Source organism: Chryseobacterium sp. UF-290, from assembly GCF_058245615.1.
Map to the genome: position 1 here is coordinate 1 of NZ_JBSICB010000007.1, position 210,569 is coordinate 210,569.

At 38.3% G+C, this 210,569-nt stretch carries 194 protein-coding genes, 2 tRNA genes and 1 pseudogene; 103 read left to right on the forward strand and 94 right to left on the reverse strand.

The features are described from left to right. Positions 1-198: 198 nt before the first annotated feature. From AC4IF5_RS10000 to AC4IF5_RS10015, 4 genes are all read left to right on the forward strand, one after another. On the forward strand, positions 199-720 hold the full coding sequence (locus AC4IF5_RS10000; protein WP_490734085.1) for a hypothetical protein: 522 nt from the start codon (positions 199-201) through the stop codon (positions 718-720). A 102-nt stretch (positions 721-822) separates the two neighbouring features. Continuing rightward, on the forward strand, positions 823-2,364 hold the full coding sequence (locus AC4IF5_RS10005) for a glycine--tRNA ligase (RefSeq protein ID WP_490734087.1): 1,542 nt from the start codon (positions 823-825) through the stop codon (positions 2,362-2,364). A gap of 243 nt (positions 2,365-2,607) precedes the next feature. Next, positions 2,608-3,741, forward strand: a complete 1,134-nt coding sequence (locus AC4IF5_RS10010) for a serine hydrolase domain-containing protein (protein ID WP_490734089.1) — start codon at positions 2,608-2,610, stop codon at positions 3,739-3,741. A gap of 6 nt (positions 3,742-3,747) precedes the next feature. After that, positions 3,748-4,359, forward strand: a complete 612-nt coding sequence (locus AC4IF5_RS10015; RefSeq protein WP_490734090.1) for a YdeI/OmpD-associated family protein — start codon at positions 3,748-3,750, stop codon at positions 4,357-4,359. Positions 4,360-4,373: 14 nt separating this feature from the next. Here AC4IF5_RS10015 and AC4IF5_RS10020 read toward each other — a convergent pair whose 3' ends face one another. Next, entirely contained in the window at positions 4,374-5,645 is a 1,272-nt protein-coding gene (locus AC4IF5_RS10020) for a Y-family DNA polymerase (RefSeq protein ID WP_490734092.1), read from the reverse strand. 184 nt (positions 5,646-5,829) lie between these two features. Beyond that, entirely contained in the window at positions 5,830-7,413 is a 1,584-nt protein-coding gene (locus tag AC4IF5_RS10025; protein ID WP_490734094.1) for a Na+/H+ antiporter, read from the reverse strand. 179 nt (positions 7,414-7,592) lie between these two features. On the opposite strand from AC4IF5_RS10025, the gene AC4IF5_RS10030 reads away from it, so the two are divergent. The 13 genes from AC4IF5_RS10030 (at position 7,593) to AC4IF5_RS10090 (ending at position 22,954) form a co-directional block, all read left to right on the forward strand. Next, entirely contained in the window at positions 7,593-8,093 is a 501-nt protein-coding gene (locus tag AC4IF5_RS10030) for a M15 family metallopeptidase (RefSeq protein ID WP_490734096.1), read from the forward strand. A gap of 239 nt (positions 8,094-8,332) precedes the next feature. Then, a complete protein-coding gene (locus AC4IF5_RS10035) occupies positions 8,333-9,370 on the forward strand; it encodes a patatin-like phospholipase family protein (protein WP_490734097.1) in 1,038 nt (345 codons plus the stop codon). 233 nt (positions 9,371-9,603) lie between these two features. Next, entirely contained in the window at positions 9,604-9,774 is a 171-nt protein-coding gene (locus AC4IF5_RS10040) for a hypothetical protein (RefSeq protein WP_490734099.1), read from the forward strand. A 233-nt stretch (positions 9,775-10,007) separates the two neighbouring features. Beyond that, positions 10,008-10,766 carry a leucine-rich repeat domain-containing protein gene (locus AC4IF5_RS10045; RefSeq protein ID WP_490734101.1) on the forward strand — a complete coding sequence of 253 codons (759 nt, stop codon included), beginning with the start codon at positions 10,008-10,010 and terminating at the stop codon, positions 10,764-10,766. A gap of 15 nt (positions 10,767-10,781) precedes the next feature. Beyond that, positions 10,782-12,965, forward strand: a complete 2,184-nt coding sequence (locus AC4IF5_RS10050) for a hypothetical protein (protein ID WP_490734103.1) — start codon at positions 10,782-10,784, stop codon at positions 12,963-12,965. Between the two features lie 8 nt (positions 12,966-12,973). Beyond that, the gene (locus AC4IF5_RS10055; RefSeq protein WP_490734105.1) at positions 12,974-17,122 is read left to right on the forward strand and encodes a hypothetical protein; all 4,149 of its coding nucleotides are present in this window, start codon (positions 12,974-12,976) and stop codon (positions 17,120-17,122) included. A 17-nt stretch (positions 17,123-17,139) separates the two neighbouring features. Beyond that, complete coding sequence (locus AC4IF5_RS10060; RefSeq protein ID WP_490734107.1) at positions 17,140-17,478, forward strand: hypothetical protein; 339 nt, start codon at positions 17,140-17,142, stop codon at positions 17,476-17,478. A 69-nt stretch (positions 17,479-17,547) separates the two neighbouring features. Beyond that, positions 17,548-19,797 carry a hypothetical protein gene (locus AC4IF5_RS10065; RefSeq protein ID WP_490734109.1) on the forward strand — a complete coding sequence of 750 codons (2,250 nt, stop codon included), beginning with the start codon at positions 17,548-17,550 and terminating at the stop codon, positions 19,795-19,797. A gap of 2 nt (positions 19,798-19,799) precedes the next feature. Then, positions 19,800-20,219, forward strand: coding sequence for a hypothetical protein (locus AC4IF5_RS10070; protein ID WP_490734111.1), 420 nt, complete (start codon positions 19,800-19,802; stop codon positions 20,217-20,219). After that, complete coding sequence (locus AC4IF5_RS10075; protein WP_490734113.1) at positions 20,216-20,740, forward strand: LOG family protein; 525 nt, start codon at positions 20,216-20,218, stop codon at positions 20,738-20,740. The genes AC4IF5_RS10070 and AC4IF5_RS10075 overlap by 4 nt, the downstream gene beginning before the upstream one ends. A gap of 141 nt (positions 20,741-20,881) precedes the next feature. Further along, a complete protein-coding gene (locus AC4IF5_RS10080; RefSeq protein WP_490734114.1) occupies positions 20,882-21,802 on the forward strand; it encodes a helix-turn-helix transcriptional regulator in 921 nt (306 codons plus the stop codon). 53 nt (positions 21,803-21,855) lie between these two features. After that, positions 21,856-22,473 (forward strand): hypothetical protein, encoded by a 618-nt coding sequence (locus AC4IF5_RS10085; protein ID WP_490734115.1) that lies wholly within the window; start codon positions 21,856-21,858, stop codon positions 22,471-22,473. 49 nt (positions 22,474-22,522) lie between these two features. Next, positions 22,523-22,954 carry a nucleoside deaminase gene (locus tag AC4IF5_RS10090; RefSeq protein WP_490734117.1) on the forward strand — a complete coding sequence of 144 codons (432 nt, stop codon included), beginning with the start codon at positions 22,523-22,525 and terminating at the stop codon, positions 22,952-22,954. A gap of 135 nt (positions 22,955-23,089) precedes the next feature. Here AC4IF5_RS10090 and AC4IF5_RS10095 read toward each other — a convergent pair whose 3' ends face one another. The 5 genes from AC4IF5_RS10095 to AC4IF5_RS10115 all read right to left on the reverse strand — a co-directional run bounded on the left by AC4IF5_RS10095 (position 23,090) and on the right by AC4IF5_RS10115 (position 28,906). Then, positions 23,090-23,623: a GNAT family N-acetyltransferase gene (locus AC4IF5_RS10095; protein ID WP_490734118.1), complete on the reverse strand. Its 534-nt coding sequence runs from the start codon at positions 23,621-23,623 to the stop codon at positions 23,090-23,092. Between the two features lie 73 nt (positions 23,624-23,696). Then, positions 23,697-24,455, reverse strand: coding sequence for a type III pantothenate kinase (locus AC4IF5_RS10100; protein ID WP_490734120.1), 759 nt, complete (start codon positions 24,453-24,455; stop codon positions 23,697-23,699). A 96-nt stretch (positions 24,456-24,551) separates the two neighbouring features. Continuing rightward, positions 24,552-26,390 (reverse strand): M1 family metallopeptidase, encoded by a 1,839-nt coding sequence (locus AC4IF5_RS10105; RefSeq protein WP_490734122.1) that lies wholly within the window; start codon positions 26,388-26,390, stop codon positions 24,552-24,554. Between the two features lie 195 nt (positions 26,391-26,585). Next, positions 26,586-27,056, reverse strand: a complete 471-nt coding sequence (locus tag AC4IF5_RS10110) for a DinB family protein (protein ID WP_490734123.1) — start codon at positions 27,054-27,056, stop codon at positions 26,586-26,588. A gap of 158 nt (positions 27,057-27,214) precedes the next feature. After that, positions 27,215-28,906, reverse strand: coding sequence for a DUF6909 family protein (locus AC4IF5_RS10115; protein ID WP_490734125.1), 1,692 nt, complete (start codon positions 28,904-28,906; stop codon positions 27,215-27,217). Positions 28,907-29,209: 303 nt separating this feature from the next. Here AC4IF5_RS10115 and AC4IF5_RS10120 point away from each other — a divergent pair, with 303 nt between their 5' ends. Then, positions 29,210-31,405 (forward strand): glutamine synthetase III family protein, encoded by a 2,196-nt coding sequence (locus tag AC4IF5_RS10120; RefSeq protein ID WP_490734127.1) that lies wholly within the window; start codon positions 29,210-29,212, stop codon positions 31,403-31,405. A 339-nt stretch (positions 31,406-31,744) separates the two neighbouring features. Beyond that, positions 31,745-32,455: a C40 family peptidase gene (locus AC4IF5_RS10125; RefSeq protein ID WP_490734129.1), complete on the forward strand. Its 711-nt coding sequence runs from the start codon at positions 31,745-31,747 to the stop codon at positions 32,453-32,455. Between the two features lie 195 nt (positions 32,456-32,650). Here AC4IF5_RS10125 and AC4IF5_RS10130 read toward each other — a convergent pair whose 3' ends face one another. From AC4IF5_RS10130 to AC4IF5_RS10155, 6 genes are all read right to left on the reverse strand, one after another. Then, a complete protein-coding gene (locus AC4IF5_RS10130) occupies positions 32,651-33,226 on the reverse strand; it encodes a pentapeptide repeat-containing protein (protein ID WP_490734131.1) in 576 nt (191 codons plus the stop codon). A 119-nt stretch (positions 33,227-33,345) separates the two neighbouring features. Beyond that, complete coding sequence (gene rodA, locus AC4IF5_RS10135) at positions 33,346-34,575, reverse strand: rod shape-determining protein RodA (RefSeq protein ID WP_490734133.1); 1,230 nt, start codon at positions 34,573-34,575, stop codon at positions 33,346-33,348. Continuing rightward, complete coding sequence (locus AC4IF5_RS10140) at positions 34,572-36,611, reverse strand: peptidoglycan D,D-transpeptidase FtsI family protein (RefSeq protein WP_490734135.1); 2,040 nt, start codon at positions 36,609-36,611, stop codon at positions 34,572-34,574. The genes rodA and AC4IF5_RS10140 overlap by 4 nt, the downstream gene beginning before the upstream one ends. Then, complete coding sequence (locus AC4IF5_RS10145) at positions 36,608-37,114, reverse strand: rod shape-determining protein MreD (protein WP_490734137.1); 507 nt, start codon at positions 37,112-37,114, stop codon at positions 36,608-36,610. The genes AC4IF5_RS10140 and AC4IF5_RS10145 overlap by 4 nt, the downstream gene beginning before the upstream one ends. After that, positions 37,107-37,961 carry a rod shape-determining protein MreC gene (gene mreC, locus AC4IF5_RS10150; RefSeq protein WP_490734139.1) on the reverse strand — a complete coding sequence of 285 codons (855 nt, stop codon included), beginning with the start codon at positions 37,959-37,961 and terminating at the stop codon, positions 37,107-37,109. Before mreC ends, AC4IF5_RS10145 begins: the two co-directional genes overlap by 8 nt. A 28-nt stretch (positions 37,962-37,989) precedes the next feature. After that, positions 37,990-39,015 carry a rod shape-determining protein gene (locus tag AC4IF5_RS10155; RefSeq protein WP_002982450.1) on the reverse strand — a complete coding sequence of 342 codons (1,026 nt, stop codon included), beginning with the start codon at positions 39,013-39,015 and terminating at the stop codon, positions 37,990-37,992. 579 nt (positions 39,016-39,594) lie between these two features. Between AC4IF5_RS10155 and hemA the strand changes: the two genes are divergently transcribed. From hemA to AC4IF5_RS10180, 5 genes are all read left to right on the forward strand, one after another. Continuing rightward, a complete protein-coding gene (hemA, locus tag AC4IF5_RS10160) occupies positions 39,595-40,869 on the forward strand; it encodes a glutamyl-tRNA reductase (protein ID WP_490734141.1) in 1,275 nt (424 codons plus the stop codon). Next, a complete protein-coding gene (gene hemC, locus AC4IF5_RS10165; protein ID WP_490734143.1) occupies positions 40,856-41,764 on the forward strand; it encodes a hydroxymethylbilane synthase in 909 nt (302 codons plus the stop codon). The genes hemA and hemC overlap by 14 nt, the downstream gene beginning before the upstream one ends. Before the next feature lie 58 nt (positions 41,765-41,822). Continuing rightward, positions 41,823-42,506 carry a uroporphyrinogen-III synthase gene (locus AC4IF5_RS10170; protein ID WP_490734145.1) on the forward strand — a complete coding sequence of 228 codons (684 nt, stop codon included), beginning with the start codon at positions 41,823-41,825 and terminating at the stop codon, positions 42,504-42,506. Between the two features lie 48 nt (positions 42,507-42,554). Then, positions 42,555-43,586 carry a uroporphyrinogen decarboxylase gene (gene hemE / locus AC4IF5_RS10175; RefSeq protein WP_490734146.1) on the forward strand — a complete coding sequence of 344 codons (1,032 nt, stop codon included), beginning with the start codon at positions 42,555-42,557 and terminating at the stop codon, positions 43,584-43,586. Positions 43,587-43,763: 177 nt separating this feature from the next. Continuing rightward, positions 43,764-43,886: a GNAT family acetyltransferase gene (locus tag AC4IF5_RS10180; protein WP_490734148.1), complete on the forward strand. Its 123-nt coding sequence runs from the start codon at positions 43,764-43,766 to the stop codon at positions 43,884-43,886. Between the two features lie 59 nt (positions 43,887-43,945). Here the strand turns inward: AC4IF5_RS10180 and AC4IF5_RS10185 are convergent, their stop codons facing one another. The 5 genes from AC4IF5_RS10185 to AC4IF5_RS10205 form a co-directional block, all read right to left on the reverse strand. Beyond that, a complete protein-coding gene (locus AC4IF5_RS10185; protein ID WP_490734150.1) occupies positions 43,946-45,166 on the reverse strand; it encodes a cysteine desulfurase in 1,221 nt (406 codons plus the stop codon). Between the two features lie 585 nt (positions 45,167-45,751). Beyond that, a complete protein-coding gene (locus AC4IF5_RS10190; RefSeq protein ID WP_490734152.1) occupies positions 45,752-46,390 on the reverse strand; it encodes a 50S ribosomal protein L25/general stress protein Ctc in 639 nt (212 codons plus the stop codon). A gap of 56 nt (positions 46,391-46,446) precedes the next feature. Continuing rightward, the gene (locus tag AC4IF5_RS10195; protein ID WP_076552027.1) at positions 46,447-47,385 is read right to left on the reverse strand and encodes a ribose-phosphate pyrophosphokinase; all 939 of its coding nucleotides are present in this window, start codon (positions 47,383-47,385) and stop codon (positions 46,447-46,449) included. Between the two features lie 85 nt (positions 47,386-47,470). After that, positions 47,471-49,027 (reverse strand): G-D-S-L family lipolytic protein, encoded by a 1,557-nt coding sequence (locus tag AC4IF5_RS10200; protein WP_490734154.1) that lies wholly within the window; start codon positions 49,025-49,027, stop codon positions 47,471-47,473. A 10-nt stretch (positions 49,028-49,037) separates the two neighbouring features. Continuing rightward, positions 49,038-50,273, reverse strand: a complete 1,236-nt coding sequence (locus AC4IF5_RS10205) for an OmpP1/FadL family transporter (protein WP_490734156.1) — start codon at positions 50,271-50,273, stop codon at positions 49,038-49,040. Positions 50,274-50,766: 493 nt separating this feature from the next. Here AC4IF5_RS10205 and AC4IF5_RS10210 point away from each other — a divergent pair, with 493 nt between their 5' ends. The 6 genes from AC4IF5_RS10210 (at position 50,767) to AC4IF5_RS10235 (ending at position 58,895) form a co-directional block, all read left to right on the forward strand. Then, entirely contained in the window at positions 50,767-52,149 is a 1,383-nt protein-coding gene (locus AC4IF5_RS10210; protein WP_490734158.1) for a PSP1 domain-containing protein, read from the forward strand. Next, complete coding sequence (locus AC4IF5_RS10215; RefSeq protein WP_490734160.1) at positions 52,142-52,606, forward strand: gliding motility lipoprotein GldH; 465 nt, start codon at positions 52,142-52,144, stop codon at positions 52,604-52,606. The genes AC4IF5_RS10210 and AC4IF5_RS10215 overlap by 8 nt, the downstream gene beginning before the upstream one ends. 6 nt (positions 52,607-52,612) lie before the next feature. Continuing rightward, positions 52,613-54,988: a transglycosylase domain-containing protein gene (locus AC4IF5_RS10220; RefSeq protein WP_490734162.1), complete on the forward strand. Its 2,376-nt coding sequence runs from the start codon at positions 52,613-52,615 to the stop codon at positions 54,986-54,988. A 75-nt stretch (positions 54,989-55,063) separates the two neighbouring features. After that, positions 55,064-56,605, forward strand: a complete 1,542-nt coding sequence (locus AC4IF5_RS10225; protein ID WP_490734163.1) for a protein adenylyltransferase SelO — start codon at positions 55,064-55,066, stop codon at positions 56,603-56,605. Positions 56,606-56,684: 79 nt separating this feature from the next. Beyond that, on the forward strand, positions 56,685-57,542 hold the full coding sequence (locus AC4IF5_RS10230; RefSeq protein WP_490734165.1) for a T9SS type A sorting domain-containing protein: 858 nt from the start codon (positions 56,685-56,687) through the stop codon (positions 57,540-57,542). A 75-nt stretch (positions 57,543-57,617) separates the two neighbouring features. After that, positions 57,618-58,895, forward strand: coding sequence for a DUF6080 domain-containing protein (locus tag AC4IF5_RS10235; protein WP_490734167.1), 1,278 nt, complete (start codon positions 57,618-57,620; stop codon positions 58,893-58,895). A gap of 56 nt (positions 58,896-58,951) precedes the next feature. On the opposite strand, the gene AC4IF5_RS10240 is transcribed toward AC4IF5_RS10235, so the two are convergent. Beyond that, the gene (locus tag AC4IF5_RS10240) at positions 58,952-59,509 is read right to left on the reverse strand and encodes an SPOR domain-containing protein (RefSeq protein ID WP_490734169.1); all 558 of its coding nucleotides are present in this window, start codon (positions 59,507-59,509) and stop codon (positions 58,952-58,954) included. A gap of 184 nt (positions 59,510-59,693) precedes the next feature. Here AC4IF5_RS10240 and AC4IF5_RS10245 point away from each other — a divergent pair, with 184 nt between their 5' ends. The 13 genes from AC4IF5_RS10245 to ypfJ all read left to right on the forward strand — a co-directional run bounded on the left by AC4IF5_RS10245 (position 59,694) and on the right by ypfJ (position 75,924). Beyond that, complete coding sequence (locus tag AC4IF5_RS10245; protein WP_490734171.1) at positions 59,694-61,058, forward strand: c-type cytochrome; 1,365 nt, start codon at positions 59,694-59,696, stop codon at positions 61,056-61,058. A gap of 23 nt (positions 61,059-61,081) precedes the next feature. Beyond that, a complete protein-coding gene (locus tag AC4IF5_RS10250; RefSeq protein ID WP_490734173.1) occupies positions 61,082-64,147 on the forward strand; it encodes a TAT-variant-translocated molybdopterin oxidoreductase in 3,066 nt (1,021 codons plus the stop codon). Positions 64,148-64,172: 25 nt separating this feature from the next. Beyond that, complete coding sequence (gene nrfD, locus AC4IF5_RS10255) at positions 64,173-65,570, forward strand: NrfD/PsrC family molybdoenzyme membrane anchor subunit (protein ID WP_050021927.1); 1,398 nt, start codon at positions 64,173-64,175, stop codon at positions 65,568-65,570. After that, the gene (locus tag AC4IF5_RS10260) at positions 65,557-66,078 is read left to right on the forward strand and encodes a DUF3341 domain-containing protein (RefSeq protein ID WP_122637643.1); all 522 of its coding nucleotides are present in this window, start codon (positions 65,557-65,559) and stop codon (positions 66,076-66,078) included. The genes nrfD and AC4IF5_RS10260 overlap by 14 nt, the downstream gene beginning before the upstream one ends. Before the next feature lies 1 nt (position 66,079). Then, positions 66,080-66,754: a c-type cytochrome gene (locus AC4IF5_RS10265; RefSeq protein ID WP_490734176.1), complete on the forward strand. Its 675-nt coding sequence runs from the start codon at positions 66,080-66,082 to the stop codon at positions 66,752-66,754. Between the two features lie 8 nt (positions 66,755-66,762). Beyond that, positions 66,763-68,094 (forward strand): quinol:cytochrome C oxidoreductase, encoded by a 1,332-nt coding sequence (locus tag AC4IF5_RS10270; protein ID WP_490734177.1) that lies wholly within the window; start codon positions 66,763-66,765, stop codon positions 68,092-68,094. A gap of 285 nt (positions 68,095-68,379) precedes the next feature. Then, positions 68,380-69,396, forward strand: coding sequence for a hypothetical protein (locus AC4IF5_RS10275; protein WP_490734179.1), 1,017 nt, complete (start codon positions 68,380-68,382; stop codon positions 69,394-69,396). A gap of 50 nt (positions 69,397-69,446) precedes the next feature. Continuing rightward, the gene (locus AC4IF5_RS10280; RefSeq protein WP_490734181.1) at positions 69,447-70,652 is read left to right on the forward strand and encodes a hypothetical protein; all 1,206 of its coding nucleotides are present in this window, start codon (positions 69,447-69,449) and stop codon (positions 70,650-70,652) included. After that, positions 70,653-71,189: an adenine phosphoribosyltransferase gene (locus AC4IF5_RS10285; RefSeq protein WP_490734183.1), complete on the forward strand. Its 537-nt coding sequence runs from the start codon at positions 70,653-70,655 to the stop codon at positions 71,187-71,189. Positions 71,190-71,394: 205 nt separating this feature from the next. Further along, entirely contained in the window at positions 71,395-72,102 is a 708-nt protein-coding gene (locus AC4IF5_RS10290) for a YfgM family protein (RefSeq protein ID WP_490734185.1), read from the forward strand. 3 nt (positions 72,103-72,105) lie between these two features. Then, a complete protein-coding gene (ribH, locus tag AC4IF5_RS10295) occupies positions 72,106-72,624 on the forward strand; it encodes a 6,7-dimethyl-8-ribityllumazine synthase (protein WP_002982386.1) in 519 nt (172 codons plus the stop codon). A 277-nt stretch (positions 72,625-72,901) separates the two neighbouring features. Next, on the forward strand, positions 72,902-74,980 hold the full coding sequence (locus AC4IF5_RS10300) for an LTA synthase family protein (RefSeq protein WP_490734431.1): 2,079 nt from the start codon (positions 72,902-72,904) through the stop codon (positions 74,978-74,980). An 80-nt stretch (positions 74,981-75,060) separates the two neighbouring features. Beyond that, a complete protein-coding gene (gene ypfJ / locus AC4IF5_RS10305; RefSeq protein WP_490734187.1) occupies positions 75,061-75,924 on the forward strand; it encodes a KPN_02809 family neutral zinc metallopeptidase in 864 nt (287 codons plus the stop codon). A 183-nt stretch (positions 75,925-76,107) separates the two neighbouring features. Here the strand turns inward: ypfJ and AC4IF5_RS10310 are convergent, their stop codons facing one another. Continuing rightward, positions 76,108-76,962 carry a GLPGLI family protein gene (locus AC4IF5_RS10310; protein ID WP_490734189.1) on the reverse strand — a complete coding sequence of 285 codons (855 nt, stop codon included), beginning with the start codon at positions 76,960-76,962 and terminating at the stop codon, positions 76,108-76,110. Between the two features lie 146 nt (positions 76,963-77,108). Here AC4IF5_RS10310 and AC4IF5_RS10315 point away from each other — a divergent pair, with 146 nt between their 5' ends. The 6 genes from AC4IF5_RS10315 (at position 77,109) to sufD (ending at position 82,086) form a co-directional block, all read left to right on the forward strand. Next, the gene (locus AC4IF5_RS10315) at positions 77,109-77,438 is read left to right on the forward strand and encodes a HesB/IscA family protein (RefSeq protein WP_490734191.1); all 330 of its coding nucleotides are present in this window, start codon (positions 77,109-77,111) and stop codon (positions 77,436-77,438) included. A gap of 41 nt (positions 77,439-77,479) precedes the next feature. Further along, positions 77,480-77,848, forward strand: a complete 369-nt coding sequence (locus AC4IF5_RS10320; protein WP_490734193.1) for a four helix bundle protein — start codon at positions 77,480-77,482, stop codon at positions 77,846-77,848. Positions 77,849-77,883: 35 nt separating this feature from the next. Next, positions 77,884-79,332 carry a Fe-S cluster assembly protein SufB gene (gene sufB, locus AC4IF5_RS10325; protein WP_490734195.1) on the forward strand — a complete coding sequence of 483 codons (1,449 nt, stop codon included), beginning with the start codon at positions 77,884-77,886 and terminating at the stop codon, positions 79,330-79,332. A gap of 7 nt (positions 79,333-79,339) precedes the next feature. Continuing rightward, complete coding sequence (locus tag AC4IF5_RS10330) at positions 79,340-79,846, forward strand: GNAT family N-acetyltransferase (protein WP_490734196.1); 507 nt, start codon at positions 79,340-79,342, stop codon at positions 79,844-79,846. 18 nt (positions 79,847-79,864) lie between these two features. After that, on the forward strand, positions 79,865-80,608 hold the full coding sequence (gene sufC / locus AC4IF5_RS10335; protein ID WP_490734198.1) for a Fe-S cluster assembly ATPase SufC: 744 nt from the start codon (positions 79,865-79,867) through the stop codon (positions 80,606-80,608). Between the two features lie 170 nt (positions 80,609-80,778). Beyond that, complete coding sequence (sufD, locus tag AC4IF5_RS10340; protein ID WP_490734432.1) at positions 80,779-82,086, forward strand: Fe-S cluster assembly protein SufD; 1,308 nt, start codon at positions 80,779-80,781, stop codon at positions 82,084-82,086. Between the two features lie 71 nt (positions 82,087-82,157). On the opposite strand, the gene AC4IF5_RS10345 is transcribed toward sufD, so the two are convergent. Together AC4IF5_RS10345 and AC4IF5_RS10350 are read right to left on the reverse strand one after the other, a co-directional pair. Then, positions 82,158-83,078 carry a DUF3078 domain-containing protein gene (locus tag AC4IF5_RS10345; RefSeq protein WP_490734200.1) on the reverse strand — a complete coding sequence of 307 codons (921 nt, stop codon included), beginning with the start codon at positions 83,076-83,078 and terminating at the stop codon, positions 82,158-82,160. A 230-nt stretch (positions 83,079-83,308) separates the two neighbouring features. Continuing rightward, entirely contained in the window at positions 83,309-84,235 is a 927-nt protein-coding gene (locus tag AC4IF5_RS10350; protein WP_490734201.1) for a DUF3078 domain-containing protein, read from the reverse strand. A 249-nt stretch (positions 84,236-84,484) separates the two neighbouring features. Between AC4IF5_RS10350 and AC4IF5_RS10355 the strand changes: the two genes are divergently transcribed. The 3 genes from AC4IF5_RS10355 to gdhA all read left to right on the forward strand — a co-directional run bounded on the left by AC4IF5_RS10355 (position 84,485) and on the right by gdhA (position 87,945). Next, the gene (locus AC4IF5_RS10355) at positions 84,485-85,252 is read left to right on the forward strand and encodes a rhomboid family intramembrane serine protease (RefSeq protein ID WP_490734203.1); all 768 of its coding nucleotides are present in this window, start codon (positions 84,485-84,487) and stop codon (positions 85,250-85,252) included. A 34-nt stretch (positions 85,253-85,286) separates the two neighbouring features. After that, complete coding sequence (dprA, locus tag AC4IF5_RS10360; RefSeq protein WP_490734205.1) at positions 85,287-86,396, forward strand: DNA-processing protein DprA; 1,110 nt, start codon at positions 85,287-85,289, stop codon at positions 86,394-86,396. A gap of 190 nt (positions 86,397-86,586) precedes the next feature. Next, a complete protein-coding gene (gene gdhA / locus AC4IF5_RS10365) occupies positions 86,587-87,945 on the forward strand; it encodes an NADP-specific glutamate dehydrogenase (RefSeq protein WP_490734206.1) in 1,359 nt (452 codons plus the stop codon). Positions 87,946-88,311: 366 nt separating this feature from the next. Here the strand turns inward: gdhA and AC4IF5_RS10370 are convergent, their stop codons facing one another. Further along, positions 88,312-88,620, reverse strand: coding sequence for a hypothetical protein (locus tag AC4IF5_RS10370; protein ID WP_490734208.1), 309 nt, complete (start codon positions 88,618-88,620; stop codon positions 88,312-88,314). Positions 88,621-88,908: 288 nt separating this feature from the next. Next, complete coding sequence (locus AC4IF5_RS10375) at positions 88,909-89,397, reverse strand: YkgJ family cysteine cluster protein (RefSeq protein ID WP_490734210.1); 489 nt, start codon at positions 89,395-89,397, stop codon at positions 88,909-88,911. A 39-nt stretch (positions 89,398-89,436) separates the two neighbouring features. On the opposite strand from AC4IF5_RS10375, the gene AC4IF5_RS10380 reads away from it, so the two are divergent. Together AC4IF5_RS10380 and AC4IF5_RS10385 are read left to right on the forward strand one after the other, a co-directional pair. Next, positions 89,437-89,607, forward strand: coding sequence for a hypothetical protein (locus AC4IF5_RS10380; protein ID WP_490734212.1), 171 nt, complete (start codon positions 89,437-89,439; stop codon positions 89,605-89,607). Between the two features lie 77 nt (positions 89,608-89,684). Next, positions 89,685-90,065, forward strand: a complete 381-nt coding sequence (locus AC4IF5_RS10385) for a group III truncated hemoglobin (RefSeq protein ID WP_490734214.1) — start codon at positions 89,685-89,687, stop codon at positions 90,063-90,065. Positions 90,066-90,161: 96 nt separating this feature from the next. On the opposite strand, the gene AC4IF5_RS10390 is transcribed toward AC4IF5_RS10385, so the two are convergent. The 9 genes from AC4IF5_RS10390 to hflX form a co-directional block, all read right to left on the reverse strand. Continuing rightward, positions 90,162-91,232 (reverse strand): calcium:cation antiporter, encoded by a 1,071-nt coding sequence (locus AC4IF5_RS10390; protein WP_490734216.1) that lies wholly within the window; start codon positions 91,230-91,232, stop codon positions 90,162-90,164. A 66-nt stretch (positions 91,233-91,298) separates the two neighbouring features. After that, on the reverse strand, positions 91,299-91,637 hold the full coding sequence (locus tag AC4IF5_RS10395) for a DUF6122 family protein (RefSeq protein WP_490734218.1): 339 nt from the start codon (positions 91,635-91,637) through the stop codon (positions 91,299-91,301). A gap of 33 nt (positions 91,638-91,670) precedes the next feature. Continuing rightward, positions 91,671-92,909, reverse strand: a complete 1,239-nt coding sequence (locus AC4IF5_RS10400) for a hypothetical protein (protein WP_490734220.1) — start codon at positions 92,907-92,909, stop codon at positions 91,671-91,673. Continuing rightward, positions 92,910-94,928 (reverse strand): hypothetical protein, encoded by a 2,019-nt coding sequence (locus AC4IF5_RS10405; RefSeq protein WP_490734222.1) that lies wholly within the window; start codon positions 94,926-94,928, stop codon positions 92,910-92,912. Between the two features lie 17 nt (positions 94,929-94,945). Beyond that, a complete protein-coding gene (locus AC4IF5_RS10410) occupies positions 94,946-95,614 on the reverse strand; it encodes a hypothetical protein (RefSeq protein WP_490734224.1) in 669 nt (222 codons plus the stop codon). A gap of 116 nt (positions 95,615-95,730) precedes the next feature. Next, positions 95,731-96,450, reverse strand: a complete 720-nt coding sequence (locus AC4IF5_RS10415; RefSeq protein WP_490734226.1) for a DNA alkylation repair protein — start codon at positions 96,448-96,450, stop codon at positions 95,731-95,733. Positions 96,451-96,484: 34 nt separating this feature from the next. Further along, positions 96,485-97,771, reverse strand: a complete 1,287-nt coding sequence (locus tag AC4IF5_RS10420; protein ID WP_490734228.1) for a cation:proton antiporter — start codon at positions 97,769-97,771, stop codon at positions 96,485-96,487. Between the two features lie 25 nt (positions 97,772-97,796). Continuing rightward, entirely contained in the window at positions 97,797-98,423 is a 627-nt protein-coding gene (locus tag AC4IF5_RS10425) for a DUF4919 domain-containing protein (protein ID WP_490734230.1), read from the reverse strand. Next, positions 98,423-99,643, reverse strand: a complete 1,221-nt coding sequence (gene hflX / locus AC4IF5_RS10430; protein ID WP_490734232.1) for a GTPase HflX — start codon at positions 99,641-99,643, stop codon at positions 98,423-98,425. Before hflX ends, AC4IF5_RS10425 begins: the two co-directional genes overlap by 1 nt. 193 nt (positions 99,644-99,836) lie before the next feature. Here hflX and AC4IF5_RS10435 point away from each other — a divergent pair, with 193 nt between their 5' ends. Next, positions 99,837-100,550 (forward strand): LytR/AlgR family response regulator transcription factor, encoded by a 714-nt coding sequence (locus tag AC4IF5_RS10435; RefSeq protein WP_490734234.1) that lies wholly within the window; start codon positions 99,837-99,839, stop codon positions 100,548-100,550. A gap of 475 nt (positions 100,551-101,025) precedes the next feature. Here the strand turns inward: AC4IF5_RS10435 and AC4IF5_RS10440 are convergent, their stop codons facing one another. Then, positions 101,026-101,460, reverse strand: a complete 435-nt coding sequence (locus AC4IF5_RS10440; RefSeq protein ID WP_490734236.1) for an META domain-containing protein — start codon at positions 101,458-101,460, stop codon at positions 101,026-101,028. Positions 101,461-101,546: 86 nt separating this feature from the next. Between AC4IF5_RS10440 and AC4IF5_RS10445 the strand changes: the two genes are divergently transcribed. From AC4IF5_RS10445 to AC4IF5_RS10455, 3 genes are all read left to right on the forward strand, one after another. After that, positions 101,547-103,748: a S46 family peptidase gene (locus AC4IF5_RS10445; protein ID WP_490734238.1), complete on the forward strand. Its 2,202-nt coding sequence runs from the start codon at positions 101,547-101,549 to the stop codon at positions 103,746-103,748. 77 nt (positions 103,749-103,825) lie between these two features. Continuing rightward, positions 103,826-104,302 (forward strand): DUF1905 domain-containing protein, encoded by a 477-nt coding sequence (locus tag AC4IF5_RS10450; RefSeq protein WP_490734240.1) that lies wholly within the window; start codon positions 103,826-103,828, stop codon positions 104,300-104,302. A 264-nt stretch (positions 104,303-104,566) separates the two neighbouring features. Further along, positions 104,567-105,790: a spondin domain-containing protein gene (locus tag AC4IF5_RS10455; RefSeq protein ID WP_490734242.1), complete on the forward strand. Its 1,224-nt coding sequence runs from the start codon at positions 104,567-104,569 to the stop codon at positions 105,788-105,790. Positions 105,791-105,864: 74 nt separating this feature from the next. Here the strand turns inward: AC4IF5_RS10455 and AC4IF5_RS10460 are convergent, their stop codons facing one another. From AC4IF5_RS10460 to AC4IF5_RS10510, 11 genes and pseudogenes are all read right to left on the reverse strand, one after another. Beyond that, a complete protein-coding gene (locus AC4IF5_RS10460) occupies positions 105,865-108,975 on the reverse strand; it encodes a non-ribosomal peptide synthetase family protein (RefSeq protein ID WP_490734244.1) in 3,111 nt (1,036 codons plus the stop codon). A gap of 717 nt (positions 108,976-109,692) precedes the next feature. Further along, the gene (locus AC4IF5_RS10465) at positions 109,693-111,225 is read right to left on the reverse strand and encodes a YifB family Mg chelatase-like AAA ATPase (protein ID WP_490734246.1); all 1,533 of its coding nucleotides are present in this window, start codon (positions 111,223-111,225) and stop codon (positions 109,693-109,695) included. 494 nt (positions 111,226-111,719) lie between these two features. Continuing rightward, positions 111,720-112,676, reverse strand: coding sequence for a T9SS type A sorting domain-containing protein (locus AC4IF5_RS10470; protein ID WP_490734247.1), 957 nt, complete (start codon positions 112,674-112,676; stop codon positions 111,720-111,722). Positions 112,677-112,720: 44 nt separating this feature from the next. Further along, positions 112,721-114,142: an outer membrane beta-barrel protein gene (locus AC4IF5_RS10475; protein WP_490734249.1), complete on the reverse strand. Its 1,422-nt coding sequence runs from the start codon at positions 114,140-114,142 to the stop codon at positions 112,721-112,723. Then, positions 114,135-114,701 (reverse strand): RNA polymerase sigma factor, encoded by a 567-nt coding sequence (locus AC4IF5_RS10480; protein ID WP_490734251.1) that lies wholly within the window; start codon positions 114,699-114,701, stop codon positions 114,135-114,137. The genes AC4IF5_RS10475 and AC4IF5_RS10480 overlap by 8 nt, the downstream gene beginning before the upstream one ends. Before the next feature lie 91 nt (positions 114,702-114,792). Next, a complete protein-coding gene (locus tag AC4IF5_RS10485; protein ID WP_490734253.1) occupies positions 114,793-115,371 on the reverse strand; it encodes a DUF4840 domain-containing protein in 579 nt (192 codons plus the stop codon). A 246-nt stretch (positions 115,372-115,617) separates the two neighbouring features. Further along, positions 115,618-117,003, reverse strand: a complete 1,386-nt coding sequence (locus AC4IF5_RS10490) for an efflux transporter outer membrane subunit (protein WP_490734255.1) — start codon at positions 117,001-117,003, stop codon at positions 115,618-115,620. Between the two features lie 16 nt (positions 117,004-117,019). Next, positions 117,020-120,179, reverse strand: a pseudogene (locus tag AC4IF5_RS10495) (efflux RND transporter permease subunit). 30 nt (positions 120,180-120,209) lie between these two features. Then, a complete protein-coding gene (locus AC4IF5_RS10500) occupies positions 120,210-121,331 on the reverse strand; it encodes an efflux RND transporter periplasmic adaptor subunit (protein ID WP_490734257.1) in 1,122 nt (373 codons plus the stop codon). A 404-nt stretch (positions 121,332-121,735) separates the two neighbouring features. Next, positions 121,736-122,500 carry a LytR/AlgR family response regulator transcription factor gene (locus AC4IF5_RS10505; protein WP_490734259.1) on the reverse strand — a complete coding sequence of 255 codons (765 nt, stop codon included), beginning with the start codon at positions 122,498-122,500 and terminating at the stop codon, positions 121,736-121,738. Then, positions 122,497-123,759: a sensor histidine kinase gene (locus AC4IF5_RS10510; protein WP_490734261.1), complete on the reverse strand. Its 1,263-nt coding sequence runs from the start codon at positions 123,757-123,759 to the stop codon at positions 122,497-122,499. Before AC4IF5_RS10510 ends, AC4IF5_RS10505 begins: the two co-directional genes overlap by 4 nt. 87 nt (positions 123,760-123,846) lie before the next feature. Between AC4IF5_RS10510 and AC4IF5_RS10515 the strand changes: the two genes are divergently transcribed. From AC4IF5_RS10515 to AC4IF5_RS10545, 7 genes are all read left to right on the forward strand, one after another. Continuing rightward, the gene (locus AC4IF5_RS10515) at positions 123,847-124,671 is read left to right on the forward strand and encodes a universal stress protein (protein ID WP_490734263.1); all 825 of its coding nucleotides are present in this window, start codon (positions 123,847-123,849) and stop codon (positions 124,669-124,671) included. A gap of 569 nt (positions 124,672-125,240) precedes the next feature. After that, entirely contained in the window at positions 125,241-125,801 is a 561-nt protein-coding gene (locus tag AC4IF5_RS10520; RefSeq protein ID WP_490734265.1) for a hypothetical protein, read from the forward strand. Between the two features lie 11 nt (positions 125,802-125,812). Continuing rightward, positions 125,813-126,457: a hypothetical protein gene (locus AC4IF5_RS10525; protein WP_490734267.1), complete on the forward strand. Its 645-nt coding sequence runs from the start codon at positions 125,813-125,815 to the stop codon at positions 126,455-126,457. 12 nt (positions 126,458-126,469) lie between these two features. Further along, positions 126,470-127,240, forward strand: coding sequence for a sensor histidine kinase (locus AC4IF5_RS10530; RefSeq protein ID WP_490734269.1), 771 nt, complete (start codon positions 126,470-126,472; stop codon positions 127,238-127,240). Continuing rightward, the gene (locus AC4IF5_RS10535; RefSeq protein ID WP_490734271.1) at positions 127,237-127,881 is read left to right on the forward strand and encodes a response regulator transcription factor; all 645 of its coding nucleotides are present in this window, start codon (positions 127,237-127,239) and stop codon (positions 127,879-127,881) included. The genes AC4IF5_RS10530 and AC4IF5_RS10535 overlap by 4 nt, the downstream gene beginning before the upstream one ends. 292 nt (positions 127,882-128,173) lie before the next feature. Continuing rightward, entirely contained in the window at positions 128,174-129,019 is an 846-nt protein-coding gene (locus AC4IF5_RS10540) for a caspase family protein (RefSeq protein WP_490734273.1), read from the forward strand. Between the two features lie 72 nt (positions 129,020-129,091). Beyond that, positions 129,092-130,102, forward strand: a complete 1,011-nt coding sequence (locus AC4IF5_RS10545; protein WP_490734275.1) for a trypsin-like serine peptidase — start codon at positions 129,092-129,094, stop codon at positions 130,100-130,102. Between the two features lie 189 nt (positions 130,103-130,291). Here AC4IF5_RS10545 and AC4IF5_RS10550 read toward each other — a convergent pair whose 3' ends face one another. The 9 genes from AC4IF5_RS10550 to AC4IF5_RS10590 form a co-directional block, all read right to left on the reverse strand. Then, on the reverse strand, positions 130,292-130,717 hold the full coding sequence (locus tag AC4IF5_RS10550; protein ID WP_490734277.1) for a hypothetical protein: 426 nt from the start codon (positions 130,715-130,717) through the stop codon (positions 130,292-130,294). Between the two features lie 9 nt (positions 130,718-130,726). Continuing rightward, positions 130,727-130,954 (reverse strand): hypothetical protein, encoded by a 228-nt coding sequence (locus AC4IF5_RS10555; protein ID WP_490734279.1) that lies wholly within the window; start codon positions 130,952-130,954, stop codon positions 130,727-130,729. Between the two features lie 344 nt (positions 130,955-131,298). After that, on the reverse strand, positions 131,299-131,607 hold the full coding sequence (locus AC4IF5_RS10560) for a hypothetical protein (RefSeq protein ID WP_490734280.1): 309 nt from the start codon (positions 131,605-131,607) through the stop codon (positions 131,299-131,301). Between the two features lie 2 nt (positions 131,608-131,609). After that, a complete protein-coding gene (locus tag AC4IF5_RS10565; protein ID WP_490734282.1) occupies positions 131,610-132,245 on the reverse strand; it encodes a zincin-like metallopeptidase toxin domain-containing protein in 636 nt (211 codons plus the stop codon). Positions 132,246-132,269: 24 nt separating this feature from the next. Continuing rightward, complete coding sequence (locus AC4IF5_RS10570; RefSeq protein WP_490734283.1) at positions 132,270-132,659, reverse strand: hypothetical protein; 390 nt, start codon at positions 132,657-132,659, stop codon at positions 132,270-132,272. An 11-nt stretch (positions 132,660-132,670) separates the two neighbouring features. After that, positions 132,671-134,929, reverse strand: coding sequence for a hypothetical protein (locus AC4IF5_RS10575; RefSeq protein WP_490734285.1), 2,259 nt, complete (start codon positions 134,927-134,929; stop codon positions 132,671-132,673). A gap of 61 nt (positions 134,930-134,990) precedes the next feature. Next, complete coding sequence (locus AC4IF5_RS10580) at positions 134,991-135,470, reverse strand: hypothetical protein (protein ID WP_490734287.1); 480 nt, start codon at positions 135,468-135,470, stop codon at positions 134,991-134,993. Positions 135,471-135,481: 11 nt separating this feature from the next. Continuing rightward, positions 135,482-137,044, reverse strand: a complete 1,563-nt coding sequence (locus tag AC4IF5_RS10585; protein ID WP_490734288.1) for a hypothetical protein — start codon at positions 137,042-137,044, stop codon at positions 135,482-135,484. A 31-nt stretch (positions 137,045-137,075) separates the two neighbouring features. After that, the gene (locus tag AC4IF5_RS10590) at positions 137,076-140,717 is read right to left on the reverse strand and encodes a hypothetical protein (RefSeq protein ID WP_490734290.1); all 3,642 of its coding nucleotides are present in this window, start codon (positions 140,715-140,717) and stop codon (positions 137,076-137,078) included. A 299-nt stretch (positions 140,718-141,016) separates the two neighbouring features. Here AC4IF5_RS10590 and AC4IF5_RS10595 point away from each other — a divergent pair, with 299 nt between their 5' ends. Genes AC4IF5_RS10595 through AC4IF5_RS10610 form a run of 4 tightly spaced genes read left to right on the forward strand, consistent with a single transcriptional unit; the run spans position 141,017 to position 142,921 of the window. Further along, positions 141,017-141,526: a hypothetical protein gene (locus AC4IF5_RS10595; RefSeq protein ID WP_490734292.1), complete on the forward strand. Its 510-nt coding sequence runs from the start codon at positions 141,017-141,019 to the stop codon at positions 141,524-141,526. Continuing rightward, on the forward strand, positions 141,523-141,870 hold the full coding sequence (locus AC4IF5_RS10600) for a tRNA-binding protein (RefSeq protein ID WP_490734294.1): 348 nt from the start codon (positions 141,523-141,525) through the stop codon (positions 141,868-141,870). Before AC4IF5_RS10595 ends, AC4IF5_RS10600 begins: the two co-directional genes overlap by 4 nt. A gap of 19 nt (positions 141,871-141,889) precedes the next feature. After that, positions 141,890-142,591, forward strand: coding sequence for a 3'-5' exonuclease (locus tag AC4IF5_RS10605; protein ID WP_490734296.1), 702 nt, complete (start codon positions 141,890-141,892; stop codon positions 142,589-142,591). Positions 142,592-142,594: 3 nt separating this feature from the next. Further along, a complete protein-coding gene (locus tag AC4IF5_RS10610; protein WP_089793837.1) occupies positions 142,595-142,921 on the forward strand; it encodes an SUF system Fe-S cluster assembly protein in 327 nt (108 codons plus the stop codon). 54 nt (positions 142,922-142,975) lie between these two features. Here the strand turns inward: AC4IF5_RS10610 and AC4IF5_RS10615 are convergent, their stop codons facing one another. After that, positions 142,976-143,809 (reverse strand): sulfurtransferase, encoded by an 834-nt coding sequence (locus AC4IF5_RS10615; protein ID WP_490734298.1) that lies wholly within the window; start codon positions 143,807-143,809, stop codon positions 142,976-142,978. Between the two features lie 182 nt (positions 143,810-143,991). Continuing rightward, entirely contained in the window at positions 143,992-144,840 is an 849-nt protein-coding gene (locus AC4IF5_RS10620) for a hydroxymethylglutaryl-CoA lyase (RefSeq protein ID WP_490734300.1), read from the reverse strand. Between the two features lie 188 nt (positions 144,841-145,028). Between AC4IF5_RS10620 and pepT the strand changes: the two genes are divergently transcribed. The 3 genes from pepT (at position 145,029) to AC4IF5_RS10635 (ending at position 147,250) form a co-directional block, all read left to right on the forward strand. Then, the gene (gene pepT / locus AC4IF5_RS10625) at positions 145,029-146,276 is read left to right on the forward strand and encodes a peptidase T (RefSeq protein ID WP_490734302.1); all 1,248 of its coding nucleotides are present in this window, start codon (positions 145,029-145,031) and stop codon (positions 146,274-146,276) included. Positions 146,277-146,278: 2 nt separating this feature from the next. Continuing rightward, entirely contained in the window at positions 146,279-146,845 is a 567-nt protein-coding gene (locus tag AC4IF5_RS10630) for an energy transducer TonB (protein ID WP_490734304.1), read from the forward strand. A 171-nt stretch (positions 146,846-147,016) separates the two neighbouring features. Beyond that, a complete protein-coding gene (locus AC4IF5_RS10635) occupies positions 147,017-147,250 on the forward strand; it encodes a hypothetical protein (protein WP_490734306.1) in 234 nt (77 codons plus the stop codon). A 79-nt stretch (positions 147,251-147,329) separates the two neighbouring features. Here the strand turns inward: AC4IF5_RS10635 and AC4IF5_RS10640 are convergent, their stop codons facing one another. From AC4IF5_RS10640 to AC4IF5_RS10655, 4 genes are all read right to left on the reverse strand, one after another. Next, entirely contained in the window at positions 147,330-148,547 is a 1,218-nt protein-coding gene (locus AC4IF5_RS10640; RefSeq protein ID WP_490734308.1) for a multidrug effflux MFS transporter, read from the reverse strand. Between the two features lie 170 nt (positions 148,548-148,717). After that, a complete protein-coding gene (locus AC4IF5_RS10645) occupies positions 148,718-149,536 on the reverse strand; it encodes a helix-turn-helix domain-containing protein (RefSeq protein ID WP_490734310.1) in 819 nt (272 codons plus the stop codon). A gap of 91 nt (positions 149,537-149,627) precedes the next feature. Further along, positions 149,628-150,689, reverse strand: a complete 1,062-nt coding sequence (thiL, locus tag AC4IF5_RS10650; protein ID WP_490734311.1) for a thiamine-phosphate kinase — start codon at positions 150,687-150,689, stop codon at positions 149,628-149,630. 82 nt (positions 150,690-150,771) lie between these two features. Further along, positions 150,772-151,266: an acyl-CoA thioesterase gene (locus tag AC4IF5_RS10655; protein ID WP_490734313.1), complete on the reverse strand. Its 495-nt coding sequence runs from the start codon at positions 151,264-151,266 to the stop codon at positions 150,772-150,774. Between the two features lie 114 nt (positions 151,267-151,380). On the opposite strand from AC4IF5_RS10655, the gene AC4IF5_RS10660 reads away from it, so the two are divergent. Genes AC4IF5_RS10660 through AC4IF5_RS10675 form a run of 4 tightly spaced genes read left to right on the forward strand, consistent with a single transcriptional unit; the run spans position 151,381 to position 154,573 of the window. After that, positions 151,381-152,583: a BaiN/RdsA family NAD(P)/FAD-dependent oxidoreductase gene (locus AC4IF5_RS10660; protein ID WP_490734314.1), complete on the forward strand. Its 1,203-nt coding sequence runs from the start codon at positions 151,381-151,383 to the stop codon at positions 152,581-152,583. A 22-nt stretch (positions 152,584-152,605) separates the two neighbouring features. Next, on the forward strand, positions 152,606-153,013 hold the full coding sequence (locus AC4IF5_RS10665) for an energy transducer TonB (protein WP_490734316.1): 408 nt from the start codon (positions 152,606-152,608) through the stop codon (positions 153,011-153,013). Positions 153,014-153,017: 4 nt separating this feature from the next. Continuing rightward, positions 153,018-153,656: a DUF2306 domain-containing protein gene (locus AC4IF5_RS10670; RefSeq protein WP_490734318.1), complete on the forward strand. Its 639-nt coding sequence runs from the start codon at positions 153,018-153,020 to the stop codon at positions 153,654-153,656. Further along, positions 153,653-154,573, forward strand: coding sequence for a YARHG domain-containing protein (locus tag AC4IF5_RS10675; RefSeq protein ID WP_490734320.1), 921 nt, complete (start codon positions 153,653-153,655; stop codon positions 154,571-154,573). The genes AC4IF5_RS10670 and AC4IF5_RS10675 overlap by 4 nt, the downstream gene beginning before the upstream one ends. A gap of 19 nt (positions 154,574-154,592) precedes the next feature. Here AC4IF5_RS10675 and AC4IF5_RS10680 read toward each other — a convergent pair whose 3' ends face one another. The 3 genes from AC4IF5_RS10680 to AC4IF5_RS10690 form a co-directional block, all read right to left on the reverse strand. Continuing rightward, positions 154,593-154,994 carry a ribosomal maturation YjgA family protein gene (locus tag AC4IF5_RS10680; protein ID WP_490734322.1) on the reverse strand — a complete coding sequence of 134 codons (402 nt, stop codon included), beginning with the start codon at positions 154,992-154,994 and terminating at the stop codon, positions 154,593-154,595. Between the two features lie 75 nt (positions 154,995-155,069). Further along, complete coding sequence (locus tag AC4IF5_RS10685; protein WP_490734324.1) at positions 155,070-155,726, reverse strand: thioredoxin family protein; 657 nt, start codon at positions 155,724-155,726, stop codon at positions 155,070-155,072. 11 nt (positions 155,727-155,737) lie between these two features. After that, complete coding sequence (locus tag AC4IF5_RS10690) at positions 155,738-156,226, reverse strand: TlpA family protein disulfide reductase (RefSeq protein ID WP_490734326.1); 489 nt, start codon at positions 156,224-156,226, stop codon at positions 155,738-155,740. 149 nt (positions 156,227-156,375) lie between these two features. On the opposite strand from AC4IF5_RS10690, the gene AC4IF5_RS10695 reads away from it, so the two are divergent. The 3 genes from AC4IF5_RS10695 to AC4IF5_RS10705 all read left to right on the forward strand — a co-directional run bounded on the left by AC4IF5_RS10695 (position 156,376) and on the right by AC4IF5_RS10705 (position 157,034). Beyond that, the gene (locus AC4IF5_RS10695) at positions 156,376-156,537 is read left to right on the forward strand and encodes a hypothetical protein (RefSeq protein ID WP_490734328.1); all 162 of its coding nucleotides are present in this window, start codon (positions 156,376-156,378) and stop codon (positions 156,535-156,537) included. A gap of 38 nt (positions 156,538-156,575) precedes the next feature. Beyond that, positions 156,576-156,734: a class IIb bacteriocin, lactobin A/cerein 7B family gene (locus tag AC4IF5_RS10700; protein WP_490734330.1), complete on the forward strand. Its 159-nt coding sequence runs from the start codon at positions 156,576-156,578 to the stop codon at positions 156,732-156,734. Between the two features lie 138 nt (positions 156,735-156,872). Continuing rightward, positions 156,873-157,034, forward strand: a complete 162-nt coding sequence (locus AC4IF5_RS10705; RefSeq protein WP_490734332.1) for a bacteriocin — start codon at positions 156,873-156,875, stop codon at positions 157,032-157,034. A 34-nt stretch (positions 157,035-157,068) separates the two neighbouring features. Here the strand turns inward: AC4IF5_RS10705 and mutS are convergent, their stop codons facing one another. Continuing rightward, a complete protein-coding gene (gene mutS, locus AC4IF5_RS10710; protein WP_490734334.1) occupies positions 157,069-159,657 on the reverse strand; it encodes a DNA mismatch repair protein MutS in 2,589 nt (862 codons plus the stop codon). Between the two features lie 115 nt (positions 159,658-159,772). On the opposite strand from mutS, the gene AC4IF5_RS10715 reads away from it, so the two are divergent. After that, entirely contained in the window at positions 159,773-160,303 is a 531-nt protein-coding gene (locus AC4IF5_RS10715) for a GNAT family N-acetyltransferase (RefSeq protein WP_490734336.1), read from the forward strand. A gap of 116 nt (positions 160,304-160,419) precedes the next feature. On the opposite strand, the gene AC4IF5_RS10720 is transcribed toward AC4IF5_RS10715, so the two are convergent. Beyond that, positions 160,420-161,301 carry a cupin-like domain-containing protein gene (locus AC4IF5_RS10720; RefSeq protein ID WP_490734338.1) on the reverse strand — a complete coding sequence of 294 codons (882 nt, stop codon included), beginning with the start codon at positions 161,299-161,301 and terminating at the stop codon, positions 160,420-160,422. A gap of 414 nt (positions 161,302-161,715) precedes the next feature. Between AC4IF5_RS10720 and AC4IF5_RS10725 the strand changes: the two genes are divergently transcribed. Next, positions 161,716-162,594, forward strand: coding sequence for a bestrophin family protein (locus AC4IF5_RS10725; protein WP_490734340.1), 879 nt, complete (start codon positions 161,716-161,718; stop codon positions 162,592-162,594). A 12-nt stretch (positions 162,595-162,606) separates the two neighbouring features. Here the strand turns inward: AC4IF5_RS10725 and AC4IF5_RS10730 are convergent, their stop codons facing one another. Continuing rightward, complete coding sequence (locus AC4IF5_RS10730; protein ID WP_490734342.1) at positions 162,607-163,206, reverse strand: hypothetical protein; 600 nt, start codon at positions 163,204-163,206, stop codon at positions 162,607-162,609. 55 nt (positions 163,207-163,261) lie between these two features. Between AC4IF5_RS10730 and AC4IF5_RS10735 the strand changes: the two genes are divergently transcribed. The 10 genes from AC4IF5_RS10735 to AC4IF5_RS10780 all read left to right on the forward strand — a co-directional run bounded on the left by AC4IF5_RS10735 (position 163,262) and on the right by AC4IF5_RS10780 (position 171,541). Beyond that, positions 163,262-163,882 (forward strand): toxin-antitoxin system YwqK family antitoxin, encoded by a 621-nt coding sequence (locus AC4IF5_RS10735; protein ID WP_490734344.1) that lies wholly within the window; start codon positions 163,262-163,264, stop codon positions 163,880-163,882. A gap of 5 nt (positions 163,883-163,887) precedes the next feature. Beyond that, complete coding sequence (locus AC4IF5_RS10740; RefSeq protein ID WP_490734346.1) at positions 163,888-164,418, forward strand: RNA methyltransferase; 531 nt, start codon at positions 163,888-163,890, stop codon at positions 164,416-164,418. A gap of 187 nt (positions 164,419-164,605) precedes the next feature. Beyond that, positions 164,606-165,259 (forward strand): CBS domain-containing protein, encoded by a 654-nt coding sequence (locus tag AC4IF5_RS10745; RefSeq protein ID WP_490734347.1) that lies wholly within the window; start codon positions 164,606-164,608, stop codon positions 165,257-165,259. A gap of 1 nt (position 165,260) precedes the next feature. Beyond that, positions 165,261-166,127, forward strand: a complete 867-nt coding sequence (locus AC4IF5_RS10750; RefSeq protein WP_490734349.1) for an NAD kinase — start codon at positions 165,261-165,263, stop codon at positions 166,125-166,127. Between the two features lie 70 nt (positions 166,128-166,197). Then, the gene (fbaA, locus tag AC4IF5_RS10755) at positions 166,198-167,268 is read left to right on the forward strand and encodes a class II fructose-bisphosphate aldolase (protein ID WP_490734351.1); all 1,071 of its coding nucleotides are present in this window, start codon (positions 166,198-166,200) and stop codon (positions 167,266-167,268) included. A gap of 91 nt (positions 167,269-167,359) precedes the next feature. Continuing rightward, the gene (gene accD / locus AC4IF5_RS10760; protein WP_490734353.1) at positions 167,360-168,214 is read left to right on the forward strand and encodes an acetyl-CoA carboxylase, carboxyltransferase subunit beta; all 855 of its coding nucleotides are present in this window, start codon (positions 167,360-167,362) and stop codon (positions 168,212-168,214) included. Between the two features lie 54 nt (positions 168,215-168,268). After that, positions 168,269-168,778 carry a DUF6973 domain-containing protein gene (locus AC4IF5_RS10765; RefSeq protein WP_490734355.1) on the forward strand — a complete coding sequence of 170 codons (510 nt, stop codon included), beginning with the start codon at positions 168,269-168,271 and terminating at the stop codon, positions 168,776-168,778. A gap of 203 nt (positions 168,779-168,981) precedes the next feature. Beyond that, on the forward strand, positions 168,982-170,385 hold the full coding sequence (locus AC4IF5_RS10770; RefSeq protein ID WP_490734357.1) for a nucleoside recognition domain-containing protein: 1,404 nt from the start codon (positions 168,982-168,984) through the stop codon (positions 170,383-170,385). A 12-nt stretch (positions 170,386-170,397) separates the two neighbouring features. Continuing rightward, a complete protein-coding gene (locus AC4IF5_RS10775; RefSeq protein ID WP_490734359.1) occupies positions 170,398-171,132 on the forward strand; it encodes an ATP-grasp domain-containing protein in 735 nt (244 codons plus the stop codon). A 16-nt stretch (positions 171,133-171,148) separates the two neighbouring features. Continuing rightward, the gene (locus tag AC4IF5_RS10780) at positions 171,149-171,541 is read left to right on the forward strand and encodes a hypothetical protein (protein ID WP_490734361.1); all 393 of its coding nucleotides are present in this window, start codon (positions 171,149-171,151) and stop codon (positions 171,539-171,541) included. A 14-nt stretch (positions 171,542-171,555) separates the two neighbouring features. Here the strand turns inward: AC4IF5_RS10780 and AC4IF5_RS10785 are convergent, their stop codons facing one another. The 4 genes from AC4IF5_RS10785 to AC4IF5_RS10800 all read right to left on the reverse strand — a co-directional run bounded on the left by AC4IF5_RS10785 (position 171,556) and on the right by AC4IF5_RS10800 (position 174,315). Continuing rightward, the gene (locus AC4IF5_RS10785) at positions 171,556-172,446 is read right to left on the reverse strand and encodes a ferric siderophore ABC transporter substrate-binding protein (RefSeq protein WP_490734362.1); all 891 of its coding nucleotides are present in this window, start codon (positions 172,444-172,446) and stop codon (positions 171,556-171,558) included. 36 nt (positions 172,447-172,482) lie between these two features. Beyond that, positions 172,483-172,881, reverse strand: coding sequence for an ExbD/TolR family protein (locus AC4IF5_RS10790; protein ID WP_490734364.1), 399 nt, complete (start codon positions 172,879-172,881; stop codon positions 172,483-172,485). Between the two features lie 94 nt (positions 172,882-172,975). Next, a complete protein-coding gene (locus AC4IF5_RS10795) occupies positions 172,976-173,680 on the reverse strand; it encodes a MotA/TolQ/ExbB proton channel family protein (RefSeq protein ID WP_490734366.1) in 705 nt (234 codons plus the stop codon). Positions 173,681-173,853: 173 nt separating this feature from the next. Beyond that, positions 173,854-174,315, reverse strand: a complete 462-nt coding sequence (locus AC4IF5_RS10800) for a hypothetical protein (protein WP_490734368.1) — start codon at positions 174,313-174,315, stop codon at positions 173,854-173,856. A gap of 169 nt (positions 174,316-174,484) precedes the next feature. Between AC4IF5_RS10800 and AC4IF5_RS10805 the strand changes: the two genes are divergently transcribed. From AC4IF5_RS10805 to AC4IF5_RS10815, 3 genes are read left to right on the forward strand one after another with little or no spacing between them, the layout of a single operon-like run. Continuing rightward, positions 174,485-176,281: a DUF885 domain-containing protein gene (locus AC4IF5_RS10805; RefSeq protein ID WP_490734370.1), complete on the forward strand. Its 1,797-nt coding sequence runs from the start codon at positions 174,485-174,487 to the stop codon at positions 176,279-176,281. Further along, a complete protein-coding gene (locus tag AC4IF5_RS10810; RefSeq protein WP_490734372.1) occupies positions 176,260-176,844 on the forward strand; it encodes a hypothetical protein in 585 nt (194 codons plus the stop codon). The genes AC4IF5_RS10805 and AC4IF5_RS10810 overlap by 22 nt, the downstream gene beginning before the upstream one ends. Before the next feature lie 7 nt (positions 176,845-176,851). After that, complete coding sequence (locus AC4IF5_RS10815; protein WP_490734374.1) at positions 176,852-177,298, forward strand: DinB family protein; 447 nt, start codon at positions 176,852-176,854, stop codon at positions 177,296-177,298. Positions 177,299-177,392: 94 nt separating this feature from the next. Here AC4IF5_RS10815 and AC4IF5_RS10820 read toward each other — a convergent pair whose 3' ends face one another. After that, on the reverse strand, positions 177,393-178,013 hold the full coding sequence (locus AC4IF5_RS10820) for an endonuclease III domain-containing protein (protein WP_490734375.1): 621 nt from the start codon (positions 178,011-178,013) through the stop codon (positions 177,393-177,395). Between the two features lie 33 nt (positions 178,014-178,046). Between AC4IF5_RS10820 and bcp the strand changes: the two genes are divergently transcribed. Next, a complete protein-coding gene (gene bcp / locus AC4IF5_RS10825) occupies positions 178,047-178,496 on the forward strand; it encodes a thioredoxin-dependent thiol peroxidase (RefSeq protein WP_490734377.1) in 450 nt (149 codons plus the stop codon). Between the two features lie 91 nt (positions 178,497-178,587). Here bcp and AC4IF5_RS10830 read toward each other — a convergent pair whose 3' ends face one another. From AC4IF5_RS10830 to AC4IF5_RS10850, 5 genes are read right to left on the reverse strand one after another with little or no spacing between them, the layout of a single operon-like run. Then, positions 178,588-179,121 (reverse strand): GNAT family N-acetyltransferase, encoded by a 534-nt coding sequence (locus tag AC4IF5_RS10830; RefSeq protein ID WP_490734379.1) that lies wholly within the window; start codon positions 179,119-179,121, stop codon positions 178,588-178,590. After that, complete coding sequence (locus tag AC4IF5_RS10835; RefSeq protein ID WP_490734381.1) at positions 179,090-179,755, reverse strand: hypothetical protein; 666 nt, start codon at positions 179,753-179,755, stop codon at positions 179,090-179,092. The genes AC4IF5_RS10830 and AC4IF5_RS10835 overlap by 32 nt, the downstream gene beginning before the upstream one ends. A 32-nt stretch (positions 179,756-179,787) precedes the next feature. Then, entirely contained in the window at positions 179,788-180,870 is a 1,083-nt protein-coding gene (locus AC4IF5_RS10840) for a mannose-1-phosphate guanylyltransferase (RefSeq protein ID WP_490734383.1), read from the reverse strand. A gap of 2 nt (positions 180,871-180,872) precedes the next feature. After that, positions 180,873-181,463 (reverse strand): SprT-like domain-containing protein, encoded by a 591-nt coding sequence (locus tag AC4IF5_RS10845; RefSeq protein WP_490734385.1) that lies wholly within the window; start codon positions 181,461-181,463, stop codon positions 180,873-180,875. Between the two features lies 1 nt (position 181,464). Continuing rightward, positions 181,465-182,805, reverse strand: coding sequence for a TolC family protein (locus AC4IF5_RS10850; RefSeq protein WP_490734387.1), 1,341 nt, complete (start codon positions 182,803-182,805; stop codon positions 181,465-181,467). 96 nt (positions 182,806-182,901) lie between these two features. Here AC4IF5_RS10850 and AC4IF5_RS10855 point away from each other — a divergent pair, with 96 nt between their 5' ends. The 4 genes from AC4IF5_RS10855 to AC4IF5_RS10870 all read left to right on the forward strand — a co-directional run bounded on the left by AC4IF5_RS10855 (position 182,902) and on the right by AC4IF5_RS10870 (position 185,597). Continuing rightward, positions 182,902-184,146: a bifunctional folylpolyglutamate synthase/dihydrofolate synthase gene (locus tag AC4IF5_RS10855; RefSeq protein WP_490734389.1), complete on the forward strand. Its 1,245-nt coding sequence runs from the start codon at positions 182,902-182,904 to the stop codon at positions 184,144-184,146. A gap of 42 nt (positions 184,147-184,188) precedes the next feature. Continuing rightward, positions 184,189-184,263, forward strand: a tRNA-Val gene (locus tag AC4IF5_RS10860). A gap of 33 nt (positions 184,264-184,296) precedes the next feature. Next, a tRNA-Val gene (locus AC4IF5_RS10865) sits at positions 184,297-184,371 on the forward strand. A 104-nt stretch (positions 184,372-184,475) separates the two neighbouring features. Then, on the forward strand, positions 184,476-185,597 hold the full coding sequence (locus AC4IF5_RS10870) for a glycosyltransferase family protein (RefSeq protein WP_490734391.1): 1,122 nt from the start codon (positions 184,476-184,478) through the stop codon (positions 185,595-185,597). Here the strand turns inward: AC4IF5_RS10870 and AC4IF5_RS10875 are convergent. The 4 genes from AC4IF5_RS10875 to AC4IF5_RS10890 are packed head-to-tail and all read right to left on the reverse strand — an operon-like array spanning position 185,587 to position 188,346. Continuing rightward, positions 185,587-186,558, reverse strand: coding sequence for a glycosyltransferase family 9 protein (locus AC4IF5_RS10875; RefSeq protein WP_490734393.1), 972 nt, complete (start codon positions 186,556-186,558; stop codon positions 185,587-185,589). The two genes, AC4IF5_RS10870 and AC4IF5_RS10875, sit on opposite strands and share 11 nt — an antisense overlap. 2 nt (positions 186,559-186,560) lie before the next feature. After that, complete coding sequence (locus AC4IF5_RS10880; protein ID WP_490734394.1) at positions 186,561-186,980, reverse strand: SufE family protein; 420 nt, start codon at positions 186,978-186,980, stop codon at positions 186,561-186,563. A 44-nt stretch (positions 186,981-187,024) separates the two neighbouring features. Next, positions 187,025-188,122 (reverse strand): glycosyltransferase, encoded by a 1,098-nt coding sequence (locus tag AC4IF5_RS10885; protein WP_490734396.1) that lies wholly within the window; start codon positions 188,120-188,122, stop codon positions 187,025-187,027. Beyond that, complete coding sequence (locus AC4IF5_RS10890) at positions 188,119-188,346, reverse strand: uroporphyrinogen decarboxylase (protein WP_490734397.1); 228 nt, start codon at positions 188,344-188,346, stop codon at positions 188,119-188,121. Before AC4IF5_RS10890 ends, AC4IF5_RS10885 begins: the two co-directional genes overlap by 4 nt. A gap of 151 nt (positions 188,347-188,497) precedes the next feature. Here AC4IF5_RS10890 and AC4IF5_RS10895 point away from each other — a divergent pair, with 151 nt between their 5' ends. Next, positions 188,498-191,029, forward strand: a complete 2,532-nt coding sequence (locus tag AC4IF5_RS10895; RefSeq protein ID WP_490734398.1) for an ATP-dependent Clp protease ATP-binding subunit — start codon at positions 188,498-188,500, stop codon at positions 191,027-191,029. A 218-nt stretch (positions 191,030-191,247) separates the two neighbouring features. Here AC4IF5_RS10895 and AC4IF5_RS10900 read toward each other — a convergent pair whose 3' ends face one another. Then, the gene (locus AC4IF5_RS10900; protein WP_490734399.1) at positions 191,248-191,775 is read right to left on the reverse strand and encodes a hypothetical protein; all 528 of its coding nucleotides are present in this window, start codon (positions 191,773-191,775) and stop codon (positions 191,248-191,250) included. 212 nt (positions 191,776-191,987) lie between these two features. Here AC4IF5_RS10900 and mnmA point away from each other — a divergent pair, with 212 nt between their 5' ends. Next, the gene (mnmA, locus tag AC4IF5_RS10905; RefSeq protein ID WP_490734401.1) at positions 191,988-193,175 is read left to right on the forward strand and encodes a tRNA 2-thiouridine(34) synthase MnmA; all 1,188 of its coding nucleotides are present in this window, start codon (positions 191,988-191,990) and stop codon (positions 193,173-193,175) included. Positions 193,176-193,285: 110 nt separating this feature from the next. Here mnmA and AC4IF5_RS10910 read toward each other — a convergent pair whose 3' ends face one another. Further along, positions 193,286-193,639 (reverse strand): hypothetical protein, encoded by a 354-nt coding sequence (locus AC4IF5_RS10910; RefSeq protein WP_490734403.1) that lies wholly within the window; start codon positions 193,637-193,639, stop codon positions 193,286-193,288. Between the two features lie 28 nt (positions 193,640-193,667). After that, positions 193,668-194,402, reverse strand: coding sequence for a glycine-rich domain-containing protein (locus AC4IF5_RS10915; RefSeq protein WP_490734405.1), 735 nt, complete (start codon positions 194,400-194,402; stop codon positions 193,668-193,670). A gap of 114 nt (positions 194,403-194,516) precedes the next feature. Here AC4IF5_RS10915 and AC4IF5_RS10920 point away from each other — a divergent pair, with 114 nt between their 5' ends. Next, entirely contained in the window at positions 194,517-195,413 is an 897-nt protein-coding gene (locus tag AC4IF5_RS10920; protein ID WP_490734407.1) for a hypothetical protein, read from the forward strand. Positions 195,414-195,583: 170 nt separating this feature from the next. Further along, positions 195,584-196,822, forward strand: a complete 1,239-nt coding sequence (locus AC4IF5_RS10925) for a DUF6051 family protein (RefSeq protein WP_490734409.1) — start codon at positions 195,584-195,586, stop codon at positions 196,820-196,822. Between the two features lie 100 nt (positions 196,823-196,922). Here the strand turns inward: AC4IF5_RS10925 and AC4IF5_RS10930 are convergent, their stop codons facing one another. The 11 genes from AC4IF5_RS10930 to AC4IF5_RS10980 form a co-directional block, all read right to left on the reverse strand. Continuing rightward, a complete protein-coding gene (locus AC4IF5_RS10930) occupies positions 196,923-197,666 on the reverse strand; it encodes a LytR/AlgR family response regulator transcription factor (protein ID WP_490734410.1) in 744 nt (247 codons plus the stop codon). Between the two features lie 60 nt (positions 197,667-197,726). Next, a complete protein-coding gene (locus tag AC4IF5_RS10935) occupies positions 197,727-197,999 on the reverse strand; it encodes a 2TM domain-containing protein (RefSeq protein WP_490734412.1) in 273 nt (90 codons plus the stop codon). A 23-nt stretch (positions 198,000-198,022) separates the two neighbouring features. Next, positions 198,023-198,316, reverse strand: a complete 294-nt coding sequence (locus AC4IF5_RS10940) for a 2TM domain-containing protein (protein WP_490734414.1) — start codon at positions 198,314-198,316, stop codon at positions 198,023-198,025. 347 nt (positions 198,317-198,663) lie between these two features. Then, a complete protein-coding gene (locus AC4IF5_RS10945) occupies positions 198,664-199,233 on the reverse strand; it encodes a methyltransferase family protein (RefSeq protein WP_490734416.1) in 570 nt (189 codons plus the stop codon). A gap of 117 nt (positions 199,234-199,350) precedes the next feature. Continuing rightward, on the reverse strand, positions 199,351-199,656 hold the full coding sequence (locus tag AC4IF5_RS10950) for a 2TM domain-containing protein (protein ID WP_490734418.1): 306 nt from the start codon (positions 199,654-199,656) through the stop codon (positions 199,351-199,353). Continuing rightward, positions 199,643-200,974: a 2TM domain-containing protein gene (locus tag AC4IF5_RS10955; RefSeq protein ID WP_490734420.1), complete on the reverse strand. Its 1,332-nt coding sequence runs from the start codon at positions 200,972-200,974 to the stop codon at positions 199,643-199,645. The genes AC4IF5_RS10950 and AC4IF5_RS10955 overlap by 14 nt, the downstream gene beginning before the upstream one ends. A gap of 244 nt (positions 200,975-201,218) precedes the next feature. Next, complete coding sequence (locus tag AC4IF5_RS10960) at positions 201,219-201,875, reverse strand: hypothetical protein (RefSeq protein WP_490734422.1); 657 nt, start codon at positions 201,873-201,875, stop codon at positions 201,219-201,221. A gap of 48 nt (positions 201,876-201,923) precedes the next feature. After that, positions 201,924-204,170 (reverse strand): TonB-dependent receptor, encoded by a 2,247-nt coding sequence (locus tag AC4IF5_RS10965; RefSeq protein WP_490734424.1) that lies wholly within the window; start codon positions 204,168-204,170, stop codon positions 201,924-201,926. A gap of 390 nt (positions 204,171-204,560) precedes the next feature. After that, on the reverse strand, positions 204,561-205,775 hold the full coding sequence (locus AC4IF5_RS10970) for a TCR/Tet family MFS transporter (RefSeq protein WP_490734426.1): 1,215 nt from the start codon (positions 205,773-205,775) through the stop codon (positions 204,561-204,563). A 38-nt stretch (positions 205,776-205,813) separates the two neighbouring features. Next, positions 205,814-206,533, reverse strand: a complete 720-nt coding sequence (locus tag AC4IF5_RS10975; protein ID WP_490734427.1) for a thioesterase II family protein — start codon at positions 206,531-206,533, stop codon at positions 205,814-205,816. Then, a partial coding sequence (locus tag AC4IF5_RS10980; protein ID WP_490734429.1) for an amino acid adenylation domain-containing protein occupies positions 206,526-210,569 on the reverse strand: 4,044 nt, incomplete at its 5' end. The genes AC4IF5_RS10980 and AC4IF5_RS10975, both read right to left, overlap by 8 nt.

Below are 210,569 nucleotides of genomic sequence, written 5' to 3' on the forward strand. Positions count from 1 at the left end.
CCCCCCCCCCCCCCCCCCCCCCCCCCCCCCCCCCCCCCCCCCCCCCCCCCCCCCCCCCCCCCCCCCCCCCCCCAAAAACTCCGAAAAAGCGAGTAGCGAAAGCAGGTTCCCGGCTCCTGAAAATTTTATTATTCAAAAAACACTATAAACACTCTTTTTCCTTCTTTATTTTATATTTTCGCGAAAAAATATTATACCTTGAAAAAATCATTACTGGCTTTAGGAATAAGCCTATTCTTTATTTCAACCTCTGCTCAGGTTTCTGACTCAGTCAGGCTGGGTAAAAGCAACAAAGAGTTTTTCATCAAAGGCAGTCAAACCTATAAATACTCTGAATACAAGAAGGTGTTCAACAATTCTGAAGCTTTGAAATATGCCAAAAGAGCACGTTCAAATTCCACCTTGGGACAGATTTTTGGGTTTACCGGTGGAGCTTTGATGGGAGCCGGACTGGTAAAAGCGTTGCAAAAGGATGAAACCATTTACTTCAATACGGGATATGGCTCATCAATTTCCTATACTTATAAAAGAAATCAGGGTGGCTGGGCATTGGTAGGAATCGGAGCTGGTGTTACCCTTGTTGGAATTGTCATCAACTCAGGGACCAAAAAGAACCTGCAAAAAGCAATTGATATTGAAAATGGTACCGGTAGCTCCCCACAAGCTCATTATAAAGTAGGCTTTACAGACAGCGGGGTCTCTCTAAGCTACAATTTTTAAGGTAATACATAATGAAAAGTAGTTTTTTAAATGCTTTTTTTGTTGAATTCCATGATTTTGGAATCCAATTTCCTATTTTTGCACATCAGACGTAAAAAAATTATGGCAAAGCAAGAAGATGTTTTCAAGAAAGTGATTTCTCACGCTAAAGAATATGGTTTTATTTTCCCATCAAGTGAGATCTACGATGGTTTATCCGCTGTTTATGATTATGGGCAGAACGGGGCTGAACTTAAAAATAATATCAAACAATACTGGTGGAAAGCTATGGTACAGCTTAACGAGAATATTGTAGGTATTGATTCGGCGATCCTTATGCACCCTACGACATGGAAGGCATCAGGCCACGTAGACGCTTTCAATGATCCGTTGATTGACAATAAGGATTCTAAAAAACGTTTCAGAGCAGACGTTTTGGTGGAAGACTACTGTGCCAAGATTGAAGATAAAGAAAATAAAGAAATCGAAAAAGCAGCGAAAAGATTCGGTGAGGCTTTCGATAAGGCTCAGTTTGAGGCTACAAATCCAAAAATTCTGGAATACAGAGCGAAAAGAGAGGCTATTCTTTCAAGACTGGCAAAATCATTGGAAAATGAAGACCTTGCTGATGTAAAAGCGTTGATCGAAGAGCTTGAAATTGCCGACCCTGATACGGGTTCTAAAAACTGGACGGAAGTAAGACAGTTCAACTTAATGTTTGGAACTAAGCTTGGAGCTTCTGCCGACAGCGCAATGGATCTTTATCTGAGACCGGAAACGGCTCAGGGGATCTTTGTCAACTTCTTAAATGTTCAGAAAACTTCCCGTCATAAGCTGCCTTTCGGTATTGCCCAGATCGGAAAAGCGTTCAGAAACGAGATCGTTGCGAGACAGTTCATCTTCAGAATGCGTGAATTTGAACAAATGGAAATGCAGTTCTTCGTGGCTCCGGGAACGGAACTTGAGTTTTACGAACAGTGGAAGCAAAAGCGTCTGAACTGGCACCTGGCTTTAGGATTAGGGAATGAAAATTACAGATTCCATGACCATGAAAAACTGGCTCACTACGCGAATGCCGCTGCTGATATTGAATTCAACTTCCCATTCGGATTTAAGGAACTGGAAGGTATTCACTCCAGAACGGATTTTGACCTGAAAGCCCATGAAGAATATTCAGGCAGAAAGCTTCAGTTCTTTGACCCAGAAAGAAACGAAAATTACGTTCCGTATGTAGTGGAAACATCTGTAGGGTTAGACCGATTATTCCTTTCTATCTTTGCTCATTGCTTAAGAGATGAAGTGTTGGAAGACGGGTCAGAAAGAACGGTTTTATCTTTACCTCCGGCATTGGCTCCGATCAAAGCCGCTATTCTTCCGTTGATGAAGAAAGACGGTTTAGCGGAATACGCTGAGAAAATCTTCAACGATCTGAAATACGATTTCAACTTATTCTACGAAGAGAAAGACGCTATCGGAAAACGTTACAGAAGACAGGATGCCATCGGTACCCCGTACTGTATTACGGTAGATCACGATTCACTTGTTGACCACACGGTAACCATCAGAGACAGAGACACGATGCAGCAGGAAAGAGTTCCGGTTTCGGAACTGAGAAGAATCATTGATGAGAAGACCAACTTCAGAAATCTACTTTCTAAAATATAGTTTAAAAGCCCTGATCTTACAGGGCTTTTTTATTTTCCGGCTAAAGCTTGCAGAAAGGCTTTTTCCCTGTATATCAATTAAAACCTACACAATTCCTGTCACTGAAAGGAAAAGGTACAATAATGCAATCAGTTTTGTGCCCATATTTTTCATCAATAAAGCAAAAATTACTCATTTGTCAGGCCATTTTAATTTTTATAGCCAAATTATTCTAAATTTGTCAGAGACCGATTCATGAAAAAAATGAGAATACTAAAGTATATGATAGGCGGAGCTGTGGCAGGTGCTGCGGCAGCTTATTTCCTGGGATACGATTATTTGTTTAACGGTATTTCCAAAACCTATCTTAAAGGAAAGTCCAGTGCCTATATTGATGACGGAAATCTTTTCCCGGGCAACCCTATTGCAGCTGAGGAGCCCAGACTGTGGGAAGAAGATCCTGGATACAATAAAACAGAACTACCTAAACATTTAGTTGAAGATTTGAAACACTCCCGGACCGCCGCTTTTATTGTGATCAAAAATGGCCGGATCCTTCATGAGCAGTATTGGAACGGCTATAACCAGCTGTCACAGACCAATTCTTTTTCTATGGCCAAGGCTGTCACAGTAATGCTTTTAGGAAAAGCATTGGAAGATGGGCTCATTCATACTGTGGATCAAAAACTTTCGGAACTTTATCCCGAATTTAAAGATAAGCCTTTCGGAGATCAGGTGACGCTCAAAAATCTGGCCCAGATGGAAGCCGGTTTGGATTGGGATGAAAATTACAATAATCCGTTCCTGCCTAATGCTAAGGCTTATTATGGTAAAAACCTGAGAAAAACAGTATTTTCAAGAAAGTTCAAAGAAAACCCGGGCACCCGCTTCGAATATCAAAGCGGAGCGACACAGCTTCTCGGCTTTGCCATAAGAAAGGTTCTGAATCAGCCATTATCAAGCTATTTATCTGAAAAAATATGGATTCCGCTGGGAATGGAACAGAATGCCAAATGGAGCACTGACGATCAGAGAATGGAAAAAACCTACTGCTGCATTCACTCTAATGCAAGGGATTTTGCCAAACTGGGACAGCTGTTCCTGGATAACGGAAAAGTCGGGGATCAGCAGATCTTACATCCAGATTTTATTGAACAGATGAGAACACCTACAGAAAAATCTGAAGACATTTATGGAATGGGGCTTTGGATCAATCATGACAATCCGGTCAAGCATTATTATTTTCTGGGAATGCAGGGACAATATATCATTATAGTTCCTGAACACAATATGGTTATTGTAAAAACCGGAAGCTATACAAATAATCCTAAAAACGACAGGGGAAGACCGGATCAGGCAAAGTTCCTTGTCAATGAAACCGTACAATTATTCCAATAAAAAACAATGGAGAAATACAGCACAAAAGTTGATGAGTATATCGAAAAATCACTAGATTTTGCAAAACCAATCTTAAATCATCTTCGTGAAACGATTCATGAAGTCTGCCCCGATGTGGAAGAAGCCATCAAATGGAAGTTTCCCACTTTCATGTATAAAGGAAAGATCCTTTGCTCAATCACTTCTTTCAAGCAGTATTGCAGCCTTGGATTCTGGCTGCATCAGGATATGAAAACTTTAAAGGAACTGGAAACAACCGCTGAAAAAAGCTCGATGTTCAGCTTGGGCAGGATCACCAGAATGGAAGATCTTCCTCCCAAACCTCAGCTGAAAAAAGCAATTAAGGAAGCTATGGAGCTTACAGATATGGGAGTTACCATGAAAAGGGCAGCACCTACGAAAACGGAAACGGCAATCCCTGACTACTTTAAAGAAGCTTTGCAGCAAAATAAGCAAGCTTTGGATATTTTTGAAAAAAGCTCTCTGTCTTTCAGAAAGGAATATATCAACTGGATCACAGAAGCAAAAACAGAAGCCACCCGAAATAAAAGAATGGAACAGGCTTTAGAATGGATTGAGGAAGGAAAAGGACGGAACTGGAAATATGAAAAGAAATAGACTTAAAAAAAACTTTAATGAAATCTAAAGTTTGCTTCCGGTAGGGTATTCTCTTTCAGAAAAGCTTCATATTCCGGAGACAATTTTGCCCGTCCAAAAGTATTTTCCCCACTCATGCTTCCAAGGCGGACCTTATCCTTCCCGAATTTCCTGTTCATGGCATCCATCGCCTTCATCACGGGAAGATGCTGATTTTGGATATCTTCTTCGAAAAGGCTGATCTGCCTCTGATCCTCAGGCACAAAATCGTTCACAATCACCCCTGCCCTTTTATAGTAGAATCCGTCTTTATAAATCGCCTCAAAAAGCTCATTCACGACCCTTCCTATTAATATAGAAGAATTGGTAGGATTGGCAAGAATCCGGGTCATAGCATTTCTGTATTCGGGAAGATCTTTTCTGAAGCGATTGGTTTGTACAAAAACCGTAATCATTTTACAGCAGGTATTTTGTTTTCTCAATCTTTCTGAACAATGCATCCCGAAAGTTTCCACCCGTTCTCTGACCTCTTCTTTTTTAGTCAGCATCTGCATAAAGCTTCTTGTAACCGCTATAGACTTTTTAGGAGACGGAGCATCCAGCTCCAGCTGCCGGATTCCTTTCAGTTCATTGATCATCCTTACACCATGAATTCCCATGATCTTCCGTACCCACATTTCAGGTTTCCGGAGAAGGTCCCAGGCTTTGTAGACTCCATTGTCATTCATTTTTGCGGCCAATCTTCTTCCAATTCCCCATACATCTTCTATAGGGAGCCATTTCAATGCTTTTTCAATTTTTTCAGAAGTATCCAGGATGTAAATACCGTTAAAATTATCCGGAAAATCCTTTACAATTCTGTTCGCAACCTTACATAAGGTTTTTGTAGGCGCTATTCCTATGCTTACAGGAATATTTTCTTTCTTCCTGATCTCATCTTTAATCCTAAGACAATATTCATAAATATCGATGTACTTAAAGCCTGTCAGATCAAGAAAAAGCTCATCGATACTGTAAACTTCATGCTCAAGGACATAGGATTTGGCAATATTGATCACCTGCTGACTTTTATAGTTATACAATTCAAATTTTGCAGAAAAGCATTTTACGTCATGCTTTTGAAAGAGTTCCTTGTATTTGAAAGCCGGTGCAGCCATAGGAATTCCAAGATCTTTTGCTTCTTTGCTGCGGGATACGACACATCCATCGTTGTTAGAAAGAACCACGACAGGTTTCTCTTCCAGCGCAGGATCTAAAGTCCTCTCACAGGAAACAAAAAAATTATTGCAATCTACCAGAGCATACATAGCTATTGTATAGTGAATATCTATACAAAATTATTGTTTTTCAAGAATAAAATAAGCTTTTAAGCCAGAATAACATCATATTTAACATACTGAAAAACAAACAAATAATATTCCCAAACACGACACCTTTTGTCGTATTAGGATCGTAATTTTGTCTTCAAAAACTTTTTATTTATTATAATAATCAAATCATCCTTAAGCGTTCTTCTTCCAGGTCAAGCTGGTAAAGCTGATGCCGTATGATCTCCTCATTGATTGAAATGTCTTTATTAAGTTCTAACAGAAATTGTCTCTGGCTTTCCAGCATTTCAAAAAAAACAGCTTTGATATTATCATCCATCCAATCCGTATTATTGGCCTGATTTTTCTCTTCCCAATGTTTTAACATTCTTTCAATCCCGACATGGCTATGCAATTCACTTTCGTGTTTGCTTTTAAGGAAATGATAAACATGCTGTTTTAACTTCTGCTTGACCTCCTTCCTTGTATCATTATCCTTTTCTTCATCTATAAAGTCATCAAATGCACGCCCGTACTTTATAAAATAAGGCAATGTAAGTCCCTGTACCAATAGCGTGAGCAGGATCACCACAAAAGTAATGAACAGAATAAGATTTCGGTTCGGAAAAGGACTGCCATTTTCAAGGGTAATCGGAATAGCTAATGCCGCGGCCAATGACACGACTCCCCTCATCCCTGTCCATCCAAGCAAAAGAGGCATCATCAGACGCCTTCTGGTAGAAGAAGCCCTGGGCGCCACACCCGGACGAAAGACAAGTGTGGCGATCATCGCAGCATATGAGCTGACGATCCTTGCCGCAATAAGAATACCCGTTACCCAGATCCCATACTGAATTGCCGTCCCCAAAGGAATTCCTTCTGAACGTAATCCTCCTACAATCTCAGGAAGTTCCAGACCGATAATCAGGAATACAATCCCATTCAGGATAAATACAAAGCTCTCCCAGACACTATACCCTCTTATACGGCTGGTACTGTTCAAGAAAACCATCCGTTTATTCGACATATATAAGCCTCCGCATACTACAGCCAGTACACCTGAACAATGAAACTGTTCTGCCACCCAGTACATCAGATAAGGTTCAATAAGAGTCAATGCAATATCCGAAGAAGCATCTGTAGGCAGGCGCTTATGTGCCTGTACGAAAATCCAGGCGAGTAACAGACCGATTCCTGAACCACCAATGATCATCCATAAAAAGTCCAAAGAAGCTTCCTGCCATACGAATTGCCCCGTTCCTACAGCAATCAATGCAAAGCGGAAAATAATCAATGAAGAGGCATCATTCAGTAAACTTTCCCCTTCCAGAATGGCAGATGTGGTTGCAGGAACTTTAACAAACTTCATAATAGCTCCTGTACTTACTGCGTCAGGGGGAGATACGATTCCTCCCAACAGAAATCCTAATGCGATCGTAAATCCGGGGATAAAATAATTAGTAGCTACCGCAACTGCCAGCGCTGTAAAAAAGACTACCAGAAACGCAAAGCTTCCAATAATACGCCACCATCTCTTCATTTCTTTAAAGGAAATCGACCAGGCTGCCTCAAATAATAAAGGAGGTAAAAAGATAAAAAAAATAAGGTCAGGATTGATCTTTACTGTAGGTAAGCCAGGAATAAAGCTGACAAGCAGTCCAAATATGACCAATAAAACAGGATATGCAATTTTTAATCTGGTTGCCCACATATTCAATAGCACAATGGCTGCTATCATAGCCAGAAAGAAGGGTAAAATCGTATGCATGTAATATTGTGTTTTTACCAGCCCTATTTACCACTTCTATTTGATTTTTAAAAATTTAAAATTAATTTTTTCATTTTTTTTTGATTGGAATACAGTACGCACATCTTTAAAATTTAAATTAAAACACGTCAAGTTTCGTCGCTTTCGTGCTATACTTTTGCTTCATAACAGTAAAAATTATGGATAAAGTAACATTAGAACGAATTCAGAAGCTTCACCCGCTGGTAAGGGATGAAGTAAGGCAGATTATTAAGGAATGTGATGAAGCTCTCACCGGAAGAGCCAAGGTAAGGATCACTCAGGGGTTGAGATCTTTTGAAGAACAGGAAAGGCTCTACGCCATAGGAAGGCTTACTTCAGGGAAAAAAGTAACAAATGCCAAAGCAGGGCAAAGTATTCACAATTATGGCCTTGCCGTAGACATATGCCTGATGATTGATGGAAAAACAGCAAGCTGGGATACTGCGAAAGACTGGGACAATGACAAGGTTGCCGACTGGTACGAATGTGTAAAGGTCTTCGCCAAATATGGCTGGGACTGGGGCGGAAACTGGAAAACCTTCAAAGATCTTCCCCACTTTGAAAAAAAGAATATTCCTTCTAAAAAAGGGATTGTAAAAGCAAGCTGGAGAACCCTTTTAAAAATGCCAAGGGACAAGAGCGGGTATGTTGTATTATAAATTGCAAAGAAAATATTTATTCTATAAGTCATTGATTCCGTGCGTCATTATTTTCAGTTAAATTAATTAAACACCCGGATAATACGACAAGTTCTGTCGCTTCCCCGCCCTACCTTTACTTTAGAAGAACAGCAAAAAATCAATACAATCCAAGTATAGACTTCTCCTGTTTTAATCAAAATAATGAGTCTTATAGATTTAAGATTGCATGTATTCTAAAAAACAATTAGAAATATCAAATGAAAAAGACAACCATTCTTTCTTTGGACGGGGGCGGAATAAGGGGAATTATTACCTGCATTATTCTACGCTACATAGAAGAACAGCTTCAGTATTATGATAAGCCGGGCGCTAAACTCGGAGATTATTTTGATCTGGTGGCAGGCAGCAGCACAGGAGGTCTGATTGCGTCTATTATTCTATGCCCCGATGAAACCCGAAAAGCAAAATATTCTATCCAGAAAGGATTAGAACTGTATGCTGAAAAGGGTGGCGATATCTTCCAGGTTTCCTTTTGGGAAAAACTGGTCAATCCTTTCGGATTATTGAATGAAAAAATTTCCCAGGAAGCCCTTGAAAAAAATCTGAATGACTTTTTTGGGAATCTGGAATTAAAAGAATTAATTAAACCATGCTTAATAACAAGTTATGATATAGAGAACAGAAGAGCAAAACTTTTCAACTCGTGGGAAGCCAGCCTCAGCACTGATAATTTTTATGTAAAAGACGTCTGCAGGGCGACTTCAGCAGCTCCTACGTATTTCAGCCCTGTACAGATCAAATCCATGTATGGGCAGATCTTCAGCCTGATCGACGGTGGAATGTTTGCCAACAATCCGGCTCTTTGTGCCTACGCAGAGGCCAGAAAAATTCCTTTTGCAGAAGTTTTAAAAAACCATCAGAAAGCCAATCACCCTGGTGTAAATGATATGATCATTATTTCTATCGGCACAGGCATTGAAGCCAGGCCTTATTCTTTCAAAAGACTTCAAAAGGCGGGAAAAATAGGCTGGGTAAGCCCTATCATTGATATATTAATGTCCGCCAATGCAGAAACCGTAGATTATCAGCTGGGCCAGATGTTTCAGACATTGGGATTGAGAAATCAGAAAAACTATTACCGGCTGAATCCGTCCTTAAAAAATGCTTCCCCGGCAATGGACAATGTAAGAAGGTCCAATATTGAGAATCTGATACAAGCCGGATTGAGCTATATTGATGATCACAGAGAAATATTGAACCAAATTGTTCAAAAGCTCATCAAAAACAAAATATAAGCTTTTTAACTTATAATTGCAAGATATAAGCTTTTAAGATTATATTTTAAAAAGTAAAAAATATTTTTAAACACGTCAAGTTTTGTCGTTTCGCTCTTCTACTTTTGGAGTATCAAAAAGACACAGAACAACAATCAATCAAAACTTTAAAAAAGCCTTTGAACTCAACATTCACCCATGCTGAACAGCCTGAAATATGTTCAAAATATAACCAACACCTCACAACACAAAACATGGAAACACCCAATCACAATACAGATAAAGTCTTCGATGAAGAGCTCTATACCATAGAATGGAGTGACATCGAAAATGCAGAGATGGATTATGAAAACTATCTCAATGACATTGAAAACTTCTTCAGAGAAGATTTTGAAGATGACATCCTTGAAAAGGATCAGTTTTAAAATAAAATTTTAAACACGACAAGTTCTGGCGCTGTCCACCATTACCTTTGAAATCTCTATAATAAACAGCTTCATTAAACTTTCTCAACACCTTTGAATTCACCATTCACAAAATGCTGGACAGCCAGAACTGTGTTTAAAAATCTAAAATCACAACAACTATAAAAACAAGGTCATAGAAGCTACCTTATAAAGCTTCAGTATTAACTTATTTATAATCAATCACATCTATTATGAAAACAAAAGAAGAACTAAAACTCTATTTCGAAAATGGAGATATCCCAGTACAGGAAGAATTCTGGGAATGGCAAGAGTCTTACTGGCATAAGGACGAGAAAATTGATATGACAAAAGTATCAGGACTTGAAAATGGTACTTTTAATCTGCTTTATGCTGAAATGGATGCTGATAAAAACGCATCGATAGATTTCTTTACAAAAAGAAAATTAATCATTCCACCCGGAACTTTAAGGATCCCAAACTATTTTACAATGGGTATAAGTATAACAGAGGTAAAAATACCTGACGGTATCATAAGTATTGGAGAAAACGCTTTCTTAAGCTCACAAATCAGTGCTCTTGTCATCCCTGATAGTGTCACTGAAATTCAAAAACTGGCATTTGCAAGCAATAAACTAAGCTCGCTACGACTTCCTGAAAATCTATCAGTGATGGGCTATGGTGCATTTTCAGATAATGAACTTACAGAATTGTCGATCCCAAAAAAGCTTAAAATCATTGAGGAATCTTTATTCAGCAGTAATAAACTCACTTCTGTAACCATACCTGATGGCGTTACGGAAATCAAAAATTATGCTTTCGGGAATAATCTTATTGCATCTGTACATATCCCCACCAGTGTTCTCAATATTGAGTCGGGAGCATTTTCAAACAACAAACTAACAGAGGTTGTATTAGGAGAAGACACAAAATATAACATGTATTCCTTTGATCCTGAAGTTCAGATAACCGGAGGGCAGCTTATCAATTAAAATCTTGAACAAAAAATGAAAACAAAACAAGAATTAAGAAAATATTTCGAAAACGGAGACATTCCAGTACAGGAAGAATTCTGGGAATGGCAAGATTCATATTGGCATAAGGGTGAAAAACTTCCTTTGGAAAATATAGACTACGATTTTTCTCAAAAAGCTAATTTAAATGCTTCTAATCTAGATGCTCAAAATGCTCAGCTTTGGAAAGATAAAATTGAAACACAAACATCAATTCAGAATCCCCAGTTGAATGGAAATATCTTAACGGTATTTTATACAGGAGAGAATGGAGTTCAACAAAGTAAATCGGTGGATCTAGGAGGTTTAATAACCAATGATATCCGTATTGAAAATGCAGAATATGACGCTGCTCAAAATATTATAACAATTACCCAAAATGATGGGTCAGCTTTTCATATTAATCTTTCGGAATTCAGTATAATTCCGACTACCAATTCTGACGGAAGCGTAACGTTGTCCCAGGAAGGTCAGGAAAAAGTGACCCTAAAAAAAGTAGCTGTAACAGGCAGCTATAATGATCTTTCTGATAAGCCATCTTTTAGTGGGAATGATAATTTACAAAATGTTATTGACAGAGGCAACGGAACAACCAAGCCTATTATTTTCCAGCCAAGCCAAGGCAGAGCAGGCGAAATAAATTTCAGTCCTACAACGTATTCCTTCTGGTTTGGGAATTTAAATACGGATCATACCGGTGCTTATGGACTGGGGATCGGTTATAATGCATTGTCAAAATTGACTACAGGTTCAAATAATGTCGCATTAGGTTCGTATGCTTTAAATGAAGTAACCACAGGAAGATGGAATACAGCGACAGGTGTTTCAAGCGGAACGAAACTGACAACCGGTGATTTCAACGCTTTTTTTGGGACCCAGGCAGGAACTGAAACAACAACGGGTACCGGAAATACATATATCGGCGATGAGGCTGGAAATAAAAATATTACAGGAACTCATAACACGGCTCTTGGTATCGGAGCAGCCTATTCTTTAACGAATGGAACCAAAAATACTTTCTTAGGTGCTTTTGCCGGAAATATTCATGGCAAAGCAACAGGTTCCGGAGCATGGGGGTATAATACTTTTGTAGGTTATAATGCAGCCTCTACTACCCACGCTATGGGTGTTTGGGGGGATAATAACGTCGTCATCGGCTGTAATGCTCCACTGGGAGGGTCTACATTCAATAAATTGGTTATCGATTCCTATACAACCCCTCAAAGACATGATCTGGTAACTCCTTTTATACTTGGTGATTTTGCAGCAAGGACTTTAAATTTTGATGCTGTAATCAGTGCAAAAAGAACACCTTTGGCTGATCATACTTATACAAAAGTAGCTGTTCTGAACGCCAATAATGTATTTGGATATAAAAATCTTTCTGATTTTCAAAACTATATCCCTATCACAGGAACAGAAGTAAATAATCCCGTTTCCGGTCACATTCAATTTGAGAATGCTGAAGGAGAGGAAATTGAATCCCTTCTGTATAAGACCAATACTTCGGAGGATACTAAAAATCAGGTAGGTTTCTTCCCAAGCGGAGTTCTGATTACATCAGGCAGTTTAGATCATTCTATGCAATCAAGTTTAGATGTCAGCAAAGATTATGGTGTATTGGCAACAGCCTATGGAGCAAAACTTAGTTTAAGCAGCACAGGAGCTTCTTTAATGAATTTTTCCAATCCTGCCCAAGGAAAAGGAATTATTGTCGACAATCATTCTGACGAACCGGTTTTTGTTGAACACCAGACGACAAACCCCAGAGGTTTAAGCTCTAAAACTTACTTTGGAGATAATGCTCAAAAAAATGATTACATCCAGAAACAGTATGCAGACAAACAGCATTCTTATACTACTAATGAGGAATTGACAGGTGGAAGCTGGATCAATGGCAAGCCTGTTTATAAAAAAACTATTGTTTTCGATCAGATTCCAAGAACCGGCGAAATTGATTTAAGACCCGAATTCCCGGATATGGAAACCATTATTTCCAATGAAATGTTTACAGAATGGCATGATCTGAATGCTGTATTTGCAGGAAACCAATGGAGGACAAAGGCCTATATCACCATAGAAATAGACATGGCCAGGATTGAACTGATAAATGAGCCGGACTATAACTATTCTCTTATTAACTCATTTACTCTAGCTCTTGAATACACAAAAAAATAAACATTAAAATGTCAACAAACAATACATCAACAACAAAATCCGCATTTACCGTCGGAAAATCCTTAATAGGAAAAGGCATTATTAACTATAAAGAAACAAATTCTATGAATACAACCAACCCATCACAAACACTTTTCAGATTTGTAAGCTTAAGAAGCCCGCAATTACCTGATGAAAACAAGCAAGATAAAAAATTTATTATCATTCCAGAATCCTTAAAAAATGATACCGCATTTTATGTACCCGTTGTATCCGGAACAGGGCCTAAACTGGCATTATTGAGAGAAAGAGCCTCTGCTTATGCTCAAAGCGCTGATTTTATTCCGAATATTGAAACGCTAAAACAAACATATGGCATTGTATATGATTACGCATTATGGCTTGCAAAAAATAAAAATACTTGTACTACGAATCAGTACATGACTAAATCTCAAGAAGTAAAAACGTCACCTTCATATATTTTTCCCAATCTTATTAATTTGTGGAACAACCTGATTTACCAGATAGCTACACAAAAAGATTTTTATGTGAAAGAAGCATTAATGCAGATGTTACTGGCGGCCCACACGCTCCAGCCTAATCAATCAGCTTATAATGATGATGAACTTAGGGAACTTTTATCTGCACGTGTAGTTATTCCGAAAGAGCTTATGCTTGATACTCCGGATGTTCACCCAATTGGTATTGCTTCAAAAATGGCAGAAGAAGAATCAGGAGAAACTACTACCCCATCTCCTTACATGGAAAAGCAGCAAAAAATCCAGGAAGCCCAAACGCTCCTCAAGAGATATGAAAGGTTAACAAAAGAGATGTCTCTTATTGAAAACAGCTATAAAAAAGAATATACACAGGAATATAAAATCAGCGAAGAAGCACACAACGATGCCAACCAATCTATCATTGATGAATATTATGAACGTGTAGAAGAAGCAAGAAGAAAATATTGTGAGATCAGAAAACCTGACCAACCTTATAATCCCGAAGATCCTTGTAACAGGCCTGAAGAAATTCCTTATCCGAAGCTTCCTAAATTTGAGTTTTCATTCCGTCCCGAAATTGAAGCAAGAACCCTTGTAAGTTCTTTGAAACCAGAAAGTATTGACACGTTATTATCTCTTTTAGAATATGATTTTCCAGACACAGATAAAGCAAGACCTGATAATACAGAATTGATTGATAATTTACTGGCAGGCAGAAATACGTTTAATGAAGTAAAAGACATTATTTCAAATGCTACTGAAATATCCAACAAAGTAATCCTGGATAATATCATGGACAATTCTGAAAGCTATACCAGCATCGGTGGTGTTATCCTTCCTGTTTCCAGAGTAGAAACGATTCCTTTCACCTATCAGCTATGTCCTAGACATATTTTAAGAAACACGTGTCTGGATTTATCTATTGACGTCCCTGATGCTTCCTGGAATGTAGCAAGTATGAGCTATACTTTCTATACCAATGCAGGACCTATCTCGGGAACCTATTTTGAAAAAAGCCGTGTCGGAAATAAGATCTTCTTAAGTAAATTATTGGGAAGTCCGACAACAGATGGAGTATACATTTCTCAGACGGAGAACTTCACGATGGATGTTAAGATCACCTTTACCAATGGTAAAGTAACCACTTTCCATCCAAGAATTGTTACGATGAAATCCTGCTATTCATCCGCTTTTGAATTTATCAATGAAATCAAGGATCCTATTGAAGAGCCCGATGATTCCTATATCCCCTCAGGATTTGGATTTAAACAGATCGGAATTGCAGATTATCTCAAGGTAGAGCAAACTACGCATGCTTACATAGAAGGGGAAGTAGCCCATATCGAAAACGTAATGGCCCGTGAATATCGCGAAAAAGCGACCAGAAGACTAAGAAGAAGCGAAAACACCACGACCACCTCTTCAGATACTGAACGGGAAAAACTTACAGATACGACTACTGCAACCAGATTTGAAATGCAGACTGAGATTGCTAAAATACTGCAGGAATCCAGAGATACCAATGTTCAGGCACATTTTGATGCCAGCTGGAAAATGACAGGTGGAGCATCTATAAATACCGGAATTGCAGGAGGATATGCGACCCATTCATCCAAAGAAGAAAGTACAAGACAGGCACTTACCCAGGCTCAGGACATTACAGCAAGAGCACTTGACAGAGTGGTAACAAAAGTTCATGAAGAAAGGATCGAAAAGATCATTGAGGAATTCGAAGAAAACAACAAACATGGTTTTGATAATACGAAAGGAGATAAGCATGTTGTAGGTGTTTTTCGTTGGGTTGACAAACTTATGAAAAACCAGATCTATAATTATGGAAAACGTCTGATGTTTGAATTTATGATTCCTCAACCCGCCAAATTACATACATTAGGGATGGCATTGGACAATTCAGCAACAAATATCGACCTTGTAAAACCTGAAGATCCAAGAAAAGCAAGCTATTTACCATTGGAAAATTATGCTTCTTTAAGTAACGAAGCTGCCTTAAAATATTGGGTAAGCAAATACAATGCTGAAATTGATGAAAAGCCTGCGGAATCTTTTGGAATCAGTAAATCATTCAGTGGACGTGATGGAAACTTCGGAGGAAAAGATGATGACAAGGTTCAGATTGTAAATGGAAATGGAGAAGTTGAGGTTCCAGAAGGCTATTTGTTAAAAACTGTCGATTACACTTTCCAAACCTATCCACACAGCTTTAAAGGAGCCCACCAGGCTTTCATGACCATTGGAGGGCAAGGTACTTATTGGATCTCTTCACCAAACAGTACACAAATAAGCGGAACAACCACAACATTAAACATCAAAAATAAACTGGAATTTAGTTTTGCTACGGGAGAAAGTCCAATTATGCAGGGAACCCTGAAGCTGAACTTAGAATTAACTGCTGAGGCAAGAAATGCATGGCTTCAAAAAACATTCAAAGCTATTATCGACAGCTATGAAAAAGCATTAGCTATTTATGAACAAAAAATAGCAGAAGAAAAAGCTACCGGTATACAGATCAAAGGTTCCAATCCAGGATTCTATCGTCAAATTGAGAATACGGTTCTTCGTAAAAACTGTATTTCTTATATGATCAACAGAACAGCCAATTCTACGCATGGATATGGCATGGCAGGTTTAACTACCGGAAGTACTTTTACAGATTATGAAACAGACCTGTCATCAAAACTGGATAAATATACAGCCTTTCTTAAGTTTATGGAACAAGCCTTTGAATGGGAAAATCTTTCTTATTATCTGTACCCTTATTATTGGGCTAATAAAACAGAATGGACAAATCTTTATCAGGCTGAAGATGTGGACCCATTGTTCATGGCGTTCCTGCAAAGTGGTATGGCAAGAGTTGTTGCTACAGTTCGTCCAGGATTTGAAGATGCTGTTCAGTTCTATATGGCAACGGGCAAAATCTGGAATGGAGGTGAGGTTCCTGTAATTGGGGATTCTCTTTACTTGTCTATCGTGGATGAAATGAAACAGCCTAAAGGTATAAAACAAGGAAAAGCTTGGATCACAAGACTTCCAACTTCATTAAACATTCTTCAGGCAGAAAGTATTGGCTTAAAGGTAGCACATGCTTTACCGTTTAGCGCAGAAGATCCTAATGAATTTGAAGTGCCAGGAGATGTAATTACACAAAGCAACTTCGTGAAAGATAATTCTTTATTAGGTAATGAATCAAGTATAAAACAGATTCAAATCTCTCTAAAAAAACTAGACAGAATGCATGATTTTAGTACAATTGATGACTTGGATCAGGCTGGTGAGTTTCCCAGAAAATATCACTGCATGGGACAAACCATTGAAATCGTTAGAGATGCAACATGGGCAAAAACAGACTCTCTTATAAGGGTTTATGATGCTTTGGCTGACGGTCTTTCTAAAATAGATGGCATCGAAGCATTTGCAAATGTAGACAACGGAGTTACAATCCGGGTAGATGTAGACAAAATTAAAAACTTCAAATTTGTGAAGCCTCCTTATTCCGAAGAACTTGATACCGTAGGCTTTACCACTGATGGCCAGACATATTTAAAATTCGCCAGCGATAATTTTACAGGTTCTGCAAGCAGAGTTTTTGATAAGGATGATCATCCAATTGGTTTACAGGAGTATACTGAAAAAATCCCTTTATCAAGGTTTTTAATTTAATTCTTTAAAATACAAAAATGAGCCGAGTAAAACTCGAGGCTATTTGGCAGCACGATAAAGTGCTGCCTTATATCCTCACGACCTTAAAGGATAAGATTCATGATATTACTGCTGTTGAAAAGATATTTCTTTTCGGAAGCAGAGGACGGATTCCTTTTGAAAGCTGGAAGGATCTGGAAGGAAAAGACTGGGATGTTTTAGTACAAGCTAAATGTAAACTCAAGAATGCATATGCATTAGTTGATAAAGATTATTATTTGGACCTTCTTGTTTTAGATAAAGAAACAATAAAGGAGCATTATTCCAAAAATAAGCTTATGATGATTTTCCCGGAGAATAACCTCAATTATAAATAATCCTTTCCATAGAATAATCAATGATGACAGGGTTTTTATGCCCTGTTTTTTAACCTTAAAATAACAAAAATGAGTTTAGATATATTAAATAACAAAGGGAGCAGTGATCTGTCCGGTTCTAAGCTCCTCACCGAAAATAATACTCAAAATAAATTATTTAAAGAAGATTTTTTCACCAGTAAAAAAACTTCTTTCGATGAAATAAGTGCATTTAAAAACAGCCCATTCGGACAATATTGGGATAAACTGTTACCATCCTGGGCATTAGCAGATTATGGTCCAGCGAGAGTTTTAAACGAATCCAATTTTAGCATTATAGACCTTTCAAAAAAATTTAATTACGCAAAAGCTTCGTTTTATAACGATTCAATTAGTGAAAATTGGGATGATATAAAGTTTAAAGTATATGCCAATCCAAATGGCCAGGATGTTTTAAAACAATATGCCAATGATGATTTTAAACCTAATGATGATGAAGTTTTATTTCTTATTGAGACTGATGACGGAAAATTTGACTTTGGAAAAATTGTCAGAGTAAAGCTAGGAAAAGAGGCAATAAAAAAACTGCAGTTTCAATTTCCGTATTTGGGACAAACTGACGAAGAAGATCTCGCAGAAGAATTCCTGAAACGGCCTTTCGAAATAAAAAACAATTCAAGCTTAGAATTCGTTGAGGCAGGCAAAGAAGTAAAGCTTGATCCAAAAGAATTAAAAAACCTCCTAACAAAAGCCATTAAATACGATTTTCAGCAGAAAAAATTCGATGACATGTCTTTGTTCCTTATTTTTCTGCAGGGAGGAGATTATTTAGGGTTAAATATTCCTAAAAAGATATTGGAAGTATCTCACTGGATGAGAACAAAAAAATATGAAGAAGAAAAATACTGGAATGCCTTATTAAATAAAGATTTTACACCCGCTTTTCTCCCAAACATTATTGTTCCTCAAAACAGAGAAGAAATAAAGGAATCTATAAAAAATAAGTTTAAACAACACATTGACGGTCTTTCAAAACCTGATCAAAATGATGTGATCATAGAAAAAATATTTAAGGAAATTCTGAACAATGTTTTATTATATTTGTTTGAGAAATTTTCTTCTTTACTGGATGATGGACTAAAAAAATTAGATGAGATTTTACCCGAAGAAGAAATGCTCCATGAGATTTATAATCTCAATGCCTTTTTAGTAGGTCTTTGGAATGGATGTTTAGAATTTGTCGCGGGGCTTATAGATTTAGTTTCTTTAGTAATGATCATTGCCAGAGATGGTATTGGCTTTACGCTTACTGATGCACTGGGAGAAGCTTTTGAAAACCTTCTCAATGAGCTTGTTTTCAACTTTGAAAACTTTATCAAGAAACTCTGGATAAAGCTGATTACAGCATTAAAAGAATTTCCGGATTGGTATTTAAAGTATGGTACTAATCAATATTATTGGTACAAAAAGTTAGGAGAACTCACTCCTGATATACTTTTTATTCTTGTTCCTGCTTTAAAAGCTGGCCGAGCAGCAAAAGCAGCAGAGGAAGCTTCTATATTTAAAAAAGTAGCAACTACAGCTGAAAAAGATTTAGAATATCAAAAATACTTAGATGGTTACTACGAATCACTAAGAAAGCAATCAGATGATTTTGCTAAAAAGCTAGAAGAGCAGTCTGCAAGAAAGGAAAGTAAAGAAGCTTTTGAGAAAGCAGCACAAAAACTGGATGAAGAAATACCAGATAGCAAAGTAAAACGAGCAAATTTCCAGTCGTCCAAAAAGATAATGAATCGACAAACCGGAAAAGAATTTGGTGAATTTTTATTCGGTAAATATTTAAAATTGACAGGTAGTAAAACTCAGATATTTGGAGGTAACACAATTGTACTTGTCGAAAATGAAACTACAACAGTAACGGGTATCCTTGATGATGTTAATACTATTGCAAGAAGAGGAGAAGCATTAAAAGGAGTAACAAAAATGGGTGAAAATAAAGGAGGTATTAATATTTTACGTTCACCTAAATGGTCCGAAATTTTAGAAAAGTATAAAGATTTGGAAGCAATCGATAAAAATGCATACTATAAAAAAGTCACTGATGAATTTTGGGAGACAGCAAACAGACCATGGCTAGACGAATCAATAAAAAGAGGAGATCCAATAAGGTTCGTAACAGACCCCAATTCAGAAATAGGGAAGTATGTAAGACTTGGAAAAAATAAGTTTGCAATTGATAAAACAGGAAATAAAGTTCCTACAATTTTTAGCCGAGAAGTTGAATATCTTAAAAAGAACGGATATAAAATTGATGGACATATAGCAACAAAGATCAAATAAATATGGAAAATAATATGTACACTCCGGAAAACTACTTTAATCTGTCTTTAGTAAAAAAATTAATGTCTGAATTTAGCTGGCCTGACAAATATAGTTTAGAAGAAGATGCTGATGGTGTCAGCATAATATTCCCAAACTCTGAAATCTATATTAAAGATGGTTATGAAAATGATGTATCTTTTGTCCTTCTATCTTATAAAGGTAAAGATTGCTATATTGATATGTATACAGCATTAAAAATGTTTGTAAAAGATTATGAAAATAACCCTAACGTTTTTGATTCTTTAAATCTTCAAAATGATAATTCTGTATATGCTTCTAAACAAGCCACAGAATCAAATATAAGAGATATTCTTAAAATTTTAAATAAGCATTTTAAGAATTTTATTTCAGGACATGAAAAAGATTTAAATTCTTTATGAGGAATGATAAAGTAAAATATGCTTGCTTTTTTGGCGGAGCCCAAAATGATACAAAATCTTCAGAATATAATGAATCAATACTAATTGGAGAATTATTAATTAAAAGAGGATATATAATTAAAAATGGCGGCTATAGAGGATTAATCGAAGCTGTATCAATAGGAGGTTTTACAATAGGAGGAACGGTTGAAGGATATACTTGTGCACTTTGGAAAAATAGTATCAGTAATAATTTTTTAACTAAAAAAATTGAATGTGCTACATTATTTGAAAGGCTAGAAAAATTAATTACTAATACCGATCTTTTTATTATTCAAAAAGGAGGAATTGGAACAATGTCTGAGTTACTATTAACCTTAGACTTTATAAGAAAATTACCTAAAAAGGAACGCCCTAAAATATATCTAATGGGTAATTACTGGCAAAAATTGAAAGATTTTCTACTAACTATGGATATGGGAGATGAAATTAATATTCTTAAAGTCGTGAACGATTTTAAGCAACTTCGTGAAACTATTTAATTTCATACTCATTTAAAAATTGTGTGATTAAACTTTCCACAAAAAATAAAACACGACACGTTTTGTCGCATTAACCGCATATATTTGTCTTATAAAATTTTACCATGAAACGCAGCTGTGCTGCACTATAAAAACAGACACATGAAAAAAGATTTTTATCTGACAAGATATGCCTTAATCATTAAAAGATTAGAAAGTTCTCCGGCTACCTATTCTCAGCTGGAGGACTATCTTTTAAATTCTTTTGAATTCCAGGATGCGGGGATCAAGAGCTATTCTATCCGTACCCTGCAAAGGGATATCCGTGAGATTTCCGATCTTTTTAATCTTTCCATTCACAATAAGAAAAAGGGGGATAACAGATATTATATTGAAAGCCGTCCCATCATGGAAGTGGATGAATACAATCAAAAGCTATTGGAATCATTCCAGGTAAGCAATGCCCTGAACCTTCATCCTGATTTTTCAGATTTTATCTTTTTTGAAAGCCGGAAACCAACCGGAATAGAGAATTTTTATGATCTGTTCTTCGCCATCCGAAATAAAAGAGTTGTAGCTTTTGAGCACTACAATTATAAAAATAAGCTGATGACCTCCAGAAAGGTGCACCCTTTGGCCCTGAAAGAATCTAAAGACAGATGGTACCTCATCGCTATTGACACCAAAGATAAAGTCCTGAAATCATTTGGTCTTGACAGGATCAACTACCTGGATGTGAGCAAAAATAAGTTCAGGGAGAAATACAATTACAATTTCAGGGAACATTTTAAAAACGCATTCGGAGTCATGAACCTGACGGAGCAAAAGCCTGAAAAAATTGTATTGCAATGCAGCCGCCATCAGGGAGAATATATAAGAAGCTTTCCTCTTCACCAGTCACAGAAAGAGACTAAGGAAACTCCGGAAGAGATCTATTTTGAGTTCTTCCTTCACCCGACTTATGACTTTATGCAGGAAATTCTGTCCTATGGAAAAGAGGTTACCGTTCTGGAACCGAAATGTTTAGTTGATGACATCCGCAATCATCTCCAGGAGTCCCTGAACCGCTATCTTGAGAGTTGACTAAAATAATTGAGTCTTATATTTTTTGCTATATTTACATAAATATACCCCTATTGAGAACTTTATTCTTTTGCCTCAGCTTTTTTATTTCTTCCTTTTGCCTTTCACAGCAGAAAGAAGAATTCAGGCTTGTGAAAAGCTATTATAATCAGCACAGAAGCATGCTGAATAAAGAGTTCAAGAAAAAATTTGATGCAGAATCCAATACCTTTAAAAAAGCAGCCATAAAAGGAGACTTCCTTTTTTTCATGAAAAAAATGGATAGTATTGAAAACACGGCATTGATCGGAGCTTTATTAAGGGTAAGGAATCTCGAAGATCTTCAGACCATAAAAAATGCAAAAGAAGCGCCTGCAGGAAAAGCTTTTGAAGTAGAAAAAGTTGCCGATTATCCCGGGGGCCTCAATTCTTTGAGACAGGAAGTCGCAGACCTTTTATACGTTGACGGAGTATATTCTGAAGAAAAAACGGTAAAAACGGATGTCGCTTTTATTGTAGAAAAAGACGGAAGCATAAGCAATGTCCGTGCACAGGGTAATAATTTTACTTTTAACAGGCAGGCTGAAATTGCCCTTTACTCTCTTGCCGAAAAGTTTTCCCCGGCGACATTCAAAGGGGACCCAACCACATATCATTTCAAACTTCCTTTAACGTTAACGATGACTGAATAATTAAAAAGCATTTCCTGATTTACTTTTTCTCCTATTAAAACTCAATTCAATGTTTACTGACGAATATTATATGAAAATGGCCCTGCAGGAAGCAGAAGCTGCCCTGGAAAAAGATGAGGTTCCTATCGGATGTATTGTTGTTTCCAATAACCGTATTATCGCAAGGGCTCACAACCTTACGGAAACATTAAATGACGTTACCGCTCATGCAGAAATGCAGGCGGTCACCTCTGCCGCCAATTTTCTTGGAGGTAAATATTTAAGAGACTGCACTCTTTATGTAACAATGGAACCCTGCGTTATGTGTTCAGGAGCCTTATCCTGGTCACAGGTATCAAAAGTTGTGATTGGAGCAAGAGATGAGCAGAGAGGGTTTATCAACAAACACCTTTCTCTGCATCCAAAGACAGAGATCATTACAGGAATTATGGAAAATGAATGCTCTTCCATCGTTAAAGATTTTTTTAAAAGTAAAAGGTAAACTTCATTGTCATGTGAAAAAGGAGCTTTACTGATCTTAAAAACTTATTAAAGACAACATTTTACATCTATAAAAGCCTAAAAAATAAACCCCGGGAATATTAAAAGTATTCCCCGGGTTCTTGTTTTATAATAATCAGTCTTTATCTTTAAAAATAGAATACATTATAAGGTCAAAATATTCTCCGTCTTTTTTTGTTTCCTGTTTCAAAACAGCTTCCTGCTCCATTCCTATTTTTTCCATAATTTTTCCGGAAGCAGGATTATGCGGAAGATGGGTAGCAAAAATCTTATTGAATCCCAGTTCTTTAAAACCAAAATCTACGATCGCTTTTGCCGCCTCAGTAACATAGCCTTTGTTCCAGTAAGGAATTCCTATCCAATATCCTAATTCCGCTTTATCATCGTCTCTGTCATGAAGCCCGATTGCTCCTATGATATGGCCATCCTTATTGCGGATCCCAAAAGTATATCCTGTATTATTCTCAAAGACATCCTTAGACATTTTCAGCCAGAATTCAGCATCAGCCCTGGTATAAGGATAAGGTATATTTGAAGTAAAATCCGAGTAAATCCGATGCTGAAGATACTCAACAATAAAGGGGACATCCCTCTCTTCGAGTTGTGACAGAATGAGTCTTTCTGTTTCTATTATGGGAAACTTTTTCATTGTTTTAAGGTTAGGATTAAGGGTAAGACCAAGACATTACTTCTTTTAAACTTTTAACCTTAATCTTTTAAGTTTATAAATCTTTCCCCAGGAAATAAAGTCCTTTAAGGGTATGAAGCCTGTCCATCACATGAATTTTATCCGTCAGGGGTTTATATACATGGGAAACGCCACCGGTCGCAACCACAAAACAATCATCATTTACCTCATCATTGATACGGCTGATGAATCCTTCCACCATTCCTAAAAAGCCATATACCATACCACTTTGCATACATGTTACGGTATCGAGTCCCAATACGGTTTTCGGCTTTTTCAGCTCGATATCCGGAAGCTGGGCTGTATGGCTGATCAGAGAATTTAAAGAGGTCACAATTCCCGGCGCAATAATCACGCCTAAGGTCTCCCCCGTTTCTGTTACACAACTTGCTGTAAGTGCGGTTCCGAAATCAATGACAATTTTCTTTCTGTTTGGATACAAATTGTGTGCTGCTACAAGGTTGGCATAGATATCCGTTCCCATCTGCTTAGATTTTGCCTGAACGCCTGAAGGAGTTGATCTGTCAACAATTACAGGAGTGGTCCCGTGAATCTTTTTGATTCCGGAGCTCATTACTTTGGTAAGCTGAGGCACCACTGAACCGATGATGACCTTATCGATTTCTTTAGGTTCTATTTTATACGTCTGATAAAGCATCAGCATCTGTACATACAGTTCGTCAGCAGTTCTATAAGGTTTGGTATTGATCACCCAGGAAATATCACAATTATCTCCATTAAAAAGACCAAATCTGATATTACTGTTTCCTACGTTTATTACAATTGAATTCATTTATTTTAACAGGCTGTAAATTTGAATCCCAAATTTATAAAAAAATAAAAGGAGTACTCTCAAATACTCCTTTTATCTCTGTGTTTATCTTTTAATTTATTTCACCTCAACAAAATTATCCTCCATATTCACATCCGCAATTCTCTGACTGAAATCTATTCCCAGTACAGACAGCTGAGATTTTGTATAAGGAATTGTAAGGGTATATTCTTTTTGGGTCCATGGCCAGTAAGGCATTGTTTTAAAATCGCCATAGATGTCCTTTGTTTTCCATGTGTGGGTCATATTCAATGGAATCTGATAAGTTATCACTTTTTTATCAGCTGTCATGACGCTGAAATCAACCGGCATTGGAACCTGACCGTTATTTACCAAAGTAATCGTGGTAGATTTTGCATCATATTTTACATCTTTTATCCCGTAATCGATCGTTTTGGTGGTATTGATCCAATAATGATGGAACCACTTCAGATCCATCCCGGAAACTTTCTGGGCAATATGAAGGAAGTCTCTGTCTGAAGGATGCTTCATGCTCCATTGGTCATAATACTGCTTTAAGGTTTCTGCAAGATTCTGCTCTCCCATAATGTATCCTAACTGTACCAGATACAATTCACCTTTTACATAGGTAGAATAGGTATAAGAAGTTCCGTTATCATGGTGATCTCCCAACCAAACCGCAGGTTCTTCAATTCCTTTTTTAACAAAGTTTCTGTAAGCATCTAATGTGTGGGCAAAAGGATTTGGTAACTCTTCAGGGAATAGCTGATGCATGGTGTAGCCTTCAGCATAGCTTGTGAAACCTTCATCCATCCACGGACGTACAGACTCATTGGTCGCAAGCATCTGCTGATACCATGAGTGAGCGCCTTCGTGAGCCATCAGTCCCATTAATCCCTTAATATCTCTGGCTTCACCAAGGATCATGGTACACATTCCGTATTCCATTCCGCCATCTCCTCCCTGGATAAATGCATAGGTTGGATAGACATATTTACCAAAGTGCGTATTCATGATCTGGAAATACTTTGTGATGTAAGGCTGTGCTTCACCCCAAACTTTAGTTTTATCATTTTTCTGATAAACCAGATAGACTTTCGGGCCTTCCGGAATAGTAAAGCTTTCTACGGAATAGTCTCTGTCTGCGCTCCATGCGAAATCCAGAATATTTTTAGCAGTCCATTTCCAGCTTACTTTTTTATCTTTTTCTGCTTTTACCTTTGCATTGGTATCATAACCCTTTACTTCTGTTGGATTTTCGAGAATTCCTCCTGCTCCTATGACATAGTCTTTATTGATCTTAATGGTAACCTCGAAATCTGAAAACGGTGCATGAAACTCTCTTCCCATATAATCAAAAGTTGCCCATCCGTCATAATCATATTCTGCAATTTTCGGATACCATTGGGTCATGGTCATATCAACACCTTCCCTGTTGTTTCTTCCACTTCTTCTGATCTGCTGAGGAATTACCGCATCCCAATCCATGGTAAAGGTTGTCGTGGAGTTCGGTTTGATCGGTTCTGCCAGATATACTTTCATGATGGTTTCCTGAACTTCAAATTTCAGCTCCTTGCCATTCTGTCTGATCCAGTGAATATTCTGTGCCCCTTCCTGATCTTTAGGAATAGAAGCCAGTCTTGAGATTCCATCTTTCTGCAACCTTGAGTCACCATTTTTTCCCTGGGAAGCCACTCTCTGATCCATCATGGAATTAGGCTTAAACGCATTCCAATAAAGATGAAAATAGACCACATTCAACTCATCAGGTGAATTGTTCGTGTATTCTAAAGTCTGTTTTCCCTGGTAAGTAAATTTTTCAGCATTGACATCAATATCCATCTTGTACTTCGCAGCCTGCTGATAATAAGCTCCTTGCTGAGCCTGAAATTGTGAAATGATAAACGCAAAAAGGATTGCAGCCGATTTTCTCATTTAAAATTTTATTTTTTCTAAAGGTAGGTAATTTAAATAAAAACCTCAAATGTGGAGTTATGATGAGGTTTCCGTTCTGTTTAATATGGTTTTAGATGAATCTTATTCTGAATTGTTAAAAGAGTGATAAAACTATTTTTTCACCTCTGATTACACAGATTTTCACAGATAATTATGGGAATTATGTTGTAGTACTTACTGCTCTTTCAATAATTTTTTTATCAAAGTAATCTGACCCAAATGATAATAAGCGTGCTCAATCATTCCATCAATATTCCTTTGATAAGTTCCGTATTTTTTATCAACAAGCACCTCATCAAGTTGTGAATCCGGAATCCGTTCCAGTAATGTGGCGAACTTTTCAGAGTCCGTCCATAGTTTATTCAAAAGCTGTTCCCATTGTTCCTGTGATTCGATGGGAGGAAGATCAAAACTAAACTGATCTCTTATCTCAAGAGCACCTCCTTCAAAAACATTTACAATTCCTGCGATATAATAATCAATATGGAAAGTCAACATTGCTATTGTATTCAGAGAACCGATCTTCGTTACCGCGAGCTCCCACGAAACATCAGATAGCTGATCTTTAAAATTGGTATTGGCAATCCAGAGACCATCAAGCAAAACTTCTCTGAATCTTTTTGATAATTGTAATACTGAACTCATGGGTTTATTTTTACGTTTTTCTAAAGATAGGCAATTAAAGAATAATTTTTAACCTCCCGCTAATTTTGCAGATAACCCAAATGCAATGTTTCTGTTAAAAACAAAAAACCTCAAATGCGACATACATTTGAGGCTTATATTATAATATAAAATTACTATTATTTTTTAGCAGGAATTTCTTTCTTTCCGCTTTTCAGGATCTTTTCAAGAATTCTTAATGTGATCAGATAAGTAGGTTTTACCCCTGTAAGACCTAAGCCTCCTGAAGATAATGTGCTTCCTGTTTCCAGAGGGTTATCCGAAGCATAATAAGCATAACAAACGAACAGATCCGGTGAAATATGGTGTCTGATCTTAGAAGCGACCTGAATTGCTTTCTGGTAATGTGCACCTTCCATTTCAAGGCCAATAGCCTTCCATGAAGTGTTCATAAAATATGAAAGGATATCTTTATTTTGAAGAGATGTTCCTAAAACAGTAATCATCGGTCCTTCAAAAGCTTTCAGCTCATCATCTTTGAAATCATCGAGCTTTAATGCATTTTCAAAAGGATAATTATCTGCAGTCCCTTCAAAAATGTGAGAAGTAGGGATCATAATATCTCCTTTTTCTCCGGTAAGGATACCTGCCTTCCCCATAATGGAAACAGATTTCACATGCATCATATATACTTCTCCTTTATGTTCAAAAGGTTTCAGCAATTCATCCATCACCTCAAAAGCCTGTTCACCGAAAGCGTAATCAAATACCATCACCACATCATCCCCTGAAAACTTAATGTCTGCAAATGGTGTATTCTTCAAATCCGTTTTGCTGAGGTCAATGATCTGAACATCAATATTACTTCCACTTTTATCGGCAATATGGATCATTCCTTCATCCAAAGCATATTTTAATACTTTATCACGAAGTTCTTTTTTATTTGAGATCTCCTGATACAGCTTATAGTCCACCTCATGATGCTGTTTCTTTTTAAGAGCATTATTGGCATACAGCATATTTTTCACGGAGTGCATATTGGCAGAAATAATATGCAGAGGACGCATATGAAGATTATTTTCAAATAAAACTTCTTTTACTTTATTCGCCCATTTCTCACCAAAATAGTGATGCCCTACTCTTTCTTTTAATATAGCACTGAAATGAATTTCTCTTTCTCTCGTACTTTTCGCATCCTCAAGACTTACTTTTCCTAAATTGTAGATGATCTTAAATAAACGATCCGGGTTATTATCATCCCCAAACGTATTGTAAGCTCTCAGTGTTTCATCAAAAGTCCTTCCTATTAAAGAAGAAAGATGAATAAGCGCCACCTCTTTTTCTTTTCTGCTGAATTTCTTTTCCCCTTTTACCACCTCTTCAATAATTTTGAAGGCACGGGTAGGCTTCCAGTTTTCATCCTGGATAAATGCCAGATTACGGATTTTATCAGCTTCTATAAACAGGAATGTCAGGTGGGTAAGAATGTCATAAATTTCGGAACGGCCCAAAAGAACCTCAATATTCATCTGGTGTTCGTCTATTCTATAACAGTTTCTTCTTCTTTTCTTTGGAACAATAGGTTCGAAACTTCCTTTATCAAACCCTTCATCTGATGTAAGATGAATAAAAGCGCATTCCTCAATCCCTTCCGGAAGCCTGTCTAAAACATACATCAATCCGTCAAGCTCCAGTTTGTTTGGAATATTCATGGTCCCATAAATTTCCGGATTGATGGTTTTCAACAAACTTCTGATGCTTTCTCCTGAAACACCCCCTGGCTTGAAAAATCCTCTATAAAATAAGTGTCTCATAGAGATATATAGTCTTTCAATAGCCTCTGTTGTTTCTCTTGCTCTAGAATTTGTCATAAAATAAATTTCACACAAATATACAAAATCTTTGTCCATTTTATTTTAACTATCTTTTAATAAGTGGCTTAAACCACCTCATTCAGGACCATGTATAAAATAAAATGCATCTAAGGTACTCCCCCTTCAAAACCGGCTATGGGCACCAGATTTTAAATATTAAACTTCAAAACACCCTATAAAAAAACCACCAAACAATCGTTTAAATTATATAAAAACCAAAACAACCCCTAAAATTTTTAGGGTTAAATCATTTTCGTTTTATTTTTTTTGTAAATTTGCCCCATCAAAATTCACCCAAATATGTCAACCTTAAGATTCAAAGCATTAGAAACCCTACCATTTAAGGATTTCAGAAGAGACAACTCTATTGAGGTCCCTGCAAAATTATCAGAACTATTCTGTAAAAATGTGTTCTCAGAAGAGACCATGAGAGAATATTTAACGAAAGAAGCATTCGGCTCTATCATGGATGCCATTAAGAAAGGAACGAAGATCCAGAGACATATTGCAGACCAGGTAGCTGTAGCGATGAAGGACTGGGCGATGAGCAAGGGAGTAACTCACTATACGCACTGGTTTCAGCCTTTGACAGGAACGACGGCAGAAAAGCATGATTCTTTCTTTACCCCTATTGAAGGAGGCAGAGCAATTGAAAGATTCAGCGGAAATATGCTTATACAGCAGGAACCTGACGCCTCTTCTTTCCCGAACGGAGGTATCAGAAATACTTTTGAAGCAAGAGGGTACACAGCGTGGGACCCTACCTCTCCGGCATTCATCATGGGAACTACATTATGTATTCCATCGATCTTCATCTCTTACACAGGAGAAACTTTAGATTACAAAGCACCTCTGTTAAGAGCTTTGAACGCTGTGGATGAAGCTGCGACAAATGTAATGCAGTATTTTGACAAAAACGTAACGAAAGTAACACCTACTTTGGGCTGGGAACAGGAATATTTCCTTGTAGATTCAGCCTTATATCAATCCCGTCCTGACCTTGTTTTAACAGGTAAGACATTATTGGGACATTCTCCTGCAAAAGGACAGCAGCTAGACGACCACTATTTCGGCTCTATCCCTACAAGGGTAATGAACTTTATGAAAGAGCTGGAGATCGAGTGTATGAAGTTGGGTATCCCTGCAACAACAAGACACAATGAGGTTGCCCCGAACCAGTTCGAGCTGGCGCCGATGTTTGAGGAGGTAAACGTTGCTGTAGACCATAACTCTTTACTGATGGACATCATGGCAAGAGTAGCGCACAAGCACCATTTCCATATCCTGTTCCATGAGAAACCTTTCGCTGGTGTAAACGGAAGCGGAAAGCACAACAACTGGTCTTTGGCTACCGACACAGGAGAAAACCTTTTGAGCCCGGGAAGGAATCCAAAGAAAAACTTACAGTTCTTAACTTTCTTCGTTAACACGATTAAAGCTGTTCATGAGTACGCCGATCTTTTAAGAGCAAGTATCGCTTCTGCAAGCAACGACCACAGACTTGGCGCCAACGAAGCTCCACCGGCAATTATCTCCGTATTCATCGGAAGCCAGCTATTCAGCGTTTTGGAAGAGCTTGAAAAAGTAACGAACGGAAAATTATCTCCGGAAGAAAAAACTGAATTAAAATTAAATGTAGTGGGGAAAATCCCTGAAATCCTGTTAGACAATACAGACAGAAACAGAACTTCTCCATTTGCATTTACAGGAAATAAATTTGAGATCAGAGCCGTAGGTTCATCTGCAAACTGTGCAGAATCTATGACTGTAATGAATACCATTGCGGCGAAACAGCTGAACGATTTCAAAAAAGAAGTAGATACTCTTATCGAAGGAGGATTGAAGAAAGACGAAGCCATCTTCAATGTACTCAGAGAATACATCAAGCAATCTAAAAGTATCATGTTTGAAGGTGACGGATATTCTGATGACTGGGCTAAAGAAGCTAAGAAAAGAGGATTGAACAACCTGAAAACAACACCGGAAGCTTTAAAGCAGGAGATGGACAAAAAATTCCTGGCCCTGTATGAAGAGATGGGAATTTTCACTCACAGAGAAGTTGAGGCAAGAAACGAGATCAAGCTGGAAAAATACTCTACTGTTATTGATATTGAAGCAAGAGTGCTAAGTGATATCGCAAGAAACCATATCATTCCTTCTGCTTTAAATTACCAGAACAGATTAATTGAAAACGTAAAAGGTCTTAAAGACATTTTTGGAGATAAAGAATTCAAACCATTGGCAAAAGAGCAGATGAGCTTAATAACCAGCATTTCTGAAAATGTTTCCAGGATCAAGCTTGGTGTTGAAGACCTTATTAAGGCCAGAGAAGCGGCAAAAAACATATCAGACAGCCAAAAGCAGGCAGAAGAATACTGCAACAAAGTAAAACCATTATTTGACCCTATCAGAGAAGCTTCCGATGCTCTTGAAATGATGGTAGACGATGAACTTTGGCCGATGACAAAATACAGAGAAATGTTGTTCACAAAATAACCTCTGTAAAGTTCCATATTAGTTCAAATTCCTCGGTTTTTCCGGGGAATTTTTTTGTTTTATTAACAGTTAAGAAAATTAGAGTTTTAAATCACAAAACACGATATATAGAAGAATATCGACAGATTTTGTTAAAGAATCTTAATAAAAAAAACCGCACACTTGCCAAAAACAGGGGGTTGCGGTTTATTTTTCTTTAACATATGTAAATAATATGTTAAATAGTGTTAAAATAAAGTCCTGACAATTATCATAGCAGGGGTCTTTTATTCGGAATCTCTACTTTTGTAATGCTTTTGAAAATAAATATCCTTTTTTAACACGGTTAATCAAATATATATGAAGAAAAGAGTTTTGTTTTATTTAGTTGCTTTAGTTACTACAGTTTCATTGCAATCGTGTGCTACTAATTATGTAGTTTCAAAACCAGCAACTTACACAAAAGAATACAAAACAGATGCCAAACTAGCTTCTATAGATAACAAAAAAATGGAGCAGGATAAGCAAAAGCTTATTGATTCTTTCCTTGCAGAAAAGGCGGCATCTATAGCGAATGCTAAAAAAGCCATAAAGAATTCTGAGATCGCAAAAGTGATCAAGCATAATAAAACCATTGACGGTATCCTTACTGAAGCTGAAACATACCTTGGAACTCCTTACAGATATGGAGGAACAACAAGAAAAGGTATAGATTGTTCAGCTTTTGTTCTTTCCGTATTCGGAGCAGCAGCAGGTCTTAGCTTACCAAGAGTAGCGGCTTCACAAGCTCAGGAAGGAGAAAGAGTTGAAAAAGGAGAGCTGCAGAAAGGAGACCTGATCTTCTTTTCCCATGGAAGAAGAATTTCTCACGTAGGTATTGTAGAAAGTGTTACTGAAGAAGGTGAAATCAAATTTATTCACGCAGCGACATCAAAAGGAGTAATGATCTCTTCACTGAATGACTCTTATTGGGGACCAAAGTTCAGATTCGCGAAAAGAGTGATCAACGAGGAAGGAGAAGCTTACAATAACCTGGCAGCTATTGCTCCCGCTACACCAGCAAATTTTTAATTTTATAAATAATTGATTTAAATAATGAAGCCATCAGAATTCTGATGGTTTTTTTATTTACCGTTATCTGTACTTTTTTATAACACAGTTAGAGGTTCCGGCTAAAACTCACTAATAATCGTTAAATAGATAATCAGCATTTCCTGATTTTTACAGTAATGAATCAAAATGCTCAGCCGCTAACTTCTAACTTCTCTACCCATTCCTATCAATTTCAATATCCAGTTGATCCAGCAGACCATACACTCCGGAAAGTGAAAACTTAGCCTTTTTAAGCCTGTTTAAAGCCGGATCTATCGAATAGTTAATAGAAGTTCGGAAATCTGTTTTTTCAAGGTTTGTACTATCGAAAACAGCACCTGACAGATCACAGTTGATGAATGCGGCATTGGAAGCATCACATTCAGTGAAATCCACTTCAATAAGCTTAGAGTTTTTAAAAACCGTTTTCTTAACAGAGGTCCGGTAGAATACAGAATTATTGAGAGCACAGCCATCGAATGTAAAGGACAGCCCGAACTCATTACAATCATTAAACTGAAGTCCGAACATTTTACACTCTTTGAAGACCACATCACGGAAAGCAGTTTTCATCAGTTTAGCCATGCTGAGGTTACAGCCGGTAAACTCACAATCGGTAAAACTGAATCCTGACAGATCAAGGTATTCAAAATTACAGTTGCTGAATGTACAGTTCTCATATTCCCCCTGACGCAATTGGGAAGGATCTGTATTTTCAAAATCCTGGTCCAGGATATAGGCTTCTTTCATAAAAATTCAATGGTATTTGAGAATAACCGTTCTTCCACAAATCTCATAGATTTCGCAGATGATTTTAGGCAAAAAAATTAAACGAGATTTTTCTAAACTTACAATATCCGGTTTCAAATTTATACCAGGCTATTTTTATCCGAATAATTAAGCTTAAAGAAAATAAATGTCATTATAGAGAAGGCTAACAGGGAGCTTCCTCCATAGCTGAAATACGGTAAAGGAATACCTACTGTAGGGAAAAGCCCCATAACCATCCCTAAATTGATGGAAAAGTGCATCAGCAGGATCGATGCAAAGCAGTACCCAAATACCCGGTTAAAGGTGGATTTCTGCCTCTCTGCCAGATAGTAGATCCTGCCTATATAAATCATATAGCAGAAAACGAGAAGCGCACTTCCTACAAATCCCCATTCTTCACCTACTGTACAGAAAATATAGTCGGTTTCCTGCTCCGGAACAAATTTACCCTGGGTAACTGATCCTTCACGGTATCCTTTTCCTGTAAGTCCCCCTGACCCGATTGCAGTTTTTGAATATAGTAAGTTATATCCTGAGGTATCCCTAAATGCTTTTTCACCTTTATAAAGAACCTCGATCCTTTCTCTCTGGTGCTTTGGAAGCTTTTCTAAAATATAAGGGGAACCGAATGCAAGACCGCACAATAAAAGGACAGATCCTGCAATTCCCGAGATCGTAATCACATCCCAGGACATTCTGTGATAATTCATGGCTATCAAAATACCGGCAATCAATAAAATCGCTACTACAACATATACCGGAGGTACTGCCAGCGCAACCAGAAAGACTCCGGCAAAAATAAATCCTACTCCAAACAACAATCCGCTTAACCCTTCTCTATACAAGGCAATGAAAAATGCAATAAACACAAGCATAGATCCTACATCCGGAATAGCCAGAACGACCACTGCCGGAATCCCGATAATCGCTAAAGCGGTAAAAAGGGATTTCCTGTTCTTAAGATTAAAGTCAGGACTTGAAACATAGTTGGCCATCATCAGAGCTGTTCCGATCTTGGCGAATTCAACGGGCTGCATGGTAAAGCTTCCGAACTTATACCAGTTCTTCTGACCCAGGATCTCTTTACCGAACGGAAAAAGCCCTATCAGCAACAGAACTCCTCCTATATAAATGATCCCCGCCATATTTTCGAAGAACTTACTTCTTCCTAAAAATATGATAAGCCCCACAAATAAGGAAATACAAAAGAAGACCAATTGTTTTTCCCCTAATTTCTGGTCAACACTATAGATGTTTGCAATCGCGAAAATGCAAAGCAGGAAATACAGCCCAAGGCCAAGTTTATCTATTCCTTCAGTCCATTTCATTGCGTCACAGGTTTTTTAGCAGTGTTATTATTTTTAGTTTCTTCGTCTATTCTTTTTTGTAGCTTGGCTTTTTGCTGCTTAACAAATTCCAGACTATCCTGCATTTTTTTTCGTTTAATAGAATCGAGCTTGGGATCAACATACAGACCTTTACGCTTCAGGTCTACGATCCATTGTCTTTTATATTCCGGCATGAAGCTCGCCGTAACCATTTTCTTATAAAGGTGCTCTCTCTTCAGGTCACCTGTAATATATTTTTCAGCGATCACTGTACAGGCAGGGCCCGCCCATGTTGCTCCGAATCCTGCATGCTCCATTACTGCCGCTACTACGATTTTAGGCTTGTCAGCCGGAGCGATCAATACAAAGATGGAGTTATCCTTTCCCTGCGGAACCTGTGCAGTACCTGTTTTTGCAAGCTGAGTGAAATCATTTGACTTCAAGCTTCTCGCAGTACCTCTCAATACCACAGCTTCCATTCCTTTCAGTACAGGATCAAAATGCTTAGTATCTACAAGGGTTTTATGTTTTACTTTAAATCTCGGATCAGGATTAGGTTTACCATCAATAGCTTTAACAATATGAGGAGTGTAATACCATCCTTTGTTGGCAATAGCCGATAAAACATTCGCCATCTGTAAAGGGGTAAGCATTACATCTCCCTGCCCCATTCCGTTGAAAACAGCTCCTGTGGCTAAAGGATCCCAATTTTTAAAATCCTTCTTACCGCTGTATTTATTTAACGCTTTCTGTCTTTTTTCGTAAAACTCTCCACTCGGAATTCTTCCTTTTGCTCCTGAAGCCAGGTCATTATTCAAAAATTCTCCAACTCCGAAGCTGCTCATGATCTTTTTCCATTCATCCACTCCTCTGGACGGATCACCGGGATATTTGTTCATAATAGCCAGATAAGCATGCGAGAAATAACAGTTACTGGAAACCTGGATAGAAGGAATCAAAGGATCTGCTCCTCCATGTCCTTTAATCCTAAGTCCTTTATAATAGAACCCTCCTCCGCATGGGAAAATTGTCTTTTCATCCATTACCCCCATTTGCATTCCTGCCAAGGCAGTCAGTAATTTGAATGTGGATCCTGGAGGATATGCCGCCTGAACCGACCTGTCAAACATAGGCTTGTTCTCGTAAAGCGTATCTTTATTTAAAGCATAAATATTCTTGGATTTATAAGGTCCGGTAAATAGATTTGGATCAACATCAGGACCTGTAGCCAGCGTTAAAATTTCACCGTTATTCGGATCGATGGCAACAATGGCTCCATGTTTATTGACCAGCATCTCTTCAGCCATTCTCTGAAGGTCATAATCGATGGTAAGCGTAATATCTTTTCCTGTAATAACGTCTTTATCCAGTGTCCCGTTTTTATAAGACCCGATATTTCTGAGTCTGATATCCTTTTGAATATACTTTACTCCTTTTATCCCACGAAGTTCTTTTTCATAGGACTTTTCGACTCCCTTCTTCCCGATGAAGTCACCAGGCAGATAGTAAGCAGAATCCTTTTTGATCTCAGCGTCATTTACCTCGTTGGTATAGCCTAAAAGGTTTCCTGAAGTGGAAACTTCGTATTGGCGTTGCGGCCGCTGTACAATATTAAAAGCAGGGTATTTGAAAATAATCTCCTGAACCCTTGCAATATCTTCCCTGCTCAGATCCTTCAGGAAAGTCATCGGAGTCAGTTTAGAATAATACTTTTCTTTCTTAATGAAATTGATCCTGTTGATAAAATCAGCCTTGCTGATCTTCATCAGACTACAGAATCCAAGGGTATCAAAATCCGGTTTCATCAAAGCCTGCGTAAAAGAGACCTCATAAGCCGGCTGGTTTCCTACCATGATCTTACCGTTCCGGTCAAAAATAACCCCACGCTGCGGGATAATGTATTCCGTTTTAATGGAAGTATTGGCCGCGTTTAAGGCATAACGGTCTGTAAACAACTGCAAATACGAAAGCCTCGCCACAAAAATAAGGGCGATAACAACAAGGAACGAAAAAATTTTTAAATAACGTGTGTTCAAACTTTTTGTTTGATTTTAAATATTAATGCGTAAATAACGATAAATATAAATGAAATTACACTAGTTACCAACACATTAAACAATATTTCAAAAAACCTGCTAAACTTAAAGAACTCAATATACTGCACTAAAAGCTGATGCAGGAAAATACTTGAAAATAAAAACAGCAAAAACTGCGCCCATTGAAGGGACTGAAAAGAGAAAAAGTCTGTGGACGTATCTGTAGAAGTCCTGAATATCAACGTCCTGAAATAAGCGATCAATGTGGTGGCAAACGCATTAATTCCCCATGAATAATGGAATCCGTCAATGGAAAGACCTATTAAAAAACTTAATGCAAGAAATTGAAACCTATTTCTGAAAAAAGGATAGAACATGACAAACACCGGATATAAAACCGGTGTATACTTACCGAAAATAGTAATTCTGTCCAATACAACGATCTGTAATGCAACAAGAAAGATCATGATCAGTATATCGGTAAATAAAGTCCTGCTAATCATTTTCTTTTTTTATTACAGTCTGCATAGTATCCTGAATCTTCTGCACTTCCGCTTTTTTAAGATTCTTTACTACGTATACTTTATTCAACGCTCCCATTTTTTCACTCAATTCAACCGAGATATCCCAAAATCCGGTCTTATTATCTACAGAATATCCGGCGATCGTACCGATCGTCACTCCTTTAGGGAAAATAGCAGATTTACCGTCTGTAACGACAGTATCTCCGATCTTTAATGCTACATATTTGGGGATATCCGCAAGGTGCATTACCCTCGAATTGTCTCCATTCCATGTTAAAGTACCAAAATATCCTGAATTTTTCAGTGCAGCGTTAATTCTGATCTTGCTTACACTCAATACTGATTGAACTAATGCGTAACTGTCTGTAGAATTGATTACGATCCCGGCAATACCTTTCGGAGCCATAACTCCCATTTGAGGAAATACTCCATCTCTGCGGCCACGGTTGATCGTAAAATAATTATTTCTTCTGTTGATGCTGTTAAAAACAATCTCACCATCTACGAAAGTATAGATCTGGCCACCTCCTATTGTATCATGAACTCTTTTGAAAACAGGAGTCTTTGTCCCATCTTTTCCATAAAGCTCTGCCATAAGGGCTTTATTCTGTACGACAAGATCTTCATTGATTTGTTTAAGCTTCAGATAGGAAACCCCTTCATCAATATACCCGGAAAACCAGGAATTCAGCGCAGCTGTCTGGCCTGCAATCCAGGATCTCTGCATGGCATTTCTGGAGAATATCAAAACCAGAGCAATAATTTGCAGGAATATAAAGAAGACGAAAAGAGTATTCTTCGAAAATAATCTCAGCAAAAATCCCATTCAGATATACAGTCGTAAAAAGTTAAAATTATTTAATTAAGAAATTGAATTTATCCATATTCTTAAGCGCAATACCTGTTCCGCGAACAACAGCTCTCAACGGATCTTCAGCCACAAACACAGGAAGACCTGTCTTTTTGTGAATTCTGTCTGCAAGACCTCTCAATAACGCACCTCCTCCGGCAAGATAAATACCTGTTTTGTAAATATCAGCTGCCAGCTCCGGCGGAGTAAGAGAAAGAGTTTCCATTACGGCATCTTCGATTCTGATGATCGATTTATCCAATGCACGGGCAATCTCCTTGTATCCAACCATAATTTCTTTAGGCTTCCCTGTAATAAGGTCTCTACCTTGTACCGGGATGTCTTCGATATCTACATCAAGATCTTCTACTGCAGAGCCCACTTCAATTTTAATTCTTTCCGCTGTTCTTTCCCCGATATAAAGGTTATGGTGAGTTCTTAAGTAATACGCAATATCATTGGTAAATACGTCTCCTGCAATCTTCACGGATTTGTCGCATACGATACCTCCTAACGCTACTACAGCAATTTCAGTAGTACCTCCGCCTATATCGATGATCATATTCCCTTCAGGCTTCTGTACGTCGATCCCAACCCCTATAGCCGCAGCCATCGGTTCATAGATCAGCCTTACTTCTTTAGCATTTACTTTCTGAGCCGAGTCTCTTACCGCTCTTTTTTCAACTTCAGTGATACCAGAAGGAATACAGATTACAATTCGTAATGCAGGTTGTATGAATTTACCTTTGATTCCGGGAATTTTTTTAATGAATTCCTTGATCATATGTTCAGAAGCGTGGAAATCTGCAATGACACCATCTTTCAAAGGACGGATCGTCTTGATATCCTCATGAGTCTTACCTTGCATATGCTTGGCCTGCTCTCCGACGGCAATCGGCTTACCCGACGAACGTTCAATTGCAACAATTGACGGTTGATCTATAACAATTTTATTATTATGGATGATAAGGGTATTAGCAGTTCCAAGGTCTATCGCAATTTCTTGCGTAAACATATCAAATAAACTCATATTTTTCTTCTGATTTAAGGTTACAAAGATATAAATTTAACACTACTAAAGAAATTTCCCACTAACATAATTTGGTTAAAATTTTATTAAAATTTATAATTCTTTATTAACTTTCAGTTTAGACATTTACAGAGTTTGATTTCAACTAAAATTAATGAAGTGTTAAAAGGGCCAAAAGGCAAAATTACAAAAGGGTGAAAAGGCGAAGAAAACAGGCCCAGATAAGCGGATTTGCAAATTTATCTTTATCATGCACTTTACTCCTCCCAACCATATCACCTGCTTTGTTTTTCGATTTTGTTGAATCTTGCATTTTTAGTTCTTTTTAACAATTATCTTCTATTCATTGCACATAAGCAAATCTCAATTTCATCATTTTACCTTTTCACCATTTGCTTTATCTCAACCCAGTCTCAATCTTTTACACAAACAAATCCGCCTTTTTGCAATTTAACCCTTTTGCCATAAAAAGCTTTCTTCACATCCCGGTCCTAGACTTCTCTATAGTTTTTTACGATAATTATCATATACACTATCAGAGAATGATTAATTAAAAAAAACGTAAATTTGCGACTGCTTATGTTACAGTATTCCAACATCCATCAAACATCGAATTTTGCCGTGCTTTCCATAAGCTATGAAAAGGCAGATGTAGAAACGAGAGGAAAGTTTGCATTCTTTGATGAAAACATCAAAAACTTTGTTTCCCGGGTCCATCAGGAAGATCTTGGGGATGCATTTGTAGTTTCCACCTGTAACAGAACGGAGATTTATACCACCTCTCCCAATTATCTTTTAGTGGCTGAAGAATACTGCAAAACCATTGGAGTACATCTTACGGATTTTCTTCAGTTTGCCAATATCCTTACCAAAGAGGAAGCTTTGATCCACCTTTTCAGAGTTGCTGCAGGGCTAGAAAGCCAGATCATCGGGGATTTTGAAATCATCGGCCAGATCAAAAAGGCATACAACCGATTTAAGAAAGAGAGACAAAATTCCAATCCTTATCTTGAAAGAGCAATTAATGCCGCTATTCAGATCTCAAAAAGGATCAAGAACGAAACCGGCATTTCCAATGGAGCCGCTTCTGTTTCCTACGCAGCGGTTCATTATATTTTAAACAGCCAAAAGAGAATTACTGAAAAGAACATTCTTCTCTTAGGAGTGGGTGAAATAGGGCAGAATACGGTTGAGAACCTGGTAAAGCATGTTTATCAGCCCAAAATCAAGATTGCCAACAGAACTCAGGAGAAAGCTGAAAAAATTTCCCAGAAATACAATATTCCTCACGTTGATTATTCTGATTTTGACAAGGAATTAAAAAATACGGATATTCTTATTGTGGCAACAGGAGCAAAGCATCCTATTGTCAACCAATCCCACTTTCCGAACGGAAAAGAAACTCTGGTGATCGATCTTTCCATTCCGCATAACGTTGAAAAGAATGTCACCGAAAATGAAAATGTAACACTGATCGACGTAGATGAGCTTTCAAAACAGATCCAGGAAACGATCCAGCAGCGTGAAAGAGAGATCCCGAAAGCTGAAAAGATCATTAAGGAGCTGATGAAAGACTTTCTTGAGTGGGAAAAAAAGAGAAAACTGGCACCCAATATCCACCATTTCAAAGCGGTTTTAAAGAATATGGAACGCAATGAAATGCATAATTTTTACAGAAAAAATAAATACATAAACATCACGGACATGGAACTTTCTGATAAAATGATCCAGAAAATCACCAACCGTTTTGCAAAATATATCATTGATAATCCTTTAAAAGCCGAAGAAATTAGTAAATTAATGCACGAAATATTAGTTGAACAACCAAACAACGAATTCAATGAAAAGCATTAGAATCGGAACCAGAAATTCCGCACTTGCACTTTGGCAGGCTAGAGAGGTTGCGAGGCACCTTCAGAACAACAATTATTTAACGGATATCATTCCTATCGTTTCTTCCGGCGATAAGAACCTTAATCAGCCATTATATTCTTTAGGCATTACAGGGGTTTTCACCAGAGACCTTGACATTGCCCTATTGAATGATGAGATCGATATTGCCGTACATTCTTTAAAAGACGTTCCTACTCAGTTACCTCAGAATATTGAGATGGTCGCCTATCTGGAGAGAGATTATCCACAGGATATCCTGATCAGAAAAGAATCTGCAAGGAATAAGGAATTCCATGAGCTGAAACTGGCAACAAGCAGTTTAAGAAGAAGAGCCTTTTGGTTAAGAAATTATCCTGCTGCCGAATTCTCAGATATCCGCGGTAACATCCAGACCAGGCTTCAAAAACTGGAAGAAGGAGATTTTGACGCGACCATTCTATCTTTGGCCGGAATCAAAAGAATGAAAATGGAGATCGATTATGAGATGCTGCCATTAATGATTTCGGCACCGTCACAGGGCGTTATTTCCGTAGCCGGACATACCGATAAACCTGAGATCAATGAAATTGTGCGTCAGATCAACCATAAGCCAACTCAGACCTGTGTAGAGATCGAAAGAAACTTCTTAAGTACTTTAGAGGGAGGCTGTACAGCGCCGATCGGAGCTTTTGCAGAAATCATCGGAGACCAGATCCGCTTCAAGGCAGCACTTTGTTCTTTGGATGGTAAAAACTGCATTGCCGTTGATGAGAGCTTTGAGTATAGTTCCTCAGAAAATTTTGGAGAAAAATTTGCAAAAGTTGTTCTTGAAAACGGAGGAAAAGAGCTTATGGCAGAAATCAAAAGCCAGATCTAAGATTATTTCAGATTCCAGATTCCTTTAACGACTTTTCATCTTCTTTAATTTAACAGACATGAAAATCTTATTTACCAAAAATATAGACCAGAGCATTATATCCAAAGAATTAGGAGAGGATGCCCTGGCTGAATGTGTTGAGGTAATTAAGACCAAACCTATTATGATCAGCCCGTTTGATCTTAAAAATTACTCTCTGATCTTCACCAGTGTAAACGGAGTGACCTCGTTCTTTAAAAACAGGTTTAAGCCTAACGAAAATTTCACTGCCAAAAACTACAACAAAATCTATTGTGTAGGAGAAAAAACGAAGAAGGCATTGAGAAAATTTGGGTTCGGAACATTCAAGGTTTTGAAAAACGCTGAGACACTTTCCAGATTTATCATCGGAAACTGCCAGCACGAGCAGTTCCTTCACTTCTGTGGCAATCTTGCCATTAATGTGCTGGATAAGGATCTTCCTTTACAAAACATTAAGTACAAAAAGATTACCATATATAATACTGAGGAAATCAACCCCTTGATACCTGAAAAATATCATGCTGCAGTATTTTTTAGTCCGAGCGGAGTTCGTAGTTTTGCAAGGCGAAATTCGCTGGAAGGCATGAAGCTTTTTTCAATCGGGGAAACCACCTCCTGCGAATTAAGAAATTTTACCCAGGAAAAAATTTTCACTTCCGAAGAAAACACGCTTAGCTCTATCTTTGAATTGATAAAGAGAGAAATCGGAAGTAAGATTTAGAATATCTTTTGTCGCTTCTGGGCGGTGACATATTAGTTTAAATAGATTATGATTAAAAACGACCTATATTTAAAAGCACTTCGCGGAGAGACCGTTGAAAGACCTCCTGTCTGGATGATGAGGCAGGCTGGAAGATATCTGCCGGAATTTATTGCGTTAAGAGACAAGTATGATTTCTTTACAAGATGTCAGACTCCTGAGCTTGCTGCAGAGATTACCATACAGCCTATCCGCAGATTTCCCCTGGATGCAGCGATTCTGTTTTCTGATATTCTGGTAGTTCCGCAGGCAATGGGTATCGATTTCAAAATGAAGGAATCCGTTGGACCCTGGCTGGATACTCCGATCAGAACAATGGAACAGGTTCAGAATATTGAAACTCCGGATGTGAATGATACTTTAGGTTACGTTTTTGACGCTATCGAATTAACACTTCAGAAGCTGGACAATGAAATTCCATTGATCGGTTTTGCGGGTTCTCCATGGACTATCCTTTGCTACTGTGTGGAAGGAAAAGGAAGCAAGGCATTTGACATTGCAAAATCTTTCTGCTTCCAACAGCCTGAAGCTGCTCATTTATTACTTCAAAAGATTACAGACACTACGATTGCCTATTTAAAGAGAAAAGTAGAAAAAGGAGTTTCTGCTGTACAGGTATTTGACTCCTGGGGAGGGATGCTTTCTCCAACTGATTATCAGGAGTTCTCCTGGCAGTACATCAACCAGATCGTTGAAGCTTTGAGCCCACTTACCCATGTTGTCGTATTTGGAAAAGGATGCTGGTTTGCACTGGAAGACATGACCCTATCTAAAGCCTCCGCCCTTGGTGTAGACTGGACCATTACTCCTGAATTTGCAAGAACATTAACGAATCATACCATGACCCTACAGGGGAACTTTGATCCTGCAAGGCTTCACTCAACACCTGAAACGATCAGGAAAATGGTGAATGAAATGATCAACCGTTTCGGAAAAGACAGGTATATCGCCAATCTGGGCCACGGAATTTTACCTAATGTTCCGGTAGAAAATGCCGAAGCATTCATCAGAGCAGTCGTTGACTGGAAACCGAACCTTTAAAATACAGGATTTAAATCCATAAGTTTTACAATATATAAAAGCCCTGATATTCACAATCAGGGTTTTTATATATAAAAAAATACAATAATCTCCCCTTCATATATAGAAAAGCTTTTGTCCTGATAGTTTATTACCAATTTATCTTATATTTGATTACTAACACTTTAAATCATTATTATGAAAAAATTAAACAAAGACAAAATGAAGAGCATAATGGCAGGAGGAGAAATCTGCCTTGCATGTGCCGATGGATACCATCAGGTAATTGTAAACGGACGATGCTCCTGTGTTCCGGACTAAAAAAAGCAGCCTGTTGGCTGCTTTTTAATTTATATGTATGTAAAGAATACAATAGCTTATTAACTCAACATGCGTTGTGCTTTTTTAACCCCTTCTACCAATGCATCAATTTCTGCAAAAGTATTATAAACAGCAAAGCTTGCTCTCACTGTTCCGGCAATATTAAAGAAGCTCATAATAGGTTGTGTACAGTGATGTCCTGTTCTTACAGCAATTCCCATTTTATCAAGGATCATTCCCACATCTGAAGCAATACCCACTCCTTCCAGATTAAAGGAGACAACACCGGTTCTTTTCGCTTTTTCCCCATAGATCTTAATTCCTCCTATTTCCAGAAGTTGCCTTTGGGCATATTCCAGCAAAGCATTTTCATGATTCTGAATATTGTCATGCCCTACCCTGTTCATAAAGTCAACCGCAGCTCCAAGAGCTATATTTCCCCCTACATTTGGTGTTCCTGCTTCATATTTAAATGGAAGACCTGCATAGGTAGTTCCATCAAAAGAACATGTTGCAATCATCTCTCCACCTCCGTGAAAAGGAGGTAAAGCTTCCAGGATCTCACGTTTTCCATATAAAACACCTGTTCCCATAGGAGCATACATTTTATGACCGGAGAAGACAAAGAAGTCACAATCCATCTTCTGAACATCAATATTGAAATGCGGAGCAGACTGGGCGCCATCAATTACGATATAGGCCTCTGTATTTTTTCTTGTTTTTGCAATAATTTCCTCGATAGGGTTTACAATTCCCAACGCGTTAGAAACCTGGTTTACAGAAACAATTTTGGTTCTTTCACTTAAAAGCTGATCAAAGTGATCCAGCTGAAGAATTCCGTTTTCATCGATAGGAATCACACGAAGCTTTGCCCCTGTTCTTTCACACAGCATCTGCCACGGAACAATATTAGAGTGATGTTCCAGGTATGAAATAATGATCTCGTCATCTTTCTGCAGTTTCTGTGTTAAAATATAAGCGATGAGGTTCAATCCCTCTGTTGTTCCTTTGGTAAAGATCACTTCAAAATCATGCTCTGCATTGATGAATTTCTGTATCTTTTTTCTGGAGAGCTCCATTTCCTCTGTTGCCAGCTGGCTTAATGTATGAATTCCCCGGTGAACATTTGCATTAAGTTCTGTATAATATGCATGACAGACTTCTAAAACCGAATTGGGCTTTTGGGATGTAGCTGCATTATCCAGATAAACCAAGGGCTTACCATTCACTTCTCTGTCCAATATAGAAAACTGGCTTCTTATTTCCTGAATGTCAAACATTTATTTATTTTTTAAATTAAAACGTCCTTATTTAGAACACTTCAAATTTACGGCTTTTTTTTCGAAAGGGAGCATCAGGTTAGAGGGTGATAGTTGTCAGATAATAGAAATATTCGATGACTCCTCACGAAGAAAACTGATAGAAGCGAAAAGGCAAAGGAGATACAATAGCAAAAAGCAAAGAAAGCTGATAAGGCTAAGGAAGCAAATAAAAAGCTGAGAAAGGAAAAAGAATCGTAAATATTAAATTTAGGATTATACAATTAATCCGGAGGAACCGAGAAACAGACTCAGCAGATTTATAAATTCATTCATTTTTCGTTTGAACCATCTTTCTCAACTTTCTAGAGCCTGTTTAAATTTGTATTAAAATATTATTTCTCGCTGATCTTGCAAATTTCGCTGATTTGATTTACGAATAATGATCTGCTGAATCAGAAAAATCAGCGGGAAAATAAAAAAATAAAGCGTTAAATTAATTAGACAAAATTATTAGCAATTAAATTTAAACAGGCTCTTAGCTTTTTTGCATAAAAAAACCTGCCAATAAATTGACAGGTCTTATATTGTTTACATAAGCAATTCTTATTCTGCCGCAGTTTCTGCTGCCGGAGCTGCTCCTTCTTCAGTTGCAACTTCTTCATCTTCATCATCCATTGCTGCCGCACCTCCTTTCATTGCATTTCTAGACATCTTAACAGCTACTACTACTGCGTTGTCCGGGTGCATGAAAGAATATCCTTCTGCTTTGATACCACCGATGTAAAGTTTGTTACCGATTCTTAATGGAGTAACATCTACAACGATCTCATCAGGTAGGTTAGCAGGGATAGCTTTTACTTTTAGCTTTCTGAAAGACTGACGTAAAACACCACCAGCTACAACACCTTTTGAACGTCCTGTAATTCTTACCGGAACCTCCATGATAACCGGCTTATCATCAGATAGTTGATAGAAGTCCACATGAAGAATTCTGTCAGTGATCGGGTGAAACTGAATATCCTGAAGAACAGCTGGAATTGTTTTTCCGTCAACTTCAATAGATACCGTGTGTGCTTCAGGAGTGTATACTAATCCTTTGAAAGCTTTCTCTTCAGCAGAGAAGTTTAAAGGCGCTTCACTTCCATAAACAACACAAGGAACTAATTCAGCATCACGTAAAGCTTTTGTAGACTTTTTGCCCACGCTTTCTCTTTTTGTACCTTGAATTGTAATAGATTTCATTTATAAAAAATTTAAAAAATTGTTGTAATTTTGATTTGCAAACAACTAAAAATCAGTTAAATAACAAATTTACTACTGATTGATTTGTGCTCATGAACCATTGTCATAACGTCTGCAAATAACGGGGCGCAAGATAGCACTTTTATTTTAGTTGACAAATTATTTTTAACAGGAATTGAGTCAGTTACAATAACTTCCAGAATTTTTGAGTTTTCAATATTCTCGTATGCCTTTCCTGAAAGCACTCCGTGAGTAGCCATTGCTCTTACTGTTTTTGCTCCTTTTTCAATTAAGATGTCTGCTGCTTTGCAAAGTGTTCCTGCAGTATCAATCATATCATCAATAAGGATTACGTTTTTACCTGTCACATCTCCGATAAGGAACATCTCTTCTACCACATTTGCCTTTTTTCTTTCCTTATAAGCAATTACCACTTCAGCCCCTAAGTGGCCGGCATAGTTCTTCGCTCTTTTTGCCCCTCCCATATCCGGAGAAGCAATCGTAAGATTGTCAAGGTTCAAAGATTTGATGTAATCTACGAAAATAGTAGAAGCATACAGATGGTCTACCGGAATTTCGAAGAATCCCTGGATCTGGTCTGCGTGAAGGTCCATTGTCATCACTCTTGTAGCTCCTGCTGCTGTCAGAAGGTTTGCCACTAGCTTAGCACCGATCGGCGCTCTTGGTTTGTCTTTTCTGTCCTGTCTTGCAAGCCCGAAGTAAGGAATTACAACGGTAATGCTCTTTGCAGAAGCTCTTTTCGCTGCATCAATCATTAGAAGAAGCTCCAAAAGATTGTCTGCAGGTGGGAACGTAGATCCGATTAGAAAAACTCTCCCTCCTCTTACAGATTCGTCCAGAACAGGCTCAAATTCCCCATCGCTGAACTCCTGAAAGTTGATTTTTCCTAATTCTTTCCCATAACTCTGGGCAATTTTCTCTGCCAAGTCCCTGCTGGTTCTTGTACAAAATAGATAACTTAACTGATCGGCCATTTTTACTTTTTAAAAGATTTTGCAAATTTAAAAAAAAACCACAAGATTTACTCCTGTGGTTCTTAAGTTTTTATTTTATCAATTATTACGGAAGATTAACTCCTGAATATTTATTAGGATCTACCTGTGGAAGTGAAGAATTATATCCGGCATTGATCGCCTTAATAAATTCATTGGCAATAACGCCATATCCTCTACCTGTCAAATGAACTCCGTCTAACGAGAATGCTCCTCCTGATACAAATTTAGCGGTATATTTTACACCATCCCAAACAATACCTGAATTGCTGGCAAGCTCTTTTAATTTGGCATTAGCATCTACAAAGGCATACCCTTTTGCAGTAGCAGCCGCTTTGATCGTCACATTATAAGCATCAATTGCAGAATTGATCTCTGTAATTTCAGATGGAACCAATATATACTTATCAGCAAACGGATAAGCAATTCCTCTGGCACCAAGAGAAGCAGGAACACCCGGAGGAACCGCCTCAAGGCTACCGATATCAGCTTTTGTTGTCAAAGGAACCAGATCCCCTGATTTTGCTTGTCTTGCCTGGCCGTAAGTCGCACCCAGATACACAGAAAGAGCTATTAAAGTAGGGTTTCCTGAACCTGCTGCAGCTGCTGTAATCTGAGCTTTCAGATCTGTAAGACTCTCATCCTTAATCAACAATGGGTTTGCTACAGTTTTAGAAAGCGGCTTGATTCTGTCACCAGCACCTAAAGCTGTTAAAATCTGGCTTAAAGGACCATATAAACTGGTATTTAATTCATCGATCGTAGCTTCTCCTACGGCTACATTGCCTTTCCCTAAAACAGCTGCTGTCAAAGGATTTGTTGGTATTGTAGTCAGAGCAGGAACAGATGTTACACTTGGAATATTGGCAATTACCCCTTTAGCATTTGTACTTGCAATCTGATCAATCAGTAGGTTATAATACTGGGCAAACTGAGCAGGAGGAGTCAATGTTTCCACCGAACTGTCCGCACCGGCTAAAGCATATAGTAAAGCATCATTATTCCCTATCCATAATGAGAAGAATGTAGGATTTTGTTTTTTAAAGTCTGCAATCACAGAAGTAGTAGGCTCAGATGCAAATCTTACAAAATAAGGATTCGCTGTTTTTGGAACGATTCCCTGAACATTCCCATATCCAGGAGCCAGTAAATGCGCCACTTTAGCTCCCGGAACCCCAAGATTATTAAAAGGTCCGGAAAGCGCCGTGTTGACAACGGTTGTCGCTACATTACCATTTGCATAATCCAATTCCGGGCTTCCATCAACAAATCCTTTGATATAAAGCTTTGTATTAGCGATCTGCAGAGTAGTCGTCGATGAAGTTGCCAGAAGCAATCCTCCATTATTATCTGCCATCAATGGTTGCTTGAAATCACCTCCACCTACTAATTTCATCTGCTGAGCGATCATTGACGGATAAGATTCATTTTGTCCGTCTATATAAAGAGCTCCGTCTCTATATCCTGAAGTCAGTGAATTTCCCAAAGCAACATATCTTGTAAAATCGGCGCTTCCTTTTGATACCTGAATATCTTTCACATCAGTATCAAAATCTGTCTTACAGCTCGTTACTGTAAAAAGAAGTGCTGAAACAGCAATTGTCGATATTATAATTTTTTTCATAGTCTTTCAATTAAAAAGGGTTATAAGATAAACCTAAACCAAAGTAGAACGCTCTTGCTTTCGCCTGTCCGTAAAGTCCGATATTGGCGTTATTTACATCTCTGTACTGAGGCATTGCATAACCTCCCGCTATATCAACTCCGAACTGCTTCAATTTAAATCCTACCCCACCCGTAACGACATAAGTATTGAATGAAGGGGTTTCCGGGATAAAGTTCTCATCAGAATAAGGAGATTCATCATAATAAGCACCTAAACGACCATAGATCATATCAGAGAATGCGTATTGGGTACCCAATCTGAACGTTTTGGAATTTTTGAAGTTTTTAGGATTCACAAGTATCGTCGGATCTGCCTGGTTTCCGATAGGAGCATTGGCAAAATCAAGAGTCAACTTGCTGTATCTTTCCCATCCGTGATAGTTAAAGTCTGCTGAAACCAACCATTTTGGTGTCACTTTATACGTTAAACCGATTGTATATTCTTCCACCAATGGAAGTGTTGCGGAGAACTGATCCTGCCCGGCTGCATTTAACTGCAACAATGAGTAAGGAGTCTGGGTTGGAAATTTGAACGTAGCAGTTCCGTTCTTAGCTTTCATATCGATCGCTGAACGGTAAGCGACACTTACATCCAGCTTAGGATCAGGTCTGAAATAGAAACCGAAACCATATCCATGTCCACTCGCCTTTTCATCATTGATATTAACCTGTCCGTTGAATTGTGTTACAGCCTTATCCCAGTCCACTTTTCCTTTTGCGTAGATATAGCTTGCCCCGAAAGATAGCCAATCCGCCAGTTTTACAGAAACCATCGGCTGGAAATAGAAGCTTTTCAGCTCCATTTTCTGCACCAGTTCTTTCCCCTCCCAGTTTTCAGGCCATTTAATCGTACTTCCGAATGGTGTTGAGAAGCTGAAACCTACTGATAGTTTTTCTATTGGTTTATAAGTAATCGCTGCATAGATCGGTGTTCCCAGAGGATTATCCGTTTCTGTACTTTGTAAAGTATTTAAATTCTGAAAAGTAACTTTATTACTTGCACCAAACCCTCCTGCCACTATACTCAGTTTAGAAGGGATAAATGACATACCCGCAGGGTTAAAGAATGTCACACTCGCATCTTCGGCATGAGCACTAGTATGCGCCATTGCCAATTGTTTTACCCCCTGCAGGGAAACTCTGAAGCCTCCCGCGTAAGATAAAACGCCCGCCAATAAAGCAGTTGATACTAATATTTTTTTCATAGACTATTATTATATAACCCAAATATAAAATTATTTTGAATACGGCTGTTAATATTTCCCAACATTTTAAACAATATACCAAAAGAAAGCTATGTTTAAAATAATACTTTAAATACAATACATTGCAAATACATAATTTTTAGCTACTTAAATATATTTCAAAAACAATAGATTTAAATCGTTTAATATTAAACAATTGTTTAACAATTAAGCAGCCGGAACAAAAAAAATAAACAACGAGGCGGAAAAACGGAGTAAAGTTTGGGAAATGTTAATGTATAGCAAATGGTTTCATAAAAAGCATTAAATTCCAGAATCTTCCTCAAAAAAAATCATTCTTAAAATAGCTTACCACTTCTTCCCTATAAGCCTCTGACCGCTTTTCTGTATCAAAATATTGAAATGTTTTATCCGGAATTCAGGTTATTTAAGTATTTTAGAATTGCATAAAGATAAAAATACATAAATTTGCAAGATTATAAATAATAGAAATATGAGTTGTGGATGTAAAACATCCGGCGATTCTGCACATTCTTGTGGTCCTAAAAAAACCGCAAATGGCTGTGAAAATGTAAATACCTGCGGGAATAGTTATAAATTAAGTGTTTTTGACTGGCTTTCTAACATCAACAATCCGGCGCCAAACAGGTGCGATTTTGTAGAAGTTAGGTTTAAAAATGACAGGAAATCGTTTTATAAGAATGTAAATAATATCCCTTTACATATAGGTAGCGTAGTTACAGTAGAATCTAGTCCGGGACACGATGTAGGCGTAATAAGCCTCACGGGAGAATTAGTAAAGATTCAGATGAAAAAGAAAAAGTTTTCTGAAGAATTGGCACTCAAAATATATAGGCTGGCCAACCAAAAAGACCTTGAGGTATGGCAGGAAGTAAGGAAAAAAGAAGATGGTGTAAAGCTTGAAGCAAGAAAAATAGCTCAAAGGCTGGGTCTTGAAATGAAAGTCACCGATGTGGAATATCAGGGTGATTCTTCAAAGATCACATTTTACTACACAGCTGACAACCGAGTGGATTTCAGACAGTTAATCAAAGATTACGCCGGAGCATTCCGTACTAAGATCGATATGAAACAGATCGGCTTCAGACAGGAAGCAGCGAAAGTGGGCGGAATCGGGTCTTGTGGACGTGAACTTTGCTGTTCAACCTGGCTTACAGACTTCAGATCCGTCAACACCAACGTAGCAAGATACCAGCAGCTGAGCATCAATCCACAAAAACTGGCAGGACAGTGTGGTAAACTTAAATGTTGTCTGAACTATGAGCTTGACAGCTATTTAGATGCATTAAGCGACTTCCCTTCTTCTTCCACCACTCTGGAAACGGAAAAAGGAAAAGCATTCTGTATCAAAATAGATGTTTTCAAAAAGAAAATGTGGTTCGCTTATGTGGAAAGCTCCATTGCATGGTATGATTTCGACATTGATCTTGTGAAAAAACTGATTTCAAAAAATAAAAGAGGGGAAAAAATCCTGCCTTTGGAAGAATTGAAACAGCCGGATTCCCCCGTTCAAAGCATTGACCTGATCCAGGAAAATAATGTAGACCGCTTCGAAAAGAAAAACAGAGGAAACAGGAACCGAAATAACAGCCAGAATAAGCCCAACAATAATCAACAGGGACAGGGACAAAAAAGGAACAGACCTGAAAGACAGGAAAGGCCGGAGAGATCAGAAAACCCGAATGCTAATGCTCATTCAGGAAATCAGCCCAGACCACAAAAACAGCATCCGCAGCAGAAAGGACCTGTAGAAAAGACTGAAGCTAATTCTGAGGCGGACAAAAAGTTGCAGAACACCCCCAACAAGAAGAAATTTAAAAAGAAATATCCTCCAAAAAAAGATAAAAATGCGTAAAATTTTAGGATTATTTTCCCTTATCCTTTTCTTTAGCTGTAACTCTTCTTCAGGCGAAGATGTTATCATGAACTCTGTTGATAATAAATGGAATAAGAAAAGCGAGCAAAAATTTAATCTTGAAATTTCAGATCCGCAAAATCCTAAAAATATTATATTTGTTGTAAGAAACAATAACAATTATCCTTATAGCAATATAAGGTTCATTGTCAATTTCACCAATCTTCAGAACAAAAAAAAGGAAACTGACACCTTAAATTATGTATTGGCAAAACCTAACGGAGAATGGCTTGGTACAGGCTTTGGAGATACAAAGGAAACATTGTTTCAGTATAAATTAAATTACAGATTTCCGGGAAAAGGAAAGTATGAAATCGGTCTGATCCAGGCGATGAGAAATGACGACCTTCCGGGAATTGAGGATATTGGGGTAAAAATAGAAACGGCTAAACCGTAACCATAAATGGAAGAAAACAAAAAAAATGCAGGAAATAAGGGGAAAACATTTCCCCTGCCTCCCAAAAAGAAAAACACCTCCTGGAAAAAATGGGTTTCATTTATTTGGATTGGACTCATTGTGGTAGTTCTGGGAATTTCAGGACTTTTCTTTGCGGTTTCTCAGGGATTCCTTGGGGAAATGCCTGATGTAAAAGAACTTGAAAATCCGGATATCTTTGTCGCTTCAGAGATCATTTCTTCAGACGGAGTCACTTTAGGTAAGTTTGAAAAGGAAAAAACACAGCCCATCGTTTATAAGGATCTTCCTCCTTATTTGATCTATGCCCTTCAGGCTAAAGAAGATGAGCGTTTTAAAGAGCACTCCGGAATCGACCTGTATTCCGTTGCCAGAGCTGTAGCCTATGGCGGTGGACGTGGTGGAGGTTCTACCATCACCCAACAGCTGGCCAAGCTTCTTTTCACAGGAAATGCTTCTCAGAACAAATTTGAGAGAGGATTCCAGAAGTTAAAAGAATGGGTAGTGGCAGTAAGCCTTGAAAAGAGGTATACCAAAGAAGAGATCATCACGCTTTATTTTAATAAATTCGACTTCCTTTTCAATGCCAATGGTGTTGAAATGGCATCCAGGGTTTATTTCAACAAGAAAACTTCAGAACTTACGCTTCCTGAGGCTGCAACATTTGTAGCAATGCTTGAAAATCCAAGAAAAAACAACCCTTACAGATACCCTGAAAAAGCGAAGGAGAGAAGAAATGTTGTATTGGATCAGATGCAGAAAACAGGATATATTGATGAGGCCACTTATCAGAAAGCAATCAGTACTCCTATAGAAGTGGACTTCCACCCTATTAAGAGCATTACCGACGGATACTCGGCTTATTACAAATTCTATCTGAGAAAAGAGATCGATAAATATCTTGAAGCTCATGAAAAGGAAACCGGTAAAAAGCTTAACCTTTATAAAGACGGTTTAAAAATATATGTCACTCTCGATTCTAAAATGCAGAAATATGCTGAAGAAGCAATCAAGGAACACTTAACTGATCTTCAGAAAAGATTTGATGCAGAGCAGAGAGGAAGAAAAAACAGACCATTCTATTATCTTAATGACAAGCAGATCAGGGATGTAATGGTTCAGGCCATGAAAAGAACCGGCCGTTATAAGCTGTTAAAAGCAGACGGCATGCCTGAAGACTCCATTATGATGGAATTCAAAAAGCCCATCAAAACTTCACGATTTACATGGAGCGGAGAAGAAGAGGTTGAAATGTCTCCTTGGGACTCTATCCGATATCATAAGCAGATCGCACAGGCAGGTTTAATGTCTATGGTTCCGGGAACCGGAGAGATCAAAGCCTGGGTAGGTGGTATCGACTGGCAGCACTTCCAGTATGACCATATCAAACAAGGTAAAAGACAGGTAGGATCTACCTTCAAGCCTTTCGTATACGCCACTGCAATTATGAAGCTGGGTATGACACCTTGCTCAGCTGTTTCCAACGGAACTTATGATCATAACGGATGGCACGTACCGGGAAGAGGAGGAATGCTTACTTTAAAAGACGGTCTTGCACACTCTCAAAACCCGATTGCAGCCAGACTTATCGAAATGACAGGAGTAGATGCCGTTATTCAGACAGCAAGAGATCTGGGGGTAACTGAAGACATCCCTAGAAACAATACCATTGCATTAGGTTCATCAGATATTACCATTTATGAAATGCTAGGTGCTTACAGTACTTTTGCCAACTATGGAAACTACAATAAACCGGAAATGATCTGGAGAATTGAAGATGCCAACGGAAGGGTTATTAAAGAAGTAAACGTAGAGCCTAAAGAAGTAATGAATCCAATGTACGCATACACCATGATCGAACTGATGAAAGGTGTTGCTCAATATGGTACCGCTTCCGGGGAATTAGGAAGAAGAGGAATTTCAAAGGCCGTAGAAATTGCAGCTAAAACAGGTACTACCCAAAATAACTCAGATGGTTGGTTTATGGGAATCACACCAAAACTGGCAACCGGAGCATGGGTTGGATGGGAAGACAGAGCAACGCACTTCTATGGAACAGGAGAAGGTCAGGGAGCAAAAATGGCATTACCGATATGGGCGATCTTCATGAAGAAAGTTTGGGCAGACAAGAATCTGGGTATTACGCCTGATGACAAGTTTACCAAACCTTCAGACTGGAAAGACGGCTGTTCAAACCTTAAAGGCTTAAGCGGAGGATATGGAGACGATGGCAGCCTTCAGACCATTGATGAGATCAAAAATCCAAAACCTGTAGAGCCAACACCTAAGACGCCTACAGAAAAGAAAGAGGATAATATCAATGACAATCTTCACTCTAATGATGAGATAGATTTTAATAAATAAATTCTCTTTTAGAAATATATAAGACCTTTCAATAATTTGGAAGGTCTTTTCTTTTATAATTTATACCTTTGATGCATGAATATCGAACGCATCAGCCAGCCTTTTATCAAAAAATTCCCAGGTGATTTTTCCAACAATCCCATGCAAAGAAACACGCCAAAGGTTTTATTTGCTACCGTGAAGCCCGCAGGATTTGAAAAACCTGAACTGATTGCTTTTAATGAAGCTCTTTCAGAGGAGATCGGACTTGGACAATTCGAAGATAAAGACCTGAGCTTCCTGGTTGGAAGTAATCTTCCGGAAAACATACAAACCTATGCTACAGCCTATGCAGGACACCAATTTGGAAACTGGGCGGGACAGCTGGGAGACGGAAGAGCTATTCTGGCCGGAGAAATCATAAACGATCAGGGAAAAAAAACTGAAATCCAGTGGAAAGGCCCCGGAGCAACTCCTTATTCCAGACATGCTGACGGAAGAGCTGTCCTGAGATCTTCAGTACGGGAGTACCTGATGAGTGAGGCGATGTACCATTTGGGAGTCCCTACTACACGAGCACTTAGCTTAGCTTTCACTGGAGAAGATGTAGTTCGTGATATCATGTACGACGGAAATCCACAGCTTGAAAAAGGGGCTGTTATCATAAGAACGGCAGAAAGCTTTCTTCGTTTCGGACATTTTGAACTGATGTCTGCCCAAAGAGAATACAAAACACTACAGGAACTTGCTGATTTCACCATTGAAAATTATTTCCCGGAAATCACTTCATCAGATTCCCAGAAGTATAAAGATCTTTTCGAAAACATATGTACCCGCACCGCCAACCTTATGGTAGAATGGTTCAGGGTAGGATTTGTACATGGCGTTATGAACACAGACAATATGTCCGTGCTGGGGCTTACCATCGATTATGGACCTTATTCCATGATGGATGAATATGATTTGAATTTTACGCCTAACACCACTGATCTTCCCGGAAGAAGATACGCTTTCGGAAAGCAGGGCCAGATTTCCCAATGGAATCTTTGGCAGCTTGCCAATGCCCTTCACCCGTTGATCAAAGATGAAAAATTCCTGGAAGATGCACTCAACCGCTATGGTAACTATTTCTGGGAAGCCCATGATACCATGCTGTGCAGAAAATTCGGATTTGATGAACTGAGAAAGGAGGATGAGGAGCTTTTCACCAATTGGCAGGGTTTAATGCAGGAATTACAGCTCGATCACACTTTATTTTTCAATCAACTGGAAAGACTGAATCCAAACATTGATCTGAAAGAGCACTTCGGGAATGTTTCTTATACTCTTTTAAATGAGGAAATGCTTCAAAAGCTCAGAAGCTTTATTGAAAATTATGAGGCCCGGTTGAGGTTAAATTTTATTTCAAGAGAAGAGTCTTTAGCCATGATGCAAAAAGCAAATCCAAAATTTATTCTCAGAAATTATCTGCTTTATGAATGCATTGAAGAGATCAGCAGCGGTAAAGAAGAAATGCTGAATAAATTAACCAAGGCACTGGAAAACCCTTATCAAGAATTATTTCCTGAGTTTTCTGTTAAAAGACCTTCAGGCTATGATGACACTGCCGGGTGCTCTACACTTTCCTGCAGCTCATAAAACAGGAACTTTTCAAACATTTCACCAAATTACTACCAGTATATTAAATATTTTCACTATTTTTAGACAAATCTTTAATATGAAAAAAATTATACTTTCTCTAAGTTTATTATTGGGAGCAATTGCATATTCCCAAACCTTATTGTCTGAAAATTTTAATGGGGGTACATTCCCTCCATCAGGATGGACAAGATCTGCAACTCTTGCGAGTAGACCTTGGGGCCCATCTAATGTAGTATCAACCTTCCCATCAAGTGGGAATGCAGCTATAGCCACATACTCTATTAATGGAACGACATCAGCAGCAATTGATTATTCTGCCCAGAATAATGTTGCCCACCTTGTAAGCCCTGCTTTCAGTTTAGCAGGAGCCACAGCTCCCGTATTAAAATTCAACGTTGTGGTAGGCTGGTCATACATGATAGACCAGAATGCAGGAGATCTTCTGGCACAAATCTCAACAGATGGAGGGACTAACTGGACAACCTTATGGACTGAAGATACAGAACCTGGATTTACTGATGATGGTGATGGCAATCCAGACACTGACCTGTATAATATTGTAGCCGTCCAGAAAGACTTGTCAGCTTATACCGGACAGACCAATGTCATGATCAGATTCCGGTACAGTGCAACAGATGCAGATGCAGTTTCTATAGACGATGTACAGGTTCTTGCAAATGGCACCCTGGGAACTCAAGAAGCCGTTTCTAAAAAATCATCTTTGGAAATTTATCCTAATCCTACAAAAGGAGAGATAAGCATCAGAACAGACAAGAAAATCAAATCTTTAACGGTTTTCGACATGACAGGAAAATCTCTGCTTCAGACAGACAATGAAAAAACCAATATTTCTACCCTTCCTAAAGGAACATATTTAGTAAAAGTTATGTTTACAGACGGAAGCACTTCCACAAGAAAAATAATCAAACAATAACACCGTTTATACAATCTTCTTAAAAACCACCAAAATTGGTGGTTTTTTATTTTACTTTTGCAAAAAATATCACAAGTGCCTTTTATCAAAACAAGATTCATTAATTCTTTAAAGCTGGTTTTCCCTTCTACCTATAGCGAGTTGGCTGTTTTTGTATTCTTCATCAGCTGTTACGGGATATTAGGCTCTTATATTGCATGCAATTACAGAATCATCTTTGACAGCAGAATTCCATGGGATGCTTACTTCAGTTTTGACAACAAGGCTATCATTATGAGCGGGGGAAGCTTTGAGAGACATCCTCTTTCCTACTATTTTTTCTATGGGATCAGAGAATTCTCGTTATTCATTTCCGGAGGAAAAATGGATACTGATTTCAGACTTGTATTGGCCTGGTTAAGCAGCTTTGTCATTACATTGAATATTGTTCAGGTATTTAAATATTTAAAGAATATTGTCAGTCTCCCATTAAAGCTCAGCTTTTTCATCGTACTTTTCTATGCCCTGTTCTCAACCAATATTATTCTGTCGTTTACTCCGGAAAACTTTACTTATACCTTATTCTTCCTTGCTTTATATAATCATTATGCCGCAATAAAGCTTAAAAGAGAAGAGAATATACCTGCATCAGCTTTAACATTGGCTGGCATCACCATCGGAGGGCTCACGGTAACCAATTTTGCCAAAGTTTTCATTCCTGTGCTTTTTGAAAAAAGCCTGTTCAGAAGCTTGAAAAAACTTGGAAATGCAGCTTTCAGAGTAACAATTGCCGTTATTTGCTATGTATTGCTTTACCTGAACAGGATCGACTTCAAATACCAGACGATCTTCTCCAAAACCAATCAGCAGTACAAAAAGTTCTCCAACGCAGAATCTATGCCCACGTGGGATATGGTCACATCTTTCTTTTTCGGAGGCAATATTCTGTTTCCGGGATTTATCATGACCGACAAGCACAACATGAAGGGATTTAACTTTAAAGGGCTCTATATGGACCTTTATTCATCCGTATTTTCCTATATTTTTGTAGCAGTATTGCTGATCCTGATAAGTTGGAGTTATTACAAAAATTTTAAAAATAAATGGGTACAGGTTATTATGATTTCATTTTTCGTTGATATTCTTATCCACTGTATTATGAGATTTGGACTTCATACGTCATACATCTATGGCGGACACTTTGTTTTTGTTTATCCAATAATGATCGGATGGCTCTTCTACGCCTACAGATCATCCCCAAAAATGATCTTCATCTTAACATTAACAACCTGCACATTATTCTTCTATCTGCTATGCAATAACATATTCCGGATGTCAGAATTCTTCTGGTTCATGGAAGCCTATTATCAATAAAAAAAGCTGAGAAAATTCTCAGCTTTTTTCGTTTTTTATCTTGAAAAAGACCAGTTCTATTTTGCTTCTGAACAGAAAATTCTATACTGTACCGCAACGGCTGATTTGAAATATTCTCTGATCCTGGAAAGGTCTGCTGCCGCACTTTGTTTAGTGAAATAGCTTCCTGCCAGAATTTTATAATTAGGCCTTAAAGAAGCATCCGTTTCCACTTTCAGATTAGGGAATCTTTTTCTGAAATAAGATTTTACTTCATTCGCTTCCTCATTACTTTTTACCGTTGTGATCTGAATTTTATACCCTAAAATTCTTGGATTTTTTCTACAAATTTCAGCGTTGGTAAGCTCTCTGTTCGGAACATAAATCTTAGTAGGTCTAGTATTTGTCCCTGAAGAAAAACCACTATCATTATTACTAAAATCTTTAGAAGGATTATTAGCGGCAACTCTGGAACATTTGTCTTCAATTCCTTCCAAAGCAGCATTTATTTTGGAATCCATCGTCATGACAAGCTCCGTTCCGGAAAGAGTGTCTTTTTTAACAACCTGCTGTGCTTCAATACTATAAAAACCAAATAATGATAATATCGAAAATATTTTGATCAAATTTCTCATTTAAACTTGTTTCCGCAAATTTATACAAATTAAAAAACTATACCAAACAGGTTATTTAGAATCAATACAAATTAACCTTAAATGACATTTTCCCCTTTTTATATGCCGTTAAATTACTGTTAAAAATATTATTTTTGCGGAATTGATTGAATGTTCAATAATTTACTAACATAAGATAATTTAAATGATTAGTTGGAGAAAGCATTATAAAAAAACGTTGATCGCAATAGGCTTATTGCTATCAACCAGTGCTTCATTTTACGGGCAAGACGGCGATCCTAAAAACGGAGAGAAACTTTTCAAAGCGAATTGTACTGCATGTCACGCGCTGGACAAACAAGTTGTTGGACCACCATTAAAGGGGGTTGTAGAACGAGTAAAGACAGAAGGTGGTGTAGATACGGATTGGCTTCACAAGTGGATCAAAGACAACAAAGCTCTGAGAGCTTCCGGGGATAAATACGCCAATGAGATTTTTGAAAAGTACAACAAGACTGAAATGCAGACTTTTCCGAATCTTTCGGATAAGGATATCGACGACATTTTAGCATTCACAACTAATCCGCCAGAGCCGGAACCCAAAAAGGATGACGCAAAAACAGCTTCTGACACCGGTTCTACTGCTGCAGCTCCTGCAGACAAAACTACCACAAACATTGTAATCATTTCCCTTTTAGCGATCGCAGGTTTATTAGTCTGGATCTTAATAAAACTAAGACAGCTGGTAACACTTGGGCAATCTGAGGAATTGGCGGGTCTTAACCAAACAAGAGTTCGTTCGTTCAAGGAAATGTATGAGAAGTTCCACTATGTTGGTAAGGCTTTATTGGCAGTTCTTGCTATTTTAGCAGCTTACGGAGTATGGAACTGGCTAATGTGGATCGGGGTTTACAAAGGTTATAAACCGGAACAGCCTATCTACTTCTCTCACAAGATCCACGCCGGAGAACAGAAAATCGACTGTCAGTTATGTCACTCCAGTGCTAAATACGGAAAAGTATCTGAGATTCCTTCTATGAACGTTTGTATGAACTGCCACAGAACAATCTCTGAATACAATGCAGATCACTACATGGAGCCAGGAAAAGACAAGGCATTCTATGACGGAGAAATCCAGAAGATCTATGCAGCAACAGGTTGGGATCCTGAAAAACAACAGTACACAGGAAAAACTCAGCCGGTTGAATGGACAAGAATCCACAACATGCCAGATTTCGTTTACTTTAACCACTCTCAGCACGTAGTAGCAGGTGAACAGGCGATCATCAATTCTTTCAACAAAAAGAACCCTAACAACAAAATTGATGTTGTATGTAAAGCTTGTCACGGAAAAATTGATACAATGAATGTTGTTCAAATGGCTAACGACTTTACGATGGGATGGTGTATCGAGTGTCACAGAACAACTGAGATCGATATGAACAACGGTTATAATAAAGAGTACTTCAAGAATCTACATGACAAGTTGAAAAAACAATATCCACAAGATGGAGGTAAGATCACTGTAGATGCAATTGGAGGTCTTGAGTGTGGTAAATGTCATTATTAATAACTAAAAAATTAGAAGTATAAATGGCTTCAAACAAAATACAATTCAGAAGTATTCATGAACTTAAAGATCCGGCTTTAAATAATAAGCTGGCTCAGAAAGAGTTTCAGGAAGAAATTCCGGTAGAAGATTTCCTTGGAGATGCTGAGAAAAACGGATCAAGTACTTCAAGAAGAGATTTCCTGAAATTATTAGGATTCTCTACAGCAGCAGTAACATTAGCTGCCTGCGAAGCTCCGGTAATCAAAACGATCCCTTATGTGGTAAAACCGCATGATATCATTCCAGGGGTACCCAATTATTACGCTTCAACCTATTTTGATGGTTTCGACTTTGCCAGTGTTTTAGTAAAAACCCGTGAAGGAAGACCGATCAAAATTGATCCGAACCCAGTAGCAGGAGATTTAGGTAAAACTAATGCGAGAGCTCAGGCAAGTGTACTTTCTCTTTATGATAACGATAAAGTAAAACAGCCTAAACTGGACGGTAAAGATGAAACTTTCGATAAAGTAGACAGTTTTATTCTTAAAGGGCTGGATGAGGCTAAAGCGTCAGGTAAAAAGATTGTGCTGTTATCGCACTCTTTTGCTTCACCCACTTTCAAAAAGCTATTTGCTGAATTCAAAGCTAAATACCCTACAGCAGAATTAGTAACTTATGATGCTTTCCCTTACTCTGCAGGATTAGATGCAGCTCAGGAAGTATTCGGAAAAAGAGCATTGCCTGTTTATGACCTTAAAGGGTCTGAATTGGTAGTTGCTTTCCAGGCTGATTTCTTAGGAGACTATAACGGTTCAAGTGTAGAAACGTCTTACGCAGCAGCTAGAAAGCCAGGTCCAAACATGTTGAGACACATTCAGGTGGAATCCAATATGTCTTTGACAGGTGCTAACGCTGACTCAAGATACAGATTAAAGCCAAGTGCTGTCAACAAAACTTTAGTTGAAGTGTACAACGCCATCGTAGGTGGCGGTACTTCTGATAAGACTGCTACTGAAATAGCCAACGAACTTAAAGCAAAAGGAAGCAAAGCTGTTGTTTTCGCTGACGGTTCTAAAGGAGCACAGGTTTTAGCACATTTAATCAACCAAAAATTAGGATCAGTTGCTTTCACAGGTAAGGCAAACTTCCTGAAAGAATTTGATAAAGCAAGATACCAGGAATTCTTAGGATGGGTAAATGCAGGTCAGGTTGGCGTATTGATCGCCAACAATGTAGACCCTATCTACTCTCATCCAAAAGGAGAAGATTTCAAAAAATCTTTATCCAAAGTTCCTTATGTAGTTGCAGTAGCTGATAAGAAAAATGAAATGTACAAAGCAGCGAAAGCTGTAATTCCGGTAGCAAACTGGCTGGAGTCCTGGGGAGATATTGAGCCTCAGACGGGAGTATATTCATTGATGCAGCCTACAATCCAGAAAATCTACAAATCAAGACAGATTGAAGAATCCCTATTGGTTTGGAAGAATGGAAAAAACAGTGCAGCGAATAATTATTATGATTATTTAAAAGCAAGTTCAGCATCCATCTTAGGAGGAACTTCTTTCAACAAAGCGTTGTACAACGGTATCAATACTTCTTCTAACACAACAACATTGTCATATGCAGGCGGAAATGCTGCACAGGCAATCGCGGAATTAGGAAACTTCAAAGCTTCTGAATTAGAATTGGTATTATATACCAAGACTTCAATGGGAGACGGAACTCAGGCAAACAACCCTTGGTTACAGGAATTACCTGACCCAATCACAAGAATGTCCTGGGATAACTACTTGACAATTTCTCCAAAAGATGCAGAAAAGTTCGGAATTGATAACGATCTTAACGCAAGAATGCAGTTAGATGGTTCTATCGTAAACCTTACTGTAAACGGAGTAACAATAAAAGATGTTCCTGTATTCATCCAACCTGGTCAGGCTGAAGGATCTGTAGGTCTTGCGCTTGGTTATGGTAAGAAAGACTCAGGAGCTACAGCTGATACAGGTGTAAACGCTTATCCGCTGTTTGATGGTTCTAATCTTGTTGTTTCAGGTGTTAAAATCGATAAAACAGGAGAAGACCATGAGTTTGCAGGGATCCAGCTTCAAAATACGCTAATGGGTCGTTATGAAATCGCTAAGGAAGTTCCTTTAGCAGACTTCATCGGTGTTCCTTTCGATGATGAACACAAAGGATGGAACAAGCCTTTGGAATATCACACGATCAGCGGAGCGCTTCCAGCGAGAAAAATTGACCTTTGGGATGCTTTTGATGATACAGACGGTCCTCACTTCAACCTATCTATCGACCTGAACTCTTGTACAGGTTGTGGGGCTTGTGTAATTGCTTGTCAGGCAGAAAACAACGTTCCTGTAGTAGGTAAAGAAGAGGTAAGAATGTCAAGAGATATGTATTGGTTAAGAATTGACCGTTACTACTCTTCAAGACAAAAAGTAGAGGTATATGAAGGATTAAAAGAAGGAATGGCTGTCCCTGAATTGTATGGAACAGCATTCGGTGACGGAGGTGCATTAAATCACCCTGCAGACAATCCTGATGTAATCTTCCAGCCGGTAATGTGTCAGCACTGTAACCATGCTCCTTGTGAAACTGTATGTCCGGTAGCGGCTACTTCACATGGTAAGCAAGGTCAGAACCATATGGCTTACAACAGATGTATCGGTACCAGATATTGTGCAAACAACTGTCCGTACAAAGTAAGACGTTTCAACTGGTTTACTTATAACCTAAATGATAAGTTCGACTTCAACATGAACAATGATTTAGGAAGAATGGTACTTAACCCGGACGTAGTTGTAAGAACTAGAGGGGTAATGGAGAAATGTTCAATGTGTATCCAGGAAACTCAGGCTACTATTCTAGCAGCTAAGAGAGATAACAGAAAAGTAACAGATGCTGAGTTCAAAAATTCTTGTGCTTGTGCTGCTGCTTGTTCTACCGGAGCCATGACATTCGGAGACATGAATGACAAAGAATCTGAAGTGAGAGAATTATATTCCAGCAACAGAAGATATTATTTACTAGAGGAGATCGGAACAAAACCAAATGTGTTCTATCATACTAAAGTAAGAAACAGAGTAGAAAAATAAAGTTTAAATAATAAATAGGTAAAAAATGTCAGGACATTACGAAGCTCCGATAAGGGAACCTCTGATTATTGGTCACAAAACTTATCACGATATCACAGAAGATATTGCACGACCTATCGAAGAAAGAGCAGGTAAATTATGGTGGATCTCATTATATGCAGCCTTAGTTCTATTCATCTATGGATTCGGATGTATCGCTTATACTATCGGAACAGGTATTGGAGCATGGGGGCTTAACAGAACTATTAACTGGGGTTGGGATATTACCAACTTCGTATGGTGGGTAGGTATTGGGCACGCCGGAACCCTAATCTCAGCGGTATTATTATTATTTAGACAGAGATGGAGAATGTCTGTAAACAGATCTGCAGAGGCGATGACGATCTTTGCGGTTGTACAGGCAGCAATCTTCCCTGTAATTCACATGGGTAGAGTTTGGGTTGGATACTGGGTATTCCCATTACCAAACCAATTCGGTTCTCTTTGGGGGAACTTCAACTCTCCTCTACTTTGGGACGTATTTGCGATCTCTACGTATTTCTCAGTATCAACTGTATTCTGGTTCATGGGACTTATCCCTGACTTTGCAATGATCAGAGATAGAGCTAAAACTCCTTGGACTAAGAAAATTTATACATTCCTTGCATTCGGTTGGGGGGGGAAAGCAAAACACTGGCAAAGATTCGAAGAGCTTTCTTTGGTTCTTGCTGGTTTGGCGACTCCGCTTGTATTCTCAGTACACACAACCGTATCCTTCGACTTCGCAACTTCAGTAATTAAAGGATGGCATTCAACGATCTACCCTCCTTACTTCGTTGCCGGTGCGATCTTCTCAGGATTTGCAATGGTACAGACCTTATTGTTGGTTGCAAGAAAAGTATGTCATCTGGAAGAGTATATTACCATGTATCATATCGAAATCATGAACATTGTAATCATTTTAACAGGTGGTATGGTAACGGTAGCTTATGCTACAGAGTATTTCATCGGATGGTATTCAGGATCCAGATTTGAAGATTTCACATATCTTTCTCCAGGTGCTGCTGTAGGACCTTACTGGTGGGCATTCTGGTCATTGATTATCTGTAACCTTGTTGTTCCGGCTTCATTCTGGTTCAAGAGATTGAGAACAAACATTATCTGGACGTTCATCGTTGCATTGATCATCAACATCGGTATGTGGTTTGAGCGTTTTGATATCATCGTTATCAACCTTTCCAGAGATTACTTGCCAGGATCATGGACCATGTTTAAGCCAACGATCATTGATGTGGGTGTATATTTAGGAACTATCGGATTCTTCTCTGTATTATTCTTACTATACGCAAGAACATTCCCTGTAATTGCACAGGCTGAATTAAAATCGATTTTGAAAATCTCAGGTGAAACTTATAAAGCAAAAGAAGGAGATGAGCACCACTAAAATTGTATACGGACTTTATGCTGACGACGACGATTTAATGAACGGCGTTAAAGCATTCAACGATAAAGGAATCAAAATAAACGAAGTGTATACTCCGTTTCCGGTTCACGGACTAGATAAAGCTTTAGGATTGAAGAAAACAAGAATTTCTGATGCGGCTTTTATCTATGCTTGCTATGGTGTTACTATCGGTGCTACGATAACATGGTATGTAATGAACCATGACTGGCCTCAGAATATCGGTGGTAAACCGGCTTTCGACTGGGGACACAACATGCCTGCATTCGTAGTTCCCATGTTTGAATTAATGGTATTCTGTGCAGCTCACATGATGTCTTTAACTTTCTTGGTTAGAAACAAAATGTATCCGGGAGCTCCGGCTCAGAATCCCGATCCGAGAACTACTGATGATAAATTCATGATGGAATTCGTAACTGAAGATGTAGAATCTGTAAAGCAGTTACTCATTGAAACTGGAGTTGAAGAAATAACTGTTAAAGACGCTTAAAATGAAAAAGAATGTATTAAAAATTACAGCAGTTTTAGGTTTAACAACAGTTTTACTTAACTCTTGCGGACCAAAGGAAAATACACCTTTGGTATATTTCCCGGACATGTATTTTCCGGTAGCTTATGATCCATTGATGAAGGCTCAGGATGCGTATTCAGATCATGAAAATGAAATTCCTGCTTTTGTTAAAAATAATGGAGCAACAGGTCTTTCTCCTGTAGAAGGAACGGTTCCCCAAAATAAAGATGGCGTTTTTGAAGAAAGCTTATTACCAAAGAATGTTGACGAGTACAATGCAGGATATGAGGCTTCCAAGAAACTGACAACTTCTCCTTTAAACCCGGCTAATGCGGCTAAGGATATTGAAAGAGGTAAAGTATTGTTCGACCATACTTGTGCTGCATGTCACGGAACAGGAGGTGACGGACAAGGACCAATTGTACAGACCGATGCCTTCTCCGGAGTACCAAACTATGCTGACAGAGAGCTTACTGTAGGATCTGTTCATTATGTATTAACTAACGGTAGAAATGCGATGGGTTCTTATGCAGGACAGCTAAACCCTGGTGATAGATGGAGAGTGGCTATGTATGTGATGAGTGCTTTCAAAAAAGGAGCAGCAGCACCGGCAGCACCAGCAACAACTGAAACGACTACCGAAACTAAAAAATAAGAAAAGAAATGTATAGTTTTTCACCAAAATTAAAATCAACTTCTATAATACTTCTTGTTGTAGGTTTAGTTCTTTTCGGTATTGGTTTCTTTATGAACAAAGGAATTTCTACTGAGCAAATAGAACATATGATGGAGGCTGTTCATGCTTCAGGTCATACTGCTCCTACACATTCAAGTGAAATGGTTGGTCCTCAGGATCACGCTGCTCATTTGGAGCACGCTACTATTCAGGTACACAACCAGCCTTTAGCAGCAATACATTTTGTAGCTGTATTTTTCTTTGGAGTGAGCTGCTGCGTATTATTCTTCTATTCTATTCAGCATGCTGCACACGCAGGATGGCCAATCATCATTACGAGAGTAATGGAAGCGATTGCTTCTTATATCCCTTACGGTGGTGCGATCCTGGTAATCCTGATGATCTTAAACATCACACATAACGGTCATTTATTCCACTGGATGGACCCTGAACTGACCAATCCGGATTCTCCGCATTTTGATGTGATCTTATTTGAAAAGAAAAAGTTTTTAAATATTCCTTTCTATGCAGTTAGAACTTTAATCTATGTGATTGGTGCTTCTTTCTTTGCCTGGAAATTAAAGGCTCAGTCTAAAAAAGTAGACGAAACTAAATCTAAAGTAGAATATCAAATGCTTTACAGATGGTCAGTAGGATATATTGCATTCTTCGGATTTGCTTCTGCTGCCTGGGCTTGGGACTGGTTGATGTCTATTGACCCTCACTGGTATTCTACCATGTATATCTGGTATTCAATGGTTAGCTGCCTTTCAAGTGGTATCGCTGTAATCATTCTTTTAAGTGTTTATCTTAAGAAAAATGGTTTCTTACCACAGTTCAACGACAACCACTTACACGATCTGGGAGTATTCCTTTTCGCAACAAGTATGCTTTGGACGTATACATGGTTCGCTCAGTTCATGCTTTACTGGTATGCAAACGTTCCGGAAGAGGTTAACTACTTCTTTGGAAGATTCCAGCACTACTCTCCTACTTTCTTACCGATGCTGATCATCAACTTCTTATTACCGCTATTGGTATTAGTAAGCAGCAGCATTAAAAGAAACTACAAAGTGGTTACTACAATGGCTGTAGTGGTTCTTTTAGGGCACATCCTGGACTACTTCAACATGGTTATGCCGGGAACAGTAGGACCATACTGGAAAACTCCTGAAGTATTCCTGTTAATCCTGGGAGCTATCCTATTCGTAGCCGGATTATTTATGTTTACTGTACTTTCAGCTTTATCTAAACTGAAGTTGATTCCTACAGGAAACCCATTCTTACATGAATCTGAAATTTATGAGTACCCTTTCTAAGGCCTTATAATAAAATAAACTTAAAAGACTGATCCTTTGGTATCAGTCTTTTTTTATCCCCCTATTTCTCTTCCCATACATTGTCAGCTTAACTTCTTTTGAAGGCAGAAAAGGATAATCGTCAAAACAGCTTCAAATAAACTGTAACACAATCAAATAAAAAAAGACTGATTATTATGACAGTCTTTTTTAAGTTATTGGGGAAAATGGAAACCTTCAGGTAACCATTTTGAGTTTTGTGAGCAGATAAAAAAGGCAGGTCTTATAATCAGAAAAAATTTTACTATGAAAGCAAAATATCTTCTCTCCACTGTGTTCCTTTTTATACTCTGCCTTATTCAGGCCCAGACCATTTCCTTCATCTCCGAAAACACAGGCAAGCCACTACCTAAAGTCTCTGTTTTTGGAAAAGACGGAAGCATACTCGCCTTTTCAGATATTGATGGAAAAATTGATAGACAGTCATTATCTCCCTCTCAGGAAAAATTTCAATTGGTATATAATAATTTCCCAATAGCCACTTTATCTTATTCAGATCTTGAACAGCCTGTTATTAAGATTAATGATCAGGTAAAAGAGATTGAAACCATAGTCATCAAGAACAATAAACCGGCAAAATACATTTTTATAAAAGGGAATTTCAATTCTTATGTTACGGTCAACAATAAGCTGAACTCTTATGCGGACGGGATTGTCACCTACATTTTCGATAACAAGACTAAAAAACTAAAAAGCACCAGTATTGAGCAATACAGAGTCTACAGATTGATAGATCCCAAGAAAGAAAAAAACCAGACAGCTCATTGGGATTACGGAAGTTCATTGGATATTCCCAACATGAAAAAAGTAGGAAACCTTGATGAGTATAAAAAGAAGAACATTAAAATCAAGGAACTCAAAGGAAGCAGCAAAGATGAAATCGAAGTTACAGGAGAATATCTACAGCAAAAAGAGTTTGCTTTGTTTGGATTCAGATTCTTTGATTTAAGAGGAATTCAAAATATAGCCTTTGAAAAGGACTCCCCAAAAACACTTAAAGACCTGTTAGAATTTAATGAATTACTCTTTCTTAAATTAAAACATAAGAGCGAAGAAAAATACAATCAGATTATTTCTTATCATAATTTCTATACCACAGAAATTGGTTTTAGTAATGAAAATAACTTTGACAAAGTAAAATTCGACAAAGACTACAGCAACTATAAAACCCAATACTGGCAAGAGCCTTCATTTCCTAATATGCAAACCATTTTCAGCAGCTTTTTCAAGGATGATCTGAGAGAACAACAAAATAAAAAATAAAATCCACTATTAATAAAGGTTTTATTAAATTTGTAACAAACCCAATAAAAATGAAAAAGTTTTCTTTTCTACTTGTTTTCAGTCTGTTGCTTTTTACAGCATGTAAGAAAGATCATGTAGATGCTACGAATACTAAAACGCTGCAGTCAAGTATCAATGATATGACTTCCAGCTTGCCTACCATTAAGCAGATTAAGTTTAATGAAGCCCTGTATATCCTTAAAACTTTTGGTGTAGAGGCAGATGGTGATGTAAACGAGTTAAAAGCTCTTGGAAAACTGATCAACGGGAAAAAAGTTCCTGAAATCATGGCCCTGGCTGACGAAGTTGCACAGAAAAACGGGATAGAATGGGCAAGTACATCTCCTCCATCACTGGGAGAAATGAACATCTTCGGAGATGATAAAGCTAAAGAAAGCGATCCAAATGATGTAAAAGCAAGCACATTAAGCATTATAACAAACCCAACAGGTGATGATGGCACAGGAGCGCCTACAGCCATCCAGATCGTTCCAAGACTTGTAGATGCGGCAGGAAACCCTGTATCATTTACCGGAGCAGGTCTGGAAGCCACACTGGAAGTTTTCAGTAATGGGGTGAGACTTTCTACAGCCAAGAACCTGATGCAGGATAATAACTTTAAAGGATTCAACCTAAAGTTCTCTTCCATTCCTGCTTCAAAAGTGGTAGATAATAAGATTGATGTTACGGTTTCCGTAAAAACGACGGATAAAACCTTTAAAATGTCAAAGATCGGGCTTGATGTCAACGCCGCAGCGCTGAAAGTTCCTGCAGTTCCCAAAACTGATACTGCAGCTGTAGTTCAGCAGCCAAGCGCCGTTGTAGACCCTAATAATCCGACAACCACTGCACCTTCAACAACACCAGACCCCGGCACAGCTGCTCCAGCAACACCGACCGGTCCAAAACAACCTACAGCTGACCCTAAAAACACTGTAAGCAAGTTTTTGAATAACGTAAGCTCTCAAAATCTAAAAGCGGCATATGATGCCTCCAATAACCCAAGCTGGGGAAGCTATGAATCTTTCTCCAATCCTAATTCAGGTTTTGGTGCAGTAAAAAATGTAAGTGTGAAAAATATTACCACCAATGCAGCAAATCCTAACGGAGCAAGCGTAAACGCGACTTATGATGTAACGGATAAAAACGGTAAGACGACTTCTTTAAAAGTAACTTTCGGACTTAAAAATGTAAACGGAGACTGGAAAATTTCCAGCTATAAAATCAACCCATAAATGGCTTCAGCAGAACTGATCAGAAAACTAGAAGATACGATTGAAAATACACCTGATTTTCCAATTCCGGGAATACAGTTCAAAGATATCTCACCCATTTTTTTAAATCCGAAACTTTACGAAGATGTGATCGCAGATCTTGTAAGTTTCAGTAAAGGAAAAGTAGATGCCGTCTGCGGAATAGAAAGCCGTGGCTATCTCTTCGGAATTGCTATTGCCGTTGCTCTCGAAGTTCCCTTTATCCTGATCAGAAAAAAAGGAAAGCTTCCTCCTCCGGTTGTTTCAGAAAAATATGATCTGGAATATGGAAGTGCTGAAATAGAAACCCGTGAAGGGCACATCAAAAAGGGACAGAGGATCCTGATTCATGATGACCTGCTGGCAACGGGAGGAACTACAGAAGCCGCAGCCAAACTGGTTGAAAAGCAAGGAGCAACCGTTTCCCAATTCAGTTTCCTGATCGGTCTGAAAGAACTGAAGGGAGATGAAAGGCTGAAGAAATTCGGGGCAGAGATCTACCATATTTTAGAATATTAAAATTTAAGCAATATAGATATTCCGGCTCCGCTTAGCATAACAGTTACGACTCAAAAGCTGGCTTTATAAATGTCATGTTAAGCGGAGTTGAAGTATTTTTACAATAAATAACAGCAAATTCACAACATTTACATAATAATACCAACAAAGTATTTTGTAAATCTCTCAGAAACAATTAAATTTGCATTTCAATTTTTAAAAACTTATGGCAAAATTGGGAAAGAGTGCTCAGAAAGAGCAAGAAGGTAAAGAAACGGTTGAGTTCTTTAAAGACCTTGACAGAGAGGCTTTAAACACTGAAAGGTTTCTTGAAAAATATTCAAAACCATTAGGTATTGTATTTGGGGCTTTGATTTTAGGAGTTTTAGGATTCTTTGCTTACAAGCAATTTGTAGTTGCCCCTAAGAACACTGAAGCTGTGAAAAGTTTCCTTGCTGCTCAAAAAAACCTTGCAGAAGGTAAAGATAAAGACGCATTAGGTGGAAAATCTGCAGCTAATCCAGGTTTTATAGGTACAGCCAACGAATATTCCTCTACTGAAATCGGTAAACTTTCTTCTTATAACGCCGGTTTATTGAAATTCAAAGAAGGGAAATTCCAGGAAGCTTATGATCTTTTAGATAAGTTCTCTTCGAAAAACAAAACATTAATGGCAATGAAGTACGGAGCGATGGCAGATGCAAAATCGGGTCTTAACAAAAATGACGAGGCTCTTTCATTATTGGACCAGGCAGCCAATGCTTCAGATGACCCTTATACTACTTATTATTTCACAAGAAAAGCAGGTATCGTAGCTTTAGGATTAAAGAAAAATGCGGAAGCTAAAAAATACTTCGCTGCAATTGATGAAAAATATCAGGACTACGACAACGGAATGTCTGATTCTTATATTGAAATGACTAAATATTACTAAAAAATGGCAACAGTTAATCTTTCCGATTACAAGCCACTTCATATAACTAATGCCGAAGATTTTTCTATCGGCATTGTTTTTTCTGAGTGGAATGATTTTGTAACGTACAATCTTCGTGATGCAGCTTTGGAGATCCTTGAAAAAGAAGGTGTAAAATCCGAAAACATTAAGCTTTTCCCGGTTCCCGGAGCTTTTGAACTAAGCTATGCAAGCATGCAGCTTTGCAAAGAAAGAAAATATGATGCTGTCATCTCTATCGGATGTGTAATCCGCGGAGAAACCCCCCATTTTGATTATGTCTGTTCAGCCGTAGCGCAAGGGATCAAAGACTGTAATATCATGACAGATACTCCTACTATTTTCTGTGTTTTAACAGATGATACCAAAGAGCAGTCAATTGCAAGAAGCGGCGGTGACCTCGGAAATAAAGGGGTAGAAGCAGCAGTCACAGCTTTAAGAATGATTGATTTCAAAAAGAAATTATCTGATAAAAAAGGGAATATCGGTTTCGGTCACTCTTGATTTTTAATCAATCTTAACAATATACAAAGGCTGTCTCACTTGTGGGGACAGCCTTTTATTTTGTTTGGGATTGGACACCGTAATAAAATTGTTTAGGTATCAGCAGGTAAATGGACCGGAATTTTCCCGGTTCACAGTGATAAATAAATCAACATTTTCTGTTAAATCTATAAAGATTCATAAAACCTTACTAATAAATGGTATGTTTTGCTTTTTATATGTTAAAATTTGTTCACAAAAACTATCTTTGCGAAAAATTAACATAGACAGTACCTACATGCTTGTAAGAAAAATAAAACCATTCCTATACCTGGGAGTTTTCTATCTTATTATTTCCCTGATAATAAGGATCATCTTCTTTTTCCACCCTATTACCACTGCCAGCTTCAGTTTTTTTGAGATCATAAAAGTACTGTTCGTAGGTCTCATCAATGATATTTTTGTTTTTATACTGGTCAGTGCGGTTCTTGCTCTTCATTTTCTGTTTCTTTCCAATTCAAAATACAAAAAACCTTACGGCTATATCATTTTCGGAGCATTAATTTTGTTTTTCCTGTATATCTGGCTTATTCCTGACAATATTTTCAAGCAATACGGAGGTTCTATAATGGAAATCGCTCTTGCTTTCGTAGGAATAAAAACTTTTTTATTCGGATTAATGCTTTTTCTTCCTTCCCAAAGGATCAAAATCCGTAATACCTTATATTTTATTATCTTACTCATATATGTTCTTGCTATCATCTTCAATGGGGTAAGCGAATATTTCTTTTATAACGAATTCGGAGTACGTTATAATTTCATTGCAGTAGATTACCTGATCTATACCAACGAAGTTATCGGGAACATCATGGAAAGCTATCCTGTCATTCCTTTATTTTCAGGGATATTGATCGTAACCCTTACCATTACGTGGTTTATTTATAAAAAGACTAAGAACGAGCTTCTGGAATTGCCTGATTTTAAACAGAAAATGGTTTTACTGGGATCATTTATTATTCTTTGTACGATCAGTTTACTGGCCTTACCTTCACTGATGCAGATCAAGTCAGATAATGTTTTTGCTGATGAAATCGAAGCTAACGGGATCCCTAAATTTTATTGGGCCTTCACCCACAATGAGCTGAATTATTTTCAGTTCTATTCACAATTGAACCAACAGCAGGCGGAAAAGAATTTCTTAAGTCAATATTCCCAGCAGACCTTATCGAGAAATATTGTCGCAGAACAACCCGAGTTAAAGAAAAATGTTGTCCTGATCTCTATTGAAAGCCTTTCCGCAGATTTTATGGAACATTATGGGAACACTCAGAAAATCACTCCATTCCTGGATAGTCTGGCAGAAAAGTCACTGATGTTCACCAACCTTTATGCTACAGGAAACAGAACAGTACGCGGACTGGAAGCCCTGACACTTTGTATTCCTCCTACCGCAGGGGAAAGCATCATCAAAAGAGATGATAACAAAAATAAGTTCACCACCGGTCATGTTTTTAAATCTAAAGGATATGATGTGAAATTTCTGTATGGCGGGTACAGTTATTTTGATAATATGCAGGATTTCTTCGGCGGAAATGGCTATGATATTGTAGACCGTAACCATTTTAAACCTGAAGAAATCACTTTTGCCAATGTCTGGGGAGTGGCTGATGAGGATATGGCTAAAAAAGCAATTCAGGTGATGAATGCTGAAGCAAAATCAGGGAAACCATTCTTCAATCACTGGATGACCGTTTCCAATCACAGACCATTCACCTATCCTGACGGAAGAATTAATATTCCGGGAACAGCAAAATCCCGTGAAGGAGGGGTAAAATATACGGATTACGCTCTTAAGCTGTTCTTTGACATGGCCCGAAAGCAGGATTGGTATAAAAATACGGTCTTTGTCATTATTGCAGACCACTGCGCATCCAGCGCCGGAAAGATAGAGCTTCCGATAGATAAGTACAGAATTCCTGCCATGATCTTTTCGGAAGGGTTTATCCAACCTCAGAAATTTGATGCGCTGATGTCTCAGATCGATGTCCTGCCTACCGTTTTCGGATTATTAAACTTTAGCTATCAGTCTAAATTCTTAGGTCAGGATGTTTTAAAAAAAGAATTTCAACCGAAAGCTTATATTGCAACCTATCAGGATCTTGGGTTCATAAAAGACGGACACCTGACCATCATTTCTCCAGTGAAAAAGGTAAAACAATACGCTCTGGAACCGGAAAAAAGTGATCTGGCTCCTGAATTTAAGCTGTATTATAATGAGAAATTATTAAAAAATACAGATCAAATACTTGTCGATGATGCCATATCAGCATACCAGTCAACATCCTACTGGCTAAAGACAAAACAACTTAACAGGTAAAGATTTTACTATTTTAGAATCATGAGATATACAGAATTTCACCTAAAATATTTAAATTCACCAATAATAAATTTATTTGTATGAAATGGACAGACGACAGAGGCGGGAACGTTGATGACCGCCGTGGTTCCGGAGGTGGAAGCGGTGGAATGATCGTAGGCGGCGGACTTGGAACCTTAATTATAGCTGCAATTGTATTCTTTTTGGGAGGAGATCCTTCCGGTATCTTGAATTCGGGAAGCGTTCAGCCTTCCGGATATTCAGGCCAGCAAAGAGAGCTTACTACTGAAGAGAAGCAAATTGGGGAAATGGTCGATATGATGGCCAAATGGAATATTCTAACTTGGGACCAGATTTTTAGAGAAAACGGGATGACCTATTCCAAACCAGAAGTTGTTCTTTTTGAAAATACAACAACTTCAGCATGTGGTACAGCACAATCTGCTATGGGACCGTTTTATTGTCCTGCTGATCAGAAAATCTATATAGATATGAGCTTCTTTGGTGAACTACAACAAAGATTCGGAGCCAAGGTCACTGAGTTTACTGTAGCTTACGTTCTTGCCCATGAAGTAGGCCATCATGTGCAGACTCTCTTAGGAACAACACAAAAAGTGGATGCCCTGAGAAGAAGCGGTAGATATTCCGAAGCCCAGATGAATAGGGTATCCGTCGCAACAGAGCTTCAGGCTGATTTTTATGCAGGAATCTGGGCTAAAAGAACAGACGATTCCAAAAAGATCCTCGAGCCCGGCGATATTCAGTCTGCTATAGATGCAGCCCAGGCTGTTGGGGATGACAATATCCAGAAAAGATCACAAGGGTATGTCAATCAGGAAAGCTTTACCCACGGATCATCTGCACAGCGTAAAGAATGGTTTATGAAAGGCTACAACACCGGTGATATCAGACAAGGTGATACTTTTGACCAGCTTTTAAAATAATATACCTGAAATATCATTTAACATTAAGAAATTCAATAAATTAAGATCACAGCTAAAGCATTTCATTACACAGCATGCTTCACCATCCATCATGATGGATCTTAATATCTTCACTTACCTAGATGGTTTAAAATTATTTATAAAAATAACAGGCTGTTTCAGATTGAAACAGCCTGTTATCATTTATTGCAATTCGATTGGATTAGAATTTTTCTTGGTCTCTTCTTTCACTCTTTCTTCCATTCTCTTCCTCATATCAGCCGGATTCTGGTTACCACCACCAGAACCTCTCCCGCCACCGCCTCTCATCGGAGCAGCGATTCCACCACCTGTCCTTCCCTGGCTCATGAATGACATGGGATCAGTCTGAAATTTCTTCTGCTGCTTTACAAAATCAGTCCTTTTTACTTTTAAAGTATTTCCAAACTGGTTCAGCGTAGGAAACTCAGCGATCTTATAGTTCTTCATTAAGTCAAAAGAATAATCTCCTTTATCATCCTCAATTTTGACGATCAGCCCGGGAAGGCCTCCAAATTTATACGGACCATCCTGATAAGGTAAATCGGTAGTAAACCATGCCGTCCACTTTCTTCCCGCAAAATCAGTTTCTGCCTTTTGTACCTTATATTCTCCTATTTTTCTTGTTTCAGAATCAATTTTCCATGTTACAGGCCTGTCTTCTTCATACAGATACAGATCCCTTCCAATTCTATCCTTAAAAAAAGTTTTCTGATTGGCTTTATCCTTTTCAACAGAATAGCTGATATTGGTTCTCAGCCCATCCAGCTGATCCCTGTTGATGCTTCCTCTTCCGCCTCCACCCTGAAAGGCCTTCTGCATGACAGAATCTCTTTTGATCCTGTTTTCAGAATAAAAAACCGATTTCTCAGGAGAAATATCCAGATAGGCATTTTCGGTCTTGATATCATTCTTATTTTCCGCATCCGGCTTCATCGTTACCTGATATACAAACCTGTTGGTTTGTCCGGAAACCTGCTGTATAAAGAGGGCCAGCGCTATAATGGCTAATTTTTTCATTTTTAGGTCAATTTGTATTTTGGATTTCAAAACCTTACCAAGGTTAAACTCATCAATGATAAAAATCGATAAAATAAAAATGCTGATTTTTATATCCTGATTTTTGTTCGTATTTTTGCATCATTAAATCATTCTAAATAAATACAATGATAAAAGTATCAGATCATGCAAAGGAGAAAGCCATCCAGCTAATGACGGAAGATGGTTTTAACCCTGCTGAAGATTATATAAGAGTTGGGGTAAAAAGCGGCGGATGCTCTGGTTTAGAGTATGTTTTAAAGTTTGACAACCAAAAAACAGACACAGATCAGGTTTTTGAAGATAATAATATCAAAATTATCATCGATAAAAAATCCATCCTCTACTTAGCGGGAACCACTCTTGAATATTCAGGAGGCTTGAATGGGAAAGGGTTTATTTTCAATAACCCGAATGCATCCAGAACATGTGGATGTGGAGAATCATTTAGCTTGTAGCTATTAAAAGATTAAATGATTAAAAAATTTAAAGATTAGTAATGGCTGCTGAATTTGAAACTTTCGAAGTATACAAAATTACAGTCAATCTAACCCAAAACATTTTTAATCTTTTAAGTAAGGACAAGTTTAAAAAAGAATTTGAACTGACTAACCAGCTTAAGCGAGCGGTACTGTCAATTTCTAATAATATTGCAGAAGGGAGTGAGTACAATAATAACACACAGTTTATCCGATATTTAAAATATTCTAAAGGAAGCTGTGCAGAAGTAAGAAATATGTTACATCTTTGCTCACTGTTATATGATGAAGATACAAATGAACTAATTAATGATTGCAAATTGGTTTCCAGACAACTATCAAAATTTATTGATTATCTCTCTAAAACTGATACGAAGAAACAAAACTAATTTTTTAATCATTTAATTTTTTAATTATTTAATTAATGTCAAAATACACTGAAGACGATCTAAGAGTCGATTTAGAAAATAAAAAATATGAATTCGGTTGGGAGACCAAGATTGATTATGAAGATTTCCCGATTGGTTTAAATGAGGATATCGTCCGTGCCATCTCTGCTAAAAAAGAAGAGCCGGAATGGATGACTGAATGGCGACTGGAATCTTTTAAAATCTGGCAAAAAATGATAGAACCCGGCTGGGCGAATATCAAATATGAAAAGCCTGATTTTCAAGCGATCCGTTACTACGCTGCTCCTAAAGTAAAGCCTGAATTGGCAAGCCTTGATGAGGTAGATCCTGAGTTATTGAAAACTTTCGCAAAATTGGGGATCAATATTGAGGAACAGAAAAGACTTTCCGGAGTTGCCGTAGATATTGTAATGGACTCAGTTTCTGTGAAAACCACTTTCCAGGAAACATTGGCAGAAAAAGGAATTATTTTCTGTTCAATTTCTGAAGCTATTAAAAATCACCCTGATCTGGTGAGAAAATATCTTGGAAAAGTAGTTCCGAGAGGAGATAATTTTTATGCCGCATTGAATTCCGCAGTATTTTCTGACGGAAGCTTCTGCTATATTCCCAAAGGGGTAAAATGCCCGATGGAACTTTCCACTTACTTCCGTATCAATCAGGCAGGAACAGGACAGTTTGAAAGAACTCTTGTGATCGCTGACGAAGGAAGTTATGTTTCTTATCTTGAAGGATGTACAGCTCCCTCAAGAGATGAAAACCAGCTTCACGCTGCGGTAGTGGAACTGATCGCACTGGATAATGCGGAAATTAAATATTCAACCGTACAGAACTGGTATCCTGGTAATGAAGAAGGGAAAGGAGGTGTATTCAACTTTGTAACGAAAAGAGGACTTTGCGAAAGAAACGCGAAAATCTCATGGACACAGGTTGAAACAGGTTCAGCGGTAACATGGAAGTATCCATCTTGTATCCTGAAAGGTGACGGAGCCATCGGAGAGTTCTACTCTATCGCTGTAACGAACAATCACCAGTATGCAGATACAGGAACAAAAATGATCCACATTGGAAAAAATACCAGGTCAACCATCATCTCAAAAGGTATTTCTGCAGGAAAATCTCAAAACTCATACAGAGGACTGGTAAAAGTAATGCCTTCTGCAAAAGGAGCCAGAAACTTCTCTCAGTGTGACTCGCTATTGATGGGTAATGAATGTGGAGCACACACTTTCCCTTATATTGAGATCAAAGATCCTTCTGCTCAGCTGGAGCACGAGGCAACAACTTCAAAGATCGGGGAAGACCAGATTTTCTACTGTAACCAGAGAGGGATCGATACAGAAAGAGCTATTGCTCTGATCGTGAATGGCTTCAGTAAAGAAGTTTTAAATAAGCTTCCAATGGAGTTTGCTATTGAAGCACAAAAGCTATTGGAAATTTCATTAGAAGGATCAGTAGGGTAATAAAGATATGATAGCTACGGAAAGATTAATTTTAAGAAAACCTGCAAAAGAAGATTTTGAAAGATTCTTTGAAATTAATCATGACCCTGAAACCAATATTCATAATCCAAGCGGACCGATGAGTTTTGAAAAAGCGGAAAGCACATTTGCCAGAATGCTTGATCATTGGGACAAGTATGATTTTGGAGGCTGGGTGATCGCCGAAAAGGACATTCCCGAAAATACAATAGGTTTTGGAGGGCTGAGCTATAAACTCTACGGAGAAGAAGAAAAATTGAATTTAGGCTATCGTTTGGCTTCCGAGGCATGGGGGAAAGGATACGCCACAGAATTCACAAAGAAAGCTATAGATTTCGGGTTTAATGAGGAAAATAAAGAAGAAATATTCGCAATTGTCCGCCCCAGCAATATAGCTTCTGTTAAAGTTTTGGAAAAGGCAGGTATGATACAAATCGGGACCCTTAATGATGTCCCTGGTCAGCCTGAAAGTTTAGTATATAGAATTCAAAAATAATTTGTTTAAGCAAATAAAATGTTAGAAATTAAAAACCTTCACGCCAAAATTGAAGATGGCGCAGAAATATTAAAAGGTATTAATCTTGAAATAAAGCCGGGTGAAGTTCACGCTATCATGGGGCCGAACGGAGCCGGTAAATCTACCCTTTCTTCTGTAATTGCCGGGAAAGAGGATTACGAAGTAACCGGTGGAGAGATTCTTTTCGAAGGAGAAGACATCATTGAGGACGCTCCTGAAGACAGAGCACACAAAGGAATTTTCCTTTCTTTCCAGTATCCCGTGGAAATTCCGGGAGTTTCTGTAACGAACTTTATCAAAGCTGCTTTGAACGAAACAAGAAAAGCTAATGGATTGGAAGAAATGCCGGCAAAAGAAATGCTTGCACTGATCCGTGAGAAATCTGAAAAACTGGGGATCAAAAAAGATTTCCTTTCAAGATCACTGAATGAAGGATTTTCAGGAGGTGAAAAGAAAAGAAATGAGATCTTCCAGATGATGATGCTTAACCCTAAATTAGCGATCCTTGATGAAACCGATTCAGGACTGGATATCGATGCTTTAAGAATCGTGGCAGATGGGGTAAACCATTTTAAAAATGAAGGAAACGCAGTTCTTTTGATCACTCACTATCAGAGATTGCTAAACTATATTCAGCCTGACTTCGTTCACGTTCTGGCCAACGGAAAGATCATCAAAACAGGTGATAAATCTTTGGCATTGGAACTTGAAGAAAAAGGGTACGACTGGCTTCTTAACTAAGGAGGGAATCGATTATTTCGGAGATTAAAACATTTTCACGGTCTTTCTGAATGAAGCGTCGTAAAATGAAGAATCCCTAATATTAAAAATTGGATTCCTTATTTCTTGGAATAACAATATTTTAGTTCAAATAAAAAGAAAAAATGGTGCAAACCACAGATATACCAGTAATGGCATTAAAAGAACAAATTATAGAGAACCATAATGAATTTTTGGAGAGTCTTCGTCACAGATTTCTGGATGATGACAGAAAAGCAGCTCTTCAAAGATTTGAAAACATTGGTTTTCCGACAAAGAAAGACGAAGAATATAAATATACCAATCTAAAGGAGATCACGGAAAAAGACTATAGCTTCTTTCCGAATGAGCACCATAATATCACTAAGGAACAGTTTGACCAGCTGCACCTGGGTGAAGAGAATTTCGATTGGATCGTTTTTGTGAATGGTAAGCTTCACAAAGAACTTTCAAAGGTTTCTATTGAAAATGTAGAGTTCCTTTCATTCAACTATGCATTGAACGATGAGAAGCATAAAGAGGTTTTTGAAAGATATTTCAACACGATCGCTTCTAAAGAACAGGCCTTTACAAATCTAAATCTTGCTTACTGCAAATATGGATTCTTCCTGAAAGTTCCTAAAAATGTAGTGATCGAAAAACCAATCCATGTTTTCTATATTTCTCAAAATCAGGAAGAAAACACTTTCTACAACACGAGAAATCTATTGATCGTGGAAGAAGGAGCAAAAGTAGAGATCATTGAAAGTCACCATAATTTTGACACCACTTATGTGCTGACAAACTCTGTGACGGAGATCTTCACTTATCCGAACGCAAAAGCAGACTGGCATAAACTTCAGAATGATAACAATACCTCATATCTTATTGACAGTACTTTCGCAAAACAGGAGAAAGACAGCCTAACGACTGTCAACACATTCTCTTTCGGAGGTAAGCTGGTAAGAAACAATCTTGATTTTATTCATAATGGATCAAACATCAATTCATTCATGAACGGGATCACCATTATAGGGAAAGATCAGCTGGTAGACCACCATACAGCGGTTCACCATAACTTCCCGAACTGTGAAAGTTATCAGAACTATAAAGGTATTTTTGATGGCAATGCGCATGGAGTTTTCAACGGAAAGGTATTTGTTGACAAGATCGCTCAGAAAACGAATGCTTACCAGCAGAATAATAATGTCCTTTTAAGTGAGGGTGCCAGCATCGATACAAAACCTCAGTTGGAGATCTTTGCAGATGATGTAAAATGCTCTCACGGATGTACAGTAGGTCAGCTGAATGAAGATGCCCTGTTCTATCTGAGAGCAAGAGGAATCTCTAAAAAAGAAGCTCAGGCATTACTTTTATATGCTTTTGCAAATGATGCGATGCAGAATATCGACATTGAGCCCCTAAAAGAAAAAATTTCAAAGCTGCTGGCTGAGAAACTTGAAGTAGATATAGAATTTTAAGACTTATATATATTGATAATAAAAAAGCACTTCTTAAACGGAAGTGCTTTTTATTATGTATTCTGTTGGGATTATTTTAACCAGCTTTGGTTATCTTTATTATCCGAACGTTTTTTCCCTTTTTCTATGTTATAGGCAAAACCTACTCCCAATGTCTGCTTCAGCTGGGTTTTCCATATCTGATTATGGTCATACAACAGATCCAGTGTAATATTGGATGAAATATACTTGTTGATCTTCATATTCAACACTGCTCCATAGGCAAGTACCAATCTGTCCGGATGATCAAGATAATTTGAAAATACAGAAGCTGTATTGGTCAGGTTAATATTCTCCATAATTTTTATTTTATAGATGGCTGTTCCCAGGAAACCGAACTGGAACAGTGATGAATCACCGTCATTTTTAAGCCCGTAAGTTCCTGCAGTCTGAAGCTCTTTATCTAAAACGAAAGTCCATCTTGCGTTAGCCGGACGTAAGGTCACGGTTAAATTATCATTGGGACGATACGTAACCCCGGCACCAAGATTTAAATATGCAGGAGCAAAGAAATTAGAGATCTTTTTAGCATCAGGATTATTGCCATCTTCATAACCCGGTGCGAATTGAGTCTGAAGGCTGGTTCCTGCTGAGTAATACCAGCTTTTGGCGAACTCCCTACCATAATTTGTAGAAAGGTTGATTACATCCTGGGTTTTCCTTACTCCTGTTCCCTGGGTATTATTTTGCCCGTACCCAAGAATAATAATATTTTCCCAAAGATCTTTTCCTTTTTCATACGTCATATTATAATTGACACCGGCAAGCCAACCTACGTTGTTGGCTCCCCCTCCTACCCAATTTGAAAAGGCGGCCTGGTTGAGCATTAATGTATTTTGTCCCTGGATAGACCATGCTTTAACGGTATCTGCTACAGGTGCCTCAGCTTTTGTTTCCTGAGCCGCAGCTAAGGCTCCGAAGGAGACGGAAGCCATCAATAAAAGTTTTTTCATAATTAACGATTTATACAAATGTATAAATAATAATTTATGCCTGCATAAAATTCACTTTAAAATGAATTTAACATATTTAAATCCGCCCTCACAACACCCTGAAATCAAACCATTTACATACAAAAACCCTATACGATAAACTTAAACCAACTTAAAATTACAGTAGTTTCAAAAAACAAAAAAAGCACTTCATTGCTGAAGTACTTTTACTTTAATTTATAGTATTACGCTTATTTCCTGATCCACCACTGGCTGTCCTTACGGTCAGAACGTTTCACTCCATTATCCAGCGTATAGGCAAAACCAATCCCTAATGTTTGCTTTAACTGTGTCTTTTCTATCTGATTGTGGTCATATAATAAATCTACCGTTATATTGGATGAAATATATTTGTTGACCTTCAGGTTCAACAGAGCTCCATAAGCAAGAACCAGCCTGTCAGGGTGATCCAGATAATTTGAGAATACAGAAGCGGTATTGGTCAGGTAAATATCTTCCATGATTTTCAATTTATAGATGGCTGTTCCCAGGAAACCAAACTGCAGTAAAGAAGAATCGCCATCGCTTTTCAGACCATAATTTCCTGCAATCTGAAGACTTTTATCCAGAACCAGGGTCCATCTGGCGTTGGTAGGACGAAAGGTAACCGTTAAATCTTCATTCGGCCTGTAAGTGATCCCCATACCGACATTCAGGTAACCGGGTGCCATAAAATTTGAGATTTTTTTTGCCTCAGGATTATTTCCGTCCTCATATCCCGGAGCGAATTGGGATTGCAGCCCTACTCCCGAAGAGAAATACCAGCTTTTCAAAAACTTTCTTCCATAATTGCTAGATATATTGAGAACATCCTGAGTCTTTCTTATTCCTATTCCTTTGGTATCATTCTGTCCGTATCCTGACACAATAATGTTTTCCCAAAGATCATTGTCCTTTTCATAAGTCAGATTGTAATTGACACCGGCAAGCCATCCTACGTTGTTAGCTCCTCCTCCTACCCAGTTTGAAAAGGCCGCCTGATTGATCATTAATGTATTTTTTCCCAACACTGACCAGCTTTTTACGGTATCTATCACCACCGAATCTTTTTTTAATTCTTCTTGTGCACTTGCATAAATCCCCGTAAAAAACGAAAGAATCAATAAAAACTTCTTCATTCTCTATATAATTTTCATTACAAAAATAATTAATATAATTTTTTTCAAAAAATAATTCCCTGCTATAAAATGGTTATTTAATAGATTTTTAACCTCATTCAACAAACTATATCTATAAATTCAATGCCAAACCATAAGGTTGAAAAAATAAAATTGATACCTTTTGTCTTAAAATCAGGTCAGTAGGAGAAATTCATCGACAAATTTTCCGAAATTCACTATTGGCTTTTGATTTGACGTAGAATCTCCATGTTTAAAAATGTAATTTCCAAAAGAGCGGTTATATACCCATTGCTGATGCTTTCCGCAATGTGGTTCGGATACTTTTTACAAACACACGGCTTTTTTGGAAGTTGCTTCGGAGCCATTATTCCTCTTTTACCGGAAGGGCTGCTCGGTGTGATCACCTCTCCCCTTTTGCATGGAAATATGGACCATATCATAGGAAATTCGATCCCTATTGCTGCTTTAATGTTCCTATTATACCAATTCTATCCCCTGGTTGCCAATAAAGTTTTCATTATCGGCTGGCTGGCTACAGGGCTTTTAGTATGGTTACTTCCTCCTATTGACATTTTTACCGGTGATTATATGTATACCTGTACCATCGGTGCCAGTGGTGTGGTTTACGTACTGGCCTTTTTCCTTTTCTTCAGCGGGGTATTTAAATGGAATACAAAACTTCTGACCGTTTCAATGCTTGTAGTACTCTATTATGGAAGTCTGGTCTGGGGGATGCTCCCGGAAGAGCTGTTCTATAATATGCAGGAACGCAGTAAGATTTCATGGCAGGCCCACCTTTCAGGAGCTATAGTCGGCAGTATTATCGCTTTCGCATTTAAAAATGTGGGTGAAAAGAAGAAAAGATATATATGGGAATTCCCCAATTATTATAGTGAGAAGGATGACAAATTGTGGCAGGAATATAAAGAAAATCACCCTGAAGATTTCTCAGAACTTCCGTATAAAAAAAGGGATGACATATGGGATCATTTGGATGAATTGAGAAAGAAATAAAAACTTAATTCACTACATTTGAAAAAAAACACACATGACCTCCGAAGAACATTTCTATGCCATCGCCCTTCGCGAATGCAGCCAGATTGGCGATATCAATTTTCATAAGCTTGTCCGGACTTTCGGTAGTGCCCGGGAGACCTGGCAAAGAGCAAAAAAAGAGTATAAGAAACTGGAAGGAATAGGTCTGAAAACCGTTTCTGACATAGGCAATCCTGATCATTTGAAATTCGCAGAAGAAGAATTGAAATTTTGCGAAAAGAATAATATCAGGATAAGGATAAGACATCTTAATGAAACACCATTTCTTCTCAACGAATGTACTGATGCTCCCGCTATCCTTTATCAAAAAGGAAACTTTGATGATTCATTACAAAAAATAAGTATTGTAGGAACCCGGAATATGACCGCTTATGGCCGGCAATTCATTGAAGATTTTTTTGGGGCCACCCAACCTTTTCACTATACATCAGTAAGCGGTCTGGCACTGGGAGTGGATAAAGAGGTTCATGAGCAGTCAATCCGTAACGGGAAGCCTACTGTAGCGGTTCTTGCCCACGGCTTTCAATTTTTATACCCTTCAAGGAATAAGAAACTTTCAGAAAAAATTCTTCAGGAAGGAGGTGCCTTGCTGACTGAATTCAGCTCTTCGAGAAAACCAGACCGGGAAAATTTCATTCAGAGAAATAGAATTGTGGCCGGAATTTCCCCTTCAACTATTGTAGTAGAAACCGGATTTGGAGGCGGATCTGTAAGCACAGCAGCCTTCGCCAATGATTATAACCGGGATGTCTTTGCTCTTCCGGGAAAGATTACTGACGTCTATAGCCAGGGTTGTAATCAACTGATTTTCCATAATAAAGCTACGGCCATTTCAACGGTCAAAGATCTGGTGGAAATACTTGGATTCAGCAATCCCAGGGAAAAAATAGAAGAGCTTTTCCCTTATAGTGAGACAACAATACAACTGACTGACAATCAAAATACAATATATCAATCCATAAAAGAGAATCCACAGATTTCTCTGGACGATCTCGCCCAATTGATTTCAGTTTCTTCGCATAAAATTTTACCGATAATTTTAGAATTGGAACTTTTAGGGAAAGTAAAATCGTTTTCCGGGAGGCAATTTATCGCAATTTAAGAATTAATGATTTCTTAATATCGCATTATTTCACACATAACATTTCATTTTTAATAAAATTTGATCATAAATTATTAATTTAATAATATTCCCAAACATTATTATTTAATTTTTAACAATGTTGAAATAGAGTGTTGTGAATCTTGAAAAAAAAATTAAATTTGTTGACAATAATATTCAACCTTAATATATGGAACAATATAATATTGACCAGAAAATCCAAGAGTTTATTGCAAAAATTGAAGCAAAAAATCCTAACGAACCGGAATTCTTACAGGCTGTAAAAGAAGTTGCCGTAACTGTAATTCCATTCATTGCTACGAAGAAAGAATATAACGGAATGAAGCTGCTTGAAAGAATGGCTGAAGCTGAAAGAATTATTATTTTCAGAGTTCCATGGGTTGATGACAAAGGAGAGATTCAGGTTAACAGAGGTTTCAGAATTCAGATGAACTCTGCTATTGGTCCATACAAAGGAGGAATCCGTTTCCACCCTACGGTAAACTTATCCGTTCTTAAGTTCTTAGCTTTCGAACAGGTATTCAAAAACTCTTTAACAACTCTTCCAATGGGAGGAGGTAAAGGAGGTTCGGATTTTGATCCTCAAGGTAAATCTGATATGGAAGTAATGCGTTTCTGCCAGGCTTTCATGACAGAATTATGCAAGCACATCGGTCCTGAAACAGATGTACCTGCAGGAGACATCGGTGTAGGAGCAAGAGAGATCGGATATCTTTTCGGGCAGTACAAGAAAATCAGAAACGAGTTTACGGGAGTTCTTACCGGAAAAGGTCTTGCTTACGGAGGTTCATTGATCCGTCCTGAAGCTACAGGATACGGAGTTGTATACTTCGCTGAGCAGATGCTTAAGACTATCGGACAGGATTTCCAGGGAAAAACAGTAACGGTATCAGGTTTCGGAAACGTAGCTTGGGGTGTTATCAAAAAAGCAAGTGAACTTGGTGCTAAAGTGGTAACAATCTCTGGTCCTGATGGGTATATCTACGATAAAGATGGTATCAGCGGCGAGAAGATCGATTATTTATTAGAATTGAGATCTTCAGGAAATAACAGAGCTGAAGATTATGTTAAAAAATATCCATCTGCTGAATTCCATGCCGGAAAACGCCCTTGGGAAGTAAAATGTGATGTAGCATTCCCTTCTGCAACCCAAAACGAACTGGATCTGGACGATGCAAAAAAATTAGTTGAAAATGGATGTATTTGTGTAACTGAGGCTGCCAACATGCCTTCTACACTAGACGCTATCAACTATTTCTTAGACAATAAAGTATTATTCTCTCCTGGTAAGGCTTCCAACGCTGGAGGTGTTGCTACGTCAGGATTAGAAATGACTCAGAACTCTATCCGTCTTAACTGGACTTCTGAAGAGGTTGACGCAAGATTAAGGGAAATCATGATCGGAATCCACAAAGCTTGCAGAGACTACGGAAAAGACGAAGACGGTTATGTAAACTACGTAAAAGGGGCAAATATCGCAGGCTTCGTAAAAGTAGCAGAAGCAATGTTGGCTCAAGGAGTTGTGTAAACATAAAAAGACAAGGTTGGGAAAAGTTCCCGACCTTTTTTCATACAGCCTGTTCCCGGGGAAATGGGAAAAAAGTAAAAAGAGAAAGGAGAAAGTGCTGCTACATGCAGCACTTTTTTATTTTTATCAGGATGGAAAACGCCTTCAAAAACATTGATGAATACATTCTTCTCTTCCCGCGGCAGAAGTACAGGAAAAGCTGACAGAGCTGAAGAAAATCATTCATTCACAGGTTATATACATTGGATACCAGATGCCTGCTTTCAGGTAAAAAGTAAATCCATTAGTGTATTTTACGGGATATAAAAAAATCCTGAAATACGAGATTCCAGGATTTCAACTAGTGTTTGCTCAAATGAATTTCTGCTACTTTTTCTTTTTATGAGATTTCTTTTCTTCTTTTGTAGAATCTGCCGGTTTGGTGGCATCCGTAGGGGTTACTGTACTTGTTGGCTCAGTAGCTGGTGTAGTTTCTACTGTGGTCGTAGTAGTTGTCGTGTTTTGTTGTGGAGTTCCGGTATCCGGAATGGTGTTAGTCTTAGAATCCGGCTGCTGCGTTTGAGTTGTGGATGGGGTAGTAGCAGGATTTTCAGCTGGTTTGTTTTGTTCTGTCTGGGCCGATATTGCCACTACTCCGGTCAATGTAAATGCCGCAGTTAAAAATAACTTTTTCATAATGTAATATTTTAAATGATTGTTTAATTTAAACGAGACATCATTTATAAAATTATGTGTAACTAACTTATTTAACGTACTTTATAATTATTTAAGAGGATTTCACAAAATAATTTATAGTCGATTCAGAATAGAATTGGCAGAAGCACGGAAGAGGAAAACTAAGTTCTGAAAAGTTACTCTGCAACGTTTTATTACTTAAACAAAACTTTATAAAACCAATGAAATACCAGGATTAATGACTGACTGCAAGACTTCTATTTCCCAGCCCCTTACTTTCAGCCTTAATCATTTTGCCGCGTTCTTCATCATTTTTTCCACAAATTCAAACGCAGCAGGACAGATTACCGTATTTTTAAGCATTAGATTATTGATCTGGTAGATCTTTTTACGGTCAGTATGTGGATATTCACGACATGCTTTTGGTCTTACTTCGTAGATGGAGCAGGTATTGTCATCATTCAGGAAAAAGCAGGGCAAATTTTGCAGTACTTTGTCGTTATCTTCATCCACCCTCAAAAACCTGGCTTCAAAATCAGCCTGTTTCATCCGAAGATGCCTGGCAATACGTTCGATATCTTTTTCCGTATACAGAGGACCTGTTGTTTTACAGCAGTTGGCACACTGCAAACAGTCTATCTCTTCAAAAACTTCATCATGCGTTTCCTGTACAATATAATCAAGGTTCCTGGGCGGTTTCTTCTTAAGCCCCTCCAGAAATTTTTTATGTTCTTTATGCTTTTGTAAAGCCTGTTTTTTATATAAATCTAAATTCATTTATTCTTTTATACCTCTTCGGTAACGGATACATTATTTATGATCGCAAAGGTAAGCAATCCTCCAAAAGCCTCAAAAGCTACAGCAAAACTCCCTGAAAAGCCCATTGAAACAATTCTTCAATATCCGACAATAGTGGATGTCTGTAAAGCTGAAGAAAAAGATATTCATAAAGTTATTCAGCGAATTGTTTTTATCAATTCAAAATGAAGATAAAATATTGTTTTCATGAATTTTATCAATGGAATCATTTGCCTTCTCATTCGATTTTGCAGTACATTTGAAATATGAAAAAACTGGAATCAAGAGAAGATATAGAACATCTTGTCAATGCATTTTATACAAAGGTCGTAAAGGATGAGACCATTGGGTTCTTTTTTAATGATATTGCCAAAGTAAACTGGGACAAGCATCTCCCGAAGATGTATTCTTTCTGGGAATCTATACTCTTCGGACAGATGACGTACAAAGGAAATCCCATGGGAGTACATTTTCCGATCAATGAGATACAGGCTATGGAACAGAAACACTTTGACAGATGGCTCGAACTATGGCGAACCACTATCGAAGAAAACTTCGTAGGAGAAAATGCGGACATGGCCATCTATAAATCCGAAAACATTGCAAAGCTGATGGCGTTCAAAATGGAACTGGCCAGAAGGCTGTAGCGGTTTCGAGGTACTCATTCCAGGTTTTCACAATCGTGAAATACACCCAACTAACCTCTAACCTCTAACTTCTAATATCTAACTTCTATTTTCTATTTAAGGAACTATTACCGTAAAGATATAAGCCGCCAGATTCACCAAAAGAACCGTTCCGTAGAGGATATTCGTTTTTCCCCGGCTCAATGAAAGCATTACGATAAATACGGATAGAGAAAGCAGAATAACATCTTTCTTGTCTAAGCCTAAAACCAACGGGATGTCATATAGAATACAAACTGTAGAAACAGCCGGAATCGTAAGTCCTATACTTGCCAAAGCCGACCCTAAAGCCAGATTTAAACTGGATTGGATCTGATTACTTTTGGCAGCCCGTATAGCAGCTACTCCTTCCGGAAGAAGAACTACAGCAGCAATAATTACCCCAACCAGAGATTTTGGTGCTCCCAGACTTCGTACCATATCTTCTATCGTATCAGACAGCCCTTTTGCCATAAGAACTACAATGGCAAGACAGATGATCAGAAAAACAAAGCTTATGAGCGTTTTGGTCAATGAAGGGATATAATGTTCTTCCGGATGTTCGTCAGGAACTATGAAATAACTTCTGTGGCGCACCGTCTGTACCATCAGGAACACTCCATAGATGACAAGACAGGCAATGGATATAAAGATAAGCTGTGCTTCGTTATAAAAAGGACCATTAACACTTGAAGTAAAGTTAGGAAGGACAAGGGTAAGGATCAAGATAGAAACGATACTTACCAGATAAGTGGTGGCAGAAGTTCTTGCGAAAAACTGTTCATGATATTTAACGCCGCCCACCAGGATACAGATTCCCAGAATTCCATTAAGAATAAGCATCACAGCAGCAAAAACCGTATCTCTGGCCAGTGTGATCGCCTGATCTCCACCGGCGACCATCAGTGAGATGATCAGCGCCACTTCAATGATCGTGATACAGAGAGCCAGAATAATAGTTCCGAAGGGTTCTCCCACTTTATGTGCTACCATTTCTGCATGATGCACTGCCGATAAAACACTTCCGATGAGTAAAATCCCGGCAGTAATATCATAAATAACCCCTGTTCCCATCAACCCGGAAAAGTAGTAACCTACTGCAAGGATGGGAAGAATATAAGTATAATGTAAAAATTCTTTAGGTCTCATAAGGTGACTACAAAATACGAAAAATCTATAAAATTTGAAATATTAAAAGAAAATATTAATCTTATTTTAATACCTCCATAATATAAAGTCCTGAAAATCTGTCAGCATATGAAACAGCAATCCAATTCCTATAATTCTGATATTTCCTTTAAAAAACAGCATCAGAACATATACTGCGATTGCATAATATGAATGTAAAATATGGAAGCCTACACTATTCCTTGTCGGATCAAAGACCGGATTGGCAAAAAGATGATCCAGATCTACAAGCATGGTGGCCAGGAGAATAAGATACACTTTCTTCCAGTTTTCACGATAAAAGATCAAAGCGATAAAGACAGGAAAAACAAAATGCAAAGAATAGTGCGTGATTGTTTTAAGCAAAATAACTTCTGACGGGTCCATTACTCCATATTCATTTTTAAATATTGTACATTTTTACCATCTTAAAATTAAAGGTAATTCTCCTTTTTTTACTTTCACTTTCACCCAATAATCACTTCCTTTATTCCCATAGAGTACATAGTCTATATCTGAAATGAACTTTTTTTCTGTGTCACTTAGAGTTTTTAAAGATGAAAACAATAAAGCATTATTTCTAATCAGAATGTAATTTTCATGTAATCCTGGGGATAGCGAAATTGGTATTCCGGTAGACCGTATGACCAATCCATTCCTTTTTTTACTGATGTTATTGGGTTGAAACGGAATTGCAGTGAACTGCTCCCGGGTATTGAGCCATTTTTTGGATTGGAAAAAATCCCATGTTTTATCCGGATTCTGGCTTTGAAGATCAATGATGTAGCTGGGCTGGGTAATTTTTTGAAATGTCTTTTGTTCAATTTCATTAAAGTTATCATCATAGCCATAACTGACAATGGTATCATTTACCTGCTTAAGGTCAGCGGTCGCTCTGAGATAACTGATCTGCGATGAATCAGCAATGCTTTTGTTGAAAAAACGGGCATATCTTTTTATATTCTCAGCATCCAGCTCCATTTCCAGGAAATGATTTCTTTCCTGAAGTCCGGAAGCAATAGAGGGTATTATTTCCGGGGCTGAGCTATTTTTTATTTCGAGCTCATCATTTTTCAGTTCAAGAGAAAAGTTCTGAATTTTTTCACCTGAAATAAAAGAAACACTTCCCAATGTACTATGAATAAACTGATCAGCATTCAAAGCATTCTTTTTGGAAGACTGAAAAATCTGTTTTTTTATAGATTCAAAAGCTTTATCAGACGTTCCTAAGATACAATATTCTTGTTCAATTATGAGAAAGAACTGATCTTTTTGAAAACGTCCCTCCTCTTTATCAATAAATTTACGGGCCTTTAAGAATGTTCTGAATTTTTGAGGATCTCTAAGCTCTATGACCGTATACCACTCTGAAAATTTTGAATCTTTAATATGAAAGATCTGCAAAAAATCCGGTATTCTGATCCCGGCATCTTTCAGAGAAGCCAGATTCTTATCTTTTGCCCCGACTCCGGACCAATGGGAAGGATATGCCACCAAACTGAAGATATACTGCCCCGTTAATTTTTTTACATCGATCAAAACAACGGCATCCGCGTTGTCCGGAATAAACTTAAGCGTCTTATCTTTATGAAAAAACACCCAATACACCGTAACAGCGAGTATCAGAATTAACGGGACAATAATCCTTTTTTTATTCATCTATAATATTTGCGTTTTCTTTTCTGTTTCTTTGGTTTTAAAAATCTGGTCAAACAGATCAAAGAAATACATCAGGCTGTTTTCAGAGTCTTTGATGATATAGTTCATTTCAGTCTGAATACTTTCTCCTTTTACTTCTGTCTTATAGTATAATTCTCCTATATTTTTTCTGATTGCTTCCAATGTTTTTCTTTCCGAAGGGCTTTTGAACTCTTTATCCAAACCTGTCAGAAGCTTCTTCAGATCCAGCCTTCCGGATAAAGGATACTTTGATGAGTCTTTTGCCCATTTTCTTGAAGCTTCGGATTGAGCAGCAGGAAGAATATTTTCCGTAGAGCTCATCACATAAACAACCCCGTCTTTTACTGTAAAGAACAGCTGATCAAAGTAACCACTCTCTTTTTCTTCTTTAAAAGAATAAAAATCTCCTTTTTTTGAGAACTTTTTAGCCAGCTTTTTGTTCGTAGTCAACAAATTAAAAATCCGCTTCCAGTACCCTTCATTCTCCGTTGCAAATGCGAAAGTAAAATCAGGAACTGCTACCTCTTTGGTTTTCTTTACTTCTTTTTCATTATAATCATCATCATATTCGTAATCCGTATATTCTACTGTTTTGGGCTTCAGCTCATTCAGAACAAAAATTCCGTTTCCGGGAGCGATCCTGGCAATAGCTTCTTCATCCAGGATGATTTTCATCGTCTCCATGATCAGCTCCATTTCTTTTTTATAATCACTTTCTCCCGAATCCTGAAGAAGGCTGTACATCAGATCAAAACATTTTCCTCCATTGACATTCACAGCATAATAACCTACACTTTTTTCACTGATCAGATCCAGCAGCTTTTTGTTTTTCTTTCCTTTATAGATCGATGAAATATTTTTCTGGATCTCAGTATTTTTATGCTGATAATTATTGACCAGCTTCACTTTATCTTTATCAAAATACAGATTGTATGCAGAATTTGAGTTGTACATATTCTGGAAAACCTGCCCGAAATCATAGCGATTTATCATCTTACCATAAATTCCTTCATTGACGATTCTTCCGTAATCCGTATAAACAAAAATATCAGAATTGGTATCCCTGAAGGCCAGCATTTCTTTAGAGGCCTCAACGTCCAGGTTAGAGCTGAAATAGCGGTCAAAATGGTCTTCAGCATATTTTTTGACGATCCTGAAATTTTCCCTGCGGATAGAATCCTGTTCCTTCTGAAAGGCCTTATCTTCTTCTGATTCATCATATAACCCTTCTCTCTGATAGTTGTCCTCTCCTTCCTGTTCAGGGCTTGCGGCATTCTCTTTTTCCTTAGGATATTTGTGATGTTTTTGAAGGTATTTGATGTCTTTCTGGATCCTTGCTATTTCAAGATTGTTTTCTTTGATATTCTCCTTCAGGTATTTGATGTCTTCCTTCAGGTTTTCGATCTCCTCTTTATAGTCAAAAGGTCTTTCCATTTCTTCGGCATAAGCGCTGTCAACAGCAACAGCACTATCAGCGACAATAGCGACACTGTCTGCTACAGCCTCCTCTTTCCAAAGGTCTTTGTAGGGCTTGGTATAGCTTACCAGGCTGAGAACAGCACGGCTTTCGTTCCAGGCAACGAAGATATCATCATCGATATCAACGTAAGAATAATTGTTTTTTCTTGAAACTTCCAGTCCTTTTTTCTTAACGGAATTAACGAATTCCTGGAACTTTTCCTTGTTATCGATTATAAAATGAGTGTTGTAGGTATTAATAGAATCATTGAAACTGGCGTAATGATACTGAACGGCGTCATATTTGATTCCCGTTTTGGAATAATCCGTCCATGATGGTTTTTCTTTACTTTTTTTGCTTAACTCGTGCAGCAAAGGATTCAGCTTATTCCAATTGATCTTGTTATTAAGCTGTTTTCCGTTGACTTCCATATAAAATATGGCATCATCAGGAATTTTCATGCTATTTTGAGCAAGGGCAAGGGCAAAGCCAAAGACCAGTAAAATAATTATTTGCGTTTTTAATAAGATAGATTTCATGGCTAAATGTTAGAAATTTATTGGAAAAGGATGGTGTTTTGTATTTGTTTTTTCTGAAGGATAAGATCCAGGATGTCAGCCTCCATTTTAAGCGCTTTTTTATTTGGCGAAAGCAGATAAGCATTATTCGTCTGGGATTTCACCGTATTTTCAAACTGCATGACTGAGGTATATTTTGCCCCATTGAAAACTTCTTTGTCAGCCTTACTCATCTGGTCATAATCCGTTTTGAAGGTATTGACCTTATTTCTCGTCAACGCTTTTTTCTCAGGATTTTGACTGTAAATCTGTGTTGGAACCATTTTTCCCAAAATATTCTGGGATTTCAGCTTCTCCAGTCCGGCGTTGATATTTTCAATTTTTTTGAAATTACAGCTCAGTTTGACGATATAATTATCAAAATCCATAGATGTTTTCACATTGCTGATCCCTGGAGTTCCCCTGAAAATTTTGGCGGCTTCATTGATCTTGTTTTCAATTTCTGATCTTTTGGGAACTTTTTTCCCATTAATGGTTTCCATTTTAGCAATTGATGCCAGTCTTGTTTTACTTTTGCTGGCATTGAGAATAATGGTATATTCTCCCGTTCCGTCTGCCTTCACATTTACCTTATCCAAAATATCAAAACAGCTTGTAAGGAATGATAAAGGAAGCAGCAGAATAAATAGTCTGAGAATTTTTTTCATGATTGGGGTTAAAAAGACAAAATTACTTAATTCTAAATTGAAATACTTTACACGCTCTGCTTTTTTAATCAGAGAATGAGGTTTTATCCTGTAAAAAATGATAGAATTAATACATTTCAGATCCTTCCTTTTAAATAATCCTGACGAAGGTCCTCCTGCAGCTTTTCGATAGCGTATCGCAGGCAGGTTCTTGGCATTTCTTTGTAATGTTTATTCAGATAACTGATCAGCTCATCTTCATTTTTCTGCCCCATTTCCCTCAGCAGCCAGCCGTTTGCTTTATGCATCAGATCATGAGGATGTTTCAGATTTCTGGTTACCAATTCTTTGGTCAGCTCAAATGAGCCTTTTTTCACATAATGCATTGTCCCTACAACAGCAATTCTTTTGTGCCACATCTCCTCAGACTCTGAAAGATCTCTCAGAAGATGTTCCTTCTGATTTTCAAAAGCATATCTGCCCAGGATTTTATAACAGCTTGAATCTACAAGATCCCAGTTATTGACATGGGGAAGATGATTCAGATAAAATGTTACTATTTCTTCTTTTGCCGCCGGATCTTTTGTCTTCTCAAACTTTAAAATCAGCATAAAAAGTGCGGTCAGCCTATGCTCATGATACTTTGAAGAAATCAAAGTGCTCAGTTCTTCCAGACTTATTTTTTGATAATACGCTTTTGCCACAGATCTCTGATCCGGAACTTTTACCCCCAGAAATAAATCTCCTTCTCCATATTCCCCTTTTCCCGTCTTGAAAAACTTTGGAAAAAATTCTGCTTTTTCAGGAATGGATAAGACCGCTAAAGCCTCCTGTATCTCTTTGACTATACTGCTCATTAAACCATAGCTGATTAGATATTATTTTAAAGCATTAAGCATTCTCTTCTACCACCACGCTCTCCTGCTCTTCCTCTTCTTTTGCAATCTGCTTAGGATTAGCCACTTTTGCGATTGTGAGCCCCTGTACAACGATCGAGAACACAACTACACAGTAAGTGATGCTTAAAATAATTTCGCTGTATTCACTCTTAGGAATAGACATTGCCAATGCAATGGAAACACCACCACGGATTCCTCCCCAGACAAGAACTTTTACCGTCTGCGGGCTAAACCTTGTTCTGAGTGACATAAACTTCGTAGGGCCCCAGATCGAAATAAATCGTGCCAGTAAAACCACAACGATTGCCAATAACCCTGGAATCATAAAATGTCTAAGGTCCTTAATCATCAATAGCTCAAATCCGATGAACAGGAATAATACGGCATTCAGAATTTCGTCGATCAGCTCCCAGAACTTAATAAGATAATCCTGGGTGACGGACTTCATTTTGAAGCTTCTGTTGAAATTTCCCATAAACAGTCCTGCCGCTACCATGGTCAATGGTCCGGAGATATGCATTTGTCTTGCAATAAGATACCCCCCCATCACAACAGAAAGCGTCACTAATACGGAAATAATATAGTCATCTACTTCACGCATAAGCTTTGAAGTGGTCCACCCGAGAAGAACTCCCAATAAAAGACCTCCTCCCGCTTCTTTAAGTAAAAGCAGTCCAATGTTCTCAACTCCCAGATCCACTTCTTTTCCGATTGCCAGCTGCAGGACCACTGTAAAGACCACAACAGCCATACCATCATTGAAAAGGGATTCTCCTGCTACTTTTGTTTCTAATGATTTGGATACGTTAGCCTGCTTCAGAACACTTAAAACCGCCACCGGATCGGTAGGTGAAATCAATGCCCCAAAAACAAGACAATAGATAAAAGGAAGCTTTACACCCACTAAAGGCAGCAAATAGAACATCCCGAATCCTACCACAAAAGTAGATATCACAACACCGACCGTAGAAAATATCACTACAGGCCTGAACTGTTCTTTCAGGTCATTAATATTAATATGGATTCCCCCTGCAAAAAGCAGGAAATTAAGCATAGCCCCCATCAGAACTTCCGTAAAATCGATGCTGCTCATCAGATTATGAAGATGTCCGAATGTTCTCGGAAGCACCGTTTCCCCAAACATGACCAGAAAAATAGAAACCACAATGGCAATCACCATGATTCCGATAGTACTCGGAAGCTTTAGGAATCTGTAGTTAAGATAGGCAAATATTGATGCTAATACGATTAATGCTGAAAATGAATAATATAACTCCACTAAGTGTTTTTTAAAGATTAATTAGTTAGTCTAAATAAAGTATTTTGATATAGGTCTGCCGGCCGTCTTTTTCCCAGACATCAAACATGCCGTCTTTGGCAGATCTTGAATTTCTCGTATAATCCTGCCCTATATTCAGAATATTCAGCAAAATATATTCATCTCCCACAGAATTGACGAGGTAAGCCGTTTTCTCAGACTTCCCGTCTCCTGAACTTTTTATACCGTCTGTAAGTGATCTGAACTGATTCAGATGGTGCATAAAATTGCTGCCTTCTTTTAAAGAGTCATAGGCCCTGAGAAGGATCAGCAGAATATCCAGATTGGTAGGGTCCGTATTATACAGCGTTTTTCCCTGCCTGATACAGTCTGCAAAATTGCCTTCTTTAAAAGCTTCCGCAAGACCTTTAAATCCCTCTCCCGAAATCGTTATTTTATCATTCCTAAAGTTTCTTCCGTAGTACAGGTATTGTGACTCTATACTGTCTAAAGATTTCGGATATCCTTTATACTTAAAAATAAGCTTATCATAATTGTACGGAGAATCAGGATTTTTAAGGCCTTTCTCAATAGCTTTTAAGTCCACTTTTGATTTCTGGCTGAACCCAAAAACCGAAAGCATTATGAACAAGAGAAAAAAACGATATTTCATTAATTGTTATCTTCTTCATCGTTATCAAAATATTCGAAAAGGAAATCATTGTATGGGAATCTCGATATATGGATCTTCATCACCTCATCATAGATCATCTTTTTCATTTCCGGGAAGTTTTCCTTCGTCAAAGCAGAAATGAAAACCGTAGGATATTTGGATTTTGCCATCCAGGTCTTTTTCCATTCCTCAAGAGAGATGTTTTTACGGGTTGAAGGGGTAAGATCATCTTCATCTTTTTTCTCATAGCTGAAATCATCAATTTTATTGAAAACCATGATCATCGGCTTCTGATGAGCGTTGATCTCCATCAGGATATGATTGACAGATTCTATGTGATCTTCGAAGCTTTCATGAGAAATATCCACTACATGAATCAGAAGATCGGCTTCCCGCACCTCATCCAGAGTAGATTTAAATGATTCTACCAGCTGTGTAGGTAATTTTCTGATAAACCCTACCGTATCGGTAAGCAAAAACGGCAAATTGCCTATCACCACCTTTCTTACAGTAGTATCCAATGTTGCGAACAATTTATTTTCTGCAAATACCTCAGATTTGGAAATAGAGTTCATCAGGGTAGATTTTCCAACGTTGGTATATCCTACCAATGCTGCACGAACCACTTTTCCACGATTGTTACGCTGGGTGGCCATTTGCTTATCAATGGTCTTCAGCTTATCTTTCAATAAGGTGATCCTGTCACGGATAATACGACGGTCGGTTTCAATTTCCGTTTCCCCGGGACCTCTCATCCCGATTCCCCCTTTTTGGCGTTCCAGGTGGGTCCACATTCTGGTAAGTCTTGGTAAAAGATATTGGTACTGTGCCAATTCTACCTGTGTTCTTGCATAAGAAGTCTGCGCTCTCTGGGCAAAAATATCAAGGATAAGGTTGGTACGGTCCAAAATCTTCACTTCCATTTCTCTTTCCAGGTTTTTCAGCTGTGAAGGAGAAAGCTCGTCATCGAAAATTACGGTTCCGATCTCGTTTTCTTTTACATATTCTTTTATCTCAAGTGCTTTTCCGCTTCCTATAAAGGTTTTGGAATCAGGTTGGGTTAATTTTTGCGTGAAACGTTTTTGTACAGTCGCTCCTGCCGTGAAAGCCAAAAACTCCAGTTCATCCAGGTACTCCGTCAGTTTTTCTTCATCCTGATTCTGAGTAATAACTCCTACCAGGACCGCTTTCTCATAATTATGTTCTTTCTTTTCTAGCATTAAGTTCTATCTATATTTATGATTTTTACAAGGTAATATTTTTCAGAAAAAAAACAAAATCAATTTTTATTTAATAACATTTTTTAATATAAATTTAAGTTCACTTTACAATTGTTGGTAAAAAATCAATAACTTTATGTAATAATTTTCTGATTTTTAAATATTTAAATTAAAAATTAATATCCAGAAGGTCATGATTCCCCTTATCAGATGTATGATTATTGATGATGATGAACTGGACAGGCTGGTTCTTCAGCATTATATCAGACAATACAAGAACATTGAGATTGTCGGCTCTTTTGATTCGGCTGAAAAGGCAATTCCTTATCTTGATCTCAATCTCCCCATTAACCTTATCCTTACCGGGACCAACCTGAAAGGGATGAGCGGGCTGGAATTCCGAAAGCTGGCCCATAAGATTCCTGCCTGTATCTTTATAAGCTCCCATCCTGAATTGGCTGCCAGAGCTTTTGAAATCAATACGTTAGATTTTATTACCAAACCTTTGACGTCAGAGCGATTTCATTATTCCATGCAAAGGCTTTTCGATTTTTTTGAAATAAAAGAAAAATGTGAGTGCTACGATGCCATGCTGGGAGAAAACTGCATTACCCTAAAAGAAGGCGGCAATATTTTTCAAGTCAAAATGAAAGATATTCTATACCTGGAAGCCTTAAAGGATTATACACGAATCATAACCCTTGAAAAAAAACACTGCATTTTAAATTCCCTGGGGAATCTCCTTCAAAAAAACTTTTTCGACACTTTTGTAAGGATACACCGCAGCTATGCTGTTCCCCGACATCTCATCCGTGGAAAAAGCTGCCATGAAATAGAGCTTACTCATCAGATCAGGCTCCCTATCGGCAGAACGTATAAGAATAATCTATCATTCTTTAAGCCTTAAAAAACAAACGGACTTCAACAATAATTCACAAAATGCCATTGGTCGATTATTTCTGCCGTTAGTCTATTTTCCTGCTATCCAATTCAGATAGGTGGTAATTTAGTATTCCCAAATTTCCTCTGATACAGAAAGCAAGAAATGCAAAAAAAGAAATAACACATGCAGGACTGACTTCTGATTATAGCTGGAAATTAAAACACAAAATCTAAAGTGATAAAGCATCTAATGACAATTCAGGAAAGCCACTTCCCAATACTGCAATCCTGAAAGAAGTAAAAAGACAATACCAACTGACAGGCATACCGCAACACGGTTATTCTAGGAACACAAATAGCAACGTAACAGGGTTGCCCGATGCAGCAACCCTGGAGGAAATAAAGACAATAATTCCTAAAAACTGATAACCAATCCAGATTTTCAAGCAAAAGAAGTCCGCCGTGTGGCGGACTTTTAGTATTGCAGAACTGAACTTTTACTAATCCCAATCCGCTGCCACGAACTTCATTGAAGTTCCGTTCTCATCGGATAACGTAAGAAAATGACCTTCCACAGAATATCTTGTCATAGTTTCAATCTTTTTCTGAAATGCAGCTTCCAGATTCATATCCTGGCAGGCTTTTGCCGTGCTTATTCCTTTTGAGATCTTCACTTTTCCTCCTTTTTTAAATTCAGTGACAAAGGACATTTGATTACATCCCATATATGCGTTTGCCTGAATTTTCCCGTTTTCCGTTTTGGATGTCAGATTGAATTCAGCCTTGTCGGCCATCAACTGATCTTTGGAAAAGCCCTCAAAAGAGATCAGCATCCATTGTCTTTGCAGATAAGGATTTTTATCCGGTACTGTGGAGCAATTTGAAATAACTCCTAACAACAAAATCGCAAAAAGGAACATCAGTATTTTTTTCATATTGATTATCATCCCATTTTCATACCAACCCGGGACAGAATCTCGTAAAAATTAGTAAATTAGCGACACAAAAATTATTTTATAAAATGAAAAGACTATTTCTACTATTCACTTTCTTGCTGAGCTTTGCTCAGATGAGGGCGGATGAGGGGATGTGGCTGCTTATGCTCATCAAAAGACTTAACGGTGTTGATATGCAAAAAGAAGGTCTGCATCTGACGCCTGAAGAAATTTATTCAGTGAACAATTCAAGCTTAAAAGACGCTATCGTAAGCTTCGGTGGTTTCTGTACAGGTGAGATCGTTTCTGATAAAGGACTTTTATTCACAAACCACCATTGCGGTTACGGAGCTGTAGCAGCTGCTTCTACTCCGGAAAAAGACTATTTGAAGAACGGTTTCTGGGCAATGAAACAGAAAGACGAATTCAATGCAAAAGATCTTTATGTAAGATTTTTAGTGAGAATGGATGATGCTACTCAAAGAATCACTTCCAAGCTAAACAACAATATGACCGGTGCAGAGAGAAAAGCTGTTATTGATGCTGAAACTAAAGCCATCCAGACAGAAAACTCTGAAAACGGGAAATACATTGTAGATGTAAAGGATTTCTTCAACGGGAACGAATTCTACTATTTTGTATACCAGGATTATAAAGATGTAAGATTGGTAGGAGCACCACCCTCTTCATTAGGAAAATTCGGAGGAGATACTGATAACTGGGAATGGCCAAGACATACTGCGGACTTCACGGTATTCCGAGTATACGCTGATGCAGCAGGAAACCCTGCTGAATATTCTCCAAGCAACGTTCCTATGAAACCTAAGCACTTCCTTCCGGTTTCTCTTAAAGGAATTAAGCCTGGTGATTTCTCAATGATCCTTGGATATCCTGGAAGAACGAACCGTTACCTGACTTCTTACGGAATCCAGCAAATGGTCAATAAAGATTATCCGGCTTGGGTTGAGGCCTCTAAAACAGCTATGGATGTCATGAAAAAATACATGGATAAGGATAAGGCTACTCAACTTAACTATGCTTCTCAATATGCTTCTGTGGCTAACTACTGGAAAAACAGACAGGGAACTATTGATGCGGTAGAGAAAAACGGAACAATCACAGATAAGCAAAAAACTGAAGACATATTCAGAAAATGGTCTGTATTACCTGGAAATGATTCATATGACGGTGTATTAGAAGATATTGAAGTTTATTACAAACAGGTTTCTGAGAGAAATGTTGAAAGAAATTATGCTGCTCAGTTCTCCAGAAATGCAAAATATATTTCTCTTGCATTGAAGGTAGGGTCTGCCCTTAAAACATATGCAGCACAGGATATGCAGGGAAGGCTTGCCATGAAAGCTAAAACAGAAGCGGCTATTAAAGCTGCTTACGAAAACTTTAATCCTTCTTTAGAGGGAGAAATGCTTGCTGCGATGACCAGCCTTTACCAGGCAAGGGTTAAAAATCAGGAAGTAGCATCAGCTACGATTTTAGGATTAGACGCCAAAACGGTTTCCAATCTTGCCTATTCCTCAATTTTTGCCAACAAAACTTCAGCAACCAACTTCTTATTGAACCCTGACGCATTGAAGCTTGATGCTGATCCACTTTGGAAAGCAGCTAACGGAATTGTGGCTGATCAAAGAATGAGCACTGAGAGATTTGTTAAGATAGATGACAATTTTGCAAAAAATAACCGTCTGTTCCTAGCAGGTCTTATGAAGGCAATGCCTGAGAAAAAATTCTATCCGGATGCTAACTCTACAATGAGATTAACTTATGGTACCGTAGATAAACTTCCTATCAGAAATGACAGAAACTACTTCGGTGTTACTGACAACTACTATACAGATATGACAGGTCTTGTTGGGAAATACAAGAAAGGAGATGAAGAGTTTGATCTTCCACAAAGATTAATCGATCTTTACAACCTTAAGGACTTTGGACAGTATGCTGATGCTAAAGGATACATGCCGGTAAACTTCCTTTCAAACAACGACATCACAGGAGGTAACTCAGGTTCTCCGGTAATCGATGGTGACGGAAACCTTATCGGTATCGCATTTGACGGAAACAGCGAGGCATTAAGCGGTGATATCGTATTTGAGCCTGAATGGCAGAAAACGATCAACGTGGATGTTCGTTTCGTTCTTTGGACTATTGATAAGTTTGCAGGTGCAAGAAGATTAGTTGATGAATTAAAGCTTGTGAGAGATGAAAACACTCCGGCTGATACAAAGACTAAAAATCCGGGAACTACAACAACTCCTAAGAAGAAAAAATAATCTTTTTTTGATCTATTTTTAAAACCGTGAAATTTACTTTCACGGTTTTTTTATTTTTGAATATTAAATCTATTGCGATGAACACTCAGACAATTCATTTCACAGCCATCATAAAGCAAAACGGAACAATGAATGCCGCGTTTATAGAATTCCCTTTTTCTGTGGAAGAGCTCTTCTATAAAAAGGGACAGATAAAAATTAAAGCCCTGCTTGACGATCGGGTTGAATATCGTGGAAGCCTGGTCAAAATGAAATCCGATTGTCACCTATTAGGATTAAATCAAGAGATCAGAAAACAGCTTGGCAAAACTTTTGGAGATGAGGTTTCTGTTTCTCTTACTGAGGATAAAGAAGAAAGAGTGGTTGAGGTCGCTGATGATATTATCTCTGTTTTCAATGAAAATCCTGAGGCAAAAGTATTATTCGATGCAATGAGCTATACCCACAAAAAAGAATACATCCGCTGGATAGAGGAAGCCAAGAAGCCTGAAACCAGAGAAAACAGAAAGAGTAAAATGATCGAAATGATATTGGGTGGAAAAAAAGGAGTATAAAATAGCCTGATTTTTCAATACCATGAGTTTGCCAGAGAAACCTGACAGACTATCCTGTCCTGTTTCGAAATATCTCCTTTTATTTCTGAAGCAAATATCTCCATGGACAACGACAGGACCTGACCTATTTTTTATAACATATTACTCACCAGAAAAACAATCTTTCGACCCATAAAAAAATAATCTTGCTTTTCTTGTCAGGATTTTAAAAAGTGTCCGACTATGACTTTAACTACAAGTTATAACTATAAAAAATTTACTTTTATGAAAAAGACCTTTTTAAAAATCACAGCAGCTGCAGCAGGAATCATCACTGCGTTTGCCCTTTCATCATGCAGCGATTCAGACACCAATATGATGGATATGTCTTTTCAAAGAACTATTACCTTTGAAAATGTCGTTACTCCTAAAGATTTTGTACAAAGCGGAAGTTTTCAGGGAACAGGAAATCCGCCGGTCATTATGCCCGGACAGTCTGCATCAATTAAATTCAGTGCAGGCAAAACACAGGCGCTGATGTTTGCTACGATGTATGGAGCTTCAAAAGACTGGTTCTTTGCTTCTCAGCAACCAGGCATTAAGCTATTTGATACGAACGGGAACGCCATCACAGGAGATGTTTCTTCGGGCGTATTATTATGGGATAACGGAACCAAAGACAATATGACAGGGCAAACGGAGAGCAAACCTATCATGCAGGTTCCCGGTGTAAATGCATCACAATTGATGAAGCTTAATCTTACTTATGATGAGATAAAGTCTGAATTTACCCTGACCATTACCAATACTTCAGGCGGAACCGCCAACGAAACCCCTTTTTCCCCGGGAGTATGGGCAGTCTCCAACTATAATGGCTCTCAGTTGCTGAACAGCACTCCGTTCTTTATGCCTAATGCTTTATCAAATCCTGAGATCACAGACATTGCCCAGATGGGAAATATCGACAAAATGATGATGAAGCTTAATGCCAACACAGGGATTATGACAGGTCTTTCTCCGGCGTTAGTCGTTGTTTACCGTGGAGATAAAAATCCGATCTATGAGCTTGGAAAAACAGACACCGGAATGGGGCTGAAAGAAATCGCACAATCCGGAAATGTAGCTCAGCTCCAGAACAGCTTGAAATCTTTACCGAACGTAAAAGGGGTATATGTTGCCGGGAATGCACCAGTACCTCCGGGAAATAAAGTTATGACCAATTTCAAGGCAGACCCGGAAGACAAAATCGCTTATGCAACCATGTTCGGATTTTCCAATGACTGGTTCTACGCCAATGAGCAAAGTATTGACGCCAATACTAAAGGAGATCTTACTTCAAAAACCACCTTATTTGATTCAGGTACAGGAGTAGACCAATATCCCGGTGCCGGAAACCGTCAGGCTTTATTCGGAGGAACTCCGCAAAGTGAAAACATGGTCATTTCCAAGGTCGGAACCCAGTACCCTGTTCCTTCTGTACAGAATGTGATAAAAGTGACCGTGAACTGATCAACATAATCTTCGATTTAATTAAAATGACCCGGGCCATTTCTGCCCAGGTCATTTATTTTCAGGAACTCAGACTACTGAGGGACCGGAATTCCAAGGTATTTTAAATAGGAATCCAGCATCGCTTTATCAAATACCGGCTCCTGAATACCTGAACCTTCAAGGAACCGAATCACATTGGAGCAATCCCACACATAGGTGTTCTGATAAAGTTCAACAGTAGACAGACCTTCATGCATATTGTCCTTAAAAAGACTGGTCAATGGATAAAGCCGGTTTTTACTGTCATCTTCCCACTGTTTTCTCCATTCTTTATAGGGGAGGCTCTTCAGGGTAAACGGATAATACTTTTTCATCAATCCAAAGAAATCCTCCAAAGTAAGATTGGTTTCCGGGCTGGCAATGAGATTGAACTTTTTCCCGATCGCCTCTTTATTTCTGGTAATATGGGCCATAGCCCTGGTCATATAGTCTACCGTGATCAGGCCTTCTCTCAGTTCTGCCAGTGCGGGATAAGACTGAAACTCCACACAGTTCTTTACCAGACCTGACCACCATTGGTAAGGAGCGCTGGCTCCTGTTTCACTATGACACATCGCATATCCAAGCCGATAGGTAATGAGCGGCAGTCCTTCTTTTGCGGCCAGATCTGCCACAGCCTCCATTACCCATTTGCTTCTCACATATCCGATATCTTTGCTTACAGACATCAGATTCTGGGCAATATCATCAGATTCCATCATCACTGTTTTACCTGTGAATACATGTCCCCAGCTATATACCGATATGGTAGACAGTAACGCGAGGCATTTGGTTCTTTCTGCTCCTGCAAGCTTTATAATTTCTCTCAATCCCTCAACATTAGGAGCCTTCATATAGGAATAAGGCTCAATAAAGTTTACGGAACTTCCGGAGTGATAGATCAGGTCTGCTTTTTCTGCCAGCATTTTGAATGCTTGTTCCGAAAGTCCTAATGATGGTAATGCCAAATCCCCGATTACAGAGATTATTCTTGGCGTCTGCTCTTCTTTCCGGGGAATATGATATTGTTTAAAGCAACGGTCGATCTTCTCCATAGCATGAAAGTCATCCTGTGCCCGTACCAGACAATAGATATCAGCATTTGTTGTATCTAAAAGCTCCTGTAAAAGATGAATTCCGACAAATCCTGTAACTCCGGTCAGGAATATTACAGATGGATTTTCCAATTGCCCGGGTTCAAAGCCCCCGGCAAATACAGTTCCCGGCGCCAGATACACATCTTTCTGTAATTCTACATAAGGTTCTACATCCTCTACCGGGGCCTCTTCTCCGGCTTCTTTAGATCTAAGGATCAAAGCTTCCGAAAGCTGCTGCAATACAGGATATTGATAAATATCTCTCAGATACACCTTTACATCAAGTCTTCTCTGTAATGCCACTGCCACAACAGCTACCAGCAGAGAATTGCCGCCAATATCAAAGAAATTATCTGTAATATTGATAACAGGGCGTTCCAGTTCTGAAGCCCAGATATCTGCTATGATTCTCTCGGTTTCGTTGGTGGGGGGCTCAAAGGAAACAAGCTCTCTAGCTTCTTTATCTGCAAGATCTTTCAAATACTGGGTATTTGTTTTTCCATTGGCCGTTAAGGGGATATTATCAATAAAAATAATCTGGGCAGGAATCATATAGCCCGGAAGCTCTTCCTTCAGTAAGTTTCTGACCGATGTGCTGTCCTTCTTTGCTCCTGACTTGGGGACAATAAAAGCTACAAGATATTTATTGCTTCCTGCCGTATCTTTTGTAATCACAACCGCTTCCTGAATATCTTCCTGCTGCGCCAGGGTACGTTCTATTTCTCCCAGCTCCACCCGGAACCCTCGGATTTTCACCTGATTATCCATTCGTCCCAAAAATTCAATATCGCCATCCGGAAGCCATTTTGCCAGATCTCCGGTTCGGTATAGCTTTTCTTCTTCTTTAAAAGGATTGGTGATAAACTTTTCAGAAGTGAGCTCTTCGTTATTAAGATAACCTTTCGCCAGAATAGCTCCGCCTATGTATAGCTCCCCGATAGCACCTACCGGCAGCAGCTCCATATTTTCGCCCAAAATATAAGCTTTGGCATTCCCTATTGGCCGGCCTATTGAAGATATATACTTTCCTTCTGCATCTTTAACTTTTTTGAATGTGGCAAATACGGTACATTCCGTAGGACCATAATAGTCTATCAGCTCATAGCTCAATTCCGTGGTCAAAACCGGCTTCAGCTTTTCTCCTCCGGTAAAGAGGTATTTCAGCGCCAGATCGTTATAATTTCTGGTATGGTCTACCACAGCAGGGGCCAGCACAGTCGGAACAAATCCATGGGTAATGTGGTTTTTACGATAATAGTCAACCAAAGCTGAGACATCAGTTCTTTCTTCATTTTCCGCAATAAAGACCGTAGCTCCTGAAGCAAGCCCCGACCAGGTCTCCCATACTGAGATATCGAACGCAAGCCCTGCAACAATGGTCAATCTTGAGGTATGATCCACATGAAAATAATGGTTATGCCATGTTACCAAATGTTGAATGGCCTGATGCGTTATCATAACACCTTTAGGTTTTCCGGTGGATCCGGAGGTGTAAATTGTATAAGCCAGAGCATTATGATGAATCTCAATATCCGGCTGCTGCGAAGAGAAATTCTCCAGCACATTCATTGTATCAAAATAAAAAGCCTCTGCTTTTTCATCTTTTTGCAAAAGTGACCCAAGATGATGATTGGTAATAATAATTCCGGCAGAGGTGTCCGAAAGAATATATTCTACTCTCTTTACCGGATAAGCAGGATCTATAGGAACATAGGCAGCACCTGTCTTAATAATCCCAACAACTGCTACAGCCCATTCAAGGGAGCGGTCAAGCCATATTGGCACATACATGCCTTCTTTTATTCCTTTGGTTATCAGCACATCAGCAAGCTGATTGCTTTTTTGGTCCAGCTCTTTATAGGTGATCGAACGACCCTGGTATACCATTGCGATATTATCGGGATGGAGATCAGCCTGCTTCCTAAAAAGGGATACCAGCGTTTCTTCCTGTTTGTAATCCCATCCGGTTTTATTAAAGTCATGTAAAAGCTTTTCCCTGTCTTCAGAAGAAAGTAATACAGGGGCGCCCAGTGACCGCGCCTCTACTGTTGGTAATGTGTTTGACATTGTAATGATGTAATTTGGTTAAAAGTTTATTTTGTTTTTATCACTTCCTCCTTTAAAAATCAATCTGTAACAAACGTTTATTAGGATCATCTGGTCCGAATTTCCCAGCATAACGATAAAATGATAGAAAATAACAGGGTGCAGAGAATAAACACTATTTATACAATAAAATGGGTCTGAATGATCGTCCGGTAAATGATTAATTGTAATGGAAAGTGAAATGATCTGTCCATTGAACAGAACCGTAAATAAAGAGATACCTTATTTATTACGCTCAAAAAATAATGTAAAGAATATTTCTATCCCTTTCATTTCATGGTTTTAATTAAAAACCCCTTCATTTTTTAATGATTTAAATTTCATAATGCGGTATTTTTAATAATTTGGTAATCAAATTTAACATAATAATTTAAATAAAGTGTTACATAATTACTACATAATCCCACATAAGGGAATAAACAAAACCTACAAAACAAATTGAAAAGCAATAAAATACAATGACAAAATCAACAATTAAAAGTATACAGTCATCTCAATACAACTTCATTTCCAGATAAAATTCCGGAAAGCAAATTTTATAAATTTAGCAATGAGATCCGTACATCAAGTTTCAACAAAGATTAAAGGGCCAAAAATTGAATTTTCTGATCTTATTCCCTGAAATAACAGCGTAACTTTCCCGGCTTCTTTAATTTAAATGGGAATTAACAGGATTGGTCAGGCATTCCAGAACTCTCTGTCTAAGCTTCTATATTGTATGGCCTCGGAAATGTGATGGGAAAGAATTCTTTCGGAACCTTCAAGATCTGCAATAGTCCGGGCCACTTTTAAAATTCTGTCATACGCACGTGCAGAAAGGTTTAATTTTTCCATAGCCAGCTTTATGAGACTGAAAGAGGCTTCGTCCAGTTCACAGAAAGCTTCAATTTCTTTTGGTCCAATTTGAGCATTACAGCTGATGTTAAGGTTTTTATACCGTTCATTCTGAATATCCCTCGCCATCAATACCCTCTCTCTGATGTCTTTGCTTTTTTCACCTTTTCTTTTTTCGGAAAGCTGTTCAAATTCTACTTTCTGGACTTCGATATGAATGTCAATCCGGTCCAGAAGCGGCCCGGAAAGCTTATTCATATACCGCTGCATTTCATATACAGACGAGGTATTGTTCGGATCATCAGGAAAGAAGCCGCTCGGGCTAGGATTCATTGAAGCGACCAGCATAAAGCTTGCAGGATAATTGACCGTAAATCTGGCTCTTGAAATAGTCACTTCCCGATCTTCCAAAGGCTGTCTCATCACTTCCAGAACAGTCCGTTTAAATTCCGGCATTTCATCAAGAAATAACACGCCATTGTGAGCCAGAGAGATTTCTCCGGGCTGAGGATAACTTCCTCCACCGACTAAGGCTACGTCAGAAATCGTGTGATGTGGTGATCTAAAGGGACGAACAGTCATTAAAGAAGCCTCTGTTCCTATCTTACCTGCTACAGAGTGTATTTTCGTTGTTTCCAAAGCTTCTTTCAACGTCAAAGGGGGAAGAATGCTCGGCACTCTTTTAGCAAGCATTGTCTTTCCGCTTCCGGGAGGCCCGATCAGGATAATATTGTGACCTCCGGCAGCAGCTACTTCCATAGCTCTTTTGGCCGTTTCCTGCCCTTTGACTTCTGAAAAATCAAACGGAAAGTCATTGATCTTTTCATGGAACTCTTTTTTCGTATCCAATATTATTTTCTCAATAGGCTTTCCTTCATTGAAAAAGTCAATGACTTCTTTGATGTTCTCTACTCCATATACCTCCAGATCATTTACAATAGCCGCTTCCCTGGCATTTTGAATAGGGAGGATAATTCCTTTAAAGCCTTCTTCCCTGGCCTGGATTGCAATGGGTAAAACTCCTTTAATGGGTTGTAAGCTTCCATCCAAAGAAAGCTCCCCCATAATAAGGTAATCTTCTATTTCTTCAGCTAAAATCTGATCTGATGCCGCCAGAATACCAACAGCGATGCTTAAATCGTAAGCAGATCCCTCTTTTCTAAGGTCTGCAGGAGCCATATTAATCGTAATTTTCTTTCCGGGAATTTTGTAGCCCACATTTTTCAACGCTGCAGAGATTCTATAACTGCTTTCCTTGATCGCATTATCAGGAAGACCTACCAAATGATATCCTACTCCGGTATCTACATTGACCTCAATCGTTATTGTCTGTGCAGCAACTCCGTGAATTGCGCTTCCATAAATTTTAATCAGCATGGGTGTGTTTTTGAAGTAAATATAATTAATATACTATTTTGAAAATCTGATAATTAAGCGGATAATATTCTTTTAGAAAAGAGATAATAAAAAGGATTTTAAGAAAAATACCTATTGAAATGACATCCTTCATTGATAGATACAAGCGAGATACTTACAACAGCAGTAGCTTTCGGGATAAGTTTTTATTAAACTAAAAAAACCGGTACAAAATTGATTTGTACCGACCTACCATTAAACTAACGAAGAAATTAATTCATCTGAATCCGGGATAAAAAAAGAGATAAAGTAAGAAGCCGGATGCCCAAAAGAAGTGTTCCTTTATTGATGGGTAATTCATACCCGACATTTAACAAAGATATACTATTACTCAAAAGTATTAAAATAACGCTCTAGTTTTCCTCCTATAGTACAAGGAACGTTCTTCTTCCGACATCCGCACTTCTTCCCACAATCAAAATTTTAATATATTCCTGAATTCAAATTATTTAATCTTATTTTTTTATAAACCTATTTTTGTACTCAGTTCCGTTTTCACTTTTCGAAACGACAATATAACTTCCGGGAACCAGATGGTTCACATCGATCGCCTCATTATACCTGTGATCTTTTTTCTTCAGGATAAGCTTTCCTGACATATCTATGATCGTCACTTCTTTATAGAGCCTCTCTGATTCTTTCCCTATGTAAAGGAACTGAGCCGTAGGGTTCGGGTATACTTTCAGATGATTATCTTTAGCTTTTACCTCTCCTGTTCCCAAGTTGCTGCAAAACTCCCAGTTTCCGAAATTCAGCTGTACAAAAGTACCCAGCATCTGACACTGTTCCGGACAATATTCCGTACAGGCATAAAACCCATATGTTCCTGAACTGTTGGCAACATAAGTATCTCCCGTCACTCCCGGAATGATACAGGGATCTCCCGAAACCGGAGGATTGCTGCCGGGAGCACACCTGAACCAGACATGTTTGCCATATACCACAGGGAATATATTATCAAACTGCACAGAGGCTCCATCACATACATTGACTACTCCCATATCTGTCACTTCATATGTTCCTGGAGTAAAGGTTGACATCATAGCAGGAAGGCCATAGACAAATCCGTCTGCAAACACCGCCGGACTCTCTGCCGTACAGTCACCCTCGGTAACGACTACCTTAAAATAATTCAGCTGCTCACTGCCATTAACGGTCAGCTGCTGTGAGGTGGCTCCCTGAATGGGAACCCATGGGTTGTTATTGGGGGTTTGCCAGGTCCATTCCTGCTTATACCACTGATAGGTTCCGAAAGCCTGCGTCGAAAGTATTTCGTCTTCAGTATCACAGAACAAGATGGTGCCCGGATATTGTGTTCCAAGTCTCTGACTTGTGATTGTAGGGTTACACTGCGCTTTTATGCTCAGAAAGCTGAAGAATAAAAACGATAAAAAAATTAGTTTTGTTTTCATATGTAGATATTTAGGTTGATTTTTTATATAAATATCCTCTACATTCAATCAAGCAGCAGCCTTACTCCGAATTTTACATTAAAATGAAGCGGTTTTTCTTTGTAAATCGTATTGGGAGCATTTTCTCCCTTAAAATGATATCCTATCCCCGGCTCAGCATAAATTCCAAATCGATCAATGACCTTCAGCTGAAGTCCGACAGCCGTATTTACAGAAAACTGCAATGGCTTATGGGCAAGGTTTTCTTTTGAAGTTTCTTTTATCTCATCATTAACAATATAAGTAGTCGTAATGCTTCCTGATACGGGTTTTTCCACCAATGCTCCTCCTGTAATATATCCTGTCAATCTTCCTTTCTGAATCACATTGTAATTGACCTGCACCGGAACTCCTACATAGTGAACGGTCTGGTCTCCTTTGATATAATTGGCATCACTTCCCGAGTGAAGCTCAGAGGCCAGTTTGGTATAATTGAGTCCTGTTCCTATTCCCCATCTTTTTCCTAAGCTGTAATAAAGAGACAATCCAAAGGTAACCGGCACCTTATGCCTTATCCTAGCTTCTACCGGCTGGCTTTGGTTGGCCAGTAATATTTCCGTTAAAGGATCAGGATTATCTTCATACTCAGCAGTGCTCCATACCTGTTCTATATTCATCGGTTTCCCATTGATGGAGGCATAGCCGGGAAATTGCTGTTCTGCAGAATTAGGCGATGCATTACCTGTAAGCATACTCAGCATCCATGATCTTTTCGTATCTGATTTCAGGGTTTTCTTCTTTGCATTTTCGGCATACATTTCCTTTATTTTTTGTTCTTTAAGCGGAACCTCGCTTATTGACTTCTCTTCCATAATCACATTTCCCGCTTCATTGGCAGAAGCTATTTTCTGAGTTCCGGAACCTTCATTAGGAAATATCCCTGCCGCATTCTGAGCCCTTTCTATTTCTTTTACATTCTCATCATTCCCTCCTACATTTCTCCATAAATTTTTAAAATGTCCTTGCTTTAAAGCTTTCCCTGATTTTTTTGCATTAAAAATATTTTGGGCCAAAGAAATATCCGGACTTAAGTTCAGATTCTCTTCAGCATTTGAATTCATTCTGTTTTCCAGTGTTTCCAGAGAAGATTTTTTCTCTGCTTGCTTTGCGGTATCTGCCGGCTTTTGAGAGAGCACTTTCCCCTTATCATTTTGCGGAAGTATTTTCATCATCAAAAAAAGCAATGCAACAGCTGCTGCAATTCCTCCGATACGATACCATAAAGAGCTTTGTCCTGTCTTCACACTTCCCAGATCCTTCTTCTCATCAACCTCATCATGGGATTCGGAAGCCAATACGAACGGCATGTTCTCCTCTTCTTCCCCGGAGAATAGTTCATTGCTGATGTCATTCCACAACCCGTCAGGAACATCCTCTTCATGGTCTTCCATTCTGCTGCGCAGGTTATTTAACCAATCATTATTCATATTGTGCTTTTTTCAACATTTTAAACTCATTTATTTTCTGGACAAGCAATCCTTTAGCCCTGTGAAACTGAGATGCAGAAGAGTTTTCTGCGATTCCCAGGATCCCGGCAATCTCTTTATGGCTTTTTTTCTCAAATACATACAGGTTGAAAACAGTTCTATATCCATCGGGAAGCGATCTGATCATTTTCATAATATCATTCTTCGGAACTTCTTCAAAATCGGGCTCTTCTTCATTGGGAACCTCAGACAGATCTTCCACTTCTACTGACGATTTAAAATCTCCTTTCTGCCTGATATATTTCAGAGATTCGTTGACAATGATCCGGGTCATCCATGCTTTTAAAGAGCCACTTCCTCTGTACTCAAAAGACTCTATCGAACGGAACATTTTGATAAAACCGTTCTGAAGTATATCATGAACATCTTCTTTTTCAGTCACGTAGCGGGAACAGACATAAGCCAGATTTCCGGAATAAGCTCCAAAAAGCTCTTTCCAGGCCGCTTCCTCCTTTTTCAGAAGGTGCTTTACCAAAATCTGTTCTTTATTTTCCTCCATACACTGCCGTAGCTGTTTCTATATTCATTAAAATTTTAAGGCAAAAATAGATTGCATCTTATAAAACGCAATCCATTTATGGTCATATCTATTAATTAATTTTTACACAGAATGGAAAATTATAATCAATAACCTCATAAGGCGCAAGCAATGTATCATCTACCGTAATCTTTTCTGCTGTCAAAGCATATCTCAGTGAACGGTCCATTCCTACATAAAAGCCTTTCTGTTTAGCAGTAAAGGTAACGACTGTTTTTTTATTCACCCCATCCACAGGGATCTGAAGCTCCAGGGCTTCAGGGGCAAAGACCAGCTCCACAACATTACTGGCAGTATTTATCGATGCGGTATAGGTAAGGTTATACTTCACTTTTCCCATTGCCTTCAGTGCATCTTCCGTTTTTACCGGATCTTTCACCACTGTTTTTACAATTTCACTTATTGGAAATTCTTCAAACACGATGGTATCTTTTTTTACTTTAAAATCTCTGACACTTTCTTTTTTGGCATTTCCCTGTACGGTAATCAGTTTTCCTTTATAATTCCCGTTCATTTCCTCTAATGTCACCGGTGGTATTTCGGGATCGTCATTATTGCATGAAGCGAATGTAAATCCTATTATTACCATTAAAGCTGCTATAAAAAATCGGGGTACTGTAAATTTTCTCATTTCATTATTTTTTTCATTAAACATTAATTATTTTCGAGTACTCATTTATATAAATCCCTTTTTTTAAAAATCTTGCATGTTTTTTCAAAAAAAAGATAAAACATTTCATAAGTCACTGATTTCATGACAATAAAAATGATCACAAATTCATAATTCTTTGATGGAACCTAATTAATGTTTTATTATTTAAGCAAAAAAGGAAGCTACGAGCGTAACTTCCTTTTTCATGTATTTACCATTCTCCTCTTATTCTACTCCACCTCCAAGGGCTCTGTACAGATCCACCTCAGCATTTAATTTTTCCAGAGTAACGTTGATCGTTTCCAGATCGTTCTGAAGCTTATTGTTCTGAGCGGTGATCACTTCAAGATAGGTTGCCATACCGCTTTTATAGAGTTTCAGAGCATCATTGATCCCTTTATCCAGAATGTCGGTCCTCTGTTCTAAAAGCCGGAGCCTTTCAGAAGTGCCTTTAGATTTTGCCATGGCATCAGAAACCTCTCCTACAGCGGTCATTACCGACTGTTTAAAATTGACAGCCGCTTTTTCCTGTTCGATCAGTGCCGTTTCATAAGCTGTTTTCAGCTGTTTTTTCTGAAAGACCGGAGCAGCCAGATTGGCAGCAATCGCCTTCGTAATAGATCCCGGTATATCAAACCATGAACTGAACTTATTGGAATTTAATCCAATCTGCGGGCTCAGGCTGATACTTGGATACATGGCGGCTTTTGCCAATCCTGTTTTTGAGTTCAGACTGATCACATTAAACTCGGCAACCTTCAGGTCCGGTCTTCGGCTCAGCAGCTGTGCAGGCAGTCCTTCCGAGAGTATATTTTCCGGAATCATTGTTTTCAGACTGCCCTCTCTTTCGATCTTATCCGGATATTCCCCACAAAGGATGCTCAGAGCATTTTCCTGAACGGAAATATTCTGTTTTGCCAATGGGATCAGCAGTTCGGCCGTTTTTTTCTGTGCTTCCGACTGTTGTACCGCCAATGAATTGATCTGCCCTGCCTTAAACTGGAGATTCATCATTTTCAGGGTGCTGTTGCTTAGTTCAATATTCTGTTCTGCGATCTTCAGCTGTTCATCCAAACTGATCAGATTATAATAAGCCTGTGCTACCTGAACAATGATCCTGCTTTTTACTGCATTTAAGTTTTCTTTTTGAGCAAAATATTCTGCAGCCGCAGATTCTTTCTGCATTTTAGCCTTACCCCAGATATCCACTTCCCATGAAAGTCTGATGGCAGCATTAAAATCATCAATATATTTTGTTCCCAGAAACTGTTCATTAAGAGATCCGTTAAGACTGTTTTTAGAAGCCCAGCTTCTGTTGGCTCCTGCACTGAAATCCAAAGTCGGCATCAGCGACAGCTTGGCCTGCTTATAGATAAGATCCAGCTGGTCTATATTTTTCAAGGCGACATTCACTTCATTATTTCTGGTAAGCGCCTTATCTATTAGTCCTATCAGTTTAGGATCTTTGAAAAAGGTCTTCCAGGGAAGTACCACTGTATCTCCTGTTACCTGTACAGATTCTTTATACGTTTCAGGAACCTGAAGTTCTGTTCTCGTGTAGGATTTTCCTACGGCACAAGACACCAGTATCAATGCCATTGCGCCTGCCATAAAAAAATTCTTTATATTAAATATGCTCATTTGTCAATTGATTTTGTATTACGGGATACTTCTTTTTGGATGAAAATTTCTCATCCAGATACTGAAAGAACATATAGAGTACCGGAATGACAAATACTCCCAGAACAACTCCGCTCAGCATACCTATCGCAGCACTTACACTGATCGACTTATTTCCTGAGGCCATCCCTCCTGTAGAGATCATCAACGGAATCATTCCTACAATAAAGGCTAAGGATGTCATGATGATGGGACGCAGCCTCGCTTTTGCCCCTTCTAATGCTGAATCCAGAATGGAAAGTCCTGTTTTTCGTCTTTGAACAGCAAATTCCACAATAAGGATCGCATTTTTGGCCAGCAAACCGATAAGCATGATCAGTCCTACCTGTACGTAGATATTGTTATCCAGACCAATAGCTTTTATTCCAAGGAATGCTCCTACGATTCCCGTCGGAATGGAAAGCATTACGGCTAATGGAAGGATATAGCTTTCATATTGGGCTGCCAGAAGCAGGTACACAAAAAGTAAACACAGTCCAAGGATAACCACCGTCTGATTTCCTGCTGATTTCTCTTCCAGGCTTAATCCCGTCCATTCATAACTGTAATCAGAAGGAAGTTTGCTCAGGGTAGGTTCAATTTTATCCATCAAAGCCCCATTACTGATTCCAGGCTTAGGAACCACATTGATGTTTAGCGAGTTATAAAGATTATACCGCTGAACGGATTCCGGGCCGTATACTTTTTTCAACGTGATCAGGGTATTGGCCGGAACCATTTCTCCTTTATTATTCTTCACGAAAATATCATTGAAAGCCTGCTCATCCATTCTGAACACACCATCTGCCTTGATATTCACTCTATAGAATTTTCCAAATCTTGAGAAATTCTGAGACTGGTCTCCTGAGAAATAAGTCTGTATTGATCCTAATAAATTAGCGATACTTACTCCCAGCTGCTTTGCTTTATCTTCATTGACTTCAAGTTCCAGCTGAGGATAATCTGCCCTGAACATGGTATAAGCATAGGCCACTTCCGGAACCTGCATCAGCTGCCCGATCACATCGTCTGCTTTAGCCTTGAGAACCTGAGGATCTCTCCCCATACGATCCTGAAGTACAACCTCCGCATCATTGGTAACTCCATACCCTTCTACCGGTGGCATTCTGAAACTCATCACACTCCCTTCCTTGATCACAGACAGCTTCTCATTAACAATATTCATGATTTCGTCAATATTCTGAACGGCCCCCTCTTTCTTTTTTAGGCTTTAATTTTGCAAATCCCATAGCATAAGCAGGGCCTGCACTGTTGCTTAGCAGGTTATATCCTGTAATGGATGTATTTTCCTGAACGGCATCTACAGTTTTTAAAATCTCATTGATCTTGTTCGATACTTCCGTTGTTTTCGTCAGACCTGTTCCCGGCGGCATGCTTAAGGAATAGATGAAGAATCCGTCATCTTCCATCGGAACAAAACTTTTGGTTGTACTTGTCATCAGCCATGCAGACAGTCCTATAATTCCAGCCACCACTCCTGCAGCGATCCATTTGCGTCCAATTAAGAATCTTACTCCCTTCGCATAACGGTCCGTCATATTATTGAACCCTGCATTGAAAGCTACTGCAAATCTTTGCCCGAACCCTTTCGGCTTTCCTCCTTCTTCTGCATGATGGTTTTTCAAAAATACAGCACACAAAGCGGGTGTCAGCGTAAGGGCATTCACCGCAGAAATAATAATGGCAATGGCCAAGGTATAAGCAAACTGCTTATAGAATAATCCTGCGGATCCTGACATAAACCCGATAGGAATAAATACCGCAGACATTACCAGCGTAATGGATATAACCGCTCCTGTAATTTCACCCATTGCTTTATGAGTGGCATCCCGGCCTGAAAGGTCTGTTCCTTCCATATTACTGTGCACCGCTTCCACGACGACAATGGCATCATCCACGACAATACCGATCGCCAGTACAAGAGCAAAAAGCGTCAATACATTAATGGTAAATCCCAGAACCAGAAGGAAGAAGAATGTACCGATAATAGCTACAGGAACCGCAATTGCCGGAATAAGGGTAGACCTGAAATCCTGTAAAAAGATGAATACCACAATAAATACAAGGATAAAAGCCTCTATCAGGGTAGATTTCACCTGTCCGGTCGCTTCATCCAGCCTTTCTTTTGTACTCATTACCTTGGTATATTTTATACCGGGAGGAAATGATTTTGACAGCTGCTCAATGGCTTTATTAACTCCTATTTCAATTTCATTTGCATTGGAGCCTGTAGTCTGCATGATCGCTACAGTAACGGCATTTTTCCCATTGGAAAGGTTATCTCCACTATTGTTGATAGACCCAAATTCTACACGGGCCACGTCTTTAAGCCTGATCACATTGGTTCCGTCATTTTTAACGACGATGTTTTCATATTGTTCCGGCTTATTCTTTTTCCCTTTGTATCTGATTACATATTCCAATGCAGCATCGGATTCTTCTCCCAGTTTACCCGGAGCAGATTCTAAACTGTGATCTGCAATGGCACTTGAAACATCTGAAGGGTCCAGTCCATAAGAAGACATCTTCTGTGGGTTCAGCCAGATTCTCATAGAGTAATCCTTGATCCCGAAGATCTGTGCCTGTCCTACACCTTTTACCCTTTTGATCTGTGGAATAAGGTTGATATTGGCATAGTTCTGCAGAAAGGTTTCGTCATATTGTTTATTGTCTTCCGTATAAATATTGAAGATCAGCACCATACTGTTCTGCTGTTTGGATGTTGTCAGCCCCATCCTTACCACTTCCTGGGGTAATATCGGCGTAGCCTGCTGTACCCGGTTCTGTACGTTTACTGCTGCCTGGTCAGCATTTACTCCCTGTTTGAATATGATCGAGATGGTAAATGTCCCATCATTACTTGCAGTGGATTTCATATAGGTCATATCCTCCACCCCGTTGATCTGCTCTTCCAGCGGCGTTACTACAGAACGGATTACCGTTTCACTGTTTCCTCCCGGATAAGAACCATAAACCGTAATGGTAGGGGGTGAAATGTCCGGAAACCTTGTCACCGCCAGCTGGTTTAATCCTATTACCCCTAAAATGACAATGATAAGGGATATTACCGTCGCCAGTACCGGACGGTCTATTATTTTTTTTAACATTTTCGAATCTTCTAAGAATGGTTATAAAAACTATTTTGAAGGCATCACTTTTGCCACAACCAGAGCGCCGTCCGTAAGGGCATCGATCCTGTTGACCGCAATCTTATCTCCCGCGTTCACACCTTCTTTTACAAAGTAATCCTGTGCTGTACTTCCCGATATCTGAATCTGAGTCATTTTTACCTTATCTTTTGCATCCAGTTTATAAACAAAAAATTTATCCTGGATATCCTTCACGGAAGTTTTCGGAAGCCTGATCACGCCGTTCAGCGCATTATAAATCATTACCCTGGCGGTTCCTCCTGCTCTCAATAACTTATCCGGATTCTGGAAAACCGCTTTCATCTGGATACTTCCTGTATTTCTGTCGAAGTTTCCACTGGCATTTTCCAGTTTTCCCTTCAGGGAGTACGTAGAACCATCTGCTAAGATCAATTCTACATTGTCCGCATTATTTCCTGAAGCGGCGGCTCTGCTGTGGGCAATAAAGTCTGCCTCATTCATAGAGAAATACACATTGACACTGTTTATGCTTGAAAGCGTTGTCAATGGTGAGGGATCTGAAGGACTAATGAGGTTTCCTACTCTATTCGGGATTCTGCCTATGTACCCGCTAACCGGAGCCTTGATGTAGGTAAAATTGGCGTTAATTCTCGAGGATCCTAATGAAGACTGCGCCTGTGCTACCTGTGCAGATGCCGCTTTATAACTTGCCTGAGCTGTTTTCAGCTGCATATCGGAGACTACTTTTCCTTCTACAAGAGGCTTTAGCTTTTCAACTTCCAGTCTTGCGGTTTCCTGCGCTGCCAGGGCAGCTTTCAGAGCGGCTTCATTTGTATTAACCTGCTCATTGTATACGGATGGGTTGATTCTGAATAAAGTCTGCCCTTTGTTTACATATTGTCCTTCCCTGATATATACCGCCTCCAGGTAACCTGTCACCTGTGCTTTAATGTCTACATTATCCTGCCCCTCTATACTTCCGGGGTAGCCTATGGAGACATCCGCATTCCCCGGCTTCACCTGGATGAAGTCTGTAGGCAATGCCTGCTGCATCTGTTGGGCATTCTCCTGGCTATTTCCTGAACCGCACGAATAAAGTATCGCTGTTACGGTGAGTGAAAGTGCCAGATATCCTTTTCTGAAATTCATAACATTGGTTTTTAAATTTTACACCCGCAAAATAAGTTCATATAATAAGGATGTTCATGCAGAAATCAGGTGAAACGTAGTTAATCGCAGATGAAACGTATAATAGCAAAAATGAAAGGAAAGACTGAAACCGATTCTTATAAATCGATAAAAAAACACTTTACTTGTTGAATATTTTAAAACAGTGAACGAATCTTAAATTCATACCAATTACCTTAAAATTAAGGATTAATATTATTGACAAACATCTCTTCACAGTATCAATACATTAAAAAATAAGTCAATAATTTATTTTTTTAGCAATCACTATAATTCATCAGGTTCAGGTGTACAGTTCCAAATGACAGAAACGAAAAAAAGTCGCCTTAATAAGACAACTTTATATCATTTATATTTTTTTTCAATTAATAATCCATCCAGGATTTAAATATAGAAGCTTTTTCCCTGCTTACGATCACTTCCATATCAGGTTGTTTTCTCAGTTCTAACTTCAGCTTGCCATTAAAATGATTATAAATCTGCTTTACAGAATCTATGTGGATGATAAACTGTCTGTTAGCCCGGAAAAAGAATTTTGGGTCCAGCTGCTTTTCAAGCTCTTCCAATGTCTGGGGAACATTTTCAATAACACCTGTAGTCAACATTGCTTTACTGATTCCCAATTCTGTATAAAAATACAAGATATCTTCTGCTAAAACGGTTTTATAACCGTCACGGTGAGCGATAAGGAAACGCTTTCGATAGTCCTTAGGCTGGATATAATTTAATAATCCTTCGATAGCTGAGCCTATGAAAGGAACTGATTCCATAAAAGTTTCATACCGTTTTAAAGTGATTTCGAGCTCTTCTTCTTCTATCGGCTTCAGAAGGTAATCAATACTGTTGTATTTGAAAGCCTGCACAGCATATTCATCATACGCCGTTGTGAAAACCACAGGACTCTTTATTTCAATTTTATTAAATATTTCAAAACTTAATCCGTCTGCCAGCCGGACATCCATCATAATCATATCCGGAACTACATTATTTTCAAGCCAACTAACTGCTGAGACAATAGAATCTTCCACGGACAGTATTTCTACATGGGGTCTTAACTTAAGCAAAAGTCTCTTCAGCCTGTCTGCATTAGGCTTTTCATCTTCGATGATTAAAATTTTATTAAGCTTCATATCAATGGAAGTTTTACAATAAATTGATCTTCAGTTTTTTCTATTATCGGTTTTGTATACCCCAGGATCTCATATCTTGCAATAATGTTGGTAAGGCCTACTCCTGAGGAATCAGGCTTATTGATCAGCGGCAGAAATGTATTCGCAACGACCAGTTCCTTCTCAGGACTTGTATAAACATGAATTTCCAACGGATTCGTTTTTGCAGTCTGATTATGTTTTATGGCATTTTCCACCAATAATTGCAGGGATAACGGAAGGGTATACATGGACCTGTATTCTTCCTGAATATCGATTTTGAATACAACTCCCCCACCGATTCTTTTTTCAATCAGAAAAATATAGGAATCTAAAAACTTCAGCTCTTCTTCTACAGCAATAATATCTTTTCTTGAATTAACGAGCAGATACCGGTACACTCTTGCAAATTTTTCTGAGTATTCATACCCCAGCTGCTGATCTTCCAGAATAAGTTCAGACAGCACACTGAGGTTATTAAAGATAAAGTGCGGGTCTATCTGGAGCTTGAGCGCCTGAAGCTCCGCCGCCATAGCAGCCTGCTTATGTTTGGAAGCCCTCAATTTATGCTGGGCTGCTTCCACTGCTGTTTTTTTCCAGTTTTCAAGTAAATAATCCACCGTATTAAACGCACTGATAATAAGCGATATAACAATGTTCGTTGCAATCCATTGTCCCAAGAAAGTATATTCTTTACGGGGATCCATTTCTGGTAAATTATCTGAAGTACAGCCAACAATAGCATTGATAATAATAACGATCAGAACACTCCCTACAATCTGAAGAAATCCCTGAATGAGCAATCTTTTTATAGTTCTGTTTCTCCATGGCAACAGCTTATTAAGAGTCAGGTCAATAACGATACTGACCTCTGAAATAATTACAGAAAAGAGAAGTACCCACAAAGCATCTTCAATGATCATTTGCAGCGGCTTCTTTAAATATCCCTGCCAGACAGGGTCAAAAGGATCAATAAGGTAGGAAAATCCGTAAAAAGTAATGACGGCTACCGCCCAGATGGCCAGCCTTGTTTTCACTGCTGAAAGAATCTTTTTGTATTGCACTCTATTTTTCCTGATTGTAGAAATCCTGTTCATAACCCGGGACTTTGTGATTGTAAATATAGAAATAGATTTTGTATGCGTCTGCCCTATTTCAGACGAGACCGCCAAAACGGTACCTGAACCGTAAAATAGAAGAGTTAAAATGGAAGGTAACGGTTCATCTCCTGAAAAATACATTTCATCATCATTTTATGCAATGTCACCTGATTTTTACCATATGATTACGGTACACTATCATAGTTTTGCACTATCAAATTCGGAACAATGAAAACAATAATTGTCTGCACAGATTTTTCCAGGGAAGCTGAAAACGCCACTCATTATGCCGCATCTATGGCCAAAGAGAATACATACAGAATCATACTATTTACCCTGCAAACGGTCTCTATTCATGCTTTGAATGCCCAGGTTTCCGCAGATTTCTTCTATGATCAGACGCTTAAAAATCAGAAGAAGATGGCCGACAAAGCGGCTGAGCTTACGGCATTGTATACCATAGAAACGGGTCATCACCTTGCTTCCGGTAATTTTATTGAAGAGCTTGAAAAATGTATACAGATCCACGGATGTGACTTCATTGTGATGGGAATGGCAGAAAAGACCCTTGAGCAAAAACTTTTAGGCAATAGTGTAACGAAGGCTATCCACAGAATCAAAAAACCGATATTCATTGTTCCTGCACACATAGAATACACAGGCATCAGAAAAGTTCTGTTTGCCTACGATACTCATAAAAGCATGACCTGGTCGGCAATGAATGATATCTATTATTTCATCAATGAATTTAATTCTGAGATTGAGGTCTTCAACGTAAGTGAAAGCCTGGAAGATTTTACAGCAGTTATTCATGATATTGATCTGAATTCCGGCTATGACCTGAATGATATTAAATACAGCTTCAAAATGATTCAGTCTATCGAGGTCATCAAGGCTATCGAAGAGGAAATCAGGTTTACCAATCCGGATCTCCTGACAATGGTCCCTTATAAATATAATCTTGTGGAATCTATTTTTCACCGAAGCAAAACAGCCATCATGGCTTACAAAAATAAAATACCATTACTATCAATTCCTCTAAACATAGATTAAGAGTCAATAAAAATCTGCACACATTTGAATTATCCTTTTTTGCCTTTAAAGGCTAAATTTTACACTTAATCTTGTTTAACAGAGCCGGTATTGCCCTCCGGTTCTGTTTTTTTATGAAGTTTTTATCAGGAAATCAAGATCATTAATGCCTGATATCAATTTCCCTGCAACTCATGGTTGATCGCTATACTTTCCATTGAAAAACAGGAATGACCATTCTCCGTTTTTAATTTCAGTTACAAAAGGTTGTACCACATAAATAATCCTGTTCCTTCAGACGGTTTTCAATTTCAGCTAAACATTCATCGGAATTATTTTCTTCTATTGTGATTTTCATGCTTCTGTTTCGAATAATGTAAGATAAATTTCGGAAGATCCTATCAATAAGCAGAGACACAGATTTTCTTGTTTTATGGGATACAATGCAAATAATTCTTATACACGATAATTCATATTCATCTGAATATCAAAAAGTCGTAAATTTAATAAAGCATAAAAACAGTGTTTTCACCCTTTTTTATAGTTGACTCATTAACTAATTTTGTTGAATAAAATTAAAAACCATAAAAATGAAAACTTCCTTTTTAACTAAAATTTTAAGTCCGCTTTGTGCAGCATTTATTTTAGCTTTTTGTTTGCTCAGCTGCACCCGTTGCTCCGAACCTCCCAGAGAACCCGTCAATGACAGTTATAAAAAGAAACTGATCAGCTATCCTGAAGCCCGGGTCCTTTATGATGAATATTCCAGAACCAATAACATGATTCTCACCAAATACAGGAACGGTGAACCTGATTCAAGATGGTACTGGTTTTCACTGGATGAGATGGAAGGATATATTAAGTATGTAAAAGAAAACGCCAAAAAACAGCATTTAAAAAATGTAGGAATCAGAATCTATATGGGAAAATATCCTGCAAATCATCCCAGAAACAAGATGGCAAAACCGGAATATGCAGGCTATCAGACAATATTTTTAGTGCCTACTTCGCAAAAAAAGAAAAAAGACAATGTAAAAGTAATGTCCAGAACGGTAACACCGGATGAAAATACAGATGTACAAACTATAGAGCCTATGAATATGACCAATCTGGCACCTCCACCAAAAGCTTCGGCAGCAGGAATGCAATAAAAAACAAGACTATGAACTGGAATATTGAAACAGGGAAACAAATATCTATGGGCATATCTGTCATAGTGATGGCTTTAATGATCATAAAATACAGAAAAACCGGAAAGGAAAATTTATTTTTTATCATAGGATATCTGCTGTTTTCCCTGATCGATATTTTCTGCTATTTCTACTATAAAATGACGAGCCTTCCTACGGATATTTTTTATGTGATCGGCTTTTTAATGATTGTATTTTTTTTGTATTTACTTTATTATTATCAGTTACTGTATATCCCGTTGCTCAAAAAATTACAGCTTATCATCCTGGCTCTTTTTATCCTCAATATTGCTGTAATGTTTTACAAAGAAGATGATCTGCTCCATCATTTTTCTTTTAATATGCTTTATGTGGATATTCTTTTGTTGTTGTTTTCAATTATCCTGTTTCTGTATCAGACTTTTAATTCGGATAAAATATTGGATCTTAACAATTATTTGCCATTCTGGATATCAGTCGCTTTAATGATCTTTTTTATCGGAAGCATACCGATTCTCTTTTTCAGGGCTACTGTTTCAGAGAGCATTTACTTCTTCATTTTATTTATGCTGAATCTGATCAGCAACAGCATACTTATATTAGGTCTTATTTGGAATAAGCAGGACAGAATCAAATAAATACCACCATATATGGAAGAGAATAATTTAGTTATCATCTTTACAATTACTTTATTCATCATTGTTTTGACAATGATCTTCATCTATGTGGTTTTCATCAAGAAAAAAACAACCCTGCTGATCGAGCAAAAAGAAAAAGATCTGCGTTTTGAAAAGGAGCTGGCCACTTCACAAGTGGAAATAAAGGAACAGACACTCAATTATATCGGGCAGGAACTTCATGATGATCTGGGACAAAAACTTTCTGTTGTCCGGCTACGGCAAAACCAGCTGATTACCAAGCTGAAAAATGCAGAAAAAGAAGAACTGAACGAGCTGAATGAGCTATTGGGCGAATGTATACAGGATATAAGAAACCTTTCCAAAACACTGATTACCGAACAGATCATTCATTTCGGACTGGCAGAATCCATAGAAAGAGAAGTCCACAGGATACAGAAATTGAAATTACTGAAAATAGAGTTCATCACTCAAAAGCAGGATATTGATATTTCCCCTAAACATGGTTTGATCCTCTTCAGGATTATCCAGGAAAGCATAAACAACATCCTGAAACATTCCAAAGCCAAAAATGTTTCCATACGACTGGAAGACGACTGCAGAATATTGCGCATCAATATTTCCGACAACGGAAAAGGCTTTAATACAAACGATATTCAGGACGGTTCAGGATTGAAAAATATGGAACTGAGAGCCAAGCTGATTCATGCGGAACTGTCAATACAGTCAGAGCTGAACAAAGGAACACAAACTCTAATAACTTATTACAAACATGCACCATGAAAACTATTCCCATAGCTATCGTTGATGATCATACATTAATTTCCAAAGCACTGGAAAATATGATTACAGAAAATCCTCAATATAAAGTAATTATGAATCATCCTAATGGAGAAGATTTTATTGCAGGTATAGAAAAGGCTTCCGAATTGCCAGCAGTTGTATTGATGGACGTTAATATGCCTTATAAAAATGGTATAGAAACCACAGAGTGGCTCAGTGAACATTATCCCGATATCAAAGTCATCGCATTGACGATGGATGATGATGAAAAAATACTCATCAAAATGCTAAAGGCAGGAGCTAAAGGATATTTGCTGAAAGATATGCAGCCTTCCATCCTCTTTCAGGCCATAGACACCGTATTTGAGAAAGGTAGCTTTTATACTGATTTTGTGGCCCAGAAATTATTGAAAGTAAAAACAGAAGAAATCAAAAGCGCCTCTCTGCTTTCTGAGCTGAAAGACAGAGAAAAGGAGTTTATAAAATGGGCATGCAGCGAGCTTACCTATAAAGAAATAGCCGACAAAATGTGCCTTAGCCCCAAAACAATTGACGGTTACAGAGATTCCGTTTTCATCAAACTGGATATAAAGAACAGGGCGGGCCTGGTACTATTTGCTTTAAAACATGATCTGTGCTGATTTTCTTTGAAACTCCACTTTTTTCTGATTTCTTATCTACTAAATAGAGATCTTTACATCTACTTACCCATCCGGCAGCTTTCAGCTGCCGGATTTTTTATTGACTTCCATTCTCATACCGGGTAGCCTAATTTTTAATGTTCAGCTTTCTTAAAAAGGGGTTTTCCTTTTTCAAAATGCGGTGTTATCCTCTGTTTTCGTCTTATAGAATGACGGAGTTTTGTCATAGAAAAACATAGAGGCCGAACCCGAAAAGCCGAAACAGAGTAGGGATTATCTTAAAACTAATACAATGAAAAAAGCACTCATCGTAGGAATCAATGATTATGCACCCATCGGATACGGAGGACCAGATCTCAATGGCTGTGTAAATGACGCACGGGATATAGCAAACACTTTGGTAATCTGTGGTTTTAGTCCTGCAAAAATTAAAATTCTGACCAACCAAAATGCAACAAAAGCCAATATATTAAACTATCTGAAGTCGATGGTCAATACAAGTGTAAAAAGTGATTCCCTGGTTTTTTATTATTCAGGACACGGAACCAGGGTGGCCAATATCGGATCAGATCTGGAAATAGACGGCCTGGACGAGGCTATTTGCCCGCATAATTATGCAAGCGCAGGCGTAATTCGGGATGATGATTTTAAAACCATCCTCAGTAAGCTAAAAACCGGAGTCAATATGGAAGTCATCTTTGACTGCTGCTATTCAGGAACAGGAACCCGAAAAATGGACCTGGGACTGGAAGCGGATTTTCTTAATGAAACCGCCCGTTTTATTCCGCCCATGCTCGAGGATGAATTTTACCTGACCTATGCCAGCGAAATGGAACCTTCCAAAAATGCAAAAAAAACAACTGTCCTTACCAAAGCCCTGGTACCTGTTACCGGAATGAATCATACTTTATGGGCCGCAGCCAAAGACAACCAGGTATCCATGGAGGGAAATTTCAGTGGACAGATAAGAGGATACTTTACTTATCATTTCTGTAAAATACTACGTGCCACCAATGGTAATATCGTTAGAAAAACGCTGGACAAGCAAGTCGCCATCGCATTAGCAGCTATGGGAGCCGCTCAAATCAATCAGACAGAAAGCATCAGAACAGAATTTTCTCAAAAAATATTTACCTAATTAATAACCATCACCGGCGGAATCCGAAAAGCCATCCAAAGAGTAGGAATCAACAGATTAAACTTAATAATCATGTCTAAAATCGAAAACAACAACCCAATGACAACAGAAGAAGTTTCAAGACTTAAAACTGTTAAAGCAAAATCAACTGAAAAAACGGCTACTATTGAAAAACTGTTCAGCCAGACACCTGTTATGGAAACCATTAACGGAAGAACGTTCCCTAAAGGAATGAAAACAATAGGAATGCCTATGGATGAAAAAACATCAGAGAGACATTCTCTTGAAACCGATCATTTTTATCCTACCCACGCTGATTTTGAATATCAGCCTAAACTGGAGCCTAAAAAAGACCGTAAACCTAAATTCATCGACAGGGACTCTTTCCTGACATCAGAAAATGCAAGAACCATATTCGGGGCCGACCAGAGAAAGGTATATAATTCTACCGCTTACCCATGGCGATGTGTCGGCAGAGTGGAAAGTTCTTTAGGCACAGGAAGCGGTGTCATGATCGGACCAAGACATCTTCTTACCTGCTCCCATATAGTAGACTGGAAGCCTAATAATACAACCGGATGGCTGAAATTTACCCCTATGTACTATAACGGCAGTGCTCCTTACGGAACCGCATGGGGCACACTGACTTATTATAAGTATAAAGTAGCAGGTCCCACCATTGACTCTACAGAAATACAATATGATTATGTAGTTATTGTCTTGGACAGACCCATAGGAAACAGTACAGGCTGGCTAGGCGCAAAATCATATTCCGATTCTTGGGACGGCGGCGCTTACTGGACCCACGCAGGGTATCCCGGAGATCTTACAGGAACCCAAAGACCCACTTACCAAACCGGAATCGCTCTGGACGGTGATTTCTGGAGTGCCGATGATAATGAAAGCATGAGCCACAAAGCAGATATATGGCCAGGACAAAGCGGAGGTCCCTTCTGGGGATACTGGGACGGTGCTCCATATGCTGTAGCTACCCAAAGCGCTCATAATCCAAGCGATAATTTTGCAAGTGGAGGTTCTGACCTGGTTAATCTGGTTATCAGAGCGAGAAATGAGCATCCTTAATGTATTTTTTAGTTTCAATAAATATCCCGCCTTGAAGGCGGGATATCTTTTAAGAATAATTTTTTCTATATTCTTTTATGTAAAATTCAAAAACCGCCTTTGATCAAGTGGTTATTTACATCATTAAATTCTTCTGGAACTTTTAGTTATAACCTTCAATAGCTTATTTATAAGCATTTTAAGAATCAACTAATTAAACTTGAACTCTACAACACTAGAGTTATCAATATCATTAAACTTATCATATAATGATATTGCTTTTAATAATTTTCTCTCTAAACTTAACTCACTACGTTTAAAAGGCATTTTGTACAGTTTATTTTTGTAATAAACGTTTTTATAGTTTTCCAAGTCTTGTGCTTCAACAAAATTTAGAATATCTTTTTCTATATATTCTTCCATTTTTTTTGCAATAGTATCTTTTTCCTCTTTGCTTAAAACAAAATCTTGTTGCTGCTTTATTTTCTGTAACAAATCGGCTTGGTCTTCCAAAAGTTTCATCATCAAACCAATTACAGAATAATAACCATGTAATTTCTTAAATCCTTCATAATCTTCTGAAAAACCTGCATTAAGTAGTGAAATTCCATTTTTATAAATCATAATCCTTATCATACCAGCTCGTTATAAGGATACTTTACTTTCTTTTTCAATTTCTTCCAAACAAGCATTAAACCCCTGTTCTGTAACTTCTTCCATATTACCTTCTGGATCATAACTTATTTGATGAGAATATTGGAAGTTCTCTTCAAACTTTTTAGTTTCCCAATTAAATGTGAGATAGTTATCATACGTTTGATGGATCTCGACAATAACAGGTCTATTTCCACAGATATAAAATTTTCTTTCCATAGTTTTTATTGTAACATTTGTTCCCAAGCTTTATCATACATTTCTTTTTATTTATTTTTTAAGGCCCTTAGCTGAAACTTTTCCTCTGTAGTAAGCATCCTTTGTTCATATATAGTTTATGACCTCCTTCCTCTACCTTATCAACACTCTTTAAATGCAAGCTAAATTCAATAATATGAGAAAATTATATTTAGGATTTGCTCTTTACTTGTAACTTCTGCCTCTTGATATAGAATGTCCAAATTAAACCGTGATCAGCAACTTCTTCTCCAAATCCAAAAACTTCATCTAAAACTTTTTCTAATTTAGAAAAAAACAACCGCTTCCTTAGAAGCAGTGAAGGTTTAAATTTCTTTTTTTACTCTATAATATTTTCCATTTTCATCCTTTTTTATTTCAACTATAGAATAATTGAAGTTTTGATAGTATAATGGTTCTCCTGTTTCATCTGAAATAGTTAAAAAATCAAGATTATCAAATATAGCTTTGACTGATATTGTCCATGCGGCTATTACTTTTCGTTCAGGTCTTGACACTTCTTTTTCTCTATTAAAAGAAATTTTATTTATACATGAATCATTATAATATTTACCATCTAAATCTTTTAATATAAGTCTTGCCTTTTTCAAGATTTGTTCTTCTGTATGTACCATATTTAATTAATTATTATTGGCTTTTGACCAAATTCATCGACTCGTATCCCATTGATGTATTCAAGAGAAACTTGTAATTCGTCATTAGTCCATTTATCTTTGTTTTTATAAACCTGCTCCCAAACATACATTTCTCTCTCCAATTTATTTAGTTTAAGATATACTTCTCTACCGACTTCTTCATAATGTTTTACATGCATTAACTCATGGAAAGACGTAAGCTCACTTGGGTTTAATGTTAATATTAATTGCATATTTTCAACATCAAAAGCTCCACCAGTAATTTCTCTTTCTCGAAGAAAACTAAATAATTCATCTGCACTATTAAAACCATCTGCCGGTTTAAATAGAGATTTTATTTTTGCTGTATCATCTTCAACAATTAAGTATATACCTTTATCTTTAAGCAATTGTCTTATTTTCTCAATTTCTTGTTTTGTTAAAAGTTTCCCTCCTAAATCATCTGTCAACTGAGCCCAATCAAAAGTTTCCTTTTTCCCTTTTTTATTTATCTTCTCCTGAATCCTCTTCTGTTTATCTTTCACCCTTTTCTCTGCAGGAGTCAAACCGTGATCAGCAACTTCTTCTCCAAATCCAAAAACTTCATCTAAAACTTTTTCTAATTTAGAAAAAAACAACCGTCTCCTAGGAAGTGGTAAATATTATGATTTCCTACCATAACTATGTCGGATAATCTTATAATTCTCATCTACATAATCTAGAATCTCTTGTTTCTCTTGATCTGTCAAAGTAGTGTTGAAATATATTCTATCATTTTTAAGCTCATAAAGCTCATAAAGCTCTAAGCAATTCTCAAATAAAATTTTATATTTTGGCAGCAAAACGTCTGAAGGTTCAAAATAATCCTTTTGAAATTCTTCAAAAGGAAATCCTCTCTTTATTTTTTTATGCCAATGCATAAGCCAGTTTGTTAACGAAACTGAGTCACTTATTCCAAGTTTTTCTTTAGCTTGATAAAATAATCTGTCTTTTTGATCTTTATCACTTCTTAAAGTTAATTCAGTGAGTAAGTCTTTTATTATTGCTTTCATTGTAAAAAAATTTAATATTCATCATAGTTTGTAAAGATATTATTTAACAATTCTTCTATTGTATCAAAATCTTTGTCCATTCCGGTAGCTTCCTGCCATGCATGTTCATGAAAAAAGGCTCGTTTTTCAAAAGACCTGTTATTTCCATAGACTCTCCTAATTTCTTCATCTGTCTTACCCAAATCAAGTAAATTTTTAATTTCCAATGCTTCTTTAGCATGGGTTCCTTCATGAATAATCTCACTTAAAAAAACATCTGGTTTTCTTGATGCTTTAAAAAACATTTCTGTACCATCAGCAAAGGCATGTGTATTTTGAGCAATGTCTAAAGTATCACCATATACTTCCATACACATCTTGATATAATCATCATCATCAAGAATACGAATCACTATTTTACTATCTTCTATTAATTTTGCAATCCTATTTCCTTGCTCAGTAAAGCCCTTCAAAGCATTTGCAATTTCAGTTTTAGTAAGTGATTTTATTGATTTTCCAGACCATTTTTTGATAAAGTCTTCATGTTGTTTTATCCTTTTTCTTTTTACCGGGTCATGTTTCCTTTCTATTTTCTCCTGAATCCTCTTCTGCTTATCCTTCACTCTTTTCTCTGCAGGAGTCAAACCGTGATCAGCAACTTCTTCTCCAAATCCAAAAACTTCATCTAAAACTTTCCCTAATTTAGAAAAAATTTCTTTCGATCCTTTTTTAAATTCGCGCAGAAGCATTTGAATAAACTCGATGATTCTGGTCAAGGCATTCTCAGCTTTCGTAATAGCTTTGGAAATCTTTTCCAGAGGGTTCAGCATAAAGCTTTCTATTGATTTAGCAAGCTTGGCTACGGCGGCAGTTCCACCAGTAAGAAGGGTTTCTATAATAATATCGATGATAATCCCAATGATATAGCCGTAATAATAAGCTGCTTTTTCCAGCGTAATCTGAGGAAGTTTTTCTTCCACCCATTCTACCAGACGGATAATTGTTTTTATCTGAAAAGTAATACACTGGCGAAAGAAGCCGACATAATCAAAGGTTAAAAGCCCCTCCATCAGATCTTCCGTCAGCTCCAGGAACATTTCACCATATTCAACTTTTCTGTCATTCACTTTGTCCATTGTGGCTACTGCTTTAAAGATAAAGCCAATGATGGAGAAAATTCCGGCAATAATATCTACCAGACTATTATAAACACCACAAAGAAAAGCATTAGCAATCTGATAGTTTTTGTAAATAATATGCTGCATCCCGGTAAGCGGGTCTGCCAGAAACTTTTCCAGTTTGTCGATCTGATTAAAAAACAGATTTAGCGACCTGCTCATTTTCTTATATATAAAATCAGGAAAGAAATTCTCGGCACTATTCAGCAGATTTTTAAAATCCGTTTTCGCTTCATTTATTTTTTCAAAAAAGGACTTTATGATCCTGGAAATTATTTTCTTTTGCCCATCCAGATTTTCATAAGGATTTTTAGATGCCTCATGCTCATAAAATCCTTTAATTTCTTTATAAAGGACTTCCGGAATAAAAGCCGGCTCATACTCTCCTTCTTTTGGATAGGGGTTCCACCCGTTTTCCGAAACCCTCAGTCTGGTAATATTTTCTGAGATTCCTTTTATGAAGAAATTAGCAGCTCCTTCAAGCGTTTTCTGTTTAAAAAAGCTAAAAATTCTTCCAACACTAGCATCTTTTAACCCCAGAAACCAGCTTATAAAATTTTCTTTGTTTCTATATACCCCTTTTTCGATAAGGTTTTTGAGGTCCTTCGGAGGAACACTTACCTCATGCTTCCTGGTAAAACTGAGAATATCTGCAAAAGGTAATCTTTTTTTATCGGCAAGCCCCGCCCCTGCTACAGCACGCATTACTGTATTATGATTATAACGATCGTTAATTTCTAAAAAAAGGATCAATTCATTACTGTCCGGAAGCACCTCCATATAACGCTGAAGAAGAAACGCCCCATTTCTGCTGGCAAAAAGCACGACATCAATTCCCGCTATTATCTGGCTGAATCTGCTTTTATAGACAACGATTTCTTCAATATTTCCTCCAAATACCGGGTCATCTGAATACACCTGGAACCCTTTTCCATTCAATATCGGTTTCCCTCCATAATCTGTATCAGCAATTTGTCTTGACGTTTTTTGTTTAAACTCCAAAGGTGATTTCTGAACGGGAAAGGTTGAGCCGGAAAGATTAGGGTTATCATATCCCGGAAAGGGATTTATGTCATTCCTTAATAAAGGACTGTTTAAAATTTCTAAACTCATTTTGTGATTTTTTAAGGTGAAAAAGGCAGAGTTTTTAGGCTCTGCCGTAAATTAAGAATGTTTAGGAAAGCCTGTCCAGCTGCTCTTTATAGAGTTTCACAAAATCATCAAGATAAGACATTAACAATTCTGTAAAGCCTACTTTATTATTTTTCAACAGCCAGAGCATATACTGATAACTTGGAACTTTCACTTTATCGGTAGTCATTTCAGCGTTAGGTTCAGTTAAAGGAAGTTCGACAAGATTGTTGTAATGATCACGGAGATAGCTCCATGTTTCCTTATAGATCACCCAATCCGGAGCTGGCAGGGAAATATTGAGTTCTTCACCAGTTTCCGTATCCTTAAGTATCTGCTTATATCTGAAATAGATAAACTGCTGTTCAGATTTGGCGTCAATATCCAATACACGGATACTTCTTTGAAATTGCGGAAGCTTCGGATGTGCCTGTAATGGCAATTCTGCCAAGCTTAATGAGATATTTCCGATATTATTAAGGACTTCTTTAATGTTTTCCGGTATGATTAAATGTTCGTTCATAATTGTTGTTTTTAAAATTTGTATAAATTGATAATATTCAATGAGGTCGTTGCATTCCCTCCCATATTGTTGACGGCCATATTCAAGCTGTATTCAATATCAGGAACAGAAATAATAGCTAATGATGTAGTTCCCCTTACGGTCATAGAAACGGTCATGGAGGTTCCATTTTTAACAATAATAACATTGGCTGTTTCATTGGTTCCTGTCGTTCCGGCACCAACAGGACCTACTACGGCATTATTCAGATAATGAGTCCTGTATCCCGCACTATTTCCAGTGATCCCCACTGTCTTCAACCGGGTAATCGTCTGGTCTAATAATTCCACGTTCGATGCGCTATTCATTAAGCCTACATATTGTGTTCTTGAAGTCATATTAGCTGCATGCTGATAATTAACTGAAAATTCCAGATAAAAATTTTCTCCCGCATTGTTAAGCTTTGAAGACTTCAATGCGGCTACAATAGTAGGATCATCCGAACTGTAAGCTTTTACAGCAGAATTGCTTTGATAAATAGCAGATCCTCCATTACCAAACGTATCGGGATTGGATGCATCATTATAAATCTTTTTATTCCACGTTAAAGCAGATACATCTACAATCTGTAAATTCTGTACTACTGAAACCGTAAGGGATGTTACATAGTAAGCGACTCCGTTCCATAACCTTATTTTATATTGCCCTATGGGTAGGTCCTTAAAATTATAATAGAATGTCAGATCTAACCCATTGGTATATAGTTGTACCTGTGAGTTAGGAACACCCGCTAATTTTGTAAGCCCGCTTTCATCCATGATATCTACGGAAAAAGATGTTGGCGGAAGATTAAGGTTAGCCCCTCTTAAGCTTATCCAATAGTTTTTATTTTGTTTATCCACAACAGGAGGAGTAATAACGGCCACACTCATGGTATTTGTAGTCCAGCCTCCGTTCATTGCCGTTTTCCATGCCGTTTTTTCAGCTTCGGAAAGAGTGGTTGGCAAACTTAAAAAAGGCTGTTTTCCATTTGTTTTTCCTAAGCGTCCGGAAGGATTCTGAGATAAAAAAGTGCTAAAAGTAGCATCATTAGATACATCGCTCAATCCTGTGATCGAATAATAAAGACCTGAGGTATCCAGCGTCCAGTTAGCACCTAATTTCAGCCCCGCTCCGGCTACAGAAGTAAGAAATGAGTTGGCAATATTTTTTCCTAAATCGCCGGCTGGCAGCCTTGCTACGTTGCCATTATCATCCATACCTACAATTTTGGGATAATCCTGAGCATTACCTTCCGTAAATGGAGCGTCCAACTTCTTTTCCAGTTTTTCTCTTGTGCTGATATTATACTGAGCCTGGCTTGCTATTCCCTCCGATAAAAGATCAGCATCTGTAATACTGATATGATTATCAGCCAATTCCAGGGGAACCGTTCCATCTACGACAGCATGAGTTTTCAGGTCGCCATTTTCATCAACAGCATAATCTGTGTATATGGGTGATCCGGGGCTCGCAACCTGGTAAATCACATTGGTTTCTCTTTCTCCGACCGGCGGCAATTCATTTACACGTATAATTTTTCCTATAATTGACATATTATTATGTTTTTTTATTAATAATTTTAATTTATATCCAATCACCTGAAATAACTCTGTCTGATTCAGTATCTGACTGATTTCCAAGAAGGTGGTCATTATTCTTAAAATTGAACCTATCTTCAGTAATGACTTCCGAAGGCACTTCAAAGTCATCCGGATTTTCTTTAGTGAATGGCAATGCGTGAGCGACTTTCAAGCCGATACTTTCTGCCTGAAGAATATTTAGGGTAGTAGGAAGTCTGGTGATCCATGCCTTTCCTTGTTTTTTTCCTTTTGGCTCCTTCATTTCATCTATGATCGACAGGTAAAGTTCATCACCAATTACAGGAACTTCTCCTCCATTCCAGATCTTACCGGTTGCCAGATAAAACTGCACAGCATCTTCAAAACCAGGGCGTACCGTAACAATTACCCTTGCCATACCACTTTGCAGGAACGCTTTGAATACAGGATCCGTATTTTCCGCCCTGTATAAATCCAGCCAGTTTTGTTTGTTACCCCAGTAATAAGGGTACAGATAATAGGAAAGATTTTCCCATTCAAATGCCTGCTCCATGAATTTGACAAAAGCAGTATATTTATCCAGATTCTTAGAAAGGTTGGTTTCATAATCCGTAAATGAACTTCCCTGAGTCAAACCAGATAATCCATAACCGTGAATAGAATCCGACACTCTGTCTGCCATATAGGAAATACAGTTTTTTCGAAGAATTGTATTTTCAATCTGTCTGTAGAAGTTCGGATTGGAATCCTTGATGGCTACAGCGTTATTTTCTTCTACAGAAACAGCGTTATTATATTCTATTAAGGCCACTTCATAAGCTTCAATAATAGCTCTGAAAGCCTTTAGCTGCCATTGTTTTTTAGCTTCTTGAGTCAATACACATGTGATAGAAAGTGAAGTTTCAAAAGAAAAAAATCTGTCTGTTGAAATGCTGACCGCCACATCGCCGGTATACCCAATGAAATCTCCATACTTACTAAAACCTGTCTGATTAGAGCCAGCAACGACACGCAGATCAGCAATATTAATATTCAATAATGAAGTTATATATTCTTTTCCACCACCACTTATATTGTAGTAAGTACTGATATATCCTTCCGGAATTTTTACAACGTCCTGCAAACCAACAGCACTTGTGCTTCCCTGAGTAGTATTACCTACATCCGGAGCTTTATCTTTACCGTATGCAAAGCCTTTGGTTACCTTAATGCTGTCTTTAGGAAATTCTTCAATATCCACATTGTATTTACTGATCCAATATTTCAAAGTCGCTTCATTCGCAAGTGCACTGAAATCTTTCATTGGCATCACTTCGGAAGTTCTTGGATCCTCGGGTTTTATCAGTTTGCTTTTTGCAGCTGCTAGCAAATGTAACTTCGCAGGTTCCGGAACCATAAATTCAAACATCATACGTTTACCATAGTTGTAGATCTGATTTTTCATCAGCTTATCCACCCATCTGTAAACTCCTACCACATGCTTATCTCCTTTTCTGTTGTCCAGGCCATGAGAATTATTTTCTTCAAATTCTTCAATAATTTTCTCAATTCTCTCTTCATGTACTTTGGTTACAATTCTGTCCATAGCTCTTGACGTGATATCCTGAGCCTGTGAGACAGCCTGTCTTGTACTCTCATCTTTAGAACTGTGATGCGCATTACCCAACCCCAGGCTTGTATTGATATTATATTTGCCTCCATTATAATTGGCGCTTACTCCAAATTGAGTATTACTGTCTGAAGCTTCCTGCATCATTTTCGCAATTTCATTCTGCATTTCAAAACGGGTAGCTGTAGTAGTATCAGAAAGCTGCTCTCTCTCAGTATCGGACGATTGGGTCGTAGTATTCTCACTTCTCCTTAATCTACGGGTAGATTTTTCACGGTATTCTCTTGCCATGATGTTTTCAATGTGAGCTACTTCTCCTTCCACGTAGGCATGTGTAGTTTGCTCCACTTTCAAATAATCGGCAATACCAATTTGCTTAAATCCAAACCCTGAAGGGATAAATGTATTTTCATCCTCATCATCTACAGGAGGTTCCTGTTCTTCCATCTCAAGTAAGAATTTATCTGATATACAGCTTCTTACCGTAAGACCTCGGGTCATAAAGCGAGCCATTTGTCCATTGGAAAATTCAATGTTGATCTCAAATGAAGAATTTTCAAATTGAGAATACTCAACACCATTATCTAATAAATCATTCAGGAAAATAGTGTTTCCCGATCTGGCTTTTGCAAAGGAGGTTCCCATGAAAGATCCACCGGAATTGTAATATAAGGTATATGATACATTAATGACATCCCACGATGAATCAGGGACATTTAAAGATAAATTAAGGTTATATGTTTTATATACTTCCTTTGGACAAAGCTGATAGGTAAAAGGTACGGCAACCCATCTGGTCAAAGGAACCAAAACACCTCCGATACTGGCATATGCTTCATTATCTGTTGCTGTATTTTCAACAATAACATTATGGGCTCTTTCAACAGCATCCGTAACCAAAGAACTGATCTCAACAAAAGTATTTCTACCTTCCAACAGATCCTCAAGATCAGAAATATCTGACGCTGTAGCACGTTCTTTGTCCTGATCAGCCTGAAAATCATAACCAAGAACATCAAATAACGCATCAACATTCTCTGATTTTAATTTTCCCAATAGTTCTTCCGCTTCTATTTCAGGTCTGAACTGGAAATCAAATTTAGGTAATACCGGTTCCGGAATTGCCGGAATCTGTTGGCATGGATCTGCCGGATCGTATTTTACTTCAGGGGTTCTTATCTCACAATATTTATCCCTGCTTTCGGCTAACTCTCTCTTGTATTGTTCAATGATCGGAGCGACTTCCCTTTGGTAAGATTCTTCCTGTTCTTTATAGGCAGTCTGATATTCTGACTTATATAACCTTTCGATGGCAGAAAGATTTTTCTTTAAAGCTTCATATCGCTGCAGCTTCATTTTAGCTGAGGAAATAAGCTGTTGCTTTTTCATTTCCTCTGTAGGAAACGTTTCCTTAGGACCTTCTGCTGTCATTCTTGAAGCAACTGATGATGTTGGAAGTGGCTCTTCATCCATCATCAGCTCTTTGGGAAGAACTATTCTGGCTCCCAGGCTGGTTTTTATTTCCTCTTCGCTAGAGGCAGAAAGAATATGCTGTACCAACAGCTGTTGCATAACCACTTCTTTGACATAGAAATCCTTTTGAGTCACAACCTGATAAATCAGATTATTCCATAAATCAATCAGACGAGGGCCTACGGGGGTTGCCTGTGGATCAATTAATTCAGTCCTTTTAGCTATAACCTCTTCATAAGTACATGTATTTTTATTTTTTGCCAGCCAGTTTCCAAATGCGTAGTAAAGATTATATGTTATTTTGAACTCCTCCAGACTATTCTGGCTGTTAAAATCCGTCGAAATACAATCTATACTGCTAGCATAATTAGCTGCACAAGTCTGCAACAATTTTTGTTTAGACCCTGTTCCATTGACTACCGGAACATAAAATGCATTGTCATTTTTTAATTCTTCCGGGATTGTAATAAACCTTTTATCTTTTTTTGTATCATCAGATAATTGTGGACTTCTAAGGCTTACAAATCTGAAAAGGGTTTGTGATGGTGTATTTTCTACAGGCTCTCCTGTAGTATTGTTTTCCATGTTATTCATTTTGTGTAATTTTGTATAGGTTAAAATAGGTTAGAAGTTGAAGGCTCTTTTTAATAGAAATCCTTCAGGTTTTAGCCTTATTTTTTTAGGTGGTTTCCGGCAAAAGATCTCCACCTTGTGTTTTTAAGTCCAGTTTCATTTCCTATGTTTTTCTGAAGCAAATATCCATCGCCGAAGCGACAGAACTTGACGTATAAAATTTTTTTTGATTTTTTACATCTCCAACCTTTGATACAAACATTCTTTGTATTCTCAATATTTTAATACATTTGTTATAAAACATATTCAGAATGAATTTCGAACAGGTCAACCTGCACCTTGAGGCTTATAAGGAACACAACCAGATTTTGGATGCAGCGAAATATCTGATCCATTCCTTTAATCTGGAACATGAGAACTTCGCGGGATTTGGATTCAGGGAGGAGCTGTCTCCTACTTCGATGCTGCTTACTGCGGAAGGAAAGCTGGGAGGACCGCAGACCGTAATGATCCCAAGAAATTTATTTGATTTTGATCTGAACCTTGTCCTGAATATGATTGCCCACGAGATGCTTCATGTAAGACAAAAAGCTCCCGGACAGGTTATTGAAGACAAAAATGAAAGAGAGTTCCAGGCATATTATGAGATGCTTTTCCATAAAGTATTCCCACAGGTTCCGGAGGTTTCAGATTTTCATAAAAAGTTCTTCGGAGAGAAAGTTTTGGAATATTATAAGAGAATGGGTGAAGGTTCAGAATTACAACAAAAATATGCAGAACAGAAAACAGAAGTAGAACATTTAATCAACGAATTACCATGACCGTAAAACCAGACATTACTTGGGCAGATTTTGAAAAAATAGACATCCGGTGCGGAACCATAATTTCCGTGAATGATTTTGAAAAGGCAAAAAACCCTTCTTACCAGCTGGAAATAGATTTCGGAGACCTTGGAATAAGAAAATCATCTGCACAGATCACCTCCCTTTATCAGAAAGAAGAATTGGTGGGAAAGCAGATCCTGGCAGTAGTTAATTTTCCTAAAAAACAGATTGCCAATTTCTTCAGCGAATGCCTTGTCTTAGGATTATATGGGGAAGATAAAAAAGATGTTACTCTTTTAACGCCTTCATTACCTGCAAAAAACGGGATGCAGGTAGGATAAGCAAACAAAAAAACACATTATGATACAGAACGTACCATTAGAAAGGGTTTTATTTCTTGATATTGAAACGGTTCCTCAGGCAGCATCCTGGGATGATCTGTCTGAAACAGACCAGTACCTCTGGGATAAAAAAACAAGGTTCCAGAGAAAAGAAGATGTTTCTGCAGAAGAATTTTATGACAGGGCCGGCATTATGGCCGAGTTTGGAAAAATCATCTGCATCACCATCGGAATGGTAGAAAAGAACGAAATGCTGAAAATAAAAAGCTTTTCCGGACATGATGAGAAAAAAATGCTTCAGGAGTTTGGAACGATCTTCAACAGCCCGAGGCTGAATAACGTAATTCTCTGCGCCCACAACGGAAAAGAATTTGATTTCCCGTGGATTGCCAGACGCTACCTTATCAATGGAATGCAGCCACCGGCTCCTTTTCAGATGTTCGGGAAAAAGCCCTGGGAAATTCCCCATTTAGATACGATGGAGCTATGGAAATTTGGGGATTATAAAAGTTTTGTATCGCTGGAGCTGCTTGCTCATGTCTTTGGTATTCCTACTCCAAAGGATGATATTGACGGCTCAATGGTTTCATCAATTTACTACATAGAAAAAGACTTGCAGCGAATTGTTGAGTATTGTGAAAAAGATGTCTTAACTTTGGCAAATATTTTCCGGCGCATGCGTCAGGAAGATTTGTTGAAAAGGAATATCAATCTAGATTAAAAAATGAAATTTACAGACGATCAAATTGCTGACATTGGTGAGGAAATCATCAGAGTACTGAAAACCGTGTACGACCCTGAAATTCCGGTAGACATCTACGAATTGGGGCTGGTTTATGATGTACAGATCTCCGATGACGCTGACGTAAAAATTATAATGACACTCACTACTCCCAATTGCCCTGTTGCAGAAACTCTTCCACAAGAGGTAAAAGACAAGGTAGCTGAAGTAGAGCATGTAAAAAGTGTTGATTTAGAACTTACTTTCGAACCGAGCTGGAATAAGGATATGATGAGCGAAGAAGCAAAGTTTGAGCTGGGAATGCTTTAATGAGCACTAAAAATATAAAACCCTGGAATATTCTATTTCCAGGGTTTTTGTTTTTTAAATATCTTTTGCAATTTCTTTACCTTCCCTCCTGCTCCATTCACTCCAGGAGCCTACATACAGGTCAGGTACATTCAACCCCGCATGAACCAGTGCTAAAATCGTATGACATGCAGTAACACCTGAACCACAGTGAATAATCAAATGTTCCGGCTTTCCTTCCAGCAACTTCATATACTTTTCCTTTAAAACATCTGGCTTCAGGAAATTTCCGTTTTCATCAAGATTTTCAGAAAAAGGAATATTGATCGCTCCGGGAATATGTCCGGCAACCAGATCGATCGGTTCAGACTCTCCTCTGTATCGATAGGCGTCTCTCACATCAATTACAGCAGAAGAATTGTTTTTCAGCTCATTTTCAACCTCTTCAAGGCTTGAAACCGGCAGAGACCAGCTTTCTTTTTTAATCAACAATGATTTATCAAATGTTTCTTCCCCTGACGAAAATTCCACTCCATTTTTCTCTGCTGCCTGTATTCCTCCATCAAGAACCTGTACCTTCAGTCCGAAAGCTTTCAGCATCCACCATGCTCTTGCGGCTGCATTTGATCCGTTTTTATCATCATAAACGACGATATGGGAGCCTTCAGAAATACCAAGGAATGAAAGTGTTTCCGCAAACTTTTCTATAGCCGGAAGCGGATGTCTTCCTCCAAAAGCGGCATCTTCACCAACCTGAGCCAGATCATTATCCAGATCGATAAATCTTGCCCCTTTGATATGTTTTTCCAGATAGATCTGCTTTGCATCTTTTCCGGTTCTGGCATCAAGAATGATGAGGTTTTCAGTGGGAAGACTTTTTAATTCGGATGGTGAGATTATTGGAGACATCTTGTTGATTTTGGAATTAAATTTTTTATTAGGTTTTGGCATTAGCCAATTGATTTTCAATATAGTAAAGCGGGCTAAAGCCCGCTCCGATTGATATTTTTTATTTCTCGCGGATTCAGCTGATTGTGCAGATCTTTTTTCTATGTGTGAAATTTGCAAAGTCCGCGAGAGAATGATTCGCTTTAAAAATGAAAAATATCCTTTGCTTTATTGTAAGAGCTTTCAAAATTCAGCAGATTCAGCTTATGTTCCACTTTTTCAACGCTCATAAAGTTGATCACCTGTTCTGTAGGCATATTTCCCACAAGATCGTCTTTCGCCATAGGACATCCGCCAATTCCTTTGATAGCACTGTCAAATCTTCTGCAACCTTTGTCATAAGCAGCTTTTAATTTTGAGTAAGAATCTTCATAACGGTTGTGAAAATGCCCTCCAAAGTTAATTTCCGGATATTTAGCAGGAATTTTTTCAAATAAAAGAGCGATCGTTTCAGGAGTTGCCACACCGGTTGTATCAGAAAGCAGGATGTCTTTCACTCCTATTTCTGAAAAACGTTGTGCCCAATGGTCTACATCTTCCCATTTCCACATTTCACCATACGGGTTTCCAAAAGCCATGGAGAAGTAGATATTCAGCTGCTTCCCTTCGCTTTTTGCCAGTTCAAGCATCTTAATGATTTCCTCAAAAGCTTCTTCCTGGCTCTTATTGGTATTTCTGTGCTGGAATGTTTCAGAAATAGAAAAAGGAAAGCCCAGAATATCCACAGACTGATGCTTCAATGCTTTTTCAGCTCCTCTGTAGTTTCCGATAATAGCGGAAACTTTGGTCCCGGAACGAGATTTATCAATATTTTCAGCAACCTCATCAGAATCAGCCATCTGCGGAATTGCTTTAGGAGAAACAAAGCTCAGACAATCCAATACATCAAAGCCAACATCCATCAGGGAGTTGATATAATCTATTTTTTTTTCGGTAGGGATAAACTCTCCCCAACCCTGCATGGCATCTCTAGGACATTCGGTAAGAAACATTTTTACTTTTGATTTTCTCAAATATAATAAAACTAAATAATTTAGTATACTGCACATACAAATCTAACATTATTTTGATTTTCAAAGATTTATATCCGATTTATAATTTCGATAATTGATATTCAGTCGCAAATAACGTATTCTGAGCATCAAATTTGCTAACTTTGTTAAAATTTATGATCAATCTGATGAGTACAATAGAATTCAACCCATTGTGGAAAGAAAAATTACTGAACCGTTTCCTTAGTTATGTAAAAATATATTCAACCAGTGATGCTGAAAGCGATACAACACCTTCTACTGACAGACAGTGGGATATTGCCAACTACATTACGGAAGAACTGAAAACGATCGGTTTGGAAGATGTTTCAATTGATGAGCACGGCTATATTATGGGATATGTTCCTTCTAACCTGGAAAATGATGACAGGCCTACGATCGGATTCATTTCACATTATGATACTTCACCTGATTTCAGTGGAGAGAATGTAAAGCCTCAGGTCTGGGAAAATTATGACGGAAATGATCTTTTGCTGAACCAGGCTACAGGATTCACTTTGTCTCCTTCAAAATTTGAAAGCTTAAAAAAATATATAGGTCAGACCTTAATTACCACTGACGGAAACACACTTCTTGGCGCTGATGATAAAGCAGGCTGCGCAGAAATTGTAACCGCTGCTGAATATCTTATCGCTCATCCTGAGATCAAACACGGCAGAATTGCTGTAGGATTTACTCCGGATGAAGAGATCGGAAGAGGAGCTCATAAATTCGACGTTGCCAAATTCGGGGCTGAATGGGCATACACAATGGACGGTGGTGAAGTAGGGGAACTGGAGTATGAAAACTTCAATGCCGCAGGTGCTGTGGTAAAGATCCACGGATTGAGCGTGCATCCCGGCTATGCTTACGGGAAAATGATCAATGCAGCTCTTTTAGCAGCAGAGTTTGCCCAAATGCTCCCTTCCAATGAAACACCTGCAACGACAAAAGGCTTTGATGGGTTCTACCATCTAATGGATATTACGGCTGATATCTCTGAAGCTAAACTTCAATATATCATCCGTGATCACGACGCTGATAAATTTGAAACAAGAAAGAAATTCTTAGAAGAAAAAGTTGCTGAGTTCAATCAAAAACATGGTGAAGGAACGGCAGAAGTAGAGATCAAGGAGCAATACAGAAACATGAAGCAGCAGTTTGAAGGTAAAATGCACATCGTGGATCTTGCCGCAAAAGCAATGACCGAAGCAGGTATTGAGCCTAAGATCAAAGCGATCAGAGGAGGAACAGACGGCGCACAGCTATCATATATGGGACTTCCTTGTCCGAATATTTTTGCAGGAGGAATCAACTTCCACGGACCTTACGAATATGTCGCTTTGGAAAGCATGGAAAAAGCAACTGAGGTAATCATTAATATTGTAAAAGCTTAATAATGAAGAAACTCTTGGCATTAGCTTTTATGTTCACTTTTATGTTCGGGAATGCCCAGGTCTCTGAATTCCAGAGAGCGGATTCACGGTATGAAAGAAAGAAAAAGGCTCTGTATAACAAATATCCTAAGCCTAATGATTTAAGGACTAAGCGGGAGTGGCTTCTTACCGAGGAGAAAATAACAGCCTATAAAGATGCCCTGGAAAAAATTTCTGAAGAAGAAAAAAAAGCAATAGCCGGCGACCCGCCTGTAAAAGCCAAAGTAAGCAAAGAAGCAGAATATGAAGCAGGAAGGGTATCTTTTCTTAAAATGCTGTACGAAGCTGTTGATCTCGATTTCTTAGATTACTCTTCAGATACCTATAAAGCTACCTTAAGCTTTATTGTAGATTCTAAAGGAAATGCATTAGACGCTAATGTCAAAGGGAATAATGAAGACGTAAATGCGTTTATCCAGGCTGCTTTTTATCGGATCAAAGAAAAAGGCAAATGGAAACCTGCGGAAAGCAACGGAAAGCCGGTATCTTCTACGGTTTCGGTTCCTTTACAATTAGTATTAAAAAAATAGTATACAATAAACCCACTGAAACGGCAGTGGGTTTTGTTTTTTCCAGATATAAAAATCCATTTCTCATTCAATTACAACGAGTTACTATACAAACTTCTTACTTTTTTCATTATATTTACAATAATACATACTAAATCATTAATTATTAACACCCGTTTTATTATGAAAAAAATGAAAAAACTTTTGAGAAAGGACTTATCACAGATTCACGGTAACGGAATAGACACTTGCCATATGGGAGGAGACTTCTATAATTGCCAGAATGACTGCCAGTGCGCTTTTGGAAAAGCATGTGAGATGTATGAGGATGGAAGTCCCGGACAGTGCATTGCTGTAGGTGGTGGTGGAAACCCCGGTGGAGGGGGATGTTTTCCACCGGTTATCTGTGAAGAGCAGCCTTATTAAACAACAAAGTATCGGAAGGAGAATCTCCTTCCGATTTTTATTTTTCATCCAAAAGCAGGCTCCTGTAAAAATATGACTGCTATTTTGCATCTATGGGATGTTGACCTTTAAATGTGCCCTTTTGAGTCTTAAAAATCCGATAACCAAACCATACTGCGATCAATGCCATTCCGGCACGTGCTACCACCATCGGGATTATTGAATCTGCTTCCAGTAGACCAATCAGCCCGGACATCAGAAAGGTAACCATCAACTGCATAAATCCAAGCAATGCAGCAGCTGTACCTCGTCCCTCTTTAAACGGGGATAAGGCATGAGCGGATGTAATAGGAAACAAAATACCGATCGCCATTAATGACAGATAGAGCATCGCAATTTCTAAGGCTACAGAAAAATTTTCAGCAGCGATCAGAATATGAAGGGCACACACAACCAATAGAACAATCGTAGCAATGAATAAAAGATCTGAATTACTTATTCTTTTGATCAGTCTGGGAGTGATATAGGCCGCTATTATCAGCGCCAACGAATTAAAAGCAAATATAAAGCTGAAAACACCACTCGAGAATCCATGCAGCTCCATAAATAAAAACGGAGCATTTGAGATATAGATAATCAGAGAAGCAAAAGCTATGCTGCCGACCATAGTACTGTTGATAAAATCCCTATTGGAAATAATCATTTTAAGCTGTTCTTTTAATCCTTTTTCATCTATCGGTTCATCGGGAAGATTGATCTTTGTATTGGTCTCCGGAACATATTTATACACCATAAAGAATGTTATCAACCCCATGATACACAAGAATGCAAACGAACTGTTCCAGCCCCAATACTTGAGAAATACACTTCCCAGCAACGGAGCAACGATCGGAGCTATACCACTGATCTGAGATTGTTGGGAGAAAATCGCTACGGACTTTTGCTTATCATAAAGATCAATAATAATCGCTCTTCCTATAACAATTCCTGCACTTCCTCCGAAAGCCTGTAAAAAGCGCATGGCCCATAAAACATAAATATCTGATGTAAAATAAATAGCCGTGGTGCCAATAATAAAGAGCAACAATCCGCAATACAGCATAGGCTTACGCCCCTTTTTATCTGATAAAGGACCCCATAGCAGCTGCCCGAAAGCAAATCCGGCAAAGAACACCGAAATGGATATCTGGATATGGCCGATATCGGTTTTAAAAATTTCTGCCATACTTGGGAAAGCAGGAAGATAAAGGTCTATACTCAGGGATTCCAACGTGTTGAGCAGTGCTAAAATAAACACTACAATATTCAAATTCTTCATAAATAGTCATAAGCCTTCACAGGCTGTTTTTCAATCAGCAAAGTTGCTTTAAAAACTAAGAGCTCTCAAGACAAGAACTGAAGAAAGACCAGCACAAAGTGAGGATCACACTTCAGCAATCCTGCTTAAAATATTCATTTCAAATCAAAATAAAAGGAACTTTCTGAGGATCAGACTTTTCTGCCCTTAAACTCTTCCGGCCGTTGTCCGGTATGTTTTTTGAAAAATCGTGAAAAGTAAGAAGCATCTGCGAACCCTAATTTAAAGCCAATTTCTTTCACCGTCAACGCTCCAAAGCTAAGCTCTCTTTTGGCTTCCAGGATCAGACGCTGAGCAATCATCTTTTTCACAGTCGTTCCTCTTGACAGGCGGACAATATCATTCAGGTGATGTGGACTTATCTTAAGCCTGCCGGCATAGAAACCCGTTTCATTATGAATAGTGTAGTTTTCTTCGATCAGCTTGATGAGCTCCTGGATCCGCTGTCTGTCTTTGAGCAAAGGATCCTGAAGACTGATCTGTTCTGTGATGATAATACAAAATGCTCTCAGATAGGTTTTTAGCAATTCAACTCTTGAAGCACCATGATATTCCTGCTCCATCAATGACATCAGTGTATTGCAGATTTTTATATTTTCAGGGTCTAAAGAAAAAGGAATCGTTCCTCCTGTGAGGATCAGCTCTATATCACAGGCTTCTTTAAAAATTTCCCGGCTTATAGCCAACACATATCCCTTTTCTCCCTGAAGCTTCATATTGAATACCTGTCCCGGAGCGATAATGCATATCTGATCATGATTCAGGATATGGCTTTCGAAATCCAGTTCCAATTTGCTGTTTTTATGGACCTCATTAAACCAGATGATTTCAAAAAAATTATGCCGGTGAACATCGTTAAAATTCTCCGGATGTCCGGTTTCCAAAGTACTTAGCTGAAACTCTTCGGAGGTCAGATGGTGGACAGGGATCTCTTTTTCTAATGGATTCATCGGTTTACATTATGGGTTCAACAGGTAATAAACAAAAACCACAGCAAAAAAAGTGCTGCGGTTTTCTACAATATTCAAAATTAAATATAATTTATCCATTCTGGCTACCCAGGAAGGCATCCCATCCCTGTGCCGTAAGGGCAATCAGCTGGTTGGACCCTCTTGCTACCATAAAGTTTCCATCTTCTTTTTCAACAGCATGTCCTATTATGGTAAAGTCAGGATGGTTTTTAATTTTATCAAAATCGTTGGGCGAAATCGTGAAAAGCAATTCATAATCCTCTCCTCCACTTAACGCCGCCATTACAGGATTCAGGTTCATTTCATCCGCTGTAGAGATCGTGAGACTGTCTATCGGGACTTTTTCTTCATACAGCCTGAAACCAACATTCGAATGATCGGAAAGATGAAGAATCTCAGAAGCTAAACCATCTGAAATATCGATCATGGAAGTAGGTTTGATATCCAGCTCTTCTAAGATATTTTTAACGTCTGTTCTTGCTTCAGGCTTCAGCTGTCTCTCCAGGATATAATCATAGCCTTCCATTTCCGGCTGCATATTAGGATCGGCAAGGTAAACGGCATGTTCTCTTTCCAGAACCTGCAGCCCCATGTACGCTCCGCCCAAATCTCCTGTTACCACAAGAAGATCATTAGGTTTTGCACCGCTTCTCTTCACAATATTTTCATCTGCTTCAATTCCTACAGCCGTAATGCTCATCACTAATCCTGAATTGGAGCTGGTTGTATCACCTCCGATAAGGTCAACTTTATATCTTGCACATGCAGCCTGTATTCCTGCATAGATCTCTTCCAATGCTTCTACCGGAAAACGGTTGGAAACCGCCAGAGAAACCAGGATTTGTGTAGGAACCGCATTCATTGCCGCAATATCGCTGAGGTTTACCACTACAGCTTTATACCCTAAATGCTTTAAAGGAACATAGCCCAGATTAAAGTGTACTCCTTCTGCCAGGACATCTGTCGTAAGGACTACTTTTTTATTGCCGGGATTAATAACCGCCGCATCATCTCCGACTCCAAGCTCCGAAGATTCATTGGATAAAGGAAAGTGTTCCGTCAGGTGTTTAATAAGACCAAACTCTCCCAGTTTTGAAATGGGTGTAAGTTCCGGTGATTTATCTTCAAACATAATTTTTTATGTATTAATTATTCAATGTAAAAAGTATTAATGATGTAAGCTCATTCCTAAACTCCAAACTTTAAACTTTGAATTATTTTGTAAATTCTGCCGGATCAATATTGTGCGGGTGAAAAGGAAATTTTTTAAAATCTTCTTTTGACAATACCACTGTTTCCGGGCTTTTATATTTATTCATTGCTTCCACTACATCATCCGGTGGAGTGGTCATTTTTCTAAGCATCATATCGATCCATACTCCGGTAGCTTCAGCAGTTGCACAGTGCATTCCGTCCGGTGTATAGAATTTATGCACAAAACGGTAGATAGAAGAGTCTTCTGAACATCCGTCTATTTCCACGCTTACGATTACGGTCTGATCTGCATAGATCTCCTTAAAGAAAGAATATCTTTCGTGCAGGATCACAGGACCAATACCCCATCTGCTCAGCTGGGTTACCCCCATTTTCTCTTTGGTCATAAAGGCCATTCTGGCTTGTGCGCAATACTGTACATAGGATGAATTGGCTAAGTGCTTATTGGCATCAAGATCGCTCCATCGTACTTCAAATTTATGGTAGAAAATCATTTGAAAATCGTTTTTGGTATAATTAAAATTATAATCTTCAAAAATACTCAAATAAGATGGTTTATAAAAATTGTACTTTTGAAAAAATAATCTTCAGCATAGGATTACATATACATGAAACAGATCATCATTATCGGAGGTGGCGCTGCTGGCTTTTTCTGCGCGTCCAACCTTGACGAAAAGAAATATAATATTACGATTTTAGAGCAGAACTCGGATGTCCTTCAGAAAGTAAAAATTTCCGGAGGCGGACGCTGTAATGTAACACACGCCTGTTTTGACCCAAAAGAGCTCGTACAGTTCTATCCCCGCGGGAACAAGGAATTATTGAGTGTTTTCACCAAATTCCAGCCCGGTGACACGATGGAATGGTTTGATCAGCGAGATGTTCCCCTGAAAATAGAAAACGATAACAGGACCTTTCCGGAAAGCAATTCTTCCCAGACCATCATCAATACTTTTCTGAATGAAATCCAAAAGAAAAAAGTCTCTGTAAAAACCAAATGCGCGGTAAAAGAGATCGAAAAGCAGGATGAAAAATATATCGTAAAAACCAATTCGGGAGATTTTGAGGCCGATTATATTGTATATACTACCGGAAGTTCTCCAAAATCGTTGAAAATTGTTGAAAATCTGGGTCATAAGATTGTAGATCTGGTTCCTTCCCTTTTTACTTTCAATATTAAAGATGAATTGCTGAAAGATCTTCCGGGAACGAGCTTTGAAAATGCCGGAATTTCAATTCCAAAGCTTAAAACTGAAGAAAGCGGACCTTTGCTGATTACGCACTGGGGACTTTCCGGACCTGCTGTGCTGAAAATTTCCGCATGGGAAGCCATAAGCCTGGCAAAACTTAAATATAACTTTGAAATTGAAGTTAATTTTGTTTCCATAGAAATGAATGAGGCGGAAGAAATTTTTCATCATTTCAAACAAAGCAATCCTAAAAAGACCATCGGACAGTCAAAGATTTTTGATATTACCAACAGATTCTGGCAGAAAATTTTAGATATTTCTAAAATTGACCTCAACAAGCAGGTTGCTAATATTTCCGGAAAGGAAATGCAGAAGATACTGGAAAATCTTTGTCGGAAAAAGTTCCAGGTAACCGGAAAATCTACTTTTAAAGATGAGTTTGTAACAGCCGGAGGTGTTGATTTAAAGGAAATTAACTTTAAAAACATGTCTTCAAAACTTCTTCCCAATTTTTATATTGCGGGTGAAGTATTAAATATAGATGCGGTAACGGGAGGCTTTAACTTTCAGGCATGCTGGAGTGAGGGATGGCTTATTGCCCAGGACCTCAACAGCTTATAAGAATAATCGTAAAACAAAATTTATGAAAAAGATACTAATGTTCATTTTGCTATTGGGATTTGTTACGGTATTTTCTCAGACACAGAAAGCTGAGAACCCTCCTTCTCAGGCTCCAGGCAGCAATATTCCAGAGCAGCGTAAGCAGGCAGAATATCCCGGTGGAATCAATGTATTTATGAAAGAGGTTGCTAAAAAGATAGATACCAAACGGATCAAAGGAGGTGCCGGAAAAGTACATTCCAATGCAAAGTTCTCAGTCAATACCCAGGGTGAAATAGAACAGATCTCTGTAACCGGGAACAACGAAACAGCCAATAAAGAAGTTGAAAGGGTAATGAGGTCCATGAAAACCAAATGGACCCCCGGAGAATACAACGGAGCTCCTATTGTGATCCAGTACAGCCTTCCCTTTATCATTAATTTTGAATAATTAAATGCTTTCAGTCAAAAGAAATATTTCAGTTTTCTTTAAGATCCTTTTGATTCTGGGGTTTGGATATTTCTTTTGGCTCATGCTGAAAATCACGCTGGAATATATTCCTTTGGATCCTAATGTCAGCTTTTTGATGATCAAGCAGACAGAAGTACAGCAAAGACCGGAATATCTCAGCTTTTTCTATACCCATGTTTATACCAGTATTTTTGTCCTTCTTTCAGGTTTTCTGGCAATTCTCAGGAAAAATTTTGGAGTAAAAAACTTTCACCGGAATATGGGAAAGGTCTATATCTTCCTCATCCTGCTTTTCGCGGCTCCCTCAGGATTTTATATGGGAATCTTTGCAAACGGAGGTCTCTTCTCAAAAATCTCATTCGTTATTCTGGACATTTTATGGTGGTTTTCTACCTTTAAGGCATACCGGCTCGCCAGACAGAAAAAATTTAAAGAACATAGGCAATGGATGTGGCGGAGCTTTGCATTGACATTATCGGCCATTACCCTTCGGATGTGGAAAGTTATTATTGTATATTTATTTCATCCCAATCCTATGGATGTCTATCAGATCATTGCATGGCTGGGATGGGTTCCCAATATCCTTTTAATTGAATATTTAATTACAAAAAAACAGATATGAAAATTTTAAATTACACCCTTATTTCTTTACTTGCAGTTTCTTTGATAAGCTGTAAAAAAGACGGAAAGACCAACGAATCCGGAAAAGATTCACTAACGGCAAAAAAAGATTCTATGGCCATTCCCGAGATCCATAAAGAATATTATGGGATTTACACTGGTGATTTCGCCGGAATGGAAAAGACAGTTGACGAAATGGACGGCTCGGAATACGACGTTGATATTTACAAGAAAATTTCTTTGAAGATCAACAGAATTACAAAGGACAGCGTATATGGGCAAAGCATCGTCAATGGGAATCAAAGACCATTCAGGGGCGTTTTCAATGAAGCTTCAAAATCTTTTATCCTGGATGAACCCGGCAATGACAAAACAGACGGCAGATTCGAAGTAAAGCTGAATGGTGACAGCTTAACCGGAAAGTGGAATGCATTCGACAAATCAGCAGTAAAATCGCCTTTAAAAACCCTTAGATTAACGAAGAAAGAATTTGTCTACAATCCTAATTTCATGCTGGATAAGAATTCCGACCTTGTGGACTGGTCAAATCCTAAAGAATTTGTCGAGAAATATACCGATGAGGAAACCGGAAAAACGGAAAGCTATACAACATCCAAAAACAGAATCGCCTCTGACGCTGTGTTTAAGCTTAACGCATCCAAGCAGAAACTGACAGAGAAAGATCTTAAAAATTTAAGAAAGCTGGATCTTGAGATCATCAAAAATTCTGTATTCGCAAGACATGGCTATTCCTTTAAAAAAGAAACCTACAGAAGCTTCTTTGAGCAGACGGACTGGTATATTCCTGTTTCCAACAACGTAGATCATGAGCTTTCTCCCGTGGAAAAAGAAAATGTGGCCCTGCTGAACCGGTTCACCAAATATGCTGAGGATAAGTATGATAGTTTTGGTAGATAGCAGGTTTAGGCTTCTGGGACTAGGGATTGGAAGCTGATGTTAAAGCTTCATCTTTTGTCATTCTTACAAAAAGGTAGAGCAGCAGGCAGCCTATGGTATAGCACAGAATATCAATCCAGGAGAAAGAATTTCCGATCACAATATACATCAGGCTTCCAGGACGGAAGCCTAGTTTTTCCGCAATATTAAAATACTGGGCAAACTCTACAAGAAAGGAAAAAATTAAAATTCCCGCAATCAGTTTCTGCTCATTTACTTTGACAAAGCTTTTTGCAAAAGTATAAAGAAGCATCACCACAATGACATCACCGAGATAGGCTCTTACAAAGAAAATATCTTTCAGTTGGGTAGCGATTAAAACTTCCACCAGAAAAATAAAAACGGTCAGAAGGAAATATTTCAGGCTGAATTTTAATTTCATGTTTTTTAGGGCATAAAAAATCGGCATTCCAGGAATACCGATCTTATTATTATTCCAAATGTAAGACAAAATATATTATTTCTTTACTTTGATCGTACATCCGATAGCTACGGTTTTTGTCATTTTCACAGGCTCTCCTTTTATCAGTGCATTTACAGCATCCTGAGCGTAATATTCCGATACATCTTTAGGATTGTCGTAATTGTTGTCAATGGCCCCAATGTATTTTACAATATTCTTCCCGTTCTCTTTCTGCAGCACAAAAACATGAGGTGTTTTTGTAGCGCCATACTGCGGATAGATCTTCTGTCCCTCATCTACCAGATACGGAAACGTAAATCCTTTCTGCTTGGCTCTGTCGATCATCTGCTGATAGCCATCCTCTGGCTGTACATTGGGATCATTCGGATTGATGGCGATCACCGGATAGCCCTGGTCTTTGTATTTTTTATCAAGCTCAATGATGCGGTCTTCATATTTCTTTGCATACGGGCAGTGATTGCAGGTAAATATCACAATAAATCCTTTTGCACTTTTAAAATCGCTTAAAGAAACCATTGTACCGTCAATATTTTTAAGCTTAAAATCAATAGCTTCATCCCCCACTTCATAGCCTTTTGCCGCAGAAGCATGTTCTTTCTGCTCCTTATTCTTATCAGGACCGGCCGTTGTAAAGCTTAGCAGCCCCAATCCGGCGATACATACTGTCATTAAAATTTTCAGATTTTTCATAATAGATTATTTTATTGTAGATTTTCTGTAATTGTTTTTTCAAGTTCTTCCTTACTCATTTCCCCATCGTTGAAATGGACCTTCTCTCCGTTCTTATAGAACAGCGTTACCGGAATATTCCCATCCCAGCTTTTCTCGAATCTTGGGATCCAGGTATTCATTCTTTTAATATCATCCAGCAATATGACCTCAGCAGTAAGGTTTTTATTTTTAATAAACTTCAGGACTCTTTCTTTATCTACCAGCCTGTCCAGTGAAACCAGAAGCATTTTAAGCTTTGGATTATCCCTGTGCTTATTATTGACCTCCATAAAGTGAGGAAGCTCCTTCACACAGGGTGCACAGGTTGTTGCCCAGAAGTTGACTACAAGAACTTTATCCTTTTCCTGCTGAATCCGTTTTTCAAGATCTTCGTATTTCATTACACTCACCTCTGTCTGCTGGGCCTTAAACACTGAACAAAACAGAAACAAAACTACTATTTTTATCAAATTCTTCATATTCAAAATTAATGATTGCTTTCTTTCTCTATGACTATCAACCTGTTAAACTTTGTTAATTATTCCATTTAATATATTATTTTCTTTCACTAACCGTTGAATTATTTAGAATAAAACGTAAATTAGCTTACCATCAAATTAAAAATATCATGAAAAAAACAAACATTCAGAAAAAGAAACTTTCTAAGAAAGAATTGAAAAAGATCAGTGGTGCGGGGCCTGTCTGCCCGGTGGTATTCAGCTGCTTTGACCGATGGACTGGCGAAGAATTAATCGGAGTTCCAGGTATCCAGGGAGAATATTGCTGTTAATCAGAGATTTTTAAACGAAAAAACAAATTACAAACATTATGAAAAAGTCAAACATTCAAAAGAGAAAGCTCACTAAAAATGAATTAAAAGAGATCAACGGAGGCGCAGGTCCTGTCATCTGCCCGGAAGGGCTTTGTAAGATCAGCGAAGATGAATACGTTATCGGCCCGGTGGGAAAAAACGGATACTGTTGTTAATGCCTGAAGTACACCAGAAAAACAAAAAATATTCATTAGAATTAGTTTGAAACTACATTTCACACAACACAATAGATTGTTTGTCAATATTTTGTACGAACAAAAAACACATTAGCTTACAACCCAATTAAAATTATTATGAAAAAATCAAACATTCAAAAAAGGAAACTTACTAAAAATGAATTAAAAGAGATTAACGGAGGTGCAGGCAACTGCCAAGAAGGACTATGCAAACTTAAAGGCGTGAGCAGTCATTTTATGATCATTGGCCCGGTAGGTAAAAACGGATATTGCTGCTAACTGAATTTAACCTTATCAATAAAAAATGATTGGATTATCCTCCAATCATTTTTTTTATAGCATTCAGCTTCATTAAAGCTTCAATCGGTGTCAGGGTGTTGATATCTATCTTTGTCAGTTCTTCACGGATATTCTCCAGAACAGGATCATCCAGCTGGAAGAAAGAAAGCTGCATATTTTCTTCAGTTACCCTTTTGATGCTTTCTGAGGTTCCGCTTCCCTGCGTTCTGCTTGCCTCAAGGGTTTTAAGGATCTCATTGGCCCTGTTCACCACTTTGGAAGGCATTCCGGCCAGTTTTGCAACATGAATACCAAAGCTGTGCTCACTTCCCCCCGGAACCAGTTTTCTCAGGAAAATAATGTTTCCTTTGTTCTCCTGGATAGATACGTGGAAGTTTTTCACCCTTTCAAAATTCACCGTCATTTCGTTCAGCTCATGATAATGGGTTGCAAACAAGGTTTTAGCCTGTGTAGGATGCTGGTGCAGATATTCCGCAATCGCCCAGGCAATAGAAACTCCGTCGTAGGTAGAAGTTCCGCGACCGATCTCATCAAGTAAAATAAGGCTTCGCTCTGAAATATTATTCAGGATATTCGCCGCTTCGTTCATCTCAACCATGAATGTAGATTCACCTGCGGAAATATTATCCGTAGCGCCTACCCTTGTAAAGATCTTATCCAGCATTCCGATCTCGGCATGTTTGGCAGGTACAAAGCTTCCGATCTGAGCCAGCAGGCAGACAATAGCTGTCTGACGCAGGATCGCCGACTTACCGGCCATGTTGGGACCTGTAACCATAATGATCTGCTGGGAGTCTTTATCCAGAAAAATATCGTTCGGAATATACTTTTCTCCTAATGGCAGAGCATTCTCAATGATCGGGTGTCTTGCCTCTTTCAGATCAATCGCATAGCCATCGTTCAAAACAGGCTTGGTATAGCTTTCAGAAACAGCCAGCTCAGATAATCCGGCCGCTACATCAAGCTGGGCAATGATATTCGAATTTCCCTGAATCTGATCGATATAGACCATTGTTTCTGTACATACATTCCTGTAAAGTGAAGTTTCCAGAACGCCGATCTTTTCTTCAGCACCCAGAATCTGGTTTTCGTATTCTTTCAATTCTTCAGTAATGTATCTTTCGGCATTCACCAGAGTTTGCTTTCTCACCCAGTCATCAGGGACCTTATCTTTATGGGTATTCCTGACTTCGATATAATACCCGAAAACGTTATTAAAATCAATTTTAAGGCTTGTAATCCCTGTTCTTTCAATTTCTCTCTGGCACATCTCATCCAGGAACCCACGACCTTTACTCTGCAGATTTCTCAATCTGTCCAGCTCTTCGGAAACACCTTCTTTAATGATATTTCCTTTGGCAATACTTACCGGAAGCTCTTCATTAAGATGACTCTGAAGGAATTTAATAAGTTCTTCCAGATCAAATAAAGGATCAAGCCATGCCAGCACATCCGCATGAGGATATAACAAGGCTTTGATCTTATGGATATTGATTAAGCTTTGGCGCAGATATCCAAGCTCTTTAGGTGAAATTTTCTCTGCAGCCAGCTTCCCCATCAATCTGTCAAGATCAGAAATAGACTTCAGCAGTTGACAGACCTCATATTTCAGGCTATCATTTTCATTTAAGAAATCAATCAGAGAAAGTCTCCTCATAATTTCATCCACAGATTTTAAAGGAAGGATGATCCTTCTTCTCAGCAATCTTCCTCCCATCGGCGTAGAAGTCTTATCTATAATATCCAGTAATGACTTTCCTTGTGGATTGCTCGGATAAACGATCTCCAGATTCCTTAAGGTAAAATTATCCATCATCAGGTAATCTTCCTGCGGAATGATCTGAAGCTTTGTGATATGGGAAAGCAGATTATGATGCGTATCTTCTACCAGATAAGCAAAAATCGCTCCTGCTGCGGTAATGGCTAACGGAAGGTTTTCAACACCAAATCCTTTTAATGAATTGGTCTTAAAGTGGTTAGTAAGTTTTTCGTAGGCAAAATTATACTGAAAAGCCCAATCTTCCAGCTTAAAGGCATTTTTATTCTTAAACTGTTCCGGGATCTGTACACTTCTCTGAAAAATGATCTCACTAGGATCAAAAGTATTCACAATATGCAACAGCTTTTCCAGATTTCCTTCACTTACCAGAAACTCTCCTGTGGAAATATCTACTAAGGCTATCCCGTATTTCTCTTTTTCTTTGTGTAAGGAAAGCAGGAAATTATTCTTTTTTGAATTCAATACCTGGTCATTGAAAGTAACTCCGGGAGTCACCAGTTCCGTCACTCCTCTTTTTACAATTCCTTTGACCATTTTCGGATCTTCCAGCTGGTCACAGATCGCCACTCTCATTCCTGCCCTTACCAGTTTCGGAAGGTAAGAATCTATGGAATGATGGGGGAAACCCGCCAGTTCCACACTTCCCTCTCCGTTATTTCTTTTGGTAAGAACAATACCCAGGATCTGGGATGTTTTTACAGCATCCTGCCCAAAAGTTTCATAAAAGTCCCCTACCCTGAAAAGTAAAAGCGCATCAGGGTATTTTCCCTTGATGGTATTGTACTGCGTCATTAATGGGGTTTCCTTCTTCGATTTTGCCATAGTAAAAAATGAGCCCCAAATTTAAAAAAATAAATTCAGGGTTAGGGAATAATCTTTGAATGGTCTTTTCTTTATCGGTAATTAATCGTATTTTCACCATCAAATCACATTATTCATGGAATTTCCTGTTTTAGAGACCGAAAGACTTATATTGCGGAGGCTTACCCTTAACGATACTGAAGACCTTTTTGAGTATTTTTCTCAGGATGAAGTTATGGAATATTATGACCTTGAAACCTTCAAAACATTGGAAGATGCACAGCGCATCATCCAGCATTTCAATAGGCAGTTTGAAAAAGGAAAAGGATTCCGCTGGGCTCTGGAGCTCAGGTCTCAAAAAAAGGTAATCGGTACCTGCGGCTATCACAACTGGTATCGTGAGCATTTCAAGGCAGAAATAGGATATGAACTTAATCCTCTTTTCTGGCGGCAGTCTTATATGAAAGAAGCCATCCTTCCTATTTTGACTTTCGGGTTTGAAACGATGAGGTTACACCGTGTAGATGCCTTTATTGATCCTGCCAATATTTCTTCTGAAAAGCTTCTAACTTCCCTGAATTTCCAGAAAGAAGGCACTCTTAGAGATTACTTTTTCGAAAAAGGAAAATTTGTAGATGCAACCATCTTTGGGTTAATTAATAAATAGGGCTGTAGCAAGAAGCCGGAAGTACTATTTGACCGCAGACTTCTGACCATTATTTGACGAAAACGAGTATTACAGATAGGGTTTAAGATCTTCTTTAGGCATACAGATCTTCCCGCTTATCCATTTCCCGTTTTCAAATGCTTTTCCAAAGCCTCCGTGCTTTTCTTATACGCCCATTTCTGCTTATAATTCACCCACTTAGCTTTAAACAGTTTACGCATAATCTTATCGGTGTATCTCATGATAAAAACATGGTAAAGCATATTGGCAAAAACATTCGGTTTATTCGGAAGAGCCCTTAAAGACAGAGAAAACCCAGGTTCAAGATACCGGTTGAAATGCCAGAAAGCTCCCGGAATAAATAACGCATCACCATGTTCCATGAAAATTTCGTATCCTTTGGCATATTGTAAGGCAGGAAACTTTTCGTAATCAGGATTTTCATAATCCAGATCGTAGATGGTATGAACGGATAGCGGAACTTTGTATAAAAATGGAGACTGCTTCTGGTCAAAAAGCAGAATTCTTTTCTTTCCCTCAAAATGAATATGCATAAAGTCGCCCAGGTCTACATCATAATGCATCAATACATGAGCTTCGCTCCCCCCGAAGAATAACGTCGGAAGCCTTTTAAAGAACTTCATTCCCAGGTCCGGATACGTAAAATTTTTCAATAGCTCAGGAAGCCTGTCTGTAATGATATAGAAAAAGATCCGAAGGTCCGAAGGTCTGCTTTTTATCGTATCAATATAATCCTTCATTTTCATGTGCGTTACCGGAGCATCAGAGCTTTTTGCCGCATCAGCAGGTTTATTATCATACAGCGGAACTTCCTGGTCACCAGCTTTTTCACGGATATAAGCAAGATTCCATTTATCAAAAGCATCCCAGCGGCTTGCAAAATTCTTAATCAAAAGAGGTTTCTGCTTTTTGAAATAACTCTTCTGAAAGTCTTCTTTACTGATATCATTGACAACATCTACTTTTTCGAGGATCATGTATTTTGTATTTAAGGCGAAATAAAAATAGTCTTTTTTTGAAACCTGCGAAAATTTTATACGACTTAGGGAAGAGAATAGAGAAACCAGGGATTATATCTTTTTCGTATTTTTCAAAATCTTGCTTTACAGACAATCAAAGTCAGTTTAATACATACAACAAGACTGAAATTATTCCCCCAAAGATAATCACTGCACAACCTTGAGGATTTTTAGATCTCTTTTTTCTTCTGCCAAAAGTACTTACATAATGTCCGCTCACCCAAGTTCCATTTTTCTTGAAATGTCCTTTTCTGTAATAGCCCATTTTATTTTTTTAACAAAATAAAGAAGTTTGTCATAACAGGCTTTACGGTTTTCCATAAATCAACACTAACCGAAAAAAAAATTATATTTGTAATATTAAGTGAATTTATGAGAGTTTACAATACCAAACATTTCCTTAGAATCCTTTTCAGCTTACACAAAAGCGACACCTTAAAAATTCTTTTTCCAAGCATGATTCTGGTGGGGCTATACTCATGGGGCATTCAGTATTTAGAAGTGGAATATCTTCACCTTACTTCAAAATCAGGGGTAAGCAATGTAGGAATGATCCATTCTTTACTGGGTTTTGTGCTTTCACTTCTCCTGGTTTTCAGGACCAATACCGCATATGACAGATGGTGGGAAGGAAGGAAGCTTTGGGGTAAACTGGTAAACGATACCAGAAACTTTGCCATAAAGATCAATACTATTCTTGGAGACAGCCGTCAGGATGCAGAACAGATTGCAAGATATCTGAAGTTTTTTCCGCACTTTTTAGCCAAGCACCTTTCCAAGGAATCAACAAGGCTGGCTCTGGATGAAGATTACTCTGAAATTGAAAAGTCACTGAAAAATCACGGACCGAGTGAAATAATTATCCTTTTGAACCATAAGCTAAACCAGCTTAAAAAAGAAGGTAAGATTTCAGAAATTGAAATGCTGTATTTAGATACCCAGCTTTCCGGATTCCTGGATGTGTGCGGTGGATGTGAAAGAATTAAAAACACTCCTATTCCCTATTCTTATTCTTCTTTTATCAAGAAGTTCATTATTCTGTATGTTTTTGCTTTACCCATTGCGTATGTCATTACAATAGGGCTTTTTATGATCCCGCTTACCGTTTTTGTATATTATGTACTGATGAGCCTTGAGCTTATTGCTGAAGAGATTGAAGATCCTTTCAATAATGATGAGAATGATATCCCAATGGAAACATTAGCCCAGAATATTGAGAAAAATGTGCATCAGATCATGAGCCGAAAATAAAAAATCAACCTCTTAAAGGTTGATTTCTTTTAATTCGCCGTCTGCTTTGATTTCTACAAACTTACTTTCCCGGTTTGCAGCGTCATATCCGTAGAAAAATGTACTGTATATCGGTGTAGAATACAGATAGTTCCCATAACCGTTATATGCATCTGAAGTTCCTGTCTGCTTCTGATAACTTGCCGTTGCAGTAAAGTTCACAATCGTTTCAAGATAATATTTCCCGGGTTTTAATTTTTCAAATTTAAATCTGCCATGATCATCCGTTAATGCTTCTATTCTGTATTTAAAAGCTTCTTCAGACATATAGACCGTCGTTTTCTTGTTTTCATACTTTTTTCTCATGTTGTAAAATTCCTCAAAATAAGGAGTTACCGGAAAAAGCATAACAACAGTTCCTTTAGCCGCATAATGTTTCTGTCCCAGCAAGGGCTTGATTCCCCAATTGTTTTTTTGTTTGGTAGAAGCCACCCCTTCAATTGTGGAATTTCCGAATGCAAGCATTTCACGGGCTAGTTTTTTATCAAAAAAAGCCTGCGGATAATACGTGTTCTGAGCCTTTGAAGAGAAAAAAGCCAATATCAGTATGAATAAAGTGAATAATTTTTTCATAGTATATTTTTGAGTCAAATATAAGTATTTTACTATTTTTGAAATAAAAATAGCTATGAAATACGCTCTTCTATTATTTTTTTCTGCTTCGTCCCTCGTGCTGGCGCAGAAACCCTGCGGATATAAAGACGGACTGCAGGAAGGATCCTGTAAAGAGTTTTTTGACAACGGGCAGGTAAAAAACGTTGTTGAATGGAAAAAAGGAAAAAAAGAAGGTGACGCGGTCTTTTATCATGAAAACGGAAAAGTAAATGCAAAAGGAGAATACAAAAAAGATTTCAAGGTAAAGGAATGGAGCTACTATGATAAAAATGGAGTTCTGACGTCTAAGGAAGTTTTCACAAACGGAGAAAAGAATATCTATGACAATAGCTTTACAGGCACTTTTTATTCTCCTTCCGGTAAAGTGGAAGAAATTTCTCATTATAAATTTGCCAAACTGCACGGAGAGACCAGGCTATTCCATGAAGACGGGAAATCGATAAAACAGATCGGTTATTATGAAAACGGTATTGCTACCGGAAAATGGAAAGTCTTTTATCCATCAGGTAAAATACAGCGTGAGACAGAATTCGTCAATGATAAATGGAATGGCAACAGAATTCATTACCGCGAAGACGGAAGCATTGAAAAAACAGAGGTCTACAAAGACGGAAAATTAATCTCAACAAAATAATACAATTGGTACAGAAACTAAAACTGGAAGAACTGAACAGGATAGATGTAGAAACATTTAAGAAGGTTGAAAAAATTCCATTAGTCATCATTTTAGACAATATCAGAAGCATGCATAATGTGGGAGCTGCCTTCAGGACAGCTGACGCATTTCTGGTCGAAAAAATAATCCTTTGCGGAATTACCCCGCAACCGCCTCACCGGGAGATTCACAAAGCAGCGTTAGGCGCTACGGAAAGTGTAGACTGGGCCCACGAAGAAGAAACCAACAATGCTATTGCAGACCTGAAAAGCAAAGGTTACGAAATTATAGGAATTGAACAAACTACCGACAGTCAGCTTATTACTGATTTCACGATTGACAGATCAAAAAAATATGCTTTGATCTTAGGGAATGAAGTAGAAGGAATCAGCGATGAAGTTCTGCCCAATATTGATGTTTTCCTGGAAATTCCACAGCTTGGTACAAAGCATTCTCTGAATGTAAGCGTATGCGGCGGAATTGTCATGTGGGAATTTGCAAAAGCCTTAAAATAAAAAAACTGCATATGTCATTAACAGACAGTGCAGTTTGAAATAAATCTAATAAAAAGTAAAAATGAAAGGCGACAAAGGTACCTTTTTTTTCTTTACAAACAAATTTTAAAGTCACTTTTTTTGTCCGGGTTTAAAAAAAGTCATGTTTTCAGAAAAAGTTTCATTTAATTTTTTATAAATTAGCACAATGTTTATCAAGGACTATATCTCAAAAGACTTTCCGTGTTTTAGCCTGTCTGATTCCATTGAATCGGCCAGAAATATATTGGAGGATTTTGGATATTCCCATATTTTCATCAAAAAATCCCATCATTTTTATGGGGCTCTTGCCAAAGACTTTCTTTATGAGGAAGACGGGGGAACGCTGAAAGAACTTGAGCATCAGATCGAGCGGTTTGCCATCCTGGAAGACAACAATATCATGGACAGCATCCGTCTGTTCTATACGTTCGGATCCAATGTGATCCCGGTGATCAGCAAGAATGAAAAGTATCTGGGATATATTACCTGTGAGGACATTTTCCAGGTCCTGTCCCGTTATCCGTTGTTTTCGGAAACAGGAGCTATCCTAACGATAGAAACGCCCGCCAGAAAATACTCAATGACAGAGATTGCCAATATTGTAGAGAGCAATAATTCAAAATTCTACGGAGGGTTCATAAGTTTCATGTCTGAAGAAGTGATCCATATCACCATCAAGATCAGCAACGAAAATCTGGCTTCGATAGACTCAACTTTTGACCGGTATGACTACAGAATTGTTGAAAAATACTATTCTGATGAAAAAACCGATCTGTTTAAAGACCGATTTGGTTTTTTCCAAAAATTCATAGAAATATAACATGAAGGCAGCCATATATTCTCAGAAAAAAGATCTTGATACTTTTTTATATTTAAGCAAGTTTATCTCTGAACTTGAAACCAGAGGTGTAAAATCTGTTCTGTACGATGAAATGGCTGAAGCGCTTCAGTTTTCAAAAATTTTCGAGACCTTCAACTGCAAGCAGGATCTTTTGGATAAAGAAGTAGATCTGTTCTTCACTTTCGGAGGTGACGGAACGATTGTAAATTCACTGACATTCATTGAAGATCTTGAGATCCCTGTTGTAGGGGTAAATACAGGAAGACTGGGATTTCTTGCTTTTTTCACTAAAGAAGAAGCTTTTAAAGAACTGGATTCCATCTTAAAAGGAGATGTAAAAACAAGCCGCCGTGCTGTGATTGAAGTTGTTTCACCCAAACTGGAAGGCTCTTTCCCTTACGCATTGAATGACGTTACCGTTTCCAGAAAGGAAACCACATCGATGATCACCGTAGATTCCTACATCAATGGTGAATTTCTAAATGTATTCTGGGGAGATGGCGTAATCATTTCAACACCTACCGGTTCTACCGCCTACTCTCTGAGCTGTGGAGGACCTATCATTTCTCCGAACAACGAAAATTTTGTCATCACACCGATCGCCCCTCACAATCTGAATGTAAGACCTTTGGTAGTGAATGATAAAGTAGAGATAAAGCTCAGGGTGGAAAGCCGTGTACCACAATACTCTCTTTCCTTAGACTCCCGGCTGATACATATCGAAACCGACAAGGAAATCATCATCAAAAAGGCAGGATTTCAGCTTCTTCTGGTACAGCCCAACAGTTTGAGCTTCTACGAAACCATCCGCCAGAAGCTGCTTTGGGGACGGGACAAAAGAAATTAGTAATTTCTTAAAAATGATTACCTTTACACGAAATTAAAACACCTAATAAATTTATAACAAAAAGTAAAACATGAGCAGAATTTTTCCGGCAGGAGTTGCCACAGGTCAGTTAGTTACTGATATCTTTCAGTATGCTAAAGAAAACAAATTTGCATTACCTGCAGTAAACGTAATTGGATCAAGCAACGTAAACGCTACGATGGAAACTGCAGCGAAATTGAACTCTCCTGTAATTATCCAGTTTTCAAATGGTGGAGCTGCTTTCAATGCAGGGAAAGGATTAAGCAATGACGGACAGAAGTCTGCAATCTTAGGAGCGATCGCAGGTGCTAAACATATTCATACCCTTGCTGAAGCTTACGGGGCAACTGTAATTTTACACACAGACCACTGTGCAAAAAAATTACTTCCCTGGATCGACGGATTGATGGATGCTAACGAAGAATTCTTCAGGCAGACAGGAAAATCCCTTTACTCATCTCACATGCTGGACCTTTCTGAAGAACCTTTAGAAGAAAACATTGCGATTTCTGCTAAATATTTCGAAAGAATGGCAAAGCTTCAGATGACTCTTGAAGTAGAAATCGGAGTTACAGGTGGTGAAGAAGACGGTGTTGACAATTCAGATGTTGATAACTCAAAATTATATACTCAACCGGAAGATGTAGCTTATACCTATGAAAAATTAAAAGCTATTTCTGACAACTTTACCATTGCAGCTGCATTTGGTAACGTACACGGAGTTTACAAGCCAGGAAATGTGGTTCTTACACCGAAGATCCTTGACAACTCTCAGAAATATGTTCAGGAGAAATTCGGTACTGCTGCCAAGCCGGTTAACTTTGTATTCCACGGAGGATCAGGATCTACTTTGGAGGAGATCAGAGAAGCGATCGACTACGGAGTCATCAAAATGAATATCGACACTGACCTTCAGTTTGCTTATACAGAAGGCGTTAGAGATTATATGGTCAACAATATCGATTATTTAAGAGCTCAGATCGGAAACCCTGAAGGAGAAGAAAAACCTAACAAGAAATTCTACGACCCAAGAGTTTGGGTAAGAAAAGGTGAGGAAACTTTCTCTACAAGATTGGTGAAAGCATTTGAAGATTTAAATAACGTAAATACTTTAAAATAAGAACTGTACATTTGTATTAATGTAAAACGTATTCATAACGAATGCATTTACATTAATACTTTTTACATTTATACATTAATACTAATACAAAATGGCATTCGACTGGTTTAAAAGAAAAGCAAAAAACATTACCACCTCTACTGATGAAAAAAAGGACGTTCCCAAAGGCCTATGGCATCAGACTCCATCAGGAAAAGTTGTGGAACATGATGAACTCAAGAGAAATAACTATGTTTCTCCTGAAGACGGATTTCATGTAAGAATAGGAAGTGCGGAATTTTTTGACATCCTTTTTGACGGCGGCAAGTTTACCGAACTGGATGCCAATGTGGAAAGTATTGATATCTTAAACTTTAAAGATACAAAACCTTATAAAGACCGTTTAAAGGAAGTAAAGGCGAAGACAAAGCTTACAGATTCCATCAGAAATGCTGTAGGAACTGTAAAGGGAACTGAAATGGTAGTTTCCTGTATGGATTTTGCTTTCATTGGAGGATCTCTAGGCTCCGTAATGGGAGAAAAGATCAGAAGAGCGATAGATTACTGTATCAAGCACAAACTTCCGTATATGATCATCTGTCAGTCGGGAGGTGCAAGAATGCAGGAAGCAACCTATTCTTTGATGCAGCTGGCTAAAGTTCAGGCTAAGCTTGCCCAGCTTTCAGAAGCGGGACTTTTGTATATCGCTTATCTTTGTGACCCTACTTTCGGAGGAATCACGGCTTCTTTCGCTATGACGGCTGATATCATCATGGCTGAGCCGGGAGCTCTTATCGGTTTCGCGGGACCAAGAGTAATCCGTGAGACGATCGGTAGAGACCTTCCTGAAGGATTCCAGACATCAGAATTCTTACAGGAAAAAGGATTTGTAGATTTCATCGTAAAAAGAACTGAAATTCAGGATACTGTTGCCAAAACAGTTAGTTTATTAGCTGCAAAAGCATAGTATCTGTAACAAAAACAATACAATCTCTCTCTAATTAGGGAGAGATTTTTATTTATGAGGACTTTCAAGATATTTTTCAATACCATCCGGAGTATGAGCTTTAAAAAGATCGTTCGTCTTTTATCGCTTATTCTCCCCCATCCTCTTTTTGCCCTACTGAGCTTTCATGCTACGGTAAAAGCATTCACGATAGCACAGCAAAGATTTCCGGAAACAGCATCCAGTAACGGTATAGGAAATGCTTTCAGACATGCGTTATGGTGTTGTTTCATTATGATGTACTGCTGTAAAATTTCCTCTCCTAAAAAAGCGCTGGATTTCTGCAAGAGAATGACAGATCTGCATGAAGAGCTATTTCCCAACCAGCCTCTGGAAACCAAAATGGATCTTCATAACAACAAGTTTGGAATGGATTATTTCATGGAGCTTTTACCCGGAATCCATCGTCAGTTTTTTGAGAAAAGCTTCTTTGTGGAGGGATTAATCAAAAAAATGGAGGATACTAAAGTCCTTAAAAACCTGGATGATAATTTTGAGGGTCACCTGGTTTACCTGGAGGAATAATCTTTTATTTTAACCGCAGAATACGCAAAGGAAATATAAAGCCCGCTGCCTATTTTTTGTTCGCAAAGGCATTCCATTCATCAATAGACTTTGCAAACACTGCATTAAAATAAATCTGAATAATTAACAAGCTGTCATTAGGCTTTCTTTATTTTTGTGGTTTAAAGTATTTTTGATAAGTTTAAACAATTAATTAAATCCAAATGGTTCTCAGCAGAATTTGGTCGGCTTTTATTATCATCGCCATTGCCATTGCCAGTATAAAATATATTTCGTCAAGCCACTACAAAACCATTTTCAATGATATGGTGGTAGGAAAAGGTGGTGATACGGTGAAAATCGCAACCCAGCCTATAAACACCCTTGCTCCTGTTGTCAGGGACAGCCTGATGAAAAAAAGTGATTTTGCCGACAGCAGAATCCACTATAAAACAGATTCTTTAAAACAAGATGTAAAAGTTTACCGTCTTCAGGAAGCTGACGGCGTTATCGGAACATCAGAAACCGCAGTAAAGATCTGTCTTGGACTGATCGGGATCATGACCCTCTTTATGGGATTCATGAGCATTGCGGAAAAAGCAGGCGGAATCAATCTGTTGAGTCGTTTTATTCAGCCGTTTTTCTCAAAATTATTTCCTGATATCCCTAAAAACCATCCGGCATTCGGACATATGCTGATGAACTTCAGCGCCAATCTTCTTGGTCTGGATAATGCCGCTACACCTTTCGGTTTAAAGGCGATGGAAAGTCTGCAGACCTTAAATCCCAATAAAGATACCGCCAGCAATTCACAGATCATGTTCCTGTGCCTTCACGCGGGAGGAATGACCCTTATCCCCGTGTCTATTATTGCGATCAGAGCGTCAATGGGATCAAAAACACCTACCGATATTTTCTTACCGTGCATGATCGCTACCTTTGCGGCCACTTTAGCGGCAATGATCATTGTATCTTTATATCAGAAGATCAATCTGCTTCGCCCGGTAGTTATTGCTTATGTAGGCGGAATTTCAGCGATCATCGGATTATTGGTCGTGTATCTGGTACAACTGAGCAAAGATGAGCTGGATGATTTCAGCAAAGTCCTCAGCAATGGCCTTATTCTCTTTATTTTCCTTTCCATCGTACTTGGAGCTGTTTATAAAAAGATCAACGTTTTTGATGCCTTTATTGAAGGGGCAAAAGAAGGGTTTACCACTTGTGTTAAGATTATTCCTTACCTGGTTGGGATGCTGATCGCTATTTCCCTGTTAAGAACATCCGGTGTTTTCGATGTGATCATCGATGGTATGAAATGGGCCGCCAATGCAGCAAGTCTGGATCCGAGATTCGTTGACGGGCTTCCTACCGCTTTGATCAAACCTTTATCCGGTTCCGGAGCAAGAGGTATGATGGTAGATACAATGGCCACCTTCGGAGCAGACAGCTTCCAGGGTAAACTGGCAGCAGTCCTTCAGGGAAGCTCAGATACGACGTTTTATGTAATTGCCGTATATTTTGGAGCCGTAGCTGTAAAGAACACCAGATATACGGTAATTGCCATGCTTCTGGCCGACCTAGTAGGGGTTATTACATCAATTGCTCTCGCCTATTTGTTTTTTGCTTAATTCATTAACAAGATGAAAGCCTACATCCAGACCGACAAACATGGTGAATTTTATAATGTGAATGCTTTTACTGCCTACGAAGGCTTTAAAAATTTTGGTTTTGAAATTGAGAAATTTACAGATGCTGATGAGATCACGGATTCCAATCCGGAACCTATTATCGTTGGAGGTATTCTGAATGTACGAAAACGACTACAGAATCTACATATTCCCCGTGAAGCTAAAGAGATTGATTACCAGGAAGAGCTAAAGCCTTTTTTAAAAAGAAAGATTTGGGATTCTACTATTAATGAGATATTCAACAGCAGAAACTGGAATATTTTTATAAAGCCACAGACAGAGACCAAGCTTTTTCCCGGCAAGGTTATCAAAAATGAAATGGATTTTCTTGGACTCATTGATCAGGAAAATGATATAAAAATATGGTGTTCCGAGCTCATTAATTTTAAAACGGAATGGAGATGTTTCATCCGTTATAAAGAAATTCTGGATATCAGAAGATACAAGGGAGACTGGGATACAAAAATTGATCTAAAAACCGTTCAGAATGCCATTTCAGCATTTCAATCCCAACCTCATTCTTACGCTTTGGATTTTGGCGTTAATGAAGAAGGAGAAACAATATTGGTGGAAGTAAACGATGGCCATTCTCTGGGAACATACGGACTTTCTTCCTCCCATTATGCCAGGTTTCTTTCTGCCAGATGGAGTGAACTGGCTCAAACAGAAGATTATTTAAAGTTTTAATTAAAAATATCAGTATATGATCACAGATAAAGAATTTACCTTACGACTCATCCGTCAACTGACGCAGGCATTGGAAAAACTGATCCTTGACAAACCCGAAGAAAGCCTGATGCAGAAAGAACTGGATTTTGATACGCTGATGAGAGATATTTTCAAGATGAGCTTCATAGAAATTTCTTCCAAGACAAAAGAAGAGATGATTGAAATCGTCAATGAAAGACAGGAAAGAGACCACAAAGACTATTATGAAATGCTGGGTAATCTTTTCTACTTTAAAAGCAGAGAAGACCAGGATAAAGATTTCCAGGATAAAGCAAAGACATTCTATGAGCTTTATCTTCAGACCAGCGGAATTTTTGCCCTTCCTGTTATCAATAGAATTAATGAATTAAAAAAAGCACTTGAGTAAAGTGCTTTTATATTTTAGAATGTAATCTTATAAGTTCCTGTAGATGATGTACTGGCTTTCTCCGCCTTTACATATTTCTTTACCCAGGCTACGGAGGTGGAAGATACACAAGGATCTGAAATACCTCCTGTTCTTCTTGCGGAAACCACATTTCCGGCTTTATCCACCGTATAAGCTATGGTAATTGATCCGCTGGCAGTACAGCTGTGAGATGGCTGAGCCCCTCCTCTGCCCATCGTTCCCGGAATATATCCGATCAGCTTTCTGTCGATCCCCACCTTGCTGTCTCCATTTCCATCGCCTCCCAAAGGATCTCCTGCATTACCGATACCTTCACCGGTTCCCTGGCTTCCCGCCTTGGTACCTCTTCCTCTGATCAGGTTTCCAATAGCAGCATTCCCTTTTCCGTCACCATTTCCGGTTTTGGAATTGGCAGTAGTGGCGCCTGATTTTTTAGTATTTTTCGAAGCGCTGGTACTTGTTGCTTCCTTTTTTTCAGCTTTTTTTGATTCTTCTTTTTTAGGAACTGTATTTTTTGAATTATTTCCTGTGATGACCTTCTCCTTAACTTCAGTTTTCTTGGGCTCAGGTATTGGTTCCGGTTCGGGTTTAACTATGGTCTTCGTTTCCGGAACAGGCGTTTCAGCTGGTTCAGGAGTTATCTCTTCGGTAGCCGCAGCTAAACTTCCCGGTTGCTCGGCAGGCTCTTCAATTCCATTTCCGTTCCGGTTATCCCCAAAATTCACAAGCATTGTGGTTACCAATTCAGGTTCCTGATCCAGTTCAGGTTTTAATTTATAATAAAAAACAAAAAGCAAAACGGCAGCCCAGATAAGGATAGAAAGCAGAGCGCTTTTTATCCTGTCTTTATTTTCTTCGTTTCTATTTGCTGTATAGCTTCTCATCTTAAAAAAGTAATTCTTTCCGGAGATTCCGGCTTATTATTTATCTTTAACCGTTGCAATAGCAATATTAAACTTATGCTTTTCAGCGATTTCCATGACAAAAACAACATCTTTATGCAATGTATTTTCGTCTGCTCTGATCGTGAAAGATTTATTTGTTTGACCGGTTAATTTATCCACAATAATTTTTTCCAGCTCACCTTTGTTTACCGGATTATCATCTACAAAAAATGAACCATCCGGTTTGATGCTTACCGTCAAAGGATTGGGAATATTATCTTCAACTGCTCCGGTCTTCGGGAGATTCACATCTATAGCACTTTGATTGGCTGCAGAAGAAGTCACCATAAAGAAGATCAGCATCAACAGGATAACGTCTGTCATCGCTGCTAAACTGAATTCCGGATTCGCCTTATTTCTTCTCTGAATTTTCATCTGTTTATTCTGATATTTTTAATGGTCAGATGGAATCGCTCAATTAATAATTCCAAAAAAGAACTTTTTCCGATAGCGATTTCATAAGAAATATTTATAAAGGTTTGTTGATAAGGTCTAAAAATTCTCCTGACATATTCTGAGCTTTCAATACGAACTTATCAATCTTTGTCAAAAGGATATTATAGCAGAAATTAGCAGGAATTGCCACTGCCAGACCTACCGCTGTCTGCCCTAAGGCTGTATAAATACCTTCCGAAAGTGTTTTCGGAGAGAAAGATCCTGTCGCATGCGACAAATTGAAGAAAGCAATAATCATCCCTATTACCGTACCCAAAAGCCCCAGCATCGGAGCAATACTCGGAACTACAGCCAAAAGGTTCAGGTTTTTCTCCATATTCGCCACTTCTACCTGTGCCTGAGATTCCATGGCACTAACGATATCAGAAACAGGACGACCCAATCTTGAGATTCCTTTTTCCAGGATTCTTCCTTCAGGTGAGTTCTGCGTCTTGCAGTAGTCAGCCGCCGCTTCTATCTTCCCTGCTTTGATAAAATCTTCAATATTATTCATAAAATTGGAATCAGTCTTTGACGTCAGCCTTTTGATAAAGAAGAATCTTTCAAAAAACAGATACAAAGAGAGTACGCCCAACAGCAATACAGTTGCCATCACTATTTTAGCGAAGGCTCCTCCGTGGAACATGATCTTCCAAAATGAAAATTCTAAATTGTCTGTAGCAGCTACGGGTGTAGCAATTTGCGCAAATAAAATCTGAGAAAGTTCCGTTAACAGCATTAAATGTGAATTTTATTAAAGTTTCAACGACAAATGTAGTGGAATATTATGAATTGATATCTTAAAAATTGCTTAAAAACAACTTAAATTTTGTTATGATTTACAAACAGCAAATTTCTTTCCAAAAGAAGTTTTGAAAAGAAATTTGATATAAAAAAGGATGAGAGACTTTATTAATCTTCGTCTACCTCAATATCATCCTGCCTGAATTCACATTTTAACCTAAAAGGGATCGGGGTATCTGATCCGGTATAGAAATCATCAATAGTTCCTTTCCAGGTTACCTGAAGCTCTCCTTCCTCGTTTTTCTCAAAAAAAAGCTCATTGTCATAGATATAAGCGTCATCGTCATCGAACAGGTCTACTTCTGTGTAGGTTTCTTCGTCGGAATCATTGATTTTGATAGTCTTTCCTTCTATTTCAGACGACTCAATAGGGAAATCAAAAACTTCGAGAGAGAGCTGCGGAAAGTTGTACTGTAATGAATCATCATCTACATGATCCAAACTGTCATCCGTAATAATTTCAACCTCTAATAAATGTTGCTGGTTGCTATAGACCGCTTTACAATAAGTATTTCTGATATTGTATTTTAGCGTTTCGTCCGGATGGTAAATTTTTAAAATCCCTTTCATTTTTTCTTAAAAAAGAACTGTAATAATATGATTGTTAAACGTTTTAGACAAAGATAAAAAATTGATTTAAAGTTGAAAGTATTTTGAAAATTATTTTTTTAAAATCAATCCGGACGATGGGTATGAATCTCCCAATAATACTTACTTTTGTTTCATAAAGATTCTGAAAATGAAAAACATTTTATCCAAAAGTATTCTGGGAATAGGATTGATACTCGGCCTTGCATCATGCAAAAAGTCAGATTCTCCCCTTACCAAAGTGACCCCCAGCAACCTGGATTCGATTGCAGCCAATTACTACGAGCAGTATCTTAAGCTATATCCTTTAGACGCTACCGCTCAGGGAGATACAAGATACAACGACCAGCTTCCCATTAATATTGATAAAGACTTTATATCAGGAGAAATTGCCTTTTACTATTCGGTACAGAAACAACTTGGCAATGTAGACTACAAAGCTCTATCTGATGAGAACAAGGTAGTATACGATGTCCTGGACTTTACTTTAAAAGATAAAATCGAGGCTTATATCTATCATCCTGAATACATCCCTTTTACTCAGTTTGGAGGACTTCCGCTTACCTTCCCATTGTATGGAAGCGGACAGGGCAGCCAGCCGTTCAAAACTGAAAAAGACTACAGCGACTGGTTAAAAAGAATGGAAAAGTTCCCGGAATGGATGGATGCCGCTGCAGACAACTTCCGTGAGGGAATCAGCAACAAGATCGTACTTCCTAAAAAGCTGGTTGTCAAAATGATCCCTCAAATGAAAGCTGAGGAGATCACCACTTCCGATATGGACAAAAATATTTTCTACGGACCTATCAAAAATTTTCCAAAAAGCTTTAGCCAGGCCCAGAAAGATAAATTTTCGGCACTTTATAAAGATGCTATTACGAAAAAGATCATCCCTGCCTACACCAAAATGGGAACTTTTTTAGAGAAGGAATATTTACCGAAAGCCAGAGATACTGACGGATACAACAGTCTTCCTAACGGGAATGAAATATACGGCTATTATGTAAAAACCTGGACGACCACCAAAAAAACACCTGAGGAGATCAATAAGATCGGTCAACAGCAGGTGGCTATGCTTCGTGCAGAAATGGAAAAGGTAAAGCAACAGGTAGGCTTTACAGGAACTCTGGAAGAGTTTATCACTTTTGTGAAAACTGATCCAAAGGCAATGACCTATAAAAGTGCCAGGGAGGTTTTAGCCGGATTCAATGGTATTCTGACCAAGATCACACCAAAGCTGAAAACCATGTTCAATGTGACTCCTAAAACAAAGTTTGAGATCAGACAGACGGAAAAGTTCAGAGAGGCCAGCGCAAGCGCGGAATACATTCCCGGAACTCCGGACGGAAAAAGAGCAGGTATATTTTATGTACCGCTTCCTGATCCTGCAAAGTTCAATGTCACTTCAGGAATGGAATCTCTTTTCCTTCATGAAGCGATTCCGGGGCACCATTACCAGGTTTCTTTGCAGCAGGAAAATACAAAACTGCCAAAATTCATGAGATTCGGATGGTTTGGAGCTTATGGCGAAGGTTGGGCCCATTATTGTGAAACATTAGGCCCAGAGTTTGGATTGTATACAGATCCTTACCAAAAGATGGGGTATTTAAGCGATCAGATGCTGAGAGCAGTAAGACTGGTTATAGATACTGGTCTGCACACCGGAAAAATGACCAGGGAGGAAGCCATTAAATATTTCCTCAGCAATATTTCCTATGATGAAGGAGCTGCCGTTGCAGAAGTGGAAAGATATATGGCAATGCCCGGGCAGGCCCTGGGATATAAGATCGGAGCTTTAAGAATCCGTGAGCTGAGAGAAAAATATCAGAAAGAGCTAGGCAATAAGTTTAACCTGGCAAGCTTCCACGATGAAATATTGAGCCAGGGATGCCTTCCATTAGATGTTCTGAACAGAAAGATGGGGCTTTGGGCAAAAAAACAAAAATAGTTCTTATGAGACTATTTTTGTTTTTTATTTTTCTATTACTGACCGCTTTAAATTGTCAAAAGAATCAAAATTTTGAAAAATTTATTGTTGATAAAACTTTACCTTCTCATGACACGATACAGATTCTCTCAAAATATCCTGAACTGAAACTATATCATAGTGAAATCGTGGAGAGTAAAACAAGAACTGCTTATATTGTTCAGAAAGCAATTTTTTTTGATCAATATAAAACCGGGACAATCTACTTTACTGATTATAAATGTAAAGCTCTTTATAAAAATGATACCCTGAATATCTGGTTGAATAATAACAATGGATATTTTGGAAACGGAGTTGTAGTTCAGGCATTCAATAATCAATTTAAAATCAAAGACATAAATCCTAAAACATTAAGAAACGAAATAAAGTTTATCACTTCAAATATTGTAGCCCAAAAGCTAACTCTCAACGCATCAAATTTCAAAAAAAATGATAGTATTTATGGTTTCATAGATTATAAATGTAATATAGACAGATTGGTTCAGAAGCACTTCAAAGGATATTTCAAAACCGTAATAAAATAAAATTGATATGATTACAGAAAGCCTAAGATCTCTTTACAACAGAGATTTAAATACGCTAAAAGCTGAAATTGAAGCCTATCGGAACGAAGGAAATCTTTGGAAAACAGACAAGAACATTTCCAACTCGGCAGGCAATCTGTGTCTTCATTTGGTGGGAAACCTCAATCACTTCATAGGTGCACAGCTTGGAAATACAGGCTATGTAAGACAGCGCGACCTTGAATTCTCATTAAAAGATATTCCCAGAGCTGAACTTATTGAAAAGACGGAATCAACCGCCACAATGATAGATTCTGTGCTGGGTCATTTATCAGATGATGACCTGAAAAAAGAATATCCGCTTGTTGTTTTTGAAAGGACAATGACCACAGATTATTTCCTGATTCACCTCATAGCTCATCTGAACTATCATTTGGGACAGGTCAATTACCACAGAAGACTATTAGATATTTAACTTCCATACAGCCTATCCTAGTAGAAGTCCGGCGACAAGCTAAACAAAATGCCCCTGCGGACTCAATCTGATGCTAGTTGGATTATTAAATCTTTTATTTTTCAAACAGCATTTTAGTAATAAAATCCCTCTCTCCCTTTCCTCTGGCCGGAGAATATTCCCTTCCATAAAAAATGATCTGAAGGTGAAGCTTATTCCAAACGTCCTCCGGGAATAATTTTTTCGCATCACGCTCTGTTTCCACTACATTTTTTCCTGATGTAAGCTGCCATTGCGTCATCAGACGATGGATGTGGGTATCCACCGGAAAAGCAGGGAACCCGAACCCCTGGCTCATTACTACCGAAGCTGTTTTGTGTCCCACTCCCGGAAGCGCTTCCAACTCTTCATAAGTTTGGGGAACAATACCCTTATGTCTTTCCAATAGAAGTTCGGCCATTCTTTTCAGGTTTTTGGCCTTGGTATTGGATAGTCCTATTTCTTTGATCAGCTCTTTGATTTCAAATTCCTCCAGCTTTGCCATTCTTTGCGGAGTTCCTGCTACAGCGAAAAGGTCTGGCGTTACCTGATTTACCTTTTTATCTGTCGTTTGGGCAGAAAGCGCTACGGCAACCATCAGTGTGTAGGGATCTGTATGATCTAACGGGATAGGTGTTGTGGGATATAATTTATCCAACTCTCTCTGAATGAGCTCAGCTCTTTGCTTTTTTGTCATGTAACCCTTAAATTTGAACAAAATTACATCATTATGCTGAAAGTTGGAGACAAATTACCTGAATTTGAAGGACTCAATCAAGACGGAGAAACAATAACATCATCAAAGTTAACAGGAAAAAAACTGGTGGTTTTCTTCTATCCGCAAGCGAATACACCAACATGTACCGTGGAGGCCTGTAACCTGAGCGACAATTATTCGAAACTTAAAAAAGCCGGTTTTCAGCTATTGGGAATAAGCGGAGATTCAGTAAAGAAGCAGAAGAATTTCCATAGCAAATTTGCCTTTCCTTATGATCTTATCGCAGACGAAAACCGAAATATCATAGAAAAATTCGGAGTTTGGCAGGAGAAAAAAACATTTGGTAAGACCTATATGGGTATTGTAAGAACTACTTTTATTTTTGATGAAAGCGGGATCTGTACAAGAGTTATTGATAAAGTAACATCGAAAACAGCTGCTGACCAGATTTTGGAGGAGTAACTTTTTTTCAAACATTACTATTGCGAAAGCTTCCACAAACAACGCTACTTATCTGTTGTATTGTTTGTGGAAGCTTTTTTTGAAATGATTGTTATTCTGTTTCGTAATAGTTCAGCTCTTCATCTTCGTCGGGAAGCGTGACGTGTTTTTTGAATTTTAAACCTAATTTTTCAATCAATTTCTGGGAAGAAAAATTATCTTTTGAAATAATGGCGGATATTTTTGATAGTCCGAAATCCTCCATCCCGATTGATTTTACCTTTTGAGCGGCTTCATAGGCATATCCTTTTCCTTCAAACCTTTCCAATAGAGAATATCCTATATCCAGGATATCAAGCCCTTCTCTTTCAAATATCCCTACTCCTCCTATTTTTTCGTTACCTTCCTTGGTCAGTATAAGATAATTCCCGAATCCCAGCCTTTCGATCTGCGGAAGAAATTTGTTTACAATATAATTTTCAGCGTCATCAAGGGTTTTAATATGACGGTCACCAATATATTGAATAAATTTCGGGGCATTGTAAAGTTCAAAAATCAGATCTCTATCCTCCGGAGACATCGGCCGGATGATTAATCGTTCGGTTTCGTAAACCTTATCGGCGTTTGGATGTTTTTTTAGGCTCATCTTTCTTTGGTTCTTCCTTTTTTTCGATTTTTAAAAGTCTCGGGTTATTAGCGCATTTCTTATTATAAAGCTCGATATAGGTCCCGTTATCCTTTACATCCGCAACCTTACCTGTAGCTTTACTTACAGTCAGAGTGTAATGCGTTTTTTGATAAGGGCATTCTTTTGAAGTTACTTTTCCTAAATCCAGATAATAGTTTGATGAATCTTCATGATAATTGCCCGCAAGGTCTTTGAACTCTTCGTCTACTACATATCCGTCTGAAGCCAGCACTATAGCCGCTTCCTGGGCATTATTTATTCTTCCGACAAATTGTTTCAGGGCTTCCACATCAAGGACATAGCTGATCTTACCTCCTGCCGAATAGGCAATATAATAAAAGCTGTCCTCACTCGGAAAAAGATTAAATCCTGAAAACTGGGGAACATAATTCAGCTTACCTCCGGAAGTTTTGATCTCCTCTCCCTTTCCGTAGCTATTGTATACCAATACCCAGGAATCGACCTTATCATCAGGATCGATCTGCTGTAAAATACCAGGAATACTTGAAAACTTTTTCTTGCCCTGGGAATACCCCAGAACTCCTAAAAGCATACATATGAGAAACGTAAATCGGGTTGCGGCTTTAATCATAATTTAAAAATCAGCAGAAAATATACCAAATATTACATGAACTTCTCTCCTTTTTTAAAATTTTTAAGGTCAAGAACATAATCCTTGATCAGCTGATCATTATCACGGGGACATATCAGAAGCGCCTTATCTGTATCTACAACGATATAGTTTTCAAGGCCGTCGATGATCACCGCTTTATTATTGTTTCTCAAACGGATAATGTTTCCTTTCGAGTTATAAGCCAGCAGATGTTTCAGCTTTACGGCATTACCATCTTCATCCTTTTCCGTATTTTCATAGACGGAGGTCCATGTTCCAAGATCACTCCATCCCAGATCTGACGGAATCACATATACATTTTTTGCTTTCTCTAAAATTCCGTTGTCAATAGAAATTTTCTGAACCTTCGGGTAAATCAGCTCAATGCAGTTGTCTTCTTTCTCCGAATTATACTCACAGGCCATAAAGTGCTGCATCATCTCGGGAAGATACATTTCGAAAGCATGATGAATGCTTTTTACATTCCACACAAATATCCCTGCATTCCAAAGGAAATCTCCGCTTTCTAAAAAGCTCTGGGCAATTTCAAGAATCGGCTTTTCTGTGAATGTTTTTACTTTAAAATATTCTGATCCCTTTTTTTCTACAAACTGAATATATCCATATCCGGTGTCAGGTCTTGTAGGCGTAATTCCCAATGTCACCAGATAATCATGTTTTGAAGCGACTTCAAACGCAAGCTCCACTTTCTCTAAAAATACATCTTCTTTAAGAATCAGATGATCTGCCGGCAATACGATCATTGTAGCATCCGGATTGATCTCAGCAATTTTGTTGGCCATATACAGGTTACAAGCTGCCGTATTTTTCATAAGTGGCTCACCCACAATATTTTCTTCAGGAATTTCCGGAAGCTGCTGATGAGAAAGGGCCACGTATTCTTTATTCGTAATCACGAATATTTGCTCTTTAGGAATTACCTTGCTGATCCTGTCATAAGTCTGCTGAATCATGGTGCGTCCGGTTCCTAAAATATCCTGAAACTGTTTGGGAAATTTCTGCGTACTCATTGGCCAGAACCGGCTTCCGATCCCTCCCGCCATTATAACGCAGTATCTATCTGATTTTAACATTCTTAGCTACATTTTTCTACTCTGGCTAAAGGTTTGAAAGAATACTTCCTTCCGGTAGCCAGGTTCTGACAAAGATAGTTTTTTTTAACCAGACCTTCGAATAAATACTTTTCGTTGCGGTATATAAAAAACTCCCCTTTCTGAAGTTCTTCGATAAACTGAAGACTATCATCCTGTTTTTCAGTATGAAAATACCTTACAAGATCAGGACTGGCCATAAAATTGGCTTTTGGTGATTTTGAAAACCTCACAATGATCGGTTTCAGATCTGCATCATACACTTCAAGGCTTTCAAGAAGCATATTCCGGAAGGTTTCTTTCCATTCATTGCCGTGAGGAGAAATTCTCCGTCCATATTTTTCAAAGGCGATCAGATGTGCCAGCTCATGTGTGAGCACAAAGAAAAAAAGCTGCGGAGTCAATGTGGAATTGACCGTAATCTCATGGGAATTATCCGGAAGCTTTCTGTAATCTCCCAGCTTAGAGTTTCTGTTTCGTGTAACTTTAATGTGAATATAGTAATCTGAAAACCATATTCTTAAATATTTGAGGGTATTTTGAGGTAAATATTTTTCTAAAGATTGAATAGACATTTTACAAACTTAGTGGAATTCCGGCATAGAAATTCAATAGTTTAAGACTGAAAAGATAATTATATTTAGCCTGCGCTACTGATCCCTGTGCATTTGCATAATTATTTCTTGCGACATTCACGTCATAAATAGTGGTTCTTCCCGCGGCATAGCTTTTATCTGCAAATTCAAGCGCTAGCTTGGAGCTTTTTTCCGCCTCTACCGCTGCCAGATAATTTTCATAATTGGCATCAGCATCGAACTGTGCCTGCTGCACATTCTGTCTTATCGTCTGTTTCTGCTGTTCAAGCGTATTCTTAGCAATATTTTCATTGATTTTGGATTGTTCTACCTGCAATTTCGTTATTCCTTTATTGAAAATCGGGATATTGACGGAAAGACTGGCCTGCTGTCCGAAGTTGTCTTTATACTGCTGGAAAAACCCTTTTTCCTTGACATACATGAACTCATTTCCTACATTATCCGTATTTAAAAGGTTATTATAAAAAGATCCTATCCCTGCACTTGCCGTTACGGTAGGCCAGAAAGCGGTTTTTGAAACTTCTGTTTGCGCTTCCGCTGAATGGATTCTGCTTTCTGCAGCTTTTATCTGCGGCTGGGACTGATAGGCAATGGAGAGAACGTCATCCACAGATCTAAGCTCAGGAGCCAGCTCATCCGGAACTGAAACATCTTCCACATCAAAATCTTTATAATCAGATAACTGTAAAAGCTGGGCCAAAGCAAATAAGCTCCGTCCTACGTTAACTTCTGCTGTTTTTAAGTTTTGCTTTTCTCTTGCCAGCGCAGCTTCTGCTTCAGCCAGAACCGTTTGTGCCGTTGTTCCTACCGTTGTTGTTATTTTTGCTCTGTCATATTGCTTTTGGGCATTCATTACAGCACTTTCAGAGATTTTTACGATCTCTTTGTTCAGCAATGTGGTTAAATATTGCTGTGCAATCTGTAATGAAATATCATTTTTTATGGTCTCTACATCATAAAGACTTGCTTCCAGGTCATACTGGCTTTTTCTCACCGTCTTTTCAAGCCTTCCATTATTATATACCAGGATATCCGCTCCAAGATTGGCACTGTTGCTGAATCTGTCATTCCTCAAACTCCCGGTTCCGAATGACGTTTGTCCAAAACTGACCGTGTTTCCTAAATTTGCTGAAACAGATGGCAGATATCCTTTCTTTGCAATTTTAAGATTGGCATCCTGTGATTGTTTATTATATTGATTTTGGATAACCTGAAGATTATGCTCCACCGCATAGCTTACACATTCTTTTAAGGACCACTTCTTCTGAGCGCTTAAACCCAGATAACCTAATCCAAAAACGATAATCCAAACTTTTTTCATATTAAGATTTTTCCATATTAGACGAATTAAATATAAAAAAGTTACAGATTGAAAAATTATATTTTATTTTAAAAAAACTTTTGGGAATTTTGTACCATGACAAATGAACAATATCAGGAAGCTATCGACTGGCTTTTCGTACAGATGCCCAACTATCAGATAGATGGGCAGAAAGCCTACAAACCGGGACTTGATAATATTACCAGGCTTTGCGCTTACTTTGGAAATCCTCAGGAAAAAATAAAATGCATCCACATCGGAGGAACTAACGGAAAAGGGTCTTCAAGCAATATGCTCGCTTCGGTGCTTCAGGAAGCCGGTTATAAAACAGGATTATATAATTCGCCACACCTTATTGACTTTACAGAACGTATCAAAGTCAACGGAAAGAACTGTCATAAAGAATTTGTTTTTGATTTCATTCAAAAGCTTAAAAATATCCCGGAAGATATCCGTCCGTCATTTTTTGAGTTTACTACCATTATGGCTTTTGAATATTTCTATCAGCAGCAGGTAGATTTTGCCATTATTGAAGTGGGTTTGGGAGGCAGACTGGATTCAACCAATATTATTACCCCCCTGGTTTCAGCGATTACCAACGTTCAGCTGGATCATCAGAATATTTTAGGGGATACTATTGAGGAGATTGCTTCCGAAAAGGCGGGAATTATAAAAAAGAATATTCCTGTCATTTCCGGTGATGATCATGAAACGGTAAAGAATATCATCAGAGAAAAGGCTTTTAAAGAAAATGCGCCATTTATAGATGCCAGTCTCATACATACTGATCTCCGTTCTGATCTGAAAGGTGATTATCAGCAGAAGAACATTCGTGTAGTTCTGGCCATGGTTGAAGCGCTAAGAAAATTACAGCTCCAAATTTCTGACAAAGATCTGGAAAACGGGCTATTAAAAGTTCACCAAAATACAGGGTTTATCGGACGTTGGTTTGAATTCTCAAAAGCCCCTCTTACAATTTGTGATACAGGACACAATCAGGCAGGACTGGAGCATGTTTTTTCTCAATTAAATTCAATTGACAGGCACAAGCATGTCATTTTGGGATTTGTTAATGACAAAAACATAGATGAGGTGATGGAATTTCTTCCTGAAAATTCTGAGTTTTATTTTGCCAAACCATCTGTCAGCAGGGGAAGACATCCTGAAGACTATGAAACCCTGCTTCGGAAGGCAAAAATTTCTTATCAAATTTTTAATTCTGTACAGGAAGCGTATCTGTCTGCAAAAGAACGATGTAGAAATGAAGAAATGATTTTTATTGGCGGAAGCAACTTTGTAGTGGGAGATTTTTTAGAAAAAAATTTGGAGATTAAAGAATAAGTCGTATATTTGCACCACTCTAAACAAGAGAACAAGTCTAGAGGGTTCTTAGCTCAGTTGGTTCAGAGCATCTGGTTTACACCCAGAGGGTCGGGGGTTCGAATCCCTCAGGACCCACAGAAAAGGAAACGAAACCTTTCAAAAAAATTCGGGTTCTTAGCTCAGCTGGTTCAGAGCATCTGGTTTACACCCAGAGGGTCGGGGGTTCGAATCCCTCAGGACCCACAAAAATCTCTCAGATTTCTGGGAGATTTTTTTATTTTATACTATATAGAATTCTGTAAGTACTTTTCTTTTATTTACCTTTGTCTGCATTTGAATTCGCTTACGTGAAGGAACTTCATATCATATCATTCAACTATCCCTACCCTCCTTCTTACGGTGGGATCATTGATGTGTATTATAAGATTAAGGCTCTGTCTGAAACGGGAATAAAGATCCACCTTCACTGCTTTGTGGACCGGATTCCTGAGATGACCGATCCTGAAATCAGGAAAAGCACGGAGAATGTTTTTTTTTATAAAAAGAAAAGGAGCCCTCTGCTCTATTTTTCAGGAATCCCTTTCGCAGCAGCAATAAGAAACTCAGAACCCCTTCTTAAAAACCTGAAAAAGATCAATGCTCCCATATTGTTCGAAGGTCTGCAGACCACCTGTATCATCAGGCTTCTGAAGGATTATGGACATAAATTATACCTCCGTCATCACAACAACGAAGCAGAGTATTATAAAGGCCTTTCCCTATCGGAAAAAAATATATTCAAAAAGGCTATTTACAGAATTGAATCCTTAAAGTATACCGGATATCAGAAAAAGCTTTTAAAAAGCTTTGAAACGGTATTTTGCCTGTCTGAAAAGGAATATAATGAGGTAGAAGCTTATTCAAAGAACGCCAGCCTGATTCATATCTTTCATGGGAACAGATCTGTAAAGCAGCTTGATAAAAAGGGGAAGTATTTTCTTTTTCATGGGGATCTTACCACCTCAGATAACAAAAAAGCCCTGAATGAGACTATTGATCTCTTTAAAAGCCTCCCACAATATAAACTGATCGTGGCATCTGACCGTGCCGGTGAGGACATTAAAAGGAAAATTGATTCTGCTGAAAACATCAGCCTGACTCCTATTCAGACCACGGCAAACCTTCACCATCTTTTGGAGGATGCCCATGCCAATATCCTGCTTTCCTATCAGAATTCAGGAACGAAGGTAAAGCTATTCAATACTCTTTACAACAGCCGGTTTGTCATTATCAATGAAAATATTACGGATGATCCTGCCTTAATAAGCTTATGCTTATATGGCTCTGATCTGAACGAAATTCGCCAGCAGATCATCATTTCAGCGGAAAAAGAGTATGATGCTACCGAAAACAGACGGGAGATATTAGAGAAAAAACATTCGGATAATGCTAAGGCCGAAGAGATGGCCGCTATTATTTTTAAAGATTAATCCTTTCCACTACCTTCTGGATATTAAATTCCTCCAGACATGCCCAATCTCCCCTGTAACATTCTTTATCGCCAAAAACAGAGCATGGCCTGCAGGTAAGGTCTTTCACCTGAACAACATCCTCTTCACTCTGTCCGAATCCTAAAAATCCGGCATAAGGGTGAGTTGCTCCCCAAATAGAAACACATCGTGTCCCCACAAGGCTTGCCAGGTGCATGTTGGCAGAATCCATAGAGATCATGACTTCAAGTTCAGCAATTTTATCAAGTTCTTCTGAAAGGCTTAATTTTCCGGAAAGACTTTTTGTATTGGGAATCTGCTGTTCCCATTTTTCAAGAGTTTCGGTTTCTTTTTTCCCTCCTCCAAAGAAATATACCGTATGTCTCTGAGCCAGAATCCTCACCAGTTCAAATGATTTTTCCAGAGGAAGCATCTTTCCTTTATGCTGGGCAAAAGGAGCAAAACCAATACCTGATTTATGATATGAAAGTGGCCTCAGCTTCTGTGAAAGCTCAACCCTGAATCCCATTTCCCTGAAAACATCGGCATAGCGTTCCACCGTTTTTTTCAGCTGGACCTTCTCCAGATTCCATACGTCTGTAAGGTGTTCTTTTTCCTCTTTTCCTTTATCTATTTTGAAAACCTTAAGTCCTTTCCTTCTATAGATTTTGTCTAAAATCTTGGTTCTGATCACATCATGAAGGTTGGCAATACAGTCCGGATTAAATTCCCGGATCAATTCATTGCTCAGTCTTCTCAATCCAAAAAAACCTTTATAATCATCCAGATCAATCCCTTTGAAAATCACATTGGGAATTCCGGCGAACAGGTCTTCAAAGTTTTTTCTGGAAACCATAACAATTTCCACATCAGGATTCTGCTCCAGGAATTCTCTGAAAACAGGCACTGTCATCGCAACATCTCCAAACGCGGAAAAACGATATGCTAAAATTCTGGTCACGGCTATGATTTCAGTTGATAGGCAACCGCATAAAATTTGATCTGCTTCGTCATTGCCATCAATCCGTTGGCTCTGGAAGGCGAAAGAAACTCCTGCAATCCTATTTCCCCGATAAAATCGAAATCGGAATCCAGAATTTCCTGAGTGGAATGACCGCTGTAGATACTTACCAAAAGAGAAACGATGCCTTTAGGCAAGATCCCGTCTGAATCTGCATTAAAGAAAAGTTTACCTTCTTTAAATTCGGCATCGATCCAAACTTTACTCTGGCAGCCTTTAATCAGATTTTCATCTGTTTTTCTGTCTTCCGGTAAGCCTTTCAGTTCTTTTCCAAGATCAATGATGTACTCATATTTTTGCTCCCAGTCTTCAAGAAACGCAAATTCATCGATTATTTCCTGCTGTTTTTCTTTAATGGTCATTTTAATCAAATTTCTTGATGCAAAGATAACCAATTTTGTAAAAATTATTTACAGGATGCTTTTTCAAAAAGTTGCAGGATATTCTTTTCTTCATTCTCCCAGCAAAATACTTCTGCAGCCTTATCAAGTTCACTCCGGTAATATTGTCTTCCTCTTTCAAGAACCAGATTAATAGCTTTTTCAATGGTTGCAGGCTGATGATCCGTAACCATCTCTCCTACATTGAACTGATCTTTTATCCTCTTCATTTCAGGAAAATTGATCATGACAAGCGGCACCCTGGACTGAATATAATCACAGACCTTATTAGGAAGGGAATAATAATAGCTCACTCCGTTATTCTCTTCAAGGCTGAAACCGGCGTCTGCCGTTCTTGTTATTTCTCTGAGGTTTTCAGGCTTCAGTTTACCCAGGAAAAAAACTTTGTCCTGCAGCTTTTCCTGAACGATAAGCTCTTCATACTCTTTTTTCTTTGGCCCGTCCCCCGCGATCTTCAGAACAGCATCTTTAATATGATGCATGGCTACAATCATTTTTTCAATTCCTCTGGATTGATTGATCGCTCCCTGATAAAGGATTATTTTAGGATTATTATTGGGAAATTCCGGCACAGAAAGGATCTTTCTCGGAATATTCCTTACTACTACAGGATTTACCTTGTATTTTTCATGGAACCATTCCGCATAGCTTTCACTTTCCGTCATCATAAATTCTACTTTGGGAACCAGACTTCTCTCCAGCACTCTCCAGAATTTCTGTGAAAACCGGTTTTGTATGGCCGGCATTTCCGTAAAAATCTCGTGACTGTCAAAGACTAACGGGATATTCAGTTTTCCGGCAATGAGATAATTTGGCAGAAGCGCATCGATATCGTTGGCCAAAAGAATGGTGTCTTTGTCTGCTTTTTTCTTCAGCGCTCTGTAAAGCTTCCAGTTGAATTCAAAATAAGCGGTCTTTAGACTTTTAGACTTCAGCTCTATCCGGGAAAACGGATAGGGACGTTCCATTTTTTCATTCCCCCCCCAGTCATTCCCTATCAGATCTATGGAATATCCATTGTCAAAAAGGGTCTTGCATACTTTCTCTATTCTCTGATCTGTATACAAACTGCTAAAGGCAGAGACTATTATTTTTTTCTTCATGAATCTTTCCTCCCTAATATTAAGTGATAGATCTGAATGAAACAAATCAGCCCGTTTGGTATGATCACCGGCCAAAGCCATCCATTGTAGATACCATAAATGACAAAACAAATACAGCCAATCATATTGACCACTCTGATTTTTCTTACATCTTTCAGTATGAAACTCAACACGATAAAAACTGATGCCGAGTATCCGATATAAGTCGTAATTTCAGGATTCATGAGGAATTTTTAAGGATAACAAACTTAATCATTTTCAATAAGATAATAAAATTTTTTCTGCCATAAAGTCATTAATTGATTTTTGGTAAAATATTTGTAATTTAGATAATGAATAAAAGGTAATGTTGCCTTTGTTCTAATGAGATATATTATGGATTATAAGTTTTCACAAGGTTTGAGCCAGGTGTTCAAACAAAGCAAAAGCGAAGCTAAGAGGCTGAAAAGTGAATTTCTTAATACAGAACATCTACTTTTAGGTATTATAAAAACGGAAAACTCTGCAAAAGAAATCCTTCAGAACCTTAATGCGGATTTAACACAAATCAGAAGAAAAATTGAAACTTTAAATACAGCAAGTCTTAATCCTATTTCTGAAGAGGTTACCAATATTTCTTTCACCAAGATGGCAGATCATGCCATTAAGCGTGCAGAGTTAGAATGTCGTCAATATAAAAGTAATGAAATTAATACCGTTCACCTGCTTTTAGGCATTCTTTATAAATATGAGGATCCTACTTCAAACATTCTGGGAGCTTATGACATCGACTATGAAGGAGTTTCAAGAGAATACCAGACTATGCTTAAAAATTCCGGGCAGTCACCGCAAATGAGTGCTTACGATGACGATGATGAAAGAGAGGAATTTGAGCAAATGAGAAAGCCTACAGGAAATTTAGGCTCTGCAAAAAGTAAAACGCCTACACTGGACAACTTTGGTAGAGACCTTACTTCTCTGGCAAGAGACGGAAAGCTGGATCCTGTGATCGGACGTGAAAAGGAAATCGAGAGGGTTTCTCAGATCTTATCACGAAGAAAGAAAAACAATCCGCTTCTTATCGGGGAGCCGGGAGTTGGTAAATCTGCGATCGCAGAAGGGTTGGCATTAAGAATTCAGCAGAAAAAGGTTTCAAGAGTTCTTTACGGAAAGCGAGTGATTACGCTGGATCTGGCAAGTTTAGTAGCCGGGACCAAATACCGTGGTCAGTTTGAGGAAAGAATGAAGGCCATCATGACTGAATTAGAAAAAAACAGAGATGTCATCTTATTTATTGATGAGCTTCACACGATTGTAGGGGCAGGAAGTTCTACAGGAAGCTTGGATGCATCCAATATGTTTAAGCCTGCTTTGGCAAGAGGTGAGATTCAATGCATCGGGGCTACCACCCTGGATGAATACCGTCAGTACATTGAAAAGGACGGCGCTTTGGAAAGAAGATTCCAGAAAGTAATGGTGGAACCTACTTCTATTGATGAAACCATCCAGATTCTTAACCAGATCAAGGATAAGTATGAAGAGCATCACAATGTAATTTATACGCCTGAAGCGATTGCAGCGTGTGTCAATTTGACATCGAGATATATTACGGACCGTTTCTTACCGGATAAAGCGATCGACGCTATGGATGAAGCAGGTTCAAGAGTTTATATTAAAAACATGAAAGTTCCTACTGAGATCATTGATTTTGAAAAGAAAATCGAAGATATCAAAGAACTGAAGCAAAAAGCTGTAAAAGCTCAGGATTACCTGGAGGCAAGAAAGCTTAAAGACGAAGAAGAGCGTCTTCAGATGGAACTGAATGCTGCCCAGGAAAAATGGGATAAAGATGTAAAAGAGAAAAAGGAAACCGTAACCGAAGAAAATGTAGCAGAGGTTGTTTCTATGATGAGTGGTGTTCCTGTAACGAAAGTTGGCAAAAATGAGCTTGATAAATTAGCTCAGATGGATGAGAAGCTGAACGGAAAAGTGATCGGACAGGAAGATGCCGTGAAGAAAGTTGTTAAGGCAATTCAAAGAAACAGAGCCGGTCTGAAAGATCCTAACCGTCCTATTGGTACCTTTATTTTCCTTGGAACAACCGGAGTTGGTAAGACGGAGCTGGCTAAAGTAATGGCGAGAGAGCTATTTGAATCTGACGAGTCTCTGATCCGAATTGACATGAGTGAATACATGGAAAAATTCGCGGTTTCAAGATTAGTGGGTGCGCCTCCGGGATATGTAGGATATGAAGAAGGCGGTCAGCTTACTGAGGCTGTAAGAAGAAAACCTTATGCTGTGGTTCTTTTGGATGAAATTGAGAAAGCTCATCCGGATGTATTCAATATCTTGTTGCAGATTCTTGATGAAGGCCATGTTACTGACAGTTTGGGAAGAAAGATTGATTTCAGAAATACCATCATCATCCTTACATCCAATATCGGAACAAGAGATCTTAAAGATTTCGGAGATGGTGTAGGATTCGGAACTTCAGCCAAAAAGACAAGTTCGGATTCAAGAGCGAGAAGTACGATTGAAAATGCGCTTAAAAAAGCATTTGCTCCGGAGTTCTTAAACAGAATTGATGACATTGTGATCTTTAATTCCCTTGTACAGGATGACATCAAGAAAATCATTGATATCGAGCTGAACAAGCTTTATGGCAGACTTGAAAAATTAGGATATAAAGTTGAACTGACCGATGAGGCCAAAGACTTTATTTCTGAAAAAGGATGGGATAAAGATTTCGGTGCAAGACCATTGAAACGTGCGATCCAGAAATACATTGAAGACTTATTGGCAGAAATGCTGGTCAACAAGCAATTGAATGAAGGAGAAACCGTAATTCTGGAGCTTAATGAAGCTAAAGACGGCCTGATCGGAAAAACGCAGAAAGCGAAAAAGACCACTGAAAAGTCTCAATCGTAATACAAGTAAATAATTTAATGATAATAAAAGCACCGGAAATACAATCCCGGTGCTTTTTGCTTTTAAAAGGTATTTTTTTGATAAGTTTTGGCTAAAGCCCAATTCACTCATTACATTTTATGTCATTTTCACTTCACAATTACCTGATCTGTAAAATCTGCGAGCTATTTAAACTCTAATGGCATTAATTTTTGTACGAATCAGCACAAAATATCACATTAAAGTCCTACTACGAATCCGATATTAGGAACCAAGCCGCTTGAGAATATGCTGGAATTCTGTTTCCAAAGCACGTTATACATCAGTCCCAGCTGCATAAAGGAGTTATTCCCAATTCTCTGCATATAGCCACCGCCAAGGTATAATGCCGTTTCCTCTTTATCATATTTATAGTCATAGTATTTATCTTTATAATTGATAAAATAATGCTGAAGATTGGCACCTACATAAAATGATCTTGCAAAATAATAATTGGCAAACGGACCAACTCCAAACATGGTAGACCTGTAGTAATCCGAAGTCTGCCATGATACACTTCCTACAACTCCGCCTTCAAGGTCATTTGTGATCCTGTAGCCGACTCTTGGAGAAGCCTGTAAAAAGAAGGAACTGTTGCTTCCAAATCCCAGACCGATTCCTCCCCCAAAGGTCCATTTGTTATTTTCCTGCGCCGGAGTACCTATTGAAACCTGGGAAAATGCAGATCCTGAGATCATTAGCATCATGGAGATAATAAACTTTTTCATATGTATATATTTTATTTTGTCTAATGTCATATACAGGTACTCATATTATTACCCGTTTTTGTTGATAATAAAACTTTGTTAAAGATGGCTTCTGCATTAACATCGTTTTTATCAATGTTTAAAATTATGGTTTTTTTACGAATTTTTTTAGTTGTATTTTTGCCGCATCAAACTAAGAACTCCCGTTAAGAGTTTCGTAAAATTGAAATAAAATGAAAATAGTAGTAGGCCTCTCCGGAGGTGTAGATTCCAGTGTTACCGCATATTTGCTACAGCAGCAAGGTCATGAAGTGGTGGCTCTTTTTATGAGAAACTGGAATGATGCTTCGGTAACACTAGAAGATGAATGTCCATGGATTGAGGACAGTAATGATGCTCTTATGGTAGCGCAGAAATTGGGAATTCCTTTCCAGGTGATTGATATGAGCGATCTTTACAAGGAACGTATCGTTGATTATATGTTTGCCGAATATGAGAAAGGAAGAACTCCGAATCCTGATGTTTTGTGTAACAGAGAGGTAAAATTTGATGTTTTCATGAAGACGGCAATGTCATTAGGGGCAGATAAGGTCGCTACGGGACATTATGCAAGAGTAACCTCAACTTTTGATGAAAACGGTAAAGAAATTTTTCATCTTTTAGCAGGAAAAGACAATAATAAGGATCAATCTTATTTCCTTTGCCAGCTGAGCCAGGATCAGCTGTCTAAAGCCTTATTCCCTATCGGAGAGCTTACCAAGCCACAAGTAAGGGAGATCGCAAAAGAAATCGGATTGGTAACAGCTGATAAAAAGGATTCTCAGGGATTATGCTTCATCGGAAAAGTGAGCCTGCCACAATTCTTACAGCAGCAATTAAAACCGAATGAAGGAGAAATCGTAGAAATCTTCAAGGATTCTCCTCTATTTTCAGAAGTAAAGCCGGAATTCTCCTCCAAAGAAGATGAACTTAAGTTTTTATCGGGAAAAATCGATTATAAAAAAAGCGACGGAAAGGTAATCGGCAAACATCAGGGAGCCCAGTTCTTCACAATCGGGCAGAGTAAAGGACTCGGCATCGGAGGTCATAAAGAAAGCTGCTTTATCATTTCCAGAGATATGGAAAACAATATCCTTTTTGTAGGAGAAGGGAGCCATTTTCCCGGCCTTTTCAAAAAGGCTTTAAAAATTGATAATTCTGAACTCCACTGGGTTCGTGAGGATATGAAACTTCAAAATGGCGAGTCTATGGAAGTAATGGCCAGATTCAGATACAGGCAGCCATTGCAGAAAGCTACGCTTTACCAGTTTGAAGACGCTTTTTATGTTGAGTTTGATGAGCCTCAGTCTGCGATCGCCGAAGGGCAGTTTGCCGCCTGGTATATTGATGAAGAGCTTATTGGAAGCGGAGTGATTTCGTAGCGTGTGTGGAATATAGGCTTTGAAACATTCAGAGGATAGGCAAAGAGAATAATTGATTTCAATGAATTTATATAAAGCCCGAAGCATTGTGTTTCGGGTTTGTTTTTATACTAAACCTTAATTTTATTCTTACAATGAAATGACATAAGCAATAGTATTACAACGCACTCTGCGATTAATATGATCACCAAAAACCCGACAGGCTTTCCTAATATGGTCCCTCTTATCAGCTTTACGGCTCCCAATGCAAATATGAGTGACATACAATAGAATGTTGTTCTTGAAATGGTTTCCTTCAGTAATTTCAACATAAAAATTGAAGTATAAAAGCCCAGGACCAGGATCAAATAAAATTTTAGAAATTTCGGCCCCTTCAATATAACCGGATTAAATGTCCCGCATTCTACGACAAGCCACATAAAGCTTAGCAAAACCGGAACGGAATGTATGATTAACTTTTTCATTACTATTCATTTTTTTAATTATTATTTTTTAGCCTCCGCATCCCCCACAACCGCCACAGCCACCTCCACAACCTCCTCCTCCGCTACATCCCGAACTCCCGCCGCAGCTCCCTCCTCCGTCATTATTTTGCTTATCTTTTTTAGGCAGATTAGTGGCATCCTGACCTCCTGCTATTAACGCTATCTCCCTCAGAATGAAAATAATTACGAATACAACTGCTGTAACCAGTAGCCCATTAAAACCTTTTCCCTCTGTACATGAATACAGCAGCAGTAGAATAAGGACCGGGGAAAAAGCGGACATCCTTTTTAACCAGGATTTTACTGCGGATTTTTTCTTCAGCTCTTTCCAGATTTCGTCAGGCGCTTCCTCCTGAAACACTTTCCGGTAGCTTTCCAATGTATCTTGGAACCAGCTCAGATGCTTTTCATTCTCTGCGGTTCCTCCTTTAGAAGGATGATGATGGAGGGGTCTTTTCAAAATATCAGGACAGAACTCTTCCCAATAATTCTGGGTATAGATCAGGTGCATATGCCATACCTTATCTACTATCCTGCTGGGTGAAGCTCCATTGGGAAGAATACAGCAGAGATAGACAAACTTTTTATATTCTTCAATCGCTTTACGGGTAAAATCAAGGCTCCAGTTTTCTTCTTTTGCCAGTTTTTTTGAAAAGGGGAAATCAGCATCAGGGGCGTCCAGCGAAAATCCCTGAATTCTGTTCCAAAGGGATTCATCTTTTAATACCATTTTTGTTTCCATTGTTCTAAATTTTGTTTTTCTATTCAAATATCAATAGATCTTACAATATAAAAGTCTTTCAATAGTCTTTTTTAGTTTGATAAAAATCTTAAATTAGTCTTATAATATCAGATTATGAAAAAGGAAGATATTCTGCACCTGGAGAAGCTGATGAACTTCTTAAGCCGGCAGTTTTTAAGGAAAAATCATTGGGAAGATGTTACCAAGACCGAGTGGTCCTACATTTGTGCGGAGCTTAATGATCTTATCATCAATGATCATTCGGAAAAAGGAATAAAAAAGGCGCCTGATCTCCTGGGCACGCATTATCTTTATGAACACCTGGTTATCAATAAACTAAAGAAATTCAGTCAAAATGAGAATGCAGGCCTGAGCAGGCCTAATCTCGCTAAATTAAGTCAGATTGTCAAAGTCTTAGGCTATTCAAATTATATAGATTTCATCAATTCCAACACAGAGTCATTTGACTTCAATGATCTCAGGATCGATATGAATAATGTGAATCCGAATACCGCTCTCCTGGACCGGCTGGTGGGCTGCTGGTATTCCTATAACAGAAATCTTCCGGAGAATCCCACACAGGCGAAGGAAGACCGGATCTGGCGCTCCGCCATGGAAATCTATAAATCCGAAACTACCGGAGAGTATTTTATAGAAAGAAGCGGAGGTGATCACCATAAATATTTTGGGAAGGTAACCGCTTATTCCGATTATGTTTTTATCATCATGAACAGCAATACCTTTATCCGGCAAAGACATTTTATATCGAGGATAAAAGACATTAAAGAAAAGCTTAAAAATCCGGATTATAAGCTTCATGAGCTTCACTTCATCAGCACCTGCATCAGCTTTAATCAGGAACCTATTGCCTTGTTTGAAATTTTCCGGAAAGCGGACAGAAAAAGTTTCATTTCCGACTCTATCAGCTTTCCGATCGATAGTGATGAGATCCCTGACTCTATTATTAAACAGCTTGAAGATACTGAGTCTAACAGAATTGATTACAGGTAGTTAGGCAGTATGAGATATGGAATTCGAGCATGAAGTACGGGACGATAGTTATTGGGTTTATTTTTTATTTGTCTTATGCCTGGAATACTTTTAAGCTTTTAAAATCAACACTTTACCGAAATAATTGCATAACTTAATGGTTCCAATTACGAACCCTCAATCATCTTGCTATGGAATATTATGAATTGTATGAAGTTTTGAAAAGTCATTTTGATTCCGGAAATGAGCGTATAGAGATCAGGGATTTAAATATAACCATCGAATCCTTTCCTTTTGAATCCAGGGTGTCTGATCTTCTCCATGGCTCAGACAATCAGGATTGCCCAAAGCATCAACAATCACTGAAAGTCAATGAAAACCCCTATCTGATCTATCATCAGCCTTCTGTAGACGTTAAGGATTTTGATATTGCCTGTAATAAAAATTTCAAATATTATATTCTCAAAAGCGCTGATGTAGAGACCGCCAAAGGCTGCATTATCTTTTTTCACGGTCTGAATGAAAAGAAATGGGATAAATATCTTCCGTGGGCCTATGAATTGGCCAGGAAAACCCATAAAGCCATCATCCTGTTTCCTATTGCCTTTCATATGGATCGCGCGGAAGCGATCTGGAGTGATCGCCACCGTATGACGGAAATCGTCAAGTTCAGAAAAGGAAAATATCCTGAAAACACCCACTTTTCTTATGTAAATGCCGCGATAAGCTCCAGGCTGGAAGCTCATCCTCAAAGAATTTTCTGGTCGGGATTACAGACCTATTCTGACATTATTGAAGTGGTAAAAGAAATTAAAAGCAATAAGATCAAAAGTATTTCTCCGGATGCAGACCTCGACTTGTTTGGATATTCCATCGGTTCATTCCTGTCTATGATCATTAAAATGGCAGATCCTCATGAGTTCTTCACCCGATCCAAAGTATTTTGTTTTTGTGGCGGAATGACCATCGATCGCATGTTTCCCATCTCAAAATACATCATGGATTCCCAGGCTACGATTAAAATGCAGTCTGTTTTTACGGAATTGCTGAGTTCGGATTTTAAGTCTGATAAGAGACTCAGACATTATCAGGATGATGGTCTGCATCCACAGGAAAGCTGGTTCAAAAAGATGCTGCGATACAATTATTTTCAAAAAGAAAGGGAAGAAAGGATCCGTGAGATCCAGTCCCAGATAAAGGCCTATGTTTTGGAAAAAGATACTGTTGCCCCTCCAATGGAAGCCTTAAATACACTGCAGGGAGGCTACAGAAACATCAAGGTGGAAGTAGAAATAGAGGATTTCCCTTTTGAGTATTCCCACATGGTTCCTTTCCCTCTGACTCATAAAAACAAAACAGAAGTAACAAAGGCTTTCTATCAGTTCATACAGTCTGCCAGTGAATTTTACACCTCTAATTCTCAAGGGTAAAAATAGAGAGAAAGAGCTTTAAAAGTAATAATAAGAGGTCCATGGCAATGTTTTAGGGTTAGCGGGTGTCGAGATGTTGGTTACGGCAGGTGCATTTTATTTAGCTTACGAGCCAGTCTTTAAAGTCTTTAACACGGTCTCTGCTTACAGTGATCTCCTCCTGGGGCTGAAAATCAAGATCAACTTTGTAATAGGGCGAGGTATGAATATTTTTGATGTGGTCAGAGCTGATGATAAACTGTCTGTTGACCCTGAAAAACTTTTTGTCATCCAGCACATCTTCCAGCTCATCCAGTGTAAAATCCGACGGATAGGTACGGTCTTCCGTCTGAAGATAAACGATCTTGTTTTCACTGAAAAAACAGCTTATTTCATGGGTCTGAACAATTTTCAGATTGTAGCCTATTTTTATCAGCACTCTTGAAAGGACAGACTTTTCTTTTCTGATCAGCTGTTTGATATCTTGTGAACCCAGAGTGTCATTGGCCGGAATAAAGGATTTAAATTTCTCCACAGCTCCGGCAAGATCTTCTTCAAGAATTGGTTTCAAAAGATAATCAATACTGTTGAGCTTAAAGGCTTTTAAGGTATACTGATCGAATGCGGTCGTATAGATGATAAAGCCTTTAGTAGGGACTTTTTCAAAGATATCGAATGAAAGCCCGTCGCCCAGAACAATATCAGAAAATATCAGCTGCGGGTGTTCATTTTCAGAAAACCACGCGACTCCTTCTTCTACAGATTCTATTTTAGCAACGATCTCAATTTCAGGAAAATTTCCCAGCATTCTCTCTAATTTCCTTGAAGCGGGTTTTTCATCTTCGATAATGACTGTCTTGATCATTTGAGTGTATCGTTTTAGTTTTAAAATTCAAAAATAAAATTAGACAAAAATAAACAGATGTTAAAGGTCCTTCGTTTTTTTATTTTTCGAAATTTCCCTGTCCATGATCTCTTTTTCCCATTCCTCATCAAAAACAAATAAGAAAAATGCCTTTATCACCAGAATTAATGCCCAAATGGTAAGGATCAGATGACCACTGAAAACATTATCATGTAGTCCATTTTGAATCCAGTCATTTCCAATAATGATTCCTGCAACGATTACGAACCACATGAGGTTTTTATAGAATTTTTTCAATTGCTGAACTCTGCCGTATGCTCTGTTATAATCCATGATATATTGTTTTTAAGTTACTCTTATAGCGTTTTAGTCTTTTTTCTTTCCTCCTCCATCAGCTCTCTGATCTTTTTTTCTTCCCAGTTCTTTCCGATTCCGAAAACGTTTACCGCATGAAATGCAATTCCGATTCCCCATCCGAGCATAGGCCATAAAAACCACCAATACCCCGGCGCTGTCAATAGGTTTAATGCAGCTAAAAAGGGAATGACAATACAGAAAGAAGTAAGGTTTCCATAAAACTCTTTCAATTCTTTCACTCTTTTTGAAGCTTTTTGATAAGAAGCGGTTTCTTTGTCAGATAAAATTTCCATGATGTTATGTTTTAAAGGTTAATGGTTGTTTTTCCTGATTCAAAGGTAGGGCGGGAAACGGTCATGAATCAATTTTATGTTACTGAATGGTAGATAATGCTTTCCGAAAGGTAAAATTGTAGTAATAATGAACTTTATGGAGTGAAGTCGTGATAATGGATTCTGTTGACAATATGTTTCTATTGTGCATCAATCCTTATATTATCTCTCGCAGATACAGGGAATTACACAGATTTCTTCTATGAACACTTTGCGTGATCGGCTTAATCTACAAGAAATTAAATTAATTCATTTTTGTTAATAATTGTTGGGAAAGCGCAAAGATTTTGGTTCAAAAAAAACCGGAATTAATAAATAAATGGGATCAGTTTTTTGGTTGTTTTCCTATATTCGATGTATTCTTCTCCAAACGCTTCCACGAGAGCCTGTTCTTCAATTCTAATTCTGTAGGCAAAGGCTAAAAGAGGGGGAACAACAGCAAAGATCAGCGAGAGCCAGTTATTTAAATACAATCCAAGTCCGAGTGAGGTCAACAGGGAAAAGGAATAAGACGGATGTCTCAGGTATTTATAGAATCCCTCTTTTTTAATTTTATGATCTTCCCTGATGGTGACATCTACAGTAAAGTACTTCCCGAGGGACCTGATAATGATAAACCTGAAAACAATGCCTATAATAATAAATACTTCTCCTGCATACAGGATCCGGTTACCCTTTGTGATGGGCAGCGTAGTCATATTGGAAATCGCTATCGAAGCCGCAATGGAAAAAGGAATGGCCAGCCATAGGATATTGAGAGTAGATCTGTCTTTGTCTTTTTTATCTTCCTTACCTGATTTCAGCATATTTTTATATAAAAACTCACTGAGAAACCAGGCGGCCATGGAGATGTAGAACAGGATCTGTAATGGATTCATACTAATGGATTTTAGATTGTTAAAGGCAAAAAAGCAAAAGGATAGCATCGAAAAAAGGCTGCCTTTTGTAAACAACTGAAGGGTGACCAGACCGGCTATTCCAGCGATTTTTCCGTCTTATAAATTCTTCTCTTTTTCCATCAGCTCACGAATCTTTTTTTCTTCCCATCTCTGCAGGTAACTGTTTCCGGACAGAAACACGACCAAAGCATGGGCAACGATTCCGATTCCCCAAAATGTGGCTGTAAAGAAGTTTTTGAACTGAAAATAACTTTCTCCGGGTTCCAGATTCCTGTAATTGTAATAAACAATCATCAAATTTACAGCAATATATATGAAAAGGTGAACATAAAATCCTCTGAGTCTTTCGACCTGTCTTTTAGCTTTCTGATATTGAATATCATTTTCATTAAATGTTTCCATTGTTCTTATTTTTTTCTTTATTCATAATTTCCCGAATTTTCTTTTCCTGCCATGATTCTCCGATACCAAACACCTGAAAAGCATGTGAAGCCAATCCTATTCCCCAGCCCAGCACCGGAAACCAAAACCACTGGCTTCTGCTGTTTGTATAAAGATTGATGAAAATTAAAAACGGGATCACAATACAATAAGAGATCAGGTTTGTATAAAAGCTTTTGACTTCCTTTACTCTCTTTTGGGCCTTTTTATAGGCTTTGTATTCATCATCAGGTTTTGCACTGACAATATTTGGCTTATCAGCCAGCATCGGAAGCTTGACTTTAAAGTAATCTTCAGATTTTTCAATAAAAACATTCCTTTTGGTGAGAAGGGAATAGCGCTGTACAATATTAGCCAGTCCAATTCCGGAACTTTCCTTGATCTGCTCTCTTACCTGCAGGTTATTTTCAATGCAAAGGATATCTCCTTCTGAAAATATTCTGATGACCAAAGGCCTGGATGAGGTTGCAAAATTATGCTTAATACAGTTTTCCAACAAAAGCTGTAGTGATAAGGGAACCACATATTTCCGATAGTCTTCTTTCCGGACATCAAAGGTAAAATCCACACTGTCTTCAAATCTTGTCTTTAAAAGATCACAATAGGTTTTGGCAAATTCTATTTCATCCTCTACGGTTACCAGCTCCTTATCTTTTTGTTCAAGTACATATCGGTAAATCTTTGACATTGAAGCGGTAAACTTTTGTGCCTGATTAGGGTTTTCATCGATCAGGGAGCTCAATACATTTAAAGAATTAAAAAGGAAATGGGGGTCCAGCTGATTCTTCAGGCTTTCAAATTGCGCATTGGCCGACTTGGCAATAAGCTTCTGCTCTACCACTTCTTTTCTGGAAACTTTCTTGAGCTCTTCCATAAATCCTTTTGCATGAAGGAATGCTGAAATAAGCAGTGCTACATTGATCGTAAACCAGTTGATGTAATTATATTTTCCGGAGAAAAACTCTTCCGGAGTTGCCGTTTCCTGTATGATCACAAAATTGATATAGTTACAGAAATAAACCAGTACAAAATTGGTAATAAGAATGGAGACAATGCTTATAACAGCTCTTTTAGTCGTTGCTTCAGACCATGGAATCCTTTTATTCAGAAAGGTATTGAGCAATCCGTTTCCTCCTCCCAATACAAAAGAATAAATAAAGGAAATCAGGATCGTATACAAAAGGTTTTCAAGATTCTTTTCTGATGTAAATACAAAAAAGAAAAACATAGAGACGGCCAGCGAGACCCAGAATAGTGTTATAATTTCCTTACGTTTCATGATCGTTTTCTTAAGCTCAAAATTAGCTTTTATTAAAGGTATCAAAAATTATTTCTTACCGAAGGGTATCTTTTTATCTCTGAACAGTATCTCAATTCTTTTCAATGTGTGTTAATGTCCCTGTCTTATAGATTTACACCGAATTTAAAATAGATAATTATTTTTTCTGTCCTGGTACAGGCTCAACAAGGAATCTTTGTTCCTGAAAGGCAAAAAACCTCCACCATGTGAAGGTTTATTTCTATTATTTCTTTTCTTCAGGCAAGCTTGCGAAGTATTTCGCTTCTGCTCTTCCCCAGTTTGGATCTAAGGCTGTTTTAGGCTTATACGCATTGAATTTGGCCAGGGCATCTTTAAACATTTCCATTCCTTTGGTCTTGCTTCCGCCATATTGCTCGGGAGTAAAGTAAATATCTTCAGCTTTGATCAGGGCGATCCTTGGGTTGGAAGGATCCAGTTTTTCTGCCCTGGTAAGCTCTTCTGATGCTCTGGCACCGTCTGTCATGAAACGCTGCTGAGGATTCACCATCATTCTCAGGGAATATGCCATTTTACTCAACAAATGAATCTCTGCGTTGTCAGTTCCGGCAAGACTTTGTGCAGTGCCCAGATATTTTTCTGCCTGTGCGGCAACCCCATCCAGCTCCTGCATATTTCCATTTCTCATCATGAGCCTTCCTTTCTGAATCTGGGAAAATGCAGCATAATATGGTGGAAGCCATTGTGAACTTTCTTTACTTCCTATTCTCTGAAAATCATTAGACAAAGTTTGAAATTCTTCCGGAGTTTTACAGGTTTCTATCCTTGCGATTTTTTCAGCCATTATTTTTTCGTAATCGGCCTGTGCAAAAGCCGTTAAACTTACTAAAGCTAAAGCAAAGCTTAAAAGGTATTTTTTCATGATATCAAATTTTAAAAGTGAGTTATATTGTTTATCGAATTTATGTCTTTATAAATTATTATTGATTGCATCTTCTGTTTTATCCACTCCAAAGCTTATAAAAGCTCCTACAAAAACAAAGGTGTTGACCGGCGGAACAACGGCTGAACTTCGTGAGCCATCAACAGAAAAATTGTATCCATATATGTTTTTTGACCCCAGAATATTGGTAATGCTCAATACAAATATGGGAAATGCCTTCGCCTCTTTTTTGCCAATATTGGGGAGATAGTTAAAGCTCAGGTTAAGGGCGTTATAATCTTTAAGCCTTCCTTCATGCCTGGTATAATTAATTGCTTTTCCGTTTTCGAATTCAGAAGCAATATCATAATATGGACGCCCTTTCGCATAGGTATAAGAAAGATTAGCCCCTAATTTCCACTCCGGAATGAACCTTTTAACCACAGCAGAAAAAGTATGCTCTGCAGCAAATCCCGGTTTCAGGCTTACCGGATAATTGAGGAAATCTCTTTTTGAATCCAGAAAAGAATAGGTCAGCCAGTAATCTATATTTTTAAATGTCTTTTTATTGTCTCTCCAGAATACCTCTAGCCCTTTCGCATAACCATATCCATCATTATTGAAAGCCGTCTGAACCTGCTGATTCTGTTCCTTTCCAGGGAGAATATTAAATGTTTTGATAAGCTGGTCATATTTCTTATAAAAAGCTTCAAAACGCAGGCTTCTGCCTTCTGAGCTTCTCATCATCTGGAAAATATAATGTTGTGATTTCTGAAAATCCAGATCTGCCGGCCCATTGATGTATCTGCTTTCCGGGTTTTGATAGAAAAGGCCATAAGCTAAGGAAGTTGTCCAGTGCTCAGCCAGACGGTAAGCCAGGGCGAGGCGGGGCGCTATGTTACTTTTGTTCAGGTAAGATGAATTTTCTGCTCTCAATCCTATCTTTGCGGATAATGCATTACTGAATCCCATATCTGTTTCCACAAAAGCAGAGGAGATCAGGTCTTTGTAATGCTTCTGCACCTCTTCGAAGTTGAGATGCTCATCCGTATGATTCAGCTCAAAACCTCCTCTTACTGCACTGATCCTGTTAATTTTCCTTTCAAGAACAGCCTTGAAGTTCACATAATTTCCATCGGTAAGCAATCTGGTTTTACCTGTTTCCACGTCATTGGCCTCTGTTGAAAAGTTGAGATCTGACCGGTTATAGGAATAGGAGCCGCCTGCATTCAGAACATATTTCCCGAATTTTTGCCTGAAAGACAGGTTATGATAAGTATTTTTTCCTTTTAATCTTACTAAGCCGAAATCATATTCAGGCTCCAGGCTTTCTGTTTTCACTCCCATTTTATTGGAATTGTACATTCCATAATATTTAAAAAATCCTCCTGATTTTGTTTTGAATCTCAGATTAAAATCACTGTTAAGCCCTTGCGGAGCATCGATAAAGTTCGTATTAAAGTTGAAAATATTCTGCATCAGGCTCAGAAGCGAATAGCCTGCAGAAGCCCCGAAAGAATACGTTTTATTATCCCCTAATTTTTGAAATCCCGCATTCAGGAAAATGGGAGAAACTCCAAAGTTATAAGAGCTTTGGTCCGGCAGGTCAACACTTTCCAGCATAAGTGCCCCTGAAAGAGCCTGTCCGTACAATGCAGAATATCCACCGCTTGAAAATATATTCCCTTTAAAAAGTGAAGTATTGAACTGGTCTCTTCCTGCAATTCCCGGTACAGAATTGGAAAAATAATTATTGATAAGGCTTCCATCCATAAAAATCTTCGATTCTGATGCCGTCCCTCCTCTGATAAAAAGGCCTTCAGATTCCCCCACCTTCTGAACACCGGGAAGATAGGTTAAAGCCGATGTTATCTGCCCGTCAGCGCCCGCCGTGGTATAAATATCAATGGGAGTCAGCAACGCGGTAGCCCTTTTTCTGTCGCTGGCTTCAATTGAGCCTGCAGATACCACTACGGCATCAATCTCGCTGATCTCTTCTTTAAGATCTGTACTGATGAAGACATCCTGACCTTCAATATTGACTGTTTTTTCAACTTCCTGATATTTGGGGTGGGTAAAAGTAATTTTGTGATTCCCTTTTTCCGAGGTTTCAAAGGAAAAATTCCCCTGGGTGTCTGTAGTTGCCCCGTCATAAGTATCTTTTAAAGTGACATTTACTTCGCTTACCCCTTTATTTTTAAAGGTTACCTTTCCTGAGACCTTTACCTGGGAATATCCCATCATAAAAGTAAGAAGAGTGATCAGAAGCAGTATTTTTTGTCCTTTCGTTTTCATGGTTATCTGTTTTCCGGATCAAAAATAGGATAGAAAACACTCTTCTGTAAAAAAATTATTACTGAAGGGTACTCTTTTGTTACCGAATGGTAAATAGCTAAGCTTGGCTAAGAAGTTTTTTTAACGCAGATCGCAAAAAGTTTAATTAAGCGCAAAAGAATTTTTTTCGCAAAGGTGTTATACTAAGCAAACTACAATCAGCCTTGGCTCCCGGAAAATATATTCATTAATATAAAATATAACTTTGCTGGCATTGCGTTGAAGATAACACTCTCTTGAAAATTATGACTCGCAAGCTCAGGTATATTTCAGTTGCCCATTATGGCTATAAAAAACCCAGAAGTATTTGTACTTCCGGGTTGTTCATTTATTTGAGTGTTTCTTATTCAATTAATTTTCTTTTCTCATCGCCATATATATACAAAAGCTACCGATGACCGCTAAAACAGCTCCTAAGATAAAGGGAGCCCCGCTGAAAAGGACCGGCGCCCGGGGAGAGGTAAAATAGGCAAATACCCAGGTCATCAACAACGGTCCGAAAACAGAGGTTAGACTGAGAATACTGGTGAGTCCTCCCTGTAATAATCCTTGTTTATTATCGGGAACTTTTGAAGAAATGAGTGCCTGAAGTATAGGAGAAGCCATTCCTCCCAGGGCGTATATCACTATTACGACAAACATCATCCACCCTTTATTGGCGATTCCGAATAGCAACATACTTACACAAAAGAACACCAGAAAAATAAATACCGACTTTTTCTGACCTAATTTATTGATGAAGAGCCCAATCAATCCGCCCTGAAAGATCACCATCAATAGTCCCAGAAATCCCATTGAATACCCTATCATATCTTCCTTCCAATGAAATTTCTCCATTACATACACGCTCCAGGCACTCTGTACGGAATGTCCCGCCACAGCAACAAGAATAAAGGCAACAATAAATGAAGGTGCCAATATTTTTTTATCAAGGCTTTTCATGACTCCAATGGGGTTGGCTGTTTTCCAGGAAAACGGACGCCGGTTATTTTTTGATAACGACTCAGGAAGTCCGAAAAAGCCATACATAAGATTAAGCAGGCTCAATCCGGCAGCAGCGTAAAAAGGGAGCCTTTCTCCATATTGACCAAGTACTCCCCCAATGAGAGGGCCAATGATCATTCCTACTCCGGCAACGGCACTCATCATCCCAAAATACCGGCCTCTTTTTTCAGGGGTACTGACATCTGAAATATAGGCGGCTGCTGTTGTCATACTGGATCCCATAATCCCATTGATGACTCTTCCCACAAACAGCCATGCTATATTGGGTGCCAATGCAAGAATAAGATAGTCTATTCCAAGGCCTAATAATGAACATAAAAGGATGGGTCTCCGCCCATATCTGTCACTTAGATTTCCTAAAACAGGTGCAAACAGAAACTGCATCAGAGCATATATGGATATAAACCATCCGATATACTTAGCAGTAGCACTCATGGTGTCTGCATGTGACAATTTTATGATCAAAGTTGGCAATACAGGCCCAATAATTCCTATTCCAATAATATCAATCAGAATTGTAATATAGATGAAAATCAGTGCGTGTTCTTTTTTTCCAGGCATAAGTAAGTCTTTGCTTTATGGGTGAATATGATATTTTATCATTTAACTGTTGTGCCATTCATAAGGTTCTTGATTACCTGCGACAGATAGTTGAAATTTTGATTGATAAAGAAATGGTTTCCATTGACAATCTGGCATTCACAACCGGAGTGGGTATAATTTGCCCAGTTTCTTATGTTCAGTGCATATTGCTCATTGTTTCCCATTACTGCATAAATAGGAGTTTGTATTTTTTCATCAAAAAGGATATTTTCTTTATTTTCCAACAGGCTAAAATCTGCTCTGAGCATGGGTTCGAAAAAGTCCAGTAATTCTTCAATTTCCATGACTTCATCTGAAAGTCCCCCCAGTTTTCTTACTTCTGCAAAGAATTCTGTCCTTGGCAATCCGGCAATAGGCAGTTTATTTTTTATTTTGGGACCGGGATACCCTGTGGGAATAAAATGTTCCGGAGCATCCCCATATTTTTCCATCGCATAGCAAATCTCAAATCCCAATACAGCCCCCATACTATGTCCATAGATCAGATAGGGAATATCTTTCTGCCGCCTCTTTTTTATCTGAGCCAGCAGATCAGCTACTGCCTCCTGTTTATTTTTATAAAAAGGTTCTGCCATACGGTCTCCCCTTCCTGGCAATTCCGGGACTTCTATCTGAAAAAAGGGTTGTAAATTTTCTATCAGTGGGCGGAAAGAATTTTTATCCCCGCCCGCATAGTGTAATAGAAATAACTGTGGTTTTGATGATACTTTATGCATTTTTTAGGTTTTTGATGATCTCGACAATTTTTTCTTCTTTATTGATAACAGAATGGTGTGTTGCATCAACAGGATATACCGTCAGATGATCCTGATTTCCCATTATTGAATCTACATTATTATGAGGCAGCCCCATTAAATAATGATAAAAAGATTCATTTGGTCCTTCACTATTCATTGCTTTAAACAAAGTGACTTTAGAAAAATGAAGATTTTCGGAAAGAGGCTCCTGTATCATGGTAAATTCTGCTGACATAAAATTTTTGGTTTCCAGAACCCGGACATCTTCTAAAGAGGTTTGTAGTTTTTCGCTTATCTCTTCATCGGTAGGAAAGTCAAGGAAATCTATCAGTTTCTGATCTGATGCATAAACAATCGTATCCAGAAGATAGATTTTAATGTTCCGATGTCCTCTTCTTTCCAGTTTAGAAGCTATTTCCAATGCAATATTTCCTCCCAGCGACCAGCCTACCAGAGTATATTCTTCGTTCTCTGAAGGATTCTGTATTCTGTCGATATGATCCAGATAGTAGCCCGCCAGCCTGTCCAGGTTCTCAATTTTTTCTTTATTATACAAGTTGTAAGAGTCTACACCATAGCAATCATAATCTGTTTCCAAGTGTCCTGCCAATGACTGATAGACTTCACACCCTCCATTTCCCGGATGTATCAGGAACATTTTCGGATTCCCATTTTTCTCATTATAGCTCATGATTGCCTGATAATCCTTCTCATTATTCATGATTGCTGACAATCTGCTGATTGTTTTTTCTTTGAACACTTCAGCAATTTTGATCTGAATATTCAGGATCTGCTGTATTCTGCTGATCAGCTTGATCACCATGATACTATTTCCTCCTAATTTGAAGAAGTCATCATGAATACTTATCACTTCTGAATCCAGTCCCAATATCTCGCCATAGATGACGGCAAGTTTGGCCTGAAGTTCATTTTCAGGAGCCACATATTCTGACATTCCAATAAATTCAGGCTCAGGCAGAGCTTTCCGGTCAAGTTTACCACTTGCAGCTATCGGAAGGTGGTCAAGATGTACATAAACACCCGGAATCATATACTCCGGAAGGGACATCGAAAGGAATTCGGATAGCAATTCTTCTTTTACAGGTTTATCTGAAACGTAATACCCTGCAATGTATTTTACCCCATTTTTATTTTCTCTTGCAAGGGCGACAACCTGCTTCACTTCAGGATATCGGAGAAGATTATTTTCGATCTCTCCCAACTCGATCCTATATCCACGGATCTTTACCTGAAGGTCGGCTCTACCCAGATATTCAAGATCACCATTTGCAAGATAACGGACAAGATCGCCTGTCTTATAGATTTTTCTATTTTCGTTTTTCTGCTTTTCCTGCTCTGTCTGAAACGGATTCATTATAAATTTCTCCTCAGTAAGATCCGGCCTGTTCAGATAACCACGGGCTATTCCTGCCCCTCCGATGTGGAGTTCGCCAATTCCTCCTATCGGCACCGGACGCAGGGAAGCATCGAGAACATAGGTTTTTGTATTTTCAATCGGGCGTCCGATATTCTTCGCATTCATGTCTTTATTGTAATGGTGACTCGTAGAACATACTGTAGCTTCCGTTGGACCATACTCATTAAGAAGAAGAATATCATCTGTATTTTTATCTAAAGCAGGGAAGCTTTCTCCACCGGCAAAGATTAATTTTAAACTTGTTCCATCATCAATGACCTCCCTCAATAATGCAGGAGCAATAAATGACACCTCTATATTATTTTCCTTAATGTACTCATTCAGTTCACTTACCGAGGTTCTGAGATCATTACTGTATAACCATAGTGTATTTCCAACAGACCATGTAGGAAAGACTTCAAATACAAAAGCATCAAATACATAGTTACTGAAGCATCCCATGTTTTTATAACTTTCAAGCCGGTGGGTCCTTATTGATGAACCTATGAGACTTACAACTCCTTTATGTTCTATCATGACTCCTTTTGGCTGCCCGGTAGTCCCGCTGGTATAAATGATGTAAGCCAGATTGGTCGAGCTTACCCTGGTAACAGGATTACCGGAATCAAATGTTGCAAGTTTTGTTTTAAATTCAGCATCATCCAAGAGAATACGATCTACATGCTCTTTTGTTTCTATCTTCCCTGCCGCGTGTTCTTCGGTAAGTACGATCTTTGCCTTTGTATCTTCTATGATATACTTTATCCTATCTACCGGGAAGGAAGCGTCTATCGGAACATAACCTGCTCCTGCTTTTAATACCGCCAAAATGGCAATAAATATATTTTCGGAACGCTCAAGGCATAATGTTACCAAGTCATCCGGCTGAAGATCATAGGTTTCAATCAGGTAATGGGCCAAACGGTTGGATCTTTCATTGAGCTCCGTATAAGAGAGCCATGTATCCTCATAGACCAGTGCTATATGATTCGGTGTTCTTTCTACCTGCTCTTCAAACAATTCATGAATGGTTTTATCATAAGGATAGTCCACTTCTGTAGTATTCCACTGCTCTATCATCAGCTTGGTTTCTTCTCCTGAAATCAGAGGAAGCTTACTGATCTGTGTATTCCTGGCATACCCTTCTATGATCTCTTCTAAAAGGAAATGATAAGTATCAGCCATCCGGGCAATGGTTTCTTTTCTGAACAGGGATTTCGCATAATTAAATGTCATATATATCGTCTCCGTACTGTCGTCAATCATCGTCGTCAGATCAAATTTCGCAGCCTGATAGTCTAACTCTCCCTCGAAAGGATAAAACAAAGATTCATCATCATGCGCAGAACTTGTCTTACCACCGAAGCTCTGAAGACCAAACATGACCTGGAAGATCGGGTTTCTTGAGGTATCCTGCTCTATATTCAGCTCTTCAACCAGTTTTTCAAACGGAAGATCCTGATGGGACTGTGCTTCGATAACTGAAGAAGATACCTGCAGGATAAAGTCCCGGATGGTCTGATCCGGATCGATTTTTTCTCTCAGAGCCAGTGTATTGACAAAGAAGCCGATCATCTCCTCAAGTCCTGCATGGTGACGGTTGGCAACCGGACTTCCCACTACAATATCGTCCTGACCGGAATAGGCGGCAAGCATCAGATAATATCCACTCAGCATGATGCTGTACAAACTTACCCCCATCTCTTTAGAGATATCTCTAAGATGTTGAGCTGCTTCAGGGCTTATGCTAAGGTGGATCGTTTCTCCTTCATAGGACAGCATTGCGGGCCTTGTAAAGTCTGTTGCCAGATTTAAATTCTGGAAATCTTCAAGTTTGTTTTTCCAGTACCCAATTTGTCTGTCCAAGCGTTCGCCCTGAAGGTAGCTACGTTGCCATAGTGCAAAGTCTTTATATTGAATTTTCACGGGTGGAAGTTCGATAATATCACCCGTCACAAGCCCCTGATAAATGGTTCCCAAATCTTTCAGGAAAATCTCTGATGACCATCCGTCAAAGGCAATGTGATGAATCACAACAGATAGGTAATATTGATTTTTTAACCTGAAGAAGTTGACCGCTACAGGAATTTCTTTATCCAGTCGGAATACTCTGTTCGTTTCCTTATTGATATATTCTTCCAGCTCTGTTGTTGTATCAACCTCTGTTATTTTAAATTCAGGAATAAGATCTGTAACGACCTGATAGCCCATTCCGTCTCCAGAAGTGTGAATCAGGGTGCGAAGCACTTCATGGCGAATAATTACCATTTCAATTGCTTTGCACAGTAAAGGAATATCTGTTTTCTCATTGACAAGCACAGCCATTGGAATATTATACGCGCTGCTTCCTCCTTCATAAGATTCTATAAACCAAAGCCTTTCCTGTGCAAACGACAAACGCTGCTCTTCTGGAGAATCTACCTGTACAGGAATAATATTGATCTGCTCCTCTATATGCATTCCATCACTCAGAATCGCTGCCAATGAGGCTATTGTTTTGTGGTTGAACACCATCGTCACGTTCACCTGCATATTCAAAGCCTGTTTGATCTTACTGATCAGCCGGATCGCCATGATACTGTTTCCTCCCAATCTGAA

Coding starts and splice junctions, on each gene's coding strand:
- AC4IF5_RS10215 (WP_490734160.1), top strand. CDS start 52,142: ATGCGTAAAATTTTAGGATTATTTTCCCTTATCCTTTTCTTTAGCTGT.
- AC4IF5_RS10075 (WP_490734113.1), top strand. CDS start 20,216: ATGAGGAATGATAAAGTAAAATATGCTTGCTTTTTTGGCGGAGCCCAA.
- AC4IF5_RS10345 (WP_490734200.1), bottom strand. CDS start 83,078: ATGAAAAAACTTTTATTGATGGCTTCCGTCTCCTTCGGAGCCTTAGCT.
- AC4IF5_RS10785 (WP_490734362.1), bottom strand. CDS start 172,446: ATGAGAAGCTATACAGCAAATAGAAACGAAGAAAATAAAGACAGGATA.
- AC4IF5_RS10060 (WP_490734107.1), top strand. CDS start 17,140: ATGAGCCGAGTAAAACTCGAGGCTATTTGGCAGCACGATAAAGTGCTG.
- AC4IF5_RS10445 (WP_490734238.1), top strand. CDS start 101,547: ATGAAAAGACTATTTCTACTATTCACTTTCTTGCTGAGCTTTGCTCAG.
- AC4IF5_RS10155 (WP_002982450.1), bottom strand. CDS start 39,015: ATGAGTTTATTTGATATGTTTACGCAAGAAATTGCGATAGACCTTGGA.
- AC4IF5_RS10600 (WP_490734294.1), top strand. CDS start 141,523: ATGACCGTAAAACCAGACATTACTTGGGCAGATTTTGAAAAAATAGAC.
- AC4IF5_RS10065 (WP_490734109.1), top strand. CDS start 17,548: ATGAGTTTAGATATATTAAATAACAAAGGGAGCAGTGATCTGTCCGGT.
- AC4IF5_RS10590 (WP_490734290.1), bottom strand. CDS start 140,717: ATGGAAAACAATACTACAGGAGAGCCTGTAGAAAATACACCATCACAA.
- AC4IF5_RS10780 (WP_490734361.1), top strand. CDS start 171,149: ATGATCACAGATAAAGAATTTACCTTACGACTCATCCGTCAACTGACG.
- AC4IF5_RS10595 (WP_490734292.1), top strand. CDS start 141,017: ATGAATTTCGAACAGGTCAACCTGCACCTTGAGGCTTATAAGGAACAC.
- AC4IF5_RS10270 (WP_490734177.1), top strand. CDS start 66,763: ATGTATAGTTTTTCACCAAAATTAAAATCAACTTCTATAATACTTCTT.
- AC4IF5_RS10535 (WP_490734271.1), top strand. CDS start 127,237: ATGAAAACTATTCCCATAGCTATCGTTGATGATCATACATTAATTTCC.
- AC4IF5_RS10770 (WP_490734357.1), top strand. CDS start 168,982: ATGGTTCTCAGCAGAATTTGGTCGGCTTTTATTATCATCGCCATTGCC.
- AC4IF5_RS10790 (WP_490734364.1), bottom strand. CDS start 172,881: ATGAAAATTCAGAGAAGAAATAAGGCGAATCCGGAATTCAGTTTAGCA.
- AC4IF5_RS10915 (WP_490734405.1), bottom strand. CDS start 194,402: ATGGAAACAAAAATGGTATTAAAAGATGAATCCCTTTGGAACAGAATT.
- AC4IF5_RS10120 (WP_490734127.1), top strand. CDS start 29,210: ATGTCAACCTTAAGATTCAAAGCATTAGAAACCCTACCATTTAAGGAT.
- AC4IF5_RS10935 (WP_490734412.1), bottom strand. CDS start 197,999: ATGGATTATAACAGAGCATACGGCAGAGTTCAGCAATTGAAAAAATTC.
- AC4IF5_RS10820 (WP_490734375.1), bottom strand. CDS start 178,013: ATGACAAAAAAGCAAAGAGCTGAGCTCATTCAGAGAGAGTTGGATAAA.
- AC4IF5_RS10030 (WP_490734096.1), top strand. CDS start 7,593: ATGGATAAAGTAACATTAGAACGAATTCAGAAGCTTCACCCGCTGGTA.
- hemA (WP_490734141.1), top strand. CDS start 39,595: ATGTTACAGTATTCCAACATCCATCAAACATCGAATTTTGCCGTGCTT.
- AC4IF5_RS10775 (WP_490734359.1), top strand. CDS start 170,398: ATGAAAGCCTACATCCAGACCGACAAACATGGTGAATTTTATAATGTG.
- hemC (WP_490734143.1), top strand. CDS start 40,856: ATGAAAAGCATTAGAATCGGAACCAGAAATTCCGCACTTGCACTTTGG.
- AC4IF5_RS10850 (WP_490734387.1), bottom strand. CDS start 182,805: ATGAAAAAAGTTTGGATTATCGTTTTTGGATTAGGTTATCTGGGTTTA.
- AC4IF5_RS10005 (WP_490734087.1), top strand. CDS start 823: ATGGCAAAGCAAGAAGATGTTTTCAAGAAAGTGATTTCTCACGCTAAA.
- AC4IF5_RS10190 (WP_490734152.1), bottom strand. CDS start 46,390: ATGAAATCTATTACAATTCAAGGTACAAAAAGAGAAAGCGTGGGCAAA.
- AC4IF5_RS10620 (WP_490734300.1), bottom strand. CDS start 144,840: ATGTTTCTTACCGAATGTCCTAGAGATGCCATGCAGGGTTGGGGAGAG.
- AC4IF5_RS10580 (WP_490734287.1), bottom strand. CDS start 135,470: ATGAACGAACATTTAATCATACCGGAAAACATTAAAGAAGTCCTTAAT.
- AC4IF5_RS10615 (WP_490734298.1), bottom strand. CDS start 143,809: ATGTCTCCAATAATCTCACCATCCGAATTAAAAAGTCTTCCCACTGAA.
- AC4IF5_RS10410 (WP_490734224.1), bottom strand. CDS start 95,614: ATGAAAAAAATTCTCAGACTATTTATTCTGCTGCTTCCTTTATCATTC.
- AC4IF5_RS10585 (WP_490734288.1), bottom strand. CDS start 137,044: ATGTCAATTATAGGAAAAATTATACGTGTAAATGAATTGCCGCCGGTC.
- hflX (WP_490734232.1), bottom strand. CDS start 99,643: ATGCTAGAAAAGAAAGAACATAATTATGAGAAAGCGGTCCTGGTAGGA.
- AC4IF5_RS10115 (WP_490734125.1), bottom strand. CDS start 28,906: ATGACAAATTCTAGAGCAAGAGAAACAACAGAGGCTATTGAAAGACTA.
- AC4IF5_RS10880 (WP_490734394.1), bottom strand. CDS start 186,980: ATGACCATTAAAGAAAAACAGCAGGAAATAATCGATGAATTTGCGTTT.
- AC4IF5_RS10380 (WP_490734212.1), top strand. CDS start 89,437: ATGATCGCAAAGGTAAGCAATCCTCCAAAAGCCTCAAAAGCTACAGCA.
- AC4IF5_RS10230 (WP_490734165.1), top strand. CDS start 56,685: ATGAAAAAAATTATACTTTCTCTAAGTTTATTATTGGGAGCAATTGCA.
- sufD (WP_490734432.1), top strand. CDS start 80,779: ATGGCATTAAAAGAACAAATTATAGAGAACCATAATGAATTTTTGGAG.
- AC4IF5_RS10435 (WP_490734234.1), top strand. CDS start 99,837: ATGATTCCCCTTATCAGATGTATGATTATTGATGATGATGAACTGGAC.
- AC4IF5_RS10405 (WP_490734222.1), bottom strand. CDS start 94,928: ATGAAATCTATCTTATTAAAAACGCAAATAATTATTTTACTGGTCTTT.
- AC4IF5_RS10645 (WP_490734310.1), bottom strand. CDS start 149,536: ATGAATCCATTAGAAAAAGAGATCCCTGTCCACCATCTGACCTCCGAA.
- AC4IF5_RS10800 (WP_490734368.1), bottom strand. CDS start 174,315: ATGAAAGGGATTTTAAAAATTTACCATCCGGACGAAACGCTAAAATAC.
- AC4IF5_RS10170 (WP_490734145.1), top strand. CDS start 41,823: ATGAAAATCTTATTTACCAAAAATATAGACCAGAGCATTATATCCAAA.
- mreC (WP_490734139.1), bottom strand. CDS start 37,961: ATGGGATTTTTGCTGAGATTATTTTCGAAGAATACTCTTTTCGTCTTC.
- AC4IF5_RS10015 (WP_490734090.1), top strand. CDS start 3,748: ATGGAGAAATACAGCACAAAAGTTGATGAGTATATCGAAAAATCACTA.
- AC4IF5_RS10260 (WP_122637643.1), top strand. CDS start 65,557: ATGAGCACCACTAAAATTGTATACGGACTTTATGCTGACGACGACGAT.
- AC4IF5_RS10490 (WP_490734255.1), bottom strand. CDS start 117,003: ATGGCAGGCGCAATGGCATTGATACTGGTGTCTTGTGCCGTAGGAAAA.
- AC4IF5_RS10765 (WP_490734355.1), top strand. CDS start 168,269: ATGAGGACTTTCAAGATATTTTTCAATACCATCCGGAGTATGAGCTTT.
- hemE (WP_490734146.1), top strand. CDS start 42,555: ATGATTAAAAACGACCTATATTTAAAAGCACTTCGCGGAGAGACCGTT.
- AC4IF5_RS10250 (WP_490734173.1), top strand. CDS start 61,082: ATGGCTTCAAACAAAATACAATTCAGAAGTATTCATGAACTTAAAGAT.
- AC4IF5_RS10540 (WP_490734273.1), top strand. CDS start 128,174: ATGAAAAAAGCACTCATCGTAGGAATCAATGATTATGCACCCATCGGA.
- gdhA (WP_490734206.1), top strand. CDS start 86,587: ATGGAACAATATAATATTGACCAGAAAATCCAAGAGTTTATTGCAAAA.
- AC4IF5_RS10545 (WP_490734275.1), top strand. CDS start 129,092: ATGTCTAAAATCGAAAACAACAACCCAATGACAACAGAAGAAGTTTCA.
- rodA (WP_490734133.1), bottom strand. CDS start 34,575: ATGAAATGGACTGAAGGAATAGATAAACTTGGCCTTGGGCTGTATTTC.
- AC4IF5_RS10480 (WP_490734251.1), bottom strand. CDS start 114,701: ATGGAGGAAAATAAAGAACAGATTTTGGTAAAGCACCTTCTGAAAAAG.
- AC4IF5_RS10830 (WP_490734379.1), bottom strand. CDS start 179,121: ATGAGCCTAAAAAAACATCCAAACGCCGATAAGGTTTACGAAACCGAA.
- AC4IF5_RS10695 (WP_490734328.1), top strand. CDS start 156,376: ATGAAAAAAACAAACATTCAGAAAAAGAAACTTTCTAAGAAAGAATTG.
- AC4IF5_RS10560 (WP_490734280.1), bottom strand. CDS start 131,607: ATGGTACATACAGAAGAACAAATCTTGAAAAAGGCAAGACTTATATTA.
- AC4IF5_RS10285 (WP_490734183.1), top strand. CDS start 70,653: ATGGCTTCAGCAGAACTGATCAGAAAACTAGAAGATACGATTGAAAAT.
- AC4IF5_RS10395 (WP_490734218.1), bottom strand. CDS start 91,637: ATGGACCCGTCAGAAGTTATTTTGCTTAAAACAATCACGCACTATTCT.
- AC4IF5_RS10180 (WP_490734148.1), top strand. CDS start 43,764: ATGAAAAAATTAAACAAAGACAAAATGAAGAGCATAATGGCAGGAGGA.
- AC4IF5_RS10040 (WP_490734099.1), top strand. CDS start 9,604: ATGGAAACACCCAATCACAATACAGATAAAGTCTTCGATGAAGAGCTC.
- AC4IF5_RS10500 (WP_490734257.1), bottom strand. CDS start 121,331: ATGAATTTCAGAAAAGGATATCTGGCACTTTCACTCACCGTAACAGCG.
- AC4IF5_RS10400 (WP_490734220.1), bottom strand. CDS start 92,909: ATGAATAAAAAAAGGATTATTGTCCCGTTAATTCTGATACTCGCTGTT.
- AC4IF5_RS10920 (WP_490734407.1), top strand. CDS start 194,517: ATGAAAAAGGAAGATATTCTGCACCTGGAGAAGCTGATGAACTTCTTA.
- AC4IF5_RS10665 (WP_490734316.1), top strand. CDS start 152,606: ATGAAAAAGATACTAATGTTCATTTTGCTATTGGGATTTGTTACGGTA.
- AC4IF5_RS10705 (WP_490734332.1), top strand. CDS start 156,873: ATGAAAAAATCAAACATTCAAAAAAGGAAACTTACTAAAAATGAATTA.
- AC4IF5_RS10655 (WP_490734313.1), bottom strand. CDS start 151,266: ATGATTTTCTACCATAAATTTGAAGTACGATGGAGCGATCTTGATGCC.
- AC4IF5_RS10290 (WP_490734185.1), top strand. CDS start 71,395: ATGGCAAAATTGGGAAAGAGTGCTCAGAAAGAGCAAGAAGGTAAAGAA.
- AC4IF5_RS10330 (WP_490734196.1), top strand. CDS start 79,340: ATGATAGCTACGGAAAGATTAATTTTAAGAAAACCTGCAAAAGAAGAT.
- AC4IF5_RS10715 (WP_490734336.1), top strand. CDS start 159,773: ATGGAATTTCCTGTTTTAGAGACCGAAAGACTTATATTGCGGAGGCTT.
- AC4IF5_RS10805 (WP_490734370.1), top strand. CDS start 174,485: ATGAAAAACATTTTATCCAAAAGTATTCTGGGAATAGGATTGATACTC.
- AC4IF5_RS10675 (WP_490734320.1), top strand. CDS start 153,653: ATGAAAATTTTAAATTACACCCTTATTTCTTTACTTGCAGTTTCTTTG.
- AC4IF5_RS10315 (WP_490734191.1), top strand. CDS start 77,109: ATGATAAAAGTATCAGATCATGCAAAGGAGAAAGCCATCCAGCTAATG.
- AC4IF5_RS10700 (WP_490734330.1), top strand. CDS start 156,576: ATGAAAAAGTCAAACATTCAAAAGAGAAAGCTCACTAAAAATGAATTA.
- AC4IF5_RS10080 (WP_490734114.1), top strand. CDS start 20,882: ATGAAAAAAGATTTTTATCTGACAAGATATGCCTTAATCATTAAAAGA.
- AC4IF5_RS10095 (WP_490734118.1), bottom strand. CDS start 23,623: ATGAAAAAGTTTCCCATAATAGAAACAGAAAGACTCATTCTGTCACAA.
- AC4IF5_RS10660 (WP_490734314.1), top strand. CDS start 151,381: ATGAAACAGATCATCATTATCGGAGGTGGCGCTGCTGGCTTTTTCTGC.
- AC4IF5_RS10110 (WP_490734123.1), bottom strand. CDS start 27,056: ATGAGTTCAGTATTACAATTATCAAAAAGATTCAGAGAAGTTTTGCTT.
- AC4IF5_RS10925 (WP_490734409.1), top strand. CDS start 195,584: ATGGAATATTATGAATTGTATGAAGTTTTGAAAAGTCATTTTGATTCC.
- AC4IF5_RS10855 (WP_490734389.1), top strand. CDS start 182,902: ATGACAAATGAACAATATCAGGAAGCTATCGACTGGCTTTTCGTACAG.
- AC4IF5_RS10685 (WP_490734324.1), bottom strand. CDS start 155,726: ATGAAAAATCTGAAAATTTTAATGACAGTATGTATCGCCGGATTGGGG.
- AC4IF5_RS10280 (WP_490734181.1), top strand. CDS start 69,447: ATGAAAAAGTTTTCTTTTCTACTTGTTTTCAGTCTGTTGCTTTTTACA.
- AC4IF5_RS10195 (WP_076552027.1), bottom strand. CDS start 47,385: ATGGCCGATCAGTTAAGTTATCTATTTTGTACAAGAACCAGCAGGGAC.
- AC4IF5_RS10265 (WP_490734176.1), top strand. CDS start 66,080: ATGAAAAAGAATGTATTAAAAATTACAGCAGTTTTAGGTTTAACAACA.
- AC4IF5_RS10010 (WP_490734089.1), top strand. CDS start 2,608: ATGAGAATACTAAAGTATATGATAGGCGGAGCTGTGGCAGGTGCTGCG.
- AC4IF5_RS10795 (WP_490734366.1), bottom strand. CDS start 173,680: ATGCTGTTAACGGAACTTTCTCAGATTTTATTTGCGCAAATTGCTACA.
- AC4IF5_RS10605 (WP_490734296.1), top strand. CDS start 141,890: ATGATACAGAACGTACCATTAGAAAGGGTTTTATTTCTTGATATTGAA.
- AC4IF5_RS10900 (WP_490734399.1), bottom strand. CDS start 191,775: ATGAAAAAGTTTATTATCTCCATGATGCTAATGATCTCAGGATCTGCA.
- AC4IF5_RS10735 (WP_490734344.1), top strand. CDS start 163,262: ATGAAATACGCTCTTCTATTATTTTTTTCTGCTTCGTCCCTCGTGCTG.
- AC4IF5_RS10415 (WP_490734226.1), bottom strand. CDS start 96,450: ATGAGCAGTATAGTCAAAGAGATACAGGAGGCTTTAGCGGTCTTATCC.
- AC4IF5_RS10100 (WP_490734120.1), bottom strand. CDS start 24,455: ATGAATTCAATTGTAATAAACGTAGGAAACAGTAATATCAGATTTGGT.
- AC4IF5_RS10520 (WP_490734265.1), top strand. CDS start 125,241: ATGAAAACTTCCTTTTTAACTAAAATTTTAAGTCCGCTTTGTGCAGCA.
- AC4IF5_RS10450 (WP_490734240.1), top strand. CDS start 103,826: ATGAACACTCAGACAATTCATTTCACAGCCATCATAAAGCAAAACGGA.
- AC4IF5_RS10425 (WP_490734230.1), bottom strand. CDS start 98,423: ATGAAATATCGTTTTTTTCTCTTGTTCATAATGCTTTCGGTTTTTGGG.
- AC4IF5_RS10125 (WP_490734129.1), top strand. CDS start 31,745: ATGAAGAAAAGAGTTTTGTTTTATTTAGTTGCTTTAGTTACTACAGTT.
- AC4IF5_RS10200 (WP_490734154.1), bottom strand. CDS start 49,027: ATGAAAAAAATTATAATATCGACAATTGCTGTTTCAGCACTTCTTTTT.
- ypfJ (WP_490734187.1), top strand. CDS start 75,061: ATGAAATGGACAGACGACAGAGGCGGGAACGTTGATGACCGCCGTGGT.
- AC4IF5_RS10440 (WP_490734236.1), bottom strand. CDS start 101,460: ATGAAAAAAATACTGATGTTCCTTTTTGCGATTTTGTTGTTAGGAGTT.
- AC4IF5_RS10510 (WP_490734261.1), bottom strand. CDS start 123,759: ATGTATTTTTCAGGAGATGAACCGTTACCTTCCATTTTAACTCTTCTA.
- AC4IF5_RS10275 (WP_490734179.1), top strand. CDS start 68,380: ATGAAAGCAAAATATCTTCTCTCCACTGTGTTCCTTTTTATACTCTGC.
- AC4IF5_RS10465 (WP_490734246.1), bottom strand. CDS start 111,225: ATGCTGATTAAAATTTATGGAAGCGCAATTCACGGAGTTGCTGCACAG.
- accD (WP_490734353.1), top strand. CDS start 167,360: ATGGCATTCGACTGGTTTAAAAGAAAAGCAAAAAACATTACCACCTCT.
- AC4IF5_RS10555 (WP_490734279.1), bottom strand. CDS start 130,954: ATGGAAAGAAAATTTTATATCTGTGGAAATAGACCTGTTATTGTCGAG.
- nrfD (WP_050021927.1), top strand. CDS start 64,173: ATGTCAGGACATTACGAAGCTCCGATAAGGGAACCTCTGATTATTGGT.
- AC4IF5_RS10575 (WP_490734285.1), bottom strand. CDS start 134,929: ATGAGTTTAGAAATTTTAAACAGTCCTTTATTAAGGAATGACATAAAT.
- sufC (WP_490734198.1), top strand. CDS start 79,865: ATGTTAGAAATTAAAAACCTTCACGCCAAAATTGAAGATGGCGCAGAA.
- AC4IF5_RS10670 (WP_490734318.1), top strand. CDS start 153,018: ATGCTTTCAGTCAAAAGAAATATTTCAGTTTTCTTTAAGATCCTTTTG.
- sufB (WP_490734195.1), top strand. CDS start 77,884: ATGTCAAAATACACTGAAGACGATCTAAGAGTCGATTTAGAAAATAAA.
- AC4IF5_RS10130 (WP_490734131.1), bottom strand. CDS start 33,226: ATGAAAGAAGCCTATATCCTGGACCAGGATTTTGAAAATACAGATCCT.
- AC4IF5_RS10945 (WP_490734416.1), bottom strand. CDS start 199,233: ATGAATCCATTACAGATCCTGTTCTACATCTCCATGGCCGCCTGGTTT.
- AC4IF5_RS10020 (WP_490734092.1), bottom strand. CDS start 5,645: ATGTATGCTCTGGTAGATTGCAATAATTTTTTTGTTTCCTGTGAGAGG.
- AC4IF5_RS10640 (WP_490734308.1), bottom strand. CDS start 148,547: ATGAAGAATTTGAATATTGTAGTGTTTATTTTAGCACTGCTCAACACG.
- AC4IF5_RS10105 (WP_490734122.1), bottom strand. CDS start 26,390: ATGAGAAAATCGGCTGCAATCCTTTTTGCGTTTATCATTTCACAATTT.
- fbaA (WP_490734351.1), top strand. CDS start 166,198: ATGAGCAGAATTTTTCCGGCAGGAGTTGCCACAGGTCAGTTAGTTACT.
- AC4IF5_RS10895 (WP_490734398.1), top strand. CDS start 188,498: ATGGATTATAAGTTTTCACAAGGTTTGAGCCAGGTGTTCAAACAAAGC.
- AC4IF5_RS10530 (WP_490734269.1), top strand. CDS start 126,470: ATGGAAGAGAATAATTTAGTTATCATCTTTACAATTACTTTATTCATC.
- AC4IF5_RS10840 (WP_490734383.1), bottom strand. CDS start 180,870: ATGTTAAAATCAGATAGATACTGCGTTATAATGGCGGGAGGGATCGGA.
- mnmA (WP_490734401.1), top strand. CDS start 191,988: ATGAAAATAGTAGTAGGCCTCTCCGGAGGTGTAGATTCCAGTGTTACC.
- thiL (WP_490734311.1), bottom strand. CDS start 150,689: ATGTTTGAAGATAAATCACCGGAACTTACACCCATTTCAAAACTGGGA.
- mutS (WP_490734334.1), bottom strand. CDS start 159,657: ATGGCAAAATCGAAGAAGGAAACCCCATTAATGACGCAGTACAATACC.
- AC4IF5_RS10220 (WP_490734162.1), top strand. CDS start 52,613: ATGGAAGAAAACAAAAAAAATGCAGGAAATAAGGGGAAAACATTTCCC.
- AC4IF5_RS10055 (WP_490734105.1), top strand. CDS start 12,974: ATGTCAACAAACAATACATCAACAACAAAATCCGCATTTACCGTCGGA.
- AC4IF5_RS10385 (WP_490734214.1), top strand. CDS start 89,685: ATGAAAAAACTGGAATCAAGAGAAGATATAGAACATCTTGTCAATGCA.
- AC4IF5_RS10145 (WP_490734137.1), bottom strand. CDS start 37,114: ATGATTAGCAGGACTTTATTTACCGATATACTGATCATGATCTTTCTT.
- AC4IF5_RS10225 (WP_490734163.1), top strand. CDS start 55,064: ATGAATATCGAACGCATCAGCCAGCCTTTTATCAAAAAATTCCCAGGT.
- AC4IF5_RS10185 (WP_490734150.1), bottom strand. CDS start 45,166: ATGTTTGACATTCAGGAAATAAGAAGCCAGTTTTCTATATTGGACAGA.
- AC4IF5_RS10210 (WP_490734158.1), top strand. CDS start 50,767: ATGAGTTGTGGATGTAAAACATCCGGCGATTCTGCACATTCTTGTGGT.
- AC4IF5_RS10025 (WP_490734094.1), bottom strand. CDS start 7,413: ATGCATACGATTTTACCCTTCTTTCTGGCTATGATAGCAGCCATTGTG.
- AC4IF5_RS10730 (WP_490734342.1), bottom strand. CDS start 163,206: ATGAAAAAATTATTCACTTTATTCATACTGATATTGGCTTTTTTCTCT.
- AC4IF5_RS10750 (WP_490734349.1), top strand. CDS start 165,261: ATGAAGGCAGCCATATATTCTCAGAAAAAAGATCTTGATACTTTTTTA.
- AC4IF5_RS10240 (WP_490734169.1), bottom strand. CDS start 59,509: ATGAGAAATTTGATCAAAATATTTTCGATATTATCATTATTTGGTTTT.
- AC4IF5_RS10515 (WP_490734263.1), top strand. CDS start 123,847: ATGAAAACAATAATTGTCTGCACAGATTTTTCCAGGGAAGCTGAAAAC.
- AC4IF5_RS10390 (WP_490734216.1), bottom strand. CDS start 91,232: ATGAGACCTAAAGAATTTTTACATTATACTTATATTCTTCCCATCCTT.
- dprA (WP_490734205.1), top strand. CDS start 85,287: ATGACCTCCGAAGAACATTTCTATGCCATCGCCCTTCGCGAATGCAGC.
- AC4IF5_RS10485 (WP_490734253.1), bottom strand. CDS start 115,371: ATGAGAAAATTTACAGTACCCCGATTTTTTATAGCAGCTTTAATGGTA.
- AC4IF5_RS10630 (WP_490734304.1), top strand. CDS start 146,279: ATGAAGAAACTCTTGGCATTAGCTTTTATGTTCACTTTTATGTTCGGG.
- ribH (WP_002982386.1), top strand. CDS start 72,106: ATGGCAACAGTTAATCTTTCCGATTACAAGCCACTTCATATAACTAAT.
- AC4IF5_RS10310 (WP_490734189.1), bottom strand. CDS start 76,962: ATGAAAAAATTAGCCATTATAGCGCTGGCCCTCTTTATACAGCAGGTT.
- AC4IF5_RS10930 (WP_490734410.1), bottom strand. CDS start 197,666: ATGATCAAGACAGTCATTATCGAAGATGAAAAACCCGCTTCAAGGAAA.
- AC4IF5_RS10045 (WP_490734101.1), top strand. CDS start 10,008: ATGAAAACAAAAGAAGAACTAAAACTCTATTTCGAAAATGGAGATATC.
- AC4IF5_RS10300 (WP_490734431.1), top strand. CDS start 72,902: ATGCTTGTAAGAAAAATAAAACCATTCCTATACCTGGGAGTTTTCTAT.
- AC4IF5_RS10725 (WP_490734340.1), top strand. CDS start 161,716: ATGAGAGTTTACAATACCAAACATTTCCTTAGAATCCTTTTCAGCTTA.
- AC4IF5_RS10610 (WP_089793837.1), top strand. CDS start 142,595: ATGAAATTTACAGACGATCAAATTGCTGACATTGGTGAGGAAATCATC.
- AC4IF5_RS10550 (WP_490734277.1), bottom strand. CDS start 130,717: ATGATAAGGATTATGATTTATAAAAATGGAATTTCACTACTTAATGCA.
- AC4IF5_RS10745 (WP_490734347.1), top strand. CDS start 164,606: ATGTTTATCAAGGACTATATCTCAAAAGACTTTCCGTGTTTTAGCCTG.
- AC4IF5_RS10965 (WP_490734424.1), bottom strand. CDS start 204,170: ATGAAAACGAAAGGACAAAAAATACTGCTTCTGATCACTCTTCTTACT.
- AC4IF5_RS10845 (WP_490734385.1), bottom strand. CDS start 181,463: ATGTCTATTCAATCTTTAGAAAAATATTTACCTCAAAATACCCTCAAA.
- AC4IF5_RS10460 (WP_490734244.1), bottom strand. CDS start 108,975: ATGTCAAACACATTACCAACAGTAGAGGCGCGGTCACTGGGCGCCCCT.
- AC4IF5_RS10350 (WP_490734201.1), bottom strand. CDS start 84,235: ATGAAGAAGTTTTTATTGATTCTTTCGTTTTTTACGGGGATTTATGCA.
- AC4IF5_RS10690 (WP_490734326.1), bottom strand. CDS start 156,226: ATGAAGAATTTGATAAAAATAGTAGTTTTGTTTCTGTTTTGTTCAGTG.
- AC4IF5_RS10950 (WP_490734418.1), bottom strand. CDS start 199,656: ATGGAAACATTTAATGAAAATGATATTCAATATCAGAAAGCTAAAAGA.
- AC4IF5_RS10835 (WP_490734381.1), bottom strand. CDS start 179,755: ATGATTAAAGCCGCAACCCGATTTACGTTTCTCATATGTATGCTTTTA.
- bcp (WP_490734377.1), top strand. CDS start 178,047: ATGCTGAAAGTTGGAGACAAATTACCTGAATTTGAAGGACTCAATCAA.
- pepT (WP_490734302.1), top strand. CDS start 145,029: ATGAGTACAATAGAATTCAACCCATTGTGGAAAGAAAAATTACTGAAC.
- AC4IF5_RS10890 (WP_490734397.1), bottom strand. CDS start 188,346: ATGAATCCTGAAATTACGACTTATATCGGATACTCGGCATCAGTTTTT.
- AC4IF5_RS10070 (WP_490734111.1), top strand. CDS start 19,800: ATGGAAAATAATATGTACACTCCGGAAAACTACTTTAATCTGTCTTTA.
- AC4IF5_RS10885 (WP_490734396.1), bottom strand. CDS start 188,122: ATGAAGAAAAAAATAATAGTCTCTGCCTTTAGCAGTTTGTATACAGAT.
- AC4IF5_RS10505 (WP_490734259.1), bottom strand. CDS start 122,500: ATGAAGCTTAATAAAATTTTAATCATCGAAGATGAAAAGCCTAATGCA.
- AC4IF5_RS10375 (WP_490734210.1), bottom strand. CDS start 89,397: ATGAATTTAGATTTATATAAAAAACAGGCTTTACAAAAGCATAAAGAA.
- AC4IF5_RS10910 (WP_490734403.1), bottom strand. CDS start 193,639: ATGAAAAAGTTAATCATACATTCCGTTCCGGTTTTGCTAAGCTTTATG.
- AC4IF5_RS10680 (WP_490734322.1), bottom strand. CDS start 154,994: ATGAAATTAAAATTCAGCCTGAAATATTTCCTTCTGACCGTTTTTATT.
- AC4IF5_RS10525 (WP_490734267.1), top strand. CDS start 125,813: ATGAACTGGAATATTGAAACAGGGAAACAAATATCTATGGGCATATCT.
- AC4IF5_RS10940 (WP_490734414.1), bottom strand. CDS start 198,316: ATGGAAATTTTATCTGACAAAGAAACCGCTTCTTATCAAAAAGCTTCA.
- AC4IF5_RS10245 (WP_490734171.1), top strand. CDS start 59,694: ATGATTAGTTGGAGAAAGCATTATAAAAAAACGTTGATCGCAATAGGC.
- AC4IF5_RS10355 (WP_490734203.1), top strand. CDS start 84,485: ATGTTTAAAAATGTAATTTCCAAAAGAGCGGTTATATACCCATTGCTG.
- AC4IF5_RS10470 (WP_490734247.1), bottom strand. CDS start 112,676: ATGAAAACAAAACTAATTTTTTTATCGTTTTTATTCTTCAGCTTTCTG.
- AC4IF5_RS10955 (WP_490734420.1), bottom strand. CDS start 200,974: ATGAAACGTAAGGAAATTATAACACTATTCTGGGTCTCGCTGGCCGTC.
- AC4IF5_RS10975 (WP_490734427.1), bottom strand. CDS start 206,533: ATGCATAAAGTATCATCAAAACCACAGTTATTTCTATTACACTATGCG.
- AC4IF5_RS10635 (WP_490734306.1), top strand. CDS start 147,017: ATGAAAAAACTTTTGAGAAAGGACTTATCACAGATTCACGGTAACGGA.
- AC4IF5_RS10370 (WP_490734208.1), bottom strand. CDS start 88,620: ATGAAAAAGTTATTTTTAACTGCGGCATTTACATTGACCGGAGTAGTG.
- AC4IF5_RS10960 (WP_490734422.1), bottom strand. CDS start 201,875: ATGAAAAAATACCTTTTAAGCTTTGCTTTAGCTTTAGTAAGTTTAACG.
- AC4IF5_RS10815 (WP_490734374.1), top strand. CDS start 176,852: ATGATTACAGAAAGCCTAAGATCTCTTTACAACAGAGATTTAAATACG.
- AC4IF5_RS10035 (WP_490734097.1), top strand. CDS start 8,333: ATGAAAAAGACAACCATTCTTTCTTTGGACGGGGGCGGAATAAGGGGA.
- AC4IF5_RS10720 (WP_490734338.1), bottom strand. CDS start 161,301: ATGATCCTCGAAAAAGTAGATGTTGTCAATGATATCAGTAAAGAAGAC.
- AC4IF5_RS10205 (WP_490734156.1), bottom strand. CDS start 50,273: ATGAAAAAAATATTAGTATCAACTGCTTTATTGGCGGGCGTTTTATCT.
- AC4IF5_RS10970 (WP_490734426.1), bottom strand. CDS start 205,775: ATGCCTGGAAAAAAAGAACACGCACTGATTTTCATCTATATTACAATT.
- AC4IF5_RS10570 (WP_490734283.1), bottom strand. CDS start 132,659: ATGAAAGCAATAATAAAAGACTTACTCACTGAATTAACTTTAAGAAGT.
- AC4IF5_RS10475 (WP_490734249.1), bottom strand. CDS start 114,142: ATGAATAATGATTGGTTAAATAACCTGCGCAGCAGAATGGAAGACCAT.
- AC4IF5_RS10050 (WP_490734103.1), top strand. CDS start 10,782: ATGAAAACAAAACAAGAATTAAGAAAATATTTCGAAAACGGAGACATT.
- AC4IF5_RS10320 (WP_490734193.1), top strand. CDS start 77,480: ATGGCTGCTGAATTTGAAACTTTCGAAGTATACAAAATTACAGTCAAT.
- AC4IF5_RS10455 (WP_490734242.1), top strand. CDS start 104,567: ATGAAAAAGACCTTTTTAAAAATCACAGCAGCTGCAGCAGGAATCATC.
- AC4IF5_RS10090 (WP_490734117.1), top strand. CDS start 22,523: ATGTTTACTGACGAATATTATATGAAAATGGCCCTGCAGGAAGCAGAA.